Annotated in this window: 192 protein-coding genes, 4 tRNA genes, 3 pseudogenes and 1 riboswitch (1 of these 200 running past the window's edge); of the genes and pseudogenes, 116 read left to right on the forward strand and 83 right to left on the reverse strand. The window is 72.7% G+C overall.

Annotated features, from left to right (window positions below):
- The 3 genes from IF61_RS0105270 to IF61_RS0105280 all read left to right on the forward strand — a co-directional run.
- On the forward strand, positions 1–920 hold a 920-nt coding region (locus IF61_RS0105270; RefSeq protein WP_030365054.1), incomplete at its 5' end, for a nucleotide-binding protein.
- Complete coding sequence (locus tag IF61_RS0105275; RefSeq protein WP_030365055.1) at positions 917–4,960, forward strand: type VII secretion protein EccC; 4,044 nt, start codon at positions 917–919, stop codon at positions 4,958–4,960. The genes IF61_RS0105270 and IF61_RS0105275, both read left to right, overlap by 4 nt.
- A 65-nt stretch (positions 4,961–5,025) precedes the next feature.
- Positions 5,026–6,447, forward strand: a complete 1,422-nt coding sequence (locus tag IF61_RS0105280; RefSeq protein WP_030365056.1) for a DUF6177 family protein — start codon at positions 5,026–5,028, stop codon at positions 6,445–6,447.
- A gap of 52 nt (positions 6,448–6,499) precedes the next feature.
- Here IF61_RS0105280 and IF61_RS0105285 read toward each other — a convergent pair.
- From IF61_RS0105285 to IF61_RS36205, 3 genes are all read right to left on the reverse strand, one after another.
- Positions 6,500–6,572 (reverse strand) — tRNA-Arg (locus IF61_RS0105285).
- 46 nt (positions 6,573–6,618) lie between these two features.
- On the reverse strand, positions 6,619–6,993 hold the full coding sequence (locus tag IF61_RS36820) for a hypothetical protein (RefSeq protein WP_245684413.1): 375 nt from the start codon (positions 6,991–6,993) through the stop codon (positions 6,619–6,621).
- A gap of 1 nt (position 6,994) precedes the next feature.
- Positions 6,995–7,144 (reverse strand): hypothetical protein, encoded by a 150-nt coding sequence (locus IF61_RS36205; RefSeq protein WP_169748801.1) that lies wholly within the window; start codon positions 7,142–7,144, stop codon positions 6,995–6,997.
- 101 nt (positions 7,145–7,245) lie between these two features.
- Here IF61_RS36205 and IF61_RS0105300 point away from each other — a divergent pair, with 101 nt between their 5' ends.
- Positions 7,246–7,887, forward strand: coding sequence for a TetR family transcriptional regulator (locus IF61_RS0105300; protein ID WP_030365058.1), 642 nt, complete (start codon positions 7,246–7,248; stop codon positions 7,885–7,887).
- Here IF61_RS0105300 and IF61_RS0105305 read toward each other — a convergent pair.
- Positions 7,853–9,172 carry a M6 family metalloprotease domain-containing protein gene (locus IF61_RS0105305; RefSeq protein ID WP_245684414.1) on the reverse strand — a complete coding sequence of 440 codons (1,320 nt, stop codon included), beginning with the start codon at positions 9,170–9,172 and terminating at the stop codon, positions 7,853–7,855. The two genes, IF61_RS0105300 and IF61_RS0105305, sit on opposite strands and share 35 nt — an antisense overlap.
- A gap of 261 nt (positions 9,173–9,433) precedes the next feature.
- Here IF61_RS0105305 and IF61_RS0105310 point away from each other — a divergent pair, with 261 nt between their 5' ends.
- Both IF61_RS0105310 and IF61_RS0105315 read left to right on the forward strand, forming a co-directional pair.
- Entirely contained in the window at positions 9,434–10,147 is a 714-nt protein-coding gene (locus IF61_RS0105310) for a TetR/AcrR family transcriptional regulator (RefSeq protein WP_078659977.1), read from the forward strand.
- 119 nt (positions 10,148–10,266) lie between these two features.
- Entirely contained in the window at positions 10,267–11,772 is a 1,506-nt protein-coding gene (locus IF61_RS0105315; protein WP_030365061.1) for an MFS transporter, read from the forward strand.
- Between the two features lie 132 nt (positions 11,773–11,904).
- Here IF61_RS0105315 and IF61_RS0105320 read toward each other — a convergent pair whose 3' ends face one another.
- On the reverse strand, positions 11,905–12,450 hold the full coding sequence (locus IF61_RS0105320) for a MarR family winged helix-turn-helix transcriptional regulator (RefSeq protein WP_052392421.1): 546 nt from the start codon (positions 12,448–12,450) through the stop codon (positions 11,905–11,907).
- A 119-nt stretch (positions 12,451–12,569) separates the two neighbouring features.
- On the opposite strand from IF61_RS0105320, the gene IF61_RS0105325 reads away from it, so the two are divergent.
- Positions 12,570–13,382: a dioxygenase family protein gene (locus tag IF61_RS0105325; RefSeq protein WP_052392422.1), complete on the forward strand. Its 813-nt coding sequence runs from the start codon at positions 12,570–12,572 to the stop codon at positions 13,380–13,382.
- A 191-nt stretch (positions 13,383–13,573) separates the two neighbouring features.
- Here the strand turns inward: IF61_RS0105325 and IF61_RS0105330 are convergent, their stop codons facing one another.
- Positions 13,574–14,020, reverse strand: coding sequence for a hypothetical protein (locus tag IF61_RS0105330; protein WP_052392423.1), 447 nt, complete (start codon positions 14,018–14,020; stop codon positions 13,574–13,576).
- A 434-nt stretch (positions 14,021–14,454) separates the two neighbouring features.
- Here IF61_RS0105330 and IF61_RS0105335 point away from each other — a divergent pair, with 434 nt between their 5' ends.
- Positions 14,455–15,456 carry a sigma-70 family RNA polymerase sigma factor gene (locus IF61_RS0105335; protein WP_030365065.1) on the forward strand — a complete coding sequence of 334 codons (1,002 nt, stop codon included), beginning with the start codon at positions 14,455–14,457 and terminating at the stop codon, positions 15,454–15,456.
- Positions 15,457–15,652: 196 nt separating this feature from the next.
- Here IF61_RS0105335 and IF61_RS0105340 read toward each other — a convergent pair whose 3' ends face one another.
- Entirely contained in the window at positions 15,653–16,618 is a 966-nt protein-coding gene (locus tag IF61_RS0105340; RefSeq protein ID WP_030365066.1) for a helix-turn-helix transcriptional regulator, read from the reverse strand.
- 109 nt (positions 16,619–16,727) lie between these two features.
- Between IF61_RS0105340 and IF61_RS0105345 the strand changes: the two genes are divergently transcribed.
- The 4 genes from IF61_RS0105345 to IF61_RS0105360 all read left to right on the forward strand — a co-directional run bounded on the left by IF61_RS0105345 (position 16,728) and on the right by IF61_RS0105360 (position 19,740).
- Positions 16,728–18,215: a DHA2 family efflux MFS transporter permease subunit gene (locus IF61_RS0105345; RefSeq protein ID WP_030365067.1), complete on the forward strand. Its 1,488-nt coding sequence runs from the start codon at positions 16,728–16,730 to the stop codon at positions 18,213–18,215.
- 150 nt (positions 18,216–18,365) lie between these two features.
- Complete coding sequence (locus IF61_RS0105350; RefSeq protein ID WP_030365068.1) at positions 18,366–18,614, forward strand: hypothetical protein; 249 nt, start codon at positions 18,366–18,368, stop codon at positions 18,612–18,614.
- Positions 18,611–19,012, forward strand: a complete 402-nt coding sequence (locus IF61_RS0105355) for a hypothetical protein (RefSeq protein WP_030365069.1) — start codon at positions 18,611–18,613, stop codon at positions 19,010–19,012. The genes IF61_RS0105350 and IF61_RS0105355 overlap by 4 nt, the downstream gene beginning before the upstream one ends.
- Positions 19,013–19,146: 134 nt before the next feature.
- Positions 19,147–19,740 (forward strand): Uma2 family endonuclease, encoded by a 594-nt coding sequence (locus IF61_RS0105360; RefSeq protein WP_030365070.1) that lies wholly within the window; start codon positions 19,147–19,149, stop codon positions 19,738–19,740.
- 58 nt (positions 19,741–19,798) lie between these two features.
- Here the strand turns inward: IF61_RS0105360 and IF61_RS0105365 are convergent, their stop codons facing one another.
- A complete protein-coding gene (locus IF61_RS0105365) occupies positions 19,799–20,971 on the reverse strand; it encodes a methyltransferase domain-containing protein (RefSeq protein WP_245684415.1) in 1,173 nt (390 codons plus the stop codon).
- A complete protein-coding gene (locus IF61_RS32025) occupies positions 20,968–21,306 on the reverse strand; it encodes a hypothetical protein (protein WP_157848544.1) in 339 nt (112 codons plus the stop codon). Before IF61_RS32025 ends, IF61_RS0105365 begins: the two co-directional genes overlap by 4 nt.
- Before the next feature lie 304 nt (positions 21,307–21,610).
- On the opposite strand from IF61_RS32025, the gene IF61_RS0105375 reads away from it, so the two are divergent.
- Both IF61_RS0105375 and IF61_RS33900 read left to right on the forward strand, forming a co-directional pair.
- Entirely contained in the window at positions 21,611–22,876 is a 1,266-nt protein-coding gene (locus tag IF61_RS0105375; RefSeq protein WP_245684416.1) for a helix-turn-helix domain-containing protein, read from the forward strand.
- The gene (locus IF61_RS33900; RefSeq protein ID WP_043187938.1) at positions 22,873–23,406 is read left to right on the forward strand and encodes an NUDIX domain-containing protein; all 534 of its coding nucleotides are present in this window, start codon (positions 22,873–22,875) and stop codon (positions 23,404–23,406) included. The genes IF61_RS0105375 and IF61_RS33900 overlap by 4 nt, the downstream gene beginning before the upstream one ends.
- Here the strand turns inward: IF61_RS33900 and IF61_RS0105380 are convergent.
- Positions 23,327–23,902 carry a DUF6879 family protein gene (locus tag IF61_RS0105380; protein WP_052392424.1) on the reverse strand — a complete coding sequence of 192 codons (576 nt, stop codon included), beginning with the start codon at positions 23,900–23,902 and terminating at the stop codon, positions 23,327–23,329. The two genes, IF61_RS33900 and IF61_RS0105380, sit on opposite strands and share 80 nt — an antisense overlap.
- Before the next feature lie 275 nt (positions 23,903–24,177).
- Here IF61_RS0105380 and IF61_RS0105385 point away from each other — a divergent pair, with 275 nt between their 5' ends.
- The 6 genes from IF61_RS0105385 (at position 24,178) to IF61_RS0105410 (ending at position 29,104) form a co-directional block, all read left to right on the forward strand.
- On the forward strand, positions 24,178–25,089 hold the full coding sequence (locus IF61_RS0105385) for a hypothetical protein (RefSeq protein WP_030365074.1): 912 nt from the start codon (positions 24,178–24,180) through the stop codon (positions 25,087–25,089).
- 91 nt (positions 25,090–25,180) lie between these two features.
- A complete protein-coding gene (locus IF61_RS0105390; protein ID WP_030365075.1) occupies positions 25,181–25,639 on the forward strand; it encodes a GntR family transcriptional regulator in 459 nt (152 codons plus the stop codon).
- Positions 25,636–26,532, forward strand: coding sequence for an ATP-binding cassette domain-containing protein (locus IF61_RS37410; protein ID WP_030365076.1), 897 nt, complete (start codon positions 25,636–25,638; stop codon positions 26,530–26,532). The genes IF61_RS0105390 and IF61_RS37410 overlap by 4 nt, the downstream gene beginning before the upstream one ends.
- Positions 26,529–27,497 carry a hypothetical protein gene (locus IF61_RS0105400; RefSeq protein WP_030365077.1) on the forward strand — a complete coding sequence of 323 codons (969 nt, stop codon included), beginning with the start codon at positions 26,529–26,531 and terminating at the stop codon, positions 27,495–27,497. The genes IF61_RS37410 and IF61_RS0105400 overlap by 4 nt, the downstream gene beginning before the upstream one ends.
- A gap of 55 nt (positions 27,498–27,552) precedes the next feature.
- Positions 27,553–28,338, forward strand: coding sequence for a class I SAM-dependent DNA methyltransferase (locus IF61_RS0105405; protein ID WP_030365078.1), 786 nt, complete (start codon positions 27,553–27,555; stop codon positions 28,336–28,338).
- 28 nt (positions 28,339–28,366) lie between these two features.
- Positions 28,367–29,104, forward strand: a complete 738-nt coding sequence (locus IF61_RS0105410; protein WP_030365079.1) for a VIT1/CCC1 transporter family protein — start codon at positions 28,367–28,369, stop codon at positions 29,102–29,104.
- A 55-nt stretch (positions 29,105–29,159) separates the two neighbouring features.
- Here the strand turns inward: IF61_RS0105410 and IF61_RS35710 are convergent, their stop codons facing one another.
- The 4 genes from IF61_RS35710 to IF61_RS0105430 all read right to left on the reverse strand — a co-directional run bounded on the left by IF61_RS35710 (position 29,160) and on the right by IF61_RS0105430 (position 34,541).
- Positions 29,160–29,312: a hypothetical protein gene (locus tag IF61_RS35710; RefSeq protein WP_157848545.1), complete on the reverse strand. Its 153-nt coding sequence runs from the start codon at positions 29,310–29,312 to the stop codon at positions 29,160–29,162.
- Positions 29,313–29,352: 40 nt separating this feature from the next.
- Positions 29,353–32,109 carry a class IV lanthionine synthetase LanL gene (lanL, locus tag IF61_RS0105420; RefSeq protein ID WP_052392425.1) on the reverse strand — a complete coding sequence of 919 codons (2,757 nt, stop codon included), beginning with the start codon at positions 32,107–32,109 and terminating at the stop codon, positions 29,353–29,355.
- Between the two features lie 109 nt (positions 32,110–32,218).
- Entirely contained in the window at positions 32,219–33,313 is a 1,095-nt protein-coding gene (locus IF61_RS0105425; RefSeq protein ID WP_030365081.1) for a P1 family peptidase, read from the reverse strand.
- Positions 33,314–33,326: 13 nt separating this feature from the next.
- Positions 33,327–34,541 carry a low temperature requirement protein A gene (locus IF61_RS0105430; RefSeq protein WP_052392426.1) on the reverse strand — a complete coding sequence of 405 codons (1,215 nt, stop codon included), beginning with the start codon at positions 34,539–34,541 and terminating at the stop codon, positions 33,327–33,329.
- Between the two features lie 248 nt (positions 34,542–34,789).
- Between IF61_RS0105430 and IF61_RS0105435 the strand changes: the two genes are divergently transcribed.
- Positions 34,790–34,987 carry a hypothetical protein gene (locus tag IF61_RS0105435; RefSeq protein WP_030365083.1) on the forward strand — a complete coding sequence of 66 codons (198 nt, stop codon included), beginning with the start codon at positions 34,790–34,792 and terminating at the stop codon, positions 34,985–34,987.
- Positions 34,988–34,998: 11 nt separating this feature from the next.
- Here the strand turns inward: IF61_RS0105435 and mscL are convergent, their stop codons facing one another.
- The 5 genes from mscL to IF61_RS0105460 all read right to left on the reverse strand — a co-directional run bounded on the left by mscL (position 34,999) and on the right by IF61_RS0105460 (position 39,986).
- Positions 34,999–35,472 (reverse strand): large conductance mechanosensitive channel protein MscL, encoded by a 474-nt coding sequence (mscL, locus tag IF61_RS0105440; protein ID WP_030365084.1) that lies wholly within the window; start codon positions 35,470–35,472, stop codon positions 34,999–35,001.
- A gap of 91 nt (positions 35,473–35,563) precedes the next feature.
- Positions 35,564–36,415, reverse strand: a complete 852-nt coding sequence (locus tag IF61_RS0105445; RefSeq protein ID WP_030365085.1) for an S-methyl-5'-thioadenosine phosphorylase — start codon at positions 36,413–36,415, stop codon at positions 35,564–35,566.
- Between the two features lie 135 nt (positions 36,416–36,550).
- The gene (locus tag IF61_RS33905) at positions 36,551–36,865 is read right to left on the reverse strand and encodes an FmdB family zinc ribbon protein (protein WP_030365086.1); all 315 of its coding nucleotides are present in this window, start codon (positions 36,863–36,865) and stop codon (positions 36,551–36,553) included.
- 66 nt (positions 36,866–36,931) lie between these two features.
- Positions 36,932–38,203: an MFS transporter gene (locus tag IF61_RS0105455; protein ID WP_030365087.1), complete on the reverse strand. Its 1,272-nt coding sequence runs from the start codon at positions 38,201–38,203 to the stop codon at positions 36,932–36,934.
- Positions 38,204–38,417: 214 nt separating this feature from the next.
- Positions 38,418–39,986: a potassium/proton antiporter gene (locus IF61_RS0105460; protein WP_245684424.1), complete on the reverse strand. Its 1,569-nt coding sequence runs from the start codon at positions 39,984–39,986 to the stop codon at positions 38,418–38,420.
- 258 nt (positions 39,987–40,244) lie between these two features.
- Between IF61_RS0105460 and IF61_RS0105465 the strand changes: the two genes are divergently transcribed.
- Positions 40,245–43,115: a penicillin acylase family protein gene (locus tag IF61_RS0105465; protein WP_030365089.1), complete on the forward strand. Its 2,871-nt coding sequence runs from the start codon at positions 40,245–40,247 to the stop codon at positions 43,113–43,115.
- Between the two features lie 162 nt (positions 43,116–43,277).
- Here IF61_RS0105465 and IF61_RS0105470 read toward each other — a convergent pair whose 3' ends face one another.
- Positions 43,278–43,871: a 5-formyltetrahydrofolate cyclo-ligase gene (locus IF61_RS0105470; RefSeq protein WP_030365090.1), complete on the reverse strand. Its 594-nt coding sequence runs from the start codon at positions 43,869–43,871 to the stop codon at positions 43,278–43,280.
- An 81-nt stretch (positions 43,872–43,952) separates the two neighbouring features.
- Between IF61_RS0105470 and galU the strand changes: the two genes are divergently transcribed.
- The 7 genes from galU to IF61_RS0105505 all read left to right on the forward strand — a co-directional run bounded on the left by galU (position 43,953) and on the right by IF61_RS0105505 (position 49,331).
- Complete coding sequence (gene galU, locus IF61_RS0105475) at positions 43,953–44,855, forward strand: UTP--glucose-1-phosphate uridylyltransferase GalU (RefSeq protein ID WP_030365091.1); 903 nt, start codon at positions 43,953–43,955, stop codon at positions 44,853–44,855.
- A 4-nt stretch (positions 44,856–44,859) separates the two neighbouring features.
- Complete coding sequence (glp, locus tag IF61_RS0105480; RefSeq protein ID WP_078659979.1) at positions 44,860–46,209, forward strand: molybdotransferase-like divisome protein Glp; 1,350 nt, start codon at positions 44,860–44,862, stop codon at positions 46,207–46,209.
- A 30-nt stretch (positions 46,210–46,239) separates the two neighbouring features.
- Positions 46,240–46,773, forward strand: coding sequence for a cyclic pyranopterin monophosphate synthase MoaC (gene moaC / locus IF61_RS0105485; protein WP_397945739.1), 534 nt, complete (start codon positions 46,240–46,242; stop codon positions 46,771–46,773).
- Entirely contained in the window at positions 46,770–47,279 is a 510-nt protein-coding gene (locus IF61_RS0105490) for a MogA/MoaB family molybdenum cofactor biosynthesis protein (RefSeq protein ID WP_030365094.1), read from the forward strand. The genes moaC and IF61_RS0105490 overlap by 4 nt, the downstream gene beginning before the upstream one ends.
- Before the next feature lie 56 nt (positions 47,280–47,335).
- A complete protein-coding gene (locus IF61_RS0105495; protein WP_052392428.1) occupies positions 47,336–47,899 on the forward strand; it encodes a GNAT family N-acetyltransferase in 564 nt (187 codons plus the stop codon).
- A gap of 151 nt (positions 47,900–48,050) precedes the next feature.
- The gene (gene sepX / locus IF61_RS0105500; protein WP_030365096.1) at positions 48,051–49,166 is read left to right on the forward strand and encodes a divisome protein SepX/GlpR; all 1,116 of its coding nucleotides are present in this window, start codon (positions 48,051–48,053) and stop codon (positions 49,164–49,166) included.
- Positions 49,167–49,257: 91 nt separating this feature from the next.
- A tRNA-Ala gene (locus IF61_RS0105505) sits at positions 49,258–49,331 on the forward strand.
- Between the two features lie 90 nt (positions 49,332–49,421).
- On the opposite strand, the gene IF61_RS0105510 is transcribed toward IF61_RS0105505, so the two are convergent.
- Positions 49,422–51,752, reverse strand: a complete 2,331-nt coding sequence (locus IF61_RS0105510; protein WP_030365097.1) for an alpha-N-acetylglucosaminidase — start codon at positions 51,750–51,752, stop codon at positions 49,422–49,424.
- Between the two features lie 250 nt (positions 51,753–52,002).
- Here IF61_RS0105510 and IF61_RS0105515 point away from each other — a divergent pair, with 250 nt between their 5' ends.
- Genes IF61_RS0105515 through IF61_RS35715 form a run of 3 tightly spaced genes read left to right on the forward strand, consistent with a single transcriptional unit; the run spans position 52,003 to position 54,288 of the window.
- On the forward strand, positions 52,003–52,491 hold the full coding sequence (locus IF61_RS0105515; protein WP_030365098.1) for a hypothetical protein: 489 nt from the start codon (positions 52,003–52,005) through the stop codon (positions 52,489–52,491).
- Between the two features lie 20 nt (positions 52,492–52,511).
- Positions 52,512–53,756, forward strand: coding sequence for a sensor histidine kinase (locus IF61_RS0105520; protein ID WP_030365099.1), 1,245 nt, complete (start codon positions 52,512–52,514; stop codon positions 53,754–53,756).
- A gap of 37 nt (positions 53,757–53,793) precedes the next feature.
- A complete protein-coding gene (locus tag IF61_RS35715) occupies positions 53,794–54,288 on the forward strand; it encodes a hypothetical protein (RefSeq protein ID WP_052392429.1) in 495 nt (164 codons plus the stop codon).
- 158 nt (positions 54,289–54,446) lie between these two features.
- Here the strand turns inward: IF61_RS35715 and IF61_RS0105530 are convergent, their stop codons facing one another.
- Complete coding sequence (locus IF61_RS0105530; protein ID WP_030365101.1) at positions 54,447–54,932, reverse strand: GNAT family N-acetyltransferase; 486 nt, start codon at positions 54,930–54,932, stop codon at positions 54,447–54,449.
- A 35-nt stretch (positions 54,933–54,967) separates the two neighbouring features.
- Between IF61_RS0105530 and IF61_RS0105535 the strand changes: the two genes are divergently transcribed.
- Positions 54,968–55,756, forward strand: a complete 789-nt coding sequence (locus tag IF61_RS0105535; RefSeq protein ID WP_030365102.1) for an exodeoxyribonuclease III — start codon at positions 54,968–54,970, stop codon at positions 55,754–55,756.
- Positions 55,757–55,995: 239 nt separating this feature from the next.
- On the opposite strand, the gene IF61_RS0105540 is transcribed toward IF61_RS0105535, so the two are convergent.
- Positions 55,996–56,694, reverse strand: a complete 699-nt coding sequence (locus tag IF61_RS0105540; protein WP_052392446.1) for a MerR family transcriptional regulator — start codon at positions 56,692–56,694, stop codon at positions 55,996–55,998.
- Between the two features lie 528 nt (positions 56,695–57,222).
- On the opposite strand from IF61_RS0105540, the gene IF61_RS0105545 reads away from it, so the two are divergent.
- The 4 genes from IF61_RS0105545 to IF61_RS0105560 all read left to right on the forward strand — a co-directional run bounded on the left by IF61_RS0105545 (position 57,223) and on the right by IF61_RS0105560 (position 60,162).
- Positions 57,223–58,758, forward strand: a complete 1,536-nt coding sequence (locus tag IF61_RS0105545; RefSeq protein ID WP_030365104.1) for a flavin-containing monooxygenase — start codon at positions 57,223–57,225, stop codon at positions 58,756–58,758.
- Positions 58,755–59,660 carry an SDR family oxidoreductase gene (locus tag IF61_RS0105550; RefSeq protein ID WP_030365105.1) on the forward strand — a complete coding sequence of 302 codons (906 nt, stop codon included), beginning with the start codon at positions 58,755–58,757 and terminating at the stop codon, positions 59,658–59,660. The genes IF61_RS0105545 and IF61_RS0105550 overlap by 4 nt, the downstream gene beginning before the upstream one ends.
- A gap of 107 nt (positions 59,661–59,767) precedes the next feature.
- On the forward strand, positions 59,768–59,962 hold the full coding sequence (locus IF61_RS0105555; protein ID WP_030365106.1) for a hypothetical protein: 195 nt from the start codon (positions 59,768–59,770) through the stop codon (positions 59,960–59,962).
- A 14-nt stretch (positions 59,963–59,976) separates the two neighbouring features.
- The gene (locus IF61_RS0105560; protein ID WP_030365107.1) at positions 59,977–60,162 is read left to right on the forward strand and encodes a hypothetical protein; all 186 of its coding nucleotides are present in this window, start codon (positions 59,977–59,979) and stop codon (positions 60,160–60,162) included.
- A 61-nt stretch (positions 60,163–60,223) separates the two neighbouring features.
- On the opposite strand, the gene IF61_RS0105565 is transcribed toward IF61_RS0105560, so the two are convergent.
- Positions 60,224–63,592 carry a S41 family peptidase gene (locus IF61_RS0105565; protein ID WP_030365108.1) on the reverse strand — a complete coding sequence of 1,123 codons (3,369 nt, stop codon included), beginning with the start codon at positions 63,590–63,592 and terminating at the stop codon, positions 60,224–60,226.
- A 172-nt stretch (positions 63,593–63,764) separates the two neighbouring features.
- On the opposite strand from IF61_RS0105565, the gene IF61_RS0105570 reads away from it, so the two are divergent.
- The 3 genes from IF61_RS0105570 to IF61_RS0105580 all read left to right on the forward strand — a co-directional run bounded on the left by IF61_RS0105570 (position 63,765) and on the right by IF61_RS0105580 (position 68,255).
- Entirely contained in the window at positions 63,765–64,364 is a 600-nt protein-coding gene (locus tag IF61_RS0105570; protein WP_030365109.1) for a TetR/AcrR family transcriptional regulator, read from the forward strand.
- 111 nt (positions 64,365–64,475) lie between these two features.
- Positions 64,476–66,695: an MMPL family transporter gene (locus IF61_RS0105575; protein WP_030365110.1), complete on the forward strand. Its 2,220-nt coding sequence runs from the start codon at positions 64,476–64,478 to the stop codon at positions 66,693–66,695.
- Positions 66,696–67,058: 363 nt separating this feature from the next.
- Entirely contained in the window at positions 67,059–68,255 is a 1,197-nt protein-coding gene (locus IF61_RS0105580) for a MarP family serine protease (RefSeq protein WP_030365111.1), read from the forward strand.
- A gap of 52 nt (positions 68,256–68,307) precedes the next feature.
- On the opposite strand, the gene IF61_RS0105585 is transcribed toward IF61_RS0105580, so the two are convergent.
- Complete coding sequence (locus tag IF61_RS0105585; RefSeq protein WP_052392430.1) at positions 68,308–69,132, reverse strand: HNH endonuclease family protein; 825 nt, start codon at positions 69,130–69,132, stop codon at positions 68,308–68,310.
- 172 nt (positions 69,133–69,304) lie between these two features.
- Entirely contained in the window at positions 69,305–71,329 is a 2,025-nt protein-coding gene (locus tag IF61_RS0105590) for an MDR family MFS transporter (protein ID WP_030365113.1), read from the reverse strand.
- Between the two features lie 190 nt (positions 71,330–71,519).
- On the opposite strand from IF61_RS0105590, the pseudogene IF61_RS37690 reads away from it, so the two are divergent.
- The 6 genes and pseudogenes from IF61_RS37690 to IF61_RS0105615 all read left to right on the forward strand — a co-directional run.
- A pseudogene (locus IF61_RS37690) lies at positions 71,520–72,224 on the forward strand (energy-coupling factor ABC transporter permease); the annotation flags it as partial.
- A 486-nt stretch (positions 72,225–72,710) separates the two neighbouring features.
- A pseudogene (locus IF61_RS37695) lies at positions 72,711–73,049 on the forward strand (PDGLE domain-containing protein); the annotation flags it as partial.
- Between the two features lies 1 nt (position 73,050).
- Positions 73,051–73,818, forward strand: a complete 768-nt coding sequence (gene cbiQ, locus IF61_RS0105600) for a cobalt ECF transporter T component CbiQ (protein WP_030365115.1) — start codon at positions 73,051–73,053, stop codon at positions 73,816–73,818.
- Positions 73,815–74,612, forward strand: a complete 798-nt coding sequence (locus tag IF61_RS0105605) for an energy-coupling factor ABC transporter ATP-binding protein (RefSeq protein WP_052392431.1) — start codon at positions 73,815–73,817, stop codon at positions 74,610–74,612. The genes cbiQ and IF61_RS0105605 overlap by 4 nt, the downstream gene beginning before the upstream one ends.
- Positions 74,613–74,702: 90 nt before the next feature.
- Positions 74,703–75,884 (forward strand): serine hydrolase domain-containing protein, encoded by a 1,182-nt coding sequence (locus IF61_RS0105610; protein ID WP_030365117.1) that lies wholly within the window; start codon positions 74,703–74,705, stop codon positions 75,882–75,884.
- Positions 75,885–76,050: 166 nt separating this feature from the next.
- Entirely contained in the window at positions 76,051–76,845 is a 795-nt protein-coding gene (locus tag IF61_RS0105615; protein WP_043187945.1) for an SDR family NAD(P)-dependent oxidoreductase, read from the forward strand.
- 18 nt (positions 76,846–76,863) lie between these two features.
- Here IF61_RS0105615 and IF61_RS0105620 read toward each other — a convergent pair whose 3' ends face one another.
- The 5 genes from IF61_RS0105620 to IF61_RS32040 all read right to left on the reverse strand — a co-directional run bounded on the left by IF61_RS0105620 (position 76,864) and on the right by IF61_RS32040 (position 83,604).
- Complete coding sequence (locus IF61_RS0105620) at positions 76,864–77,715, reverse strand: DMT family transporter (RefSeq protein ID WP_030365119.1); 852 nt, start codon at positions 77,713–77,715, stop codon at positions 76,864–76,866.
- A 47-nt stretch (positions 77,716–77,762) separates the two neighbouring features.
- On the reverse strand, positions 77,763–79,103 hold the full coding sequence (locus tag IF61_RS0105625; RefSeq protein ID WP_107042987.1) for an acyltransferase family protein: 1,341 nt from the start codon (positions 79,101–79,103) through the stop codon (positions 77,763–77,765).
- A gap of 503 nt (positions 79,104–79,606) precedes the next feature.
- Complete coding sequence (locus IF61_RS0105630) at positions 79,607–81,256, reverse strand: penicillin-binding transpeptidase domain-containing protein (RefSeq protein ID WP_030365121.1); 1,650 nt, start codon at positions 81,254–81,256, stop codon at positions 79,607–79,609.
- Positions 81,257–81,428: 172 nt separating this feature from the next.
- The gene (locus IF61_RS0105635; protein ID WP_030365122.1) at positions 81,429–83,189 is read right to left on the reverse strand and encodes a dolichyl-phosphate-mannose--protein mannosyltransferase; all 1,761 of its coding nucleotides are present in this window, start codon (positions 83,187–83,189) and stop codon (positions 81,429–81,431) included.
- A gap of 37 nt (positions 83,190–83,226) precedes the next feature.
- Positions 83,227–83,604: a cupin domain-containing protein gene (locus IF61_RS32040; RefSeq protein WP_043187948.1), complete on the reverse strand. Its 378-nt coding sequence runs from the start codon at positions 83,602–83,604 to the stop codon at positions 83,227–83,229.
- A gap of 560 nt (positions 83,605–84,164) precedes the next feature.
- Here IF61_RS32040 and rsmI point away from each other — a divergent pair.
- The 18 genes from rsmI to IF61_RS0105725 all read left to right on the forward strand — a co-directional run bounded on the left by rsmI (position 84,165) and on the right by IF61_RS0105725 (position 104,975).
- Positions 84,165–85,010 (forward strand): 16S rRNA (cytidine(1402)-2'-O)-methyltransferase, encoded by an 846-nt coding sequence (gene rsmI / locus IF61_RS0105645; protein ID WP_030365124.1) that lies wholly within the window; start codon positions 84,165–84,167, stop codon positions 85,008–85,010.
- Positions 85,011–85,205: 195 nt separating this feature from the next.
- Positions 85,206–85,754 (forward strand): hypothetical protein, encoded by a 549-nt coding sequence (locus tag IF61_RS0105650; protein WP_030365125.1) that lies wholly within the window; start codon positions 85,206–85,208, stop codon positions 85,752–85,754.
- Between the two features lie 41 nt (positions 85,755–85,795).
- Positions 85,796–86,767: a TatD family hydrolase gene (locus IF61_RS0105655; RefSeq protein WP_030365126.1), complete on the forward strand. Its 972-nt coding sequence runs from the start codon at positions 85,796–85,798 to the stop codon at positions 86,765–86,767.
- A 405-nt stretch (positions 86,768–87,172) separates the two neighbouring features.
- The gene (locus tag IF61_RS0105660; RefSeq protein ID WP_397945744.1) at positions 87,173–88,639 is read left to right on the forward strand and encodes a resuscitation-promoting factor; all 1,467 of its coding nucleotides are present in this window, start codon (positions 87,173–87,175) and stop codon (positions 88,637–88,639) included.
- On the forward strand, positions 88,636–89,514 hold the full coding sequence (rsmA, locus tag IF61_RS0105665; protein ID WP_030365128.1) for a 16S rRNA (adenine(1518)-N(6)/adenine(1519)-N(6))-dimethyltransferase RsmA: 879 nt from the start codon (positions 88,636–88,638) through the stop codon (positions 89,512–89,514). Before IF61_RS0105660 ends, rsmA begins: the two co-directional genes overlap by 4 nt.
- A gap of 393 nt (positions 89,515–89,907) precedes the next feature.
- Positions 89,908–90,807: a 4-(cytidine 5'-diphospho)-2-C-methyl-D-erythritol kinase gene (locus IF61_RS0105670; RefSeq protein ID WP_030365129.1), complete on the forward strand. Its 900-nt coding sequence runs from the start codon at positions 89,908–89,910 to the stop codon at positions 90,805–90,807.
- A gap of 48 nt (positions 90,808–90,855) precedes the next feature.
- Positions 90,856–91,311 carry a hypothetical protein gene (locus IF61_RS33180; protein ID WP_052392432.1) on the forward strand — a complete coding sequence of 152 codons (456 nt, stop codon included), beginning with the start codon at positions 90,856–90,858 and terminating at the stop codon, positions 91,309–91,311.
- A 114-nt stretch (positions 91,312–91,425) separates the two neighbouring features.
- Entirely contained in the window at positions 91,426–92,235 is an 810-nt protein-coding gene (locus IF61_RS0105680) for a helix-turn-helix domain-containing protein (RefSeq protein ID WP_245684418.1), read from the forward strand.
- Positions 92,232–92,408: a DUF397 domain-containing protein gene (locus tag IF61_RS33920; RefSeq protein ID WP_078659983.1), complete on the forward strand. Its 177-nt coding sequence runs from the start codon at positions 92,232–92,234 to the stop codon at positions 92,406–92,408. The genes IF61_RS0105680 and IF61_RS33920 overlap by 4 nt, the downstream gene beginning before the upstream one ends.
- A gap of 13 nt (positions 92,409–92,421) precedes the next feature.
- Positions 92,422–92,700, forward strand: a complete 279-nt coding sequence (locus IF61_RS0105685) for a hypothetical protein (protein WP_030365132.1) — start codon at positions 92,422–92,424, stop codon at positions 92,698–92,700.
- 93 nt (positions 92,701–92,793) lie between these two features.
- The gene (locus tag IF61_RS0105690) at positions 92,794–95,325 is read left to right on the forward strand and encodes an ABC transporter permease (RefSeq protein WP_030365133.1); all 2,532 of its coding nucleotides are present in this window, start codon (positions 92,794–92,796) and stop codon (positions 95,323–95,325) included.
- Between the two features lie 81 nt (positions 95,326–95,406).
- Entirely contained in the window at positions 95,407–97,221 is a 1,815-nt protein-coding gene (locus tag IF61_RS0105695; protein WP_030365134.1) for an ABC-F family ATP-binding cassette domain-containing protein, read from the forward strand.
- A gap of 368 nt (positions 97,222–97,589) precedes the next feature.
- On the forward strand, positions 97,590–99,467 hold the full coding sequence (locus IF61_RS35040) for an outer membrane protein assembly factor BamB family protein (RefSeq protein WP_030365135.1): 1,878 nt from the start codon (positions 97,590–97,592) through the stop codon (positions 99,465–99,467).
- Positions 99,468–99,778: 311 nt separating this feature from the next.
- A complete protein-coding gene (locus IF61_RS0105705; protein ID WP_030365136.1) occupies positions 99,779–100,471 on the forward strand; it encodes a response regulator transcription factor in 693 nt (230 codons plus the stop codon).
- Positions 100,472–100,590: 119 nt separating this feature from the next.
- A complete protein-coding gene (gene galT / locus IF61_RS0105710) occupies positions 100,591–101,640 on the forward strand; it encodes a galactose-1-phosphate uridylyltransferase (RefSeq protein WP_030365137.1) in 1,050 nt (349 codons plus the stop codon).
- A complete protein-coding gene (gene galE, locus IF61_RS0105715) occupies positions 101,637–102,611 on the forward strand; it encodes a UDP-glucose 4-epimerase GalE (protein WP_030365138.1) in 975 nt (324 codons plus the stop codon). Before galT ends, galE begins: the two co-directional genes overlap by 4 nt.
- Positions 102,608–103,777 carry a galactokinase gene (gene galK / locus IF61_RS0105720; RefSeq protein WP_030365139.1) on the forward strand — a complete coding sequence of 390 codons (1,170 nt, stop codon included), beginning with the start codon at positions 102,608–102,610 and terminating at the stop codon, positions 103,775–103,777. Before galE ends, galK begins: the two co-directional genes overlap by 4 nt.
- 331 nt (positions 103,778–104,108) lie before the next feature.
- Positions 104,109–104,975, forward strand: coding sequence for a response regulator transcription factor (locus IF61_RS0105725; RefSeq protein ID WP_211264834.1), 867 nt, complete (start codon positions 104,109–104,111; stop codon positions 104,973–104,975).
- Here the strand turns inward: IF61_RS0105725 and IF61_RS0105730 are convergent.
- Complete coding sequence (locus IF61_RS0105730) at positions 104,934–105,431, reverse strand: MarR family winged helix-turn-helix transcriptional regulator (RefSeq protein ID WP_030365141.1); 498 nt, start codon at positions 105,429–105,431, stop codon at positions 104,934–104,936. The genes IF61_RS0105725 and IF61_RS0105730 overlap by 42 nt on opposite strands.
- 73 nt (positions 105,432–105,504) lie before the next feature.
- Here IF61_RS0105730 and IF61_RS0105735 point away from each other — a divergent pair, with 73 nt between their 5' ends.
- Positions 105,505–106,296: a trans-aconitate 2-methyltransferase gene (locus IF61_RS0105735; RefSeq protein ID WP_030365142.1), complete on the forward strand. Its 792-nt coding sequence runs from the start codon at positions 105,505–105,507 to the stop codon at positions 106,294–106,296.
- A gap of 351 nt (positions 106,297–106,647) precedes the next feature.
- On the opposite strand, the gene IF61_RS0105740 is transcribed toward IF61_RS0105735, so the two are convergent.
- Together IF61_RS0105740 and IF61_RS0105745 are read right to left on the reverse strand one after the other, a co-directional pair.
- The gene (locus IF61_RS0105740) at positions 106,648–107,340 is read right to left on the reverse strand and encodes a TetR/AcrR family transcriptional regulator (protein WP_030365143.1); all 693 of its coding nucleotides are present in this window, start codon (positions 107,338–107,340) and stop codon (positions 106,648–106,650) included.
- Positions 107,337–108,317: an acyl-CoA desaturase gene (locus IF61_RS0105745; protein WP_030365144.1), complete on the reverse strand. Its 981-nt coding sequence runs from the start codon at positions 108,315–108,317 to the stop codon at positions 107,337–107,339. The genes IF61_RS0105740 and IF61_RS0105745 overlap by 4 nt, the downstream gene beginning before the upstream one ends.
- Before the next feature lie 195 nt (positions 108,318–108,512).
- Here IF61_RS0105745 and ppc point away from each other — a divergent pair, with 195 nt between their 5' ends.
- Complete coding sequence (ppc, locus tag IF61_RS0105750) at positions 108,513–111,236, forward strand: phosphoenolpyruvate carboxylase (RefSeq protein ID WP_030365145.1); 2,724 nt, start codon at positions 108,513–108,515, stop codon at positions 111,234–111,236.
- A gap of 67 nt (positions 111,237–111,303) precedes the next feature.
- On the opposite strand, the gene pth is transcribed toward ppc, so the two are convergent.
- The 6 genes from pth to IF61_RS0105780 form a co-directional block, all read right to left on the reverse strand.
- The gene (gene pth / locus IF61_RS0105755; protein ID WP_030365146.1) at positions 111,304–111,897 is read right to left on the reverse strand and encodes an aminoacyl-tRNA hydrolase; all 594 of its coding nucleotides are present in this window, start codon (positions 111,895–111,897) and stop codon (positions 111,304–111,306) included.
- A 109-nt stretch (positions 111,898–112,006) separates the two neighbouring features.
- Positions 112,007–112,582, reverse strand: a complete 576-nt coding sequence (locus IF61_RS0105760) for a 50S ribosomal protein L25/general stress protein Ctc (RefSeq protein ID WP_030365147.1) — start codon at positions 112,580–112,582, stop codon at positions 112,007–112,009.
- A gap of 221 nt (positions 112,583–112,803) precedes the next feature.
- Positions 112,804–113,778 (reverse strand): ribose-phosphate diphosphokinase, encoded by a 975-nt coding sequence (locus IF61_RS0105765; RefSeq protein ID WP_030365148.1) that lies wholly within the window; start codon positions 113,776–113,778, stop codon positions 112,804–112,806.
- A gap of 73 nt (positions 113,779–113,851) precedes the next feature.
- Entirely contained in the window at positions 113,852–115,306 is a 1,455-nt protein-coding gene (gene glmU, locus IF61_RS0105770; RefSeq protein WP_030365149.1) for a bifunctional UDP-N-acetylglucosamine diphosphorylase/glucosamine-1-phosphate N-acetyltransferase GlmU, read from the reverse strand.
- A gap of 117 nt (positions 115,307–115,423) precedes the next feature.
- Positions 115,424–115,495 (reverse strand) — tRNA-Gln (locus IF61_RS0105775).
- Between the two features lie 27 nt (positions 115,496–115,522).
- Complete coding sequence (locus IF61_RS0105780; RefSeq protein WP_043187954.1) at positions 115,523–116,206, reverse strand: hypothetical protein; 684 nt, start codon at positions 116,204–116,206, stop codon at positions 115,523–115,525.
- A 157-nt stretch (positions 116,207–116,363) separates the two neighbouring features.
- Between IF61_RS0105780 and IF61_RS0105785 the strand changes: the two genes are divergently transcribed.
- Positions 116,364–117,761, forward strand: a complete 1,398-nt coding sequence (locus tag IF61_RS0105785) for a sensor histidine kinase (protein WP_078659985.1) — start codon at positions 116,364–116,366, stop codon at positions 117,759–117,761.
- Positions 117,762–118,019: 258 nt separating this feature from the next.
- Here IF61_RS0105785 and IF61_RS0105790 read toward each other — a convergent pair whose 3' ends face one another.
- A complete protein-coding gene (locus IF61_RS0105790) occupies positions 118,020–118,529 on the reverse strand; it encodes an SUKH-3 domain-containing protein (RefSeq protein WP_030365152.1) in 510 nt (169 codons plus the stop codon).
- A 4-nt stretch (positions 118,530–118,533) separates the two neighbouring features.
- Positions 118,534–119,088 (reverse strand): YwqJ-related putative deaminase, encoded by a 555-nt coding sequence (locus IF61_RS0105795; RefSeq protein ID WP_030365153.1) that lies wholly within the window; start codon positions 119,086–119,088, stop codon positions 118,534–118,536.
- Positions 119,089–119,476: 388 nt separating this feature from the next.
- Here IF61_RS0105795 and IF61_RS0105800 point away from each other — a divergent pair, with 388 nt between their 5' ends.
- The 3 genes from IF61_RS0105800 (at position 119,477) to IF61_RS0105810 (ending at position 124,518) form a co-directional block, all read left to right on the forward strand.
- Positions 119,477–120,454, forward strand: a complete 978-nt coding sequence (locus tag IF61_RS0105800) for an HNH endonuclease (RefSeq protein ID WP_030365154.1) — start codon at positions 119,477–119,479, stop codon at positions 120,452–120,454.
- A 7-nt stretch (positions 120,455–120,461) separates the two neighbouring features.
- Positions 120,462–123,419 (forward strand): SUKH-4 family immunity protein, encoded by a 2,958-nt coding sequence (locus IF61_RS0105805; RefSeq protein WP_030365155.1) that lies wholly within the window; start codon positions 120,462–120,464, stop codon positions 123,417–123,419.
- 208 nt (positions 123,420–123,627) lie between these two features.
- Positions 123,628–124,518 carry a coiled-coil domain-containing protein gene (locus IF61_RS0105810; protein ID WP_078659986.1) on the forward strand — a complete coding sequence of 297 codons (891 nt, stop codon included), beginning with the start codon at positions 123,628–123,630 and terminating at the stop codon, positions 124,516–124,518.
- 332 nt (positions 124,519–124,850) lie between these two features.
- Here the strand turns inward: IF61_RS0105810 and IF61_RS0105815 are convergent, their stop codons facing one another.
- The gene (locus tag IF61_RS0105815; protein ID WP_052392433.1) at positions 124,851–126,638 is read right to left on the reverse strand and encodes a lytic transglycosylase domain-containing protein; all 1,788 of its coding nucleotides are present in this window, start codon (positions 126,636–126,638) and stop codon (positions 124,851–124,853) included.
- A 632-nt stretch (positions 126,639–127,270) separates the two neighbouring features.
- Here IF61_RS0105815 and IF61_RS0105820 point away from each other — a divergent pair.
- A complete protein-coding gene (locus IF61_RS0105820) occupies positions 127,271–128,059 on the forward strand; it encodes an ABC transporter ATP-binding protein (protein WP_030365158.1) in 789 nt (262 codons plus the stop codon).
- The gene (locus tag IF61_RS0105825; protein ID WP_030365159.1) at positions 128,056–130,629 is read left to right on the forward strand and encodes an ABC transporter permease; all 2,574 of its coding nucleotides are present in this window, start codon (positions 128,056–128,058) and stop codon (positions 130,627–130,629) included. Before IF61_RS0105820 ends, IF61_RS0105825 begins: the two co-directional genes overlap by 4 nt.
- Positions 130,630–130,760: 131 nt before the next feature.
- Here IF61_RS0105825 and IF61_RS0105830 read toward each other — a convergent pair whose 3' ends face one another.
- The 5 genes from IF61_RS0105830 to IF61_RS0105850 form a co-directional block, all read right to left on the reverse strand.
- Positions 130,761–131,465, reverse strand: coding sequence for an enhanced serine sensitivity protein SseB C-terminal domain-containing protein (locus tag IF61_RS0105830; RefSeq protein ID WP_052392434.1), 705 nt, complete (start codon positions 131,463–131,465; stop codon positions 130,761–130,763).
- Positions 131,466–131,500: 35 nt separating this feature from the next.
- Positions 131,501–131,830: a hypothetical protein gene (locus IF61_RS0105835; protein WP_030365161.1), complete on the reverse strand. Its 330-nt coding sequence runs from the start codon at positions 131,828–131,830 to the stop codon at positions 131,501–131,503.
- Positions 131,827–133,290: an MSCRAMM family adhesin gene (locus IF61_RS33185; protein WP_052392435.1), complete on the reverse strand. Its 1,464-nt coding sequence runs from the start codon at positions 133,288–133,290 to the stop codon at positions 131,827–131,829. The genes IF61_RS0105835 and IF61_RS33185 overlap by 4 nt, the downstream gene beginning before the upstream one ends.
- 154 nt (positions 133,291–133,444) lie before the next feature.
- Positions 133,445–133,648: a DUF397 domain-containing protein gene (locus IF61_RS0105845; RefSeq protein ID WP_030365163.1), complete on the reverse strand. Its 204-nt coding sequence runs from the start codon at positions 133,646–133,648 to the stop codon at positions 133,445–133,447.
- A 12-nt stretch (positions 133,649–133,660) separates the two neighbouring features.
- Positions 133,661–134,515, reverse strand: coding sequence for a helix-turn-helix domain-containing protein (locus IF61_RS0105850; protein WP_030365164.1), 855 nt, complete (start codon positions 134,513–134,515; stop codon positions 133,661–133,663).
- A 170-nt stretch (positions 134,516–134,685) separates the two neighbouring features.
- On the opposite strand from IF61_RS0105850, the gene IF61_RS32050 reads away from it, so the two are divergent.
- Together IF61_RS32050 and mfd are read left to right on the forward strand one after the other, a co-directional pair.
- Entirely contained in the window at positions 134,686–135,042 is a 357-nt protein-coding gene (locus IF61_RS32050; RefSeq protein WP_052392436.1) for a hypothetical protein, read from the forward strand.
- A 411-nt stretch (positions 135,043–135,453) separates the two neighbouring features.
- Positions 135,454–138,987, forward strand: coding sequence for a transcription-repair coupling factor (mfd, locus tag IF61_RS0105870; protein ID WP_030365166.1), 3,534 nt, complete (start codon positions 135,454–135,456; stop codon positions 138,985–138,987).
- A 31-nt stretch (positions 138,988–139,018) separates the two neighbouring features.
- On the opposite strand, the gene IF61_RS0105875 is transcribed toward mfd, so the two are convergent.
- Positions 139,019–140,503, reverse strand: a complete 1,485-nt coding sequence (locus IF61_RS0105875) for a DUF2079 domain-containing protein (RefSeq protein WP_030365167.1) — start codon at positions 140,501–140,503, stop codon at positions 139,019–139,021.
- Positions 140,504–140,873: 370 nt separating this feature from the next.
- On the opposite strand from IF61_RS0105875, the gene IF61_RS0105880 reads away from it, so the two are divergent.
- Both IF61_RS0105880 and IF61_RS0105885 read left to right on the forward strand, forming a co-directional pair.
- Positions 140,874–141,500: a SurA N-terminal domain-containing protein gene (locus tag IF61_RS0105880; RefSeq protein ID WP_030365168.1), complete on the forward strand. Its 627-nt coding sequence runs from the start codon at positions 140,874–140,876 to the stop codon at positions 141,498–141,500.
- Between the two features lie 121 nt (positions 141,501–141,621).
- Positions 141,622–142,593: a nucleoside triphosphate pyrophosphohydrolase gene (locus IF61_RS0105885; protein WP_030365169.1), complete on the forward strand. Its 972-nt coding sequence runs from the start codon at positions 141,622–141,624 to the stop codon at positions 142,591–142,593.
- Positions 142,594–142,730: 137 nt separating this feature from the next.
- On the opposite strand, the gene IF61_RS0105890 is transcribed toward IF61_RS0105885, so the two are convergent.
- A complete protein-coding gene (locus IF61_RS0105890) occupies positions 142,731–143,492 on the reverse strand; it encodes a hypothetical protein (RefSeq protein ID WP_030365170.1) in 762 nt (253 codons plus the stop codon).
- A gap of 158 nt (positions 143,493–143,650) precedes the next feature.
- On the opposite strand from IF61_RS0105890, the gene IF61_RS0105895 reads away from it, so the two are divergent.
- From IF61_RS0105895 to IF61_RS0105940, 10 genes are all read left to right on the forward strand, one after another.
- Positions 143,651–144,094 carry a DUF6479 family protein gene (locus IF61_RS0105895; protein ID WP_030365171.1) on the forward strand — a complete coding sequence of 148 codons (444 nt, stop codon included), beginning with the start codon at positions 143,651–143,653 and terminating at the stop codon, positions 144,092–144,094.
- A 33-nt stretch (positions 144,095–144,127) separates the two neighbouring features.
- Positions 144,128–145,504, forward strand: coding sequence for a cytochrome P450 family protein (locus IF61_RS0105900; RefSeq protein ID WP_245684419.1), 1,377 nt, complete (start codon positions 144,128–144,130; stop codon positions 145,502–145,504).
- A gap of 128 nt (positions 145,505–145,632) precedes the next feature.
- Entirely contained in the window at positions 145,633–146,763 is a 1,131-nt protein-coding gene (locus IF61_RS0105905) for a LysM peptidoglycan-binding domain-containing protein (RefSeq protein ID WP_030365173.1), read from the forward strand.
- Positions 146,764–147,023: 260 nt separating this feature from the next.
- Positions 147,024–147,219, forward strand: a riboswitch (cyclic di-AMP (ydaO/yuaA leader).
- A 3-nt stretch (positions 147,220–147,222) separates the two neighbouring features.
- A complete protein-coding gene (locus IF61_RS0105910) occupies positions 147,223–147,966 on the forward strand; it encodes a LysM peptidoglycan-binding domain-containing protein (RefSeq protein WP_030365174.1) in 744 nt (247 codons plus the stop codon).
- Between the two features lie 220 nt (positions 147,967–148,186).
- On the forward strand, positions 148,187–149,467 hold the full coding sequence (eno, locus tag IF61_RS0105915) for a phosphopyruvate hydratase (protein ID WP_030365175.1): 1,281 nt from the start codon (positions 148,187–148,189) through the stop codon (positions 149,465–149,467).
- Between the two features lie 158 nt (positions 149,468–149,625).
- Positions 149,626–150,090: an FtsB family cell division protein gene (locus IF61_RS0105920; RefSeq protein ID WP_030365176.1), complete on the forward strand. Its 465-nt coding sequence runs from the start codon at positions 149,626–149,628 to the stop codon at positions 150,088–150,090.
- An 81-nt stretch (positions 150,091–150,171) separates the two neighbouring features.
- Complete coding sequence (locus IF61_RS0105925; RefSeq protein WP_030365177.1) at positions 150,172–150,714, forward strand: DUF501 domain-containing protein; 543 nt, start codon at positions 150,172–150,174, stop codon at positions 150,712–150,714.
- On the forward strand, positions 150,711–151,652 hold the full coding sequence (locus IF61_RS0105930) for a Ppx/GppA phosphatase family protein (RefSeq protein ID WP_030365178.1): 942 nt from the start codon (positions 150,711–150,713) through the stop codon (positions 151,650–151,652). The genes IF61_RS0105925 and IF61_RS0105930 overlap by 4 nt, the downstream gene beginning before the upstream one ends.
- Positions 151,653–152,032: 380 nt before the next feature.
- Positions 152,033–153,424: an NAD(P)/FAD-dependent oxidoreductase gene (locus IF61_RS0105935; protein ID WP_030365179.1), complete on the forward strand. Its 1,392-nt coding sequence runs from the start codon at positions 152,033–152,035 to the stop codon at positions 153,422–153,424.
- Between the two features lie 194 nt (positions 153,425–153,618).
- Positions 153,619–154,926 (forward strand): class I SAM-dependent methyltransferase, encoded by a 1,308-nt coding sequence (locus tag IF61_RS0105940; protein WP_030365180.1) that lies wholly within the window; start codon positions 153,619–153,621, stop codon positions 154,924–154,926.
- Positions 154,927–154,987: 61 nt separating this feature from the next.
- Here IF61_RS0105940 and IF61_RS0105945 read toward each other — a convergent pair whose 3' ends face one another.
- A complete protein-coding gene (locus IF61_RS0105945; RefSeq protein ID WP_030365181.1) occupies positions 154,988–157,507 on the reverse strand; it encodes an ABC transporter permease in 2,520 nt (839 codons plus the stop codon).
- 71 nt (positions 157,508–157,578) lie between these two features.
- The gene (locus tag IF61_RS0105950; protein WP_030365182.1) at positions 157,579–158,361 is read right to left on the reverse strand and encodes an ABC transporter ATP-binding protein; all 783 of its coding nucleotides are present in this window, start codon (positions 158,359–158,361) and stop codon (positions 157,579–157,581) included.
- Positions 158,362–158,819: 458 nt separating this feature from the next.
- Here IF61_RS0105950 and IF61_RS0105955 point away from each other — a divergent pair.
- Both IF61_RS0105955 and IF61_RS0105960 read left to right on the forward strand, forming a co-directional pair.
- Positions 158,820–158,902 (forward strand) — tRNA-Leu (locus IF61_RS0105955).
- Positions 158,903–159,080: 178 nt separating this feature from the next.
- On the forward strand, positions 159,081–159,953 hold the full coding sequence (locus tag IF61_RS0105960) for a Bax inhibitor-1/YccA family protein (RefSeq protein ID WP_030365183.1): 873 nt from the start codon (positions 159,081–159,083) through the stop codon (positions 159,951–159,953).
- A gap of 102 nt (positions 159,954–160,055) precedes the next feature.
- Here the strand turns inward: IF61_RS0105960 and IF61_RS0105965 are convergent, their stop codons facing one another.
- Entirely contained in the window at positions 160,056–160,286 is a 231-nt protein-coding gene (locus IF61_RS0105965) for a DUF4287 domain-containing protein (RefSeq protein ID WP_030365184.1), read from the reverse strand.
- Positions 160,287–160,384: 98 nt separating this feature from the next.
- On the opposite strand from IF61_RS0105965, the gene IF61_RS0105970 reads away from it, so the two are divergent.
- A complete protein-coding gene (locus IF61_RS0105970) occupies positions 160,385–160,705 on the forward strand; it encodes a hypothetical protein (RefSeq protein WP_030365185.1) in 321 nt (106 codons plus the stop codon).
- A 263-nt stretch (positions 160,706–160,968) separates the two neighbouring features.
- Here the strand turns inward: IF61_RS0105970 and IF61_RS0105975 are convergent, their stop codons facing one another.
- From IF61_RS0105975 to IF61_RS0105985, 3 genes are all read right to left on the reverse strand, one after another.
- Positions 160,969–161,847, reverse strand: coding sequence for a hypothetical protein (locus tag IF61_RS0105975; protein WP_078659999.1), 879 nt, complete (start codon positions 161,845–161,847; stop codon positions 160,969–160,971).
- A gap of 375 nt (positions 161,848–162,222) precedes the next feature.
- Complete coding sequence (locus tag IF61_RS0105980) at positions 162,223–163,443, reverse strand: acetyl-CoA C-acetyltransferase (RefSeq protein WP_030365187.1); 1,221 nt, start codon at positions 163,441–163,443, stop codon at positions 162,223–162,225.
- A 413-nt stretch (positions 163,444–163,856) separates the two neighbouring features.
- A complete protein-coding gene (locus tag IF61_RS0105985) occupies positions 163,857–164,894 on the reverse strand; it encodes an SGNH/GDSL hydrolase family protein (protein ID WP_030365188.1) in 1,038 nt (345 codons plus the stop codon).
- Between the two features lie 232 nt (positions 164,895–165,126).
- Between IF61_RS0105985 and IF61_RS0105990 the strand changes: the two genes are divergently transcribed.
- On the forward strand, positions 165,127–166,533 hold the full coding sequence (locus IF61_RS0105990) for a cystathionine beta-synthase (protein WP_030365189.1): 1,407 nt from the start codon (positions 165,127–165,129) through the stop codon (positions 166,531–166,533).
- Between the two features lie 304 nt (positions 166,534–166,837).
- Here the strand turns inward: IF61_RS0105990 and IF61_RS0105995 are convergent, their stop codons facing one another.
- Positions 166,838–167,269, reverse strand: coding sequence for a hypothetical protein (locus IF61_RS0105995; protein WP_030365190.1), 432 nt, complete (start codon positions 167,267–167,269; stop codon positions 166,838–166,840).
- A 109-nt stretch (positions 167,270–167,378) separates the two neighbouring features.
- Here IF61_RS0105995 and IF61_RS0106000 point away from each other — a divergent pair, with 109 nt between their 5' ends.
- Both IF61_RS0106000 and IF61_RS0106005 read left to right on the forward strand, forming a co-directional pair.
- On the forward strand, positions 167,379–168,749 hold the full coding sequence (locus IF61_RS0106000) for an acyl-CoA synthetase (protein WP_245684420.1): 1,371 nt from the start codon (positions 167,379–167,381) through the stop codon (positions 168,747–168,749).
- 107 nt (positions 168,750–168,856) lie between these two features.
- Positions 168,857–169,714 (forward strand): MurR/RpiR family transcriptional regulator, encoded by an 858-nt coding sequence (locus IF61_RS0106005; RefSeq protein ID WP_030365192.1) that lies wholly within the window; start codon positions 168,857–168,859, stop codon positions 169,712–169,714.
- Between the two features lie 81 nt (positions 169,715–169,795).
- Here IF61_RS0106005 and IF61_RS0106010 read toward each other — a convergent pair whose 3' ends face one another.
- Positions 169,796–171,175 carry an alpha/beta hydrolase family protein gene (locus tag IF61_RS0106010; protein WP_052392438.1) on the reverse strand — a complete coding sequence of 460 codons (1,380 nt, stop codon included), beginning with the start codon at positions 171,173–171,175 and terminating at the stop codon, positions 169,796–169,798.
- 219 nt (positions 171,176–171,394) lie between these two features.
- Between IF61_RS0106010 and IF61_RS0106015 the strand changes: the two genes are divergently transcribed.
- Positions 171,395–171,997, forward strand: a complete 603-nt coding sequence (locus IF61_RS0106015; protein WP_043187958.1) for a hypothetical protein — start codon at positions 171,395–171,397, stop codon at positions 171,995–171,997.
- Between the two features lie 54 nt (positions 171,998–172,051).
- Here IF61_RS0106015 and IF61_RS0106020 read toward each other — a convergent pair whose 3' ends face one another.
- Together IF61_RS0106020 and IF61_RS0106025 are read right to left on the reverse strand one after the other, a co-directional pair.
- The gene (locus IF61_RS0106020) at positions 172,052–173,398 is read right to left on the reverse strand and encodes a type III PLP-dependent enzyme domain-containing protein (RefSeq protein ID WP_030365195.1); all 1,347 of its coding nucleotides are present in this window, start codon (positions 173,396–173,398) and stop codon (positions 172,052–172,054) included.
- Positions 173,399–173,610: 212 nt separating this feature from the next.
- Entirely contained in the window at positions 173,611–173,985 is a 375-nt protein-coding gene (locus IF61_RS0106025; RefSeq protein ID WP_030365196.1) for a MerR family transcriptional regulator, read from the reverse strand.
- Between the two features lie 59 nt (positions 173,986–174,044).
- On the opposite strand from IF61_RS0106025, the gene IF61_RS0106030 reads away from it, so the two are divergent.
- On the forward strand, positions 174,045–174,959 hold the full coding sequence (locus IF61_RS0106030; RefSeq protein WP_030365197.1) for an aldo/keto reductase: 915 nt from the start codon (positions 174,045–174,047) through the stop codon (positions 174,957–174,959).
- 27 nt (positions 174,960–174,986) lie between these two features.
- Here IF61_RS0106030 and hutI read toward each other — a convergent pair whose 3' ends face one another.
- The 10 genes and pseudogenes from hutI to IF61_RS0106080 all read right to left on the reverse strand — a co-directional run bounded on the left by hutI (position 174,987) and on the right by IF61_RS0106080 (position 186,475).
- Positions 174,987–176,156: an imidazolonepropionase gene (gene hutI / locus IF61_RS0106035; protein ID WP_030365198.1), complete on the reverse strand. Its 1,170-nt coding sequence runs from the start codon at positions 176,154–176,156 to the stop codon at positions 174,987–174,989.
- Between the two features lie 61 nt (positions 176,157–176,217).
- Entirely contained in the window at positions 176,218–177,558 is a 1,341-nt protein-coding gene (locus IF61_RS0106040; protein ID WP_107042988.1) for a formimidoylglutamate deiminase, read from the reverse strand.
- Positions 177,555–178,754: an allantoate amidohydrolase gene (locus IF61_RS0106045; protein WP_030365200.1), complete on the reverse strand. Its 1,200-nt coding sequence runs from the start codon at positions 178,752–178,754 to the stop codon at positions 177,555–177,557. The genes IF61_RS0106040 and IF61_RS0106045 overlap by 4 nt, the downstream gene beginning before the upstream one ends.
- Positions 178,755–178,948: 194 nt before the next feature.
- A complete protein-coding gene (gene hutU / locus IF61_RS0106050; protein ID WP_030365201.1) occupies positions 178,949–180,613 on the reverse strand; it encodes a urocanate hydratase in 1,665 nt (554 codons plus the stop codon).
- An 88-nt stretch (positions 180,614–180,701) separates the two neighbouring features.
- Positions 180,702–182,216: an FAD-dependent oxidoreductase gene (locus IF61_RS0106055; protein WP_052392439.1), complete on the reverse strand. Its 1,515-nt coding sequence runs from the start codon at positions 182,214–182,216 to the stop codon at positions 180,702–180,704.
- Between the two features lie 95 nt (positions 182,217–182,311).
- Positions 182,312–182,560 (reverse strand): annotated as a pseudogene (locus IF61_RS0106060) ((2Fe-2S)-binding protein); the annotation flags it as partial.
- 40 nt (positions 182,561–182,600) lie between these two features.
- A complete protein-coding gene (locus IF61_RS0106065) occupies positions 182,601–183,815 on the reverse strand; it encodes an NAD(P)/FAD-dependent oxidoreductase (RefSeq protein WP_245684421.1) in 1,215 nt (404 codons plus the stop codon).
- 130 nt (positions 183,816–183,945) lie between these two features.
- Positions 183,946–184,179 (reverse strand): H/ACA ribonucleoprotein complex subunit GAR1/NAF1, encoded by a 234-nt coding sequence (locus IF61_RS0106070; protein ID WP_030365205.1) that lies wholly within the window; start codon positions 184,177–184,179, stop codon positions 183,946–183,948.
- A gap of 79 nt (positions 184,180–184,258) precedes the next feature.
- Positions 184,259–185,434 (reverse strand): helix-turn-helix domain-containing protein, encoded by a 1,176-nt coding sequence (locus tag IF61_RS0106075; protein ID WP_107042982.1) that lies wholly within the window; start codon positions 185,432–185,434, stop codon positions 184,259–184,261.
- A gap of 120 nt (positions 185,435–185,554) precedes the next feature.
- Positions 185,555–186,475: a SigB/SigF/SigG family RNA polymerase sigma factor gene (locus tag IF61_RS0106080; RefSeq protein ID WP_030365207.1), complete on the reverse strand. Its 921-nt coding sequence runs from the start codon at positions 186,473–186,475 to the stop codon at positions 185,555–185,557.
- A gap of 229 nt (positions 186,476–186,704) precedes the next feature.
- Between IF61_RS0106080 and IF61_RS0106085 the strand changes: the two genes are divergently transcribed.
- The 4 genes from IF61_RS0106085 (at position 186,705) to IF61_RS37700 (ending at position 190,768) form a co-directional block, all read left to right on the forward strand.
- Positions 186,705–187,079 (forward strand): STAS domain-containing protein, encoded by a 375-nt coding sequence (locus IF61_RS0106085; protein WP_030365208.1) that lies wholly within the window; start codon positions 186,705–186,707, stop codon positions 187,077–187,079.
- 234 nt (positions 187,080–187,313) lie between these two features.
- Positions 187,314–187,853, forward strand: coding sequence for an ATP-binding protein (locus tag IF61_RS0106090; RefSeq protein WP_030365209.1), 540 nt, complete (start codon positions 187,314–187,316; stop codon positions 187,851–187,853).
- 181 nt (positions 187,854–188,034) lie between these two features.
- Positions 188,035–188,838: an LPXTG cell wall anchor domain-containing protein gene (locus tag IF61_RS0106095; RefSeq protein WP_030365210.1), complete on the forward strand. Its 804-nt coding sequence runs from the start codon at positions 188,035–188,037 to the stop codon at positions 188,836–188,838.
- A 10-nt stretch (positions 188,839–188,848) separates the two neighbouring features.
- Positions 188,849–190,768, forward strand: a complete 1,920-nt coding sequence (locus IF61_RS37700; RefSeq protein WP_052392441.1) for a hypothetical protein — start codon at positions 188,849–188,851, stop codon at positions 190,766–190,768.
- Positions 190,769–190,827: 59 nt separating this feature from the next.
- Here the strand turns inward: IF61_RS37700 and IF61_RS0106105 are convergent, their stop codons facing one another.
- Positions 190,828–192,363: a peptide MFS transporter gene (locus IF61_RS0106105; protein ID WP_030365212.1), complete on the reverse strand. Its 1,536-nt coding sequence runs from the start codon at positions 192,361–192,363 to the stop codon at positions 190,828–190,830.
- Between the two features lie 467 nt (positions 192,364–192,830).
- On the opposite strand from IF61_RS0106105, the gene IF61_RS0106110 reads away from it, so the two are divergent.
- Both IF61_RS0106110 and IF61_RS0106115 read left to right on the forward strand, forming a co-directional pair.
- Complete coding sequence (locus tag IF61_RS0106110) at positions 192,831–193,511, forward strand: response regulator transcription factor (RefSeq protein WP_030365213.1); 681 nt, start codon at positions 192,831–192,833, stop codon at positions 193,509–193,511.
- Positions 193,512–193,587: 76 nt separating this feature from the next.
- Positions 193,588–194,841, forward strand: coding sequence for an ATP-binding protein (locus IF61_RS0106115; protein WP_030365214.1), 1,254 nt, complete (start codon positions 193,588–193,590; stop codon positions 194,839–194,841).
- 123 nt (positions 194,842–194,964) lie between these two features.
- On the opposite strand, the gene IF61_RS0106120 is transcribed toward IF61_RS0106115, so the two are convergent.
- On the reverse strand, positions 194,965–195,462 hold the full coding sequence (locus tag IF61_RS0106120; RefSeq protein WP_030365215.1) for a GtrA family protein: 498 nt from the start codon (positions 195,460–195,462) through the stop codon (positions 194,965–194,967).
- Between the two features lie 149 nt (positions 195,463–195,611).
- On the opposite strand from IF61_RS0106120, the gene IF61_RS0106125 reads away from it, so the two are divergent.
- Genes IF61_RS0106125 through IF61_RS0106135 form a run of 3 tightly spaced genes read left to right on the forward strand, consistent with a single transcriptional unit; the run spans position 195,612 to position 198,561 of the window.
- Positions 195,612–196,805: a 5-(carboxyamino)imidazole ribonucleotide synthase gene (locus IF61_RS0106125; RefSeq protein WP_245684422.1), complete on the forward strand. Its 1,194-nt coding sequence runs from the start codon at positions 195,612–195,614 to the stop codon at positions 196,803–196,805.
- Positions 196,802–197,341: a 5-(carboxyamino)imidazole ribonucleotide mutase gene (gene purE / locus IF61_RS0106130; RefSeq protein WP_030365217.1), complete on the forward strand. Its 540-nt coding sequence runs from the start codon at positions 196,802–196,804 to the stop codon at positions 197,339–197,341. The genes IF61_RS0106125 and purE overlap by 4 nt, the downstream gene beginning before the upstream one ends.
- Before the next feature lie 14 nt (positions 197,342–197,355).
- Entirely contained in the window at positions 197,356–198,561 is a 1,206-nt protein-coding gene (locus IF61_RS0106135) for a dipeptidase (RefSeq protein ID WP_030365218.1), read from the forward strand.
- 243 nt (positions 198,562–198,804) lie between these two features.
- Here IF61_RS0106135 and IF61_RS0106140 read toward each other — a convergent pair whose 3' ends face one another.
- Positions 198,805–200,145 carry a UDP-glucose dehydrogenase family protein gene (locus IF61_RS0106140; protein WP_030365219.1) on the reverse strand — a complete coding sequence of 447 codons (1,341 nt, stop codon included), beginning with the start codon at positions 200,143–200,145 and terminating at the stop codon, positions 198,805–198,807.
- 194 nt (positions 200,146–200,339) lie between these two features.
- Between IF61_RS0106140 and IF61_RS0106145 the strand changes: the two genes are divergently transcribed.
- A complete protein-coding gene (locus IF61_RS0106145) occupies positions 200,340–201,500 on the forward strand; it encodes an acyl-CoA dehydrogenase (RefSeq protein WP_030365220.1) in 1,161 nt (386 codons plus the stop codon).
- A 251-nt stretch (positions 201,501–201,751) separates the two neighbouring features.
- Positions 201,752–202,555, forward strand: coding sequence for a VOC family protein (locus tag IF61_RS0106150; protein ID WP_030365221.1), 804 nt, complete (start codon positions 201,752–201,754; stop codon positions 202,553–202,555).
- A 12-nt stretch (positions 202,556–202,567) separates the two neighbouring features.
- Here the strand turns inward: IF61_RS0106150 and IF61_RS0106155 are convergent, their stop codons facing one another.
- A complete protein-coding gene (locus IF61_RS0106155) occupies positions 202,568–203,893 on the reverse strand; it encodes an LCP family protein (RefSeq protein ID WP_078659989.1) in 1,326 nt (441 codons plus the stop codon).
- Positions 203,894–204,011: 118 nt separating this feature from the next.
- Here IF61_RS0106155 and IF61_RS0106160 point away from each other — a divergent pair, with 118 nt between their 5' ends.
- Complete coding sequence (locus IF61_RS0106160) at positions 204,012–204,560, forward strand: acyl-CoA thioesterase (RefSeq protein ID WP_030365223.1); 549 nt, start codon at positions 204,012–204,014, stop codon at positions 204,558–204,560.
- 13 nt (positions 204,561–204,573) lie between these two features.
- Here the strand turns inward: IF61_RS0106160 and IF61_RS0106165 are convergent, their stop codons facing one another.
- A complete protein-coding gene (locus IF61_RS0106165) occupies positions 204,574–206,085 on the reverse strand; it encodes an LCP family protein (protein ID WP_030365224.1) in 1,512 nt (503 codons plus the stop codon).
- A 247-nt stretch (positions 206,086–206,332) separates the two neighbouring features.
- Here IF61_RS0106165 and IF61_RS0106170 point away from each other — a divergent pair, with 247 nt between their 5' ends.
- A complete protein-coding gene (locus tag IF61_RS0106170; RefSeq protein WP_030365225.1) occupies positions 206,333–207,364 on the forward strand; it encodes a glycosyltransferase family 2 protein in 1,032 nt (343 codons plus the stop codon).
- 76 nt (positions 207,365–207,440) lie between these two features.
- On the opposite strand, the gene IF61_RS0106175 is transcribed toward IF61_RS0106170, so the two are convergent.
- The 4 genes from IF61_RS0106175 to IF61_RS0106190 all read right to left on the reverse strand — a co-directional run bounded on the left by IF61_RS0106175 (position 207,441) and on the right by IF61_RS0106190 (position 213,975).
- The gene (locus tag IF61_RS0106175; RefSeq protein ID WP_078659990.1) at positions 207,441–209,285 is read right to left on the reverse strand and encodes an LCP family protein; all 1,845 of its coding nucleotides are present in this window, start codon (positions 209,283–209,285) and stop codon (positions 207,441–207,443) included.
- Between the two features lie 152 nt (positions 209,286–209,437).
- Entirely contained in the window at positions 209,438–211,291 is a 1,854-nt protein-coding gene (locus IF61_RS0106180; RefSeq protein ID WP_030365227.1) for an LCP family protein, read from the reverse strand.
- Between the two features lie 230 nt (positions 211,292–211,521).
- Positions 211,522–213,012: an LCP family protein gene (locus IF61_RS0106185; protein WP_107042983.1), complete on the reverse strand. Its 1,491-nt coding sequence runs from the start codon at positions 213,010–213,012 to the stop codon at positions 211,522–211,524.
- Between the two features lie 210 nt (positions 213,013–213,222).
- Complete coding sequence (locus tag IF61_RS0106190) at positions 213,223–213,975, reverse strand: TIGR03089 family protein (RefSeq protein WP_030365229.1); 753 nt, start codon at positions 213,973–213,975, stop codon at positions 213,223–213,225.
- Between the two features lie 138 nt (positions 213,976–214,113).
- Between IF61_RS0106190 and IF61_RS0106195 the strand changes: the two genes are divergently transcribed.
- The 3 genes from IF61_RS0106195 to IF61_RS0106205 all read left to right on the forward strand — a co-directional run bounded on the left by IF61_RS0106195 (position 214,114) and on the right by IF61_RS0106205 (position 217,706).
- Positions 214,114–215,547 carry a peptidoglycan recognition protein family protein gene (locus IF61_RS0106195; RefSeq protein ID WP_030365230.1) on the forward strand — a complete coding sequence of 478 codons (1,434 nt, stop codon included), beginning with the start codon at positions 214,114–214,116 and terminating at the stop codon, positions 215,545–215,547.
- Between the two features lie 81 nt (positions 215,548–215,628).
- The gene (gene manB / locus IF61_RS0106200) at positions 215,629–216,729 is read left to right on the forward strand and encodes a mannose-1-phosphate guanylyltransferase (protein WP_030365231.1); all 1,101 of its coding nucleotides are present in this window, start codon (positions 215,629–215,631) and stop codon (positions 216,727–216,729) included.
- Positions 216,730–216,803: 74 nt separating this feature from the next.
- Positions 216,804–217,706 carry a DNA-3-methyladenine glycosylase family protein gene (locus IF61_RS0106205; protein ID WP_030365232.1) on the forward strand — a complete coding sequence of 301 codons (903 nt, stop codon included), beginning with the start codon at positions 216,804–216,806 and terminating at the stop codon, positions 217,704–217,706.
- 189 nt (positions 217,707–217,895) lie between these two features.
- On the opposite strand, the gene IF61_RS0106210 is transcribed toward IF61_RS0106205, so the two are convergent.
- The 3 genes from IF61_RS0106210 to IF61_RS0106220 form a co-directional block, all read right to left on the reverse strand.
- The gene (locus IF61_RS0106210) at positions 217,896–219,215 is read right to left on the reverse strand and encodes a coenzyme F420-0:L-glutamate ligase (RefSeq protein ID WP_030365233.1); all 1,320 of its coding nucleotides are present in this window, start codon (positions 219,213–219,215) and stop codon (positions 217,896–217,898) included.
- Positions 219,212–220,207 (reverse strand): 2-phospho-L-lactate transferase, encoded by a 996-nt coding sequence (gene cofD, locus IF61_RS0106215; protein ID WP_030365234.1) that lies wholly within the window; start codon positions 220,205–220,207, stop codon positions 219,212–219,214. The genes IF61_RS0106210 and cofD overlap by 4 nt, the downstream gene beginning before the upstream one ends.
- Before the next feature lie 84 nt (positions 220,208–220,291).
- Positions 220,292–220,825 (reverse strand): cysteine dioxygenase, encoded by a 534-nt coding sequence (locus tag IF61_RS0106220; protein ID WP_030365235.1) that lies wholly within the window; start codon positions 220,823–220,825, stop codon positions 220,292–220,294.
- A gap of 130 nt (positions 220,826–220,955) precedes the next feature.
- Here IF61_RS0106220 and IF61_RS35720 point away from each other — a divergent pair, with 130 nt between their 5' ends.
- The 4 genes from IF61_RS35720 to IF61_RS0106240 all read left to right on the forward strand — a co-directional run bounded on the left by IF61_RS35720 (position 220,956) and on the right by IF61_RS0106240 (position 227,627).
- Positions 220,956–221,096, forward strand: a complete 141-nt coding sequence (locus IF61_RS35720) for a hypothetical protein (protein WP_157848546.1) — start codon at positions 220,956–220,958, stop codon at positions 221,094–221,096.
- A 456-nt stretch (positions 221,097–221,552) separates the two neighbouring features.
- On the forward strand, positions 221,553–221,816 hold the full coding sequence (locus IF61_RS0106230; protein ID WP_004952403.1) for a WhiB family transcriptional regulator: 264 nt from the start codon (positions 221,553–221,555) through the stop codon (positions 221,814–221,816).
- Positions 221,817–222,279: 463 nt separating this feature from the next.
- Complete coding sequence (locus IF61_RS0106235) at positions 222,280–226,065, forward strand: glycosyltransferase family 2 protein (protein ID WP_030365237.1); 3,786 nt, start codon at positions 222,280–222,282, stop codon at positions 226,063–226,065.
- On the forward strand, positions 226,062–227,627 hold the full coding sequence (locus tag IF61_RS0106240) for a DUF5719 family protein (protein ID WP_030365238.1): 1,566 nt from the start codon (positions 226,062–226,064) through the stop codon (positions 227,625–227,627). The genes IF61_RS0106235 and IF61_RS0106240 overlap by 4 nt, the downstream gene beginning before the upstream one ends.
- 30 nt (positions 227,628–227,657) lie before the next feature.
- On the opposite strand, the gene IF61_RS0106245 is transcribed toward IF61_RS0106240, so the two are convergent.
- Positions 227,658–228,074 (reverse strand): metallopeptidase family protein, encoded by a 417-nt coding sequence (locus IF61_RS0106245; protein ID WP_030365239.1) that lies wholly within the window; start codon positions 228,072–228,074, stop codon positions 227,658–227,660.
- A 364-nt stretch (positions 228,075–228,438) separates the two neighbouring features.
- Between IF61_RS0106245 and IF61_RS0106250 the strand changes: the two genes are divergently transcribed.
- Complete coding sequence (locus IF61_RS0106250) at positions 228,439–228,879, forward strand: DUF3499 domain-containing protein (protein ID WP_078659993.1); 441 nt, start codon at positions 228,439–228,441, stop codon at positions 228,877–228,879.
- An 87-nt stretch (positions 228,880–228,966) separates the two neighbouring features.
- Positions 228,967–229,475 carry the 5' portion of a phosphomannomutase/phosphoglucomutase gene (locus IF61_RS0106255; protein WP_030365241.1) on the forward strand. Its footprint extends 850 nt past the window's final position, so the window shows 509 of its 1,359 coding nt (coding positions 1–509); the start codon lies at positions 228,967–228,969; the stop codon falls past the right edge of the window.

Genomic DNA, 229,475 nt, shown 5'->3' on the forward strand with positions numbered 1-229,475 from the left:
GCCCCCACCCCGCCCCCGCCCCCACCCTCGACCCCCGTCTCTCCCTCGCCCTCGGCCGGCCCCGTCACGGGGACTCGCTCACCCGCCGTGCCGGGCGGTCCCTCCGCAAACTCGCCTCGTCCGCCGCGCAGGACGTGGCCGAGGAGGCCCGTGTCGCGGAGCAGTTGCAGCAGCCCGTGACGACCGGCCGGGTCGTCGCGGTCACCTCCATCCGGGGCGGGGTCGGGAAGACCAGCGTGTCGGCCCTGCTCGCGCGCGCCTTCATCCACTACCGGCACGACCAGGTCCTCGCCCTGGACGCCGATGCCGCGCTCGGCACGCTGCCCGTCCGCCTCGGGGCCGGCGAAGTGCGCTGGTCGTGCACGGAGCTGGCACGGCTGCTCACTCCGTCCATGACCCTGTCCGACGTCACGGAGTACCTCGTCCCCGTGGACGGAGGCTGGTTGCTGCCCGCGAGTCAGGGGCGGGTCGGTGCGCCCCTCGACCTGCGCACCTACCGCAAGGTCACCCTGGCCCTCCGCCGCTACTTCGCCGTCACCGTCGCGGACTGCGAGTCGCTGCCGGGCGAGGTGGCCCGTACGGCCATGGACACGGCCCACGCGCGCGTCGTGGTTGCTCCCCTGACCGCCGAGGGGGTGGGCGGCACCCGCATCGTCCTCGAATGGCTCGCGCGCCTGCCGCACCCGGCGCTCACCACGACGGTGGTCGCCCTGACCGCGGCCTCGCCCGACATGCCGCTCGACGTGAAGGCCGCCGCAACGCACCTGAAGGAGGCCGGCGTCCCGGTGGTGTCCCTGCCGTACGACCGTCATCTGGCCGGAGGAGGCCCCATCCGTACCGAACTGCTCGGCCGGGCCACCCGCCGGGCCGCCACCCGGCTGGCGGCAGAGGTGCTGGAGCGGGCGGTGCGTGCCCGGTGACGCAGCAGCTGGTACACCGCCCCGCGCGGTCCACGCGCCCGCTCGCCCCGATGCCGCCGCGCACCGTCGAGCCACCGCCGAACCTGCCCGAGGGAAAGGTGGGCAACGCCGCCACGTCGCTGCTGCCCCTGGCCGGTGTCGTGAGCTCGGTCGTGATGATGACGGTGATCCGCAACAGCCAGTTCGCGGGCCTGGGCGCCATCGTCCTCGTCGTCGCGCTGATGGGCTCGGTGGCGCTGTTCCTGTCCCAGCGCGGCAAGGCGCAGCGCACCCGGCGTACCCAGCGCGAGCGCTACCTGGAGTACTTGGAGGAGCTGCGGGAGGAGGCGGGGACGGTGGAGCGGGAACAGCGCCGGGCGGCCCGGCTCCTCAGCCCGCCCCCGCAGGCCCTGTACGACCTGGTGGGGGACCCGGCGCGGCTGTGGGAGCGGCGCCGTACGGACGCCGATTTCCTCCGCATCCGTGTGGGTACCGGCGCCGTCCCCGTACGGGAGATGACGATCGGCCAGAACGCGGGTGGCGGGGTGCTGACGCCGCCCGATCCGTTCATGCTCAACGAGGCGCGCGCCCTGCTGACCCGTTTCGCCACGGCCACGGACTTCCCGGTGACGGTGCCGCTGGACCGGGCCGGGAACGTCAGCGTCGTCGGGGACCGCGAAGGCGTCCTGCGCGTCGCCCGTGCCCTGCTCGTCCAGACCGCGACCGGTCATGCACCGGACGACGTGGCCGTCGCTATCGGGGTGCCCGGCGAGCGGCTGGCCGACTGGGAGTGGGCGAAGTGGCTCCCGCACGTGCTGGACGGGCAGGAGCACGACGGGCCGGTCGCCGCGCGCCGTATCGCGCCGGGCCTGCCGCAGCTCGCCCGGATCCTCGGCACCGACCTGCGGCAGCGGGCCTCGTACGCGGCCGAGGTGCGCCGCGGCCTGTCCGGCAAGGACGCGCTGCAGCTCGCCGGGCGGCTGCTGGTGATCAGCGACGAGTACGGGGACACGGCCGCCGAGCTGCCGCGGCCGGACGCCGCCGTTCCCTTGGCGGACATGGGCGTGACCGTGCTGCACCTGCTGGAACGGCAGGTGCACGAGCCCGACCGGGTGAGCGTGCGGATCACCGTCGACGGCGAACGGATCACCGTCGAGGACCTCCGCGCACCCGGTGTCCCCGGCGCACCCGGTGTCCCCGGCGCCCACGGCATCGCGGACGAGATCGGCGTGGCCGCCGCCGAGGGACTCGCCCGCACGCTCGCCCCGCTCCGGCTGTCGGCCGAGTCCGCGGCCGAGGGCACCCCCGTCACCGGTCCGGTCGACTTCCCCGCGCTCCTCGGCATCGAGGACCCGGCCGCCCTGGACATCGCCCGGCTGTGGGCGCCGCGCGGCGAACGCGCCTTCCTGCGCGTACCGATCGGCGTGAACGACCGCCGCGAGCCGGTGCTGCTGGACCTCAAGGAGTCGTCCGAGCTCGGCATGGGCCCGCACGGCTTGTGCGTCGGGGCCACCGGCTCCGGCAAGAGCGAGCTGCTGCGCACCCTCGTGCTCGCCCTCGTCGCCACGCACGCGCCGGAGGACCTGGCGCTGGTCCTGGTCGACTACAAGGGCGGCGCCACCTTCGCCCCCTTCGCCGGGCTCCCGCACGTCGCCGGGGTGATCACGAACCTGGAGAACCAGGCCGGGCTCGTCGAGCGCGTCCACACCAGCCTCGCCGGCGAGGTCAAGCGCCGCCAGCAGGTCCTCAAGGACGCCGGGAACGTCGCCGACATCGGCCACTACGCGGCGCTGCGCGCCGAGCGCCCCGAGCTGGAGCCGCTGCCCCACCTCTTCGTCGTCATCGACGAGTTCGGCGAACTCATCACGGCCAAGCCCGACTTCATCGACCTGTTCCTGTCCATCGGCCGCATCGGCCGCTCGATCGGCGTGCACCTGCTGCTGTCCAGCCAGCGCATCGAGGGCGGCAGGCTCAAGGGCCTGGACACGTACCTGTCCTACCGGCTCGGCCTGCGCACCTTCTCCGCCGACGAGTCGCGCACCGTGCTCGACACCACCGACGCCTTCCACCTGCCGCCGCTGCCGGGCTTCGGCTACCTCAAGGTGGACACCTCCACGTACGAGCGGTTCAAGGCGGGGTTCGTCTCCGGCGCGTACCGCGGGCCCGCCCGGGCGGCCGGAACGGCGGACGACAAACCGACGGCCTGGCCGTACCCCGCCTTCAACACGCTCGCTTTCAACACGCTTGCCACCAATACGCCCGCCGCCTCCGCGACGGCGAGCGACCAGGCGCCCGCGCCCGCCGTGCGCGAGCGCGAGACCGGCCCCACCGTGATGTCGGCGATGGTCGACCAGCTGCGCTCTGCCGCGCCGGCCGTCCGGCGCATATGGCTGCCGCCGCTGCCCGGCGCCCTCACCCTCGACGCGGCCGCCGGCCCTCTGGAGGTCTCCGAGCGCGGGCTGGGACTCGCCGGCCGCCGCCCCGGCGCCGTGCGGGTGCCCTTGGGCGTGCTGGACGACCCGGCCCGGCAGTGGCAGGGGCCGTGGAACCTCGACCTCACGGTCGCCGGCGGCCACGTGGCCGTCATCGGCGGCCCCCAGTCCGGCAAGACCACCCTGCTGCGCACGATCGCCCTGTCACTGGCGCTGACGTACACGCCGGCCGAGGTCGCCGTCTACGGGCTGGACCTGGCCGGCGGCGGGCTCGCGGTGCTCGCCGGGCTGCCGCACGTCGGCGGGATCGCAGGCCGCGCCGACCACGAGCGCGCGGCCCGTACCGTCGCCGAGGTCCGCGCCATGCTCGCCGCCCGCGAGGAGGCCTTCCGCGAGCACGGCATCGACTCCGTCGACCAGCTTCGCGGGCTGCGTGCCGACGGCGGGCTGCCGGGTCTCGGCTCGACCGACGTCGTGCTGCTGATCGACGGGTTCGGGGCCCTGCGCGACGAGTTCGCGGCCCTCGACGACGACGTCGCGGACCTCCTCAAGCGGGGCGGCGGCTACGGCATCCACGTCGTCGCGGGCATGCTGCGCTGGAACGACGTCCGCATCGCCACCCAGTCGATGTTCGGCACCCAGCTCGAACTGCGCCTGAACGATCCGAGCGACTCCTGCATCGACCGCAAGCTCTCCGAGACCATCGGCGCCGACGCGCCGGGCCGCGTCCTCACCCACGACAAGCTCTTCGCCCAGGCGGCCCTGCCGCGCATCGACTCCGCCCCCTCCGCCGGGGACCTCGGACCCGCCCTGGAGGAGGCGGCCCGTACGGTACGCGCCACGTGGCACGGCGACCTCGCCGCACCCGTGCGCGTCCTGCCCACCCGGCTGCCCGCCGGCAAGCTGCCGGGCCCGGCGGCCGAACCGCGGCGCGTCCCCATCGGCGTCGGCCAGGAGGCCCTCGACCCCGTCCTCCTCGACCTCTTCGCCCACGACCAGCACCTGCTGGTCCTCGGCGACAACGAGTGCGGCAAGACCAACCTGCTGCGCCTCGTCGCCCGGCAGTTCACCGACCGCTACCCGGACGACGAGCTCGTCTTCGCCGTCTTCGACCCCCGCCGGGGCCTGCGCGGTGCCGTCCCCGAGCCCTACCGCGGCGGCTACGCCCACAACGCGAAGACCGCCGCGGGGCTGGCCGCCGGGATCGCCAAGGAGCTGGAGAAGCGCCTGCCGGACGAGAGCGCCGACCACGACGCCCTCGTCGACGACCCGGGCTTCACCGGGCCGCGCATCGTCGTCCTGGTCGACGACTACGACATCCTCACCACGGCGGGGCAGCAGCCGCTCTCGCCGTTCCTGCCGTACGTGTCCTCCGCGCAGGACATCGGCCTGCACTTCGTGGTGGCCCGGCGCGTGGCCGGCTCGTCGCGTGCCCTGTACGAACCGTTCCTGACCACGCTGCGGGAGACGGGGACGGCCGCCCTGGTCATGACCGGCGACCGCACCGAGGGGCAGTTGTTCCCGGGGCTGTACGCGTCCGCGCAGCCGCCCGGGCGGGGCACGCTGGTCCGCCGCGGGCGCCGCCACCAGCTCGTCCAGACAGCCCTCGCCTACGAGGACCGCCCGTGAAGCAGGAACAGGACCGCCCGTGAAGCCGGAACAGGACTGCCCGTGAAGCAGGAACAGGACCGCCCGTGACCAAGGACGTCATCGCCCTCACCCCCCGCATGCCCGACACCTGGGCGCTGCTGGCCGGACTGTACGCGGGCGGCCCCGACCTGGGCGCCGAAGCCTCCCACGACGGCGCCGTCATCCGGCTCAGCGCGCGCGACGGTCGCCCTCTCGTCTCGCTCGACGCGCCGCTGCTCGTCCAGGTGCCCGGCGAGGCCGAACGCCTCCTCGGCGTCCGGGCCCCCGTCCAGGGCCCGTTCTGGTGGACCGAGGTCCGTGCGTCGACGGCCGTGCCCGAAGCCGCGCCCCTCGCGGGTTCCGTCGCCGGGCGCCTCGCCGCCCTGCGCGGCGGCGTCGTCTGGCCGCCGGAAGCTGCCACCACGGATGTCGTCGGGACGCCGGAGGGGAAGGAGGGTGTCACTGCCCGCCCGGAGCCCGGCGGTGCGCAGCCCGCCGTCGACGTCCTCACCGGCACCACGGCGGTCGTCCTGGCCGACCGGCCCGTCCTCGCCCTGACCGCGTGGCTCTCGGACATCCTCCGGACGGCCACCGCGGGCGGCCTCGCCCTGCAGATCGTCACCCCGCCCCACGTGCGCCTGAGCCTGCCCCTGCGCACCGCCCTGACCGGCGCTCCCAACCGCTGGGTCGTCCAGGACCCGGCCTGCGGCTACTACGACGGGCTCTCCGGCGCCGTACTGCGCTGGCAGGACGGCACGTTCGCCCCCGTCCGCGACGAGGCGGGGGAGACCTTGACGGCCGAGGCGTTCACGGGCGCGCCGCCCACGGCGGAACGCCAGCTCGTCGTCGCCTTCCGCACCCTGCACGAGCCCGACGACGACCTGGTCCTCGGCCGGTCCCTCGCCACCGCCTGGACGGCGCTCACCGGTTCCCCGCCCGCCGGCTGGGGCACTGCCGAGCCGGTCAACCTGCCCTGGTCGGAGCGCCAGTTGACCGGCCTCGCGCGGGAGCGCTCGCCCGAACCCACGCACCTGCTCGCCGTCGGCGGCCCCGGCCGCCCCGCCATCGCCACCCACCGCGTCACCCGCACCGGGCAGGGCATCGAGGAGGACGTCACCTTCGCCCTCGGCTGCGGTGAGGACGAGCCCGTGCCCCTGGACGCGATCGGGCCGCTCGCCCGCACCCTCGTCGCCGAGCACGGCCTGACCACGATGTTCACGTCCCTGCGCCGGGCCCGCCGCGACCTCACGGTCCCGCCGCACTTCGAGGCGCCGCCGGTCCCGGTCTCCTACACCCTGGGCGCGGCGGGCGTCCGCGCGGCGGGCCCGGACTATGCCCTCCGCCCGCCCCTGGCCCTCACCCCCCAGCGCCTCGGCCCACCCGCGGACCCGGCCGTCCACTACCCCTTGGGTGACGGCACGGACGCCGGGAGCTGGGTCACGCTGCAACACCTCACGGCCCACTTGGAGTCGGCGCCGGAGAGCTGAGAAACGCAGGAGTCCCCCCGTCCGGCCGGACGGGGGGACTCCTGTTTCGCTGTGCCCCCGGGCAGATTCGAACTGCCGACACCCGCTTTAGGAGAGCGGTGCTCTATCCCCTGAGCTACGGAGGCAAGGTAGCCGCCAGTGTAGCGGGTGGCGGGGAGGCGGGGTCAGGGGCTAGAGGCTCCAGGACAGGGTGTGGTCCGTCGTGGTCAGGGCCGCGAGGACGATCAGGTCGGCGGCGCCCAGGGTCAGGCCGAGGAGCGCGCGGCCGCGGCGGGTCGTGCCGCGGGCGAGGGCCAGGGTCGCCAGCACGAGGGCGAGGGGGCCCAGGACGACATTGAAGACCAGGAGGCCCACCAGGCCGAGGACGAACGAGGCGACGGCCATGCCGTCGGCCTCGCGGCGGGCGGGCGGGGTGGGTGCCTTCTGAGTCTCCTGCTGAGACTCCTGCGCCTGGGCCTGCTCCGTTTTCTGAGGCTTCTGCTCGGCGGGGCGCTCCGCGTGCTGTTCCTTGGACCGGTCCTTGCGGCGCGTCAGTGTCGTCGTCATCTCAGTGCTCCCTCCTGCGTTCGCGGACGGCGAAGACCAGCAGCCACAGGGCGATCGCCGTGGCCGCCGGGATGACCACCGGGAGCGTGAGGTGGGCGGCGGCGCCCACGAGGACTCCCAGGAGGAGCACGGCCGCCACTAGGAAGATCATGTCCTTGCCCTTCTTGGGTGAACAGTTGGAATGACAGTTGTTCACTGAAATCCAGCGTAGCGCTCCTGGCGCCCTGTGGCAAACAGTTGTTTACTGAATTCATGAACAGCAGCACCCGCGCCACGCTCGGGGTCCGTCAGGCCCAGAAGCTGAAGACCCGTCAGGCCCTCCTCGACGCCGCCCTGAAGCTGCTGGAGGAGCAGAGTCTGAGCAGCCTCGGGCTGCGGGAGGTCACGCGGGTGGTGGGGGTCGCGCCGGCCGCGTTCTACCGGCACTTCCGGGACATGGCGGAGCTCGGCGTCGCGCTCGTCGAGGAGTCGCTCGGGAGCCTGCACGTGATGATCCGGGCCGTGCTGGCGGAGCAGCAGGAGGCGGAGGAGGTCATCGACCGCAGCGTCGAGGCCGTGGCGGACCACGTACGGCGGCACCCGGCGCACGTGCGGTTCGTCGCCCGGGAGCGGCACGGCGGGGTGCGGGCGGTGCGGGAGGCCATCGCGGCGGAGCTGGCGCGGTTCGGGGACGAGGTCGCCGCCGCGCTCGCCGCGCAGGAGGTGTCGCGGGGCTGGAGCGCCGAGGACGTGCGGATGCTCGCCGGGCTCTACGTCGACCATCTCGTGATGACCGCGTCGGCGTTCGTGGAGGCCTCCGCGGAGGAACCGGAGGAGGAGCGGGTCATCGCCGACACCGCCCGGCGGCAGCTGCGGCTGATCAGTCTCGGCCGCCGGCACTGGCGCGCGGCCTGACCGTCCGCACCCGCACCCGCCAGCCGCCCCCGTCCGCCGCGCCGAGCACGTCGACCGTCACGCCGGGCCCCGTGTACGTCTGCCCGGCCGTGTACGGGGCGTCGCTCAGCGCCGCGTTCACGTTCAGGTCGCTCGTGTAGCAGCCTCCGCTGCCGGGCGTGGCGTCGGCGACGCGCACGGGTCCGGAGCCCGTGTACATGGTCGTCGTGACGGCGGTGACCAGGACTCCCGGGCGGCACACCACGTGGTCCAGCGGCCCGGGCGCCCGCGCCTCCAGCGTGATCGCGGTGTGCCGGGAGACGGGGAGTACGGCGAGCTTGAGGCCGCCGGGAACGGACGTCGGGGTCAGGGCGAACGAGCGCACGCCGGGCCGGTCCAGGCAGCGCACCTGCGCCGGGGCCAGCCAGCCCAGCTTCCACTTGTGCCAGGCGAGGAAGTCCTCGGACGGGCCCCAGTCCTCGTCCATCGGGTCCCAGTGCCCCACCGGCGTCTTCAGCAGGGCGGCGCCGCGGCCCGTGTAGTAGAGGTCGGGCAGGCCGAAGCTGTGGGCGTTCTCGTGGTTGAGGACGCGGAAGGGGCTGTCGCCCGTCTGGCGGCTCCAGATGAACGACACGTTCATGAAGGGGGTCCCCTCGGCCGTCGTCAGGCCGGTGGGGGTGCCGGCGAAGGTCACCGACCGCACGTCCTCGGTGGCCGGCGGCCCCGCGTCCGGCGTGACCAGCACGTTGATCAGGTCGTAGCGCCGGAAGTCGACGGTGTCGTCCACCGCGTCGAGGATCTCCGCCGACAGCGCGGCGTAGCCGTCGTCGCTGCTCGCGTCGAAGGACGTGCCGCGCTCGATCCCGTACGCGGGGTACGGGCGGGACATCCGGATCCAGCGCAGGACGGGCGTGGAGCGGTAGTCGAGCCGGCCGTAGGAGCTGGCCCGGTAGTAGTCGGCGACGGCCGGGAAGAACTCGGCGTAGCGCTCCTGCGGGGTGATCGTGGCGGGGGAGTCCGGAAAGTCGATCAGGAAGGTGATCGCCCGCACGACGCCCCTGGAGGGGGCGTAGCCGGGCGGCGTGAGCGCGGTCTCGGAGACGTTGTCGGTGGCCCCGGGCAGGGCGCACGGGCCGGAGGGCGGCCGCGCCCCGGTGTCCGCGAGGGCCGCCGTGCCGCCCTGAGCGCCGGCCTCGCCGTCCGGCCCGGACCGGCCCGCGGGCACGGGTGAGGTCATGGCGAGCGTGGTCACGGCCATGACCACGATGGCCAGCGTCTTCATGACCACGATGGCCGGCGTCTTCATGCCGGGCGCCTCCCAGGGGCGGCCGCCGCGCCGCCCTCTGTGATCACCCTCCGCCGCCGGCCCCCGGCGCGCTCCCCGGACTGCGGCAGATGGGGCATCGGGCCCTTTGCCGCCCCGTCCGGGCAAAGGTGACGCGCATCACTACCGCCCCCGAAATATCCGGGGAGCTTCTCCCCGTTTACCCCTCGTACGTGCGAACCGGGGAATCCCTCCCCGGTTGCCGAGCCCCCGCACACGAACTCTTCCGAAGGAGCAAAGGCCGTGGTCACCGCCTCCCAGCCGCGCCTCCGCGCCGACGCCCTGCGCAACCGCGAGCGGATCATCGCCGCCGCGCGCGAGGCGCTCGTCGAGTACGGGGCCGAGAGCTCCCTCGATGAAATCGCTCGACGGGCCGGGGTCGGCAATGCCACGCTGTACCGGCACTTCGCGGACCGCCGCGAGCTGATCCACCACGTCACCCTTCACGTCATGGCCCGCCTCGCCGAGCAGGCCGAGGTCGCACGAGCTGAGGAGCCCGATGCTTTCCGATCGCTGAGGCGGTTCGTCCACGCCGCCGCGGACGAACGCGTCGGTGCGCTCTGCACGTTGCTCGAAGAGGGCATGGATCCCGGTCACCCCGAGCTGGTGGCCGCGCGGGACCGCCTCGACGAGCAGATCGAGCAGATCATGGCGGACGCGCGCGCATCCGGTCAGCTGCGGGACGACATCGCGGTCGGCGATCTCATGGTCGCCGTCACGCAGTTGACCCGGCCGCTGCCGGGCAAGGGCTGCGCGGTCTTCGATCAGTTCATCCACCGGCACCTGCAGTTGTTCCTCGACGGCCTGATGACTCCCGCCCGGTCCGAACTGCCCGGCTCCGCCGTCACCTTGGAGGAGCTGCGCCGCCAGAAGCACTGCGTCGCCACGGGCCCCGCTGCTACGGACCCTGCCGCCATGGGCCCCGCTGCCACGGACCCCGCCGCCGGAACCGGATGACCTCCCGCTCCACCGCGGCCCTCACCGAAGACTTCACCGAGCCGAGCGAGCAGCCCGTCTCGGAAGACACCACCACCGTCCCGCACCACCCCACCACTGCCGCCGAGGTAGGCCCACTCATGCCAGACGTCACCACCCCCCTCGACCCCAAGCGCTGGAAAGCGCTCATATTCATCGCCCTGGCGCAGCTGATGGTCGTCCTCGACGCGACCATCGTGAACATCGCGCTGCCCTCCGCCCAGGCCGACCTCGGCATCTCGGACGGCAACCGCCAGTGGGTCATCACCGCCTACGCCCTCGCCTTCGGCGGCCTGCTGCTCTTCGGCGGCCGCGTCTCCGACCTGTGGGGCCGCAAGCGGGCGTTCGTCATCGGCCTGATCGGCTTCGCCGCCGCCTCGGCCCTCGGCGGCGCCGCCGTCAACACCGGGATGCTGCTGGGCGCCCGCGCCCTGCAGGGCGTCTTCGGCGCCCTGCTCGCGCCCGCCGCGCTGTCGCTGCTCGCCGTCCTCTTCACCCAGGGCCAGGAGCGCGCCAAGGCGTTCGGCATCTTCGGTGCCATCGCCGGTGCCGGCGGTGGTGTCGGCCTGATCCTCGGCGGCCTGTTCACCGAGTACCTCAACTGGCGCTGGACGTTCTTCGTGAACATCCCCTTCGCCGCCGTCGCCGCGGTCGGTGCGATCGCCGTGATCCGCGAGCCGGCCGGGAGCCGCAACTCCTCCAAGCTCGATGTCCCCGGCGTCATCCTGGCCACCCTCGGCCTGGTCTCGCTGGTCTACGGCTTCACCCGCGCCGAGTCCGACGGCTGGACGGCCGGCAGCACCCTCGGCTTCTTCGCCGCCACCGTGGTCCTGCTGTCCGCCTTCGTGGTCGTCGAGATGAGGGTCAAGGCGCCGCTGCTGCCGCTGCGCGTGGTCACCGACCGCAACCGCGCCGGCGTCTACGTCTCGCTGGGCCTGGCCGCCATCGCGATGTTCGGCCTGTTCCTCTTCCTCACCTACTACCTGCAGGTCGTCCGCGGCTACTCGCCGGTCAAGACCGGTCTCGCGTTCCTCCCGATGATCGCCACGATGATCACCGGTTCCACGCAGATCGGCGCCCGCCTGATGAACCGCGTCCCGGCGCGCTGGCTGATGGGCCCGGGCTTCCTGCTCGCGGCCGTCGGCATGGTCCTGCTCACCCAGATCGACCTGGACACCTCCTACGCGGCGGTCGTCCTGCCCGGCCTGATGCTCATGGGCCTCGGCATGGGTACGGCGTTCATGCCGGCGATGAGCCTCTCCACGTACGGGGTGCAGGCGCGCGACGCCGGTGTCGCCTCCGCGATGGTGAACACCTCGCAGCAGGTCGGCGGCGCCATCGGCACCGCGCTGCTCAACACCATCGCCGCCAGCGCCACCACGGACTACTTCAAGTCGCACATGAAGTCCGCGGGTGACCCGAAGCTGCTCACCTTCCAGTCGATGGTGCACGGCTACTCCACCGCGGTGTGGTGGGCGGTCGGCATCCTGGGCCTGTCCGCGCTGATCGCGGTCGTCTTCGTCAACGCCGGTCGGCAGGGCGGCGCGATCGCCGGCTCGGGCGACGGCGAGAACGCGGAGAACGCCGTCCCGGTGATGGCTCACTGATCCGACGGACCCGCACGTACGAAGGCCCCCGCCCTCCCGGCGGGGGCCTTCGTACGTGTGCAGGGGACCTTCGTGCGTGTGCGGCCGCCCTCGGCCGCGTGTGCAGCCGCCTTCAGCTGTGTGCGGCCGTCCTCAGCGAAGCCAGGGCAGGTCCGCCCCCGCCGGCTGCAGTCCCGTGGCGATCGTCCGGCACATCTCGCCGAACTGGGCCACCTGCTCGGGGGAGAGCCGGTCGAAGAGCGCGGCCCGGACGGCGGCGACGTGCCCCGGCGCGGACCGGCGCAGCATCTCGTAACCCTCGTCCGTGAGGACGGCCAGCTGGCCGCGCTTGTCGGACGGGCAGTCCTCGCGGCGCACCCAGCCGCTCTTCTCCAGCCGGGCGATGGCGTGCGAGAGCCGGGACCGGGTGATCTTGGCGTGCCGGGCGAGGTCCGTCATCCGCAGCCGGCGGCGCGGCGCCTCCGACAGGTTGACGAGCAGCCCGTAGTAGACGTGCGGCATCCCGGCGTCGCGCTGCAGCTGCCGGTCGAGGTGGTCCTCCAGGAGGGTGGTGGCGTGCAGGTACGCCCGCCAGACGTCCTGTTCGGCGTCGGTCAGCCAGCGCGGCCCGGCGGCGCTGCCGGCGGCGGCCGTCTCCCCCTCCGGACGTGCGATGTCCTCTTCGGGTTGTTTGGTCATGACATCCACTGTTTCACCCACCGGTTTCCTGTCGCTCCCACACTGCGTTCTTGAAGTTTAAATAAGCGAGGCTTAAGCTCGGAACTGAAAGCTTGAGAGTTCAAGTATTTGGAGGGCAGATGCCTGCCGTCGACACCCCCGCCCCCGCCCCTGCCGGCACCGGCGCACGCATGCCTGCGCTCTACCTCTCGCACGGCGCCCCGCCGCTCGCCGACGACGAGCTCTGGACCGCCGAGCTCGCCGCCTGGTCCGCCGGCCTGCCCCGGCCCACCGCGATCCTCATCGTCTCCGCCCACTGGGAGGAGGCGCCCCTCGCCCTCGGCGCGACGGAGACCGTCCCGCTCGTGTACGACTTCTGGGGCTTCCCCGAGCGCTACTACCGGGTCCGCTACGCCGCCCCCGGCGCCCCGGACCTCGCCGAGCGCGTCCGCAAGACGCTGCGCGGCGCCGGCACGCCCGTGCAGGACGTCCCGGACCGGGGCCTGGACCACGGCGCGTACGTCCCGCTCGTCGAGATGTACCCGGACGCGGACGTCCCCGTCCTCCAGATATCCCTGCCCACCCTCGAACCGCGCCGGCTGATGGAGATCGGGCGCAGGCTCGCGCCGCTGCGCGACGAGGGCGTGCTGATCGTCGGCAGCGGCTTCTTCACCCACAACCTGGCCGCGCTGCGGCACGCGGGCTCCGGGCCGCCCGGCTGGTCGGCGGAGTTCGACGCGTGGGGGCGCGAGGCGCTCGCCGTGCAGGACGTCGACGCGCTCCTGGACTTCGAGCACAAGGCCCCGGCCAGCCGCCTCGCCCACCCGCGGACCGAGCACTTCGCCCCGCTGTTCGTCACGCTCGGCGCGGCCGAGGGCGAGCTGGACGGCCAGCGCAGCGTCATCGACGGGTTCTGGATGGGGCTGGCGAAGCGGTCGGTCCAGTTCGGGTAGGGCGGCCACGTATTCCGGTAGGGCGCGTACGTATTCGGGTGGGGCGGGTGCGTATTCCGATGGGGCGGGTGCGTAGGGATGCATCGGCCTTCACGCTAAGGCCGGTCGTCCGGCGTACGAAACCGTCTGAGGTCCTACGTCGCAGGCCCTGTCACCCTGCTGCCCCGTACGTCCCTCGTCTCCTCGCCGCGTCACATGTCGGCGCGGTGCTCGTGCCAGTAGAAGACGTAGTACGAGGCCACCCCCATGCCCAGCGCGGTCAGCACGCCGATGCCCGCGGACCGGATCACCGAACCGCCGCTGAGGGCGTGCAGGAATCCCATGCTGCCGCCGAAGAGCGCCCCGAAGGCCGCCGCGCGGACCTCGGCGATCATCGTGTTGCGCTCGTGGAGCAGGGCGTAGCCGGCCGCCATGGCGATCAGTCCGGCGACCACGCCGATGACCACCGCGGCGCCCGTGGTGTAGCCGTTGTTGCCGGCCAGGAAGATGGCGAAGAGGCCGAGGGTGATTCCGCCCGTGACGGGCACGGCCCAGGTCCAGCGGGCCGGCTCGCCGGCGCGGAGGTGGGTGCCGCGCGCCACCGGGCCGGGGCCCTCGTGGGCGGGATGGTGGCGCCCGGGCATGATCGAGTGCGTCATCGAGGGGCTCCTCTCTCGTCCCCACCAGCGCACACCCGCGCCGGGGCGGGAGCAAATCGATCAAACGGCGCGTGGCAACCACGCAGCCGCCGGCGCCGTCCTTGAGGGTGGGAGACCGGTCAAGGGCGACGCTCCCGCCGGTGTGACGACCGTCTCGGCCGGCTGCGGCACCAGGGGCCCGCGAGACTGCCGGGACATCCCGTCGTGTGGTCTGACCTGCGCTTCCGTAGGTCTCCTCGGCGCGCCTCCGGGCCTGTGGCCGCGCAGGATACTGCATGATCACCAAAAACAAGATGTTCCGTGGGAATTCTGTCCGGATTCCAGTCGTTCTTTCCATCGGACGGGGCAACCGTGACAGGGTCCGCCCAATAGGGAAGCCCATCGGGCCACGCGCCCCGCCCGTCCCGCGACCGACTCATCGCAAGGGAGTACGCATGGCAACCCGTGCCGTCGCCCGTCGTCAGACTGCCGACAAGGGCGCTGAGGGGGCGAGCAGTGTGCGCGCCTCCGGGGAGATCGCCGACCGCGATCTGGTGGGCATGTATCTCGACGAGATCGCGCGTACGCCCCTGCTCGACGCCGCCAAGGAGGTCGAGCTCTCCCAGACCATCGAGGCGGGCGTCTACGCCCAGCAGATCCTCGACGGCGTGGAGGAAGCGGGCAAGGGCGCGAAGGCCGCCTCGCGCGAGGAGCTGGAGGCCATAGCGGCCGAAGGCACGCGGGCCAAGGACGTCTTCATCAAGTCCAACCTGCGCCTGGTCGTGGCGGTCGCCCGCCGCTATCCCCGCAGCGGCCTGCCCCTCCTCGACCTGATCCAGGAGGGCAATGCGGGTCTCGTGCGCGCGGTGGAGAAGTTCGACTACGCCAAGGGATTCAAGTTCTCCACGTACGCGACGTGGTGGATCCGTCAGGCGATCACCCGTTCCATCGCCGACCAGTCCCGCACGATCCGGCTCCCCGTCCACCTCGTGGAGGAGCTGGGCCGGATCCGGCGCGTCCAGCGCGAGTTCAATCGCGAGAACGGGCGCGACCCCGAGCACGCCGAGATCGCCGAGGAGCTGGGCACCACCGCCACGCGCGTCGGCGACGTCCTGGACTGGGCCCGCGACCCGGTCAGCCTGAACATGCACGTCGATGACGAGGGCGAGACCCAGTTCGGCGATCTGCTGGAGGACACCTCCGCGGTGTCGCCCGAGCAGTCGGTGATCGCCCTGCTGCGCAGCGAGGAGCTGGAGGACCTCATCGGCCGCCTCGACCAGCGGACCGCTTCGATCATCAAGGCGCGCTACGGCATCGAGGACGGCCGCGAGCGCACCCTCACCGAGGTCGGCAAGCAGCACGGCCTGACCCGGGAGCGGATCCGGCAGATCGAGAAGCACGCCCTGCTGGAGCTCAAGAAGATGGCGCACGACACGGGCTTCGACGCGGCGGCGTAGAGCGACGTGGCGAGTGCGACGTGATGATGAGTGCGGCGTGGTGAGTGTGACGTGGTGCGGCGTAGTGACGTAGCGGCTTAATAGGGCATAACCTCATAGACCGGGCCCCGGCGCCACCCCCCCCTGCGTCGGGGCCCTCCTCTGCCCTCTGCGTTTCTGTCTACGCCGACCTCTGTCTACGCCGACGTCGCCGCGTCTACGCCGACGTCGCCGCGCGGCTGATCCGCGCCCCCAGCTCGCGCAGGTGCTCCACCAGCTCCCGGGGCTCGTGGACCGTGAAGTCGCAGTCCAGCAGGGCCAGCCGGAAGGCCACCCACTCCAGGGAGTCGGCGACTTCCAGGTCGAGCCGGCAGGTCGTCCCGTCGACCGGCTGCGGGGCCCCGAGGTGCTGCGGGAGCCGTGCCGCGACGAACTCCGCGGGGGCGTGCAGCGTCGCGACGACCCGCATCGTCGGCTGCATCCGGCCCAGCGAGCCCTTCATGAACTCGGCCGCGTTCGCCGCGGGCAGCTCGCGCGGGGCGAAGCGGGCGCCCGTGGCGAACGGCTCGCTGACCCGGTCGACCCGGAAGGTGCGCCAGTCGCCGCGGTCGATGTCGTAGGCGACGAGGTACCAGCGGCGCCCGGTGCTCACCAGCCGGTGCGGCTCGACGAGCCGCTGCATCTCGGTGCCGTCCCCCTTGCGGTACGTGAAGCGCAGCCGCTCGTTGCCGGTGGCCGCCGAGGCCATGACCGTCAGCGTCCGCGGGTCGACCGTCGCGCCGTCCCCGGACGTGATCGGGACCGTGGCCGCCTGCAGGGCCGAGACCCGGTGCCGCAGCCGGGACGGCAGCACCTGTTCCAGCTTGGCGAGGGCCCGTACGGACGCCTCCTCGATGCCGTCGACGGCGTGCCCGGCGCCCGCCCGCAGCCCCACGGCGATGGCCACGGCCTCCTCGTCGTCCAGGACGAGCGGCGGCAGCGCGGCGCCTGCCGCGAGCCGGTAGCCGCCGACCGCGCCCATGGTGGCCTGCACGGGATAGCCGAGGTCCCGCAGCCGCTCGATGTCGCGCCGGATGGTGCGCGTGGTCACACCGAGCCGCTCGGCCAGCTCGCTGCCGGGCCACTCGCGGGGGGTCTGGAGCAGGGAGAGCAGGTTCAGGAGCCGTGCCGGAGTGTCGGTCATGACATCAGGGTGGCAGCGAAGTGGGACACAAGCTGTCCTATATGGGGGCTACGGTCGATTCATACGCCGAAACGCGCTCCGTCCACCCACCGAAAGGCCAGGTCCATCCATGACCACCGATTCACCGCCCAACGACCGCCGCCGCTGGCTGGCGCTCGCGGTAGTGATGACCGCTTCCTTCATGGATCTGGTCGACGTCACCATCGTCAACATCGCGATGCCCAGCATCCGGCGCGACATCGACGCCTCCTTCAGCGTCCTGCAGTGGCTCAGCGAGGGTTACGCGCTGGCCTTCGCGATCGGCCTGATCACCGGCGGCCGGCTGGGCGACATCTACGGCCGCAAGAAGGTCTTCCTGCTGGGCATCGGCGGCTTCACCCTGGCCTCCATGCTGTGCGGCATCGTCAGCGACCCGCAGCTGCTGGTCGGCGCGCGCGTCCTGCAGGGCCTGATGGGCGCCCTGATGGTGCCGCAGGTGCTCTCGATCATCCACGTCACGTTCCCCGCGCACGAGCGCGGCAAGGTCTTCGGCATGTTCGGCGCGGTCGTCGGCCTCGGCGCCGTCTCCGGCCCGCTGCTGGGCGCCCTGCTCACCCAGTGGAACCTCTTCGGCCTCGAATGGCGCCCGATCTTCTTGATCAACCTGCCCGTCGGCATCGCCGGCCTGATCCTCGGCCGCCGCTTCATCACCGAGTCCAAGGCCCCCAAGGCCCTCAAGCTCGACCTCGTCGGCGTCGCCCTGGCCAGCGTCGGCCTGCTCATGCTGCTCTACCCGCTCACCCAGGGCCGCGAGCACGACTGGCCGCTGTGGGGCTTCATATCCATGGCCGCCTCCCTGCTCGTCTTCGGCGCCTTCGTCATGTACGAGCGCCACAAGACCCGCAAGGACGGCTCGCCGCTGGTCGAGCTGTCGCTGTTCAGGGTCCGGAGCTTCACGGGCGGCGTCGGCGTCCAGCTGGTCTTCGGCATGACCACGGGCATCTTCTTCATGGTCTGGACGATGTACATGCAGATCGGCCTCGGCTGGTCCGCGCTGCGGGCGGGCCTGACCGGCATCCCGTTCTCGCTCGCCGTCTCGGCGGCGGCCGGCATGTCCGTGCAGAAGTTCGTGCCCCGCTTCGGCCGCAAGGTGCTCTCCACGGGCGCCCTCGTGATGGCCGCCGGCGTCCTCATCTACATCTGGGAAGCGAACCGCTACGGCGCCGACATCAAGTCCTGGCAGATGGCGCTCCCGCTCATCGTGATGGGCGCGGGCATGGGCCTGATCGTCTCCCCGATCACCGACGCCATCCTCTCCGAGGTCCCGCGCGAGCACGCCGGCTCCGCGTCCGGCCTGATCAACACCACGATGCAGCTCGGCAACGCGATCGGGCTCGGCCTGGTCTCGGTCGCCTTCTTCTCCGTCGTGGACGACGCGGACCCGCGCCGCGAGTCGATGGCCGACATCTTCGGCGGCGCGTTCACCCACGCGATGTGGTGGGTCGCGGGCGGCATGGCACTGGTCTTCGCCCTGCTCTTCCTCCTCCCCAAGCGACGGAAGGTGGAGGACGCCCCGGCGCTGGAGCAGGAGCCGGAGGCGGAGCTGGCGGCGGCCTGAGCAGTCCCTCTCTGACGTGCCCTGGGCGGGCTGGATGCATCCAGCCCGCCCAGGGCTTTCTCCATGCACCTGCCGTGCGGCCCCACCGTGCGCGGACTTATGCCGGGCCAGACGACCCGCGGGGCGCGCATATCGCAGTATGTTCGCGCCGTGGCGGATACGACACGCATCACGGTGACGCTGCCGACCGAGCAGGTCGCCGAGCTGAAAAAGCTCACCGACAACGTCTCCGGTTATGTCGCCGAGGCGGTGGCGCGTCAGCTGCGGCACCAGCTGCTCGGCGCCGATCTGGTGTGCCACCAGGAGGAATACGGGGCCTTCACCGAGGAGGAGCTGGCAGAGGCTCGCTCCAGGATCCTCGGGGTGACGGAGGCGGGCGGGTCGGCGAGCGCGGCGTGAACGAGCGCGTCGAGACCGTCGTCCTGGACTCCCGAGGACTCTCCGCCTGGATCGCACAGGACCGCAAGATCCTCGCGATGTTCCAGGTGTTCCATGCCATGGGCGCTGATCTCGTCATCGGAGCCAGCACCATCGTGGAAGTCAGCCACGCGCGGGTGAACGTGCCCCGGCTGCAGTGGGCGCTCTCACGCGTCAAGGTCGAGCCGGTGACCGAGGGCGCGGCGAAAGCGTCTGCGGAACTGCTCAAGACCGCAGGTCTGCACGGCCACAAGTACGCGATCGACGCGACGGTCGCCGAGGTAGCACTGCGCCAGCCGGGTCCGGTGGCCGTACTCACCTCCGACGTCGATGACATGGCCCGGCTGTGCGGTGACCGCGTCCGGATCATCGGCATCTGAGGGGAGCGCCGAAGATCTCTCCGCCCCCGAGACGGCCGCGGATTCTGTTACCCGGGGCTTTTGCGTTTGCCGGGCTCAAGGGCGACCCGGACGATCTCGCGCCGCGGCCCTGTACCGGTCGCTACGGTTGAGCCATGACCGCCTTGCCCGACTGGATGCGCCCGCCGCGTGCGGAAGGCTGGTTCGCGGAGGACCTTGACCACCTGCCGGACGCGCCGCGCCACACCGAGCTGATCGACGGAGCCCTCGTCTTCATGATGTCGCCCCAGCGGTCCTGGCACGGCCGCCTCGTCACCGCTCTGACCACGGCTCTCATGAGCCAGGCGCCGGGCGGCCTCGAAGTCGAACGGGAGATGACCATCCGGCTCGACGCCCGCAACCGTCCGGAGCCGGACCTCCTGGCGACCAGGGCGCCGTACGACCCCGATCGCACTTGGTACGACCCCGCCGACGTTGTTCTGGTCGTCGAAGTGGTCTCCCCCGAGTCCGCGCACCGCGACCGCACGGTCAAGCTCCGCAAGTACGCGGAGGCCGGAATCCCGCACTACTGGTGTGTCGAGGACGAGGACGGCAGCCCGGTCGTCCACGTCTATGAGCTGGACGCCCCGACAGGCGCTTACGCCCCGGCGGGCATCTTCCGCCGGACGCTGGAGCGCCCCGTACCGTTCACGATCGGCCTCGACCTGGCCTCGCTCGTACCTGCCAGGATCCAGCAGCCGGGTGCGTAAACCACGCAGGCCGCTGCCGTTCGGCCGCGGCCTGCAGCGCACCTACTCCTGCCGTCTCCTACAGAAGACCGTTCGGGCCGTCCAGCCAGACGCGGGTATGTCCACCCCGCTCGACGGTCAGCCCGAAGCGCTCGTAGCCGGGTCTTCCGTGGGCCTCCCACCACTCGTGTGCGGCCTCCACCTCGTCCCACAGGCGCCGCGGTCCGGACTGGTAGACCTTGGCCTCGTTCCGGCCGTCACGGAAGACGGCGGCTGCCCATGACGTGTCGGAGAGCCCGTAGAGCCAGACGGTGCGTCGGCCTTCCCGTTCGCGGTCGGCTACGTGGGTGACGTCCGGTACGAGCAGGCCCGGCACGAAGCCGTCCAGGTCGGCCGCGGGCACCGAGGTGACCGAGGTGTCGGCCCGGTCCATCGCGCCCGGCGGCACGTACGCCGCGTGCTGGCGCCGCACCAGCCGCTGCGCGCGCATCCGCATGAAGCCCACCGGTCGTGTGAAGGGGCCGGACGCGCTCCGGCCGTCGTCGGCGACGACCAGGCGGGCCGTGGCCTCCGCGGGGCCGTAGTACGTGCCCCAAGGGACGAGGATGATCCCGCCGGGGACGGTCTGGTCAACCCACTCGAACGGGATGTTCCGCAGACCGCAGGTCGCGATGATCCGGTCGTACGGGGCGCGCTCGGGGAAGCCCAGGTATCCGTCGCGGTGCAGGACGCGGACCGGCAGCCCGGCCCGTTGCAACGCCGCCCGCGCGCCGGCGGCCACGACGCCGTCCACGTCCACCGTGACGACGTTCCCCGCCCCGACCCGGTGGGCGAGCAGCGCCGCGTTCCAGCCCGTGCCCGTCCCGATCTCCAGCACCCGCTGCCCTTCGCGGACGTCCAGGTCCGCGAGCATGGAGAAGACCAGGCTCGGCATGGACGACGAGGAGCTGAACGACCTTCCGGGCTCGGGTCCGTTGTGGGCGCCGTCGTCCCACTGCGTGACGATGGGGCAGTCGGAGTCGGCGTAGCTCTGCCACGCGTCCGGGTCGCGCGCCTTGTCCACCGTGCGGCTGCGGCCGGTGGCCATGTCGTGCGGCCACATCACGCCGGGCAGGAAGTCGGCCCGGCGTACGGCGTCGAAGGCGGGGACCCAGGCGGGTTCGAGGGCGCCCGTGTCGAGGAGGAGACGGCGGAGTCCGTCCCGGCCGGAGTCCACGGCGGGTGCGGTCGGCTGTGCGGTCGGCGACGTCACTTGCCGTGCGTCCCGCCGCCGGGAGGCGTCGACCCGTCCGGGGTCGGCTCGTCGGTCGGGGTCCACGGCTGCCCGGGGTGTCCGTCGCCTTCGTCCTGCGGCTTCCCGTGGCCGCCGGCCTGCACGTACGGGGTGCTCGAATGGACGCTCATTACGCTCTCCTCCGGTTGATCGGCGTGCTCCTGCTCGTGCCGCGTCCTCGCTTCTGAGAGCGCGATGACGTCGCCCCAACGGCCGTCGCGGACGGCGGTCGCGCGGGCGAGGGTGAGCCGGATGCACTTCCTGCACACACGGGAGGGGCGTTCGGGTACGGCCGGAGCCGGAGACGTGCTCATGCCGCCTCCCTCCGCATCGGCTGCCGCGTTGACCCGGCTCATGACGTTGGCCGCTGCTACGCGAGTGCTCAAGCCTTCGGGCGGTACGGGAAGTGCGCCCCCGGGGACAGGGTGGTCTGTAGCGTGGGTCCGGGGTGTGCGGTTCGCCATGTTTCGTGCCTCGTTCGTGAACGATCGGATAGATACGGAGAGTTGAGTGGGCTCTGGTCCGCAGCCAGTGAACGAGCTCTCCCCGCGCTTGCGTGACACCAAGAGGTGACCCCGAGGCGGAGTCGGGGCGGAATCGCAACCGGAGGTGACCCGGGTGGGAACACAGACACCGAACCCGCAGGAGATCGTGGCGGGTCTGTTGGACGACGAACGCTTCAGGTCCGCCTGCGGTCGGCGTGACATGGGCACCGTGTTCCGGCTGCTCAACCATCGTGGGGTCAGTACCCGACGCCTCGCCTCCCTCGTAGAGATCACTCAGGGGCGTCTGTACGACTACATGAGCGGGAAGAGCCGAGTCGAGAAACTCGCGCTCTTCGAGCAGATCGCCGATGCCCTCCACATTCCCGGAGACCTGCTCGGCCTCGCACGCCGGTCATGGGAGCCGCAGGTTCCGGCGTCGGCGGACGAGACGCCCCTGCCGCCGGACGCCGATGACCTGGATGCGGTGAGCGCATTCCGGGACGCGGATCGGCAGGCGGGCGGGGGACGGCTCTATCAGGCGGTCGTGCGCCACCTGAGCGAGAACGTCGCCCGGCGCCTCGTCGATTCGGCGAACGGGCCCAAGGCATTTGCCGCTGCCGCTGCGTTCACTGAAATGGCCGGTTGGATGGCTCATGACTCCGGGTTGGATGACCTCGCGGAGCGGCACTTCGTTCGCGCGCTTCCCCTGGCACGCATGTCCGGTGACGTGCCGCTGGCAGCCGGAGTCGCCGCCAGCAGGAGCCACCTGGCTCTGCAGTCCGGGGGTGCGGCGCAGGCCAGGCACTGGGCACGGGCCGGTCTCGGCATGGTGAGCCGAGGTCCGCGGATTCCCTCACTCGTAGCGCGGCTGTATGCCATGGAAGCCAGAGCCTTGGCAGCCGCCGGAGAGGCATCTGAGGCCGAGCGGTCCTTGGCACGAGCGCAGGCCGCTCTGCATTCGCCACGGGAGGCCGGGTCGGGCCATTCCTGGACGAGCCCGTTCGATGCCGCTTCGCTCGCCAGCGAATCCGCTCTCGTTCTCCGAGATCTCGGGAAGCACGAGGATGCCCTGAACGCGGCCCGGCAGGCGATTGACCTGCGCCTGGACGGCCGAGCCCGCTCCCTGGGGTTCAGTCGTGTCACCTTGGTGGACGTTCACCTTCACCGGACGGACCTCGACGCCGCAGTCCATGCCGGCGTCGAGCTGCTGACCACGACCAGTGCGCTGGGATCCGTACGTTTCGTCGGCCAACTGGCAGATCTTCGCCGAGCTTTCGGCCTGCACTGCGCTTACGCACCCGCGAGGGAATTCCTCCGGCTACTGGACGACGATATGAGGAAGCGATCAGTGCTTCTCGCCGACATCATGCGCTCACCCGGCACCGGCGGGACCGCATGAGGCCCGGCTCGGAGGACTCGGCGGCCCGGACGGCCTATCTGGCGGAAGGCAACGCGAAGCAGGCCCGGAAGCGCGTCGCGGCCGATGTCCTGTTCCGGGATGATGCCGGGAGATTCCTGCTGGTCAAGCCCACTTACAAGCCCGGCTGGGACCTCCCTGGAGGGATGGCGGAAGCCAATGAGGCTCCGGACGACGCCGCGGCGCGGGAATTGCATGAAGAGCTGGGCTTGGCCGTCGTGGTTCGCGGTCTCCTTGTCGTGGACTGGGTGGCGCCGCACGGCCCGTGGGACGACCAGGTGGCGTTCATTTTCGACGGGGGAGTTCTCGACAGCGGGGTAGCCGCCGCCCTCCGGCCCCGTGACGCCGAACTCTCCGAAGTGCGCTTCGTTTCCGCCCAGGACGCAGGAAAAATGCTGCGCCCCCGCCTCGCAGGTCGTTTTGCTGCCGCGGTCAAGGTCCTTGCCGGTGGCTATCCGGCCTATCTTCGGAACGGGCGGTGGACGGCAACTCCGCCTGGAACTCCCGCGTAGCGGCCGCGTAGTGCCAGGCTGCGTCCCGTACTTGGCAATAGTGCGCGATCTTCACCGGGTCAGTGATCAACTCGACGCCGGTCAGGCGATCCTCGCTGTCGAAGTGCAGGAGGGTGGCCACCCGGGAGTCGAAGAGCCAGAAGTCCTCGGCGGGCAGCCGAAGCCGCTCCGCGTCGCTGCGCCAGAGGTTGCGGATGTCTTCCCCGACGGCTGCGTTCCGCCGCGCTCCGTCGAGGAGGTAGAGCTGGCCGGGTGTGGGCGGGTTGTCCACGATCCGTACGCGTTCGAACCGCTTCCCGAGGGCGGACTGTTCGCGGCGCGAGGTGCACCATGGGTCGTCGAGGTCGTACCCGGCGTCCCGGCCCTGCATGAACCGTTGGTAGGTCTCGGTCTCCTCGTCGGACCGATAGGCCCGCCGCGTTTCGAGTCGCCATGCGGCGTGCTCGAAGGTCTCGAACATCCCGTCGAACTCGTCGAAGTCGATGAGCGTAGGCACGCGTTCCACCTCCTAGTTGTTCGGGGTCGGCTTGAGCTCCGGGCCGCGGGGGCCGGAGTCCGAGCGCTTTTTCTGAGGAATGGGGGGTTGGCTCAACCCGCCCTCCCTCCCTTCCTCTGGCTTCCAACCCCGCCTATACCACGGCGCGTTCACTTTTTGTGATCGGGTTGCGACATCCTGTCGCTGCGCCCTAGCGTTCGCAGCAACAAACAACCCCGGTCAGGTGCGGGAACACCTGCCGGGGTTTGACCACCAAGATCCGTAGGACGATCTCAATGGCTGACGCCGACTTTAGCGCTGCCCCGCGCGCTACGCACCCGCACCCCTCCGCCGCCCGCGGCTACGGCAAGCGCACCGCACCCGATCAAGCCCCGCGCCGCCGCGACGACTTCGCTCATCTCCGGCCCCGTGAAGCGTCCATCGCCGCCTTCGTCGACCGGCTTCCCGACGGGGCCTCGATGGATGCGAAGACCCTGGCGGCCCACCTCGCCGACTACGGGCAGGCCGCCTGCCGGACCGCCCTGCGGCGGCTTTCGGAGGCCGGGCATTTGCGGCGGGTGACGGAGCGGATCAAGGGTGACAGCGGTAGCTGGCACTGGGTCACGCGGACGTATTTTTCCCGTACCGCGCGGGACGACGCCTGGTGGGAGGCCGTCGTGACCAGCGGCGTTCCGCCGCAGCCCGTCGACGACCGGCCCGCTGCCCGCCCGCCCTGGGACGCGCGCTCCCGGGCTTACCTCCTCCTCGCCGGGGTCGGCCGCATCGACCCCCGGATGACGCTCTCCGCGGGCGAGTGCCAGGCCCTCGAAGGGCTCGTTCAGCAATGGCTGGATCTGGGCGCCGACGACGAGGAGGTCGTACGGGCGCTCACCGGCGGCCTGCCGCCGGAAGTGCAGTGCGCGGGGGCGTTCGCGCGGCGGCGGCTCACTCACCGGATGCCGCCCGAGCGGCCGCCGCTGCCGCCGCGGCAGCCGTCCGCGCCCTCGCGTCCGCCGCTCCGCATTCTTGAGTGCACCGTCTGCCGTACTCCCGGCCGCCCCGAAGCGCTTCCCGGTGGGCTCTGTCGTGACTGCCGGGGTGAGAGCCCGGCTGATCACCGGCCCGATCCGGCGGCTGTCCGGGACCGTGCCGACGGCATCCGGCGGCTCGTCCGGGCCGCCGCGCGGGGCACCGCCCTCCCGTCCTAGTCCTGCCTGGTCCTGTCTCGTCCTGGATTTGACGTCCCCGGCACCCCCTCCGCATCATTCCACTAACACGTTAGTGAAACGAGGGTGCCGCATGATCGCGTTCCGGATCGACCGGCGCAGTGGCGTGGCCACCTACCTGCAGCTCGTTCACCAGGTCAGGCAGGCGCTCCGGCTCGGGATGCTGGAGCCGGGGGACCGGCTGCCGACGGCCAGGGAAGTGGTGGAAGCCGTCGCCGTGAACCCGAACACCGTGCTCCGCGCCTACCGGGAGCTGGAGCGCGACGGGCTCGTCGAGCCGCGGCCGGGGCAGGGCACGTTCGTACGGCGGTCCCTGGCGCGGCCGGCCGCGGCGGCGGACTCGCCGCTGCGGGCCGAGGCCGCCGCCTGGGTGGGCCGGGCCCGCGCGGCCGGGCTGGAGCGGGAGGACGTCGCGGCGCTCACCGCTTCCGTCCTCGACGACGCCTTCCCGCTCCCCGATCCACCACCTCCCTTCATCCCGGCCCAGAAGCAGAAGCCCACGCACACGCACACGCAGGAGGAAGACACGTGACCGACGACCCCACCACCGCCCTGCGGGCGACCCGCCTGGGACGGAGGTTCCGCGGTGGCTGGGCCCTGCGCGACTGCGACTTCGCCCTGCCCGCCGGCCGGATCACCGCCCTCGTCGGCCCGAACGGCGCGGGCAAGAGCACGCTGTTCCACCTCGCCACCGGCCTGCTCCGGCCGACCTCCGGCGACCTGCGCGTCTTCGGCGCCGAGCCGGGCAGCCCGGCCGCCCGCGACCGCACCGCGTTCCTCGCCCAGGACAAGCCGCTCTACCCCCGCTTCACCGTGGACGACACCCTCCGCTTCGGCCGCGAGCTCAACGGCGACTGGGACCACGCCTCCGCCGAACGCATCGTGCGCGCCGGCAACATCCCCCTCGACGCCCGCGTCGGCGCCCTCTCCCAGGGCCAGACCACCCGCGTCGCGCTCGCCCTCGCCTTCGGCAAGCGCCCCGACCTGCTGCTCCTGGACGAACCCCTCGCCGACCTCGACCCGCTCGTCCGCATCGAGGCCATGGGCCTGGTCATGGCCGAGGTCGCCGACCGCGGCACCACCGTCGTCATGTCCTCCCACGTGCTGTCCGAGCTGGAGAACGCCTGCGACCACGTCCTGCTGCTGGGGCGCGGCGCCGTGCGCCTCGACGGCGACGCCCAGCGGCTCTGCGACACCCACGTCCGGATCACCGGGCTCGCCGACCCCGCCACGGACGACGGACTGCCGCCGGACGTCGACCGCGCCACCGTGGTCGAGGCCGCCGTCACCGGGCGGCAGGTGCACGCCCTCCTCCGTCACAGCGACTGGTCCCCGGGCGACCCGTGGATCGTCGAGAACCCCTCCCTGGAAGATCTCTTGCTCGCCTACCTGCGTTCAGACCACCCCGCCGAGGCCGCCGCATGAAGGGCACCCTCTGGCTCGCCTGGCGCCAGCAGCGCGCCCTGATCCTGACCGGCGCCGCCGTCCTCCTCGCCGTCACGGCCTGGGTCGTCGTCATGCGCACGGACATGACCGGCTTCATCAGCAGCCACCACATCGACACCGCCGGCTGCAAGGGCTGGGACGGCGGCTGCGAGAGCGAGGCCACCCTCAAGCTGCTGGACGACAACAACGGCCCCCTCCGCGCCCTCGGCTCCCTCAGCACTGCCCTCCCCGTCCTCATCGGCATCTTCTGGGGCGCGCCGCTCCTCGGCCGCGAACTGGAGAGCGGTACGTGGAAGCTCGCGCTCACCCAGGGCGTCGGCATCGGCCGCTGGTTCACGACCCGCTTCGCCCTCGCCACCGCCTCCACCGTGCTCGGCTCGGCCGTCCTCGCCGCGCTCGTCGCCTGGTGGTGGTCGCCGGTCTCCAACATGCTGGGCGGCCTCTACTGGCACGACGGCTACATCTTCAACGCCACCGGCCCCGCCGCCGTGGCCTGCGCCCTCTTCGGCCTCGCCGCCGGCACGGCCGCCGGCCTGCTGATCCGGCGCACCCTCCCCGCCATGGCCGCCGTGCTCGGCGCCGTGGTGGCCGTGCGGTTCGCGCTCAACAGCTTCCGCTCCGACTGGATCTCGCCCCAGCTGTGGATCAGCAAGGGCGACGCGCCCCGCCGGGAGATCGGCAGCGGCTGGTCGACCGGCGAGTTCGGCTTCGTCGACGCCGCGGGCCGCAAGCACGCGATCCCGGACGCCTGCCCCTGGGGCGAAGGCCTGCCCGACCTCAAGACGTGCATGGCCCAGAAGGGCTTCACCGGCCGCTACCGCACGGTCTACCCCAGCGGCGACTTCTGGACCTTCCAGTGGATCGAGACCGGCATATTCGTCGGCCTCGCCGCCGTCCTCGTGGCCGCCATCTGCTTCGTGCTGAAGCGCCGGCCCCTCCCGTAGCCCCGACGTCCCCTCCCGTAACCCGCTGCCTCTCCTGACCACGGAGGTCCCGCCCGTGTCCTCGCGCAAAGCAACCGCACTGCTCAAGAACCGCAGCAACCTCTCCCACAAGGTCCGTTACGCGGTGACCCACCCCGCCCGCATCGCCCCGTACCTCAAGCGCACCGCCCGCGACGGCTGGCTGCGCATCAAGCACCCCGACCACGTCGGCTACTACCGCGCCGTGATGGCCTCCGACACCGCCCGCAGCCCCGAGGCCGCCGTCGGCAGCAAGAGCCACGACCGCTGGCTCGCCCTCGGCAAGATGCAGTTCGACTACCTCAAGGAGCACGGCCTGGCCCCGCGCCACCGCATGCTCGACATCGGCTGCGGCAACCTCCGGGCCGGCCGGCTCTTCATCGACTACCTCGACGCCGGCCACTACTACGGCATCGACATCTCGCCCGACATCCTCATCTCCGCCAAGCGCACCCTCACCACCTACGGGCTCCAGGAGAAGCTCCCGCACCTCACCATCACCCAGAACCTCACCCTCGACTTCCTCCCCGACGCGCACTTCGACGTCGTCCACGCCCACAGCGTCTTCTCGCACTCGCCCATCGAGGTCATCGAGGAGTGCCTGGCGCACGTCGGCCGGATCCTCGCACCGGGCGGCTTCTTCGACTTCACGTTCGACCGTACGGAGGGCGCCGAGCACCAGGTGCTCCGCGAGGACTTCTACTACCGCACCGGCACGCTCCTCGCCCTCGCCGAGAAGCACGGGCTCCAGGCCCGCTTCATGGACGACTGGGAGAAGCGGCCGCACGGCCAGTCGAAGATCCGGGTGAGTCGGCCGGAGTGACGCCGGGGAACGGTGGGAACCTCGCCTCGTGAGCGATGAGACCCCCACCGCGCCCTCCCGCCAGGAACCCCACCAGGAACCCCACGAGGGCCCCCTCGGCAACCGCCTCAACCGGCTGCGGGCCGCCGTCCTCGGCGCCAACGACGGCGTGGTCTCCACGGCCGGCCTCGTCGTCGGCGTCGCCGGCGCCACGGACTCCCGCGGCACGCTGCTGACCGCCGGGCTCGCCGGACTGCTGGCCGGATCCATGTCCATGGCCGCCGGCGAGTACGTGTCGGTGAGCACCCAGCGCGACTCCGAACGGGCCGCCCTCGCCCTGGAACGCACCGAACTCGCCGTCGCGCCGCAAGCCGAACTCGACGAGCTCACCGCCCTCCTCGAAGGCAAGGGGCTCACCCGCGACCTCGCCCGCGAAGTCGCCGAACAGCTCACCGAACACGATGCCCTGCGCGCCCACGCCGAGGTCGAACTCGGCATCGACCCCGACGAGCTCACCAGCGCCTGGCAGGCCGCCGGGGCCAGCTTCCTCGCCTTCACGGCCGGATCGCTCCTGCCGCTGCTCGCCATCGTGCTCCCGCCGGCGCCCCTGCGGCTGGCGGTCACGGTGGTGGCGGTGCTCGCCGCGCTCGTGCTGTGCGGGTGGGGGAGCGCGCGGATGGGGGACGCCCCGGCGGGGCGGGCGATGCTGCGCAACGCGGCCGGGGGTGCGCTGGCCATGGCCGTCACCTACGCGGCCGGGTCGCTGCTGGGCGCGGCGGGGGTGTGACGTGCCGGGGGAGACGGACGGATCCCCGTCCGCCCGCCCCCGGCAGCCTGAACGGTCAGATGGTGATGGGGCCGCCATCGCTGAGCGTGATCAGGCAGACGTTGTTCACCTCCGCGTGGTCGGCCGGGTTCCGCGGTGCCACGTCCGGCAGTTCCTCCAGGGCGTAGTGGAGCTGCTCGAAGGACTCCATCGATTCCATGTCGGCCATGTCCGCCGCCTCCTCTGTCTCTCTGTTCTCGTGCGGTGCCTTACAGGTCCGTCCACAGGCGCGGCCCGCCGTGCCGCAGCCGCAGCAGGAACGCCAGCGCGCCCGCGGTGCCGGTTCCGTACGCGGCGGCGCAGCCGCGGCCGGTCTCGTCGAGGGTCACCAGCAGCCCGCCGGGGGTGACGGTGCTGCGGGCCGCCAGCAGGGCCGCGAGCGTCCGGGCGCCGTCGCGGAAGCGGGGCGCGCCGGTGGCACGGGCGAGGTCGAGCAGGAACTCGCCGTCCCCGGCCAGCCCGTGGCATGCCGCGGTCGTGCCGTGCCAGCGCGAGCGCAGGACCGTTTCCCCGGCCGCCAGGGCGAGTCCGAGGGCGCGCGCGTCCCCCGTGGCCCGCCAGAGCCGGACGAGGAAGGTGCCGACCCCGGACGAGCCGCCGCACCAGTGGGCGGACCGCGCGGACGAGGCCGGGGCGTCCGTGCGCCGCGGCCACCACGCGGCACCGCCTTCCTCACGCGCCGTCGCCGCCAGCGTGCCGCCGGCCCGTACCGCCGTCCGCAGGAACGCCTCCTCGCCAGTGGCCTCCGCCGCCGCCAGCAGGAAGGCGCCGACGCCGGCGACCCCGTGCGCGTACCCCAGGTGTGTGCCCCCGGCGAACGCGGAGTCGAAGTCCTCCGGCACCGGCCACACCGGCCCGTGCGAGGTGCGGCGCGCGGCGTCGAGCAGCCCTCGTGCGCAGGCCCCGGCCCGGCCGGTCGCCAGCCGCAGGTGCATGAACCCGGCGCCCGCGGCGCCGTGGCACACGTCCGGCTGGGGCCACCGCACGGGCAGGCCGCGCGCGAGGCCGCCGGCACGCGCGGCGAGCCCGTCGTCCGCCAGCAGGCCGGCGGCGTCGTGCAGCGCCCAGGCCGTGCCCGCACGGCCGAAGTACAGGCCCGGCAGGCCGGCGGGGTCGGCGGCCGTCCGCCGGACGATCCAGTCGGCCGCCGCACGTGCGGTCGTACGGGCGGAGGCCCGTACGTCCTTCGGCAGTGCGCGGGTGGCGGCGGCGCGGACGAGGAAGCCCAGGACACCGGCCGCCCCGTGCTGGACGTTGCACGGGTCCGTGCGCCGTCCGCTCGGCGTGGTGGGCCACATCCGCTCGGGGCTTCGGGGCCGGGCCGTGGCGGCGAGGTGGGACACGCCGTCGGCGAGGAGCCGGTCGAGCAGGACGTCGGACAGAGCGTGGTCGGGCAGAGGGTCGTCGGGGAGAGCGCGGTCGGACAGGGAGTCGTCGGGGAGAGCGCGGCCGGGCAGAGCCTCGTCGGAGCCGCGCCCCGGCCTCCGCTCGGAGGACTGCCCGGCCTCGCGCGGCGCCCCCGCCCGCAGCAGCGCCCCCGCTCGCGGCAGCGGCATCCTGTCCTCCGGGGCCCTCTTCCGCAGGCCGTTGATCAGGGGCGTCAGCCGCCGCGCCGTCTCTCCTTCGCGCGCCGCGAGCCGCAGCCACTCCTGGGGGACGCCGCCCGCCCCGTCCGGCGGCGGGGGGTTTTGGCCGGTGGCGAGCAGGAACAGCAGGCCGCCGAGGGCGAACAGGTCGTCCCGCGGGTCGGCGGCCGTCCCCGCGCCGGGCGCCCGGTAGCCGGGCGTGCCCGCGCGCCCCACCGCCTCGCCCGGCCCCGCCGCCAGCTCCAGGTCGATGAGGCGCAGGCCGCCACCGGGCCGCACGATCACATTGCCCGGCGCCAAGTCGCCGACGACCAGGCCGAGTCCGTGCACCGCGCCGACCAGCTCCAGCAGCGCTTCGGCGAGGGGCGCGGCCACCGGCCACGGCACGCCGGGCCCCGCCCCGGCCGACGCGTGCCCCGTCACCCATTGCGACAGCGTCGTGCCGGGCACCTTCTCGCGGACGAGGAAGACCTGGCCGTCCCGCTCGACGAGTTCCCGCGGCTGCGGCGACAGCCGCGGCGGGCCCAGCCGCGCCAGCATGTCCGCCTCGTGGCGCAGGGCCGTGCACGCCTCGCGCCCCGAGCCGTCCACCTCGATGTGCGCGAGGGCCTGCTTGACCACGACCTCCGCGCCGGTCGCCGTGTCCGTCCCGGTGTAGACGCCGCCCCGGGCCGAGCGCCGCAGGGCGCCGGTGAGGGCGTACCGCCCGGCGAGGAGCGCGGACGGCCCCGGCCCGGCGCCCCGCCCTGATCCGGTGGCCTGCCCTGATCCCGCGCCTCGTCCGGCCTGCCCCGCTCCGGCGGCCCGCTCCGGTCCGAGCGGGTCGACGGCCCACGGCGGCGGGCTGAAGCACGGCCCCCGGACGTCCTCGACCCGCTGCCCGCCGGGCGCGGTGAGCATGGTCCGGTACAGGCCGTCGGGGCTGAGCTCGGGGCGGCCGGTGAAGGCCCCGTAGCGGTAGTGCACGCGGCTGCCGGGCCGGTAGGGCCGGTCGGAGAGGACGGCCGGGCCGGGCAGGCCGGCCGTGGCCGCGTGCAGGGCCTCGGCCAGCGCGGGGAAGCCGTCGTCGGCGGCGGGGTACAGGGTGATGAACTTGCCCGCCGAACCGCGGTCGCAGTCCCGCGAGTTGACGCTGGTGAGCTGCTCTGGGCCCGCCGCGAACTTGAAGGCGCACCGCGCCCCGCGGGCCACCCCCGCCACCCGGCGGAGCACCTCGGCGGCCGCCGGGGACGCCGCGCTCACATGGATCTTCCAGCCCTGCGCGCGCGGTACGTGCAGGGGCGGGAGCGCCGTTGCCCAGACGTCGCCCACGGACACCCGCCACGCGGGCCCGGAGCCGCCGGCGGTGGCGGCCTCCAGGGTCGTGACCACGGTGCTCACAAAGGCGTTCCCGTACACGCCGGTGGGATGCCCGGCCTGCAAGTCGGCACGCCCGCGCAGAAAGAGCCTTCACTCGAACGAGTGAAGATTTCCCGTGTTCGTTCGTCGCTCAGCCGTACAGCTCTCTGTACGACGGGAACACCCCTCCCGGGCCGTCCACCGATTCCGCGGCCAGTGCCGCCTTCACCACCGCGCGCGTGACGACGTCCGCCCCGGCCGCCAGGATCTCGTTCAGGGCGCCCGCCGCCAGCAGCGTGGCCGCGTCCCCGAAGACGTCCTCGGACAGCAGCGGGCGGTCGCCCGTGGCCAGTGCGAATACGGTGTCGCCGTCATTGAGCAAGTGCACCGGGCGGACGGCGCGCGCGAGGCCGTCGTGGGACGTGCCGGCGAGCTTCTGTGCCTGGGCGCGGGTCAGCGCGGCGTCGGTGGCCACGACCACGAGCGTGGTGTTGAGCGGCGGCCGGACGGAGGCCGCCGAGCGCTTCGCGGACTCCTCCCGGGCCGCGGCCAGCCGCTGTTGCGCGGCCGCGTGCCGTGCCGCGTCGGGGCGCTCGGCCACGCCCTCGTACAGCTGCCCGTAGAGGACGCCCGTCGCCGGATCGGCCGCCGAGCCCGCCGCGTTGAGGACGGCCAGTGCCGCGACGGTCGCGCCCGAGGGCAGGACGGCGCTGGCCGTGCCCACCCCGCCCTTCATGCCGCCGGCCACCGCGCCCGTACCGGCGCCGACGTTGCCCTGCGGGACGGGCGCCCCCACGTCCTCGCGGGCCGCGGCCTCGGCGGCCTCGCGGCCCAGCGCGGCGTCGGGGCGGGCCCGCCAGTCGCCGCCGCGGCCGAGGTCGAAAAGGGCGGCGGCGGGGACGACCGGGACGACCTGGGAGGGGTCCGGGCCGACCCGGAAGCCGCGGCCGCAGTCCTCCAGCCAGGCCATCACGCCGGACGCGGCGTCCAGCCCGTAGGCGCTGCCGCCGGAAAGGACGACCGCCTCCACGCGCTGGACGAGGTTGCGCGGGTCGAGGGCGTCGGTCTCGCGGGTGCCGGGGCCGCCGCCGCGGACGTCGACGGCGGCGACGGCGCCGCCTTCCGCGGTGAGAACGACCGTGGTGCCGGTCAGTGCGCGGTCGCCGCGGTGCTGGGCGTGGCCCACGCGGATGCCGGCGACGTCGGTGAGCGCGTCCATGGCCCCGGGGGCGGGTGCGTTCGTCATGCAGCCATGCGTATCACGCCTCCGCGGGCGGTGGGTTGGTTGTGGACAGCCACACCCCGACGGCCACCGTCGCCGTCGCCACCAACCCCGCCAGCAGCACCGCCCTGTCCCCCGCGAACGTGCAGGCCAGCACCGCCAGCGCAGACACCGGGAGTACCAACTGCTGGGCCGGGCCCCGCTTGTAGTGGCGGGAGTGGATCAGCCACACCGAGAACATGAACAGCGCACCCGGGATGGTCACCGCGCTCGACGCCGCCGCCGTCGAGACGTGCGCCTTGCCGACGGCCTGCTCGACCGCCACCTCGATGCCCGCGCCGATCGCCGCCGCCGACCCGAAGACGAGGTAGTGCCCGTAGCCCCACAGGAACGCCTGGCGGTTGGAGGCCAGGTGCAGGTGGATGGGGACGGCGAAGTAGATCCAGAACGCGGCGAAGATCAGCAGCAGGCCGCCCGCCGCCATCGGCAGCAGCTCGTCCAGCGCCTCGCTCTCCTCCAGCGCCGACTGCACGGCGACCGTGGCCGCCGAGACCGTCTCGCCCAGCACGATGATGGTGAACAGCCCGTACCGCTCGGCGATGTGGTGCGGGTGCCAGGCCGTCTCCTGCGTCATCTCGGCGAGGGCCGGGACGGCCATCTCCAGGAGGGCCATCACCAGGAACACCCACGGCTTGGCCCGGTCGGGCAGGAACAGCAGCCCCAGCCAGCCCACCTGGCAGGCGCTCACCCCGGCCGCGTACTTCAGGGCCGTCCGCCGCTCCGCGCCCCTCGCGCTGAACCCGGCCCGCAGCCACTGCGAGACCAGCGCCAGCCGCATCACCAGATAGCCGAACCACACCACCGAGAAGTTGCTCTTCTCGAAGGCGCGCGGGATGCCGGCCGCCAGGATCAGCACGCCCGCGATCTGGACCAGCGTCACCACCCGGTAGAGGACGTCGTCCGTGTCGTACGCGGACGCGAACCAGGTGAAGTTCATCCACGCCCACCAGATGGTGAAGAACATCATCAGGTAGCCGGTCACGCCGTGCGCCGCATGCCCCTCGGCGAGCGCGTGCACGAGCTCGCGGCCCGCGACGGCCACCGCCACGACGAAGCACAGGTCGAAGAAGAGCTCCAGCGGCGTGGCCGTCCGGTGCTCCTCCTCGCGCCCGCGGCCCGCCATGCGGCGCAGCACGGGTCCGCCGTGCGGCGGGGCGGGTCCGCCTCCCGGCGGGGGTGCGTCCTCGCTCATACGGCGATTCTCGCCGGGCGCGGGGTCGCTCGCGCGGCGGAGGAGTGCGTACGGGGTTACGCCCGGTCCGGCACCGCCGGTTCACGTACGTGGTGGTTGCTCGCCGTTGCGGCGGGGGCATCTCCCGGGGAGTGCGTACGGGGTGCTGCCCGGTCCGGCACCGCCGGTCCGCGTCGTCGTGGTTCCTCGCCGTTGCGGCGGGAACGACGCGGCCGGGGCAGTCGCTGCCCGCCCCGTACCCTGGGCGTATGAGTGACACCGCCCCCGAGACCGCTCCGCAGCCCGCGCCGCGGCCGCGTAACCCCGCCGCCCTGATCTTCGACGACCCGCTGTCGCAGCAGTCCTCGGACGACACCGACCGCGGCTGGGGCGACCGTCCCGCCTCCGGCGGTTCCGCTGCGGATCTCGCACGCTTCCTGGACGAGAAGCCCCCGCACCACATCTGAGCCCGCGGGGCCTACCGGGGCGCGGGCACCGTCTCCGAGCCCGGCTCGCGCCGCTGCTCCACGAGCGCGTCGCGGATCTGGGCGAGCAGCTCCAGCTCGGTCTCCTTGGCGGGGGCGGCCGGCTGCCGCGCCGCCTGCCGGTCCTGCCAGCGCTTCATCGGCAGCAGCATCAGGAAGTAGACGACCGCGGCCGTGATGAGGAAGGTCAGCGAGGCGCTGAGCACCGAGCCCCACTGGAGCGAGACGCCCTGCGTGACCTCGCCGGTCTTGGCGTTCACGGCGCAGGGGCCCTTGATGCAGACCGCGTAGTGGTCGAGGTCCTTCGTGCCGAAGGCGCCCACGACCGGATTGATCACGCCCTTGACCACCGCGTTCACGATGTTCGTGAACGCGGCGCCGATGACGACGGCGACGGCGAGGTCTATGACGTTGCCCCGCATCAGGAACGCCTTGAAGCCGCCCAGGACCCCGGTCTTCGTCGTCACTGCTCAAGCCTTTCTGTCACTGCTTCCGCCCGGATGGCCCGGATATTCCGGAATGAAGGATTCCATATCCGGCCCGGGGGCGGGGCGGCCGTCAGGGCAGTTCGATGCCCAGGTCCCACCCCTTGTGCGCGTCCGCGCACAGGCAGTTGCGCTCCTTGGTCTCCGGCAGGGCGGTCACGGCCGCGAAGAGTACCTCGCGCAGCCGGCCCACGTTCTCCCCGAAGACCCGCATGACCTCGTCGTGCGAGACGCCCTCGCCGGACTCGGCGCCCGCGTCCAGGTCCGTGACCAGCGCCATCGAGGTGTAGCAGAGCTCCAGCTCGCGGGCGAGGACGGCCTCGGGGTGCCCGGTCATGCCGACGACCGACCAGCCCTGGGCGGCGTGCCAGCGCGACTCGGCGCGGGTCGAGAAGCGCGGCCCCTCTATGACGACCATCGTGCCGCCGTCCACCACCGGCTCCCAGCCCTTGCCGCGCGCCACCGCGACCGCCACCGCGCGGCCGGTGGGGCAGTAGGGGTCGGCGAAGCTGGTGTGGACGACGTTGGGCACCCGGCCGTCGGGCAGCATCTCGCCGTCGAAGTAGGACTGCGTCCGTGCCTTCGTGCGGTCCACGAGCTGGTCCGGCACGACGAGCGTGCCCGGCCCGTACTGCGGCTGCAGGCCGCCGACCGCGCACGGGGCGAGGACCTGGCGCACGCCGAGCGAGCGCAGGGCCCACAGGTTGGCCCGGTAGTTGATGCGGTGGGGCGGCAGGTGGTGGCCGCGGCCGTGGCGGGGGAGGAAGGCGACCCGCCGCCCGGCGAGCTCGCCGACGAAGACGGAGTCGCTGGGCGACCCGTACGGGGTCATCACCGTGACCTCGGTCACGTCCTCCAGGAAGGAGTAGAAGCCCGACCCGCCGATGACGCCTATGTCCGCACGCGCGCTGTGCATTTCGACCATGGACGTCACCCTAACGGCGGGGGACGGTACGCCACAGGGCCCTTCACCTCCGCAGGGGATCCGTGCGGGATCCGTAAGGATCCGCAGGGGATCCGCGGGAGGTGAAGGGCCCTGTGGGCGAAAGCGCGGTCAGCCTCAGGCGGCCGAGGTGCCGGTGGCCGCGGGCGCAGCCGACGACGGCTTCGACTCGCTGCTCTTCGCGGCCGGAGTCGTGCTCGTGGTGCTGGACGACGAGGAGGACGAGGACTTCGCGGGCGAGCTGCTGGACGACGAGCCGCGGCTGTCGTTCCGGTAGAAGCCGGAGCCCTTGAAGACGATGCCGACCGCAGAGAAGACCTTCTTCAGGCGTCCCTGGCAGCTGGGGCACTCGGTCAAGGCGTCATCGGTGAACTTCTGCACCGCCTCGAGGCCCTCGCCGCACTCGGTGCACTGGTACTGGTAAGTCGGCACTTGTTCCTCCTGGCACTCTCAGTCGTTGAGTGCTAACGACGCTCCATACTGCAGTATTCCGGTCCCTCAGTCCACCGGAACGGCCTCACGGTGACCGACCCCACGTGCCGCGACGACCGACTCCGAGCGCGGGGTCAGGGCCTTGCGCAGCGCCAGCAGGACCAGCAGCGCGACCGCCGTGCCGCCCAGCGGCACCAGGAAACCGGTGCTCGCGCCGTGGGAGTCGATCAGCCGGCCGCCCACGGTCGCCCCGGCCGCCTGGCCGAGGCCGACGGCGCCGGTGAGCCAGGTGAACGCCTCGGTGCGGGCGCCCGCCGGGACCAGCTTCTCCACCAGCGTGTAGCCGGTGATCAGCGACGGCGCGATGCACAGACCCACGGCCATGCCGAGGGCGCCCAGCAGCACCATGTGGTGCGCGGCCCACAGCGGGGTCGTGGCCAGCACCAGCAGCGGGTAGGCCAGCAGCAGGCGGTGCTGCGGGCTCGTCTTCCAGGCGATGACGCCGCAGGCGATGCCCGCGATCATGTTTCCGGCCGCGAAGGCGCCGTACATCAGGCCGTTCAGGCCCGGCTCGCCCATCTCCTTGGTGAAGGCGGTCATCGAGACCTGCATGCCGCCGAAGACGGTGCCGATGCCCAGCATGACGATCGCCAGCACCCGCACGCCCGGCACGGACAGCGCCGAGACGCGCTTGCCGGCCTCGGTCGCACCTGCGGCCCCGCGGCTCGCCTGCGGCTGCGTGCGCCGCTGCGTGGCGAACAGCAGACCGCCGGCCAGCGTCAGCACGGCCTCCGCGACCAGGCCGGCGGCCGGGTGGACGCCGGTGCACAGCGCCGTGGCCAGCACCGGGCCGATCACGAAGGTGAACTCGTCGGTGACGGACTCGAAGGCCGCCGCCGTGGACATCAGGGGCGAGCCGTCGAGCTTGCTCGCCCACCGGGCCCGGACCATGGGGCCGATCTGCGGGGTCGAGGCGCCGGCCGGCACGGCCGCCGCCAGCAGTGCCCACAGGGGCGCGTCCGACAGCGCGAGCACCGTCAGCAGCGAGATCGCCGCCGCGTGCACGATGACGCCGGGGATCAGGACCGCGGCCTGGCCGAAGCGGTCCGCGAGCTTGCCGCTCTGCGGCGCGAACAGGGCCATCGCCACGCCCGCGGTCGCCGAGACGGTGCCCGCGGTGCCGTACGAGCCGGTGGTGTCGTTGACCAGCAGCAGAATGCCGATGGTCAGCATTGCGAACGGCTGCCGGGCCAGGAAGCCCGGCAGCAGGAACGTCCACGCGCCGGGGGTGCGCAGCAGCTGCCCGTATCCGGGCCGTTCGTTGACCGTGGATGCCACGGCCCAGGCCTTTCCGCCGCCTGGTAGCGCGCCACCGGACGGCAAGCCGCCACGGAGCGCGCCGAGAGCTGTCCTCTCGCGCAGGACCGTGGTAGATGCCTTCCGGCCGCCTCGTGCGACCGCGGCCGCCGTGCGGTCGCGCCAGCCCTGCATCAGGCAGAGTTGGTTCGGTGTGAATCTGGGGAATCCTCCCGCGGGGAGCGGGAGTGAATGATTACTTCCTCTTTATCATACGGGGACCCTTGGATATGCCTATGGCCTTCGTCACAGAGGGCCCGGCGGAGTGCTCCGCGTGCTCCCCGGTCGTCCCCAGCCAGCCCGCGAGCTTGCCGCCCTCGCCGACCGCCCGCAGCCGCTTCTCGGTCGCGTCGCGCACCGGGTCCGTGGCCACCACCAGCAGCTCGTCGCCCAGCCGCAGCACGGTCGACGGCCCGGGCACGAAGCTCTTGCTGTCCCGTACGACCAGCGTGACCGCCGCCCCGGCGGGCAGCCGCAGCTCCGAGACCTCCACGCCGTGCATCCGCGAGCCCTCCGGGATGGACACCGACAGCAGGTGGCCGCGCAGCCGCTCCAGCGGCGCGGACTCGATGCCGAGGTCCTCCGGCGGCTCCTTCTCGCCCAGCCGCAGGTGCCGGGCCAGCCAGGGCAGCGTCGGCCCCTGGACCAGGGTGTAGACGATCACCAGCACGAAGACGATGTTGAAGATCGTGCGGCTGTCCTCCACCCCGGCCACCATCGGGATGGTGGCGAGGACGATCGGCACGGCCCCGCGCAGCCCGGCCCACGACAGCAGCGCCTTCTCCTGCCAGGGCGTCCGGAAGGGCGCCGTGCTGAGGAAGACGGACACCGGCCGCGCGACCATCGTCAGGACCAGCCCCACGACCAGCGCGGGCAGGATGTCGTCGCCCAGCTCGTGCGGGGTGACCAGCAGGCCCAGCAGGACGAACATGCCGATCTGGGCGATCCAGCCGAGCCCCTCGGCGAAGCCGCGCGTGGCCGGCCAGTGCGGCAGCTTGGCGTTGCCGAGGATCAGCGCCGCGAGGTAGACGGCGAGGAAGCCGGAGCCGTGCGCGAGGGCGCCGCCCGCGTAGGCCGCGGTGGCGATGGCCATCACGGCGATGGGATAGAGGCCGGAGGCGGGCAGGGCCACGCGCCGCAGCGTGTACGAGCCGAGGAAGCCGATGGCGATGCCGATGGCGGCGCCGATCGCCAGCTCCAGGGCGATCTTCCCGAGGAGCAGGTACCAGTGCTCGACGGGCCCGGCCGCCGAGAAGGCGACGACGAGGATGACGACGGGGGCGTCGTTGAAGCCGGACTCGGCCTCCAGGACACCGGTGAGCCGGGACGGCAGGGGAACGTTGCGCAGGACGGAGAAGACGGCCGCCGCGTCCGTCGAGGACACCACCGCACCGATGATCAGGGCCTGCCGCCACTCGACGCCGGCCAGGTAGTGCGCGGCGGCGGCCGTGAGGCCCACGCTCACCGCGACGCCGAAGGTGGACAGCACGGCCGCCGCGGGCAGCGCGGGTTTGATTTCGTGCCACTTCGTACCGAGTCCGCCCTCGGCGAGGATGACGACCAGGGCGGCGTAGCCGATCACCTGGGTCAGGCCCACGTCGTTGAAGGAGACGCCGATGCCGTCCTGGCCGATGGCGACCCCGATGCCGAGGTAGATGAGCAGGCTCGGCAGCCCGCTGCGCGAAGAGATGCGCACCGCCGCCACCGCGACGAGCAGCACGAGGGAGCAGATCAGCAGGAGTTCGTTGAGGTGGTGGACAGTCAGGGGCCGGTCCCTTCACGAGTGCACAGGAGTGCTTTGCCACGAACAGGGCCGGAACGTTCCTCCGGCCCATCGGAACTTCATTTCCTCATCTAATATTTTACGGGTTCTTAACGCCTCGCGGGCGGGCGAGGGTTCCGGGAGGGGGCGAGAGGGACCCATGTCACTGCACGGTCCGGCATCCGCGTCCGGCCGCTCAGCGCCCTGCGCCTATGGTTGCTTCCAGCACTCCAGGACCACCCTGCCCCTCTAAGGACAGCGATGCCCGCCAACAAGACCGGCCCTTCCGGCAAGTCCGGTAAGAAAAAGAAGGGGCGCCGCGCCCGCCTGCTCGTGATCACCGTGGTGCTGCTGCTCGTCGCGGGCATCGGCTTCGGTGCGTACTGGAGCGTCAGCACCGTGCGTGCCTCCTTCCCGGAGACCAGCGGCACCCTCCAGCTCAAGGGTCTCGGTGGGGAGGTCAGGGTCGCGCGCGACGACCACGGCGTTCCGCAGATCTACGCGAACAGCGCCGAGGACCTCTTCCGCGCCCAGGGCTTCGTCCAGGCGCAGGACCGGTTCTGGGAGATGGACGTCCGGCGCCACCTGACGGCCGGCCGCCTGTCCGAGATGTTCGGCGAGGACCAGGTCGAGACCGACGCGTTCATCCGCACCATGGGCTGGCGGAAGGTCGCGCAGGAGGAGTACGACACCAAGCTGTCGGCCGCCACCAAGAAGTACCTCCAGGCCTACTCCGACGGGGTCAACGCCTACCTCAAGGACCATCAGGGCAAGTCGCTGTCCGTCGAATACGCGGCCCTGGAGTTCAAGAACGACTACAAGCCCGAGAAGTGGACGCCCGTCGACTCGGTCGCCTGGCTCAAGGCCATGGCCTGGGACCTGCGCGGCAACGTGCAGGACGAGATCGACCGCTCCCTCGCCTCCACGCGGCTGAGCCCCCAGCAGATCGAGCAGCTCTACCCGGCGTACCCGTACGACCGGAACAAGCCGGTCGTCGAGGGCGGGGCCATCGACCCGGCGACGAAGGAGTTCGACCCGAAGGCCACGCCGGCGGCGCCGGGCTCCACCGGCGAGACCGGCGGGACCGGGCGCACCGGCAACGCGCGCACGGGCACGCCGGGCGGCACGGGCGCCCAGGGCAACGCCGGGACCCCCAATGCGGCGGGCGGCGCCGGCGGCAACGGCAGCGCGGCCACCAGCGGCGGCGCCGGCGCGGCCGGCGGCCTGCACACCGGCCTGACGTCGCTGTCCAGCACCCTCGACAAGATCCCGGCGCTGCTCGGCAAGTCCGGCAACGGCATCGGATCCAACGCGTGGGTCGTCTCCGGGCAGTACACGACGACCGGCAAGCCGCTGCTCGCCAACGACCCGCACCTGGCCCCGCAGATGCCCTCGCTCTGGTATCAGATGGGCCTGCACTGCACCAAGACCGGCCCGTCCTGCCCGTTCGACGTCGCCGGCTACACCTTCGCGGGCATGCCCGGCGTCGTCATCGGCCACAACCAGGACATCGCCTGGGGCATGACCAAACTGGGCGCGGACGTCTCCGACCTCTACCTGGAGAAGGTCACCTCCAGCAGCTACCTCTACGACAACCAGCAGGTCCCCTTCGCCACCCGCAAGGAGACCATCAAGGTCGCCGGCGGCGACGAGCGCACCATCACCGTCCGCTCCACCCGCAACGGCCCCGTCGTCTCCGACCGCAACAGCGAGCTGGGCAAGGTCGGCCAGGACGCCCCCGTGAAGGACCCGGCGCCGGACCGCGCCGAGGGCTACGCTGTCTCCCTGCGCTGGACCGCGCTCGAGGCCGGCCGCACGATGGACGCCCTGATGGACCTCAACCGCGCCACTGACTTCGCGTCGTTCCGCAAGGCCGCGGCCGGCTTCGAGGTCCCCTCGCAGAACCTGATCTACGCCGACACCAAGGGCAACATCGGCTACCAGGCCCCCGGCCGCATCCCCGTCCGCAAGGGCGACGGCCGCATGCCCGCGCCCGGCTGGGACCCCGCCTTCCAGTGGACCGGCTACCTCAAGCCGCAGGAGCTGCCCTGGGAGCTCAACCCCAAGCGCGGCTACATCGTCACCGCCAACCAGCCGGTCACCGACAAGAAGTACCCCTACTCCCTCACCGGGGACTGGGGCTACGGCGCCCGCAGCAAGCGCATCGACGACCTGATCCAGTCGAAGATCAAGGACGGCGGCAAGATCTCGACGGACGACATGCAGAAGATGCAGATGGACAACAGCAGCGAGATCGCCAAGCTGCTCACGCCCTACCTGCTGAAGATCGACCTCAAGGGCACCAACGAGCGCGAGACGAAGTACGTCCGCGAGGCGCAGAAGCTCCTGGAGGGCTGGGACTACAACCAGGAAGCCGACTCGGCCGCCGCCGCGTACTTCAACGCCGTGTGGCGCAACACCCTCAAGCTCGCCTTCGGCAACAAGCTCCCCAAGGAGCTGCGCGTCAAGGGCCAGTGCCTGCGGGTCCACCCCACCAACGACGCCGGGCCCCAGGAAGACCTCGAAGGCAAGACCCGCCTCGTCCGCGAGTGCGGCGAGCGCGAGCCCGACTCGGCCCAGCCCGACGGCGGCGACCGCTGGTTCGAGGTCGTCCGCTCCATCCTCGACAAGCCCGGCGACGAGTGGTGGAAGACCGGCGGCCGCGGCGGCGCCGCCAACCGCGACGAGCTGCTCGCCCAGGCCATGAAGGACGCCCGCTGGGAGCTGACCTCCAAGCTCGGCAAGGACGTCAACTCCTGGAGCTGGGGCCGCCTCCACCAGCTCAACCTGAAGAACCAGACCCTCGGCAAGGACAGCCCCGGCATCGTCCGGTGGATGCTCAACCGCGGCCCGTGGAACCTGGCCGGCGGCGAGGCCGCGGTCAACGCGGCGGGCTGGAACGCGGCGGGCGGCTACGACGTGATCCGGGTCCCGTCGATGCGGATGGTCGTCAACCTCGCCGACCTCGACAAGTCCCGCTGGATCAACCTCACCGGCGCGTCCGGTCACGCGTACAACGCGCACTACTACGACCAGACGGACAAGTGGGCCAAGGGCGAGCTCCTGCCGTGGGCGTTCTCCGCGGACGCGGTGAAGAAGGCGACGGACGCGGAGCTCACTTTGAAGCCGTGAGCCCTGCGGGCGGCGCACTTCCCCGGAGGGGTTCCGCCCGGCTCGGCACCGCCGGTCACGCCGGCGGGGGCTGAGCGCCGTTGCGGCGGATGTGCCCGGACGGGCTGGATTTTGCTGGGGTCCCAGCAAAATCCAGCCCGTCCGGCGTTGAGGACGAGCGCGCTAGCGCGAAAAGCGCCGCACGCCGCTCGGGGTGACCACCGCGTCCACGGGACGGTCATGCGCCTCCGCCGGGACCTCGGCGATCACTTCGCTGTCGTACAGCAGCACCACCAGCGACGGCGTCGCCCCCGCCCGCTCAAGCCGGGCCAGAACCCGGTCGTAGGAACCCCCGCCGCGCCCGAGCCGCATCCCCCGGCCGTCCACGGCCAGTCCCGGCAGCAGCACCGCGTCCGCGGACGTCACGGCCTCCGGCCCGAGCCGGAGGCCGTCCGGCTCCAGGAGCCCCCTCCCCGCCCGTACGAGACGGTCCGGGCCCTCGTAGACCGCCCAGTCGAGATCGTTGTCCTCCAGGAGGACGGGAAGCAGCACCCGTACCCCCCGTCGGCGGAGCGCCTCCAGGAGCGCGCGCGTGCCCGGCTCACGCCCCACAGAGACGTAGGCGGCCACCGTTCCCGCCTCCGCGAGCTCCGGGAGCTCCAGTGCGCGGCGGGCCAGCGCGTCCCCCGTCGCGACCACGTCATCCGTGGTCAACGCGGATCTCACCGCCAGGAGACCCCGCCGCAACTCGGCCTTCGTACCGTCGTACTTGATCACTGTGCGTACAAACTCCTTGGCTGGGGGCATACTCGGTGGAGCCTCATCCTCCGCACAATCTCAACGGATAGTGTTCGGCCCATGACTCACTCGCGTCCTCGGATCAGCAAGGCTGTCATCCCTGCAGCCGGTCTCGGCACCCGATTTCTGCCTGCCACCAAGGCCACGCCCAAGGAAATGCTGCCTGTCGTGGACAAGCCGGCGATCCAGTACGTGGTGGAGGAGGCCGTTCTCGCCGGCCTCTCGGACGTCCTCATGATCACAGGGCGTAACAAGCGACCGCTCGAGGACCACTTCGACCGCAACTACGAGCTGGAAGAGGCGCTGCGCCGCAAGGGCGACGAGTCCCGGCTCGCGCGCGTGCAGGAGTCGAGCGACCTGGCGACCATGCACTACGTCCGCCAGGGCGATCCCCGGGGCCTCGGCCACGCCGTCCTGTGCGCCGCCCCGCACGTGGGGAACGAGCCCTTCGCCGTCCTCCTCGGCGACGACCTGATCGACATCCGGGACCCGCTGCTCTCCCACATGGTCGCGATCCAGCGCAAGCACGGCGGCAGCGTGATCGCCCTCATGGAGGTCGAGCGCGCCCAGATCGGGATGTACGGCTGCGCGGCCGTGAAGCCGACCGACGCCGAGGGCGTGGTGCAGGTCACGGGCCTGGTCGAGAAGCCCGAGCCGTCCGAGGCGCCCAGCAACTACGCGGTGATCGGCCGGTACGTCCTCGACCCGGCCGTCTTCGACGTGCTGCGCGAGACCCCGCCCGGCCGCGGCGGAGAGATCCAGCTCACCGACGCCCTGCAGGCGCTCGCCGCCGAGCCCGGCCTCGGCGGGCCCGTGCACGGCGTGATCTTCAAGGGCCGCCGCTACGACACCGGTGACCGCGGCGACTACCTCCGCGCCATTGTCAGACTGGCCTGCGAGCGCGAAGATCTTGGTCCGGACTTCCGCGCCTGGCTCCGTCGCTATGTGAACGAGGAGATGTAACCCCTTGAGCAGCACCGCCGACACGGCCACCGGCTCCGTCCCCGCCCCGACGGACGGGCGGGACGACCCGGGCCGCCTGTGGACGGTGGACGAGCACCTCGCCGACATCCTGGCGAAGGTCCGCCCCCTGGAGCCGATCGAGCTGCAGCTGCCCGAGGCCCAGGGGTGCGTCCTGGTCGAGGACGTCACCGTCCCGGCCGCCCTCCCGCCCTTCGACAACAGCTCCATGGACGGCTACGCGGTCCGCACGGCCGACGTCGAGGGCGCCACGGAGGAGTTCCCGGCGGTCCTCACCGTCGTCGGCGACGTCGCCGCGGGCAGCGGCACGCCGCCCGCGGTCGGCCCCGGCGAGGCCGCCCGGATCATGACCGGCGCCCCGCTGCCGCCCGGCGCCGAGGCCGTCGTCCCCGTCGAGTGGACGGACGGCGGCACGGGCGCCGGCCCCGCCGACGCCATGGCGGCCCACAGCGCGGTCCCCGAGCGCTCCGGCGGGGAAGTCCGCATCCACCGCCCCGCCGCCGCCCGCGCCCACGTCCGGGCCCGCGGCAGCGACGCGTGCACGGGCGAGCTCGCCCTCGCCGCCGGGACCGTCCTCGGCCCGGCCCAGATCGGGCTGCTCGCGGCCATCGGGCGCGCCACGGTCCTGGTGCGCCCGCGCCCGCGCGTGGTCGTCATGTCCACCGGCAGCGAGCTCGTCCAGCCCGGCGAGGAGCTCGCGCCCGGCCGGATCCACGACTCCAACAGCTTCGTGCTCTCCGCCTGCGCGCGGGACGCCGGGGCCATCGCGTACCGCGTCGGCGCCGTCGACGACGACGCCGAGACCCTGCGCGCCACCCTGGAGGACCAGCTCATCCGCGCCGATGTCGTCGTCACCAGCGGCGGTGTCAGCGTCGGCGCGTACGACGTGGTCAAGGAGACGCTGTCCGGGCTCGCCGGCGAGGAGGGCAGCGTCGCCTTCCGGCGGCTGGCCATGCAGCCCGGCAAGCCGCAGGGTTTCGGCCGGATCGGCCCCGACCGGATCCCGCTCTTCGCCCTTCCCGGCAACCCCGTCAGCTGCTACGTCTCCTTCGAGCTCTTCGTCCGCCCCGCCCTGCGGGCGCTCATGGGGCTCGACCCGGTCGACCGCACCACCGTGCGCGCCGTGTGCACCGACGCCGTCACGTCGTCGCCGGAGGGCCGCCGCCAGTTCCTGCGCGCGCGGTACGAGGCGGGCGACGGCACGGTCTCGCTCGTGGGCGGCGCGGGCTCGCACCTGGTGAAGGCCCTCGCGCAGGCCAACGCGCTCGTCGTCGTCCCCGAGGCGGCCACGGCCTTGGAGGCCGGCTCCGAGGTCGACGTCATTCCGCTGGGCTGACCCCTCCCCGGGGCGCTGCCGGTACGGTGTCTGCCCACACAGGACCGGACCAGGAGAAGCATGAGCAGCGCCGCCGCCCAGGACTCGCCGGAGCCCTCCCGCCTCACCCACCTCGACGGTGCGGGAGCGGCCCGGATGGTCGACGTCTCGGCCAAGGAGGTCACCGCGCGCACGGCCCGTGCCAGCGGCCGCGTCCTCGTCTCGCCGCGCGTCGTCGCGCTCCTGCGCGGCGAGGGCGTCCCCAAGGGCGACGCCCTCGCCACCGCCCGCATCGCCGGCATCATGGCCGCCAAGCGCACCCCCGACCTGATCCCGCTCTGCCACCCGCTGGCGCTCTCGGGCGTGAAGGTCGACCTGTCGGTCGCCGACGACGCCGTGGAGATCACCGCCACGGTGCGGACGACGGACCGCACGGGCGTGGAGATGGAGGCGATGACCGCGGTGAGCGCGGCCGCCCTGACGGTCGTCGACATGGTGAAGGCCGTCGACAAGGGCGCGGTGATCACGGACATCAGGGTGGAGGAGAAGACGGGCGGGAAGTCGGGCGACTGGAGCCGGTCATGAGCGCCCCGGAGCATCCGATGAGGGCCCTGGTCGTCACCGCCTCCAACCGCGCCGCCGCGGGCGTCTACGAGGACAAGGGCGGCCCCCTCCTCGCCGCCGGCCTCACGGACATGGGCTTCGCCGTGGACGGGCCCGTCGTCGTCCCCGACGGGGAGCCCGTCGCGGCGGCCCTCCGGGACGGGGTCGCCGCCGCCTATGACGTGATCGTCACCACCGGCGGCACCGGCCTGTCCCCGACCGACCGCACGCCCGAGGCGACCCGCCCCCTCCTCGACCGCGAGGTCCCCGGCATCGCCGAGGCCGTCCGCGCCGAGGGCCTGGCGAAGGTGCCCACGGCCGCGCTCTCCCGCGGTCTGGCCGGCCTGGCCGGCCGCACGCTGATCGTGAACCTGCCCGGATCGACGGGCGGCGTCCGCGACGGCCTCGCCGTGCTGGGCCGGCTGCTGGTCCACGCCGTGGAGCAGGTCCGCGGGGGCGACCACCCGAGACCCGGGGGCCCGCACTGAACGCCGGCTGGCCGGCCGAGCCGGCGGACGGGGACGTCGTCCTGCGCCCCATCCGGATGCGCGACCAGCACCAGTGGCGCGAGGTCAACCGGCGCAACCGCGACTGGCTGCGCCCCTGGGAGGCCACGATCCCGCCGCCCCCGCCCGGCGGCCCGGTCACGCACCGCCCCACGTACCGGCAGATGGTGCGGCACCTGCGGGCCGAGGCGAACGCGGGGCGCATGCTGCCGTTCGTCATCGAGTACCAGGGCCGGCTGGCCGGCCAGCTGACCGTGGCGGGGATCACGTGGGGCTCGATGTGCTCGGCCCACGTCGGCTACTGGGTGGACGAGGCCGTCGCCGGCCGCGGCGTGATGCCGACCGCGGTCGCGCTCGCCGTGGACCACTGCTTCCGTGCCGTCGGCCTGCACCGCGTGGAGGTGTGCATCCGGCCGGAGAACCTCCCCAGCCGCCGCGTGGTGGAGAAGCTCGGCTTCCGCGAGGAGGGGCTGCGGCCCCGCTACCTCCACATCGACGGCGCCTGGCGCGACCACCTGGTCTACGCACTGACGGCCGAGGAGGTCCCGGAGGGGCTCCTGCAGCGCTGGCACCGGTCCCGCCCCGGCACCCCCCAGAAATAGAATAGATATTCGAAAGTGACCGTCAATTGACGGTTTTCGAGTCGACTCGGTCCCAACAATCACAAAAAAAGTTCGAGATATCAGCCGGATCGTGCGACACACCGGGCCAATTGGCGGAATCCCCTGCGCGTACCCCTCTACGGTGTGAAGTGTGAGCAGCAGCGGCCTCATCTACGCAGTCATCGTCGGGGCCTGGGCCGCCTACTTGGTGCCGATGTGGCTCCGTAGGCAGGACGAGCTCAATGAAGCCCGTCCGACGGAACGCTTCAGCACCGCCATCCGGCTCTTGTCCGGGCGGGCGGGAATGGAGCGCCGTTACGCCAAGGACCTGGAAGTGCGCGCCGCCGACGACGCGCCGGTCTCAAGCGAGCCCGGGGAGCCGGCGGCCCGTGCGCCCGAGCCGGAAGCGCCGACCGAAATGGTCGACGTCCGGCCCTTCGGCATGCCCGGAGGAGGTGGCGCGCCCCCGGCGCAAGCGCCGGCCTCCGCGGGCCCGCCCGCGGGCTCTCCGGGCGCCCAGGGGGCCGCGAGCGAGCGCGCCGGGTCCTCCGCGGCCCCGACGGCCGCGGCCGCACGCGCCCGGCGCACCAAGGTCCTCGCGCGCCGGCGCCGCACCACGGTCGTGCTCTTCCTCGCCTTCACCCTGGGCGCGGTCGTCGCCGGCGTCGGCGGCCTGGCCTTCCTGTGGGTGCCGGCCGTCCCGGCGGCGCTGCTCAGCGCGTACATCGTCTACCTGCGGCTCCAGGAGCGGCGGCGCTTCGCCTTCACCATGGACCAGCGCCGCGCCGAACTGGCCGCCCAGCGCCTGCGCGAGGGCCGCGTCCGCCCTCGCCAGGCGGCGGACCCCCACGCCGCCGCCGACCCCGTTGACACCGTCGCCCATCCGGCGCCCGCCGCCGACCACACGGTCGAGCCGTCGCCCGCCGCGGGCCGCCGCGCCCTCGTGGAGCAGACGGACCACGCGGAGTGGGTCGACCAGCAGCGCGACCGCGGCGCGGCCGAGGGCTGGGACCCGGTCCCCGTCCCCCTGCCCACCTACGTCACCGCACCGGTCGCCCCGCGCGCCGGCGACGACACCGACCTGGGTGCCCCCGACGCCTGGAGCTCCGCCCGCTCCAGCACCGCCGACCCGGCGGCGGACCGCGCCCGCGCCGCCGCGGAGGAGCGCCGCCCGTCCCGCGCCCGCCGCCGCCCCCGCGAGGGCGGCCGCACGCCCCTCTTCGACCAGTACGCCGACGACGACCGCCCCCGCGCCGCCAACGAGTGACCCGCGCCACTTCACCGGCCCGGCCGCCTGACCAGCGGGGAGCGGATTACCGGGCACCCGGATGGAGCTGCTAGAGTTTCACTCGTTGCAAGGGCCTGTGGCGCAGTCCGGTAGCGCACCTCGTTCGCATCGAGGGGGTCAGGGGTTCGAATCCCCTCAGGTCCACAGCAATAGATCCCGTCCGATCATCTCGATCGGACGGGATCTTTTTCATGTGCCCCTGCGGGCGCCGCAGTTGCGCGGCCGCAGCCGCGGTCAGAGCTTGCGGGCCACGCGCCGGGCCACCTTCACCACGTCACCCGCCGGCTTCGTCCGCAGGGCCGGGCGGTGGTGGAGCCAGTCCTCTTCCATGGCGTACCAGTCGATGGGCTTCGGCTTGCGGCGGGTCGTGAGGGAGGCGTCCAGTTCCTTGAAGTACGCCGTCCAGCGCTTGCGGTAGAGGCCGCCGACCAGGCCCGACCACTCGCGGTTGGCGTAGTCGTGGAGCTTGCCGGCGTCGGCGGAGGGGCGGGGGCCCCAGGTGGTGAGGAGCGTGAGGGCGTCCTGTTCGAGGCGGTCGCGTTCGGCCTCGGAGGAGCCCCAGGCGCGGGCGGCCGCCGTCCAGTGGCTGAGGAGGTGGCGTTCGTCGGTGGCGACCGTCTCTTCGAGGAGGGTCATCCAGTCGAGCCACTGGCGGGTCAGGTCGCCCAGGCGGGCCCGGTCGCCCGCCTCGTAGGCCGTCTTGATGCGGGGGAGCAGGGTGCGGCTGCGGTTGGCGATCGACTGGCGCGTCACGTCCAGGAGGTCGTAGCGGTAGGCGGAGCTGCCGCGCAGGGCGGGGGCGACCGCGAGGAGCTCGGGCAGGGCTTTGTCGAAGGCGTCCGCGTCGTAGCGGAGTTGCCGCGGTGACCAGGTGGCGGCGTGGGTGACGGCCAGGTCGGGGCGGGCGCCGAAGAGGCCGTCGGCGGCCTCGCTCCAGCCGTCCTCGCGGCTCGTGCCGTAGGCGGTGCGGCGCAGGACGTCCCAGGCGCGCACGGCGTGCGGGTCGGCGGCGCCGTAGCGGTAGCGGGGCCACCGCGCGAACCAGTCCTCCAGGTCGATCCGGCCGTCGGTCCAGGCCAGGTCGCTGAAGAGGGCGAGCGCGGCGGGGTTGTTGTCGGCGGCCTCGGGCATCAGGGCGATGCCCTTGAGCGCGCTGCCGGGCTTGGTGCGCCAGTCCTCGTAGAGCCTCGCCCAGTCGCGGGTGTTGGCGCCCATGGCCGTGTGCCCGCCGAAGTTCCAGATGGAGCCGAAGGCGTACGGGGTGCCGCCCCAGTCGTCCTCGCGGTCGGTGACCTTGGGGTAGTGGTCGGGGACGCCGTCCAGGACGAGCATCCGGTCGCGGTCGACGGCGTCGAGGATCGCCCGGCGCGGGTTCTCCTGCCAGCCGAGGATCGCCCAGGTGGCGCGGGGGCGGGCGGCGCGCAGGGCCTTCTCGACGGCGCGGGCGGCGTCGGCGACGGGCACGTCGCCGGGTTTGCCGCCCTCGTGCAGCAGGTCCATCTTGTACATGGATGTGGCGCCGTAGAGCTCCTTCTGGACCCGGTAGAAGGTCGCCGCGACGCGCCGGAAGTGCGCGGTGCGCGGGTCGAGCCAGTCGGGCCGGCGGAAGCCGCCCCACGTGCCCTGCGGGACGGTGCGGGCGCCGGCGTTGCGCTGGGCGAAGCCGGGCGGCACGGTGCCGTAGTAGCCGGGGAGGACGGGCGTCATGCCCAGCTCCCGCAGCCGGCCGACGATCTTCTTCGCCAGGGCCGTGCGGCGCTCCAGCAGCCCGGCGGAGAGCGGCCCGCCGTAGCCCTCCATGTTCTGCAGCAGCCACCACGGCTGGTGCGCCGGGCCCGGCAGCCACGCGCGCAGCTCGGCGTCGCCGTAGCCGTGCTCGCGGAACGTGCGGTGGTAGACCGCGTCCGCGCCCGCGTAGACGAGCACCTCGTTGAAGCCGTGCAGCGCCAGTACATCGATTTCGCGCTGCCAGTAGTCCCACCCGTTGTAGGGGCCGGTGTAGCCGTCGCTGGTGTCGTTGAGCACGAAGCGGTGGGGGACGTTCGCGGTCCTGACGACGGGGGTACGGACGCCGGGAAGGCGGGCGGGCAGGGCCGCGGTCTGCGCCCCGTTCCAGGAGAAGTGGGCGTGGGCGACGTGTCTGAGGTACCAGTGGAAGCCCGTGAGCTGCACGGCGGGCGTCGTGCCCGACACCTCCAGCGCGCCCTCCCGCCCGGACACCCGGAAGGCGTCCGCCCCGCCCTTGCGCGGCACCGTGCGGAAGGTGACCTGCCGGTGGTGGGCGGGCAGCAGCCGGGCGAGGGCCGCCGCGGCCGCTCCGGCGGCTCCCACGGCGGCCGCTGCGCCGTCTGCGTTCTCTGCGTTCTCCGCGTCGGGGAGCCCGGCCGAGGAGCTCTCGTCCCCCGCGGAGGCCACGGCCTCGGTGTCCGAGGAGCCGGAGTCCCCGTCGGGGCCGCCCGGCCCCCCGGGGCTCCCCGGCCCGGCCGCGGCGGCCACGCCGGGCACCGTCCCCAGGGCCGCCGCCCCCGCAAGGGCACCCAGGAGCCTGCGACGGGCAATATGCATGAGTGACCTCCACCGTGACGAGCGCGATGCTCCTGCGACAGGAGTGAACGGACCGGACCACTGGGGCGCATTACGCGCATTAGGCGCGGCGATCCTACGAGCTGATGAGCGCCACGCCGCAAGGGCGCGGGCGTCGAACCAGCCACGCCGGTTACATTTGGCACGAATGGCCCCATCGGAACGGCCCGGCCTGCTAAGCGCCACCGCTCCGGTCAGCCGCCGGCCCCGCCGGCCCGACCCGAGGAACCGCGTGCGACCGCTCACCGCAGCGCCCGGCGCCGTGGCCCTCGCCGCGGGCCTGCTGGGCATGGGCGCCCTGCTGAGCGGCTGCGCCGACCCCGGCGGCCTGGAGGTCTCCGGCCCCGCCCTCAGCCCCTCGCCCGGCACGGGGGCCGTCTACGTGACCGAGGCCGCGGACAAGCCGCCGCTGCGCCGCCCCGCCGCCCTCACCCTCTCGCCGGAGGCCGCCTTCACCGAGCTGCGCTGGCAGTCCTGGGGCGGCCAGACGGCCGAGGCGTACGGCAGCGTGCGCGGCACCTGGTGCCGGCCCGCCTGCGCCCCGGACCGGCCGTACGCCGCCAAGGTCACCCTCAGCGGCCTCGTCCGCCGCGACGGCAACGGCGGTGGCGACGACGAGGGCACCGCCTTCTACACCCGCGCCACCGTCGCCCCCGAGGGCCTGCCCGCCTCGCTCGCCCACGAGCTGCGCGACCTGCGGCTCCCCGTCCCCCCGCGTTAGCCGCCGAGGAGCTGGAAGCCATGGGACTGCGCACGAAGATCGGCGTGGCGATCACCGCCACCGCCGCCCTGGTCGCCGTCATCATGGGCCTCGTCGTCCACCACCGCACCGCCACCAGCCAGCTGGAGACCGCGCGGGAGTCCCTGGAGAGCCGGCTCGCCTCGGCCGTCGAGGACCACGCCGCGGGCGCCGACCGGCCGCGCACGCTCATCAACCCCGAGCGCATACCCGGGCCGCTGCGGAAGGCCGTCGAGGAGGGCAAGCGCGCCACCTACCTCGACCGCAGCGGCCCCGTACCGATGCTGTGGGCCGGCAGCCGCCTCGGCCGCGACACGATCGTCGTCAAGCACCCCTACTCCCGGCAGGCCGACAACCTCCGCAAGCTCGACGAGGCCCTGTGGTGGGCGGGCGGCTTCGGCACCGCCTTCGCCGGCGTCGTCGGCGTGGGCCTCGCGACCGTCGCCGGGCGCCGCCTCAACGCCTCCGCCCGGACGGCCGAGCGCATCGCCCACGGCGACCTCAGCGCCCGCCTCCGGCCGCGCGGCGGGCAGGACGAGATCGCCCGCCTGACCGTCGCCGTCAACACCATGGCCGACGCGCTGGCCGCCCGCCTCCAGGCCGAGCGCGAGGTCACCTCCAACATCGCCCACGAGCTGCGCACGCCCGTGGCCGGCCTGGTCGCCGCGGCCGAGGTGCTGCCGCCCGGGCGGCCCGCCGAAATGGTCCGGGATCGGGCCGAGCGCGTCCGGGCGCTCATGGAGGACGTCCTGGAGGTCGCCCGGCTGGACGGCACCGCCGAGCGGGCCGACACCGAGCTGCGGACGCTGGGCGAACTGACGCGGCGCGCGGTCCGCGCGGCCGAGGTGGACGGCAAGGACACCGCCGAGGTGCGGGTCGCGCGGGACTGCCTGGTCGAGACCGACGGCCGCCGCGTCGAGCGGATCCTCGCCAACCTCGTCACCAACGCCTTCCGGCACGGCGGCGCGCCCGTGACCGTGGAGGTCGACGGCGGCGCCGTCCGGGTCCGCGACGGCGGCCCCGGCTTCCCGCCCGAGCTGCTCACCCGCGGTCCCCAGCGCTTCCGCACGGGCTCCCGCTCCGGGCTCGGCCTGGGCCTGACCATCGCCGCGGGCCAGGCGCGGGTCCTCGGGGCGGCCCTGACCTTCGCCAACCCGGACGGCGGGGGCGCGCAGGCGACGCTGGACCTCACCGCGTCGGTACGGGACGGAGACCCGGCACCGGGCGGGGACCCCGGCCCTTCCTGAGGTGCGGGGCGGGCCGACTGCCCCAACAGTGGAAGCCATGAAAGACGACAACGTCCTCTTCCTGAACGTCCCCTCGCCCGAGAAGGGCCACCGGGCCCTGGACGCCCTGCGCGAGGCGCACTCCGCGGGCCGCCTGGGGCTCCGCGAAGGAGCGGTGATCTCCCGTGCCGACGACGGCACCCTCGACTTCCCCGACGCCGTCGACAACTCCGGCACGGCCCGCGCCTTCGCCGTCGGCGGCCTGATCGGCGGCCTGCTGGGCATTCTCGGCGGCCCGCTCGGCGTCATGATCGGCTTCGGGGCGGGCGGCCTCATGGGCGGCGTGCGCGACGCGCGCGAGGCCACGGCCGCGAACGCCGCCCTGGAGATGCTCGCGGCGGAGGTCCCGCCGGGCAGCACGGTCCTGGCCGTGGAGATCGTCGAGGACGGACCGGAGGAGGCCGACGCGATCCTGGAGCCGTACGGGGAGGCCACGCGCTACCGGACGGACGACATCCGCCACGAGGTGGAGGCGGCGATCGCTTCTACGTGACGCACGTGCCGGTGACGGCGGCACCGCATTCCGCCGGACCCTCGCCGTGGGGGCGTTTCGCCGCGGCGGCGGGAGGGGGGATCGGCGGGGCCTGCTCCCCCTGGATCCCGCCGTGGCAGCGGGGAAAGCACTCAGGGCCGCCGGGCCGCCCGGCAGGTTTACAGCCGCTTCGTGAAGCAGCGACTCCCCTCGTACGCGCGGTACATGCCGAACTTCTCCCGCTGCGGCACCGGCGCGTACCCGCTCGACACGTACAGCTCGATCGCCTCCGGCTGCTTCGTGCCCGTCTCCAGGACCATCCGCGTACGGCCCGCCGCCCGGGCGTCCTCCTCCAGCTCCGCGAGGATCCGGCGCGCGAGCCCGCGCCCGCGCGCCTCCGGTATCACGTACATCCGCTTCAGCTCGGCGTCGCCGTCCGCGTAGCCCTCGCCGCCCGCCGCCTCCCGGGCGCGCCAGCCGCCGGTGGCGACGGGCGCGCCGCCGGGCTCGTAGACGATGAGATACAGCCCACACGGCGGGGCGAACTGGGCCGGCTCCAGCGGGGTGAGATCGCCGTCTCCGTACCGCTGCGCGTACTCCAGTTGGACCCGGTCCTGGAGTTTCACCGCGTCGGGATGGTCGTATGCGACCGGCAAGATCTGCATTCAAGGCATCGTACGGAAGTCGGTATCGTGCCGGAATGCTGACCGTTACGAGCGTGAATGTGAATGGACTCCGTGCGGCCTCCAAGAAGGGCTTCGTGGAGTGGCTGGCGGGGACCGGGGCGGACGTCGTGTGCCTCCAGGAGGTCCGGGCCGAGCCGCACCAGCTGCCCGACGAGGTGCGCGAGCCGGAGGGCTGGTTCACGGTCCACGCCCCGGCGGCGGCCAAGGGGCGCGCGGGCGTCTCGCTCTACTCGCGGCGCGAGCCCGAGGCGGTGCGCATCGGCTTCGGGTCGGCCGAGTTCGACGGCAGCGGCCGGTACGTGGAGGCCGACTTCCCGGGCGTCACCGTCGCCAGCCTCTACCTGCCCTCCGGCGAGGTCGGCACGGAGCGGCAGGACGAGAAGGAACGCTTCATGGCGGAGTTCCTGCCGTACCTGGTGGGGCTGAAGACGCGCGCGGCGGCCGAGGGGCGCGAGGTCCTGGTCTGCGGCGACTGGAACATCGCGCACACCGAGGCCGACCTCAAGAACTGGAAGGCCAACCGCAAGAGCGCGGGCTTCCTGCCCGAGGAGCGCGAGTGGCTCGGCAAGGTCTTCGGCGAGTACGTGGACGTGGTCCGGGCCCTGCACCCGGGCATCGACGGTCCGTACTCGTGGTGGTCGTACCGCGGGCGGGCCTTCGACAACGACTCGGGCTGGCGCATCGACTACCTGGTCGCGACGCCGGGGCTGGCGGAGCGGGCGCTGAAGGCGACGGTGGAGCGGGCGGCCTCGCACGACCTGCGGTGGTCGGACCACGCGCCGGTGACGGGCGTCTTCGGCTGAGGCCGGGTGCGGGGTGCCGGGTGCGGGGTGCCGGCTTCCGGCTTCGGCCCCGGATCCGGCTTCGGTCCCGGATCCGGCTTTCGGCGCAATCACGCCCGTTTGCGCGCGCGGACTCCGGCTTCCCGCCCGCCGGCGGGTAGCGGGCTGCTTCAATTCCCTTCCGTGGAAGCACAGTTGGCCTGACCGGTCGGCGTGCGGGCGTGGTCGCGGCATGGCGCGCCCGTACGTCCCCGCCGCCGTCAGCCGGGCCTGGCGGATCCCGGTTCGTCGGCGGCGCCGTGCGCACCGAGCCAGACAGCCGGCTCGGTGCGCACGCGCCGGTCCAGGGCCATGGTGATCTCCGCGTCCATGACCGTCTTGGCGATGCTCCGCAGCTCGGCGAGGGCCGCGGCGGTGGCGGGCTCGCCCGGCCGCAGCCCGGCGAGCACGTGGGTGCGGATGAGCTCGGTGAACGTCCCGGCGAGGGCGTCCGCGTGGGCCCGCACCTCGTGGCCCGCGGCGAGGACCGCGGCCAGCGGGATGCCGTGCCGCACGAGTGCGGTCGAGGCGTCGAGGAGGCGGCGGCTGACGTGCACGATCTCGTCGCCGTCGACGCCGAGGTAGCCCATGTCGAGCGAGGCGGTGAGGTTCTCCGGGGTGACCTCGCCCGCGAAGCGGTCGGCCAGCTCGGCCGGGGTGAGGCGGACGGCGTCCTCCTCCTGCCACGGGACGGTGACCGTCGCCCCCGCCAGCCCCAGCAGTTCGCCCACGTCCCGCCCGCACTCGAAGGCGCTGATCAGCTCGGCGATGCCGCCGAGGGTGTGCCCGCGCTCCAGGAGCGCGGCGATCGTCCGCAGCCGGGCCAGGTGCTGCGGCCCGTACCAGGCGATGCGGCCCTCGCGGCGCGGCGGCGGCAGCAGCTTGCGCTCGCGGTAGAAGCGCAGCGTACGGGGGGTGATCCCGGCGGCGCCGGCGAGCTCGGCGGCACGGTATTGCCGTGCGGCGGGCTCGGCGGAATCCGTGGTGCGGCTCTGCCCCGCGGTCGTTTCGGGGCGCTCCCCGGCGCCTGCCGGCTCCTCGGTGCGGATCTTGCGCGCTGCGGGCGCCGCCGGCCCGGCCGCGCGGGGGCCTTGCCCGTGCGTGGCCGGCGCGCCGCCCGCCGAGCCTGCGGGATCCGACAGGCTGCCGGGCTCCGGCGCCGCCGGCCCCGCGGCGGGGGCCCCGGCCGCGCCTGCCGGCTCCGCCTCGCCGGCCGTCCCCGGCGCCCGGCGTTCCCCGGCCGGACCGGCGCCCCGCGCCGCCCCGCGGCGCCCCTCCTCGCCCATCGCGTCCCCCTCGTCCGTGGCCACGCGCGAAGCGTAAGCGTACGTGCGACCGGCGGTAACTTCCTTTCCCTGTACCCCTATCGCTCCGCCCGGGTCTGCCCTACGCTCCCCATCGTGCCAGTGATTGCTGGCGCAGTTGTGTCGAATCCGGGAGGCTGCGGCATGGCCGAGCAGACGCGTCAGCACGTACGGGTGGCGGTGATCGGGTCCGGCTTCGGCGGGCTGGGGGCGGCGATCCGGCTGCGCCGCGAGGGGATCACCGACTTCGTGGTCCTGGAGCGCGCCGGCTCCGTCGGCGGCACCTGGCGCGACAACACCTACCCCGGCTGCGCCTGCGACGTGCCCTCCCACCTCTACTCCTTCTCCTTCGCCCCCAACCCCGCCTGGCCGCGCAGCTTTTCCGGCCAGCCGCACATCCGGGCGTACCTGGAGCACGTCACCGACACCTTCGGGCTCCGGCCCCACCTGCGCCTCGACTCCGAGGTGCGGCACCTGCGCTGGGACGAGGAGCGGCTGCACTGGGAGGTCGGCACGGCGTCCGGCGACTACACGGCCGACGTCGTCGTCTCCGCCGCCGGCCCCCTCGCGGACCCACGCATTCCGCAGATCCCCGGCCTGGACTCCTTCCCCGGCAAGGTCTTCCACTCCTCCCGCTGGGACCACGACTTCGAGCTGCGCGGCAAGCGCGTCGCCGTGATCGGCACGGGCGCCTCCGCGATCCAGATCGTGCCGGGCATCCAGCCCGAGGCGGGCCGCGTCACCCTCTTCCAGCGCACCCCGCCGTGGGTGCTGCCCCGCTTCGACCGCCCCGTCTCGGCCGCCGAGCGCTGGCTGCACACCCGGCTGCCCGTGACGGCGGCGCTGCGCCGCGGCGTCCTGTGGGGCATCAGGGAGCTGCAGGTCAGCAACTTCACCAAGCACCCGGAGCGGATGCGCGTGGTGGAGAAGCTGGCGCTGTCCCACATGCGCAAGGCCATTGCGGACCCGGCCCTGCGCGCCCGGCTGACGCCGGACTACCGCATCGGCTGCAAGCGCATCCTGCTCTCCAGCGACTACTATCCGGCGCTCGCCCGCCCGAACGTGGACCTGGTGGCCTCGGAGCTGGCCGAGGTGCGGGGCTCTACGCTCGTCGCCGCCGACGGCACGGAGGCCGAGGCCGACGCCATCGTCTTCGGGACGGGCTTCCGGGTCACGGACATGCCGATCGCCGAGCGGGTCACCGGCGCCGGCGGCGTGACGCTCGCCGAGGCGTGGAAGGGCGGCATGGCGGCCCTGCGTGGCACCAGCGCCGCCGGCTTCCCCAACTTCCTCACCGTCATCGGGCCCAACACCGCGCTGGGCAACAGCTCGATGATCCTCATCATCGAGTCCCAGCTGAACTACCTGGCCGACTTCATGCGGCAGCTGGACACCCTCGGCGGCAGGGCGGCCCTGGACGCCCGCCCCTCCGCGGTCAACGCCTGGAACCGGCACATCCAGCACCGCATGGAACGCACGGTCTGGAGCACCGGCTGCCAGAGCTGGTACCTGGACGCGAACGGCCGCAACACCACGGTCTGGCCCGGCACCACCGCCGAGTTCCGCAAGGTCACCCGCCACGTGAACCTCTCCGAGTACCAGGTGCTGCGGCCACCGCGCACGCCCCGCACGGCCGCGCCCGTGGCGGCGGGGGCCGCGGGGACGGAGGCCGCGCGATGAGCCGGGTGAGCCTCGAAGGCCAGGTCGCCGTCGTCACCGGAGCCGCCCGCGGCGTGGGCGAGCAGCTGGCCCGCAAGCTGTCGGCGCGCGGCGCGCGCGTCGCGCTGGTGGGCCTGGAGCCGGACGAGCTGGCCCGGGTCGCGGCCTCGCTGCACGAGGACGCCGCGCACTGGCACGCCGACGTCACCGACCACGCGGTCATGGCGCAGGTCGCCCGCGAGGTCAAGGCCCGCTTCGGCAAGGCCGACATCGTCGTGGCCAATGCCGGTGTCGCCGCGGGCGGCCCCTTCGCCGGCTCCGACCCCGAGAGCTGGCGCCGCGTCGTGGACGTCAACCTCGTCGGCAGCGCCGTCACGGGCCGCGCGTTCCTGCCCGTTCTTGCCGAGAGCCGCGGCTACCTGCTGCAGGTGGCCTCGCTCGCGGCGATGGCCCCGGCGCCGCTGATGAGCGCCTACTGCGCGTCGAAGGCGGGCGTCGAGGCGTACGCGCACTGCCTGCGCGGCGAGGTCGCCCACAAGGGCGTCCGGGTCGGCGTCGCCTATCTGAGCTGGACCGACACGGACATGGTGCGCGGCGCCGACGAGTACGAAGTGATGCGCGAGATGCGGCAGCGCCTGCCGTGGCCCGCGAACCGCACCTACCCGCTCGGCCCGGCGGCCGACCGCCTGGTCGACGGCATAGAGCGGCGCGCGGCGCACGTGTACGGGCAGGGCTGGCTGCGGCTGGTGCAGGGCGCCCGGGGCTGGCTGCCCGGCCTGCTCGCCCTCGGCGCGCGGCGCGAGATGCGGCGGTACGAGCCGAGGCTCGCGGGCATGCGCCCGGGGCTGGTGGGCGCGGGCGGGGCGGCGGACGAGAAGGAGCGCACCGGGGCGCCCAGGGCTTCCGGGATGTCCGGGGCGTAGCGCAGCGTAGCCATACGATATGCGGGCTAAGATGGGGCATGTCAGGCTGTTCCGGGGCGAAAACCCTTATTCGCCCCAATTCCCCTCGCCGAGGAGTGAGAGCAGCCATGGGCATCAAGGACGAGATGCAGGACAAGGCGCAGAAGGCCAAGCAGAAGCTGGAGCAGTCCAAGCAGCAGGCCCAGCAGAAGGGCCAGCAGGCACAGGACAAGCTCAAGGGGCGCCAGCAGCAGGGTCAGCAGCAGGGTCAGCAGCAGCAGTCCTTCGACGACATCCAAGACGAGCTCGACGACCGCACCTGAGGGGGCTGAGCCTCATGGCCAAGGGAGACAAGGCCAAGAGCAAGGCCGAGCAGCTCAAGCAGCAACAGGCCGAAAAGGCCGCGCAATCCGGCAAGAAGGCCAAACAGAACGCCAACGACAAGGCCCGCCAGGAACTGATCCGCAAGGAGCAGGAGGAGTGGGACCGTCGCGACACCTTCGACGAGAACTTCGAGATCTGACCATCGCGAACAGAGGCGAACAGAGGCGCACCCCGCAAGGGGTGCGCCTCTGTTGCTGCGCTCAGCTCCGCGGCGGCAGCTTCGGCCGCCGCAGGTCCGGCGCCCCCGAGTAGTCCGGCGGCTGTGCCGCGCCGTGCCGATCCAGCAGGTCGAGCGCGATCTGCACCGCGTCGTCGAGCTGCTTGTGCCGGCCTTCGGCCCAGTCGAGGGGCGTGCGGTCGATCTCGACGTCGGGCTCGACGCCGCGGTTCTCGATCGTCCAGCCGTACGCGTCGAACCACGCCGCGTTCATCGGCACCGTGATCGACGTGCCGTCCCCGAGCCGGTGCCGGCCGGTCATCCCGACCACGCCGCCCCAGGTGCGCAGGCCCACCACCGGGCCGATGCCCTGCAGCTTGAACGCGGCGGTGATCATGTCGCCGTCGGAGGAGGTCATCTCGTCGGCGATGGCGACGACCGGCCCGCGCGGGGCGTTGCTCGCGTACGACACCGGCTGGGCGTCGCGCGTGAGGTCCCAGCCGATGATGGTGCGGGTGAGCTTCTCCACGACCAGCTCGCTGATGTTGCCGCCCGCGTTGCCGCGCACGTCGACGATCAGGGCGGGGCGGGACATCTCCATGCGCAGGTCGCGGTTGAACTGGGCCCAGCCCGAGCCGCCCATGTCGGGGATGTGCAGGTAGCCGCACTTGCCGCCGCTGAGCTCCCGGACGACGGCGCGGCGCTTGGCCACCCAGTCCTGGTAGCGCAGCGGGCGCTCGTCCACGAGCGGGACGACGGCGACGCGGCGGGCGTGGCCCTCGGCCCCGGGCGCCCGGAACGTCAGCTCCACGGTGGTGCCGCCGGCCGCGCCCAGCAGCGGGTACGGGCCGGCCACCGGGTCGACGGGCCGGCCGTCGACGTGCGTGAGGGCCGCGCCCTCGCGGATGCCCGAACCGGCCAGCGGGGAGCGGGCCTTGGAGTCGGAGGAGTCGCCGGGCAGGATGCGCCGGACCGTCCAGGAGCCGTCCTTCTGGTGCGTCAGGTTGGCGCCGAGCAGGCCGATGGCGCGCTGGTAGTGCGGCGGGCCCTCGTTGCGGCGGGCGGGGGCGACGTAGGCGTGCGAGGTGCCCAGCTCGCCGAGGACCTCGCGCAGCAGGTCGGCGAAGTCGTCGGGGGTGGCGACCCGGTCGACCAGGGGCCGGTACTGGGCGAGCACCGCGTCCCAGTCGATGCCGCACATGCCCGGCTCCCAGAAGTACGCGCGGACGATCCGCCCGGCCTCCTCGTAGGCCTGCCGCCACTCGGCGGCGGGGTCGACGTCGTGCTTGATGCGCCGCATGTCGATGAAGACCGTCGACTCGGGGTCGGGGGTGTCCGTGGCCGGGACGGCCCGCAGGTCGCCCTCGTCGTTGACGACGAGGCGGGTGCCGTCGCCGCTGACCGCGAACCAGTCGAGGGAGCTGGAGAGTTCGGTGCGCTTGGCCTTGGTGAGGTCGAAGTGCTCCAGGGTGGGGCGGCCCGAGGTGTCGGCGGGGTTGGCGAAGGTCTCGCCGAGCGCGCCGGAGATCGGCCAGCGCAGCCACACCAGGCCGCCGCCGCTGACCGGGCGCAGCGACGAGTACTTCGAGGCGGCCACGGGGAAGGGCGTCACCCGGCTCTCCAGCCCCTCCACCTCGATCAGCGTCGGCCCGGCCCCGGTGTCCTCCAGGTCCAGGCCGCCGGCCGCGGGCCGGCCCTCGGCGGACAGCGCGAACGGCGAGGGCGTCGCCGAGGACAGCGGGACGAGGTAGGGGCGGCAGCCGAGCGGGAAGGACAGGTCGCCGGTGTGCACGTCGTAGACGGGGTCGAAGCCGCGCCAGGAGAGGAAGGCCAGGTAGCGGCCGTCGCGGGTGAAGACCGGCTGCTCGTCCTCGAAGCGCCCGTTGGTCACGTCGACGACCAGGCGGTCCTTGAGCCGCGCGATCTTGATCTGGCGCAGGGAGCGGCCGATGCCGGGGTGGGACCAGGCCAGCCACTCCGAGTCGGGCGAGAAGGCGAGGTCGCGCACCGGCCCGTTGACCGACCGGATCAGCTCGCTCACCTCCCCGGTGCCTTCGCCGGAGGGGGCGCCCTCGTCCGGTCCGGCACTTTCGGCGGATCCCGCGCCCTCGTCCGGCCGCGTCCCGGAGCCGGAGCCCGTGCCTTCGCCCGGTCCCACGCCCTCGGCCGAGGTGTCCACGAGCAGCAGCCGGCCGTCGTGCGTGGCCAGGGCCAGCCGCTCGCCGTCAGGAGAGGCGAGGGTCTCGTGCACCCTCCCGATCCGTCCCGCGCCGAGCCGCCGCGGCTCGGCGGGCCCCGCGGCGCGCGGCAGCTGGGCGATCTCGATCGCGTCCTCGCCCTCCGCGTCCGTCACGTAGGCCACCTGCCCGGACGCGCCGAGCATCTCCGGCAGCCGTACGCGGACGCCCGGGGTGTCGGCGATGGTGCGGGCGGGGCCGTCGCGGTGGGTGAGCCAGTAGAGGCTGCCGCGCACCTGGACGGCGCTCGCCCGGCCCGTCGTGTCCACGCTCACGCCGTCGACGTTGGAGGCGGCCTGCACCTGGTACGGGCGGCGCCCGGCGCGCGGCCCGCCCAGCGTCACCGTAAGGCGGCGCGGCTTCCCGTCCGGGCCGAGGTCGTCCACCAGCCACAGCTCGCCCGCGCACTGGTAGACGACGCGCTCGCCGTCGGTCGAGGCGTGCCGGGCGTAGAAGTCGTCGTGGTCGGTGTGGCGGCGCAGCTGCGAGCCGTCGGGCAGGCAGGAGTAGAGGTTGCCGACGCCCTCGTGGTCGGAGAGGAAGACGATCCGGCCGCCCGCGAACATCACCGAGTCGAGGTGGCCGCCGATCTCCGGCACCAGCCGCTTCTCCTGCGCGCCCAGCAGCCACAGCCGGCCCGTGGCCCCGCCGCGGTAGCGCTTCCAGGCGGCGGGCTCGTGCGGCGGCTTGCCGGCCAGCAGCAGCGTGCGGTGCTCGCCGCCGGCCTCGCCGATCGCGATGTCGGACACCGGGCCCCAGGGCAGCCGCAGCCCCGGGCCGCCCTCGGTCGGCACCCGGTAGGCCCACGAGAAGTACGAGAACGGCTGGCCGTGCGAGGAGACGGCGAGGACGTCGTGGCCGCCGTTGCGGTCCGAGGGGGCCCAGCCGCAGACGCGGGTGTCGGTGCTGCCCCAGTAGGTGAGCCGGCGGGCGGGACCGCCGTCGACCGGGGCCAGGTGGATCTCGGGGTCGAGGCTGCGCCAGTTCGTGTAGGCGATGTGGCGGCCGTCGGGGGAGAAGCGGGGGTGGCCGACGCGGGTGCGGTCGACGGTCAGCCGCCAGGCCCGGCCGCCTGCCGCCCCCGGCTCCAGGGGGGCAAGCCACAGGTCGTCCTCCGCGGTGAAGCAGAAGAGATCACCGTGGAGATGAGGAAATCTCAGGTAAGAATCACTCACTCCACCATCGTTTCGGCCCCCGGGAGGCGCGGCAACTCGGTCACCGGGGCCGGGCCAGTAACCGGCCGTGACGGAGAACACTGGCGAAACGGCGCCGTTTCGATCCCGCGCCGTCGTAGTCTTCCAGGTGTACGAAACCGTTTCGTACGGGAGTGGACCCAGGGAGGTGGCCGTGTCCACGGATCCGACCGAGCCCGCGGCGCGCCGCACCCGGCTCACCCCCGAGCGCGAGGCCGAGCTCTACGAGGCGGTCCTCACGATCCTGCGCGAGGTCGGCTACGACGGCCTGACCATGGACGGCGTCGCCGCCCGCACGCACGCCAGCAAGGCCACCCTCTACCGCCAGTGGAAGGGCAAGCCCGAGCTGGTCGCGAGCGCGCTGCGGCACCAGAAGCCGGTCAAGCTGGCGGACATCGACACCGGCTCCCTGCGCGGTGACCTCCGCAAGATGGCGTGCGAGGTGGACGATGACCGGATGGCGAAGGATGCCGCTCTTATGCGTGGTCTGGGGCACGCGATCCACACCAACCCCGACCTGCATCAAGCACTGCGCGACCTGCTGATCCTGCCGGAGCACGAAGGGCTCCGCGCCATGCTGCGGCGCGCGGTCGAGCGGGGCGAGGTGGCCGCGGACAACCCCGCGATCGACTTCGTCCCCCACATGATGCTGGGCGCGTTCATCGCCCGCTCCCTGATCGAGGACAAGACCGCGGACACCGCGTACCTGTCCCGCTACATCGACGCCGTGGTCCTCCCCGCCCTCGGCGCCTGACCCCCCACAGATCACCCTCCCCCACACTGCCCACCTGACGTGCCGCTCTCGTCGCCGGGCTGCTTCCCCATGCCCTGTTAGCCCACTGATCCGACGGGAGCACCACTCCTCGTGGCCACGTTCCTCTACAGACTCGGCCGGCTCGCCTACCGGCGGCGCTGGTACTTCGCCCTGATATGGGTGCTGCTGCTGGTCCTCGCCGGGGCCGGCGCCGCCACCGCGTCCAAGTCCTCCAACAACGACTTCTCCATACCGGGCACGGAGGCGCAGCGCGCCTTCGACCTGCTGGAGAAGCGCTTCCCGGGCAACAACGAGCAGAACGCGTCCGCCCGCATCGTCTTCAAGGCCCCTGAGGGTCAGAAGCTCACGGACGCCAAGAACAAGGCGGCTGTCGAGAAGGTCATCGCCGAGCTCAAGCACAGCCCGCAGGTGGCCGGCGCGGCCGACCCGTTCGCGGGGAAGACCGTCAACCCGGCCGGCACCACCGGCTACGCCTCCGCCGCGTACAAGGTCAAGTCCATGGACCTGACCGAGGACTCGCGCAGCGAGCTCAAGGAGGCCGCCCAGCACGGCCGCGACGCCGGGCTGACCGTCGAGGTCGGCGGCAGCGTGCTGCAGGAGATGCCCGAGGGCGGCTCCGAAGCCATCGGCATCGCCGTCTCCGCGGTCGTCCTGCTCATCACCTTCGGCTCGCTGGTCGCCGCGGGCCTGCCGCTCCTGACGGCCATCATCGGCGTCGGCATCGGCGTCTCGTCCATCGCGGCGCTCGCGCCCCTGCTGGACCTCTCCACCAGCACCTCCACGCTCGCCATGATGATCGGCCTCGCGGTCGGCATCGACTACGCGCTGTTCATCGTCTCCCGCTACCGCGCGGAGCTGGCCGAGGGCCGCGAGCGCGAGGAAGCGGCCGGACGGGCCGTCGGAACCGCCGGTTCGGCGGTGGTCTTCGCGGGCCTCACCGTCGTCATCGCGCTGGCCGGCCTCATGGTCGTCAACATCCCCATGCTGACGAAGATGGGCATGGCCGCGGCGGGCACGGTCACCATCGCGGTGCTGATCGCGCTCTCGCTCATCCCGGCCCTGCTCGGCTTCGCCGGCAAGCAGGTGCTGGCCCGCAAGGTCCGCAAGGCCGAGCCCGGCACCAAGGGCGACGAGAAGCCGAACATGGGCACGCGCTGGGCCCGCTTCGTCCTGCGCAAGCCCGTGCTCGTACTCGTGGCCGGTGTGCTGGGGCTGGGCGCCGTCGCCGTGCCCGCGGCCTCCCTGGAGCTGGGCCTTCCGGACGACGGCGCGGCCTCCAAGACCAGCACGCAGCGCAAGGCGTACGACCTGCTGTCCGAGGGCTTCGGGCCGGGCTTCAACGGCCCGCTCATGGTCATCACCGACGTGGCGGACGCCAAGGACCCCAAGGGCGCGGTCCAGAAGGTCGGCGACACCCTGAAGGGCCTGGACAACGTCGCCACCGTGACCCCGGCGCACTTCAACCCGGCCGGTGACACGGCCATGCTCACCGTCGTCCCCAAGTCCAAGCCGACCAGCACGGACACCGAGGACCTCGTCCACGCGATCCGCGGCAAGGGCGGCTCGCTCAAGGCCGACACGGGCGCCGACGTGCTCGTCACCGGCGCCACGGCGATGAACATCGACGTCTCGCAGAAGCTCAACGACGCCCTGCTGCCCTACCTGGCGCTGGTCGTCGGCCTCGCCTTCCTGCTGCTGATGGTCGTCTTCCGCTCGGTGCTCGTACCGCTGAAGGCCGCGCTCGGCTTCCTGCTGTCGGTCGTCGCCGCGCTCGGCGCCGTCGTGGCGGTCTTCCAGTGGGGCTGGCTGGGTTCGGTCTTCGGCGTCGAGGAGACCGGGCCGATCATGTCGATGATGCCGATCTTCATGGTGGGCGTCGTCTTCGGTCTCGCCATGGACTACGAGGTCTTCCTCGTCACCCGGATGCGGGAGGCGTTCGTCCACGGCGAGCGGCCCGGGCAGGCCGTCGTGACCGGCTTCAAGCACGGTGCGCGGGTGGTGACGGCCGCGGCCGTCATCATGATGAGCGTCTTCGCCGGCTTCATCGGCTCGTCCGAGCAGATGATCAAGATGATCGGCTTCGGCCTGGCCATCGCCGTCTTCTTCGACGCGTTCGTCGTCCGCATGGCCATCGTGCCGGCGGTGCTCGCCCTCCTCGGGAAGTCGGCCTGGTGGCTGCCGGGGTGGCTGGCGAAGGTTCTGCCGAACGTGGATGTCGAGGGCGAGGGGCTCCAGAAGCGGCTCGCGAAGCCGGGGGCGCCTTCGGTCGCGCCCGAGGCGGACGAGGACCGGGAGCTGGTCAAGGCCTGAGGCTGACCTTGCGGCGCGGCCCGGCGGTGAGCCCACCAACCCAGGTGGGTTCGGCACCGCCGGGCCGCGCCGTTTGCGGCTGATCTCCCCAGCTACCGCTGGGAGGTGCCCCCAGGCGGCGGAGGGAGGGGCCCCGGGTCAGGGGCAAGATCCCCCGCCGCAACGGCGCTCAGCCGCAGTCGGCGCATCCGGCGGTGCCGAACCGCGCGTAGTCGTACGTGCGCGCCCCAGCCCCAACGTGTCGTACGCCATGAATTCGACCGGATTGGGAACCGCCCCCCGTCGTGCCGGCGTTTCTTCAAGTCCACGGGTCACCGGCCCGCGGGCGTGGCCGGGGGCACGCGCGAAGGAAAGGGCTCCACGTTGAACCTGCTCGATCTGCTGCTGTTGCTCGTCGTGCTCGGCTACGCCGTCTCCGGCTTCCGCCGGGGCCTCGTGGCGAGCGTCGTGCTGCTCGCCGGGTTCCTCGGCGGAGCCGTCCTGGGCGTGTGGGCGCTCCCGTTCGCCCTGGAGCCGTTCGAGGCGGGGACGGCCACCGCGGCCGTGGTCGCCGTCCTCGTGGTCCTCGTCCCGGCCGGGATCGGGCACGCCCTGGCTGGCCGTCTCGCCTACGGCCTGCGCCGCAGGCTCACGTGGGCCCCGGTCCGGGGCGTGGACGGCATCGGTGGCGCCGTCGTGAACTCCCTGGCCGTGCTCCTCGTGGGCTGGGTCGCCGCGAGCGTGCTCGTCTCGGCGAACTCTCCGCTCCTGTCCCGTCAGATCAGGGACTCCACCCTCCTCGGGGCCGTGCAGAAGGCGATGCCGGAGCAGGCCCCCACCTGGTTCAGCCGCACCACGGACGCCCTGACGGGCGCGGGCTTCCCGCAGGTGTTCAACCCGTTCGAGAACGAGCCGGCGACGAGCGTCCCGGAGCCGTCCGGCGACACCGTCACGCCGGCCGCGAAGCGCGTCGCCCGCGAGAGCGTGGTCAAGGTCGAGGGCGTCGCCGACACGGGCGAGGGCCGCCGCGGCCAGGAGGGCAGCGGCTTCGTCTACGCCGCGCAGCACGTGATGACGAACGCCCACGTCGTGGCGGGGGTGCGGACCCCCACCGTGCGCGTCGGCGGCGTCGGCAAGGCGTATCAGGCGAAGGTCGTGCTCTTCGATCCGCGCACGGACGTCGCCGTCCTGGACGTCCCGGGCCTGCGGGCCCCCGTGCTGCCGTTCGACAAGGGCGCCAAGCGCGGTGACGGGGCGATCGTCGCGGGCTTCCCGGAGAACGGCGGCCTCGACGTCCGCGCGGCCACGGTCGCCAACGAGCTCCGTGCGAAGGGCCAGGACATCTACGGCGACGGCGTGACCACGCGCCAGGTGTACTCCGTACGGTCCACGATCCGGCCGGGCAATTCGGGCGGCCCGCTCCTGACCCCGTCCGGGCAGGTCTACGGCGTCGTCTTCGCCCGCTCCACGTCCGACGCGGAGACGGGCTACGTCCTGACGGCGACGCAGGTCGAGGACGCGGCCCGGCGCGCGGCGACGGCGACGTCGCCGGTGAGCACGGGGAGCCGGGCGGCGCTGTAGCGGGCGCGCACGGCCTCCGGCCGGGGTCCCTTGCCGGAGGCCGTGCGCGGGGTCAGGACTTGCAGCCGGACAGGACCTGCCGCAGCTTGTCCTTCTCCGCGGAGGTGACGGACAGCCCGTAGTAGTCCTTCACCCCGATCCACGCCTCGCTGTAGTTGCACTCGGCGCCGGCCACCGGCAGCCACCGGTCCGGGCCGTTGTCCATCTTGCGCCGGTTGGCCCAGGTGGACACGGCGATCAGCTGCGGCGCGGCGGTCAGGTCGTTGGCGAACTCCCGCCGCTTCCGGTCCGTCCAGTGGCGCGCCCCGGATCCCCACGCGTGCCGCAGCGGCACGATGTGGTCGATGTCGACGTGCGCCGGGTCGGCCATGTCCCGGTTGTCGTACTCGCTGTGCCAGCGGCCGCCGACGACCTTGCAGTGGCCTTCGAGCTTCGCGGGGACGACGGACTGGAGTCTGAGGGCGGTCTCCCGGGTGGTGCACTGGTCGATGCCGTGCCGCACCCAGCAGGTGGATCCGAAGTACGTGCGCTTGTAGCCCTTGCTGCTGAACGGCCTGACCTTCAGCTCGTCCAGCATGCGCACGGCTTCCTTGACGTCCGGGATGTGCCGGGGCCATTTCACGGGGAGGCTGCGGTGGTGCGGGGCCGGGCCCGTCGTGGTGTCGGTCTTGGGGGGTGCGTAGACGTCCCCCTCCTCCGCCGTGGCCCCTTCGCATTCGTTCTCGTCGTAGTCCACCGGGGCCCGGTGGAGCCCGGCCTGCGGTGTGGTGGGTTCGGGCGGCGGGGGAGTGGCCCGGGCCGCGGTACCGGGGAGGGCCGCCGGAAGGACGGCGGCGGCGGTGGCGAAGGCGATTCCCAGGCGTCTGAACCGGCGCATGAACGCATCTCCTCGTGGCTGCTGCGGATGCCGATGTGGCCGATGTAGCCGATGTAGTCGTCAGGAGAATTGACCAAGAACCTGCCAAAACTGCATATATTATGACTAATTCACCCATCTGTGTAAGAGGGTGGTCGAGCCTCAGGGCGAGAGCGCGGGTCCCCGGCCGCCGTCACACCGCGATCCGCTCCTCTTCCTCCTCCGCTTCCTCCAGGAGCCGGGCCGCCAGCGCGTCCAGGGCGCGGTCGAGCCGGGCCCGGTCCTCCGGGTCGCCCGCGTCCCAGTCGCCCAGGCGGGCGGCCAGCCACGAGCGCCAAGTCGCGGCCAGCCGCTCGATCTCCGCCTCGCCCGCGGGCGTGAGCGTCAGCAGATCGCCGTCCACCCGCGCGTACCCCGCCCCCGCCGTCCGTACGAACACCGGCTCCAGCGCTTCCGGCGGCATCCGGTGCGCGGCCGCCACCGAGGACAGCGCCGCCTCGCCGCGCACGCGCAGCCGCCAGTGGATCTGGCCCAGCGTCCACGCCTCCGCCGGATCGAGCGGACTGCCCGACTCCGCCAGCATCTGCCGGCCCACCGGCCCCCCGGCCTTGCGCATGAGGCCCGCCACCGCCCGCTCCAGCTGCCGCTCCGCCTCCGCCGAGTCCGGCGCCGCGAAGCCCTCGCCCATGTCGGCCGCCCCGGCCCGCGCACTGTCGCGCAGCGGCACCTCCTTGAGGAACCACGCCGCGACGAAGCCCGCCAGCGCCACCGGCACGACCCACAGGAAGACGTAGTTCACGGTCTCCGCGTACGCGTCGACGACCGGCCGGGCCTGCGCGGGCGGCAGCGCGGCCAGCCTCTGCGGGCTGATCACGGCGGACGGCGGCACGCCGGGCGAGCGGAGCAGCGCCTCCGTCAGGTTCGGCTTCAGCCGGCCCGCGTAGAGCGTGCCGAAGATGGCCGTGCCGAAGGAGCTGCCGAGCGTGCGGAAGAAGGTGACGCCGGAGGTGGCCGTGCCCAGCTCGTGGTACGGGACGGTGTTCTGCACGGCGATCGTCAGCACCTGCATCGCCAGCCCGATGCCGGCGCCCAGCACGAACATGTACAGGGACTCCAGCCACGCCCCCGTCGACGCCCCCATCGTCGACATCAGGTACAGCCCCAGCGCCATGACGGCCATGCCGGCGACGGGGAACCACCGGTACCGGCCGGTGCGGCTGACGACGATGCCCGAGACCATGGACGCGCCCAGCAGCCCGGCGACCATCGGCAGCGCCCGCACGCCCGACATCGTCGCCGACACCCCGTCCACGTACTGCAGGTACGTCGGCAGGTACGTCAGCGCGCCCAGCATCGCGAAGCCGACGATGAAGCTGAGGAGGGAGCAGACGGTGAAGACGGGGTTGCGGAAGAGGTGCATGGGGAGCATGGGTTCCTTGGCCCGCAGCTCCACCAGGACGAAGGCGGTCAGCAGGACGACCGCGCCCGCGAAGAGGCCGACGATGACCGCCGAGCTCCACGCGTACGTGTTGCCGCCCCACTCCAGGCCGAGGACGAGCGCGGAGGAGCCGGCCGCGACCAGGGCGATGCCCAGGTAGTCGATCACGGGCCGCACCGCCGAGCGGACGACGGGGATCGTGCGGGCCGCCATGACGACCATGACGATGGCGACGGGCACGTTCACGTAGAAGCACCACCGCCACGTCGCGTGGTCGGTGAAGATGCCGCCCAGGGTCGGGCCGACGACCGTCGTCACGCCGAAGACCGCGCCCAGCGCGCCCTGGTACTTGCCGCGCTCGCGCAGCGGGATCACGTCCGCGATCAGCGCCATGGCGGTGACCATCAGTCCGCCGCCGCCCGCGCCCTGCACGGCGCGCGCCGCGATCAGCATCGCCATGGAGCCGGCGGCGCCCGCGAAGACCGAGCCGGCCGTGAACACCACCGCGCTGAGCTGGAAGACGACCTTCCGGCCGAAGAGGTCGCCGAACTTGCCGACGAGGACGGTCGCGACGGTCTCCGCCAGCAGGTACGCCGTGACGACCCAGGCCATGTGCCCGCCGCCGCCGAGGTCCGCGACGATCGTCGGCAGCGCGGTCGAGACGATCGTCTGGTCGAGGGCCGCGAGCAGCATGCCGAGCACGATCGTGACGAAGACCAGGTTCGTGCGGCGGCGGCTGAGCACGGGCGGGGCCGTGGGCACCGGCGGGGCCGTGGTCATAAGCCCAGCATTCGGGGGACGGGCGGAGGCCGCCACCGGGGGAGGCGCGCGGAGGGGCGAGGGGCGCGCAGAAGCGCGCCGCAAGCTCTTGCGAATGATTCGCAGAGAGCCCCTATCATCGAGCGGCCCGTTGCGGGCAGGAAATGCCGCCGGCAGGAAGTGTCGCGGGCAGGAAGTGAGGGGCGACGTCATGCACGTACCCGACGGATTCATCGATGCGCCGGTCTCCGCCGCCTCGGCAGTGGTCGCCGCGGCGGCCGTCGCCGTGAGCCTGCGCGGCGCCCGGCGCGAACTGGACGACAAGGCCGCGCCGCTCGCCGGCCTCGTCGCGGCGTTCGTCTTCGCCGTCCAGATGCTGAACTTCCCCGTCGCGGCGGGCACCAGCGGACACCTGCTGGGCGGCGCGCTCGCGGCGATACTCGTCGGCCCGTACACGGGAGTGCTCTGCATATCCGTCGTCCTGCTCATGCAGGGCGTCCTCTTCGCGGACGGCGGGCTCACCGCGCTCGGCGTCAACATCACCGACATGGGCATCGTCACGACGGTGGTCGCGTACGCGGTCTTCCGCGTGCTGGTCAGGCTGCTGCCGCGGGGGCGTACGGGCCTGAGCGCGGCGTCCTTCGCCGCGGCCCTGATCTCGGTGCCGGCAGCCGCGGCGGCCTTCACCCTGATCTACGCGATCGGGGGGACGACGGACGTCCCGGTGGGCCAGGTGTTCACGGCCATGGCCGGCGTCCACGTCCTGATCGGCCTCGGCGAGGCGGCGATCACCGCACTGACGGTCAGCGCGGTGGCAGCGGTCCGCCCGGACCTGGTGCACGGGGCGCGGGACCTCCTGCGGCCTCTGGAACTCCGCACGACCGCGGTCACGCTTCCGGGAAGCCCGGCGCCCTCTTCCCGCCGCGACGGTGACCAGCCCGAGCGGCGCGGCCCGGCGGTGCCGGACGGCCTGGCGGCCGAGGCCGCAGCTTCCGTGCCGGGAAGCCCGGCGCCCTCCTCCCGCCGCGACGGTGACCAGCCGGAGCGGTGTGGTCCGGCGGTGCCGGACGGCCTGGCGGCCGAGGCCGCAGCTTCCGTGCCGGGAAGCCCGGCAACCTCCTCCCGCCGCGACGGTGACCAGCCCGAGCGGCGTGATCCGGCGGTGCCGGACGGCCTGAGCGGGGATCGGCACCGCCGGTCAGGTACGCGGGGGCTGGACACCGTCGCGGCGGAAGGTCTTGCGGAGGGCGAGTCCACCCTGCCCGGGAGCCCGGAGACTTTCCCCCGCCGCGACGGCGACCAGCCCGAGCGGCGTGGCCCGGCGGTGCCGGACGGCCTGAGCGGGGATCGGCTCCGCCGGTCAGGTACGCGGGGGCCGGACACCGTCGCGGCGGAAGGAGGCGCCCCGGGGGCGCCCCGCAGCGCGAAGCGGCTGTGGCTCGTCGGCGTCGCCGCCGCCCTCGTGTGCGCCGGCGGGCTCAGCTACTACGCCTCCGCCAGCCCCGACGGCCTCGAAAAGGTCGCCCACGACAAGGGCATCGACAGCAAGGAAGAAGCGCACGCCGCCAAGGACTCCCCCCTGGCCGACTACCAGGTCAAGGACGTCTCCGACGAGCGCCTCTCCGGCGGCCTGGCCGGAGTGATCGGCGTCGGCGCCACCCTCGCCACCGGTACGGCCGTCTTCGTCGTCCTCCGCCGGAGGCGCTCGGCCCGCACCGAATCCGAGACGGCAGCCCTCTGACATGTCCGCCGGCCACGCCCACAAGCTCTACCGCCACGCCCGCACCCCCGTGCACGCCCTCCCCCCGCACTGCAAGATCGCGGCCGTCCTCGCCTTCGTCCTCACCGTCGTGGCGACCCCGCGCGAGGCGGTCTGGGCGTTCGCCCTCTACGCCCTGCTGATCGCCGCCGCGGCGGCCGCGGCCCGCATCCCCGCCGCGTTCCTCCTCCGGCGCCTGCTGATCGAGATCCCGTTCGTGGCGTTCGCGCTGCTCATGCCGTTCGTCGTGCCGGGCGAGCCCGTCCACCTCCCCGGCGGGCTGACGGTCAGCGAACCCGGCCTCTGGGGCGCCTGGAACGTCCTGGCCAAGGGCACCCTCGGCGTCGCCGCCTCCGTCGTGCTCGCCTCGACGACGGAGCTCCGCTCGCTGCTCCTCGGCCTGCAGCGCCTCCGCATGCCCCCGCTGCTCGTCCAGATCGCCTCGTTCATGATCCGCTACGGGGACGTGGTGACCGACGAGATGCGCCGCATGCGCATCGCCCGCGAATCCCGCGGCTTCACCGCCCGCGGCGTGCGCCACTGGGGCGTGCTGGCCAGGTCCGCGGGCGCGCTGTTCATCCGCTCCTACGAGCGCGGCGAGCGCGTCCACCTGGCGATGGTCAGCCGGGGCTACACCGGCACGATGCCGGTGACCGACGACGAGCCCGCGACCCGTACGCAGTGGACGTACGCCGCAGCACTGCCGCTGGCCGCCCTCGCGGTCTGCCTGACCGGATGGACCCTGACATGACCGCAGCCCGCACGCGGACCCTCTCCCTCGACGTGTCCGGCCTCGCCTACGCCTACCCCGACGGCCACCAGGCCCTCTTCGGCGTCGACCTGGAGGTCGCCCGCGGCGAGCGCGTCGCGCTCCTCGGCCCGAACGGCGCCGGCAAGACGACCCTCGTCCTGCACCTCAACGGCATCCTCGGCGGCGGCCTCGGCACGGTCCGCGTCGCGGGCCTGCCCGTCGAGAAGCGGAACCTCGCCGAGATCCGCCGCCGGGTCGGCATCGTCTTCCAGGACCCCGACGACCAGCTGTTCATGCCGACCGTCCGCGAGGACGTCGCGTTCGGCCCGGCCGCGGCCGGCCTGCGCGGCGCGGAACTGGCGGCGTGCGTGGACAAGGCCCTCGCGCAGGTCGGCATGGCCGGCTACGCGGACCGCCCGCCGCACCACCTCTCCTTCGGGCAGCGCCGCCGCGTCGCCGTGGCGACCGTCCTCGCCATGGAGCCGGAGATCCTCGTCCTGGACGAGCCGTCCTCCAACCTCGACCCGGCCTCCCGCCGCGAGCTCGCGGACATCCTGCGCTCTCTGGACGTGACGGTGCTCATGGTCACGCACGACCTCCCGTACGCGCTGGAGCTCTGCGAGCGCTCCGTCGTCCTCAGCGAGGGTGTCATCACGGCCGACGGCCCGACCCGCGACCTGCTGTGTGACGAGAACCTCATGCGGGCGCACCGCCTGGAGCTGCCGTTCGGCTTCGACCCGCGCACCGTAAGGCCGGACGCGGTGGATGCGGCCGCGCGCGGCGCCGGAAGGTGACGGGTCCCTCCACCCCGGTCTACGCGCATTGACGAACACGTTGCACCATGGTGGAGGAATTCGCAGCAATCGGCACAGGAGCAGGCAACAGTGGTGGACGTCCAGGGCACGGTGACGGACGGTTTTGAACCGGTCCGGGACGCCTTCGCGGAGAACTTCGCCCGGCGCGGCGAGCGGGGCGCGGCGGTCGCCGTCTACCGCGACGGGCGCAAGGTCGTAGACCTGTGGGGCGGGGCGCGCGACGCCGACGGCGGCGAGGAGCCGTGGCAGCACGGCACCGCGCAGATCGTCCGCTCCGCCACGAAGGGCGTCGCCGCGGCCGTCCTGCTGCTCCTGCACCAGCGCGGACAGGTCGACCTGGACGCGCCCGTCGGCACGTACTGGCCCGAGTTCAAGGCCGCCGGCAAGGAACGCGTCCTCGTCCGGCACCTCCTCTCGCACCGCGCCGGCCTGCCCGCGCTCGACGTGCCCCTCACCCCGGCGCAGGCCGTCGACGGCGTCAGCGGCCCCGCGGCCGTCGCCGCCCAGGCGCCCGCGTGGGAGCCCGGCACGGCGCACGGCTACCACGCGCAGACGTACAGCTGGCTGCTCGGCGAGCTGGTCGAGCGCATCACCGGGCGGTCGATAGGCCGCTGGGTCGCCCAGGAGATAGCCGGGCCGCTCGGCCTGGACCTGTGGATCGGCCTGCCGGAGGCCGGGCAGGCGGGCCGCGCCGGCCGCATCGCCGACATCGAGCCGCCGGCCGCCGCCGCGCCCTCGGCGGGACTGCGGGTCCGCCCCAAGCAGGCCGTCACGGACGCCTACAGCGACCCGGAGTCCCTGACCCGGCGCGCCTTCGCCGCGATCTCCCCGGCGGCGGACGAGAACGCCCCGGCGTACCGCGCCGCCGAACTGCCCGCCTCGGCGGGCATCGCGACGGCGGACGCGCTCGCCCGCTTCTACGCGTCCCTGATCGGGGACGTGGACGGCGCGCGGCGTCTCTTCGCCCCCGCGACGCTGACGCTGGCCCGCACGGAGGAGTCCGCCGGCCCGGACAAGGTCCTCGTCGTCAACACCCGCTTCGGCCTCGGCTACATGCTCCACGGCCCGGCCTCCCCGCTCCTCGCCCCCGGCTCCTTCGGCCACCCGGGCCGTGGCGGCTCCCTGGCGTTCGCGGACCCGGAATCGGGCGTGTCCTTCGGCTACGTCACGAACGGCATGCAGAAAAACGTCACGGCGGACCCGCGCGCCCAGGCCTTGGTCCGCTCGCTCGCCCGATCACTGGCGCAGTAGCCCACGGGGCCGGAGCCGCGCCCCGGCCGCGCCGCGGTGGTTGCTCGCGGCCGCGACGGCAAGCTGTGGTCCACGTCGGTGAGCCGTGGTCCATGTCGGTAAGCCGTGCTCCACGTCGGTCCGGGCCTCTTCCGCTGCCGGCGGCGGATGCCTACGGTATCCGTCCATGCAGGCATTGCACCGCTTCGACGGTTACGCCGCCCTCGTCACCGGCGCCGGCCGCGGCATCGGCGCCGCCACCGCGCACCGCCTCGCCGCGGAGGGCGCCCGCGTCCTCGTCACCGATATCGACGGCGACCGGGCCGACCGCACCGCGGCCCGCCTCCGCGCGGACGGCCTGACCGCCGAGGCGTACGCGTGCGACGTCGGCGACCGGGCGGCCGTCGAGGCGGCGGTGGCGCGCGCCGTCGAGCGGTTCGGCGGGCTGGACGTCCTGGTCAACAACGCGTACTCGTTCCACGCCGACCCCCCGCTCGTCGAGGACGTCACCGACGACGCCTGGTCCCGGGACCTCGACATCACCCTGACCGGGGCGTTCCGCTGCGTACGGGCCGCCATGCCGCACCTGGCCGCGGCCCCGGACGGCCGCGGCGCCGTCGTCAGCGTCGGCTCCGTCAACGGCGAGCAGGACTACGGCAATCACGCCTACAGCGCCGCCAAGGCCGGCCTCGCGGGCCTGACCCGCACCCTGGCCGGGCAGTGCGCGCCCCGCGGCGTACGGGTCAACCTCGTCGCCCCCGGCACGGTCCGCACGCCCGGCTGGACCGGCCGGGAGGACGCGCTGGAGCGGGCGGCCGGCCAGTACCCGCTGGGAAGGGTCGGCGAGCCGGAGGACATCGCGGCGGCCGTCGCCTTCCTCGCCTCGCGCGACGCCGCGTGGATCACGGGGATCACCCTTCCCGTGGACGGCGGCATCCTCATCGGCAACACCGGCCTGCAGCAGGCGTTCAAGGGGCGGTGAGCGGGGCGACCGGAGCCATCAACCCGCGTGCAGCATCATCCCGATCCCCGCCACCATCAGCCCCGCCGCCGCCACCCGCGGCGCCCCGAACCGCTCCTTGAAGAACACCGCACCGATTGCCGCCCCCACGAGGATCGACGACTCCCGCAGCGCCGAGATGGGCGCGAGGTCCGCGCGCGTCTGCGCCCACAGCACCAGCCCGTACGCGGCCACGGACAGCACCCCGCCCAGCAGCCCCCGCACCGCGTACGGCCTGATCTCCGCCACGAACCGGCCCCGCCGCGTCACCATCGCGTACACCGGGATCGCGGCCCCCTCCAGGATCATCAGCCACGCGATGTAGCCGAGCGACGTCCCGGAGGCGCGGACGCCGAGGCCGTCCACGACCGTGTACGCGGCGATCGCGAGGCCCGTGGCCGCGGCCGCGGCGATGGCCGCCCAGTGCGGCCGCGCCCCCGAGCCGCGGATCCCCCAGAGCGCGAGCCCGACCAGCCCGGCCGAGGCCACGAGGACGCCCGCGGCCTGCCAGCCGCCGGGCGTCTCGCCGGCGAAGACGGCGGCCAGGACGGTGACCGCGAGCGGGGCCGTGCCGCGGGCGATCGGGTACATCTGCCCGAAGTCGCCGAGCGTGAACGACCGCATGAGCAGCAGCTGGTAGACGATGTGCAGGACCGCGGAGCCCAGCAGGTACGGCCAGGCCGCGCCCGCCGGCAGGGGGACGAAGCCCGCCGCCGCCACCCCGCACAGCGTCCCGCCGCCGCCGACGAGGGTGAAGGCGAGGAGCTGATCCTTGATGCCGTGCGCGACGGCGTTCCAACTGGCGTGCGTGATGGCGGCTATGAGGACGGCCGTGGCGACCAAAGGGGTCATGGACCAGGACGCTAACCCCGTACGTACGGCATACGCGATGTCGCATGTCACACGGGCCGGGCGGGCCTCCCCGCCGTCTCCACGAGCAGCCAGCCGGCCGCGCACATGAGGACGGTCACGGGGGCGGTGACGCGCACCGCCACGAGCACGGCGGAGTGCCCCTCCAGGAGCCCGCCGAAGCCCACCATGGACAGCCCCAGCACGCCGAAGAGGGCGAGCGTGACGCCGAGCGCGGCGGCGGCCGCGGCGCCGCGGCGGGCGGCGGGCGTCCCCGCCGGAGCAGACGCCGGCGGCTGCTCGGCCCTGCGGAAGACCGCGACGAGGAGCGCCGTGACGGCCGCCGCGGCCACGATGCGGACCGGGACCTGCAGCCACCAGGCCGCGCTCGCCGGCGCGGGCAGGGACACGTGCGCCGCGAGCATCGCCCCGTACACGCCCAGCATCGCCGTGAGATGCCACAGGAACGCCGTCATCGCGACGCCGTTCGCGGCGACGACCGTGCGCCAGACGCGGGGACGCGCCACCGCACGGGTCATGGGGCCGCGCAGCAGCTCGACCGCGCCGATCAGCCACATGCCGTGGCAGAGCAGGGCGGCGGTGGGCGGCGCCATGTTGCTGATCTTCTCGCCCGGCATGCCCACCATGGACAGCGGGTACGGGCCGAAGGCCACGAGGGCGACGGCTCCGGCGAGACCGGCCGCGGCGAGGACCGCGGGCCGGTGCAGGCGCCCGTCCGCGCGGAGGAAGCCCAGCTGGTGGACGGCCAGCCAGACGAAGGCGAAGTTGAGGAACTCCACGTACGGGACGCCGGCCGCGAAGCGCAGGACGTCGACGGCTGCCGCCGCGGCCGCCAGCGCGGCGAACGCGCCCCAGCCGTAGCGCTCGTGGAGGCGCAGGAGCGGCGGGGTGAAGGCCACCATGGCCAGGTAGATGCCGATGAACCAGAGCGGCTGGGCGACGAGCCGGGCGGCGACGTCCGTCAGGGCGCCGTTCCCACCGGCCAGTTGTACGGCGAGCGCGCCCGCGCCCCACACGGCGACGAACAGCATCGTGGGGCGGAGGAGACGCTGGAGGCGGGCGCGGAGGAACAGCGCGTAGGCGGGGGCGCCGGTGCGGCGGGTGAGCGAGCGGTACGACAGGGCGTGCGAGAAGCCGCCGACGAAGAAGAACACCGGCATGACTTGCAGGAACCAGGTCAGCAGCTGCAGCTTCGGCTCGACCGCGAGCAGATTGCCGACGGCGGGGCGGTGGCCGTCGTCCACGGTGACGGCGGCCATGAGCCAGTGCCCGAACACGACGGTCCCGAGGGACGCCACGCGCAACAGGTCGATGACGCGGTCCCGCGTCCCCGGCGCCGCCGCGGCCATCTCCCGCGCGCTCATCTTGATTCCCATACGCGCCACGATCGCCGCCGGGCCCGGCGGACCACCACTGCCGGGGTACTCAGATCGCACCTGAGTACGGGGGCGCGTGCGGGGCGGGGCCCGTTCCCGTTGCCGGGGGCCGGCAACACCCCCGCCGCGGCAGGAGGGCCCGACCGAGGCCGCATCCCCTTGCCGGGAGCCCGGCAACAACCCTCCGCCGCCTGGGGGCACCTCCCAGCGGTAGCTGGGGGAGATCAACCCCCGCGGCGCGCCCCGGCGGTGCCGAACCGGCCTGCAGGCGAGCTGGGCACCGCCGATCAGGTCCGTACGGGCAGGGCGCCGTCGCGGCGGAGGTGGACGGCCGGGGCCGTCAGGGCCTGTGCGGGCTCGGCCCTGCCCCCTTGCCGGGGGCCCGGCAACAACCCTCCGCCGCCACGGCGATTAGCCACCGCGGCGCGCCCCGGCGGTGCCGAACGACCTATCCGGGGACGGAGCCCCGCCGGCCCGGCCCGTGCGGGCCGGTGCCGTCAGGACGACCGCAGTACCGACGCCACGATCGGCCCCGCCGAGTCGCCGCCGTGGCCGCCCTGGGGGACGACCGCCGCCGCGGCGACGTCGCCGCGGTACGCGGTGAACCAGCCGTTCGGCTTGGGCTGGCCGTCGACCTCCGCGGAGCCGGTCTTCGCACCGGTGTCGGGGCCGAGCCCGGACATGGCGCGGGCGCCCGTGCCGGACGCGGCGGTGAGCCGCATCATGCCCCGCAGCTGCTCCGCGACGCCGCCCGGCAGGGCCCGCGGCGCCCGGGCGAGCGTCCGGTCGTCGAGGGACGGGTCGACGACGTAGGGCTGGTGGAAGGAGCCGGCCCGTACGGTCGCGGACATGGAGGCGACGTTGAGCGCGGACATCTGCACCTTGCCCTGCCCGATCATCGCCGCCGCCTTGCCCGCCCCGGACTCGGCGGGCACGCTGCCGTCGAACGTGGCGACGCCCGTCTTCCACTCCAGGCCGAGCCCGAAGACGTCCCGCGCCTCCGCGGCGAGCGCGCCGTCACCGACCTGCCCGGCGAGCGAGATGAAGGCGGTGTTGCAGGAGGCGGCGAAGTCCTGGGCGAAGGTCGCGCCGGGGTTCTCGCTCTCCTCCACGTTGTGGAAGCGCATGCCGTACGTGGCGTACTTCGGGCACGGCAGGGGCTTGCCGGGGGAGGCCTTGCCGGCTTCCAGGAGCATCGCCGACGTGATGATCTTCATGGTGGAGCCGGGCGCGGTCTGCCCCATGAGCGCGGTGTTGAACTCGGTCTTCTTGGAGTTGGCGACGGCGAGGATCTCGCCGGTACTGGCCTTGAGGGCGACGACGGACGCGTCGTCGCGGAGGTTCACGGCCGCCTCGGCCGCCCGCTGGACCCCGGCGTCGAGCGTGGTCTTCAGCTGGGCGGGCTTGCCCTTGGAGACGACGTGCAGGGTCTTGGGGGCGGCGGCGCCGGCCCCGTCGGCGGTGGCACCCCCGGCCGCACCTTCCGGCACGGCCTGCACTTCGACGCCCGGCGCGCCGCCCGCCTTCTCCCCGAACCGCTTGCGCAGCTGCGGCAGGACGGAGGCGAGCGAGGGGTAGTCCTTGGCGTCGAGCTTCGTGCCGTTGCGGTCGAGCGCGTCGATCTGCGGCGGGGCCCCGGCGGTGGTCCGCAGGGTCTCGCCGCGGCCGAGCTGCGGGTGGACGACGGCGGGCTGCCAGTCGACGAGCGCCTGCCCGGTGCTGCGGCCGCGGACGACGTCGAGCGAGGAGTCGTACGTCCAGGTCGAGCGCTGTGCACCGTAGGAGACCTCGGCGCTCACGGAGAACGGCACCTTGGCGCCCTGGGGCGTGCCCGGCTTGAGGGACACCTTCTCCACGTGGGCGGCCTCGCGGTAGCCGCCGAGCGCGGTGGTCGCCGCGCCGGAGTTGTCGGTGAGGCCGGCGGCCTTGGCCGTGTCGCCGGACTCCCAGGCGGCGAGGAAGTCGTGCGCGGTCTTCTTGATCTCGTCCGCTGTCGGCGGCCCGGTTCTCAGCGGGGCGGGTTCCCCGTGCGCGCCTGTCGAGCCGTCACCCGCGACGGCGTCCACCAGGTTGTACGCGCCGAGGCCGGCCGCCCCCACGACCGCCGCCGCCACGACACCGATCGCGATCTTCGCGCCCTTGTGCATGTGTGTTCCCCCTCCAGGTCCCAACCGGGCCTCCCCGCCCGACCGGTTTAATCATCCGATTAAAACCTCTGTGTGGGCACTGTACGGGAAGGCCGGAGCGCGCAAGGGGGCTATGGCCGGAACCGATCCTTCAGGGGTATGGAACCGCTCCTCCAGGGTTATTGAACTGCCGTCAGATCCACGAGTCGAACCACATGCGGTTCCGCCACGCCTCTATCGGGATCGCGTGGCCGGTGTAGATCGGCCAGAAGTAGATGAAGTTCCACGCGATCAGCAGCACCAGCGTGCCCGCCCCGACCGCGCCCGCCACCCGCCGCCGCTCCGAGGACCCCGGCGGCCCCAGGACCGCGCCGATCATCATGGCCAGCGTCAGGCACAGAAACGGCAGGAACACCACCGCGTAGAAGACGAAGATGGTGCGCTCCTGCCACAGGAACCACGGCAGATAGCCGGCCGCGACCCCGCACAGCACCGCGCCCGCCCGCCAGTCGCGCCGCAGCGCCCACCGGTAGAGCAGGTACGCGAGCGCGAAGCACGCCGCCCACCACAGCAGCGGGGTGCCCAGCGCGAGCACCTCGCGCGCGCACTTGTCCGTCGCGTCCACCGGGCAGCCGTCCTCGCCCGGCTTCGGCGACTCGTAGAAGTACGAGACCGGGCGCGCCTGGACGAGCCAGCTCCACGGGTTGGACTGGTACGTGTGCGGCGAGGAGAGCGTGGTGTTGAAGTTCCACACCTCCTGCTCGTACTTCCACAGGCTGCGCAGCGGGTTGAGGACCCCGGAGAGGAAGCCGTCCGTGCCGTAGCCGCCGTCGTTCTCGGCCCAGTGCCGGTAGTAGCCGCTGTGCTGCCAGCCGTTCTTCTCGCTGTACGTGCCGCTGTTCGCGAACCAGCCGGTCCACGACGCCAGATAGACCGCGACCGCCACCGGCACCGTCGACAAGAACGCCCACGGCACGTCGCGCCGCAGCGCCGACACGAACGGGCGGCGCGCGCCCGCCGTCCGCCGGGCCGCCGCGTCCCACAGGACGATCATCAGGCCGAACGCGGCCAGAAACACCACGCCGTTCCACTTCGTGGCACAGGCCAGGCCCAGGAACACGCCCGCCGCGATCCGCCACGGGCGCAGGCCCAGGCGCAGGCCGTCACCGACCGCCTCGTCGGGGCACGCCACGCCGTCCGCGCCGACCGGCAGCGCGGCGGCCAGCCGGGCCCGCGAGCGGTCCCGGTCCACGAGGACGCAGCCGAACGCGGCCAGCACGAAGAACATCAGCACCGAGTCGAGCAGCGACGTGCGGCTCATGACGAAGTGCAGGCCGTCCACGGCCATCAGGGCGCCCGCGAGGCAGCCGAGGAACGTGGAGCGGAAGAGGCGGCGGCCGATGCGGCACAGCATCAGGACGGACAGCGTGCCGAGCAGCGCCACCATGAAGCGCCAGCCGACGGGGTTCAGCCCGAAGAGCCACTCGCCGAGGCCGATGACCCACTTGCCGACCGGCGGGTGCACCACGTACCCCGGGGCGTCCGGGACATCGGACCAGCCCCCGATGACCTTGTCGTTGATGTCGTCCGGCCACTTCGCCTCGTAGCCGTACTTCCACAGCGCCCACGCGTCCTTGGCGTAATAGGTCTCGTCGAATATGACGGCCTTGGGGCTGCCGAGGTGCCAGAAGCGGAGGAGACCGGCGAAGAGGGTGACGAGCAGCGGGCCCGTCCAGCCCGACCAGCGGGCGAGCCGGCCGGCGGCCTCCGCCCGCACGCCCAGCAGTGACCACACGCGCGTCCCCGGCTCCGGGAACGGGGGTACGAGCCGCTCCCGCACGTCCGGCTGCGGCCTTGCCACGTAGCCGAACCGGCGGAGTCTGAGCTGCCACGGTGGCGGTTGCCCGGCTGCCGTCCGGCCTTGCGAGACGTGCGTCGCGGTGTCACTGGTCACCGCGCCATCGTAGGGAACCAGTCTGTGGACCGGCGGATCACCGCTCGGGCATGTTCGCCCGCATCGCCTCCTCGACGACGCGGAGCTCCGCCGTGGGGCTGAACTGGACGACCTCGCTCCCGGCGGCGGCGAAGGGCACGTGCCCGCGGGGCAGGTAGAACGCGTCCCCCTCCTCGAAGACCTCCTCACGGCCCCCGTCGTCCGGGAACCGGTAGGTCAGCCGGCCCTTGAGGACGTAACCCCAGTGCGGGCAGCTGCAGGCGTCGCCGGGGAGGCCCCGGAAGAGGGCGGTGCCGTCGACGTCCTCGGTGAAGGTCACGAAGTCGACGGTGTACCCGTCGATGTCCTCGTGCCGGTCGACGACGGGCCCGTGCGTGCTGACCTGCGCGGCGTTGTCCCTGGAAACCTTGGCCATCGCAAACCTCGCCTTCCTCCGGTGCGGTGGGGTGTGGTGCCTTGTGGTGTCGGTGCCGCTCCCGGTGCCGGTCCCGGTCCCGGCCCTTCCAGGGTCCGCTCTCCGTGCGCCTGGGGCACCCGGTGGGCCCGACCGCGTCGCCGGGCCCCGCCGTGGTGCCCCGTGCCGCCGGGCCGGCCGCTCGCGCGTGGTGGTTCCGGCACCGCCGGAAGCCGCCGTGGTGGTTGCTCGCTGTTGCGGCGGATTTTTCTTGCTTGCGGCAAGGAGGCGGTCCGCTGCCCGGTGCCGGGCAGACACCTCCCGCCGCGATGGTGATCAGCCCCCGCCGGGGTCTTCGGCGGTGCCGGACCGGCTCTGCTTGCCTGCGGCAAGGAAGCAAGGCCGGCTTTACCTGTCGGCCGGGTGGCCGGACACGCAGTCTTGCCGCGGGCAAGGAACCCCCGCCCCGCCGGGCACGGCCCCCGCCGGAAGGCGGGGAGGAGCCGCCGCAGCGGGGGGCGCAACCCCCGTCGTCACGCGACCCGCGCCGGAGGCGCCCCCGCGCCTGGGAGGATGGGGGCGTGACTGGAACGCTCGTACTTGCTGGTACTCCCATCGGGGACGTCGCCGACGCCCCTCCCCGCCTCGCCGCCGAGCTCGCCGCCGCCGAGGTGATCGCCGCGGAGGACACGCGCCGGCTGCGCAGGCTGACCCAGGCGCTGGGCGTGCACACGACCGGCCGGGTCGTGTCGTACTTCGAGGGGAACGAGTCGGCCCGCACGCCCGAGCTGGTGGAGGCCCTGGCCGGCGGCGCCCGCGTGCTGCTGGTCACCGACGCCGGTATGCCGTCCGTCTCCGACCCGGGCTACCGCCTGGTCGCCGCCGCCGTGGAGCGGGACATCAAGGTCACGGCCGTGCCGGGCCCGTCCGCCGTGCTGACGGCGCTGGCCGTGAGCGGCCTGCCCGTGGACCGCTTCTGCTTCGAGGGCTTCCTGCCCCGCAAGGCCGGCGAGCGCCTCGCCCGCCTCCGCGACGTGGCCGCCGAGCGCCGCACGCTCGTCTACTTCGAGGCCCCGCACCGCCTGGACGACACCCTGGCCGCGATGGCGGAGGCCTTCGGCGCGGACCGCCGCGCCGCGGTCTGCCGCGAGCTGACGAAGACCTACGAGGAGGTCAAGCGGGGCCCGCTGCAGGACCTCGCGGCCTGGGCGGCCGAGGGCGTGCGCGGCGAGATCACGATCGTCGTGGAGGGCGCCCCCGAGCCCGGCCCCCAGGAGCTGGGCGCCGAGGAGCTCGTGCGCCGTGTGAGGGCGCGCGAGGAGGCCGGCGAGCGCCGCAAGGAGGCCATCGCGGCCGTGGCTGCGGATGCAGGCCTACCCAAGCGCGAGGTCTTCGATGCCGTCGTGGCAGCAAAGAATGCGCCATAACAGGGCCCATCGGAGAGTAAAGGGATAATCTGAAAAGCAAAGCTTAGGCCTGGCAGCCTGGGACTTTGGGCAGGTCCGCGCCAAGTTTGCCCCAATTCGGGGGATAGGCTGCTGCGCCGTCGCCGGGATGGGCGTTCCCTGGATGTGGGACGTCCGGTCCCGGAGAGACTTGTCCTCAGGACAAGAGGAGCTGCCATGAGCGAGATCGCAGGAACCTCGAACGGTGTCCACTCGATAGCCGGCGCGCAGCCGGTCCCCGAGCGCAGCACATTCGCCGCCGCACCCCCGGCCGTCGTGGAGACGGAGACGGTGCACGAGTCGTACTCGTTCGCCTGCATGCGGTGCGGTCACGGCTGGGAGCAGTCGTACGAGATCAAGCACCACACGGACGCCGAGGGTCGGCCCTTCGTCATCTACTACGCGGACGGCGAGCGCGTGCCGTCCCCGCTGACCCGCCCCACCTGCGTGAACTGCGGTGAGCACGTCGTGCGCATCATGCGGTCCGGCCGCGTCTCACTGATCGCGGACGTCCTGCACCGCCCCGCCCACGAGGTCCCGGCCACCCAGCAGGCCCCCGCGGGCCCGCTCCACGCCGGCGGCCCCGAGCCCTGGCACCGGCAGCGGTTCCCGCGCACCGAGCGGCCCGGGACGTCCGAGCAGCCCGGCGAGCCCGGGCAGGAACACCACTGGCACCTCTCGGACCTCCTCCACCCGGTCCGGGCGTACCGCGAGCACCACCGCTGATGGTCAGCTGACGGTCACGGGCGCTGCCTAGAATCGCTCGCATGGCGGCAACAACATCGAACGCATCGAACAGCAGTGGCGGGACCGGCAGCGGCAAGAACGACAAGGACGCCCCACCGCCACTCCCGGCCCCGCTCGGCGTTCCCGTTGCCGACTCGCACACCCACCTGGACATGCTCCCCCAGCTACCGCTGGGAGGTGCCCCCACCAGCCACTCCGAGAGTGATGGCGAGGGCGTCGCCGACGCCCTCGCCAAAGCCGCGTCCGTCGGCGTGACGACGGTCATCCAGGTGGGGTGCGACGTGGCCGGTTCCCGCTGGGCTGCCGAGACGGCCGCCGCGCACGAGGCCGTCTGGGCCACGGTCGCCCTGCACCCCAACGAGGCGCCCCGCATCGTCCACGGCGACCCCGACGGCTGGTCGCGCCAGGGCACCCGCCCCGCGGGCGGCCGGGAGGCCCTCGACGCCGCGCTCGCCGAGATCGACCACCTGGCCGCGCTCCCGCAGGTCAAGGGCATCGGCGAGACCGGCCTGGACTTCTTCCGCACCGGCCCGGAGGGCATGGAGGCCCAGGAGTACTCCTTCCGCCGCCACATCGACATCGCCAAGCGCCACGGCAAGGCCCTGGTCATCCACGACCGCGAGGCCCACGCCGACGTCCTGCGCGTCCTGGACGAGGAGGGCGCGCCGGACGCGGTCGTCTTCCACTGCTACTCCGGCGACGCCGAAATGGCGAAGGTCTGCGCCGACAACGGCTACTACATGTCGTTCGCCGGAAACGTCACCTTCAAGAACGCCCAGCCGCTGCGCGACGCCCTCGCCGTCGCCCCCCTCGACCTGATCCTCGTCGAGACCGACGCGCCCTTCCTGACCCCCGCTCCCTATCGCGGACGGCCCAACGCGCCGTACCTCATTCCGGTCACGTTGCGCGCCATGGCGGGCTACAAGGAAATCAGCGAGGACGCGCTCGCCGCGGCCGTCGCGGCGAACACGGCGCGGGCTTTCGGCTACTGAAATCCGGCCGCCGCGGCGGTCACCGGGGCGGTCGACGGGGCGGTCGCCGGGGCCGCCGCGCGCCCCCTCCGCGCCCCCGCGCCCCGCGACACCGTGTGATGATCCGACTTTGGAGAGTGACTTCCCCTCCGCTACAGTCCCGGGCCGAAGCACGACCCAGGGGAGCGTCACGTGACTCGTCATGCACAGGGCAGCCCCCGCGCCGCACGCAGCGGTGCGGCGGAAGCACCGCCGTACGACCCGTTTGACCCCTACAACCCGTACGCCGCGCACGACGCGTATGCCGCGCACGACCCGTACGACCCGCACGACCCGTACTTCGCCGGCCGCTACGAGGGCCGCCATGAGGGTCGCTACGAGGACAGCCCCTACGACAGCAGTGGCCACGACGGCAGCCACTACGACCTGTACGCCGCCTACGTCGCCCCGGTCGGGCCCTACCCGATATACGAACCGGTCCCGGCCCCGGCGGGCCCGGGCTCCGCCCCGTACGACCCCTTCCTGCCCGAGCCCCGCGAAGCGGCGGCCGGCCCCGGGGCACCCGCCCCGTACGAGGCGCCGCACCTGCCGCGCCAGCCGTTCACCAGAGAGGCGTACGCGGCGGGAGAGACCGTCGTCGCGGGAGAGGTCGTCACCGAGGACGCGCCGGCCCGAGAGGCCCTCGCGGGCGGTGCCGCCGGTGCCGTCGGCGCTGCTGACACGCCCCCTGCCGCGCCCCGCCCCGCCCCCGGCCGCCGCCTCGGCGGCCGCGGCCGCAAGCGCCCGGGCGACCGCCCCGACGCCCTGCGGAAGCTGCTCCCGCAGGCCCTCGTCGTCGCCTTCCTGGCCGGCGGCACGTCCGCGTTCGTCGCCGACGACAAGACCGTCCACCTCACCGTCGACGGCCACGAGCGCGTCCTGCACACCTTCGCCGACGACGTCGACGAGCTCCTCGCCGACCAGGGCATGGACCTCGGCGAGCACGACGACGTCTCGCCCGGCCACGGCCACGACCTCGCCCGCGGCGACGAGATCACCGTCCGCTACGGCCGCCCCCTCGCCCTCACCCTCGACGGCGAGCACCACCGCATGTGGACCACCGCCCGCACCGTCGACGGCGCCCTGCGCCAGCTCGGCGTACGCGCCGAAGGCGCCTACCTGTCCGCCGAACGGTCCGCCCCCATCAGCCGCGACGGCCTCGACCTCGCCGTCCGCACCGAGCGCACCGTCACCTTCATGGCCGACGGCCGCGAGCGCACCATCCGGACGAACGCCGCCACCGTCCACGAGGCCGTCGAACAAGCCGGCATCTCCCTCCACGGCGAGGACACCACCTCCGTCGACCCCGACAGCTTCCCCCGCGAAGGCCAGACGATCTCCGTCATGCGGATCACCGGCAGCGAGGAGGTCCGCGAGGAGCCCATCGACTTCACCACCGAGCGCCACGACGACCCCGACCTCTTCAAGGGCACCGAGGTCGTCTCCCAGCGCGGCGAGAAGGGCGTGGAACGCATCACGTACGCGCTGCGCACGGTCAACGGCGTCAAGCAGAAGCCGCGCCGCGTCGCGTCCGAGACCGTGCGGGAGCCCCGCACCCAGATCGTCCGCGTCGGCACCAAGGCCCGTCCCGTCTCCGTCCAGAGCGTCGGCGGCGACGGCCTGAACTGGGACGGGCTCGCCCAGTGCGAGGCCGGCGGCCGCCCCGACGCCGTCGACCCGTCCGGCACGTACGGCGGCCTCTACCAGTTCGACGTGCACACCTGGCGGTCCCTGGGAGGCAGCGGCCGGCCGCAGGACGCGCCCGCCTCCGAGCAGACGCTGCGGGCCAAGAAGCTGTACGTCAGCCGGGGGGCGAGCCCGTGGCCCGTGTGCGGCCGTAAACTTCACGGGTGAGCTCCAGCCCCAGTACAGACGAGTCCGGCGCGCTGCTCGGCCCTGCCGACATCCGCGAGCTGGCCGCAGCCCTCGGCGTACGGCCGACGAAGCAGCGCGGCCAGAACTTCGTGATCGACGCGAATACGGTCCGGCGCATCGTCCGCACCGCCGGCGTCCGGCCCGACGACGTCGTCGTCGAGGTCGGCCCCGGCCTGGGGTCGCTGACCCTCGCCCTGCTGGAGGCCGCCGACCGGGTCGTCGCCGTCGAGATCGACGACGTGCTCGCGGCGGCCCTGCCGTCCACCATCGCGGCGCGCATGCCGGAGCGGGCGGATCGTTTCGCTCTCGTCCACAGCGACGCCATGCACGTCCAGGAGCTGCCGGGGCCGGGCCCCACCGCTCTTGTGGCCAACCTGCCGTACAACGTCGCCGTGCCGGTGCTGCTGCACATGCTCGATCGCTTCCCGAGCATCGAGCGCACGCTGGTCATGGTCCAGGCCGAGGTCGCCGACCGGCTCGCCGCCCGTCCCGGCAACAAGGTCTACGGCGTGCCGTCGGTCAAGGCCAACTGGTACGCGGAGGTCAAGCGGGCCGGGGCGATCGGGCGGAACGTCTTCTGGCCCGCGCCGAATGTCGACTCGGGTCTCGTGTCGCTCGTGCGACGGGACAAGCCGATCGAGACGACGGCGACGAAGGACGAGGTGTTCGCGGTCGTGGACGCGGCGTTCGCCCAGCGGCGGAAGACGCTGCGGGCGGCGCTGGCCGGCTGGGCCGGGTCCGCTGCGGCGGCGGAGGCGGCGCTGGTGGCTGCGGGTGTCTCGCCGCAGGCGCGGGGCGAGGCGCTGACGGTGTACGAGTTCGCGGCGATCGCGGAGAACAAGCCGGCGGTGTAGCGGCGCTGGCGGGGCGGGTGCGTTTGCGGGTGCGGGGCCTGTTCGGGTGCGGGTCCGCCTGGGTGCCGGTGGTGGGGGCTCCGGGGTGGGGGTCCGGGGCCGTATATTTACGGGCCCGTTGCCGCAGATGTCGAGGGTGCCCCGGTATTGGGCCCACAAATACACGTCAGTGCCCCGGACCCCCACCCCTGCGCCCCCACCACCTCCCGCCGTCTTCCGGCTGACGCGCGCACGTGCCCCGTACGATCTTGCGGCGGCGGGCAGTGTGGCCTACAGGCGCGTCAGGGGAAGCCGAAACCCGCGCCTCGGGGACATGGCCGACTCCGATCTCGCTGAGGCTCGGCCGTACGATCGGGGTGGCCGCTATCACCCGCACCCCGAGGAGCCCGCTCCGTGTCCGTGACCGTTCGTGTCCCCGCCAAGGTCAACGTCCAGCTCGCGGTCGGCCCGCTGCGGCCCGACGGTTTCCATGACCTGGCCAACGTCTTCCTGGCGGTCGGTCTGTACGACGTGGTCACGGTGACCCCGGCGGATGAGCTGCGGGTCACTTGTTCGGGTCCGGACGCGGACAAGGTTCCGCTGGATGCCTCGAACCTGGCTGCCCGGGCGGCGCTGGCGCTGGCCGCGCGGCACGGGCGCGAAGCGAACGTCCACATCCACATCGAGAAGGACATCCCCGTCGCGGGCGGCATGGCGGGCGGCAGCGCGGACGGCGCGGCGGCGCTGGTCGCGTGCGACGAGCTGTGGGGCACGGGCGCCTCGCGCGAAGACCTGCTGGAGATCTGCGCCGAGCTGGGCAGCGACGTGCCGTTCAGCCTGGTGGGCGGGACGGCGCTGGGCCGGGGGAGGGGCGAGCTTCTGACCCCGGTCGAGACAGGGGGCTCCTTCCACTGGGTGTTCGCGGTGGCGGACGGCGGGCTGTCGACCCCGGCGGTGTACGGGGAGTGCGACCGCCTGCGGGGCGATTCCTTTGTGCCGGCTCCGGACCCTTCGCCTGAGCTGCTCGACGCCCTCCGGGCGGGCGACGCGGTCGCGCTGGCGGGCGCCGTGAGCAACGACCTGCAGGCGGCGGCGGTCTCGCTGCGGCCGTCACTGGCGGAGACGCTGACGGCGGGTACGGAGGCGGGCGCACTGGCCGCGATGGTCTCGGGCTCCGGCCCGACGACGGCGTTCCTTGTCGGCGACGAGGCGGAGGCCGAGAAGGTCGCGGAGGCGCTGCGCGCGTCCGGTACGTGCCGGGCGGTACGGGTGGCTGCGGGGCCGGTGCCCGGGGCGACGATCACTGTCGGTTAGGCTCTGCGATTCCGCGCCCGAGGGGGCGCCCGAATCGGGGGTTTCACCATGGCGACTCCACCGCCGCCCTATCAGCAGCAGAACCCGTACCAGGGGCAGAACCCGTACGGCCAGGGGCAGAGCCCGTATCAGGGACAGAACCCGTACGGCTACGTCGCGCCGGGCCATGCGCCTGCGCCCGGCCCGATGCCTGCGGGGCTCACGTGCCGCATGTGCGGTGGGTTCCCGGCCGTTGAGGCGACGATTCGGCAGCACCGGGGCGTCCTCGTTTGGATGACCTTCATGCACTTGAAGGGGCCGTTCTGCCGGAACTGCGGCCTCGCGGTCGAGCGTGAGATGACGGGCAAGACGCTGTGGCAGGGCTGGTGGAGCCCGGTGTCGCTGGTTCTCTTCACGCCGCTCACGCTGATCTGGAACATGACGGTGCGGTCGAAGCTGAACAAGCTGCCCCCGCCGACGCCGGGACAGGTGCCCAACCAGGGCTCTGGCCAGCAGTGGCTGTAAGTTCCCCCGTTCACCCGTTCGGGGAGTAGTTCTTCGAGTCCGGCGTGTTCGCGCCTTGCCCGCCTTAGCGTCCGTTGCTACCGACGGAGGTAGGCAGAAGGGCGGGGATGCCGGATGGAAGCACGACCCGATGCGCCGATGGCCTGGCGGCTGTGCGGAAACCAGATCAAGCTGTGGCGCCAGGCCGCGGGCGTCAGCCGTGAGGAGCTGGCGGCGGAGGCGGGGTACGGGGTGGAGGCCGTCCGGTCCATGGAAATGGGCCGACGGAGGCCGAGTCAGCACCTCCTGCAGGTGGCGGACAGCATGTTCGGCGCGGGCGGGAAGCTGGAGTCGGCGCACCAGTACTTGGAGCCGGACAAGTACATCACCCGAGCGCGTGAGTACATGGCCATCGAGGCCGAAGCGGTAGCCCACCACTGGTACGACGTGTTGCTCATCCCCGGACTGCTGCAGACCGAGGACTATGCGCGTGTGCTCATGGCCAGCCACTGCCCGCCGGTGGATGACGAGACCGTCGAGGCGCGGGTAACGGGGCGGATGGAACGCCAGGAGCTGCTGAAGAAGACGACGACACTGTTCAGCTTTGTCATCCACGAGGCTGCCCTGAGAGGCATGGTCGGCGGCCCCGATGTGATGAAGGGGCAGCTCAACCACCTCTTGGAAGTGGGCCAGTTGCGCAACGTTTCCATCCAAGTGCTGCCCATGGGGCAGGGCGCCGGTCCCGCGATCAGCGGCCCGTTCTCGCTGTTGGAGACGGCTGATCACAGGACCTACGGCTATCAAGAGGCACAGGGGGCCAGCATGCTGTACACGGATCTGGAAAGGGTTGGCGATCTCATCAAGCGCCACTCCATGATCCGCATGCACGCGCTCGACGCCGAGGAGTCGGCCCGACTGATCAGAAGGGTGGCAGGAGAGCTGTGAGCGGGGAGTGGCGTAAGTCGAGCTACAGCCAGGGTGAGGGCGACCAGTGCGTTGAAGTCGCGCGCCTCCCCCAAGCCATACGAATACGCGACTCCAAACGCAAAGACGGCCCCCACCTCGCCATAGCTCCCAGCACCTGGTCGGCCTTCGTCGCCCACATGCTGGGTGGCTGAACAGGAGCATGAGATGCTGGCAGACATGCGCTACGCCATCCGCTACAGCGAAGAAGCCGCGGCCAAGCGCGACAGCCTCGATGCTGTGCGGCGCAAGAGCTTCGACCGCGCCATCGACGTTCTCGCCGAGCACCCTGAGCACGAGAAGTCGCTGGCCATGGGTGAGAACGTTCGGCACATCCGGCTGACCAACGACATCCTCGCTGAGTACGCGATCTTCAATCAGTTCGTGATGATCCTCGTCCTGAACATCTTCGACCGGCAGGATGTCCTCGTAGCCGACGAGGACTGATCACCTGGTGAGGGGTGGGGCTACCCCCACCCCCAAAGGACCCGCTGTTCCCATGGGGCGGGACACCCCGCGTCCCTAGCGTGAATGCCCGTGATGGGCAAACTCGCAGCGCGGTCGCTGCGCTACAGAATCGGCGGCTTCGCCGCCACCTTCCTCGCGCTGTTCATCGGCGCCACGCTCGTCATGGCCTGCGGCGGCCTGATGGAGACCGGCATTCGCAACAACGTGCCGCCGCAGCGCCTCGCGGGCGCGGATCTGCTCGTCACCGGTGACCGTACGCACACCGTGGCGACGAGCAAGAAGCACAAGAAGGCGACCACGCTGCCCGAGCGGGTGGAGATCCCGGCTGGCCTTGTCGAAAAGGTCCGCGCCGTGCCGGGCGTCCGGGGCGCCACCGGTGAGCGGACCTTCGACGCCGCCGTGCTGAGCGGCACCACAACGGTCACTGCCCAAGCCCACGGCTGGGAGTCCGCGGCGCTCACCCCGTACGCCCTCACGTCAGGGAACGCGCCCGCCCGCGGCGAGGTCGTCCTCGATGCCGCCACCGCCCGCCGCGCGGGCGCCACGACCGGTGACCGGGTCCGTATCGCCGCGCACGGCGGCTCTGCCGCCTACCGGGTGAGCGGTGTCGCCGCCGCGCAGGGCGTCCCGCAGGCCACCCTCTTCTTCGCGGCGGCGGACGCCGCGGCCCTGTCCGGTCGTCCGGAGACCGTCGCCGACATTGCCGTCACTCTTGCCCCCGGCGCGCACCCGGACGACGTCCGCGAGGGCATACGCCAGGCCCTCGCCGACAACTCCGTCACTCTGCTCTCCGGTGACGACCGAGGGGCTGTGGAACACCCCGAGGCACCGCAGGGCGGCGAAGACCTGGTCGCGCTCTCCGGCGTCGTCGGCGGGCTCGTCATCCTCGTCGCGGCGTTCGTCGTCGCCGGGACCGTCGCCCTGTCCGCGCAACAGCGCAGCCGCGAACTGGCGCTGCTGCGTGCCATCGGCACGACCACCCGCCAGCTCCGCCGGATGCTGCTGGGGGAGACCCTCATGGTCATGGCGCTGGCGGGCGCCGCGGCCTGGCCCGCCGGGCCCCTCGTGGGGCGGCGGCTCTACGACACCCTCGTCGACAGCGGCATGATCGCGGACACCGTCCAGTTCCGGCAGGGCTGGATCCCGGCCATGCCCGCCTACGGGGCGCTGCTCCTGACCGCCGTCCTCGGCGGGCTGCTCGGCAGTGTCCGGGCCGTGCGGGCCAAGCCGGTGGAGGCGCTCGGGGAGGCGGCCGTGCAGAAGCCCGGCCTGCACCCCGTACGGATCGCCGCCGGGCTGCTGTTCCTCGCCGGAACGGTCGCCCTGGCGCTCGTCACCGCGCTGGTTCTGCGCGGCCCGGTGGCCGCCAGTACGGCAGGCCCCACGGTGATGTGCTGCGCGATCGCCCTCGCCCTCCTCGGCCCCTGGTTCACCAAACTCGTCACTCTCCTCCTGCACTGGCCCGTACGGCTCCTCACCGGCCCCGCCGGCCGTCTCGCCGCCCTCAACTGCCGTGCCCGTACGGCCAAGATGGCCGCCATCGCCACTCCGGTCATGCTCGCCAGCGCCATCGCCACCGGGAACCTCTACCTGCAGACCACGACGGCCGCCGTGGCCGACAAGGCCTTCGCGGACAACCTGCGGGCCGATGCCGTCCTCACCTCGGCGGCGGGCGGGGTGGACCCGGCACTGCTCGCGCAGGTACGGGCGCTGCCGTCCGTCGCGGGGGCGAGCGCGTACGTGACCAGCGCCGCGCACACCGAGAAGCCGCACGACGGCGACGAGAACAAGAAGGGCCTGCCCCTGCAGGGCGTGAGCGCCGAGGGCGTCGCACAGACCCTCGCCGTCAAGGCGAGCGCGGGCAGCCTGGACGGACTGCGCGGGAACGCGATCGCCCTGCCGGAGACCGTGGCGCACCGCATGCACCGCACCGTGGGGGACACGATCACCTTGCGGATGGGAGACGGCGAGCGGGCGGACGTACGGGTCGTGGCGCTGTTCAAGGGGCGCGAGGGGTTCGACACGGCGCTGACGAGCGCCGAGCTGCTCGCCCCGCACACCACCGCCGGGCTGCCCGCGCAGCTCCTCGTACGGGCTGCGGCCGGCGACCGGGACCGGCTGACGGCCGAGCTGGCCACGCTGGCCGCGCGGCACCCGGGGCTCAAGGTCATGGACCGGGACGCGCTCACGGCCGCGCACGCGCAGAACAGCCGCACGCAGGCGTCCGTCAACTACCTGATCATCGGGATGCTCGTCGCGTACACGGCACTGTCCGTCGTGAACACGACCGCCGTCGCCGTCGGCAACCGCCGCAAGGAGTTCGCGCTCCAGCGGCTCACGGGGGCCACGCGGGGACAGGTGATGCGGATGATGACGGTGGAGGGCGTCCTGGTGGCCGTGGTGGGCCTCCTCCTCGGCGCCGCGGCCGCGGCGAGCACGCTGGTGCCGTTCGGCTACGCACTGGGCGGCGCGGGCACGGTCTCCGGCCCGCCGGAGATCGCCCTGACCGTGATCGGCGCCGCCGCCGCGCTGACGCTCGCCGCGACCCTCGTGCCCACGTGGTGGGCGCTGCGCTCCCGCCCGGTGGAGGCGGCCCGCGCCTGACCCGGCGCCGGAGGCCGCCCCCGCCGGGCCCCGGCGCGGGCATGGGATCCTGGAACCCAGGACCCCCACGCAAGGAGCGGCATGGCAGCCAACCTCGTCAATCTGGAAGCCGTCGAAAAGGTGTACGGCACCCGTGCACTGCTCGACGGCATCTCCCTCGGCGTGAACGAGGGCGACCGGATCGGTGTGGTCGGCCGCAACGGTGACGGCAAGACCACCCTCATCCGCATCCTCGCCAAGCTGGAAGAGGCGGACAAGGGCCGCGTCACGCACGCCGGCGGCCTGCACCTCGGCGTGCTCACGCAGCACGACTCGCTCGACCCGGCCGCCACCATCCGCCACGAGGTGATCGGCGACCTGGCCGACCACGAGTGGGCGGGCAGCGCGAAGATCCGCGACGTGCTCACGGGCCTCTTCGGCGGGCTCGACCTGCCCGGGTTCGCCGACGGCCTGGACACCGTGATCGGCCCGCTGTCGGGTGGCGAGCGCCGCCGCATCGCGCTCGCCAAGCTGCTCATCGCCGACCAGGACATGATCGTCCTGGACGAGCCCACCAACCACCTCGACGTCGAGGGCATCTCCTGGCTCGCGAGCCACCTGCAGCAGCGCCGCTCCGCGCTGGTCTGCGTCACGCACGACCGCTGGTTCCTGGACCAGGTGTGCACGCGCATGTGGGACGTGCAGCGCGGCGTCGTCCACGAGTACGAGGGCGGCTACAGCGACTACGTCTTCGCGCGCGCCGAGCGCGAGCGCATCGCCGCGACCGAGGAGGTGAAGCGGCAGAACCTGATGCGCAAGGAGCTGGCCTGGCTGCGCCGCGGCGCCCCCGCCCGCACCAGCAAGCCGCGCTTCCGCATCGAAGCCGCGAACGAGCTGATCGCGGACGTGCCGCCGCCGCGCGACAGCGCCGAGCTGATGAAGTTCGCGAGCTCGCGCCTCGGCAAGACGGTCTTCGACCTGGAGAACGTCTCCATCCAGGCCGGCCCCAAGGAACTCATCAAGCACCTGACGTGGCAGCTCGGCCCGGGCGACCGCATCGGCCTCGTCGGCGTCAACGGCGCGGGCAAGACCTCGCTGCTGCGCGCGCTCGCGGAGGCGGCGGCCACCGACGGCGAGAAGCAGCCGGCGGGCGGCAAGGTCGTCGTCGGCAAGACCGTCAAGCTGGCCTACCTCTCGCAGGAGGTCGGCGAACTCGACCCGGCCAAGCGGGTGCTGGAAGCCGTGCAGCAGATCCGCGACCGCGTCGACCTCGGCAAGGGCCGCGAGATGACCGCGGGACAGCTGTGCGAGAAGTTCGGCTTCACGAAGGAGAAGCAGTGGACGCCGGTCGGCGACCTCTCCGGCGGTGAGCGCCGCCGGCTGCAGATCCTGCGCCTGCTGATGGACGAGCCCAACGTCCTCTTCCTCGACGAGCCGACGAACGACCTCGACATCGAGACCCTCACCCAGCTGGAGGACCTCCTCGACGGCTGGCCCGGCTCGATGATCGTCATCAGCCACGACCGGTACTTCGTCGAGCGCACCACCGACAAGGTGTACGCGCTGCTCGGCGACCGGGCGCTGCGGATGCTGCCGCGCGGCCTGGACGAGTACCTGGAGCGGCGGCAGCGCGTGATCGAGGCTGCCGCGCCCGCCGCCGCTCCGGCCGCGGCCCCGGCGGCGGGTGCGCCGGCGCAGAAGTCCGCCGCGGACGCGCGCGCCGCGAAGAAGGAACTGCAGAAGATCGAGCGCCGCCTGGACCGCATCAGCGAGCAGGAGGCGAAGCTCCACGCGCAGATCGCGGAAAAGGCGACCGACTTCGAGGCCGTCGCCAAACTCGACGCCGGACTGCGGGAGCTGGCGGGCGAGCGCGACGAACTGGAACTGCGCTGGCTCGAACTGGCGGAAGACGCGTAGCGCTTGCCGGCGGCCCGCGGGTCGGCCTCGCAGGTCAAGGGAGCCCCGGCTCCCTTGAATCCGCCGCGACGGCGAGCAACCACGATGGTGGAGCCCGGCGGTGCCGTACGGGCTCAGCTGCGTTCGGCACCGCCGGGACCCGACCTGCGATCCGGTGAAGGGGCTCGCCCCTTCATTTCCGCCGCCACGGCGAGCAACCACGACGGTGGTGACCGGCGGTGCCCAGCGCACCCGAACCCGTACGGCCGGCCCCGCACAACCGTCCGGCACGGGCAACAGTCTCGTCACGGCCCGGTATCGACCCGTGTCCCGTCAGTACCGGGTGATAAAAAGAACATCCGCCAGCCCCGCCGCAACGAGGAAAGCTGATGTCAACACCGCCCCCGCCCCAGCCGCCCAACCAGCCGCCGCAGGGCTTCGGGGCACCCAGCCCCTCGTACGGCTACCCGCCGCAGCAGCCCGCGCCCACGCAGCCCGCTCAGCCCGCGGTGAGCGCTCCGGCGCCCCAGTCCCCGCAGCCGCCGCAGGCGGCCCCGCAGGGCCCGCCCGCCCCGCCGCTCGGCCCGCCCGGGCCGCCGCCGTCGGGCCAGCCCGGCTACGGCTACCCGCAGACGCCCCCGCCCCCGCCGCCGCCCTCCGCGCCGCAGACCGCGCCCCAGGGCGGCTACGGCTACCCGGGCCCGGGTCAGCAGCAGCCCGCGCAGGGATACCCGCAGTACAACACCTACCCGCAGCAGCCCGGCCCGTACGGCGCCCCGGGCCAGTACCCCGGCGCGCCCGGCGGCAACGGGGGCAACGGCGGTGACGCCGCCAAGAAGAAGCGCATGGCGATCATCGCCGGCTCCGTGGCGGCCGTCCTCGTCCTCGTCGGCGGCGGCGTCTGGTTCGCCACCAGCGGCGGCGACAAGGACGAGCCCAACGTCTCCAGCAACGGCCAGACCGGCGGCAACGGCGGCAACGGCGGCACCAAGGGCGGCGGAGGAGGCGGTGGCGGCAAGCCCAAGACCGTCGACGGCAAGCTCCTGTTCAACGTCGAACAGGAGAAGGTCGACGACCTCGTCAACATGAACGGCATGTGGGCCACCGACCAGGCCGTCGCCAAGGGCGACGTCTACAAGATCGTCGGCTACGGCCTGTCCGGCGGCAAGAAGTGGGAGCTCCCGCTCGACGGCGCCATCTGCTGGGCGAACCCCAAGGCCACGGACGACGGCAAGGCCGTCGTCCTGGTCAGCGACGGCAAGCCCAGCGCGGAGAAGAAGTACGGCGGCCCCTGCACCCAGGTCATCGCCTTCGACGTCAACAAGGGCACCAAGCTCTGGCAGAAGTCGGCCAAGGCCGGCGACCGCGACGTGACCTTCTCCGAGGTCACCATCGGCGGCGGCACGGTCGCCGCGGGCGGTCTCAGCGGCGGAGCCGCCTGGTCGCTGGCGGAGGGCAAGGAGCTGTGGGCGCCCAAGGCCGACGGCGACGACTGCCGCGACGGCGGCTACGGCGGCGGCAGCAAGCTCGTCGCCGTGCGCCGCTGCGGTGACATCGAGCGCGGCATCGTCAAGATCCAGACGCTCGACCCCAAGTCGGGCGCCGTGAAGTCCTCGTACCAGATGCCGCCCGGCCTGAGCTGGCCGCACATCGCCTCCACCGAGCCCCTGGTCGTCGCCGTCAACGCCGGCGGCAGCACGGGCAACGGCGCGTCCGACTTCTTCGTCGTCGACGACAGCGCCAAGGACGGCAAGCTGCGCAGCAAGATCTCCACGGACAACGGCAAGTACGAGCCGCGCTGCCCGTCGACCGAGGTCGAGGGCTGCACCAAGCTGTCCATCACCAAGGACACGCTCTACATGCCGACCGAGGAGCACTCCTCCGGCGACCCGAACCAGGCCGGCCGCGTCAACGAGATCGTCGCCTTCGACCTGGCCACCGGCCAGACCAAGGGCAAGACGGACGGCACCCCCGGCTCCACCCTGGTGCCCCTCGGCGTGGACCAGGACGGCTACCCGATCGGGTATCAGATCCCGACCTACAACGCCGGCGGCAAGGTGCTGCGCATCGACCCCAAGACGTACAAGGCCGACGTGCTGCTGAAGAACGCCGACGAAACGTCCCGCCCGGAGCGGGAGCTGTCGCCCGACTTCCAGCTGGGTCTGTGGGCCCAGGGCCGGCTCTTCCTCGGCACGAAGTACGCGCACCGCGCCTCCTCGGTCGATCTGGGGAAGCAGTACACGCTGATGGCCTTCGGCGGGAGCTGACCCCGCCCGGAGGCTGACAGCCCGCGTTGACGCGACTTGATCACGGCGTCGCCCGTACAGCGGTTTCCGACCGCTTGGCGCCGTGATCAAGCACAATTGAAGTCGTAACCGTCGCATCCCTGCTCGTCGCGCTGCCGCGCCTGAACGATCCGTTTCAGTCGCGAAGTACACGTGATTGGCAGGGATTTCGGCATTCCGGGGGACTTCTCACCGGTAAGGGGCGCGCAACGTCGAACAAGCGTGTAGCTTCCGGGGTCGAGGGGTCGACAAGGAGACGTAGAGACGTACGCGGGGCGACAGGGGGCAAGCGCATGGGCGTGCGGCTCATGGTGGTCGATGATCACCGACTGCTGGCCGAGGCGCTCGCCTCGGCCCTGAAGCTGCGCGGGCACCGGGTCCTGGCCGCGGCCGCGCCGAGCGCGGGCGCCGCCGATCTGGTGGTGAGCCGCGCACCCGAAGTGTGCCTGCTGGGCACCGCCACACCCGCCGAGCCGGGGGCCTTCGACCCCGTCGTCCGCATCAAGCGGGACCGGCCGCAGGTGGCCGTCGTCGTGCTCGGCCCCGTGCCGAGCCCGCTCGGTATCGCCGCGGCCTTCGCCGCCGGCGCGTCCGGCTACGTGCGGCACAACGAACGGATCGAGGGCGTCGAGCGCGCCATGATGAAGGCGCGGGCGGGCGAGGCGGCGGTCGATCCGCAGCTCCTCCAGGGCGCGTTCGCGGAGCTGCTCAACCCCGCGGCCCAGCCGGACGACGAAGGGGCGAGGCTGCTGCAGCTCCTGACCCCGCGGGAGGTCGAGGTCCTCGTCCGCGTCGCCGAGGGGGAGGACACGCGCCTGATCGCGGCGGGCATGGGGATAGCGCCGAGCACGGCGCGGACGCATGTGCAGCGGGTGCTGATGAAGCTGGGGGTGGGGTCGCGCTTGGAGGCGGCGGCCCTCGCTGCCCGCACCGGTCTGCTGGACCGCGCGGCGGGGGCAGGCCCGGTACCGCCGCCGCGAAACTAGAAAAGCCTGTCCGGCGTTTGAGGACGAGCGCGTCCAGCGCGATACGGGGTCCGGGGGCTTGCCCCAGTTACGGGAAGGGGCGGGGTGGGGAGAAGAAAGCCGTGAGCCCAGTGCGCCCCGTGAGGAAGACGGCAACCAAGCTCGCCGACGGCCGCGAGCTGATCTACTACGACCTCCACGACGACGTCATACGCGACCCCGTCGACGATCCCCGCCCCCTCCACCCCGTCGTCGCCACCACCGAAATCCGCCACGACCCCCTCCTCGGCGACGACGTCGCCATCGCCTCCCACCGCCAGACCCGCACCTTCCTCCCACCCGCGGAAGCGTGCCCCCTCTGCCCCAGCCGCCCCGGTCACCCCACCGAAATCCCCGCCCCCGACTACGAAGTGGCCGTCTTCGAGAACCGCTTCCCGTCGCTGACGGGCCACGCGGGACGGTGCGAAGTGGTCTGCTTCACGTCCGACCACCACACTTCCTTCGCCGCCCTCGGCACCGACCGCGCCGCCCTCGTCCTCGCCGCCTGGACCGACCGCACCGCCGAACTGGCCGCGCTCCCCTCCGTGCGGCAGGTGTTCTGCTTCGAGAACCGGGGCGAGGAGATCGGCGTGACCCTCGGCCACCCGCACGGCCAGATCTACGCGTACCCGTTCGTCACCCCGCGCACCGAGCGCATGCTCGCCTCGGCCGCCGCCCACGCGGCCCGCACGGGCGGGCGCAACCTCTTCGAGGACACCGTGGCCGCCGAGCGCGAGGACGGCCGCCGCGTCGTCCTCGCCGCCGAGCACTGGACGGCCTTCGTGCCGTACGCCGCGCACTGGCCCTACGAGGTGCACCTCTACCCCCGCCGCCGCGTGCCCGACCTGCTCGCCCTGGACGACGCGGCCCGCACAGAGTTCCCACAGGTGTACCTGGAACTCTTGCGCCGGTTCGACCGGATCTTCGGCAACGATCAGCCACCCACCCCGTACGTCTCCGCCTGGCACCAGGCGCCGTTCCAGGACCCCCGCAGGAACGAATTCGCGCTCCACCTTGAGCTCTTCACCGTCCGCCGGGCTCCCGGAAAGCTGAAGTTCCTCGCGGGTTCCGAATCCGGCATGAACGTGTTCATCAACGATGTGCCGCCCGAGGCCGCGGCGGAGCGACTGCGAGAGGTAGCGGGTCAATGAGCGAAAGCAGCAGGAAGTGCCTGGTCACGGGCGGCGCGGGCTACGTCGGAAGCGTCGTGGCGGCGCATCTGCTGGCCGCCGGGCACACCGTGACCGTCCTCGACGACCTGTCGACCGGGCACCGGGCCGCCGTCCCCGAGGGCGCCGCGTTCATCCGGGGCCGCGTGCAGGACGCGGGGCAGTGGCTCGACAGCTCCTACGACGCCGTGCTGCACTTCGCGGCCTTCTCGCAGGTCGGCCAGTCCGTCGCCGACCCCGAGCCGTACTGGCGCAACAACGTCGGCGGCACCGCCGACCTGCTCGCCGCCATGCGCGACGCCGGCGTGCGCACCCTCGTCTTCTCCTCCACGGCCGCCGCCTACGGCGAACCGGCCGCCGTCCCCATCACCGAAGACGCCCCCACGGCCCCCACCAACCCCTACGGCGCCACCAAGCTCGCCGTCGACCACATGATCGGCGGCGAGTGCGCCGCCCACGGCCTGGCCGCCGTCTCCCTGCGCTACTTCAACGTCGCGGGCGCCCACGGCCGCTACGGCGAGCGGCACGACCCCGAGACCCACCTGATCCCGCTCGTCCTGCAGGTGGCCCGCGGCGAGCGCGAGGCGATCGCCGTCTACGGCGACGACTACCCGACCCCGGACGGCACCTGCGTCCGCGACTACATCCACGTCGCCGACCTCGCCGAGGCCCACCTCCTCGCCCTCTCCGCCGCTCGCGACGGCGAACACCTCATCTGCAACCTGGGCAACGGCAACGGCTTCTCCGTCCACGAGGTCATCGAGACCGTCCGCAAGGTCACCGGCCACCCCGTCCCGCAGACCGCCGCGCCGCGCCGTCCCGGCGACCCGGCCGTCCTCGTGGCCTCCGCCGAGCGCGCCCGCGAGACCCTCGGCTGGACCCCGCGCCGCCCGGACCTCGCCGGGATCGTCGCCGACGCCTGGGAATTCGCGCGCCGCGGGCCCGAGCAGTGACCGGAGCGGCGAACAGCGCGGCCGAGGGCTTCGAGCGCGCCTACGGGTACGCGCCCGAGGGCGTCTGGGCCGCGCCCGGCCGCGTCAACCTCATCGGCGAGTACACGGACGTCAACGAAGGCCACGTCCTGCCGATCGCCCTCCCGCACCGCACCCGCGTGGCCGCCGCGGCCCGTACGGACGGCGTGCTGCGGCTGCGCTCGCGCGAGGCGCCGGGCGGCACGGCCGGACTGTCCCTGGCCGCGCTCGCACCCGGCGGCGTCACGGGCTGGGCCGCCTACCCGGCGGGCGTCGCCTGGGCGCTGCGCGAGGCGGGCCTGCCGGCCGGCGGGGCGGATCTGTACGTGGAGAGCGACGTGCCGGCGGGCGCCGGGCTGTCGTCCTCCGCCGCCCTGGAGGTCGCCACGGCCCTCGCGCTCACCGAGCTGCACGGGATGGCGTGCGAGCGCCCCGCCCTCGCCCGGCTGGCCCAGCGCGCCGAGAACGTCTTCGTGGGCGTCCCCTGCGGCGTCATGGACCAGACGGCCTCCGCCTGCTGCACCGCCGGCCACGCCCTGCACCTCGACACCCGCGACCTCGCGCTGCGGCAGGTGCCCTTCGACCTGGCCGCCCACGGGCTGCGGCTGCTCGTCGTGGACACCCGCGTCCGGCACGCCCTGGCGGACAGCGCCTACGCGGCGCGGCGGGCGGGCTGCGAGGCCGCGGCGCGGGCCCTGGGCGTACGGGCCCTGCGGGACGTGCCGCACGGGGAGCTGGGAGACGCGCTGGGCGGGCTCGCCGACGCGTCCCTGCGGCCCCTGGTGCGGCACGTCGTGACCGAGGGCGAGCGCGTACGGGAGGTCGTGGCCCTCCTGGCCGCGGGTGAGCCGCGCAAGGCCGGACCGCTGCTGACCGCCGGGCACGCCTCCCTCCGCGACGACTTCGCCGTCTCCTGCCCGGAGCTCGACCTGGCCGTCGCGGTCGCGAACGAAGCGGGCGCGCTCGGGGCGCGGATGACCGGCGCGGGATTCGGCGGCTCCGCGCTCGCGCTCGTGGAGGAGGACGCGGCGGAGGCGGTCGGCGAGGCCGTCACGGCGGCCTTCGCGGCGGCCGGGCACCGTCCGCCGCGGGTCTTCGCAGCGGTGGCGGGCGGCGGTGCGCGGCGGGTGCTCCGAGGTGAGGGGTGAACCCGCGCCGGAGGTCCTCCCCGATCGTGCAGTCGGGCATGGTCAACTTCGCGTCGTTCCACGTCGTTCACTGCCTCAATACTGAACAGAAAGCTCACCATAAACAGGCGGGTCGAGCAGTTTTGCCAATCGGCTTCCGTTGCGGGACCCCCGCCGTACGCTGATGCACAGCGTCGGTGGGGGCCGGCGCTGATCAGGGGGCGAGACAGGCAGGTACGACGCCCGGGGCGGGGTGGAAGTCAACAAGTGCGGCGGCGGCCGTGCGGTGTGCGGCGGCCCCGGACCGGGCGCCGTACCCGCACTGACCGCCGCCCGGGATATGGGGGTGGCAGTGGCACGTATTCGGGTACTGGTGGTCGACGACCACCGCATCTTCGCCGAGTCGCTCGCCGCCGCCCTCGCGGCCGAGCAGGACGTGGAGGTCTCGGCGGCCGGCAGCGGGCCGGCGGCGCTGCGCGCGCTGGAGCGGGCGGCGGCCGAGGGGCGCCGCTTCGATGTGCTGCTGATCGATGCCGATCTCGGCACGGTCGGGCAGGACGGCAGCGGAGTGCCGGGCCAGCTCAGGGGGCCGGCGCCGCACGGCGCGGGCCTCGGGCCCGGTCACGGCCCTGCGGGCCACGGGACCGCGCACGGGCCGGTGCACGGGACCGTGCACGACGGCAACGGTCCCGGTGAGGGCGTGGTCGACGGGATCTCGCTCGTGGCCGGCGTCCGCACCGCGCACCCCGCGGTGCGCACGGTGGTCCTCGCCGAGCGCGACGACCCGCGGCGGGCCGCGGCGGCCTTGCAGGCGGGCGCCGGCGGCTGGGTGGCCAAGGACTGCTCGCTGTCCCGGCTGCTGGCCGTCATCAGGGGCGTCCTGCGGGACGAGACGCACCTGCCGCCCGCCCTGCTCACGGGCGTGCTGCGGGAGCTCACCGCGGCCCGCAAGCACCGTACGGAGAGCGAGCGGCTCGTGGAGTCGCTGACGCCGCGCGAGCGCGAGGTGCTGCGCTGCATGGTGGCCGGGCTGGGCCGCAAGGCCGTCGCCGAGCGGCTCTACCTCTCCCCGCACACCGTCCGCACCCACATGCAGAACGTGCTGGGGAAGCTGGGCGTCCACTCCACCCTCGCCGCCGTCGCGCTCGCGCGCCGGGCCGGCGTCGGGCCCGTGGACCTAACCGGAAGTGTTGTCGAACGGGGCGGTCAGCTGGCGTAGCAGATCGGCCAGCTCGCGGCGCTGGGTGCGGGACAGCTCGGAGAGGATGGCGCGCTCCTGCTCCAGGAGCCCGGCCAGGGCCTCGTCCGCGCGGTCCCGGCCCTCGTCCGTGAGGCGCACGAGCACGCCCCGGCGGTCGCTCGGGTCGGGCTCGCGCCGGACCAGGCCCTTCTTGGCCAGGCGGTCGATGCGGTTGGTCATCGTGCCGGACGTGACCAGGGTCTGGGTCAGCAGCTGCCCGGGCGAGAGCTGGTACGGGGCCCCGGCGCGGCGCAGCGCCGTCAGGACGTCGAACTCCCACGGTTCGAGCTCGTGCTCGGCGAAGGCGAGCCGGCGGGCGCGGTCGAGGTGGCGGGCGAGCCTGCTCACGCGGCTGAGCACCTCGAGCGGCTCCACGTCGAGGTCAGGGCGCTCGCGGCGCCACGCTGAAACCAGCCGATCGACCTCGTCCTCCATGACGATCAGTGTAGAGGGTCTGTCGACATGAAGTCTCTTGACGTCAAGATATTCATGTGGCGATGCTGGAGACATGACGACTCACGCTGCCACGCCTGTCTGGGACCCGGAGCAGTACCTGCGTCACTCGGGCCCCCGCTCCCGCCCCTTCTCCGACCTGCTGGCCCGCGTGCCGGTGCGCGATCCCGCGCGGATCGCCGACCTCGGGTGCGGGCCGGGGAACGTCACGGCACTGCTCGCCGAGCGGTGGCCGCGGGCGCGGATCACGGGCCTGGACACCTCGGAAGAGATGCTGCGGCAGGCGCGCGAGCGGCTCCCCGGCGCGGAATTCGTCCACGCGGACCTGCGCGGGTGGACGCCGGACGGCTCGTACGACCTGATCATCTCCAGTGCGACGTTCCAGTGGGTGCGGGGGCACGAGGAGTCGTTCCCGGCGTGGACCGGGGCGCTCGCCCCGGGCGGAGCCTTCGCCTTCACCGTGCCGGGCAACTTCGACGAGCCCAGCCACGTGCTGCTGCACGAGCTCTGCGAGAGCGGGGCGTGGCGGGGCCGGCTGGGCGGCCTCCAGCGGCCCGGGTACGTGCTGACGCCCGCGGAATACCTGGAGCGGCTCGCCGGCCTGGGGCTCACGGTGGACGCCTGGGAGACGACGTACGTCCACGTACTGGAGGGCGAGGACGCCGTCCTCGACTGGACGAAGGGCACGACGCTGCGGCCGGTCCTGACGGCGCTGCGGGACGATGCGGAGGCCCGGTCGCGGTTCTTGTCGGAGTACGGGGCGCTCCTGCGCGAGGCGTACCCCCGCGGGCCGCACGGCACGCTCTTCCCGTTCCGGCGCGTTTTCGTAATGGCTCGCCGGGGCTGACCTCCGGTCGGGGTGCCGTGAAAGGGCCTCGCCCCTTCACGGCACTGCGCGCCGGGGCTGATGAAGGGGCCCGGCCCCTTCAATCCCGCCGCGGCGGAGACCAGCCCCAGCGGCGCTGTCCGGCGGTGCCGGGCCCACCTGAGCCCGTACGGCACCGCCGGGCTCCACCGTCGTGGTTGCGCGCCGCGGCGGCGGTCTCAAGGATGCGTGCGCATCCTTGGGCCTGCATGTACCTGTGCGGTGAGCGACCGGTGAAGGGGCCCCGCCCCTTCAATCCGCCGCCGCGGTGACCAGTCACCGCGGACGTATCCGGCGGTGCCGAGCCCACCGCACCACGTACGCCGGGGCCCCTCAGGCGCGCCTGTGCCCCACAAGCCGCGGCTTCGGCTCGAGGCCGTCCAGGCCGTGCCACGCCAGATTCACCAGATGCGCCGCCACCTCCGCCTTCTTCGGCTTGCGGACGTCCAGCCACCACTGGCCCGTGAGGGCCACCATGCCGACGAGGGCCTGGGCGTACAGCGGGGCGAGCTTCGCGTCGAAGCCGCGGGCCTTGAACTCCAGGCCGAGGATGTCCTCGACCTGCGTGGCGATGTCGCTGATCAAGGAGGCGAACGTGCCCGTGGACTGCGCCACCGGCGAATCGCGGACGAGGATGCGGAAGCCGTCCGTGTACCGCTCGATGTAGTCGAGGAGGGCGAAGGCGGCCTGCTCCAGCAGCTCCCGCGGGTGGCCCGCGGTCAGCGCCCCGGTGACCATGTCGAGCAGCTGCCGCATCTCGCGGTCGACCACCACCGCGTACAGCCCTTCCTTGCCGCCGAAGTGCTCGTAGACGACAGGCTTGGAGACCCCGGCCTTCGCCGCGATCTCCTCGACCGACGTGCCCTCGAACCCCCGCTCGGCGAAGAGCGTGCGACCGATGTCCAGCAGCTGCTCCCGGCGCTCCGCGCCGGTCATCCGCACCCGCCGGGTGCGACGGGCCCCCGCAGCCGGGGCCCGGTCCTTGTTACTGGTGGTATTGCTGTCGATCGCCACGCTGTCAATCATGCCGCCTCGGCGGCACTCTCCTTCCGTCGGGAGTCCAGGCGGTCGGCCTTCGGCCACCGCACGTCTGAGGCCCAGCCCGCCTGCTCGAACCAGCGGATCAGGCGGGCGCTGGAGTCCAGCTGCCCCTTCAGCACACCATGCCGGGCCGACGTCGGGTCCGCGTGGTGCAGGTTGTGCCAGGACTCGCCGCAGGACAGGATCGCCAGCCACCACACGTTGCCCGAGCGGTCACGCGACTTGAACGGCCGCTTGCCCACGGCGTGGCAGATCGAGTTGATCGACCACGTCACATGGTGCAGCAGGGCGACGCGGACCAGCGAACCCCAGAAGAACGCCGTGGCCGCCCCCTGCCAGGACCAGGTGGCCAGACCGCCGACCAGCGGCGGGATCAGCAGGGACACCGCCGTCCACAGCACGAACTGGCGGGAGATCGCCCGGATCGTGGGGTCCTTGATCAGATCGGGGGCGTATTTGTGCTGCGGGGTCCGCTCCTCGTCGAACATCCAGCCGACGTGGGCCCACCACAGCCCCTTCATCAGCGCGGGCACCGTCTCGCCGAAGCGCCACGGCGAGTGCGGATCCCCCTCCGCGTCCGAGAACCGGTGGTGCCGGCGGTGGTCGGCGACCCAGCGCACCAGCGGGCCCTCCACGGCCAGCGACCCCATGATCGCCAGTGCGATCCGCAGCGGCCGCTTCGCCTTGAACGAGCCGTGCGTGAAATAGCGGTGGAAGCCGATGGTGATGCCGTGGCAGCCGATGAAGTACATCGCGACCATCAGCCCGAGATCCAGCCAGCTCACCCCCCGGCCCCAGGCCAGCGGGACCGCCGCGACCAGGGCGAGGAACGGCACGGTGATGAAGAGCAGCAGTGTGATCTGCTCTACGGAACGCTTGCTGTCGCCACCCAGAGTGGCGGAGGGGAGCGTGGCTTCCTGGGCCTTCGGCGCGTCTTCGAGCACGTCGGGGCTTGCAGTCATGGGTTCCCTCATGGGGGTCGGGGGCGTGGCTACGGTTCCGTAACCTACGGCTTCGTAAGTATGGCAGGGCGGTGGCGGGGAGCAAGAGGGCTGTGGATAACCGCGCGTCGTACGGCGACCTATGCTGGTGGGCGTCGGACAGCGCGGTCCGCAACCCCTCCAGACGTGCCAGAAACTCTGCAAGGAGCCGCACCTGTGAGCAGTGCCGACAACACCAACGCCGCCCTGCGCGCCGATATCCGCCGCCTCGGCGATCTCCTCGGCGAAACCCTGGTCCGCCAGGAGGGGGAAGAGCTCCTCGACCTCGTGGAGCGGGTCCGCGCCCTGACCCGCAGCGACGGCGAGGCCGCCGCCGAGCTGCTCGGCGGCACCGATCTGGAGACCGCCGCCAAGCTCGTCCGCGCCTTCTCCACCTACTTCCACCTGGCGAACGTCACCGAGCAGGTCCACCGCGGCCGCGAGCTCGCGGCCAAGCGCGCCGCCGAGGGCTCGATCCTCGCCCGCACCGCGGACCAGCTGAAGGAAGCCGACCCCGACCACGTGCAGCAGACCGTCGAGAACCTCGGCGTCCGCCCCGTCTTCACCGCACACCCCACCGAGGCCGCCCGCCGCAGCGTCCTCAACAAGCTCCGCCGCATCGCGGCCCTCCTCGACACCCTCGCCTCGGGCACCGGCGACAAGCGCCGCACCGACCTGCGCCTCGCCGAGAACATCGACCTGCTCTGGCAGACCGACGAACTGCGCGTCGCCCGCCCCGAGCCCACCGACGAGGCCCGCAACGCCATCTACTACCTCGACGAGCTCCACGCGGGCGCCGTCGGCGACGTCCTGGAGGACCTCGCCGCCGAACTGGAGCGCGTCGGCGTCACGCTGCCGCCCACCACCCGCCCGCTCACCTTCGGCACCTGGATCGGCGGCGACCGCGACGGCAACCCCAACGTGACCCCCCAGGTCACCTGGGACGTCCTCCTCCTGCAGTACGAGCACGGCATCACCGACGCCCTCGACCTCGTCGACGAACTGCGCGGCGCCCTCTCCAACTCCATCCGCAACAGCGGCGCCACCGAGGAGCTCCTCTCCTCCCTCCAGCGCGACCTCGAACTCCTGCCGGAGATCAGCCCCCGCTACAAGCGCCTCAACGCCGAGGAGCCCTACCGCCTCAAGGCGACCTGCATCCGGCAGAAGCTCGTCAACACCCGCGAGCGTCTCGCCCGCAACACCCCCCACGAGGACGGCCGCGACTACCTCGGCACCACCGAGCTCCTCGCCGACCTCCAGATCATCCAGGACTCCCTGCGCGCCCACCGCGGCCGCCTGATCGCCGACGGCCGCCTGGAGCGCGCCCTGCGCACCCTCGCCTCCTTCGGCCTCCACCTGGCCACCATGGACGTCCGCGAGCACGCCGACGCCCACCACCACGCCCTCGGCCAGCTCTTCGACCGCCTCGGCGAGGAGTCCTGGCGCTACGCGGACATGCCCCGCGACTACCGCCGCAAGCTCCTCGCCAAGGAACTGCGCTCGCGCCGCCCGCTGGCCCCCAGCCCCGCGCCCCTCGACGCCGCCGGCGCCAAGACCCTCGGCGTCTTCGGCACCATCCGCGAAGCCCTGGAGAAGTTCGGCCCCGAGGTCGTCGAGTCGTACATCATCTCGATGTGCCAGGGCGCCGACGACGTCTTCGCCGCCGCGGTCCTCGCCCGCGAAGCCGGCCTCGTCGACCTCCACGCCGGCTGGGCCAAGATCGGCATCGTGCCGCTCCTGGAGACCACCGACGAGCTCAAGGAAGCCGACCGCATCCTCGACGACATGCTGGCCGACCCCTCGTACCGGCGCCTGGTGGCGCTGCGCGGCGACGTCCAGGAAGTCATGCTCGGCTACTCCGACTCCTCCAAGTTCGGCGGCATCACCACCTCCCAGTGGGAGATCCACCGCGCCCAGCGCCGCCTGCGCGACGTCGCCCACCGCTACGGCGTCCGCCTGCGCCTCTTCCACGGCCGCGGCGGCACCGTCGGCCGCGGCGGCGGCCCCACCCACGACGCGATCCTCGCCCAGCCCTGGGGCACCCTGGAGGGCGAGATCAAGGTCACCGAGCAGGGCGAGGTCATCTCCGACAAGTACCTCATCCCCGCCCTCGCCCGCGAGAACCTGGAACTGACGGTCGCCGCCACCCTCCAGGCCTCCGCCCTGCACACCGCCCCCCGCCAGTCCGACGAGGCCCTCGCCCGCTGGGACGCGGCCATGGACACCGTCTCCGACGCCGCCCACGGCGCCTACCGCCGCCTGGTCGAGGACCCCGACCTCCCCGCGTACTTCTTCGCCTCCACCCCCGTCGACCAGCTCGCCGAACTCCACCTCGGCTCGCGCCCCTCGCGCCGCCCCGACTCCGGCGCCGGCCTCGACGGCCTCCGCGCCATCCCCTGGGTCTTCGGCTGGACCCAGTCCCGCCAGATCGTCCCCGGCTGGTTCGGCGTGGGCTCGGGGCTGAAGGCCGCCCGCGAGGCGGGGCTCGACACCGTCCTGGACGAGATGCACGAGCACTGGCACTTCTTCCAGAACTTCCTGTCCAACGTCGAGATGACCCTCGCCAAGACCGACCTGCGCATCGCCCAGCACTACGTCGGCACCCTCGTCCCCGACGAGCTCAAGCACGTCTTCGACGTCATCAAGGCGGAGCACGAGCTCACCGTGCAGGAAGTGCTGCGCATCACCGGCGAGGCCGAGCTCCTCGACGCCAGCCCGGTGCTCCGCCAGACCTTCCGCGTGCGCGACGCGTACCTGGACCCGATCTCGTACCTGCAGGTGACGCTGCTGCACCGCCAGCGGCAGGCCGCGGAGCGCGGCGAATCTCCCGACCCGCTGCTGGGCCGGGCCCTGCTCCTCACGGTCAACGGCGTTGCGGCGGGCCTGCGCAACACGGGCTGACGCACGAACGCGCAACGGCCCCCTCGCCACAGGGCGAGGGGGCCGTTGCGCGCTTTAAGGAGGTACGTCAGGAGTTGTACGTGCTCTGAGCGCGCTCCAGACCGTCCACGATCAGCGACTCGACGGCGTCGGCGGCCCGGTCCACCTGGTAGTCCAGCTCCTTGCGCTCCACCGACGAGAAGTCCTTGAGGACGAAGTCCGCAACGGGCATCCGGCCCGGCGGCCGCCCGATCCCGAACCGCACCCGAAGGTAGTCCGGCCCCAGCGCCTTCGTGATGGACTTCAGGCCGTTGTGGCCGTTGTCGCCGCCGCCGAGCTTCAGCCGCAGCGTGCCGTAGTCGATGTCCAGCTCGTCGTGGACGGCGATCACCCGCTCGGCGGACACCTTGTAGAAGTCCCGCAGCGCGGCCGTCGGCCCGCCCGACAGATTCATGAACGACATCGGCTTGGCGACCACCACCCGGCGGCTCGAGAGGCCTGGCGCGCCGAGGCGGCCCTCGAGGACCTGGGCCCGCGAGGCCTTGTGCGCCTTGAACTTGGCGCCCATCCGCTCCGCGAGCAGGTCCGCGACCATGAAGCCCACGTTGTGGCGGTTGCCCGCGTACTCCGGCCCGGGGTTGCCCAGGCCCACGATCAGCCAGGGGCTGGAGTCGTCCGTCATCCGCATATCTCCTTCACCGTCAACCGTAGCCAACCGCCCATAGCCCGACCGCCGCCCCACTCCGGGGAGCGGGACGGCGGTCGGAAAGAAAAGCCGGGTGCGGCGAGGATCAGGCCTCGACGCCCTCAGCGGCCTCGGCCGGGGCGGCCTGGCCGGCGACGACGTGCAGGACCACGGCGTCGGCGTCGACGGCGAGGGAGACACCGGCCGGCAGGACGACGTCCTTGGCCAGGACGGAGGCACCGGCCTCGAGGCCCGCGACGGAGACGGTGACGGCCTCGGGGATGTGGGTGGCCTCGGCCTCGACCGGCAGGGCGGTCAGGGTGTGCTCGATGAGGTTGCCGCCCGGGGCGATCTCGCCCTCGGTGTGGACCGGGACCTCGACGGTGACCGTCTCGCCGCGCTTGACGACCAGCAGGTCGACGTGCTCGAGGAAGCCCTTGAGGGCGTCACGCTGGACGGCCTTGGGGATGACGAGCTCGTCGCGGCCCTCGATGTCCAGGGAGAGCAGGACGTTCGCGGTCTTCAGAGCCATCATCAGCTCGTGACCCGGCAGGGTGACGTGGACCGGCTCGGAACCGTGGCCGTAGACGACGGCGGGAACCTGGTTGGCGCGGCGGATGCGACGGGCAGCGCCCTTGCCGAACTCGGCACGGACCTGGGCGGGGATCTTGATCTCAGCCATGGTGCACTCCTCGGAGGTATCGATATGGGCCGTTACCCGGCCACATACGGACCTGCTACGAAGAGCGCGTCGATAACGGACCGCCGCACATGAGTGCGGCCTCCCTCGCCGAGCAACTCAAGGAGTGTACCCGGCGGGGGAGGCCGCTCAGAAATCGATCAGGACCGTGCCGGTCCCAGGCCGATCGTTTTTTCAGCCGGCAGGCTAGGGCTGAAGGAGACTCACTGCTCCTCGAAGAGGCTCGTCACCGAGCCGTCCTCGAAGACCTCGCGCACGGCGCGCGCGATCGTCGGGGCGATCGACAGCACCGTGATCTTGTCGAGCTCCAGCTCGCCCGGCGTCGGCAGGGTGTTGGTGAACACGAACTCGCTCACCTTGGAGTTCTTCAGACGGTCCGCGGCCGGACCGGACAGCACACCGTGCGTGGCCGTCACGATGACGTCCTCCGCACCGTTGGCGAACAGGGCGTCCGCGGCGGCGCAGATCGTGCCACCCGTGTCGATCATGTCGTCGACCAGGACGCAGACGCGGCCCTTCACGTCACCGACGACCTCGTGCACCGTCACCTGGTTGGCGACATCCTTGTCACGGCGCTTGTGGACGATCGCCAGCGGCGCGCCCAGACGGTCGCACCAGCGGTCGGCGACGCGCACGCGACCGGCGTCCGGGGAGACGACCGTCAGCTTCTCGCGGTCGACCTTGGCGCCCACGTAGTCCGCCAGGATCGGCAGCGCGAACAGGTGGTCCACCGGGCCGTCGAAGAAGCCCTGGATCTGGTCCGTGTGCAGGTCGACCGTGAGGATCCGGTCCGCACCCGCCGTCTTGAACAGATCGGCGATCAGACGGGCCGAGATCGGCTCACGGCCGCGGTGCTTCTTGTCCTGACGGGCGTAGCCGTAGAACGGCACGACCACCGTGATGGAGCGGGCCGACGCGCGCTTCAGCGCGTCGAGCATGATCAGCTGCTCCATGACCCACTTGTTGATGGGAGCCGTGTGGCTCTGCATCAGGAAGCAGTCCGCGCCGCGCGCCGACTCCTGGAAGCGGACGTAGATCTCGCCGTTGGCGAAGTCGAATGCCTTGGTCGGGACCAGGCCGACGCCCAGCTGGTGCGCGACCTCCTCGGCAAGCTCGGGGTGGGCGCGGCCGGAGAAGAGCATCAGCTTCTTCTCGCCGGTCGTCTTGATCCCGGTCACAGCACAGTCTCCTTGGATGTCGCTTTGTGTGCGCTTATCACGGTACGCCCCGCACGGCGTACCCGTGTCACGGTCACTGCTCGCCGTCGGTCTCCCGGTGAGCGGCGGAAGCGGCCTGTGCGGCTGCGCTTCCCGGGCGCTTACGTGCCACCCAGCCCTCGATATTCCGCTGCTGTCCGCGTGCGACGGCCAGCGAACCCGGGGGCACATCCTTGGTGATGACCGAGCCGGCGGCGGTGTACGCGCCGTCCCCGATCGTGACCGGAGCCACAAACATGTTGTCCGATCCGGTACGGCAGTGCGAGCCGATCGTGGTGTGGTGCTTGCTCACACCGTCGTAGTTCACGAAGACGCTCGCCGCGCCGATGTTGCTGTACTCGCCGATCGTCGCGTCACCGACGTAGGACAGGTGCGGCACCTTCGTGCCCTCACCGATCTCGGCGTTCTTCATCTCGACGTACGCGCCGGCCTTGGACTTCGCACCGAGCTTCGTCCCCGGGCGCAGGTAGGCGAAGGGGCCCACGGTGGCGCCCTCGCCGATCAGGGCCGAGTCCGCGACGGTGTTGTCCACGCGGGCACCGGCGCGGACCGTGGTGTCCGTCAGGCGCGTGTTCGGGCCGACCTCGCTGCCCGTGGCCAGGCTGGTGGCGCCGATCAGCTGGGTGCCGGGGTGGACGAGCACGTCGGGCTCGACCGTGACGGTGACGTCGATCCAGGTCGACGCCGGGTCCACGACCGTGACGCCGCTCATCATCGCCGCGTGCAGCAGCCGCTCGTTGAGCAGCTTGCGGGCCTCGGCGAGCTGGACGCGGTTGTTGATGCCGAGGATCTCGCGGTGATCGTCCGCGACGGCCGCGCCCACCCGGTGCCCGGCCTCGCGCAGGATGCCCAGGACGTCGGTCAGGTACTCCTCGCCCTGGCTGTTGTCCGTGCGGACCTTGCCGAGCGCGTCCGTCAGCAGCTGCGCGTCGAATGCGAAGACCCCGGAGTTGATCTCGCTGATCGCACGCTGGGCGTCCGTGGCGTCCTTGTGCTCGACGATCGCCGTGACGGCGCCGCTGCCGTCGCGCACGATGCGCCCGTAGCCGGTGGAGTCGGGGACCTCGGCGGTCAGCACGGTGACGGCGTTGCCGTCGGCGGCGTGGGTGTCGCTGAGGGTCTTGAGCGTGGCGCCGGTCAGCAGCGGGGTGTCGCCGCAGACGACGACCACCGTGCCGTCGAGGACGACCCCGCTGTTCGACAGCTCTTCCAGGCCCATGCGTACGGCGTGGCCGGTGCCGTTCTGCTCGTACTGGACGGCGGTGCGGACCTCGGGGTCGATCTGCGCCAGGTGCGCGGAGACCTGCTCGCGGGCGTGCCCGACGATCACGACGAGGTGCTCGGGGTCCAGTTCGCGGGAGGCGGCGACGACGTGGCCGACGAGGGAACGTCCGCAGATGGCGTGCAGGACCTTGGGGGTCGCCGACTTCATGCGGGTGCCCTCACCCGCTGCGAGAACGACGACGGCTGCCGGGCGGTTGGCGCTCACGGGTGTGCCCTTCGGCTTCGGGTGGTGGACATCCGAAGGATACCGGTGCGTTTTACTGCTGAAACGCGGGCGGGTCCTGACCTGGGCGGTCAGGACCCGAAGTATTCGAACTTCAAGCTCCCCCGCCAGGACTCGAACCCGGACAGATGGCACCAAAAGCCACAGTGCTGCCAATTACACCACGGGGGATTATATCGGATCAAACCGGACATTGCGTCAGGCTGTTGATCTGGCACCCAACACTATGCCGTACCACCAGCCTTCAATGCGACGGTACAGGTCGGCTCCGGCCAGAACGCGGATGGTCAGGCAGCCTCGATAGCTCTCCCCGGTGTTCTTCCGCACGGTCATCGGGTTGTGCTTCTTGAGGGTCGTCTTCCCGAAACTCCCGACGTCGGGGCCGACGTGATCGGCCCAGAAGCGCTCCGCTCCGGAGATGTCCGCAGACTCGTGGATCATGACATGAAACCGGAGGCGGCTCTGATCGACGCCGAGAAGGCGCAGCCAGGCCAGGTAGAGGCTGATCATGTCAGGGTCGCTGTTTACAAAGGTGACTTTGTCGCTGGGCCTGTGCGGCTTGCTCTTCGTGCCCTCGGCCCAGTACAGGGCAATCCCCACGAGGAACAGCTCGCGATTGGAGAGGTTGCCTATCTCCTGGGCGGCGATGTGCTTCGTCTGTCGACGTTCCAGCTCGCGGGCTTCACGGATCGGCGCCCACCGGGCCTCGGTCATGGCGCGGCAATGCTCCCTTGCTCGTCGCTCGGGTCTGGGAAGATCCCTCACCCACAGCGACACCGAGCTCTTCGAAACCCCCAGCTCCGCCACGATCTCGTCGTACGTCCTGCCTGCCCGCCGCAGCTCGCGGGCGCGGCTCTGCAGCTCCGTTTTCGCTTGCGTCATGCGTACAGCTTTGCGACGCATGTCGGCAGATAGGGGGGAAGGCTCGGATGATTCAACAGTTCGAGGGAGGTGTGCATCATTCCGCCCTGCCAGTGCCTGCTCCGTGCTGTGGCTGTGGACAGGAAAAGCTGTGGCGGCCTTCCGTAGTCTGGGTGGTATGACCACAACGGGGGCAATCGCGGAGGCGGGCGCGCGCGGCGCGCCGGACGGGCCTTGGTGGTGGGCGCGGCGGCGGAGCATGGTGCTCGACGTCACGCTGGCGCTGGTGTCCGCACTGGAGTGCGCGGCGGAGGGCGCGGCGTTCGCCGGCGAGCACCGGATACCGATGGTGCTCCCGACGGTGGTGGGGCTGCTCGTCGGTGCCACGTTGATCTTCCGGCGCCGGTGGCCGGTGGCCGTGGTGCTGCTGGGGATCGCGATCACCCCGGCCGAGCTGGGGTTCCTGCTCGGGATAGTCGGCCTGTACACGCTGGCCGCGTCGGACGTGCCGCGCCGGCTGACGGTGATCCTGGCCGCGGTGTCCGTGGCGGGGACGTTCGTGGTCACGTTCGCGAAGTTCCACCAGAACGTGGGCGACGAGGGGGGCCCGCCCGATCTGTGGGCGACGTTCTTCTTCTCGACCCTGGTGGCGCTGGGGCTCACGGCGCCCCCGGTGCTGACGGGGTTGTACGTGGGGGCGCGGCGCCGGCTGGTCGAGAGCCTGCGGGAGCGGGCGGACGGCCTGGAGCGGGAGCTGTCGCTGCTGGCGGAGCGGGCCGAGGAGCGCGCGGTGTGGGCGCGCAACGAGGAGCGGACGCGCATCGCGCGCGAGATGCACGACGTGGTGGCGCACCGGGTGTCGCTGATGGTGGTGCACGCGGCGGCGCTGCAGGCGGTGGCCCTGAAGGATCCCGAGAAGGCCTCGCGGAACGCGGGTCTGGTGGGGGACATGGGCCGGCAGGCCCTGACGGAGCTGCGGGAGATGCTCGGCGTGCTGCGGACGTCGTCGGAGGAGTCCGTGCCGGAGGCGGCCTCGGCGGTGGACTCGCGGCGTCTGGCGGAGGTCGCCGCGGCGGCGTCGGCGCGGGTGTCCGCGGGTGTCGGTGCCGCGGGGCGGGCGGGGGCCGGCCCGGTGGGCGGTGGGTCCGCGTCCGGTGACGGTCCGTGTCTGGACGGTCTGGAGGATCTCGTCGGGCAGTCGCGTGCGGCCGGGATGGCCGTGGAGCTGTCGGTCGAGGGCGAGGAGCGTTCGTACGGCGCGCGGGTGGAGAGCACGGCGTACCGCGTGGTGCAGGAAGCGCTGACCAACGTCCACAAGCACGCGCCGGGGGCGAAGGCCGTCGTGCGGGTGGCGCACCGCGGGGGCGAGGTGGCGCTGCAGGTGGAGAACGGCCCTTCGGACGGTGGTGCGGCCTTGCCCGGTCTGCCGAGCGGCGGGAACGGCCTGGTCGGGATGAGGGAGCGGGTGTCGGCGCTGGGCGGCGTGTTCGTGTCGGGCGTGACGGACGCGGGTGGTTTCCGGGTGTCGGCGGTCATCCCGGCGGGGGTGGCGGACGGCGGCGGCGCGGGGGCGTAGGGCGGCGCGGGGGCGCCTGGCCGGGTGGGGACGCTCGGCCTTTTCCGGTTCGGCTCGGTGTGTGCCGTTCTGCGGCGGGTCGGTGCTCGGCCGGGATTCGGCTGGTTTTCGCCTGGCTTTTGGCCGGTTCACGCTGCTCCGGTCAGCGGTGGCCGTACGGGTGCCCATGCGGGCGTCCGTGCGGGCGTCCGGCCGGTGGTGCCCCCGTGGGTCCCGTACGGGCCGGTGGCGCGCCCGCGGAAACCCGTACAGCCGGGGTCAGCGGCGTCCCGTGCCCGCCGACAGCCGTGACGGCCGGGTTCCGCTGACGAGCGTGCCGATGGCGTGGTCGATGTCCGAGCCGAGGTACCAGTCGCCGGTGTGGTCGAGGCTGTAGACGCGGCCGTGGGCGTCGATGGCGAGGAGCGCCTGCCCGTCCGCCTCCTGCCCGAGCGGGCAGACCTCGGCGCCCAGCGCGCGCCCCAGGTCGGCGACGGTGCGGGCGAGGTGGAGGCCGTGCAGCGGGTCGATGTGGAAGGGCGTGGGGGCGATGTGCCGGCCCGGCCCCGTGCCGGCGATGTGCAGGCCGCCGAACTCCGCCCAGGCCTCGACGGCGGCGGGGAAGACGGTGTGCCGGTGACCGGCGGGGGAGGAGTGGGCGCGCAGGGCGTCGGCCCAGTTCTCGGCGGCCTTGATGTCCCAGCGTCCGGGCTGCCACCCGGCTTCGCGCAGGGCGGCGTCCACGGCGGCGGGGAACCGGGTGGCCGCGGTGCGGTCGAAGGCGCGCATGTGGTCAGCCCTTGCTCTTGAGTGTGGCGGCCTTGGCGGGTGCTGCGGGGTCGACGCTGCGTACACCGAAGTGCGTCAGCAGGGCCGTGCAGGAGCGGCAGGGCGGGGCGTACGCGCCGTGCCGGGGGTCGCCTTCCTCGCGGATGTGCCGGGCGGTGAGCTTGGCGTGCTTGAGGGCGCGCCGGGCCTCGCCGTGGGTGAGGGGTTTGCGGGCGGCACGTTTGCTGCGGCCGTTCTCGTGGGCGGTGAGGAAGCGGGTCAGCAGCAGCGCCTCGGAGCAGCGGCCGGTGAAGCGTTCGCGCCGGTCGCTGGTGAGGGTGTCGAGGAAGTCCTGGACGAGCGGGTGCAGCGCGGGCGGCACGTCGGCCTTGCCGCCGGTGCAGGTCAGCGTCTCGCCGCGGACGGACAGGGCGGCGGCCACGGCGGGCAGGATGCCGTCGCGGCGGTGCAGGAGGGCGGGGGGCCGGTCGGTGTCCTCGGTGCTCCAGGTGAGCCGGGGGTCGCCGGAGGCCGTCGTGCCGTGGTCGTCGGCCGGCGGTCGGTCCTGAGTCGTGTGCATGGTGGTTCTTCCCTCCCTGCAATCCCCCTGTTGCGGGGATCAGCCTGCCAAACGGGACGGCAGGTGTGGAAGTCAGGTCGGGGTTGGCGGGGTGTCGCGTGATGTTCGGGTGTCGGATGGTCGGACCGGTGGGGGTGTGGAGGCTTCGGCGGGAGGGTGCTCACGGGGCGTGACGGGCGTTCGCCGGCCGGGCCGGGGGAGGCGGGGGCGGACCTGGGCGCGGCCCCCGTCTTGCGGTACCGCATAGGCTGTGCCGCACGGGGTGTTCTCGGCCATGGGGACACCGGCCGGCCGGGCCCCCGTGGCCCGGGCGGGGGTCCGGTGACGCGCGGCGACCGCGGCGTTCGCCGGGACCTTTCGGATCCACAGTCAGCAGGGGGCTTCCGCCATGACGACAGGTCGGCTCGGGCAGCAGGCCGCGCCACCGAATGCGGCCTACGCCGGGCAGGTCGTGCACTTTCCGGACCCGGTCCGCGCCGGCCGCTATCCCAAGGGGGTGCGGATGGACGACTCGGGTCACCCGGACTTCTCGCCGTACGCGCGGGCGGCCGCGGAGATCGCGGAGCCGCCGGAGGGCTTCGGCGTGGACGAGCTGCGCCTGACCGACTACGTGTCGGCGAACGCCGCCCTGCACGCCGCCGGACACGAGCTGTGGGCGAGCCTGCCGTCGGTCGCGACTCCGCACGGCTGGACCTGGCACCACGTGGCGGGCACGCGCCGGCTGGAGCTGGTGCCCGCCGAGGTGAAGGCGCTGCTGCGGCACCACGGCGGGCTGGCGACGGCCGCCGTGGACCAGGAGAAGCGCGGCACGCGCCCGCTGCAGGAGACCCGGCCGGTGCACTTCGTGCTGCCGCAGCGGGACCTCGCGGTGACGGAGGAGCAGATCCAGGGCGTCGAGGAGGACCTCGGCTACCGCCTGCCGGGCGCGTACCGGGCGTTCTTGAAGGCCGCGGGCGGCTGCGCGCCGGTCGGCGCGGCGCTGGACGCGGAGCTCGGCCTGCTGATCGACCAGCCGTTCTTCACCGTGCGTGACGAGGCTGCCGTGAACGACCTCGTCTACGTCAACAAGTGTCTGCGCGACCACTTCACCAAGGACTATCTGGGCGTGGGATTCGTCCAGGGGGGCGTGCTCGCGGTGAAGGTGAAGGGCGAGGCGGTCGGCTCGGTCTGGTTCTGCCCGTACGACGACGCGCGCGACGGGGACGGCTGGACGGTGCAGGAGCGGGTGGAGCGGTTGCTGCTGCCCTGTGGTGAGGACTTCGACGTGTTTTTGTCGCGGCTGGCGGGTGGTCCGCCGGAGCTGGAGACGGTGGCCGGCCTGATGGTGGACGGCGGCTTCGCCTTTGCCGTCCCGGTGGAGGGGTGAGCGCGCGGTGGTGACGTTCGCGCAGGCGCAGGAGCGCGGTGAGCGCTGGGCCAACGGTGACGTGCCGGCGTACCAGCACCGGGAGGTGCGGGTCCGCGAGTTCGACCTGGGGTTCGTGGTGTGGGCCGAGGACCGCGAGGACGGTCCGACGTCCGACGGCGGGCACGCCAGGCTGGTGATCGCCCGGGACAGCGGGGAGACGACGCTGTGGCCGGCGCTGCCGGTGGGCGAGGTCATCCGGCGCTACGAGGAGGAGTACGCAGCGGTGGCCGTGGAAGAACCGGAACCGTCGGACGCCCCGCCGAAACGGCTGGACCTGAACGCGACGTCGTTCCTGCTGAGCCCGCCGCAGTGGCTGCAGGACGCGGCGGACGCGATGGGCATTCCGGACCGGAGGAGCGACGGGTCCACGCCGGGCGGGGGTTCGCCGGCCGGCGGGGGCGCGGGTGCGCCTGCCGGTGCGGGGGCGTTTGCGGGCGCGGCTGCTGGTTCGCCCGCGGGTTCTGCTGCGGGCGGGCCTGGAGCCGGGTCTGCCGGTGGGGCTTCCGGTGCGCTTGCAGGTGCTGCTGAGGGCGCGTCTGCGGGAGGGACTTCGGGTCTGCCCGGCGCCGGCTCTGCGGTCGGCTCTGCGGGTGGCGCTCCCGGTCCGGTTACGGGTGCTCCTGACGGTACGTCTACGGGCGGTGCTTCGGGCCTGTCTGCCGATGGGGCTGCGGCTGGGTCTGCCAGCGGTACCTCCGGTGCTCTTACGGGCGCTCCGAGCGGCGCTTCTGCGGGCGAGCCCGCGAGGGGTGCTGCCGGCGGGGCTTGGGACGCGCCTGCGGGCTCGCCTTCCGGTTCCGGCGCGTTCCCGGGCGCGCCCGATGAGACGCCTGCGGGCACGTCCGCACGTTCCGCGGCCTCCTCGGACGCGTCGCTGGGCCGGCCGGTGCCGCTGTCCGCTCCCGAGGGGGCTGCCGCCTCCTCGGAGGGGCCGGAGCCGGTGGCGCCTGCCGCACCGCCCGCGCCCGTGCCGCCGGTCACGCCTCCCGCGCCGGAGGCGACCCCCTGGGCCGCGGCGGCCACGCACACCGCCGATGACGACGACGACCGCTCGGTCGGCCTGCCGGCCACCGTGCTGGCGCCGGCCCTGTCGGGTACGGACGAGGACGACACGCCGCCTCCGGGCGTCGGCCCGGAGGCGAAGACGGCCCTGATGTCGGCCGGCAGCGCGCTGCCGAAGACGGCCATCGCCCCGTCCCTCGACGCTCTTGAGGGCCAGCTGGCAGCTCAGGGCGCCCCCGGCGCCCCGGTCCCGCCGCCCGCGGCTCCCGCCGGAGCACCCGTGCCGCCGCCCGCGGCTCCGGCCCGGCCGGGTGCGCCCGTTCCGCCGCCGGCTCCCGGCGCAGGCGGTCCGCAGGCGCCCACGCCGCCCGGCGCCCCCGGTGTTCCGGGGCAGCCTCCGGGCGCCGGTGCCCCCACGCCGCCCGGCCCGCCCGCGGCCCCCGGGGCCGGCGCCCCGGGTGCTCCCGGCGCTCCTGGTGCCCCCGGGGCGCCCGGTGGTGGTGCGGCCTACGCCGCGACGATGCTCGCCCACCCCGGGACGCCGGGCCTGCCCGGAGCCGCGCCCGGCGCGCCGGCGCCGGGAGCGCCCGTACCGCCCGGCCCGCCCGGTGTCCCCGGGCAGCCGGCCGGCCCCGCCGCGCCGCCCGCGGCTCCGGCCGGCCCCGGCGGGGTGCACCACGCGGCGACCATGCTCGCGAGCGCTCCCGGCGGCCCGGCGGCTCCGGGCGCTCCCGGCGCCCCGGGGCAGCCCCCCGCGGCCCCCGCCCGCCCGGGGGCCGGCACCCCGCCGCCCGCCGGCCCCGGTGGCGTGCACCACGCCGCCACCATGCTCGCGAGCCCGGGCGCGCCCGGCATGCCCCCGGTCCCGCAGGGCCCGGTCGCGCCGCAGGCCCCCGCGGCCCCCGCGTACGGCTACCCCCAGCCCCCCGGCGGTCTGCCGACCGTCGGCCCGGGCTACATGGCCGTCCTGCGCTACCGCGCGCACGACGGTTCCGAGCAGCAGCTCATCCGCCGCAGCGCGCCGGGCACGCCGCACCCGGAGTGGCAGATCCTGCACGAGCTGATGGCGCTGAACGTGCCGCGCGAGCAGGTGCTGGAGCTCCACACGGAGTTGGAGTCCTGCGACGGCCCGGGCGGCTACTGCGCCCGCATGGTGCGTGACAACTGGCCGCAGGCGACGGTCAGTCACACGGCCGCGTACGGCCGCGACCACGCCACGCGCCAGCAGGGCGTCCGGCACCTGATTGAGCATCAGGGCGAGCTGCACCAGGTCGCGGACGGCCCGGCGCGCCCCGCCCCGAACCGGGTGCCGCTGCCGCACCCCGGCCAGGTGCAGCAGGCGCCGCCGGTCGGCCCGGACGTGATAGCCCGGGAGCTGGCCGAGTCGTTCGGCCCGCAGGGCGTGTTCCGGTTCGAGCAGCGCGCGGTGTCGCGCCAGGGCGTGCCGGACGTCGTGGCGCAGACGCTGGTGTGGGCCGGTGTGCCCGTGGACTGCGGGCCGTTCTTCTGGGGCCAGGCGCAGCCGGGCCGGCCGGTGCCGACGCTGGCGGAGCTGGCGGCGGAGCGGCGGGTGCAGGCGGCGCCGGACGCGGGTTCGTACCTCGTGATGGGCACGGACTTCGGCAAGCAGCTGTGCGTGCAGTACGGGACGGCGCACATCGTGGCGGTGCCGCTGGAGGCGGGGCCGGGCGGTTCGTCCGTTCCTCCGCAGTTCGTCAACACGAGCCTGCCTCAGTTCGTTCGCTCTTTGGCGCTGCTCGGGAAGATGTGGCGGTGGCGCTACGGGTTGACGCCGGAGCAGGCGGGCCGCTGGACGGTGGACTTCCAGGAACAGCTGATGGCGCTGGACACGGCCGCCTTGTCCTCGCCGGAGAACTGGTGGTCGGTGCTGGTGGAGCAGATGTGGGACGGCCTGTTCTAGCCGGACGGGCTGGATAGTGACGGCGCGGGGGCGCCCGATCCGGGATGAGGGTCGGGCGCCCCGTGTCGTAGGTTGGCGCATCCTTGACAGAAGAAGCGGGCGGAGTGTCGCGTCATCGGCACTTCCCGTGGTCCAGGGATGATGTGCGCCAGACTGCGTCACATACCGGACATCCGGGATATAAGGGGCTTCAAGGATGAGTGCATCGGTGTCTCCCGACGGTTTCGCTGTCGTACGGGGCCGGGGTTACCGGCCCGAGCAGGTCGATCGCGTGCTCGCCGAGTTCGCGCGCCAGCGGGACGCGGCCTGGGAGCGGGTGGCGCGGCTGACCGTACTCGCGCGCGAGATGGAGGAGGAGACCCAGCGGCTCGGGCAGGTGGTGACGCAGCTCCCCCCGCAGACGTACGAATCGCTCGGCCAGCGCGCGCAGGGCCTGCTCTTCACGGCCCAGGCCGAGGCCGCCGGGCTGCGGGAGCGGGCCGAGGCGGCCGCCGCCGAGATGATGGAGTCGGCCGAGGCGCACGGCCGGGCGGTCCGGGACGCGGCCCACCAGGCGGCCACGGCGGTGCGCGCCGAGGCCGAGGAATGGGCGCGGCAGGCGCTCGTCGCGGCCGAGTCCGTCGCCGACGACGTCATCGCCGTGGCGCGGCGCGACGCCAAGCAGCGGCGCGAGGACGCCGCCGCGGCGCTCGCGGAGATGCGCGAGCGGACGGCCGCGGCACTCGCCGAGCAGGAGAAGGACCACGCGGAGCGGTGGGAGACGGCGGGGCGCGAGATCGCCGAGCGCGAGGCCGCGCTCGACACGCGCATCGCCGCGATGGAGGAGTACGCCCGCAACGCCCTGGCGGAGGCGCAGCGCCGCTACGCGGAGGCGGAGGAGGCCGCCCGGCACGGGCAGGAGGACGCGGAGGCGCAGGGCGCCGCTCTCATCGCGCAGGCGCGGGTCCGCGAGGAGCGGGTCGTGCGGGACATGGAGCGCAACCTCCGCGAGCACGAGGAGCGCCGCGAGGAGCTCCGCGCCCACATGGCCCACGTCCGCCACAGCCTGGCCGCCCTCACGGGCAAGCCGGTGGCGGAGGACCTGGGGGCGGGGGACTGAGTCCCCGCCCCGGACAGCCGGTCATGGGGCCTCGCCCCTTGAGACCTCGCCGCCGGTGGAGGGGGCGGGCGCGCCGGGCCTGCCCGCCTTGGACGGGGCTGGTCAAGGGGCCTCGCCCCTTGAATCCGCCGCCGCGGCGAGCAGCCACGATGGTGGATTTCGGCGGTGCCGTACGGGCTCAGGCGGGTCCGGCACCGCCGATTGCCGCCGCTGTGGCCGATCGCCGTCGCGGCGGTCTCAAGGAAGCGGCTTCCTTGAGACCCTCCCGCCGCCGGGGCTGATCTCCCCCAGCTACCGCTGGGAGGTGCCCCCAGTCGCGGCGGGAGGGTCTGCTACGCGGCAGGCGTTGGCTTCGTCGACGGTGTCGTCGGCGGGGGCGCCGTGGGGGCCTTCACCAGCAGGCGGAGGGACAGGACCTTGCCGTCCCCCGTCGTCACGGTCAGCAGGTACTCGCCGGAGTGCCCGTCCGTCAGCAGCTGCGGGAGCGTCAGGACGCCGTCCTTGTCCGTCGTCCCGGCTTCCAGCCGCCACGTCCGCTTGCCGTCGGGTCCCTTGAAGCAGGGGCCCTCCTTGGCGGCGGGGGTCGTGCCGTCGAGCTTCGTGATCTTCGCGGTGACGGCCGAGCCGATGACGTCCTTGCCGTCCTTCGCCAGCACCTTGACCGTGATCCGGTCGGCGAACGCGCCGTTGGGGTCGGCCTTCAGGTCCGGCTCGCCGACGACGATGACCTTCTCCGCCGCCCGCACGGACACCGTGCCCGTGAACTCCACGGCCGGCACGTCACGTTCGCGTCCGGCGACCGTCGCCGCCACCTTGACCTTGCCGATCTTGAGCCCGGCCACGACAGGCGGCGCCGTGGCCGTACCGTCCTTGCCCGTCGTGACGGTCAGCTCCGTGGAGGCGTCCGCGAACGCGGCCCCGTCGCCGCTCACCACGAACCGTACGGGCGCTCCCGCCATCGGCTTCCCGGACTTGTCCTTGACCAGGACCCGCGCCCGCTCCTTGAACGTCTCGCCGGCGGTCGTCTCCCAGGTCTTGCCGTCGCCGACCCGCTCCAGACGGCTCGCCTGTGTGGGCGGAGTGGGCGGAGTGGGCTTGTGCGGCTCTTCCGGCTTGGTCGGGGGCTTGGCCGGCGGCGTCGAAGGCTTGTTGCCGGGATCCGCCGGAGTGGGCTTGCCGGACGACGGCGGCACGGGCTTCGAAGGCTGAGGCTTCGTCGAGGGGGCGTTCCCCGAAGGGGCGTTGCCCGACGGCATGTTGCCCGACGGTACGTTGCGCGAAGGCGCGTTCCCGGACGGCGTGTTGCCCGACGGCACCCCCGTACGGTCCGGCAGCGAGGGAACGTTGCCCTGCTGGTACGCGCGCATCCACTCCGTGACGGCGTTCACGTACGACCGCGAATTGTTGTAGCTGAGGATCGCCCGGTCGAGGTCCTCGGCCCGGTTCATGTCCTTGCCGCCCGCGCACAAGTACTTGGCGGTGCCGAGCGCGGCGTCGTAGATGTTGTTGGGGTTCTTCACCCCGTCGCCGTTGCCGTCGGCGCCGTACTGCGCCCATGTGGAGGGCAGGAACTGCGTGGGGCCGACGGCCTTGTCGTAGACGGTGTCGCCGTCCCACAGCCCCTGGTCGGTGTCCTTGACGGTGGCGAAGCCGTTGCCGTCCAGCTGCGGGCCGAGGATCGGCTTGTCGGTCGTGCCGTCGGCGGTCATGCGCGCGCCGTTGTACGTGGCGTGCTGCGTCTCCACCTGGCCGATGCCGGCTATGAGCTCCCACGGCATGTGGCAGCCCGGCATGTCGGCGGCGGCGCGCTGCGCGGCCTTGCGGTAGGCGTCCAGGGCCGTCGCGGGGATGCCCGTAGCGGCGTCCTTGGTGTCCTCCTTGCCGGGGCCGGAGGCGCCGGGCAGGCCGGGGCGGCCGTTCGGTCTGAGGTCGGGCAGCGTGAGGTTGGGGGTGCCGTGCGGCATCCCCTGGGGGTTCTTCGGGTCCTTCGCGGGGTCGTCCGCATCCGCCGTGTTGTGCGGGGGACCGGCGCCGACCGCGGCCGTCAGGCTGGCCACGAGCAGGGCCGTGCACAGACCCTGCCGGGAGACACTGGCAGCGCGCGTAGGGAGTATCTTCACGATGCTGCTTCCTTCGGAGACCTGCGGCCTGTGCGAAGGGGTGCACGACGTCCCCCCTCGACCATGACACCGAACACTAATTCCCTGTGGCCTCAATTGTCTTGCCCGGTGGCCGCCTTCACGTATTATTCGCCCTTCGTTCCCCGGCAACTCCTTCCTCTTTGACCGTTTCCTGTTATTTGTCTGTGGCGGATTCGGTGCGCCTGGAAGGGAGTCCCGGGGCGTTCGGTTCCAGCAGCGGGACCCGGCAGTGCCGGACGGCCCCACCCGTCCCGTCCGTCCCGCCCCGAGATCGTTTCCCCTGGCACGCATCCGCCCGCCAGGGGCGTGTTTGCGCCTGACGTAACGGCAGGGTGCAGACTCGGGCCCCGGCGAACCCCGAGACCGGCGGGTCCGCCGGCCACGCAACCCCTAAGGGTCGTTCCTGGCTTTCTCCTGCTCGTACCGGCCGCCCGGTTCGTACCGCAGGGGGAGGAGCGGGCGCGACCCGCTGCCTAGCCTTTTTGATGTCGGCCGGAGAGGCGCTGGTGGGGCTAGCCCCACCTCGGATACACGGACGAGCACCATCGCCCCGGCCCCCGCACCCGGGCAGGCTGTGGACCGCACCGCAATGAGCACCTAGGAGATTTACCGTGACAACGGCTGTATCGATTCCCAAGACCGGGGGCAGTGGAGGGCGTACGGCCGTCGCCGCGAGGGCCCGCCAGGTCGTCAAGGCCTACGGGGCCGGCGAGACCCGCGTGACCGCCCTCGACCACGTGGACGTGGACATCGCCCGCGGGCAGTTCACCGCCATCATGGGCCCCTCCGGCTCCGGCAAGTCGACCCTGATGCACTGCCTGGCCGGCCTGGACACCGTCACGTCCGGGGAGATCTTCATCGACGAGACCGAGATAACCGGCCTCAAGGACAAGAAGCTCACCCGGCTCCGCCGCGACCGCATCGGCTTCATCTTCCAGGCGTTCAACCTGCTCCCGACGCTCAACGCGATCGAGAACATCACGCTCCCCATGGACATTGCCGGCCGCAAGCCGGACAAGGCCTGGCTGGACCGCGTCGTGGAGACCGTCGGCCTCGCCGGCCGCCTCAAGCACCGGCCGAACCAGCTCTCCGGCGGCCAGCAGCAGCGCGTCGCCGTGGCCCGCGCCCTCGCCGCCCGCCCCGAGATCATCTTCGGTGACGAGCCGACCGGAAACCTCGACTCGCGCGCCGGCGCCGAGGTCCTCGGCTTCCTGCGCCAGTCCGTGGACGAGCTGGGCCAGACCATCGTCATGGTCACCCACGACCCCGTGGCCGCCTCCTACGCCGACCGCGTGCTCTACCTGGCCGACGGCCGGATCGTCGACGAGATGCACAGCCCGACCGCCGACGCGGTCCTCGAGCGCATGAAGAACTTCGACGCCCGTGGACGGGTGTCGTGACCGTCCTCAAGACCTCGATGCGCAACTTCCTCGCGCACAAGGGCCGCATGGCGCTCTCCGCCGTCGCGGTCCTGCTGTCGGTGGCGTTCGTGTGCGGCACGCTCGTCTTCACCGACACCATGAACGCCACGTTCGACAAGCTCTTCGCGAACACCGCCTCCGACGTCTCCGTCGCCCCCAAGAAGGACGACGACGCCCAGGAGACCGGCAAGCCGCAGGCCCTGCCCGCCGCCCTGCAGGGGAAGCTGGCGAAGGTCGACGGGGTCGCCAAGGTCGAGCCGCACGTCACCAGCATGCAGCTGACCGTCGTGAACGGGAAGAACAAGAGCCTCAGCCCCACCTCCGGCGCCCCCACCGTGGGCACCAACTGGGACGAGAGCCAGAAGAAGTCCGTCGAGATCACCAGCGGCCATGCCCCGCACGGCCCGGCCGAGGCCGTCCTCGACTCCGACACCGCCGACAAGCACGGCGTGAAGACGGGCGACAAGCTCCGCGTCATCGCCGTCCCCGGCGACTTCACGGTGAGCGTCGTCGGCATCGCCACGTACAAGACCACCAACCCCGGCGCGGCCCTCCTCTACTTCGACACCGCGACCGCGCAGGCGAAGCTGCTCGGCAGCGCGGACGCCTTCAGCAGCTACGGGCTGACCGCCGCCTCCGGCGTCAGCAACGAGCAGCTCAAGGAGCGCGTCACCACCGTCCTCGGCTCCTCCGCGGGCGACTACGCGGTGCGGACCGCCGCCGAGTCCAAGGAGGAGAACAAGAAGGACGTCGGCTCCTTCCTCGACGTCATGAAGTACGCGCTGCTGGGCTTCGCCGGCATCGCCGTCCTCGTGGGCATCTTCCTCATCGTCAACACCTTCTCCATGCTGGTCGCCCAGCGCACCCGCGAGATCGGCCTGATGCGCGCCATCGGCTCCAGCCGGCGGCAGGTCCTCCGGTCGGTGCTGACCGAGGCGCTGCTGCTCGGCGTCGTCGGCTCGGTGCTCGGCATCGGCGGCGGCATCGCCCTCGCCGTGGGGCTGATGGAGCTCATGGGCTCCATGGGCATGAAGCTCGACCTGGGCGAGCTCACGATCAAGGCCTCGACACCGGTCGTGGGCCTGGCCATCGGCGTGATCGTCACCGTCCTGGCCGCCCTCCTGCCCGCCTTCAAGGCCACCCGCATCTCCCCGATGTCCGCCCTGCGCGACGCCGGCACCCCGGCGGACGGCAAGGCCGGCAAGGTGCGCGCCACGATCGGCGTGCTGCTCACCGCCCTGGGCGGGCTCGCGCTGGCCGCCGCCGCCAAGGCGGACGACGCCAAGGCCGGCTCGGGCATGCTCGGCCTCGGCGTCTTCCTGACCCTCGTCGGCTTCATCGTCGTCGGACCGCTGCTCGCCGGCTTCGTCGTCCGCGTGCTCAGCGCGATCGTGCTGCGGGTCTTCGGCCCCGTCGGCCGCCTCGCCGAGCGCAACGCGCTGCGCAACCCGCGGCGCACCGGCGCCACCGCCTCCGCGCTGATGATCGGCCTCGCGCTGGTCGCCGCGCTGTCGGTGGTCGGCTCCTCGATGGTCGCCTCGGCCACGGACCAGCTCGACAAGTCGGTGGGCGCGGACTTCATCATCCAGTCCGAGAACCAGCAGCCGCTGAGCCCGGCCGCGGTCAAGGCGGTCAAGGGCGCCGGCCACGTCGAGCACGTCACGGAATACACGATCGTCAACGCGAAGATCACCACCCCGGACGGCAAGACCGCCACCAAGCGGCTCTCCGCCGTCACCCCCACCTACGCCGACGACGTGCGCGCCGAGACCGTCAAGGGCAAGCTCAAGGACGCCTACGCCAAGGACGCCATGTCCGTGCCGGAGGGCTTCGCCAAGGACAACGGCGTCAAGCTCGGCGACCGGCTCAAGGTCGCCATGACCGGCGGCCGCACGGCCGAGCTGACGGTCAACGCCATCACCTCGGACGACACCAGCATCGACCAGGGCGCGATGTACACCAACATCGCCACCGCGCGGAACTACCTCCCGGCCGACAAGATGCCGCTGGACTTCATGCTCCTCGCCAAGGCCGCCGACGGGCAGACGAAGGAGGCCGCGGCCGCCCTCAAGGCGTCCGTCGAGCAGTACCCGCAGATCAAGGTCCGCGACCAGTCCGACTACAAGAAGCTCATCCAGGACCAGGTCGGCCAGCTCCTGAACATGATCTACGGCCTGCTCGCCCTCGCGATCATCGTCGCCGTCCTGGGCGTCGTGAACACCCTCGCCCTGTCGGTCGTCGAGCGCACCCGGGAGATCGGCCTCCTGCGGGCCATCGGCCTCTCGCGCCGCCAGATGCGCCGCATGATCCGCCTGGAGTCGGTCGTCATCGCCCTCTTCGGCGCCCTTCTCGGCCTCGGCCTCGGCATGGCCTGGGGCACCACGTCCCAGAAGCTCCTGGCCCTCCAGGGCCTCGGCGTCCTGGACATCCCCTGGCCGACGATCACCGCGGTCTTCCTCGGCTCGGCGGTGGTGGGCCTGCTCGCCGCGCTCGTCCCGGCGTTCCGGGCGGGCCGGATGAACGTCCTGAACGCCATCGCCACGGACTAGCAGGCTGCTGCCCCTGCGAGGGGGCCGGTGCACGGGTTCTCGACCCGCCCCGGCCCCCGAACCAGGCCCGGCCCGGACGCGCCACGGGGGTGCGAGTCCGGGCCGGGCCTTTTACCTGTCTTCTGTTGCTGTCAGGCGACGTAGAAAGGCTCGACGTTGTCCGTCATCCACACCGACGTCCGGTCCTTCGCATTTCCGAGGAAGACCGTGTCCACGGTGAAGGGCACCGGCTCCTCCGAGACGGCCTGCGAAACGGCTGCGAGTACGGCGTCACGCGATTCCCCGGCCGCGCCGTGGACCGTCACGCCGATCAGCAGCCCGGGGTGCTGGTTCCCCACCTGAACCAGAGCCCGCCTGGCGGACGAAACCGCGGGAACCGCGCCGAAGGCACGACGCAGCGCCGCGAGCAGCGCCTCGGGCTCTTCCGCAGGCTCCCCGAGCCGGATGCTCTCGCCGGGCTGCACGGTCCTCCGGTTTCCTCGTACGGTCTGGACACCGGCGGCGTGAATGGGCAGCCCGACGTCGCCGCCGGGGTTGAGCGCAAGTCCGAGCTCCTGCGGCAGTGAGTTGATCAGCTCCCGAGCACCCATCACCGCGTGCGCCACGTCGCCCGCGTTCTGCTTGAGCTGCTCCACGGAGGTGTAAACGGCGACATGCGGCTGACCGTCGATCGAAACGATCGGCAGGCGTGTTCCCTGTCCTTGGTCGCCGCCGGGGGTTTCCGGGAGAGGCATCCACAGTTCAGCCGTGGCGAGTGCCTTCAGAATGTCCTCAGCGGGAATCGAGCCGGCTTTTGCCGCGGCCAGTGTCTCTTCCAGCCTGTTGGCGGGGAACATTTACGGGAACTCCGGTTCGTTCTTGGTTTGGTTGATCATGAATCATGAATCATTGAACTGAGCTCGCTCACCAATTCGCTGAATCGCTGATTTTCGGCCGCCATCTGCTTCGGGTCGTCATGGTGGATATAGAATTCGGAGAAGCCGCCACGCGGCGCCCCGTAAAGAAGCTTGAAACCATAGGCGGCATCCGCCAGTGCCGTCTCGGCATCACTCTCCGGGTCGGCAAGGACGTCGCGGATATCCAAAAGTATCAAGTAGTAGGGGGCGGAGCTTCGGCGGCCTTGCTTGTGTATGATCTCCGCGACTTGGGTGACGAGGGTGGTGGCCCGCCGGCGGCGCGACTCGGGTGTGCGTAGCGTCATCGCAAAGGCTCCGATCCCAGGAGTTTTCTCCCTGGTATATTCCATGGTTCTGGAATGAATATCTGTTCAGCGCCGCCCACGTAGATGCCGCCCTGATTGGCGACGGGCCCCACGTAGACCTTGGTGCCGGCTGGGAACTCCATCCGGTACACCGTGTCGATCGGCGACGATCCCTTTGATCCTCCAGTGGTCGGGTTAATCCAGTGGGGGAGCACTGCGGTGTCGATGCGAACATGGGCGACCGATGAGGGTGCCTCGCGGGTGAACCATTTACCGAGCTCGTTGCCCTCGCCGTGCACGCCGCCGCGGTAGAAGACCGTCGGCTCGGTCAAAGTCACTTCATTGTATCGACCGCCTGCGAAATTAAGGGCCGGCGGGTCGTCTCCTTCGGCCAGAGGCCCTGGGTTCCGGACCATGTCGAATTCGTACAGTTCGTCCGCCGGTTCCTGCGGTTGCGTGGCGTCCGCGCTGTCGGAGGGCGGAGCCTCCCAGGGGTCGGGAGCCTCGTCACCCGAACCGTCGTTCGCAGGCCCGTCGCCGGACTCCGGGGCATCGGCCGGGTCTTCCGCCTCCGTGTCCCCGGCGCCCTCCGCAGCCGTCGGCTCCGGAGCGTCGTCCGACTGCTCGGCGCCCGCGTCGTGCGCGTCTACGGGGCCTGTTTCGGAGTCGGCGTCTTCCGCGTCCGTGGGTTCGGGGGCCTCGGCTTCGGCCTCCGGCTCCGGGGTGCCGGTTTCCTCTTCGGCTTCCGGTTCCGGGGCGTCGTCTGCCTGCTCTGCACCCGTTTCGTGTGCGTCTTCCGGGCCTGTTTCGGAATCTGCGTCCTCGGCACTCGCCGGTTCCGCGGCATCAGCGTCCGGCTGCTCGGTTTCCGGCTCCGGGGCGTCGTCCGCTTGCTCGGCACCCGTTTCCTGCGAGTCCTCCGCATCCGCCGGTTCCAGGGCGTCGGCGTCGGTCTGCTCGGACTCCGGTTCCGGGGCGTCGGTCTCTTCCGGTGCGCTGTCGGCTTCCTCTACGTCGGTCGGTTCCGGAGCGTCGTCCGTCTGCTCGGTGTCCGCGTCGCGTGCGTCCGTCGGTTCCGGGGCGTCCGCCGGGCTTGTGCCGGAGTCCGAACCTTCCGCGGTCTCCGGCTCCGGGGCGTCGGCTTCGGGCTGCTGCTCGGCCTTCGGTTCCGGGGCGTCGCTGTTCTCCGGTGCGTTGCCGGCTTCCCCTGCAGCCGTCGGCTCCGGAGCGTCGGTGTCCTCCGGCCTGTTGCCGGCCTCCTCCGCAGCCATCGGCTCCGGGGCATCGTCCGCGTCCGCCTGCTCGGCGGACGCGTCGCGCGAGCCCGTGGGTTCCGGCGCATCCGCCGGGTCTGTGCTGGAGTCCGCATCCGCTGCCTGCGTCGGCTCCGGGGCGTCGACGGGCTCGGGAGGCGGGGCTTCCTGGGGCGGCGGGGGTTGCTCGGGCCGGCGATCGTCCATGATCGGAATTCTGACATTGCCACGTCAAAGCGCTTGAGTCGCAGTCACATGGGAGGCCGCTCAAGGGGCGGGGGTGCCTTCGAACCGTTCGGGGCTGTGCATGTGAGAACCGGGCCCGGCCGCGGCGTGCGTCTCGGGGCCGGGCCTTTTGCGCTCACCGTTCGGCGTGGGGAGCCAGGCGGCCGTCCTTGGCGGCGCGGATGAGGGCGCGGAGCGCGGCGGGGGGCGCGGTGAGTATGAGATCGGGGGCGTCGCTCTCCCGGAGTCGTATGGTTCCGGCGGCGGTCCCCGGGGCGACGTAGAGGCAGTTGGCGGCGTTGCCGCTGTACGAGGACTTCTGCCAGCTGTGAATGGACACGGCGTTCCTTCGTCAGATGTCGCGTGCGATGCGGTGGATCGCGTCGCGTGACGCTTCCGGCTTCAGGGTGAGGGATTCCAGCCGGTCCAGGGTGCTGCGGTATCTGGCCAGTTGCGGCTGAGTGTCCAGGAACTCGGAGCCGTGATCCGTGTCGAGCTGGACGGTGTCCATGTGCGGTACTTCCCCACCGAGGTAGACGACCGATTGCCCCGAGCTGGGCAAGGTGCCCGCCTCGAAGGGGATCACCAGCACGGTGATGTGGTCCCGCTCGCTCATGGTGAGCATGTGCTGGAGCTGCGCGCGGGCCACGTTCCGGCCGCCGAAGTGCATGCGCAGCGCGGCCTCGTGGATGATCGCGGTCAGTGGGGTCGGCCGCTCGCCGTAGATCACTGCCTGCCGCTTGATCCGGTACGAGACCCGGTGCTCCACCTCGTGCGGTGGCAGCGGGGGCTCGATGCTGCCGATGATCGCGTGGGCATGCTCCCGGGTCTGCAACAGCCCGGGCATGTGGATGATGCAGGCGATCCGCATGGACTGCGCGTGGTGCTCCAGCTCGGCCATGTCGAGCATGCTCGGTGGGAGGATCTCGCGGTACTCCTCCCACCAGCCGCGGGTCCGGCCGCCGGTCATTCCCGTGAGGGCGTCGATCAGCGGCTGATCCGAGCAGCCGTACGCGCGAGCCATGGCACGGACCTTGTCCGCACTGACCGCGTAGCCGCCGGACTCGACACTGCTGACGCGTGACTGGGACGAGCCGAGCAGCGCTCCGGCTTGGGTGGCGTTGAGATCCGCCTGCTCGCGCAGCCGGCGCAGCTCCGTGCCCAGTCGTCGTTGCCGGATAGTCGGCGGAAGCTTGATCCGGGCCATTGCGCGATCCCCTCCTGTCACCCACACGAGGTGTGTTATGACGTATCTCATCGAGAAAGCTCGATGAATCCTAACTGCTGGCTATGGTGTAACTCAGGTGCCGGGCTGGGGTGTTGCCCCGCTGATCGCGGCATGCCCCCTGCTCGACTCCTCGGTGACAGGAGACTTCCATGGCTGCTGAAACCCCGCAGGGCTCCGGCCCCGGCTCACTCGATCGTGACTTCGAATTCGACCTGGACGAAGAGATCTGCGCCCTCGTCCTCGACTCCGCGCCGCGGATGTTCGCGATCGTCCAGGAGACCGACCTGGCGGAAGGCGTCACGGACGCGGAGGTCGTCGCCTGGGGCATCGCCCACGAGGACGGCCCCGTGGACGTCATCGGCGCCAACGGCCACAACACCCTGCGGCTCCGCTCACCCGAGCGGGCCCTGTGGTGGTACGGCGAGAAATGCGGCGAGCGAGCCCGCCTCGTATGGCTCGGTCCCGCCGGGGCGGCCGCGCTCGACAACCCGGTTGCCGTGCGGTGATCGGGGCATCGCGCAGGTCGCGCCGTCCCGGCTGGCGGAGATGGCGACGGAGCGGGAGGTCATGGACACGGCCAGGGCGCAGGTCGCCGATGGGTGAATAGGGCTGGGAGTACGACCCCGACGCCCGGCACGTCATCGGCGGGGCCGGTCGCCCGGGTGCAGGAGGAAGTTCTCCCCGGAGGGATGCTCCAGTATCTGACCGTCGTGCGGCAGCAGTGCCTATACATCGTCCAGGTCATCGCCTGGCCACTCTGACCGGCGCCGGCGCGGGCGGGGGCGTCCCGGGCCCCGGAACCGTCGGGCCGCGGTTGTCGGCGCTCCGTCGTAGGCTGGGCTCACCCGGCCCGTGGACACGTGTCGGGCCGTTCGCGTTGTCCACCCCTCGCTCCACCCGGGACGGAAAAAGCCCTCATGAGCCTGCACGGTCTGCTCGACGCCGTCGTCTACGATCCGGCGCTCGCCGAAGCGGTGAAGGCCGCGGCCGACGGCAACCGCCCGCACGTCGACCTCGTTGGCCCGTCCGCCGCCCGGCCCTTCGCCGTCGCCGCGCTCGCCCGGGACGCCAAACGGCCCGTCCTGGCGGTGACCGCCACCGGCCGTGAGGCCGAGGATCTGGCGGCGGCGCTGCGTTCGCTGCTGCCGCCGGACGGCGTCGTGGAGTTCCCGGCCTGGGAGACGCTGCCCCACGAGCGCCTCTCGCCCCGCTCGGACACCGTCGGCCGCCGCCTGGCCGTGCTGCGCCGGCTCGCGCACCCGCGCAAGGACGATCCGGCGGCGGGGCCGGTCAGCGTGGTCGTCGCGCCGATCCGGTCCGTGCTGCAGCCGCAGGTGAAGGGGCTCGGCGACCTGGAGCCGGTCAGCCTGCGCTCGGGGCGGAGCGCCGACCTGGAGGAGATCGTGGAGGCGCTGGCGGCCGCCGCGTACTCCCGGGTCGAACTGGTGGAGAAGCGCGGCGAGTTCGCCGTCCGCGGCGGCATCCTGGACGTCTTCCCGCCGACCGAGGAGCACCCGCTCCGGGTCGAGTTCTGGGGCGACGAGGTCGAGGAGATCCGTTACTTCAAGGTCGCCGACCAGCGTTCGCTGGAGGTCGCCGAGCACGGCCTGTGGGCGCCGCCCTGCCGTGAGCTGCTGCTGACGGAGGACGTACGGCAGAGGGCGGCGGCCCTCGCCGAGGAGCACCCGGAGCTCGGCGAGCTGCTCTCCAAGATCGCCGAGGGCATCGCGGTGGAGGGCATGGAGTCCCTCGCCCCCGTCCTGGTGGACGAGATGGAGCTGCTGCTGGACGTGCTGCCGGCGGGCGCGATGACGGTCGTGTGCGACCCGGAGCGGGTGCGGACCCGCGCCGCGGACCTCGTGGCCACCAGCCAGGAGTTCCTGCAGGCGTCCTGGGCGGCGACGGCCGGCGGCGGCGAGGCCCCCATCGACGTGAACGCGGCCTCCCTGTGGGGCATCGCGGACGTCCGCGACCGCGCCCGCGAGCTCGGCCAGATGTGGTGGTCGGTGAGCCCCTTCGCGGCCGACGAGGAGCCCGACGGCGACACGCTCAAGCTCGGCATGCACGCTCCGGAGACGTACCGCGGCGACACCGCCCGCGCGCTCGCCGACACCAAGGGCTGGCTGGCCGACGGCTGGCGCACCGTCTTCGTCACGGAGGGCCACGGCCCCGCGGCCCGTACGGTCGAGGTCCTCGGCGGCGAGGGCATCGCCGCCCGCCTGGACGCGGATGTCGACGGCCTGTCGCCGTCCGTCGTCCACGTCTCCTGCGGCAGCCTCGACAACGGCTTCGTGCACCCGGGCCTGAAGGTCGCCGTCCTGACCGAGACGGACCTGTCCGGGCAGAAGTCCGTCAGCAAGGACATGGGCCGGATGCCGGCCCGCCGCCGCAAGACCATCGACCCGCTGACGCTGCAGGCGGGCGACTACATCGTCCACGAGCAGCACGGCGTCGGCCGCTACATCGAGATGGTGCAGCGCACCGTCCAGGGCGCCACCCGCGAGTACCTGCTCGTGGAGTACGCGCCCGCCAAGCGCGGCCAGCCCGGCGACCGCCTCTACATCCCGACCGACCAGCTGGAGCAGGTCACCAAGTACGTCGGCGGCGAGGCCCCCACCCTGCACCGCCTCGGCGGCGCGGACTGGACGAAGACGAAGGCGCGCGCCAAGAAGGCCGTCAAGGAGATCGCCGCCGACCTGATCAAGCTGTACTCGGCGCGCATGGCCGCCCCCGGCCACACCTTCGGCCCCGACACCCCCTGGCAGCGGGAGCTGGAGGACGCCTTCCCGTACGCGGAGACGCCCGACCAGCTCACGACCATCGCCGAGGTCAAGGAGGACATGGAGAAGTCCGTCCCCATGGACCGCCTGATCTGCGGCGACGTCGGCTATGGCAAGACGGAGATCGCGGTCCGCGCCGCGTTCAAGGCCGTGCAGGACGGCAAGCAGGTGGCGGTGCTCGTGCCGACCACGCTGCTGGTGCAGCAGCACTTCGGCACGTTCTCCGAGCGGTACGCGCAGTTCCCGGTGGTCACCAAGGCCCTGTCCCGCTTCCAGACGGACGCCGAGGCCAAGGCCGTGCTGGAGGGCCTGCGCGACGGCTCGGTCGACATCGTCATCGGCACGCACCGCCTGTTCTCGTCCGAGACGAAGTTCAAGGACCTGGGTCTCGTCATCGTCGACGAGGAGCAGCGCTTCGGCGTCGAGCACAAGGAACAGCTGAAGAAGCTGCGGGCCAACGTCGACGTCCTGACGATGTCCGCCACCCCGATCCCGCGCACCCTGGAGATGGCGGTCACCGGCATCCGCGAGATGTCGACCATCACCACCCCGCCGGAGGAACGCCACCCGGTGCTGACCTTCGTGGGCCCGTACGACCAGAAGCAGATCGGCGCCGCGATCCGCCGCGAGCTGCTGCGCGAGGGCCAGGTCTTCTACATCCACAACCGGGTGGAGTCCATCGACCGGGCGGCCGCGCGGCTGCGCGAGATCGTGCCGGAGGCGCGGATCCAGACCGCGCACGGGCAGATGGGCGAGAGCCGGCTGGAGCAGGTCGTCGTCGACTTCTGGGAGAAGAAGTTCGACGTGCTGGTCTCGACCACGATCGTCGAGTCCGGCATCGACATCTCCAACGCCAACACGCTGATCGTGGAGCGGGGCGACAACTTCGGGCTGTCGCAGCTGCACCAGCTGCGCGGCCGCGTCGGCCGCAGCCGCGAGCGCGGCTACGCCTACTTCCTCTACCCGCCGGAGAAGCCGCTGACCGAGACCGCCCACGAGCGGCTCGCCACCATCGCCCAGCACACGGAGATGGGCGCCGGCATGTACGTGGCCATGAAGGACCTGGAGATCCGCGGCGCGGGCAACCTCCTCGGCGGCGAGCAGTCCGGCCACATCGCGGGCGTCGGCTTCGACCTCTACATCCGGATGGTCGGCGAGGCCGTGGCGGACTACCGGGCGTCGGTCGAGGGCGGCGAGGAGCAGCCCGAGGCCCCCCTCGAAGTCAAGATCGAACTGCCGGTGGACGCGCACGTCCCGCACGACTACGCCCCCGGCGAGCGCCTGCGCCTGCAGGCCTACCGCGCGATCGCTTCCGCGAACAGCGAGGAGGACATCCGCGCCGTCCGCGAGGAGCTCACCGACCGCTACGGCAAGCTGCCGGAGCCCGTGGAGAACCTGCTGCTCGTCGCGGGCCTGCGCATGCTGGCCCGGGCGTGCGGCGTCTCCGACATCACCCTCCAGGGCTCCAATGTCCGCTTCGGCCCGGTGGAGCTGCGCGAGTCCCAGGAGCTGCGCCTCAAGCGGCTCTACCCGCGCACGGTCATGAAGCCGGCCACGAAGCAGATCCTGGTGCCCCGCCCGGCCACCCGCCCGATCGGCGGCAAGCCCCTGGTCGGGCGGGAGCTGCTGGCGTGGACGGGCGAGTTCCTGACCACGATCCTGGGGTCGTAGAGGCAGCCGGGGACGGAGGGGGCGGCGGGGGTCAGGAGGCCCCTGCTTCCGCCTTCTTCAGCACCGCGTAACCCCCCTCGCCCCCGAGGAAGGCGTACCGCACCCCCGGATGCATCCGCTCCCCGTCCGCGATGACGTCCTCCCGGCTCTTGCCGTCGCCGAGGCGCATGGCTATGTAGTCGGGGGTGATGCCGCGGGTGTCGCCGATCCAGAAGACCCGGCACCGGCCGGCGAGGCGGCTTATCGGGGCTATGTCGGACTCGACGGTCGCCCCGTCGGGGATGCGGTCCAGGAGCCGTTCGGTCGCGCGGACGCTCTCCGGGACGCTGTACGTGGCGGACTCGGTCAGGGAGTACAGGGGCAGGGACGCGGTCAGGGCGAGGGACGCGGCGAGGACCGCGCCGGGCAGGTGGTGCGCGTAGGAGCGCAGGAGCGGGCGCCGGCTGTCGCGGCTCCGGGCCAGGGCGTCGGTGAGCGCGATGAGGACGACGGGCATCAGGACGGCGTTGTAGTGCCAGTCCGTGCTCCAGTAGTGGTCGTCGTGGGAGGCGAACCGCCAGGCCAGGGTCGGCACGGCGGCGATCAGGACGGGGGACCGCAGGGCCAGCAGGCCGGTGGTGGGCAGCAGGATCCACAGCAGGGTGCGTATCGCGGTGTCGGCGGGGATCGTGGCCGGGGATCCGTCGGCCCCGCCGCCGTCGAGCTTGTTCCAGTAGTCGTAGGCGCCGCTGGTGTTGAAGCCGGGGATGATCAGCCCGAAGGTGATCGCGGCCGCCGCCAGGCCGAAGGCCACCAGGCCGGTGGCCAGCGGGGCCGCTCCCCGGGGGACGCCCTCGCCGCGGGACTTCGCGCCGCGCAGCCGGATCAGGATGATCACGCCGATCGCGGCCGCCGTGATGCCCAGGTCCTCCTTGACCAGGACGAGGGGCACGGCCCACCAGACCGCGGCCCGCCAGCGCCCGCGCACCACCGCTTCGAGGGAGAAGGCGAGCATCGGCATCGCGAAGGCGATCTCGTGGAAGTCGAAGTCGACCGCGCGCTGGACGCCCCACGACAGGCCGTAGGCGATGCCGATGGCCAGCCCGCGCTTGCGGCCGAGCAGCCCGGCGGCGAGCCGGGCGACCGGTATCGCGGACAGGGCGAAGAGCGCGGCCTGGGCGACGAGCAGGGTGACCGGGGTGGGGAAGAGCCGGTAGAGGGGGGCGAGGAGCGCGGTGACCGGGCTGAAGTGGTCGCCGAGGATGTTGGTGCCCGGGCCCTTGAGGTCGGCTATGGGCGCCTGGAGGTGGGCGTAGCCGCGGACGGCCTGCTCGAAGATGCCCAGGTCCCAGGACATGGTGAGCATGCGGCGGTGCCGGCACAGGGACAGCGCGGTGTAGAGGACGAAGAGGACGCCCGCGAGCCAGTACGGATCCCAGCGCGGGGTGCGCAGGGCCGTGGCGCGGGGCCGGGCGCCCGGGGCCGCCTCGGCCGCGGGCCCGCCCGGTGCCGGAACGGTGGCGGCGGCCGAGTCCATGGGGGAGTCCTTTGTTCCGGGAACGGTGGGATGACTACGGAATGACTGTCGGAAAAGATACGCGGAGCCTCGCCGGCGCCCGGCCCCCTTTCCGAGAGACGAGCGGTCCCCTGGGGCGGTTCGGCTGGAATCTGTCGTTCTTCTCTCAGAGCCCCGGCGTTCAGCCCGTCTTCTTCCGGTCCGCGCGGCCGTTGGTCTTGAAGCAGGCGTCGCCGGGGGCCCGCGGCCCGCGCCCCGGGCTTCCGCGGCGTCCCGCACATCCCGGCGCCCCGCGAATCGTTGGTCGAATCGGTGGCCCGGGCCACCCGGACTCCCTACCATCGATCAACGCAGGTCGATCACCGTCGCACGACCGCCGCCGGGAGGCTTCATGATCCGCCGAAGGACCGCGCTCTCCGTCACCGCCGCCGCGCTGCTCGCGGCCCCGCTCCTCACCGCCTGCGGGCAGACCGCCCATCCGGGGGCCGCGGCCGTCGTGGGCGACGACCGGATCACCGTCTCCCAGCTGCAGCAGCAGGTCGCGGACGTCCGCGACGCGCAGCGCTCCTCCCCGCAGGGGGAGCAGCTCACGGCGAACAGTGCCCGCCTCGGCCAGGACACCCTGGTCCGCCTCATCCAGTACCGGATCGTGGAACAGGCCGGCAAGGACAACGGCGTCGAGGTCACGCGGCGCGAGCTGCAGCGCCAGCGGGCCGACGTCGAGGCGGCCAACGGAGGGGCCGCCGCGGTGCGCGCCCGGTTCCTCGCCCTCGGCATCGCGCCCGACCAGATCGACCGGGCCCTCTCCGTGGACCTCGTCCGCGCCAAGCTGGACGGCAAGTTCGGCACCGCCCGCACGAACGAGATCCTGATGCACACCTCCGACTCCCTTCACGTCGACGTGAACCCGCGCTACGGCGTGTGGGACGGCAAGCGCGGCACCGCCCAGACCGCGCTGGAGCCGTGGCTGCGGTCCGCGGCGGCCGCGGCGGCCGCGGCGGCCGATCGCCCGGCTTGAGCAGCCCGCCCGGCTTGAGCGGTGCGCTCGGCTTAAGCAGCGCGCCCGGCATAAGAGGTGCCCGCCGTGGGCTCTGCGCCCGGCACAGCCCTCCGTGGCCCGGTCGCCTAGGCTCGGCGGTGTGAACGACTCCGCCGACTCCGCACCTGGCCGCATCGTCCTGCTCACCACCAGCCACCGGGTCGCCCCGGGGCTGCTGTCCTGGCCCGCGTGGCAGGCGCTCCGCGCCGCCGACCGCGTGCTGTGCGCCGACGCCGGCCACCCGCAGCTGCCGTATCTGCGGGAGGCCGGCATCGAGGTCGAGCACGGCTCGGCCACGGCCCGCGAGCTCGTCGACTTCTGCGCGAGCGGACGGCGCAGCGCCGTCGTCATCACCTCCGCCGAGGGCGAGTCCACCCTCACGGACGGGCTCGCCCGCCTCGCCGGCTCCGGCCGCGAGACGATGCCGGCGCTGGAGCTGCTGCCCGGTTCGTACGACCTGCCCGGCGCGCGGCTGCTGGACCTGGTGCAGGTCATGGACAGGATCCGGGTCGCCTGCCCGTGGAGCGGGATCCGTACGCACGAGGACCTCGCGAAGTACGCGCTGGAGGAGACGTACGAGCTTCTCGAGGCGATCGAGACGGGGGACCGGGAGGCGCTGCGGGAGGAGCTGGGCGACGTCCTGCTGCAGGTCGTCTTCCACGCGCGGATCGCGCAGGACGACCCCGGCGAGGCGTTCACCGTCGACGACGTCGCCGGCGTGATCGTCGACAAGCTCATCCACCGGCACCCGCACGTCTTCGGCGAGGAGTCCGCGGAGACCCCGGAGGACGTGCGGGCCCACTGGATGCGGACGAAGGCGGAGGAGAAGGGGCGCGAGTCGGTGACCGAGGGCGTCCCGCTCGGCCAGCCGGCGCTCGCCCTCACGGCGAAGCTGGCCTCCCGGGTGCGGTCGCAGGGCCTCGACGTCGCCGTCCCCGCGGGCGACGGCATCGGCTACGAACTGCTCGCCCTGGCCGTACGGGCGGAGGCGTCGGGCGTGGAACCGGAGACGGCGCTGCGGGCGGCGGCGCGCACGTACCGCGACGCGATTCGCTCCGCGGAAGGCTTTTAGGGGGTACGTACGGCTACGGCGGGTTCGGCACCGCCGGGTTCCGCCGCGGTGGCTGGTCGCCGTCGCGGCGGGATTTCCTGCCTGGCGGCAAGAAGCGCGGGGCGCCCGGCGATCCCCTGAGCGCCCCCGCGCCGCCCTCAGGCCGTCTTCGCCGCCGCCGCGGTCAGCTTTTCCGCCGCCTTGGTCAGGGCCTTGGCGAACGCGGCCTTGCCGCGGTCGCCGTGGTCGGAGTAGTTGTTCAGGACCGTCGTGATCGCGCCGTGGCTGCGGACCGTGCCGAGGTCGAAGTCCATCTGCATGTCGCCGACGACGATGTTGACGGCGTACGAGACCGACTCGTCGCCGTACTTCTGCTGCTCCCCGGCGGGCTTCTTCACCTTCACCGTGGCCTTCTTGCCGTTCTGCTTGGCATCGAAGGCCGCGCACTTCTCGACCGCCGTCCGCAGCCCGGCCATGGCCTTCTCGGCCACCGCGCGCTCGTAGCCGCTGACGTCCTGGGCGACGGTCGTCTGGTCGCCCTTCTTGGTGAAGACCACCTGGGCGTTCGCCTTGTGGTCCTCCTCCAGCCGGCCCGTGTTGAGGACGGCCGTGATCGGCGCGCACTCGGGTCTGGAGCCGTTGACCAGCTCGTCCTCCCCGCCCTGCGACTTGTCCAGGCCCGTGTTCGGCTCCAGCTTCCAGCCGGCCGGCAGGTCCGTCAGGGCGACGAGCGCCTGCTGGGCCTGGTCGGCGGTGATGGCGGCGGGGACGGAGGGCGCGCCCTTGTCCTTCTTGCTGCCGGAGTCCGACGCCTTGCCCGGACCGGAGGCGGAATCAGAGCCGCCGTCGCAGGCGGCGAGCAGCAGCGACGAGGCGGCGACCAGGGCCGCGAGGGCGACCCGGCGGGGGCGAACGTCCACAGGGGGTTCCTTTGCACAGAGGTACAGAGATAAGAGAACGATCAAAAAGACCAAAATTCGAACGCAAGTATGCACATGCCGGAGTCGCCCTCCCGCTCGGGCACCCGTTCGGCCTACGGACCGTCTTGTCCGGGCGGCGGGCGGGTACCCGGAATGTCATGCGCACCCAGTACGTACACCTCGCCGACCTCGCCGCCCCGCACTGGGCCGGCGGGATCATCCAGTTCGTCGTCGGCCTCTTCGTCGTCGCCCTGCTGATCATGGCCGTGGTCAAGGGCTTCCGGAAGCGCGACGAGGAACCGCCCCCGCCCTCCCAGCCCCAGCGCCGGCAGGGCGCCTGGCAGACCAGGCAGGAGCACGACACCGGGCCCACCTCGCCCGACCACGGGCCGGGGCACAACGACGACGAGGAGAACAAGGTCGGGTACGTCACCGAGCACCGCGAGGCGGACGAGCTGCACCCCGAGGCGAACGGCGAGCGCGTCCTGCCGCACGAGATCCACAACCCCGGCAGCCACCCCGAGGAGCTCTCCGAGGAGAGGAAGAAGTGGAACCCGGGCGGCAGCGGCGGCTTCGGCAGCGGCGGCCCCGGCCACCACTGAGCCGGACCGCCTCCCCCCTAGTAGCGTCAAGGGGTGCACGACGCGAACGACTCGAATACCCCGCCCGCCCCCTCCCTCTTCACCTGGGAGTTCGCCTCCGACCCCTACCCCGCGTACGCCTGGCTGCGCGAGCACGCCCCCGTGCACCGCACCGCCCTGCCCAGCGGCGTGGAGGCCTGGCTGGTCACCCGGTACGCCGACGCCCGTCAGGCGCTCGCCGACCAGCGCCTGTCGAAGAACCCCGTGCACCACTCCGAGTCGGCCCACGGCAAGGGCAAGGTCGGCATCCCGGGCGAGCGCAGCGCCAACCTGATGACGCACCTGCTCAACATCGACCCCCCGGACCACACCCGGCTGCGCCGCCTCGTCTCCAAGGCGTTCACCCCGCGCCGCGTCGCCGAGTTCGCGCCCCGGGTGCAGGAGCTGACCGACCGGCTCATCGACGGGTTCGCAAGTAAAGGGGAGGCGGACCTCATTCACGAGTTCGCGTTCCCGCTCCCCATCTACGCCATCTGCGACATGCTCGGCGTCCCGCCCGAGGACCAGGACGACTTCCGGGACTGGGCCGGGATGATGATCCGCCACGGCGGCGGCCCCCGCGGCGGAGTGGCCCGTTCCGTGAAGAAGATGCGGACGTATCTCGCGGAACTGATCCACCGGAAGCGGGGGGCCCTGCAAGACATAGGGGATGAAGACCTGATCTCGGGACTCATCAGGGCAAGCGACCACGGCGAGCACCTCACCGAGAACGAGGCCGCGGCGATGGCCTTCATCCTGCTCTTCGCCGGTTTTGAAACAACTGTGAACCTGATCGGTAACGGAACCCACGCGCTCCTGCGCCATCCCGAGCAGCGCGAGCGCCTCCAGCGGGCGCTCGCCGAGGGTGACGAGACCCTGCTCGCCACCGGCGTCGAGGAACTGCTGCGATACGACGGCCCGGTGGAGCTCGCGACCTGGCGGTTCGCCACACAGGACCTGACGATCGGCGGGCAGCGCATCGCCGAGGGCGACCCCGTCCTCGTCGTCCTCGCGGCCGCGGACCGCGACCCCGAGCGGTTCGCCGACCCCGACACCCTCGACCTCTCCCGGCGCGACAACCAGCACCTCGGATACGGGCACGGCATCCACTACTGCCTCGGCGCGCCGCTCGCGCGGCTGGAGGGCCGGACGGCCCTCGCGACGCTCCTGCGGCGCCTTCCCGACCTGCGGCTGAACGCCGAGCCGGAGGACCTGCGATGGCGCGGCGGGCTCATCATGCGCGGCCTGCGCACCCTCCCCGTGGCCTTCACGCCCGAGGGTCGTCCCGAGGGTCGTCCCGAGGGCGGGGACCAGGGCGGAGCCCCGGGCATTCCGGGCACAAGCCCCGACCCGCACCACGCCGCAAACCACCCGAAATCCGGGCCCGCCTGACCTCTCGTCACCCGGCGTGACCTCGGCGTGACCTCCGCTACACCGGCTTGTGACTGCGGTGGGGCGTCGCTATGTTCAACCACCATTCCGAAAAGACCGTTGCGACGCCACACGAGAGGCAACCGCCCATGAGACCCGGAACCGGCCGACATCGCCGCCCCCGTCAGATACCCGCCATCGTGGTCGCCGCAGGGGTGACCGCCTCCGGAATCGCCATGCCGCTGCTCGCGGCCACCGGCGCGTCCGCCGCCGACGCCGGCACCTGGGACCGCGTGGCCCAGTGCGAGAGCGGAGGCCTGTGGAGTGCGAACTCCGGCAACGGGACCTACGGGGGACTGCAGCTGACCCAGGACCTCTGGGAGCGTTACGGCGGCCGGGAGTACGCCCCCCGGCCGGACCTCGCCAGCCGTGCGCAGCAGATCGCCGTCGCCGATCAGATCCTCGAAAGCCGTGGCCACAGCACCTGGTCGAGCTGCGCCGCGAGCGCGGGCCTCACCTCGGGCGGAGCCAAGGCCGACGTCAACCCGGGCGGCACGCACGCCCCCGCGAGCGACTCGACGCCATCACGCGCCCCGGAGCGCACCACTTCGCACTCCACGCCGTCGGAGCCGGACAAGTCCGCCGAGCCGGAGAAGCCGTCCACGTCCCCCTCGCAGTCCGGGAAGCCGTCGACGGAGCCTTCCGCTCAGCCGTCGTCCGGCAAGCCCTCGCCGGACCGGCCGTCCGGCACTCCCTCCGGCACCCCCTCGGGCAAGCCCTCCGGCAGCCCGTCCCCCGACGCCTCGACGCCCAAGCCGGGAGACACGCAGCCGGGCGACGGCAAGCCCGGTGACGGCAAGGACGGTGACGGCAAGTCCGGCGAGCCCGGTGAAGGCCGGCACCGCAAGCCCTCGTCGTCCCCCACGGACGACCCGACCTCGATCCCCACGTCCCCCGCGACGCCGTCCCAGGGCACCCAGGACGGTTCCGGTTCCGCGGCGGGGCAGGCGTCCGACGGCGTCGAAGGCAGTACGGGCAAGCACCGTGCCGACCCGTCACGTTCGGACGACACTCGTTCATCGCGCGGCGGCAGCGAAGGCCGTACCGGCAGTCCCACGGCCACCGACTACACCGTGCGCCCCGGTGACAACCTGTCAGTCATTGCCGAACAGCATGCGGTCAACGGTGGTTGGCAGTCTCTCTACCACCGCAATGAGAAAGCGGTCGGAACCGATCCCGACCTGATCCGTCCTGGTCAGAAGCTCGAGGTCGGTAAATAGACCGGCAGTTCGCGGCGAATGTCCGTTCCAGTCGAAAGTGAGACATGGGTCTCTTTGCCAGTTGGCGGAATGTCACCTTCCCCAACTTGGCAAACCCCCTCCTACCTGCGGAAATGCAGTGTTCCCCTGGGTAACCACGGGCGACTGTGGCTGGAAAGAGGGGTTTGAACCCTTGCCTCGACTGTGTTTACCGTCGTGACCGCTCGCCACCGCGAGCACCACGGTCGTCACGCCGAATCCTGCCGACGGCCGCTGGAGTCGTCGCGCAAGCGCCGTAGGCAGGAGCGGGGGAACCAAGGTAGGCGCCGGGAACGGCTCCTCGGCCCGAAGCAGGGCCGCTGGACCGGGACCGGCTAGGGGTGAAGCCGAGTGTGCAGGCACTGCTCGCACAGGAGGCCGGGCGAACTCACAGCCCGAACCCGACAGCTCACCTCGTAGGCGTCGGTGAGGAAACGACTCATGTCCAAGGGCAAGCACCGTCGTCCGTCCAAGGCCGTCCGTATCGTCACGCTCGCCGGTGTCGCCGGCGCCGCCGTGGCCGCCCCGCTGATGGTCGCCACCTCCGCCAACGCCGCCTCCGTTCAGACGTGGGACAAGGTTGCCGAGTGCGAGTCCAGTGGCAACTGGTCCATCAACTCCGGCAACGGCTACTACGGCGGTCTGCAGTTCTCGCAGTCCTCCTGGAACGCCGCCGGCGGCCAGAAGTACGCCGACCGCGCCGACCACGCCTCCAAGAGCGCCCAGATCGCCGTGGCCGAGAAGCTGCTCGCCATGCAGGGCCCGGGCGCCTGGGGCTGCGCCGGTGCCGGCAACCTGACGGCCGGCGGCCCGAAGGCGAACGTCGACGCCGACTCGGGCACCTCCAAGACCTCCCGCAGCGGCGGCTCCGTCTCGGGCAAGTCCCACGCGGACCGCAGCGAGCGCCAGGCCGCGCCGAAGAAGGCCGCGCCCAAGCGCACCGCTCCGCAGACCGCCGAGCGGGAAGAGGCCCCGGCCCCGAAGCAGACCGCGCCGAGCCACTCCGCTCCGCAGTCCTACAAGGTCGGTGACGGCGAGTACGAGGTCAAGGAGGGCGACACCCTCTCCAAGATCGCCGACGCCAAGAACGTCAAGGGCGGCTGGCAGAAGCTGTACGACCGCAACAAGGACATCGTCCAGGACGCGGACGTGATCTACGTCGGCCAGAAGCTGCACCTCAGCTGACCGAGCTGACAGGGGCGGCCCACGCGAGTGGGCCGCCCCTCTTTGTCTTTTACCGGAGAATTCCTCATGTGCGCGGCGCTCCCGGCATTTGAGCTGTTTTGTTGATTTTGCGGATTTTTCGGGTTTCCCGGCCCGGAAACACGGTCCAACGGCGAGGTGAGCCTCCGGCGCCCGTTAGGCTCGTGCTGCAGAACCTCAGACACACACGAAGGAGACCCTCGTGCCGTCCATCGACGTCGTCGTAGCTCGCGAGATCCTCGACTCGCGAGGCAACCCCACGGTCGAGGTCGAGGTCGGCCTCGACGACGGCTCCACGGGCCGTGCCGCCGTGCCGTCCGGCGCCTCCACCGGCGCCTTCGAGGCCATCGAGCTCCGCGACGGTGACAAGAACCGTTACATGGGCAAGGGCGTCGAGAAGGCCGTCCTGGCCGTCATCGAGCAGATCGGCCCGGAGCTCGTCGGCTACGACGCCACCGAGCAGCGCCTGATCGACCAGGCCATGTTCGACCTGGACGCCACCGACAACAAGGGCTCGCTCGGCGCCAACGCCATCCTGGGCGTCTCCCTCGCCGTCGCGCACGCCGCTTCCGAGGCCTCCGACCTTCCGCTCTTCCGCTACCTGGGCGGCCCGAACGCGCACCTGCTGCCCGTTCCGATGATGAACATCCTGAACGGCGGCTCGCACGCCGACTCCAACGTGGACATCCAGGAGTTCATGATCGCGCCGATCGGCGCGGAGTCCTTCTCCGAGGCCCTGCGCTGGGGCACCGAGGTCTACCACACCCTCAAGTCGGTCCTGAAGGCCAAGGGCCTGTCCACCGGCCTGGGCGACGAGGGCGGCTTCGCCCCGAACCTCGGCTCCAACCGCGAGGCCCTCGACCTCATCCTCGAGGCCGTCAAGCAGGCCGGCTACACCCCCGGCCAGGACATCGCGCTCGCGCTCGACGTCGCCGCCTCCGAGTTCTACAAGGACGGCGTCTACACGTTCGAGGGCAAGGACCGCACCGCCGCCGAGATGACCGAGTACTACGCGGAGCTCGTCGCCGCGTACCCGCTGGTCTCCATCGAGGACCCGCTGTTCGAGGACGACTGGGACGGCTGGAAGACCCTCACCGAGAAGCTCGGCGACAAGGTGCAGATCGTCGGTGACGACCTGTTCGTCACCAACCCCGAGCGCCTCGGCCGCGGCATCGAGGAGGGCGCCGCCAACGCCCTGCTGGTCAAGGTCAACCAGATCGGCTCGCTGACCGAGACCCTCGACGCCGTCGAGCTGGCCCAGCGCAACGGCTTCAAGTGCATGATGTCGCACCGCTCCGGCGAGACCGAGGACGTCACCATCGCCGACCTGGCCGTCGCCACCAACTGCGGCCAGATCAAGACCGGTGCCCCGGCCCGCTCCGAGCGCGTCGCCAAGTACAACCAGCTCCTGCGCATCGAGGAGATCCTGGACGACGCCGCGGTCTACGCCGGCCGCAGCGCCTTCCCGCGCTTCAAGGGCTGAGAACCCCGGGGGCCGAGAACTCCGGGGGCCGCGGCTCCCGGGGCTGACACGGCCTCAGAACCGCAGCCTCACCACGTCCCCGGCCACGGTCCCGTACCGTGGCCGGGGACGTACGTTCGTAGCGGGGCTGCGGGCGACCAGGACCTCGGGGAGGCGAAGTGGCGGCGGACCGTTCCACCGCGACCAGGCTCAGGGCACTCGGCTCGGTGCTCGTCCAGGGCCCCACGGCCCGCGTCTACCGCGCCCGGGGCCCGCGCCGCAGCCGGCTGACGGGCCGCGCGGCGCTGCTGGCGCTCGTCGTGTGCTCGCTGGTCGTCGCCCTCGCCTACCCCATGCGCCAGTGGGTCACCCAGCGCTCCGACATCGCCGACCAGCGCCGCCAGTCCGAGCGCGCCCGCGAGCAGGTGCAGCGGCTGGAGGACGAGAAGGCGCGGCTGGAGGACCCGGCGTACGTCGAGCAGCAGGCGCGCGAGCACCTGCACTACCTGCGCCCCGGGGAGACGGGCTACAGCGTGGTCGACGGCAGCGGCACCGCCCGGCGGCCCCGGGACCAGGGCGCCGCCGACCGCCCCTGGTACAGCAATCTGTGGGACGGTGTGGACGCCGCGGACACCCCGCGCTGACGCCCCCGTACCGCCCCTTCACGAACGCCGACAACGGCGAACCGGCCGACAACACCGAGCGAAGACGACACGAGCGAGCACATGGACACCCCTCCGCCCCAGACCGAGCCCACCGAGCCCACCGCCGCCGACATCGAGGCGTTCAAGGAGCAGCTGGGCCGCCCGCCGCGCGGGCTGCGCGCCATCGCCCACCGCTGCCCCTGCGGTCAGCCCGACGTGGTCGAGACCGCCCCCCGGCTGCCGGACGGCACGCCGTTCCCGACGACGTACTACCTGACGTGCCCGCGCGCCGCCTCCGCGATCGGCACGCTGGAGGGCTCGGGCCTGATGAAGGAGATGCAGGACCGGCTGGCGACCGATCCGGAGCTCGCCGCCGCCTACCGCGCCGCGCACGAGGACTACCTCCGCCGCCGCGACGCGATCGAGGTCCTGGAGGGCTTCCCGAGCGCGGGCGGCATGCCCGACCGCGTCAAGTGCCTGCACGTGCTGGTGGGTCACTCGCTGGTCGCGGGCCCGGGTGTGAACCCGTTCGGCGACGAGGCGCTGGCGTTGCTGCCGGAGTGGTGGGCCAAGGGCCCGTGCGTGACGGCGTGCGCCGCCCCGGACGGGGGCGACGAGAAGTGACCCGCGTCGCCGCCGTGGACTGCGGCACCAATTCCATCCGCCTGCTCGTCGCCGATCTCGACCCGGCGACCGGCGCGTTCACCGAGCTCGACCGCCGGATGACGATCGTCCGCCTGGGCCAGGGCGTGGACCGCACGGGCCGGCTGGCGGACGAGGCCCTGGAGCGGACGTTCGCGGCCTGCCGGGAGTTCGCGGAGGTCATCCGCGAGCTGAAGGCCGAGCGGGTGCGCTTCGTCGCCACCTCCGCCTCGCGCGACGCCGAGAACCGCGAGGACTTCGTGCGCGGCGTGGTGGACATCCTGGGCGTGGAGCCCGAGGTCATCAGCGGTGACCAGGAGGCCGAGTTCTCCTTCACCGGCGCCACCAAGGAGCTCTCCGGCCGGTCCGACCTGGCCAGGCCGTTCCTCGTCGTGGACATCGGCGGCGGCTCCACGGAGTTCGTCGTCGGCGAGGAGCACGTGCGGGCGGCGCGCAGCGTCGACGTCGGCTGCGTGCGCATGACGGAGCGCCACCTCGTCGCGGACGGCGCCGTCGTGGACCCGCCGACGCCGGAGCGCATCGCCGCGATACGCGAGGACGTCGAGGCCGCGCTGGACCTGGCCGAGGAGACCGTCCCGCTGGAGGAGGCCCGTACGCTCGTCGGCCTGGCCGGCTCGGTGACCACGGTCGCGGCCGTCGCGCTGGGCCTGACCGAGTACGACTGGACGCGTATCCACCACGCGCGGATCTCCCTGGAGCAGGTCCGGGAGATCACCGGCAAGCTGCTCGCCTCGACGCACGAGCAGCGTGCGGCGATCCCCGTGATCCACCCGGGCCGGGTCGACGTGATCTGCGCCGGTGCGCTCGTCCTGCAGGCGGTCATGGAGCGCGTGGGCGCCCATGAGGTCGTCGTGAGCGAACACGACATTCTGGATGGAATCGCCTGGTCCATCGCCTGAGAAGGCGTCCCGCGACGGCCCCTCCGGGGGCCTCCGGGAGAAAGTTCGTGAAATCCTTCACATGAAAAAAGGGAGCGTTGGCGGCGCGAAGGGGCCTGTTGGCCCCTTCCGGGGGCTCCGGAGGTCCCTGCGACGCGATGCCGTCCGGTTTCGGGCGGGTTAAAGGAGCGTTTATGTGATCGCCGTTGCAGCAGTGGTCTAGTCAACCTGACGCCCACAAGGCCAGTTCAACGGGGGTTCCCAACGCATCCGGAGCCGAAGTGGTTCCCTTACGGCCGTATGGCATGGGTCACGGCGGCGGCGGAGTGTAGCAGATACCCTCAGGCCCCTTGTGAAGGGGCTCACGAGCATGCCTGCGGAGAGTGCTGGATACTCGAATCATGAGCACCACGGAGCGTCCACGGATCCTCGTAGTAGGCGGTGGGTACGTCGGCCTGTACGCGGCGCGCCGCATCCTCAAGAAGATGCGGTACGGCGAGGCGACCGTCACGGTCGTCGACCCGCGTTCGTACATGACCTACCAGCCCTTCCTGCCCGAAGCAGCTGCCGGCAGCATCTCCCCCCGCCACGTCGTGGTGCCGCTGCGACGCGTGCTCCCCAAGGCGGAGGTCCTCACCGGCCGCGTCACCACCATCGACCAGGACCGTAAGGTCGCCACCGTCGCGCCGCTCGTCGGCGAGGCGTACGAGCTGCCCTTCGACTACCTGATCGTCACGCTCGGCGCCGTCTCCCGCACCTTCCCGATCCCCGGCCTCGCCGAGAACGGCATCGGCATGAAGGGCGTCGAGGAGGCCATCGGCCTGCGCAACCACGTCCTGGAGCAGCTCGACAAGGCCGACTCCACGACCGACGAGGAGATCCGCCGCAAGGCGCTGACCTTCGTCTTCATCGGCGGTGGCTTCGCGGGTGCGGAGACCATCGGCGAGGTCGAGGACATGGCGCGCGACGCCGCCAAGTACTACCCGAACGTCAAGCGCGAGGACATGCGGTTCGTCCTCGTCGACGCCGCCGACAAGATCCTCCCCGAGGTCGGCCCCAAGCTCGGCGCGTACGGCAAGGCGCACCTGGAGAGCCGCGGCATCGAGATCCACCTCTCGACGTCGATGGACTCCTGCATCGACGGCCACGTCGTGCTGAAGAACGGCCTCGAGGTCGACTCCAACACGATCGTGTGGACCGCGGGCGTCAAGCCCAACCCGGCGCTGGCCCGCTTCGGCCTGCCGCTCGGCCCGCGCGGCCACGTCGACACCCTGCCGACCCTCCAGGTCAACGGCACCGACTACATCTGGGCCGCGGGCGACAACGCCCAGGTTCCGGACCTCGTCGGCCGCGCCGCGGGCAACGAGAACGCCTGGTGCCCGCCGAACGCCCAGCACGCGCTGCGCCAGGCCAAGGTCCTCGGCGACAACGTCATCTCGGCGATGCGCGGCTTCGGTGCCGCCCAGACCGAGTACAAGCACGCCAACAAGGGTGCGGTGGCGGGCCTCGGCCTCCACAAGGGCGTGGCGATGATCGTCATGGGCAAGATGAAGATCAAGCTCAAGGGCCGTCTCGCCTGGTACATGCACCGTGGCTACCACGGTCTGGCCATGCCGACCTGGAACCGGAAGATCCGCGTCTTCGCGGACTGGACCCTCGGCATGTTCCTCAAGCGCGAGGTCGTCTCCCTGCGCGCCATGGAGAACCCCCGCGAGGAGTTCTACGAGGCCGCGAAGCCGGCCCCGCAGCCCAAGGCCGACTCCGTTCCCTCGGAGAAGGCGAAGGCCTCCTAACGGCGGTCGCGGCTCGGCCGCGGTCAACCAGTCGGCAACGGCGTCCACCAATCCGTGGGGTGGGCGCCGTTGTCGTATGTCCGGCCACCGTCAGTTGATCTAATCTGACTGAACGGGACTACCGTGCCGACTCTTGGTGTTTAGGTGTCAGTTGAACGTTTCTCCTGACTCAGCATCATGGAGGTGTGTGCGACATGGCCGACGCCGCTCGACGGCTCACCGCGCTCGCGGAAGAGGTTCTGGGAGCTCCGCTCCCGCTCCGGATCCGCGCCTGGGACCGCAGCGAGTACGGCCCTCCGGGTACGCCCGTCCTGGTGATCCGCCGCCGCCGCGCCCTGCGCCGGCTGCTGTGGAAGCCGGGCGAGCTGGGCCTCGCCCGGGCCTGGGTCGCGGGCGACATCGACGTCGAGGGCGATCTCTACGAGGCGCTCGACCTCCTGGCCGGCTCCCTCTGGGAGCGCGGCGAGGGCACGCCCCGCTCCGGCCTCGCCGCCCTCCTGGCGGCCGTGCGCGACCCGCGCCTGCGCGCCGCGGGCGGTGAGCTGATCAAGCTCGCCGGCCCCGGCCTGCCGCCCCGGCCGCCCCGCGAGGAGGCCCGCAGGACGAGCGGCCCGCTGCACACCCTGCGCCGCGACAAACAGTCCATCAGCCACCACTACGACGTCGGCAACGCCTTCTACGAGCGGGTCCTGGGCCCCTCGATGGTGTACTCCTGCGCGTACTGGGAGAGCCCGCAGTCCACTCTTGAGGACGCCCAGCGCGCGAAGCTGGACCTCGTCTGCCGCAAGCTCGCCCTCGAACCCGGGCAGCGCCTCCTCGACGTCGGCTGCGGCTGGGGCTCGATGGTGCTGCACGCGGCCCGCGAGTACGGGGTGAGCGCCGTCGGCATCACCCTCTCCGAGGAACAGGCCGCCTACGCCCGCAAGCGCATCGCCGAGGCCGGCCTCGCGGACCGCATCGAGATCCGGGTCCAGGACTACCGCGAGATCTCCGACGGCCCCTTCGACGCCGTCTCCTCCATCGGCATGGCCGAGCACGTCGGCTCCGCCCGCTACGCCGAGTACGCCGCCGACGTCCACGCCCTCCTGAAGCCGGGCGGCCGGCTGCTCAACCACCAGATCGCCCGCCGCCCCCTGAAGAACGAGGAGGCGTACGAGGTCGACGAATTCATCGACCGCTACGTCTTCCCGGACGGCGAGCTCGCCCCCGTCGGCCGCACCGTCGCCCAGCTGGAGGAGGCCGGGTTCGAGGTGCGCGACGTGGAATCGCTGCGCGAGCACTACGCCCTGACGCTCCGCCAGTGGGTCGCCAACCTGCAGAAGCACTGGGCGGAGGCCGTGGACCTCACCTCGGCGGGCCGCGCCCGGGTCTGGCGCCTCTACATGGCCGCCTCGGCGCTGTCCTTCGAGCGCAACCGCATCGGCGTGAATCAGGTCCTCGCCGTCCGGACGCCCGGGTCGGGCGCTTCGAAGATGCCACTGCGCACGCGCGACTGGCGCTGAAAGCGGCGCGGGGCCCGGTCCGTACGGACCGGGCCCCGCGCGTCGGTGGACGGGTGCCGGGCTACTCCGCCTTGATGGCGGACAGCATGTTCAGCTTCGCCGCCCGGCGGGCCGGCCACAGCGCGGCCAGCACGCCGACCACGGCGGCGAGCAGCAGGAACAGGCCCATCCGGCCCCAGGGGAGCACGAGCTCGTACGTGTTCAGGGCCTTGCTGATGAGGTCGCCCGCGGCCCAGCCGAAGAAGACGCCGAGGCCCACGCCCATCACGCCGCCGAAGAGCGAGATGACCAGCGACTCCAGGCGGACCATCCGCTTGATGCCCTTGCGGTCCAGGCCGATGGCGCGCAGCATGCCGATCTCCTGCTGGCGCTCGAAGACGGACATCGCCAGGGTGTTGACGACACCGAGGACGGCGACGACCACGGCCATGGCCAGCAGGCCGTAGAGGATGTTCAGCAGCAGGTTGATGCCCTTGGCGATGCCGTTGGAGATGTCCTTCTTGGTCTGGATCTGGATGGCGGGGTTGTCACCCAGAGCCTTGCGGAGGGACTCCTTGACGGACTCGCCGGCACCGTTCTTGGTCTTGACCATGACCTGGCGGTCGCTGATCTCGCTCTGGTGCGGGGCGACGGTCTTGACGTCGACCATGATGCCGCGCATCAGGTCGTTGCCCTTGTAGACGCCGGAGACGGTCAGCTTGCCCTTCTTGCCGTCCTCGAAGGTGACGGGGAAGGAGGAGCCGAGCCCCCAGTGGTGGGTGCGGGCGGTGGCATCGTCGATGACGACCTTGTCACCCGACAGCCCGGCGAACGAACCGGCCGTGAAGTCGAGCTTGGTCAGTTTCCCGATGGTGGCGCCGTTGACGCCCGTGAGGTTCTGGAAGTCGCCGTCGATGCGGGACGCGGACATGCGCAGCGGGCTGGTGGCCGTGACGTCGGGGTGCGCGGCCAGCTTCTTCTCCACGTCGGGGGAGAGCGAGGTCATGCTGGCCATGGAGACGACGTAGTCGGCCTTCATGGAGGACGTGGCCATCTTGTCGATGGCCTGCTGGACGCTGCCGGCGATCACGGTCATGCCGGTGATCAGGGTGAGCCCGATCATCAGCGCGGAGGCGGTCGCGGCGGTGCGGCGCGGGTTGCGGACCGCGTTCTGCCGGGCGAGCTTGCCGGGCATCCCGAACAGGCGCAGCACGGGCGCGGCGGCCGCGATCAGCGGGCGGGACAGCAGCGGGGTCAGCACGAAGACGCCGATGAGGACCACCCCGGCGCCCAGGCCCATGGTGTTGCTGGCCGAGGCGGTCAGCACGACGGCCGCACCGATCGCGGTGAGGGCACCGCCGATGGCGTTGCGCACGACCAGGGAGCGCGTGGTGGGCACGGCGTGGAGGCTGTTCATGGCGGCGACCGGCGGGATCTTCGCGGCGCGGCGGCCGGGCAGCCAGGCGGACAGCATGGTCACGAGGATGCCGACGGCGAGGGAGACCACGATCGTCGACGGTTCGACGACCAGCGGGCCGTCGGGGAGCGGCGCGCCGTTGCCCTTGAGCAGCGAGCGCAGGCCGACGCCGATGCCGATGCCCGTGACGAGGCCGGCGACGCCGGCGACGGTGCCGATGAGGAACGCCTCGATGAGCACGGAGCGGGTGACCTGGCGGCGGCTCGCGCCGACCGCGCGCATCAGCGCCAGCTCCTTGGTGCGCTGGGCGACCAGCATGGTGAAGGTGTTGGCGATGATGAAGATGCCGACGAAGAGCGCGATGCCGGCGAAGGTCAGCAGGATGGTCCGCTGAGCGTCCTGGTCCTGCGCGATCATGCGGGCCTGCTCGTCGGCGAGCTGCTTGCCGGTGGTGGCCTCGGCGTCGGCGGGCAGGATCTTCTCGACGGCGGACTTGAGGGCGGCCTGGGAGGTGCCGGCCGCGGCCTTCACGTAGATCTCGCCGAACTCGCCGGGCTTGCCGTACAGCTTCTGCGCGGTGGCGGTGTCGAAGAGGGCGAGGCTGCCGCCCGCGGAGACGTTGCCGTCGTCGGTGGTGAAGATGCCGGCGAGCTTCTGCTGGAGCACCGGGCCGTCGACGGAGACGCGGACGGTGTCGCCGGTCTTGTAGCCGCCGCGGTCGGCGGTCTTGGCGTCGAGGGCGATCTCGCCGGAGCCCTGGGGCGCGCGGCCGCTCTTGAGCGGGTAACGGGCGTCCTTGCCGCCGGTGCCGGGGTAGTAGTTGGAGCCGGTGGAGTTGAAGCCCTCGCCTATGAGCTCGCCGTGCTTGTCGGCGATGGCGGCGAAGCCGTTGACGGTGCCGGTGACACCGGCCGCGCCGGGCACCGCGGCGGCCTGGTCGAGCAGGCGCTGGGTGAGCTTGGGCGCGTCGCCGGGGTTGCCCTTGTCGCCGTCCTGCCGGTGCGGCTGGATGGCGACGTCGACGCCGGTGAAGCCCTTCTCGGAGCTCTTCTTCTGGGCGGCGGAGATGGTCGAGGTGAAGACCAGGGTGCCGGAGACGAAGGCCACGCCGAGCATCACGGCGAGGACGGTCATCAGCAGCCGGGCCTTATGCGCGAGGACGTTGCGCAAGGCGGTACGGAACATGGTCTGTGTGTCCTGGGGGAGTGGGCCCGTGCCGGGCCGTCGTCGGAAGCGGGGGACGGCGGAGCCGTGCCTCAGCTGGTGCGGCCCTTGGCGTCGAAGCGCTTCATGCGGTCGAGGACCGCGTCCGCGGTGGGCTCGCGCATCTCGTCGACGATGCGGCCGTCGGCGAGGAAGACCACGCGGTCCGCGTAGGACGCGGCCACGGGGTCGTGGGTGACCATGACGACGGTCTGGCCGAGCTCGCGCACCGAGTTCCGCAGGAAGCCCAGGACCTCCGCGCCGGAGCGCGAGTCGAGGTTTCCGGTGGGCTCGTCCGCGAACATGATCTCGGGCTTGCCGGCCAGGGCGCGGGCGACCGCCACGCGCTGCTGCTGGCCGCCGGAGAGCTGGTTGGGGCGGTGCTTGAGGCGCCCGGAGAGGCCGACGGTGTCGACGACCATGTCCAGCCACTGCCGGTCGGGCTTCCGGCCGGCGATGTCCATCGGCAGGGTGATGTTCTCCAGGGCGGTCAGCGTCGGGAGGAGGTTGAACGCCTGGAAGATGAAGCCGATCTTGTCGCGCCGCAGCCGCGTGAGCTTCTTGTCGTTCAGCGTGGTCAGCTCGGTGTCGCCGATCGCGGCCGAGCCGCCGGAGACGCTGTCCAGGCCGGCCATGCAGTGCATCAGCGTGGACTTGCCGGAGCCCGAGGGGCCCATGATCGCGGTGAACTCGGCCTGCCGGAACTCGACGGAAACCGCGTCCAGGGCGACCACCTGGGTCTCGCCCTGCCCGTAGACCTTGGTGAGGCCCGTGGCGCGGGCCGCCACTGCCGTGGGGCGGGCGGCGGTCTGGACGCCGTAGGGGGAGGTGGTCACGGTGGGGGGCTCCTGTCGGGACGACGGCTCGGGCTGACCACTCCATCGTCGGCGCCGATCGGCCGCGCGGGATCAGACCCAGCTCCCGTTCCCGGGGCAGACCTCGGTCGGACCCGGGCCGCCGCTCCTCCTCCTTGGGTATGACACCGCCGGCGCCGCCGGGGGCGGTGCGCGCGGGGCGCCGGGGGCGGCCGGGCGCCGGTCGGAAGGCGGCGAGATTGCGACAATTCCCTACCCCGTCCGAGCCTCCCCGGTGAACGGGGGGTATCGGCCCGTGGCATGTGCCTTTGGCGTCGTTCCTGCACTGATGCACCCTCAGTTGCCAATAAAATAAGACAACCTCGGGTCATCGTTCCGCTGTTTGGGGGGCGCTCCCCGGCTAGGCTCGTCCTGCTCTCCTCTTACCAGGGAGGCTCGCGCGCCTTTCCTGCCTGTACGCCTGTACACCCGAGAGCGCTGCCCGGATGGTGGAATGCAGACACGGCGAGCTTAAACCTCGCTGGCCCTTCGGGCCGTGCCGGTTCAAGTCCGGCTCCGGGCACTCACCTGCTCCGTGTCCCGCACTCTCCGTAGGGAACCGAGTGCCACCCGTTTGCGTTCTCCCCGTAGCGGCGGGGGAGTGTGCCGGAAAAGATCCTTCCCAAGCACGAGCGCATTCCTTTGCCTACCTATTACCCTGGGGCGCAAGGCCGCGCTCGGCGGCCATGGATGGAGTGAGGATGAGGAGCAGCAACCCGGTCTTCTCGCGGCGGTTCCGCGGCAACAACGGCTACGCGGGCTTCAACGCGGCGCCGCAGGCCGGGACCGCGGCCCAGGGTGGCAACCCCTACGCGAGCAATCCGTACGCGCAGCCCACCAACCCGTACGCCACCAACCCTTATGCCCAGGGCGGCCCGGATCTCCAGCAGGGGTATCCGCAGGCCCCCGCCACCACGGGCCGCATGACCATGGACGACGTGGTCATGCGCACGGGCATGACGCTGGGCACGGTCATCCTGGCCGCCGCCGCCGGCTGGGGGCTGAACGTCCCGGTCGGGATCGGCTACGGCGCGGCCTTCGTGGCCATGCTGCTGGGCCTGGCCCAGTCCATGTTCCTGCGCAAGCCGGTCCCCGCCGTGATCCTGGCGTACGCCGCGTTCGAGGGCCTCTTCCTCGGCGTGGTCAGCAAGGCCTTCAACCACTACGCGCAGGGCGCCCCGGTCCAGGCCGTGCTCGGCACGATGCTCGTCTCGGTCGGCGTGCTCATCGCGTACAAGACCCGCCTGATCCGCGTCGACCGCCGCTTCGTCCGCTTCGTGACGGCCGCCCTGATCGGCTTCGTCCTGCTGACGATGGTGAACCTGCTGTTCGCCGTGTTCGGCGGCGGTGACGGCCTCGGCCTGCGCACGGGCTGGCTCGGCATCCTCGTGGGCGTCGCCGGCGTGCTCATCGGCGCGGCGGTCCTCGCGATCGACTTCAAGCAGGTCGAGGACGGCATCCAGTACGGTGCGCCGCGCGAGGAGTCGTGGTTCGCGGCCTTCGGCCTCACGGTCTCGCTGGTGTGGATCTACATCCAGATGCTGCAGCTGGTCGGCGTCCTCAACGAGGACTGACCCGTCCTCGCGACCGCGTGACGAAGGGCCCGGGAAGATCTTCCCGGGCCCTTCGCCGTACGTGTACGCGTGCGCCATGGGGAGTGCGGGGGGCACTGCCCGTTACAGCAGCTTCCGAGCCGCCCGTCGGAGGTCGTACTCGTGGACGATCGCCTTGGCGTGGCCATATGCGAGGTCGTGCTCTCCGCGCAGCCAGCTGACCTTCTCCTCGAAGCGGAAGAGGGAAGGGCCTTCTTCGACCGTGCGCAGCCAGTCCGCGACTTCACGGCCGGTGCAGTGGGGGATTCGGGAGAGCAGGTTCCGGTGGGTCTCGTCGGAGAAGACGTGGGACATCGGCGCCTCCGGACGCGTCGAATGATGGTCCTTCATGTCACCGTGCCCGAGTGTGCAGACGTTGGCAACACTCCCGCAACGGCGCATAGGCTCGCGCTGTGGATGATGTGACGTCTCTTCTGGCCGCCGTGGACGCTTTCGCCGACCGGCTGCGTGCTCTGCCGCAGTCCCGTCTGAGCAGGGGGGCGGCCGCGGAGGCGCTGTCCCTGGCCCGGGAACTGGCGGCGCGGGCGCAGCGGATCGAGGAACCCGGGGCCGGGGTGCCCAGGGAAATGCCCGAGGCCGGAATGTTCGCGGTCGCCGACCAAGTGGCGGTGGCCGGTCACGATTTGGCCGAAGCGCTGACCGCCTCCGGCGGGGAGGGCGCGGGGGAGGCGGTGGCGCTGGTGGAGGCGGCGGCGCGGCGGTGCGGTTTGTAGGGGCCGTACGGGCCGGGGCGGCTTCGGCACCTCCCCCAGCTACCGCTGGGGGTACCCCCAGGTCCGCCGTTGCGGCTGATCGCCGCGGCGGCGGATTCAAGGAGGCGAGCGCGCATCCTTAAGCTGCGCGGCAGGCATGGCGGTGAAGGGGGCACGCCCCTTCATTCCGCCGCCGCGGCGCGCAACCACAACCAACGCATCCGGCGGTGCCGGACCGGCGCCAGGCCGTACGCCGTCAGGCCGCGCCGCCAGGCGTCATCGCGTCACAAGGACGCGATGACCCGGTCAGCCAGCACATAGATCTTCTCCGTCCCGCAACCGAAGGTCAGCGCGTACGCGCCGGAGACCCCGGAGCCGCCCAGCAGGACCGGCTCCTCCCCGGCCCGCAGGGCGTCGGCGAGGTGTTCGGCGGTCTCGCGGTGACCGGGGGTCATGCAGACGGTGGTGCCGTCGGCGAAGACGTAGACGTCGAGCGTGCCGAGCGGGCCGGGGCGCACGTCGGTCAGCGCGACGCGGGCCTGCGCGAGCTCGGTGAGCCGCTCCACGGTGGACTCGTGGTCGCCGGTGCGGGGCGCCGCGGGCGAGAAGTCGGGGTGGGAGGGGTGGCGGCGGCGCGCGGCGGCCAGCTCGGGGGAGTCCGCGGCCTCGGCCTCGGCCGCGGCGGCCTCGGAGTACTCGGCGAACTCCGCGAGCCCGGCGAGCTCCGTCAGCTCGGTCAGTTCGGCCGTCGGCTCCAGGCCCACCAGGTCGGCCTGGCGGGGCAGGTAGAGGCCGCCGTACGGGCCCTCGGCGAGGTCGTCGAGGCCGGCCAGGCCGCCCAGCAGGGAGGGGGAGTCCCCGGCTCCGCCGAGGTCGCGGGCCTCCTGCGCGGCCCAGAACGCGCGGGCCTCGGCGAGCTCCCGCTCGCGCTCCTCGGCGAGGGCGTCGGCGACGGCCGCCCGTATTTCCGCGAGCTCCGCACCGGGGGCGGTGCGCGCGGCGGGCACGGTGGCCTGCGCGGTGCGCTCGGCGGTGGCGGCCGTGGCGGCCGCGAGCTCGGCGCTCAGGGCGGAGATCTGGCGGCGCAGGCCGCGAGTGGCGTGCAGGGCGGCGGCGCCCGCGGCCGTCGCGGTGGCCGCGGCCAGCAGCAGGGCAAGGGACATGGCGCTCACTGACGTACTCCCGGTTGCTATGGATCCCCCAGATTCCTACCTCAGCTTGACGCCCTCTTTCTGGTGACCCCAGTGCAAAACGTCATGAAGCGGGCGGGACCTACGTCCCGGACGTTGTCCCTTCAACATCTCTGACCTGCGGAAACGAATCGCCCCCGGGACGTTGGTCACATCCTGGGGGCGATTCGGTCACGGTTGCGCAAGGTGCTCGGGAAGCCGTTCGCCGGCGGCGCGGTTGCTCGACCGGCCCGGCTCAGGCGCTCGGCTCAGCTCAGCCGCTCGTGTTCGTGGTCGCGCTGAGCTTCGCCTTCGCTGCGGGCAGGTGCCGCCCTCGTGCCTCGGGCGACCCCTACCCTCCGCTGCGGCTCAGCTCAGCCGCTCGATGACCATCGCCATGCCCTGGCCGCCACCCACGCACATCGTCTCCAGGCCGAACTGCTTGTCGTGCCACTGCAGCGAGTTGATGAGCGTGCCGGTGATGCGGGCGCCGGTCATGCCGAAGGGGTGGCCGACGGCGATGGCGCCGCCGTTGACGTTCAGGCGGTCGATGCCGATGCCGAGCGCCTGGTAGGCCGGGATGACCTGGGCCGCGAACGCCTCGTTGATCTCGACCAGGTCGATGTCGCCGATGCTCATGCCGGCCCGCGCCAGCGCCTGCTTGCTCGCCTCGACCGGGCCGAAGCCCATGATCTCGGGGGAGAGGGCGGAGACGCCGGTGGAGACGATCCGGGCCAGCGGGGTCAGGCCCAGCTCGCGCGCCTTCGTGTCCGACATGATCACCAGCGCGGCGGCGCCGTCGTTGAGCGGGCAGCAGTTGCCCGGGGTGACCAGGCCGTCCGCGCGGAACGACGGCTTCAGGCCCGCCACGCCCTCCAGGGTCACGCCCGCGCGCGGGCCGTCGTCCTTGCTGACGACCGTGCCGTCCGGAGTGGTGACCGGCGTGATCTCGCGCTCCCAGAAGCCGGCCTTGATGGCCTCCTCGGCGAGGTTCTGCGAGCGGACGCCGAACTCGTCCATCTCCTCGCGCGAGATGCCCTTCAGACGGGCCAGGTTCTCGGCGGTCTGGCCCATCGCGATGTACGCGTCCGGGACCAGGCCGTCCTCGCGCGGGTCGTGCCACTCGTCGCTGCCCTGCTCGGCGCGGGCGGCGGTACGGGCCTCGGCCTCGGCGAAGAACGGGTTGTGGCTGCCTGGCATGCCGTCCGAGGAGCCGTTGACGGTGCGGGAGACCGTCTCCACTCCGGCGGAGATGAAGACGTCGCCCTCGCCGGCCTTGATGGCGTGCATCGCCATCCGGGACGTCTGCAGGGACGAGGAGCAGTAGCGGGTGATCGTGCAGCCCGGCAGGTGGTCCATGCCCATCTGCACGGCCACGATCCGGCCGAGGTTGTGGCCCTGCTCGCCACCGGGCAGGCCGCAGCCGAGCATCAGGTCGTCGATGTCGCGCGGGTCGAGCCCGGGGACCTTGTCGAGCGCGGCCTTGATGATCGTCGCGGTCAGGTCGTCGGCGCGCATCTCCTTCAGCGAGCCCTTGAAGGCGCGACCGATGGGAGAACGGGCGGTTGAGACGATCACGGCTTCGGGCATCACGGCTCCAGGGCGTGAGAAAAGCAGGACTGGGTGGAAGTTACCCGTCCGTAGGGTGTTGGGTCACCGCTTGGTCACTGTGAGAGCGCTCACGGGCGTACGGCCCCGCTCGGTCAAGGATGCGCCCGCATCCTTGAATCCGCCGCGACGGCGATCAGCCACGACGGCGGAGTTCGGCGGTGCCGGGCCGGGTCGAGCCCGTAGGGCACCGCCGGATGCCACCGCTGTGGCTAGTCGCCGTCGCGGCGGATTGAAGGGGCCCGAGCCCCTTCACACCCGTGAGCCCGCCGGGCAGGACGTCGGCGCCCGGCGCCGAAGAGGCCCCCCGCACCGCCGGTGGCCGCCGCTGCGGCTGATCGCCGTCGCGGCGGGATGAAGGGGCCGGAGCCCCTTCACGCCCGTGCGCCGACGCCTCAAGACCCCCGCGCCGCCCGTGACCACACGTGGTGCGGCGTCGGGTCCGTGTGGGCCGGGAGGCGCCGCCGCTTGCGGTGCTTGAGGAGCGCCCAGCGGCCCCGCGCCGCCGTGACCTCCGTGCCCGCCTCCGCCGCGGCCTCCGCCGCCGCCCGGGCCACCGGCAGGATGCCCTCGCGCCGGGCCGCGTCCGGCCGCTCCTCGTCCTCCGGCCAGAGGCCCAGCGCCGCGCACAGCGTCGGCAGGACGGCCATCGCGGCCGTCGCGTACCCCTCCGCGGAGGGGTGGAAGTTGTCCGGCCCGAACAGCTCCCGCGGGTTCGCCGCGAACTCCGGGCCGAGCAGGTCGCCCAGCGACACCGTGCGCCCGCCCGCCTCGATCACCGCTATCGTCTGCGCCGCGGCGAGCTGCCGGCTCAGCCGCCGGGCCACCCACCGCAGCGGCTGGTAGACGGGCTCGATCGTGCCGAGGTCGGGGCACGTGCCCACCACGACCTCGCTGCCCGCCTCCCGCAGCCGCCGCACCGCGTCCGACAGCAGCCGTACGGAGCGCGCCGCCGGCATCCCGTGGGTGACGTCGTTCGCACCGATCATGATCACGCAGACGTCGGGCACCCGGTCCGTCTCGTCGATCAGGAGCGTGACCTGCCGGTCCAGATCGTGCGAGCGCGCCCCGGACAGGGCGACGTTCCGCAGCTCCACGGGCCGCTCGGCGACCGCCGCGAGTCCGGAGGCGAGCAGCGCCCCCGGCGTCTGGCGGGGCCGGTGCACGCCCTGGCCCGCGGCCGTGGAGTCGCCGAGCAGGCCGAGCAGCAGCGGCTCGCGGCCGAGCCGGTGCACGAACGCCGAGCCGTAGCGGCCGTCCGCGTGGGGCGGGGCGCCGTTGGAGCCGCCGACCACGCGGCGGGCCAGCCGCACCTCGGTGAGCAGGACGCCCGCCGCCGTGGCCCCGATCAGGCCGATCCCGCCGCCCCCGTAGGCAGCGGCCGCGGCGATCCGCCGGGCGACCCTCGCCCTCGACGTGGTGATGGGTGACATGGGCCGGACCTCCTCCGCAGCGCCGGTCACCGGGCTTCGCAGCACGGCCTCCGGGCCGCGTACGCGGTTTTACAAACACTTCATAAAAACACCGCACCCTTGCGAGGGCACGCTATGAGCAGGTTGCCCCGAGCGCCCGCTTCTGCAACGCGCCGTTGGAGCGGCCGGATGCGTTCTAGGCTGGCCGTATGGGTACGCGAGACCGCTAGTGCCCCCGACCGCGGAGATCACCGTGCAGTATCACGATTCGATGATTGAGCTCGTTGGCAACACCCCGCTCGTCAAGCTCAACAGCGTGACCGAAGGCATCAGGGCCACCGTTCTTGCCAAGGTCGAGTACTTCAACCCGGGCGGCTCCGTGAAGGACCGGATCGCCGTGCGCATGATCGAGGCTGCGGAGAAGTCCGGCGAGCTCAAGCCGGGCGGCACCATCGTGGAGCCGACCTCCGGCAACACGGGTGTCGGCCTCGCGATCGTGGCCCAGCAGAAGGGTTACAAGTGCATCTTCGTCTGCCCGGACAAGGTCTCCACTGACAAGATCAACGTACTGCGGGCGTACGGCGCCGAGGTCGTGGTCTGCCCGACCGCGGTCGACCCGGAGCACCCGGACTCGTACTACAACGTCTCGGACCGCCTCGTGCGCGAGACGCCCAATGCCTGGAAGCCCGACCAGTACAGCAACCCCAACAACCCCCTGTCGCACTACTACTCCACCGGCCCGGAGATCTGGGAGCAGACGGAGGGGAAGATCACCCACTTCGTGGCGGGCGTCGGCACCGGCGGCACCATCAGCGGCACCGGGCGCTACCTGAAGGAGATCAGCGACGGCCGCGTCAAGGTCATCGGCTCCGACCCGGAGGGCTCGGTCTACAGCGGCGGTTCGGGCCGTCCGTACCTGATCGAGGGCGTCGGCGAGGACTTCTGGCCCAGCGCTTACGACGGCACCGTCACGGACGAGATCATCGCGGTCTCCGACAAGGACGCCTTCCAGATGACGCGCCGCCTCGCCAAGGAAGAGGGCCTGCTGGTCGGCGGCTCCTGCGGCATGGCGGTCGTCAGCGCCCTGCGCGCCGCCGAGAGCCTCGGCCCGGACGACGTCGTGGTCGTCCTGCTGCCGGACAGCGGCCGCGGCTACCTGAGCAAGATCTTCAACGACGAGTGGATGGCGGACTACGGCTTCCTGGAGGAGGCCGGCGACGCCGCCCGCGTGGGCGACGTGCTGCGCCGCAAGGACGGCGGCCTGCCCTCCCTGGTGCACATGCACCCGGAGGAGACGGTCGGCGAGGCCATCGAGGTGCTCCGCGAGTACGGCGTCTCGCAGATGCCCATCGTCAAGCCGGGCGCGGGGCACCCCGATGTGATGGCCGCCGAGGTCATCGGCTCGGTCGTGGAGCGCGAGCTGCTGGACGCCCTGTTCACCCAGCGCGCCTCCCTCTCCGACCCGCTGGAGAAGCACATGTCCGCGCCGCTGCCGCAGGTCGGCTCCGGCGAGCCCGTCGCCGACCTGATGGCCGTCCTGGGCGAGGCGGACGCGGCGATCGTGATCGTCGAGGGCAAGCCCAGCGGTGTGGTGAGCCGTCAGGACCTGCTGGCCTTCCTCGCGGAGGGCTCCGGCAAGGCCGGCAACGGCGCCAAGTAGCACCGTCCGTGCCGGGGTTTCCCGGCCGCCGCGTGAACGGGGCGCGCACGGACGGGCCGTCAAAGGTACGTATGCGTCACACGCCCGCAGTACCGGCTTAACAACGGTCCTGCATAGTGAGAGGTGCCGGCAGGGGCTCGCCCCGGGCCGGCACCGAAGCGGCGGCAGGACTTCCGGAGCGGCTCCCGGACTCCGCGGCCGCCCGGACGCGGCTCACCGGCCCTGACCCGGCCCGTGTCCTCGTGGGGGACCGCCGTCGTCCCGACCCCGGCCTCGGCCGGGGTGCGGCGGTCCCCTGCGCGTTTCACTCCCAGCCGGAGGCGCCGTCGTCCCGCTTCTGCCTGCCGCGCTGCCACGGGAACACCCCCGCCGCGTTCAGGGCGTTGACGCCCACGATCCCCGCCCAGCTCACCAGCAGCCCGGGCAGGTGCGCGTTCACCACGGCGATCGCGGACAGCGGGACGGCCAGCACCAGGGACGCCACGGCGAAGCCGAAACGCTCGCCGAAGCTCCCCGCGCCGGGACCGCCGGTGCGCGGCCGTCCCCCGCGGGCGACGGCCATCTGCGTCTCCGCCGCCTGCCGGCGCACCCGCCGGTCGATCGCGGCCTCCAGTTTCCGGTCGACCTTCTCCAGGAAGGCGTCGACCAGTTCGGCCTCGTACTCCGGGCCCAGTTCCTTCCGGGTCTCCAGGGTCGCGGCGAGATCCTTCTTCAGCTCATGGTCACGGGCCATCATGCTCAGGACGATACGGTCGGCAGGGCCCCGCGTCGCTGGGGCCAGCACCCGTATCCGCCGTAGGGGCAGCCCCGTCGCCGTGCCGGGGCGCCGCTGGAAGGAGCAGTCCGTGCCCGGACCGACCGAAGCTCTGCTCACCCACCTCGCTCCCGGAGCGGGAGAGGACCGGCCGGACGCCCTGAGCGTCGCCGGGCGGGCCTGCTCCCGCGAGCAACTGCTGGGCGCCGCCGCCGCGGTGGCGCACCGCATCGCGGGCGCCCCGGCCGTCGCCGTCCACGCCGACGCCTCCCTGGAGACCGTGGCGGCCGTCGTGGGCGGGCTGCTCGCGGGGGTGCCGGTGGTGCCGCTGCCGCCGGACGCGGGGCCCGCCGAGCGCGGCCACATCCTGCGTGACTCCGGCGCCGCCCTGGTGCTCGGCGGCGCCGACGGGCTGCCCTTGGACATCGGGGAGCGGGGCGACTGGTCCGGCGCCGAACCCGAGGCGGACAGCACCGCCCTGATCCTCTACACGTCCGGCACGACCGGTGCCCCCAAGGGCGCGCTGATTCCGCGCCGCGCGGTCGCCGCCGGCCTCGACGGGCTCGCCGAGGCGTGGCAGTGGACCGCCGAGGACACCCTCGTGCACGGCCTGCCGCTGTTCCACGTCCACGGCCTCGTCCTGGGCGTCCTGGGGGCGCTGCGCACGGGCTGCCGGCTCGTGCACACCGGGCGGCCGGCGCCGGAGGCGTACGCGGCGGCCGGCGGCAGCCTGTACTTCGGGGTGCCGACGGTCTGGTCCCGGGTGGTGCGCGAGCCGTCCGCGGCCCGGGAGCTGGCCAAGGCCCGGCTGCTGGTGTCGGGCAGCGCGGCCCTGCCCGCTCCCGTCTTCCGCGACCTGGAGGCCCTCACCGGGCAGCGCCCCGTCGAGCGCTACGGCATGACCGAGACGCTGATCACCGTCTCCGCGCGGGCCGGCGGCGAGCGCCTGCCGGGCGCCGTGGGCACCCCGCTGCCGGGCGTCCGCACGCGCCTCGCGGCGGCCGAGGGCGGCATCGGCGAGCTGGAGGTCTTTGGGCCGACGCTCTTCAGCGGCTACCTGGGCCGCCCGGAGGCCACGGAGGCCGCGCACACGGCCGACGGCTGGTTCCGCACGGGCGACATCGCCGCGATCGAGGAGGACGGCACGCACCGCATCGTGGGCCGCGCCTCCACCGACCTGATCAAGTCCGGCGGCTACCGCGTCGGGGCGGGCGAGGTGGAGAACGCCCTCCTCGACCACCCGGCCGTCCGGGAGGCCGCCGTCGTCGGCGTCCCGCACGACGACCTCGGCCAGGAGATCGTGGCCTACGTGGTGGCCGACGGAGCGACGGAGAAGCAGCTGATCGACTTCGTGGCGGGGCACCTGTCCGTGCACAAACGGCCGCGCCGGGTCCGCTTCCTCGACGCCCTGCCGCGCAACGCCATGGGCAAGCCGCAGAAGAAACTCCTGCCCCCGCTGTAACGGAGAAATGGCTTCGGGGGGCTGCGCCGCCCTGCATAATTCCATGCAGGGCGGCGCTGAGTGAATGACCACTGCCGCAGCGACCGCCGACGACCATGGAGGGCCCGATGAGCGACACCGGCGGCGAACCGGAAGCCACCGCACGGCTGCAGAAGCTCTTCGAAGGGCACCGGCTGACGCCCACCCAGCGCCGCATCGCCCACTGCATGGTGCGCCGCGCCGCCGACGCGCCCTTCCTCTCCAGCGTCGAGCTCGCCGAGCTCGCCGGCGTCAGCCAGCCCTCCGTCACCCGCTTCGCGGTCGCCCTCGGCTTCGACGGCTACCCGGCGCTCCGCCGCCACCTGCGCGACGTCGTCCCCGCGGCGGACGCCCCGGCCGAGGGCGAGAGCGCGTACAACGAGTACCAGCAGGCCGTCCAGGTCGAGATCGACAACCTCCGCCACCTCTCCTCGGTCCTCGCCGACCCCGCCCCCGTCGCCCGCGCGGGCCGGCTCCTCGCCGCGTCCCGGCCGCTGCTCGTGCTCGGCCTGCGCGCCGCCACCGCCCAGGCCGCCGGCTTCGCCTACTTCGCCCGCAAGGTCCACCCCGACGTCCGTCTCCTGGACGAGGGCGGCACGCTCCTCGCCGACCGCATAGACGCGGCCGTACGGGCCGGGACGAGCACCCTCCTGTGCTTCGCCCTGCCCCGCCACCCGCGCGAGGTCGTCGAGGCGCTGGAGTACGCGCAGGGGCAGGGCCTGACCGTCGTCACGGTCGCCGACTCCACGTTCGCCCCGGTGGCCCGCCACAGCGACCTCCTGCTCCCCGCCGCCGTCGGCACGGGCCTGGCCTTCGACACGGCCTGCGCGCCGATGCTGCTGGGGCGCATGCTGCTGGAGGCCATGTGCGACGCCCTGCCGGACGCGCAGGCGCGCCTGGAGGAGTTCGACGCGAAGGCGGCCGCGCGGGGGCTGTTCGTGGAGTGAGGCGCCGTGAAGGGGCCGTTCTGGGACGGGAACGGGGCCGTTTGTGCGGTGGGACCGGCGCGATCGGTGGGGTCGGCGCGGTCAGGAGGCGGGCTTGCCCTGGAAGGCCATCTCCGGGAAGCGCGGCGACGGGCCGTCCAGCAGCCGCCCGTCCTGCTGCTTGAGGAAGCGGTCGAAGAACGCCACCACGTACGCGTGCGTGGCCGCCACCGCCCGCTCCGGGCGGACCGTCCCGACGTCCTGACGGAGGTCCTCCTCCGACAGCGCTCCCCGGCGCGCGAACGCGGGCAGCAACGACACGGCGTCGGTGTACGTGCCGTGCTCCGCGCCCGCCATCGTCAGCTCGGCCTGCCAGCCGCGCGCGTGCTGCCGGAAGGACGCCCACGACGCCCGGTTGTCGGCCGCGCCCGGCCCGTCGGAGCCCATCAGGAGGAACGGCCGGTCCACGCCCTCGCGCGCCACGCTGCTCAGCCTGCTGCCCGTGCTGTCGGGCAGGGGGAAGTCCATCTGCCCGTCCATGTTGATTCCCGCCTTGAGGCGGCGGTCGTCGTGCAGGGCCTGCGCCGCCGTGAAGCCGCCCGCGGACTGCCCGGCCATGCCCACGCGCCGCAGGTCCACGGCGTCCCCCAGGCCGCGCGGCAGGCCCCGCCGCCACTGCGCCGAGCCGAGGGTGTCGAGGACGAACCGGGTGTCGTCCACCCGCGCCTTCATCGCCTTGCGGAGCGCGGCGTCGACCTCGGGCCCGCTCGCGCCGGCGAGCGCCGGCAGTGCCGACTCCGCCAGTTCGCCGTCGGCCAGGCGCACCTCGGAGGAGTCGTGGGTGTGGTCGACGGTGACGACGACGTAGCCGCGGGAGGCCAGCTCCTCCACCAGGCCGGTGTTCCAGGTGCGCGGGTCGCCCAGACCGGCGGAGTAGAGCACGACCGGCAGCGCGCGGCTGCCCTGCGCCACGGGGGCGGCCACGCGCGCGTGCGTACGCGTGGCCGCCCAGCCGGCGGCGTCCGGGCGCACGTGGTAGTTGAAGGTGCCCGCGCCCCGGGCGGAGCCGAAGTGGGCGGCGGAGGCGGCGTCCATGTGGGGCGCGGTGCGGGGGCCGGTCTCCCGGCCGGCGGGGCGCTCCGGCTCGTGGCCGGCCGGGTAGAAGAGGCTGATCACGACCTGCCGGTCGCCCCGCTCCGGCTTCCAGGGGTCTTTGCGGGCGTGGTCCACCAGGTGGCGGGTGACCGTTCCGACGGCGTACGGGCCGGTGGGCGCGGGCAGCGCGGGCCGGGTGTCCCCGGCGGCCGTGGCCGCGTCGGCTCCCGTGGCCGTGGCCGTGGCCGCGGGCGTAGCCGGGGCGCCCGCCGCACGGGCCTCCGGCGCCGGTACGAGCGCGCTCAGCACCCCGGTCAGGGCCAGCGCCCCCGCGGCGGCGACGGCCCGCCGCCTGAGCCTGCCGTCCCCTCGTTCCTGAACCCGCATCTCCGGCCTCCCCCGCTCGTCTCTCCCCGACGGGACGACCATAGGGACCACACAAGTGCGCACACGTCATACGGCGGAGCCAAGTCCGGGCTGATACCGGGGTATGACCCCTGTGGGGTACACCCCGCGGGATTCTCAGCTCGCACTCAGATTCGTTGGCTAGCCTGCCGCGTGAGAGTCGGGATCGAGGGGATTTCAGAGGGAAAGGCGGGATTCGACGTGGGGCGCGGTTCGTATGCGCTGGCGCGGGTGGCGGTGATCGTCAGAGCGCCGGCGGGCTGGCTGGCGTGGGCGGGGCTGCTGAGCGCGGGCACCGGCGTCCTGGTGCCGGGGCTCACCGGGCGGCGGATCGGCGTGCTCGCCGGGGCGGCGCTGTTCCTGATCGTCGCCGGTGCGGTCTTCGCGGGCCGCCGCGGGCGCTACGCGGCGCTGGCGCGCGGTGCGTCGCGGGCGGGCCGGTCGGTCTTCCTCCAGGACCGCGCCGTGACCCTGCGGAACTGGCGGCGCGCCCGCCGCTGGTGGCTGCTCCTCGCCTTCCTCGCCGCCCTGGGCTCGTCCTTCGCGGTACCGGCCGCGGCCGGCATGGCCCTCGCCGGTGCGGCCGCCGGCCTGTGGGCGAAAGCCTTGTGGCTGGGCGGTCTGGAGCGCCGCGCCGGGTCGCTGCTGTGGGTCCGTACGGAGTGGGCGCAGGCGTCCCCCGCCGCCAAGCCCGTGCGCGGCTATCTGTCCACCGGGCTCGCCGCGGGCGACGCCGCGCCGGGCGGCGGCCGGCGCCGCTCCGGCCGGGTGGCGGCCGGGACGGCGGTCAGCGAAGCGCGCTGAGGCCCGGTCAGCGCAGGGTGCTGAGCCCTGGTCAGTGAAGCGCGTGAGTCGCGGTCAGCGAAGGGCGGTGAGCTCCGCCGCGTAGGCGCCGCCGCTCTCGGCGACGAGCTCGCTGAGGCTCTGCGGGGCCCGCACGGTCGCGAACCGCACACCGTCACTCTCCCCTTCTGCGCGCGCGTACCCGTAAACCCCGGGGCGGGGCAGAGTGTTGTACGCGAAGTGGTTCGAGAAGTAGTACGCGCCGGTGTCGAGGAGCGCCACGTGGTCGCCCGCCTCCAGCAGCGGCAGGGACCTGCCCGCCGCGACGACGTCACCGGCGAAGCAGCACGGGCCCGCGATGTCCTGGTCCACCGGCGGCCCGGTCTTCGGCCGCCCCTGCGCGTCGAAGACCGCGACCCGCAGCGGCCAGGACACGGGCGCGAACACCGTGCGGGTGGCCACCTGCGCGCCCGCGTGCGTCACGGCGATCCGCCGCCCGCCCGCGGTCTTCGTGTACTCCACGCGCGCCAGCACCAGGCCGCTCTTCGCCAGCAGGGAGCGGCCGAACTCCGTCACCAGCCCGTAGCGCCCGTCGAACAGGCCGGGGGCGGCGTCCGCGAGCAGGCGGGCGTAGGCGCGGAAGGTCGGGGTCACGTCGTCCGACGCGAAGTTCACGGGCAGCCCGCCGCCGATGTCCAGCGTGGTCACCTGCCGGCGCCCCACCGTCCGGTTGATCTCCTCCGCCAGTTCGTACGCGGCCCGTACGCCCGCCGCCATCAGCTCCAGGGGGCAGCCCTGGGAGCCCACGTGGGCGTGCAGCCGGGTGAGCCACGGGCGCTCGGCGAAGGCGCGGACGAGCCAGGCGCGCGCCCCGTCGTCCCGGAGCGCCACTCCGAACTTCGACGTGTCCGTGGCGGTGCTCAGCGCGTCGATGCTGCCGCCGCCCACCTGGGGGTTGACGCGGACGCCGAGCGGGGAGCGGGGCGGCCGGACGGCGTCCCGCAGCAGCCCGTCCAGGCGGGCGAGCTCCTCGCGGCTGTCGGCGTTGACCGCGACGCCCAGGGCGAGGGCCTCACGCAGCTCCGGGACGGTCTTCACGGGGGAGTCCAGGACGATCCGCCCGGGCGCCACTCCCGCCGCCCGCGCCAGGGCGAGCTCCCCGGGGCTGGCCACCTCGGCGCCCAGCCCCTCCGCGGCGAGCAGGCGCAGCACGGGCACCAGGGACGCGGCCTTCACGGCGAACGCGTGCAGGGTCGTGCCGCGCGGCGCCCCGGCCTCCTCGAAGGCCTTCCGCAGCGCCGCCGCGGCCGTACGGATCCCCTGCACGTCGAGCAGCCCGGCCACGGGCGCCCATGCGGGCAGCAGCCCTTGCCGGACCGCGGCCCGCACCACGGTGCCGAGGGGCACGGCACTGGACGACATGGAGCTACTCCACCACACGGGACCGCGAAAATCGCATGCGCTGCGGGCGGTTTCCGCACACGATGGGCCTGAGGGGCGGGCCGGGGTGCGAACCGGACCGGCCCGGATGCGGGACGAGCCGGCGCCTTGGGTGCCGCCCGGGGCGGCCGGCGCGCCCGCGCCGCACGACGCCTTCGACCGGCTCATCGGTGCCGGTCGATGGGCGTGCGGGCTCACGCCGCAGCCGTGGACACGGCCGCGGCCCCTTCCGTCGCGGTGAGCAGGCCGGCCAGTGCCGCCCGCGTCTCCTGCAGCTCCCCGATGCGCGCGTCGAGCCCCTGCAGCTGCTCGCGCAGGTGCAGGGCGACGCATGGGTCGAACTCCGCCTCGCCCGCGCCCCGTACGCACGGCAGTACGTCCCGGATGACGCGCGTGGGCAGGCCCGCCGCCAGCAGGACGCGGATGCGGCGGACCGTCTCCGGCGCGTCCTGCCCGTAGCGCCGGTGGCCGCTGGGCAGGCGGCGGGAGTCCAGCAGGCCCTGCTCCTCGTAGTAGCGCAGCAGCCGCACGCTCACTCCGGTCTCGCGCGCCAGATCACCGATCTTCATATGAGCTGCCTCACACGGGGTTGAATCTCACACGGATGTGAGAATTTAGCGTTGCGGTCATGACGAACACCGCGGCAGCCCCCGCTTCTTCCCCCGCCTTCCCGCCCGTCCACAGCATCGGCGGCGACCTGCCCGTCACCCGCATCGGCTACGGCGCGATGCGGCTGGCCGAGACCCCCGCCGGGCTCACCGACCCGATGCAGGCGCCCATCTGGCGCGCGCCCGAGGACCGCGGCAGTGCCGTCGCCCTGCTGCGGCGCGCGGTCGAGCTCGGCGTCGGCCTCATCGACACCGCGGACGCCTACTCGCTCGGCGAGAGCGAGGAGCTCATCGCGGAGGCCCTGCACCCGTACGACGGCGTCACGGTCGCCACCAAGGCCGGCGTCGTACGGCCCAGCCCTGCCGAGTGGGTGACGCACGGTCACCCCGCCTACCTCCGCCAGCAGGCCGAACTGGCGCTGCGACGGCTGCGCGTGGAGCGCCTGGACCTCCTCCAGCTGCACCGCATTGACCCCGCCTACCCGCTCGCCGACCAGCTCGGCGCGCTCCGGCAGCTGCAGGACGAGGGCAAGGTGCGGCACATCGGCCTGTCCGAGGTGACCGTCGATGAGCTGCGGGCGGCGCAGGAGATCGCCCCCGTCGCCTCCGTGCAGAACGTGTACAACCTCTCCGAGCGCGGCCACGACGACGTCGTCGACTACGCCGCCGCGCACGACATCACCTTCTTCGCCTACTTCCCGGTCGCCGTGGGCGCGCACGCCGCCCCGGGCGGACCGGTCGCGGAAGTGGCGCGCGAGGTCGGTGCGACGCCCGCGCAGACGGCGCTCGCCTGGCTGCTGCACCGCTCGCCCACGCTCGTCCCCCTCCCCGGCACGCGGTCGCTCGCGCACCTGGAGGAGAACACCGGCGCGCTGGGTGTCCGGCTGACGGACGCCCAGTACGAGCGGCTGGACGCGATCGGCCGGCAGGCCTGAGCGCGCCGGCGGCGGCGGGAGCCCGCCTCAGGCTTCCCGCACGCCCGCGCGCCAGACCGCCGAGACCAGCGGCACGCCCGGGCGGTACGCCAGGTGGACGTGCGACGGGGCGTCGAGGAGGGCGAGGTCGGCCCGCGTGCCCGGGGCGATGCGGCCCACGTCCGTACGGCGCAGGGCCGCCGCGCCGCCCGCCGTCGCGGACCGGACGGCCTCGTCCGGCGTCATCCCCATGTCCCGCACGGCCAGGGCGATGCAGAACGGCATGGAGCTGGTGAACGACGAGCCCGGGTTGCAGTCGGTGGACAGGGCGACCGTCGCCCCCGCGTCCAGGAGGCGGCGCGCGTCCGGCCACTGGGCGCGCGTCGAGAACTCCGCGCCGGGCAGGAGCGTCGCGACGGTCGTGCCGCTCGCCAGGGCGTCCACGTCCGCGTCGGTCAGGTGGGTGCAGTGGTCGGCCGAGGCCGCGCCGAGCTCGACGGCCAGCTGGACGCCGGGCCCGTAGGACAGCTGGTTGGCGTGCACGCGCGGGGTCAGGCCCCGGGCGGCACCGGCCTTGAGGATCGTGCGGGCCTGGTCGCCGTCGAACGCGCCCTGCTCGCAGAACACGTCGACCCAGCGGGCGTGCGGCGCGCAGGCGTCGAGCATCGGCCCGGTGACCAGGTCCACGTACGCGGCCGGGTCGTCCGCGTAGTCGGGGGAGACGATGTGGGCGCCGAGGTAGGTGACCTCGTCGGTGTGGGCCGCGGCGATGCGCAGCGCGCGGGCCTCGTCCTCGACGGTGAGGCCGTAGCCGGACTTGGTCTCCAGGACCGTGGTGCCCTGGCGCAGGGCCTCGCGCACGTAGCGGCGCACGTTGGCGTCCAGCGCCTCGTCGCTCGCGGCGCGCGTGGCCGCGACGGTGGTGCGGATGCCGCCGGCGCTGTAGCTCCGGCCGGACATGCGGGCGTTGAACTCGGCGGTCCGGTCGCCCGCGAAGACCAGGTGGGAGTGGGAGTCGACGAAGCCGGGCAGGGCCGCCCGGCCCTCGGCGTCGACGCGGTTGTCAGTGGCGGGTGCTTTGCTGGACGTGCCGACCCAGACGACGCGGTCGCCGTCGATGACGACCGCCGCGTCCTGGACCGTGCCGAGGGGGCCTTCGCCGAGGGAGGGGTCGTTCGTGACGAGACTGCTGATGTTGGTGATGACCGTCGTCGCCATGGGTGTGCGGCACTCCTCTGTGGTTGCTGTGGTGTCGGGCCTCGGCCGCCGGCGCCGGGCCCTAGTCGCGCAGGGCGGCGATCGTCCGTGCCAGTTCCACCGGCACGTCGGCGACGAGCTGGTGGTTCCCGTCGCGGACGATGTGCCGGCCGCCGACGACGGTGTCCCGGACGTCCGCGTTGGTCGCCGCGAACACGGCCGTCTCGGCGCCGAGCGCGGGCGGCGGGCCCGCGGTGCGCACGGAGTCCAGGGCGACGGTCGTGAAGTCGGCGAGCGCGCCGGCGGAGATGCGGCCGGCGTCGTCCCAGCCGAGGGCGGAGTGGCCGTCGGCGCTCGCGGCGCGCAGCAGGGCGGTCGCGCTCCAGTGGCCGCGGGTGCGGCTGTGCAGCCGCTCGTTCAGCTCCATGGCCCGCGCCTCCTCGAACAGGTCGATGACGGCGTGGCTGTCGCTGCCGAGGGAGAGCGGGGAGCCCGCCTCCTGAAGGGCCGGCGCGGGGCCGGTGCCGTCGGCCAGGTCGCGCTCGGTGGTGGGGCACATGCACACGCCGGTGCCCGAGTGGCCGAGGAGACGGATGTCGCCCGGGGTGAGGTGCGTGGCGTGCACGGCGGTCGTGCGCGGACCGAGCACGCCGTGGTGGGCGAGGAGAGCGGTGGGCGTGAAGCCGTGCGCCTCCACGCAGGCGTCGTTCTCGGCGGTCTGCTCGGACAGGTGCACGTGCAGCGGCGCGTCGCGCTCCTGCGCCCACGCTGCCACCGTGCCCAGCTGCTCCGCGGGCACCGCCCGCACGGAGTGGATCGCCGCGCCGATCCGCGTGTTGCCGTCGCCCTTGAGGGCGGAGACGCGCTCGGCCCAGCGCTCGGCGGTGCCGTCGCTGAAGCGGCGCTGGTGCTTGTCGGGCTCGGCGCCGAAGCCGGAGGAGAGGTAGCAGGTGTCGAGGAGGGTGATGCGGATGCCGGCCTCGGCGGCGGCCGCGGTCAGGGCCTCGCCCATGGCGTTGGGGTTGTCGTAGCGGGCGCCGCCGGCGAGGTGGTGCACGTAGTGGAACTCACCGACGGAAGTGATGCCGGCGAGCGCCATCTCGGCGTAGGCCGCACGGGCGAGCGCGAAGTAGTTGTCGGGGGTCAGGCGGTCGGCGGTGCGGTACATGACCTGGCGCCAGGTCCAGAACGTGCCCTCGCCCGCCTGGGTGGCCCCGCGCAGGGCCCGGTGGAAGGCGTGGCTGTGGGCGTTGGCGAGGCCGGGCATGGTGAGCCCGCGCAGGGACACCGCCCCGGGCGGCGGGGCCGGGGTCCCGCCGCGGACGGCCGTGATCCGGCCGTCCCCAGCGGTCTCGATGACCACGCCCGGCTCGACGCCGGTGTCGAGAAGGGCGTGCTCCGCCCAGTAGGTCTGTGCCGTCAGCGACACGCCAGGCCCTCCAGTACGTCGGCGAGTGCGGTCACCCCGGCCAGGCAGTCGTCCTCGGAGGCCGTTTCGGCGGGTGAGTGGGAGACGCCTGTGGGGTTGCGTACGAACAGCATGGCGGTGGGGACGGCTCCGGAGAGGATTCCGGCGTCGTGTCCCGCCCCCGTACCGAGGACGGGGACGCTGCCGCCGCCCTCGCCCAGGATGCGGGCGAGCTCGTCGCGCAGGGCGTGCTCGAACTCGATGACGGGCGTGAACGACTCCCGCGTGATCCGCACGTCGATGCCGTCGCGCTCGCCGCGCTCCACGGCCGCCTTCTCGATCTCGGCGACCACGAGGTCGAGGGTCTGCTGGTCAGCGGCGCGCGAGTCCAGCCAGCCGCGCACGAGGGAGGGGATCGCGTTCACGCCGTTCGGCTCGACGCTGACCTTCCCGAAGGTGGCCAGGGCACCGGCCAGCCGTGCCTTCTTGCGGGCGGCGAGGACGGTGTTGGCGTAGGTCAGCATCGGGTCCCGGCGGTCCTCGATGCGGGTCGTGCCGGCGTGGTTGGCCTCGCCGTGGAAGTCGAACCGCCAGCGGCCGTGCGGCCAGATGGCGGAGGCGATGCCGACGGCGTGGTCCGACAGGTCCAGGGCGCGGCCCTGCTCGACGTGCAGCTCGACGAAGGCGCCGATGCGGGCGAGGCGATCGGGATCCGGGCCGATGGCCTCCGGGTCGTAGCCCGCGCGCTCCATGGCCTGCGCGAGGGAGAGCCCCTCGGCGTCCCGGAGGGCGTGAGCCGCCTCGATGGAGAGCCGGCCGGCGGTCAGGCGCGAGCCCACGCAGGCCAGGCCGAAGCGGGCCCCCTCCTCGTCGCCGAAGTTGACGATCGCGAGGGGGCGGGACGGCTGCGCGCCGCGGCCGCGGAGCTCGTCGAGGGCGGCGAACGACGAGACGACGCCGAGCGGGCCGTCGAAGGCGCCGCCGTCCGGGACGGAGTCCAGGTGCGATCCGGTGACGACGGCGTCCCCGGCGTCGGGGTCGCCGAGCCAGGCCCACTGGTTGCCGTTCCGGTCGACCTCGTAGGCGAGCCCCCTGGCTTCCGCCTGGGTGCGGAACCAGGCGCGGCAGTCGGTGTCGGCGCCGGTCCAGGCGAGGCGGCGGTAGCCGCCGGTGTCTTTGTCACGGCCGATAGGGCGCAGATCGGCCCACATCTCGTGGAAGCTCGCCCCACTGGTCGTGGGCAGTCGTTCCGCAGGGCGGAACGGGTGGGCACGACCCGTCCACCGGCCCGCACCCGACTCGGATGCCTCCGGTGGGGCGGACGCGCCGTCGCCGGCTGCGGGTGCGGTTGTGCCCACCCGTTCCGCCCCGGCGGAACGACTGCCCACAACCGGATCGGGCTCGCTCACGCCGAATCACCCTCCCGCATCGGGACGCGGACGCCCCGCTCGGACGCGACCGACTCCGCGATGTCGTACCCCGCGTCGACGTGCCGGATGACGCCCATCCCCGGGTCGTTCGTCAGGACGCGGCGGATCTTCTCGCCGGCCAGCGCCGTGCCGTCGGCCACCGTCACCTGGCCCGCGTGGATGGAGCGGCCCATGCCGACGCCGCCGCCGTGGTGGATGGAGACCCAGGACGCGCCGGAGGCCACGTTGACCATGGCGTTGAGCAGGGGCCAGTCCGCGATCGCGTCGGAGCCGTCCAGCATGGCCTCCGTCTCGCGGTACGGCGAGGCCACGGACCCGCAGTCGAGGTGGTCGCGGCCGATGACGACCGGCGCGGACAGCTCGCCGCTCGCCACCATGTCGTTGAAGCGCTCGCCCGCGCGGTCCCGCTCCCCGTAGCCGAGCCAGCAGATGCGCGCCGGGAGGCCCTGGAAGTGGACGCGCTCGCCGGCCATCTTGATCCAGCGGGCCAGGGACTCGTTCTCGGGGAAGAGGTCGAGGATCGCGCGGTCGGTGGCCGCGATGTCCTTGGGGTCGCCGGAGAGGGCCGCCCAGCGGAAGGGGCCCTTGCCCTCGCAGAAGAGGGGCCGGATGTAGGCGGGCACGAAGCCGGGGAAGTCGAAGGCGCGGGTGTAGCCCGCGAGCCGGGCCTCGCCGCGGATGGAGTTGCCGTAGTCGAAGACCTCGGCGCCGGCGTCCTGGAAGCCGACCATGGCCTCGACGTGCCGGGCCATGGACTCGCGCGCCCGGGTCGTGAAGTCCGCGGGCTTCTCGGCCGCGTACGTGGCCATCTCGTCGAAGGAGACGCCGACGGGCAGGTAGGCGAGCGGGTCGTGGGCGGAGGTCTGGTCCGTCACGATGTCGATGGGCGCGTTCATCGCGAGCAGCTGCGGGACGAGCTCGGCGGCGTTGCCGAGGACGCCGATGGACAGCGGGCGGCGGGCGTCGCGCGCCTCGACGGCGAGCTGCAGCGCGTGGTCGAGTGAGTCGGCCTTCACGTCGAGGTAGCGGTGCTCGATGCGGCGCTCGATCGCGCGCGGGTCGCAGTCGATGCAGATGGCGACGCCGTCGTTCATGGTGACGGCGAGCGGCTGGGCGCCGCCCATGCCGCCGAGGCCGGCCGTCAGGGTGATCGTCCCGGCGAGCGTGCCGCCGAACTTCTTCGCGGCGACGGCGGAGAAGGTCTCGTACGTGCCCTGCAGGATGCCCTGCGTGCCGATGTAGATCCACGAGCCGGCGGTCATCTGGCCGTACATGGTGAGGCCGAGGTGCTCCAGGCGGCGGAACTCCTCCCAGTTGGCCCAGTCGCCGACGAGGTTGGAGTTGGCGAGCAGGACGCGCGGCGCCCACTCGTGGGTCTGCATGACGCCGACCGGCCGGCCGGACTGGACGAGCATCGTCTCGTCCTGCTTGAGCGTCTGCAGCGTGCGGACCATGGCGTCGAACGAGCGCCAGTCGCGGGCGGCCTTGCCCGTGCCGCCGTAGACGACGAGCTTGTCCGGGTGCTCGGCCACCTCGGGGTCGAGGTTGTTCTGCAGCATGCGCAGGGCGGCTTCCTGCTGCCACCCCGGCGTGCTCAGCTGATTGCCTCGCGGCGCTCGTACGGGTCGCGGTCCGGACATGGGGCCCTGCCTCCCTGGCGGCTGCTCTCGCTGCTCTGCCCTGCTCTGAATAGAACACTGCACATCTTGGGTGGCTGAATAGCTCTAGTCAACGGGTGTCGGGCGAAACCGGTGGATCGGACGTCACATCCCCGGCCCCGTCCGGCGGCCCCGCGAGGTCCCCGAGCCGCACCGGATGGGCCAGCGGCCTCCGGTCCATCGCATGCGGATCGGCGACGGGGGCGCCCAGGAACGCCGCGGCGAGCTCGGCCGTGTTCCGCCCGCACACCCGCCCCTGGCAGGCGCCCAGCCCGGCGCGGCACGCCAGCTTCAGCGCCCGCATCCCGTCCGCGCCGCGCGCTACGACAGCGTCCCGCAGCTCCCCGTACGACACCTCCTCGCACCGGCACACCAGCGTGTCCTCGCGCAGCCAGCCGCGCCAGCCGCCCGGCACGGGGTGCGCCCGCGCGAGCGCCTGCCCGAACCGCTGCCCGGAGCGGACCCGCGCGGCGACGGCCGCGAGGCGGGCCGGAGGCGGGGGCGTGAGGCCCGCGCCGGGGGCCGTTCCTCCGGCTGCGGCCACCCATTGGCGCTCGGCCAGGTCCGCCACCGCCGACAGACCCGCCAGCTCGCCCTCCGCCGCGGCGGCCGGCGCGCCCGCGATCCCGGTGAGCTCACCGGCCGCGTACACGCCCGGTACGGTCGTCGCCTGCCGCCCGTCGATGACCACGTGCCCGTCGCGCACGGCGCACCCCGCCGCCAGCGGCAGCTCCAGCTGCGGCGTGAACCCGTAGCCGACGCACACCGCGTCCACCGGCGCCAGGCGCTGCTCGCTGCCCGGGACCGGATGCCAGCCGGCGTCCAGGCGGGCGACGGTGACGGCCTCGACGCGGTCCCGGCCGTGCGCGGCGACGACCGCGTGCCGCGTCCGGTACGGGACGCGCCCGCGGGCCAGCCCGGCGGCGTACGAACCGAGCTCCGCGAGCCTGCCGGGGCCGCCGTCGCGCAGGGCGGCGGCGGGGCTGCGCAGCCAGCGCGCCGGGTTCCCCGCCTCGTACACGCCCAGGACGTGCGCCCCGACGTCCAGCAGGGACAGCGCCACCGGCAGCAGGAACGGGCCGGTCCCCGACACCACCGCCCGGGCGCCGACGGCCGTCCGCTGCCCCTCGGCGAGCGCCTGCGCCGCGCCCGCTGTGACCACGCCCGGCAGCTCCCAGCCGGGGAACGGCAGCGTGCGGTCGAAGGCGCCGGTGCACAGGACGAGCGCGTCGGCCGTGAGCGTGCGCACGGGGCGGCCGCGGTCGTCCGCGGGGCCCTGCTGCAGGTGGACGAGGTGCCGGCCGGGCGCCGGGCCGGGCTCCAGCGCCCAGACGGTGGCGCCGGCCAGGTGCTCGATACGGTGCTGGACGGCGACGGCCACCTCCAGCGGGTGGGTGACGGAGGTGACCTCTCCGTCGGTGACGGCGGCGGGCCGCCGCCCGTACCGGCCGCCGACGCGCTCCGAGCTGTCGACGAGCACGACGCGCGCCCCGCACCGGGCGGCGCTCAGTGCGGCCCGCGAGCCGGCGGGGCCGGCGCCGACCACGACCACGAGGGGAGAAGGTATGAGGGAGGGGCCGCTCATGCGACCTCGTCCGCCTCGTCCGCCTCATCCACTCCGTCCTTCTCACCCGTGTCGCGCACGGGCCGTACGGTCTCCGTGCCCGCGGGCAGGCGGGCACCGCGCAGGGTCTCCACCCGGTCGCCGTCGCGCAGTTCACGCAGGCAGGCCCGGACGTCCGGGAGGCCGTTGACGACGAGCAAGCAGTCGTAGCAGACGCCGACGCCGCAGAAGACGCCGCGCGGGCGGCCGCCGAGGCGGGTGGTGCGCCAGGACCGGCGGCCCGTCGCCAGCAGCAGGGCCGCCACGGTCTGGCCGGGCAGGGCGCGGTGCCGCTCGCCGTCGACGTACACCGTCATCAGTGCCATCCGTTCTCCTTCCGGATGCCGGGGGATGTGCAGGGGAGTGTCAGAAGGCCGCGGATGCGAAGCGGCCGGCCCGGAACGGCTCCGGGTCCACATGCGGCGGCTCACCCGCCCACAGCTCGGCGAGCAGCTCCCCGGTGGCGGCGGCCAGGCCGATGCCGGCGCCCTCGTGACCGGTCGCGTGCCACAGGCCGGGGCGGCGCGGGTCCTCGCCGACGACCGGCAGGTGATCGGGGGTGTACGGGCGGAAGCCGCCGTACGCCCGCATGACGGGCACGCCGCCGAGCACGGGGAAGAGGCGCGCCGCCCCGCGGGCCAGCGCGCGCAGCACGTCGGCGCGCAGCGTCGCGTCGAAGCCGGCGCGGCGGCTGGAGCCGATCAGGACCGTCCCGGCCTGCGTCGCCTCGACGACGGCCGCCACCTGCAGCGCCGCGTCCGCGTTGCCGACGGCGCGCACGTAGCCGGCGTCGTACACCTTGTGCCGCACCGTGCCGTGCGGGAGCGGCGCCGTGACAAGAACGGTGCCCTGACGGGGCAGGACGGGCAGGGGCGCGCCGGCGGCCGCGGCGAACTGCCCGGCCCACGGGCCGCAGGCGTTGACGACCGCGCCGCACGGAACGCGGCCCTCCGACGTCCGTACGCCCACGATCCGCTGCCCGTCCCGGCCGGTCTCCACACCGGTCACCTCCACGTCGGTACGGATCCGGCCGCCCCGCGCCCGCACGGCGGCCAGCAGCGACGTGGCCGCCAGGACCGGCTGCAGCTGCGCGTCCTCCGGATAGTGCACGGCGGCGCGCACGCCGGGCGTCAGATGCGGCTCGTACGCGGCCGCCTCGCCCTGCGCGAGCTCCCGCGCGTCCACGCCCGCGGCGCGCTGGGCCGCGGCGAACGCGCGCAGCGCGATGCCGGACGGGTCGTCGGTGGCGACCACGAGGCCGCCCTTCGCCTCGTACTCGCACTCCGCCCGCCCCGGACCGAGCTCCTCGCGGAGCGCGGCGAGGAGCCGGGGCCAGCGGCGCAGGGAGGCCTGGGCGAGGGCCAGTCCGGGGCCCGGGGCCCGGCCGGAGACGAGGAGGTTGCCCTCGCCGCACGCGGTCGTCCCGGCGGCCAGCGGGCCCCGGTCGAGCACAAGTACTTGTGCCCCGCGCCGCGTCAGCGACTCGGCGCACGCCGCGCCGACGATGCCGCTGCCGACCACGACGACGTCGGCGTCGGCCGCGCCGTTTATGTATTCCCGCTCTTTCCGCAGAACGCGCACGCCAGTCGCACCGCCGTTCCCCCAGAGGCCGCCGCGACGCTATTCGCCCCGCGGCGGGCGGGTCAACACCCCTGGCGCGGTAAGGCCGCCCCATGTTCGTGCAGTGCCCCTCTTGTTTCGAGGGCTCTCGTCAGGGCTGCCGCCGCCGCTCGGCATTCACCTCGGCCACGCGGGCCCGCAGCCGCTCCGCGACGCCGACGGGCTCCACGTCCTCAAGGGCCGTGACCCACTCCCGCCCTCCGCCGAACGCACGCAGGTACACCCACGACGGCGTCGCGTCCATCACCTCCCCGACACGGTCACGTCGCCTGTCCAGCACCATCGAGCCCACTGCGGGCACCGCTGCTTCTTCGTTCGTCTGCATGGCACATGACGTTAAGGACCAGGCGTTTTGCCCGGCAATGGCACTCTGCGGCGACGGCCGGGAGAAGTGCCACTGTGCGTCACATGGGGACGCCGATCGCGTCGGCCAGGGACCGCATGCCGGGCGTGAGGGTCCGCCTCCGGCTGATCACACGGCCGAGGATGTCGTGTGCGTAGCGCTGGTTGGGCAGCCACTGGGGTGCCGCCGTCCGGATGCCCTGGAGGACATCGACCGCCTCCGCGTACTGACGTGAGCGCACATGGGCTTCGGCCACATCCAAGAGGTGGCGGTTGCGGTTGTTGGACGTGGGACGCATGCCGTGTACGGGCACGCGTTCGGCGAGCTGCAGGACAACGTCCGGCCGGTCGGCGATCATTGCGTTCTCGGCGCGCTTGAGGGCGACGGTCACGGGCCCGAAAGCGCGCAGGAAGTCCTTGTCAGGGGCGAACTCCCGGCCCATGGCCACGGCTGCGGCGTGCGCCAGCCTCAGGGAGTCCTCGGCCTCGCCGGGCCGGTTGTCCCTGATGGACGCGGCGGAGAGGCGCAGGAGCAGCCACCCCCATGCACTCAGCTCCGCGGCGGTGGCACGGGACATCCGCGGCTCCACCTCGTCGGCCCACTTGCTCGCGAGCTCGCGCGCGGCGGCCAGCCGGCCCTGCCGGAGGAGCAGCCAGCACTGGGTGCTCACAGTGGCCGCCCCGTGGAGCCCGTCCGGCGAGCCGGCCAGGGACCGGTCGAGAGCGGAGTGCGCTGCGGCGAACTGCCGCGTCTGGGTCAGCAGCCACCCGGTGAGCTGCAGGACGCGGGCGTGCACCGCCCTCCCCTCGGGGCCCGCCGCGGCCAGCGCCTCGGCGTCGCGGATCAGTGGCGGCAGCAGCGTGCTCAGTTCGGCGTACCGGTCACCGGAGAAGAGGGGAACGGCTGCGTCGAGGGTGCTGAGGACTCCGGCGGCCGTGGGCGGCTCTTCGGGCCCGCCCGGCGGCCCGTCGGAGTCGAGGGCCAGCCGCACGGCCTCCCACTGGTCCACGGCCGGGAGCTCGTCCCTTCCCTCTGGTTCCGCGAGGAGGGAGCTGGTCGGCACGCCCAGCGCGACGGCGAGCTGCCGGGCCGTCTCCAAGCGGGTGTCGTTCCGCTCGCCTTGTTCGAGTTTGCGGATCAGCGAGAGCGATACACCGGACTCAGCAGCGAGTTCCCGCTGGCTCAGACCCCGCCGCTTGCGTACGTCCTGGAGCCGTTGGCCGATCGTGGCACCCATGGGCATGGACCGAGCGTACGCCCTCCGCCCGTGGCGGATCCGGGCAACGAAACGCCGCGTGCCGCACGGCAGTTCCCGTGCGGCACGCGGCAATGGTGAGTGAGGCCGAAGGCCTCACCCTCACTCCTCGGTGAGCAGGCCTCTCCGGAGGCGACGCAGCGTGCGCGACAGGAGGCGTGAGACGTGCATCTGGGAGATGCCCAGTTCCTCGCCGATCTCCGACTGGGTCATGTTCGCCACGAACCGCAGGGACAGGATCTTCCGGTCCCGGTGCGGGAGTTCGGCGATCATCGGCTTGAGGGAGGCGACGTACTCGATGCCCTCCAGGTCGTGGTCCTCGTAGCCGATGCGCGCGGCGAGCGTGCTCTCGGCCTCCTCGTCCTGGGACTGGGCGGCGGCGTCCAGGGAGCTCGCCGAGTAGGCGTTGCTCGCGGCCATGCCCTCGACGACCTCGTCCTCGGACAGGCCCAGGCGTTCGGCGAGTTCGCCGACGGTGGGGGCGCGGTCCAGGGTCTGGGCGAGTTCGTCGCCGGCCTTGGCCAGGTCGATGCGGAGCTCCTGGAGCCGGCGCGGCACGCGCACGGACCAGCTGGTGTCGCGGAAGAACCGCTTGATCTCACCGATGATCGTCGGCATCGCGAACGTCGGGAACTCGACGCCCCGGCTGAGCTCGAAGCGGTCGATGGCCTTGATGAGGCCGATCGTGCCGACCTGGACGATGTCCTCCATCGGCTCGCTGCGGGTGCGGAACCTGGCGGCGGCGAACCGCACGAGCGCGAGGTTCAGCTCGACCAGGGTGTTCCGTACGTAGGCGTATTCGTGGGTGCCCTCTTCGAGCGCTTCGAGGCGGGCGAAGAGCGTCTTGGACAGGGCCCGGGCGTCGTGCGGGGCCAGTTCGCCGGGGGGCGTGGGGCCGAGGTCGCCGATGGCGTCGTAGCCGGCCGGGGACTCGGGGGGCGGGGGTGCCGACGACGCCGTACGGGTAGCCGTACGCGTATCCGTATGCGTTTCGTCGAGCCGGGGTGACATGGTCTCCTCCATCATTCTCGGCATATGGCTGCCGATGCCGTCGCGTCGTGCTGCGGTGAGCGGCGCCTCCAAAGCCGTTCGTGGTGGATGTCGTCCTACTAGCCCTACCTGCCCTCGCCCTCGCACCGCAAGTGCGTGATGTCCGTATATGTGCATAATGCCGGACCTTCCGCTTCCGGAGGGCGTAGGGAAGGCGTAGTGTTCTCGGAGCGCCACGCAGGCACACCGAGAAGGGATGCGCATGGATCGCGGGATGGTCGGCAGCGCGAGGGGCCGGCTGAATGTAGCCGTCCGGCGGGACAGGGCGAGCGCGATCGTGACGCCGGTGGGCGAGCTCGATCACCACACGGCGGATGTGCTCCGCGAGCCGCTCGAAGCGGCCATCGCCGACGGCGGCGTCCGGGTCGTTCTGGACTGCTCCCGGCTGGACTTCTGCGACTCCACCGGTCTCAACGTGCTCCTCGGCGCCCGGCTCCAGGCCGAGGCCGGCGGCGGCGGGATCCACCTCGCCGCGATGCAGCCCGTGGTCGCCCGCGTCTTCGAGATCACCGGCGCGGAAGCCGTCTTCACCGTGCACGAGACGCTCGACGCAGCGCTCGCCGGACTCGCCGGCTGACCCCTGGCGCCCGCGCCCTTCGCGCGCTTTCCTGTGTGTTATTCAACCGTTACGCGGATCCGGCCTGGAACCGTATCCCGCAGTTGTATGCATCACAGGATCCATGCCGAAGAAGTGGGTGTTCTCACGAATCGGTCGGGCAGGAGTCTGCTGAATCCGCTCCGTCGGGTCCGTTCCGTCCATACGTTCGTTACGTTCCGTTCTGAATCGGTGAATCGGTGAGGTGAAGCGCTGATGAGCACCACCCGGCCGTGCCCTCCGCCGGGCGACCCCGGTCCGGGGGCGGACGGCGCCGCCTCGTCCGGCTCGCCCGGTACGCCGTCCGGTATGCCGTCGCCGGAGGCGCCCTCGTCGTACGCGCCCCCCGGCGGAGTGCGCCGGCTGCACCTCGTCGGCGTCAGCGGCGCCGTACCGATGTCCCGTGACTTCGCCCGGCAGGCGCTCTACGACTGGGGCTGGCTGCCCGCCACCGGCGCCGACCACCGCGCCGCCGCGGAAGACGTCCTCCTCGTCGTCTCCGAGCTCGTCACCAACGCCTGCCTGCACGCCGATGGGCCGGAGGAGCTGCGCGTCAGCTGCGCCGGCAAGGTGCTGCGCCTGGAGGTCGTCGACCTCGGCACCGGCACCCCCGCCCCGCGCACCCCGCACCGGGCCGGGCGGCCCGGCGGCCACGGGATGTTCATCGTGCAGCGGCTCTGCCTGGACTGGGGGGTCGTGCGGAACGAGAGCGGGGCCGGGAAGACGGTGTGGGCGGAGCTGGCCGCGCCGGGCTAGGTCGTTTCCGCCGCCTTCCGCCGCCCTCTGCTGTCCCGCCCGTCCCTTTCGTCGCTTTCTTGTACGGCTTCTTTCTTCGTTCTCTTCCTTCCTCAAGGTCCCCGGCGTACTGTCTGCGCCCGATCTGATGTGCCGTCAGTAGTTTTCCCGGCGGCGGCACCGGACGAGAGGGGAACCAGAGGTGTCCCACCACCCACGCCGCGCACTCGCAGTCGCCGTGACCCTCGCCGGCGGGGCCGTCCTGCTCGGCGCCCCGGCCGCGCACGCCGTCACGGTCGACGTCGCCTACGCCTGCAAGACTCCCATCGGAGACAAGAGCGCCGTCTCGCCCATCGACATCAAGGGCGTCGCGGACGGCAGTTCGTACAAGCTGACCATGTCCTTCGAAAAGGGCGTCTCCTCCAGCCCCATCGAGCTCGGCAAGGGCGCGATGAAGCCGAGCGCCGTCATCAAGCTGGGCGGTGCGGACAGCGGCACGGTGGCCGTTTCCGGGCCGGCCAACGCGGAGCCGATCCCCGCCAACACGCCGATCAAGATCAGCGACCTGTCCGGGACGTACACCCCTAAGAAGAGCGGCAGCGTCACGTTCACCGCCTCCACGCTGACCATCTCGGCGCTGGGGACGACCACGACCTGCACGCCCACGAACAACCCGAAGCCGTCGCTGACGCTTGAGATCAAGGGGGACGGCGGGACGGGGTCCGGAGGGGCCTCCTCCTCGGGGGGATCGTCCAGTGGTTCTTCCGGTTCCTCTGGTTCTTCCAGTGGCGGGTCCTCTAGTGGTGGGTCCGCTACGGGGGGCTCGTCTTCCACCGGTGGTTCCGCCGCCACGGGCGGGTCCTCCTCCACCGGCGGCGGTCAGCTCCCGCAGACCGGGCCCGCCGACTCCGCCGTCGCCCTCGGCACCCTCGGTGGCACCGTCCTCCTCACCGGCATCGCCGGCACGCTCTGGCTGACCCGCCGTCGCCGCGCCGGCGCCCGCTGATGGAGCCGCTTTGCGCCCTCGTCTGCTGACGGCCCTGGCCTCAGTGATCCTGTGCGCGTCCGTCGCCCCGGCGGCCACCGTCGCCCGCGCCGCGGCCGACGACAGGCCCGCGGCCTGGTCCGCCGCGCCGGCCCCCGCCGGTACGGCCGCGCCCGGGCCGGACGACCGGACGTCGTTCTACCTGGAGGGCGCGCCCGGCGCGGTGCTCACCGACAAGCTGTCCCTCGTCAACCCCACGGACCACGCGCGCTCCCTCGGCCTCCGGGCATCCGCGCCCTGGATCTCCCTCGCCGAACGGCAGGTACGGGTGCCCGCCCGCACGCGCGCCGACGTCCCGTTGACGGTGACCGTCCCCGGCGACGGCTCCGGCTCCGGCGACCGTTCCGGCTCCGGCGACCGTTCCGGGGCCGTGGTCGTCACGGGAGAGGGGCGGGAGGTGCGGGTGCCCCTCGCGCTACGGGTGAGCGGTGCGCCCGCGCTGCCCGCGCTCGCCGTCGAGAACGTACGGGTCAGCGGAGCGGCGGACGGGCGCGGCGCGGTCATCCGGTACGCGGTCGTCAACCGCGGCAACACCGTCCTTGCCCCGCGCCTCGCCATCCGTGCCGACGGGATCTTCCGTACGGTCCTCCGCCGCACGGTCAGTGACGCCCCGGCAGCCCTGCCGCCGGGGCGCGCCGTGCAGCGGGTGGAGCGGTGGGCGGACGCGCCGCGGCTGGACTCCGTGACGGTGCGGGTCACTGCCGCGGCGGAGGGCGGGGTGCGGGCCAGTGGTGCGGCGTCCTATACGCCGTGGCGGTGGGTGGTGCCGGTGGGGGGCGGGGGCGTGCTCGGCGTTCTCGGCGCGGTGGTGCTGGTGAGGCGCGCCGTCGGTCGGCGCGTCGTGGGCCGGCGCGTGGTGGGCCGGCGCCGGGGCCTCCGGGCCAGGGTCCTGGACCGTATATTTACGGCGCCCCACGCCCCTGCGCAGACCCACCCGGCACTCGGCGCCACAAATACACGGAAGCGTCCAGGACCCTGCCCCTGCGGCCCCGGCTCCTCCCTGGTCGTTCTCCTGCTGGCCCTGCTCGTCCTCCTGCCGTCCGCAGGCACTGCTTCCGCTGACGGTGGTCCCACGCTCTCCCTGGATCGGTCCGAGGCGGGGAAGGGCGGCACGGTCGTGGTGCAGGGTGCGGGGTGGAGGCCGGGTGCCTTGCTCACCCTGCTCGTGTGCGGGCAGAACATGGTGGGGGGTACCAACGATTGCGCCAATGCGGACGGGCGGACGGTCACTACGGGGAGTGACGGACGCTTCCGGAGGGAGCTTGTCGTCGCCGAGCCGCCCCGGCCTTGTCCCTGTGTGGTGCACGTCGCCACTGTCATGGGTGATGCCCAAGCTGCTGACGTTTCGCTTGCCGTCGCCGGGCATCCCGTCGCCCCCGTGCCCTCCGGCGCCCGGCTGGGCGTGCTCGCCGCCCGGCTGGAAGGCTCCAGTGGGCTGCTCACGTGGTTCGGGGCGCCGCCCACGCGGCGGCTCGTCGTGACCGTCGGCAATCTCGGCTCCGGGGACGTCAAGGACCCCGCTTTCCGCGTCGGCACCGCGCGGGGCGTTCTCGCTCCCGCCTGGGAGGAGCGGAAGTGGCACGGGACCGTCGCTGCCGGGCAGCGGGCTCGTGTCGTCTTCGATGTCGAGCTCGCTGCCGGTGCTCACGGGCCCTACGAGGTCTCGCTCGCGTACGGGGAGAAGGTGCTCGTCGCCGAGCCCTGGGACGTTGCCCGGCCCTGGGGAGTCGTTCTTTTCTGGGTGCTGCTGGGGGGTGTGGTGGCCGGGGGGCTCTTTCGGGCGGGGATGCTTCTTGTCGATCGGTTGCGGCCCCGGCCCGCCGCGCCTGAGACGGCCGGCAGTCCCGCTCTTCCTTGGTTCACTCCCGGCACCGTCCCGCCGCCTGACTGAGTCAACGCAAAGGGCCCCCGGCGCGTCATTGCGCCGGGGGCCCTGCTTGCGTGGTGCTCTTAGCGGACGTCGCCCATCAGGCCCTCGATCCGCTTGCGGGACATCCACACCGCGAAGCCGGCCAGGGTGGCGGCCGCCGCCTGTCCGAGGATCACGCCGGTGCCGTTGAGGTCGACACCCGCCTCGGTCAGCAGGGTCATCGTGCAGTCACCCGCGGTCACCGCGAGGAACCAGACACCCATCATCTGGCTCGCGTACTTCTGCGGCGCCATCTTCGTGGTCAGCGACAGGCCGACCGGGGAGAGGCACAGCTCGCCCATCGTCTGGATGCCGTAGATCATCAGCAGCCAGGCGGGGGTGACCTTCGTGCCGTCCGAAGCCATCGCCATCGGGATGGCGAAGACGAAGAACGAGGCACCGATGATGACCATGGCCATCGAGAACTTCACCGTGGTGGTGGGCTCGCGGTCACGGCGGGCCAGCATCAGCCACATCGAGGCGAAGACCGGCGCGATGGCCATGACCCACAGCGGGTTCACCGACTGGAACCAGGTCGACGGGAAGTCGATGCCGAAGACATTGTCCGCGGTCTTCTTCTCGGCGAAGGTCGACATCGTCGAACCGGCCTGGTCGAAGATCATCCAGAACACGGCGGCGGCGACGAAGAACCAGATGTAGCCGCTGACCTTGGTCTGCTCGCCGGCCGTCAGCTCCTTGTCGCGCTTGATGCGCGTCAGGACCGTGATCGGGATGGCGACGCCGAGCAGCGCGAGCGGGATCGTGGCCCACTTCTGCGTGAAGTGACCCGTGCCACCGACGATGCCGTAGAACGCGACGGCGACGGCCAGCCAGAGGGCGGCCTTCATGAGCGTCGACTTGCGCTCGGCGGCCGTCAGCGGCTTCGGGACGACGCTGCTCTGCGGGCTGAGGTGGCGGGTGCCCCACAGGAAGAAGAGCAGGCCGAGACCCATGCCGACCGCGGCGATCGCGAAGCCCAGGTGCCAGTTGACCTTCTGGCCGACGGTGCCGATGACGAGCGGCGCGGCGAAGGCGCCGGTGTTCACGCCGATGTAGAAGATCGTGAAGCCGCCGTCGCGGCGCGGGTCCTGCGGGCCGTCGTAGAGATGGCCGACCATCGTGGAGATGTTGGCCTTCAGCAGGCCCGAACCGATCGCCACCAGCGCGAGGCCGGCGAAGAAGGTCGGCTTGCCCGGGACGGCCAGCGTCAGGTGACCGGCCATGATGACGCCCGCCGCGATGGCGACCGTCTTGCGCGGGCCCCAGACGCGGTCGCCGAACCAGCCGCCGGGCATGGCGAGCAGGTAGACCATCGCCACGTAGACGGAGTAGATGGCCACCGAGCTCGCCTCGGGCATGGCCAGACCGCCGCCCTGGCTGTCGGGCTTCGCGTCCGGGCCGCCGGCGATCAGGTAGACGACGAGGAGGGCGCGCATGCCGTAGTAGCTGAAGCGCTCCCACATCTCCGTCATGAAGAGGGGGGCCAGGCCGCGGGGGTGGCCGAGGAAGGTCTTGCCGCCGGAAACGGGAGAGGTCTTCTCCTGCTCGGCCGCACCCTTCGTCAGGCTGGACGCCATGTCGATCCTTGAGTGCTCGGGACGCGCGGGTGCAGCTCCTACGCGCCCGGGTGGGGGTTGGCCGGCACCGGTCACCGCGCTGCCCGCCCCCACGTCCAGGGGGTTCGCTCCCTCCTCCAAGAGAGCGGCAGGACAGCGGTCACCGGGATCCACGTCCCCGCGCACCTTCGCGCGACGGACCCGGCCGCCAGGTCATTCACTGTGAAACAAGGCTGGGGTATCCAGCCCTGAGCACAACAGAGACCTTCGGCGCGCCGAATACGATCCGAAGGTCCCCCTTGTAGCTACAGACGTCTGGTCACCATACGTCACACCCCGCCCGCAAATGGAAGCAGTTGAGACGCGGATCACATCGCATCGGGGAACCGTTTGCGCACCTTCAAAGGTCCGTACCGGGCTGTCAAGGGTTGCCGCGGGTAGCCGCCGGTACGCCTCTGACGTGGGCCCGCGCGGACTACCATCACTGCATGACCCGAGTACTGCTCGCCGAGGATGACGCGTCCATCTCGGAGCCGCTCGCACGCGCCCTGCGCCGCGAGGGGTATGAGGTGGAGGTGCGAGAAGACGGTCCCACGGCGCTGGACGCCGGGCTCAAGGGAGGGGTGGACCTGCTCGTCCTCGACCTCGGGCTGCCCGGCATGGACGGACTGGAGGTCTGCCGCCGGCTGCGCACCGAGGGCCACGGCTTCCCGGTCCTGGTGCTCACCGCCCGCGCCGACGAGGTGGACACCGTCGTCGGCCTGGACGCCGGCGCCGACGACTACGTCACCAAGCCCTTCCGTCTCGCCGAACTGCTGGCCCGCGTCCGGGCCCTGCTGCGGCGCGGCACCGTCGAGGCCCATCAGCAGCCGCCCGCCACGCACGGCGTGCGCATCGACGTCGAGTCGCACCGCGCCTGGATGGGCGACGAGGAACTGCAGCTCACGGCGAAGGAGTTCGACCTGCTGCGGGTGCTCGTCCGCGACGCGGGGCGCGTGGTCACCCGCGATCAGCTGATGCGCGAGGTCTGGGACACCACGTGGTGGTCCTCCACCAAGACCCTCGACATGCACATCTCCTGGCTGCGCAAGAAGCTCGGTGACGACGCGGCCAACCCCCGCTACATCGCCACCGTGCGGGGCGTCGGGTTCCGCTTCGAGAAGAGCTGAGTCCGGCCGCCGGGCGGGCCGAGCCGGTCCGCCCGGCGGGGGCCAGTGTTCGTACCACCCGCCCGGAGGGCAACCCGTGCGCCGCCGACTGATCAATTCCACGCTCGCCGTCGTTCTCGTCGTGATCGCCGTCTTCGGCATCTCGCTCGTCATCGTCGAGACCCGCACGATCGAGAGCAGCGCCCAGGAGAGCGTGCAGTCCGAGGCCGTACGGCTCGTCAGCATCGTCGACAGCCGGCTGGTCGGGGGCGAGCGGGTCGAGTCCGGGATCCTCAGCGAGCAGATCACCGCCGACCGGTACGCCCGGATCGAGATCCCCGGGCGCGCGCCGATCGAGATCGGCGACCGCCCCGAGGGCGGTGTCATCGCCAACATGCAGAAGGGCGAGCAGGGCGAGCTCGTCCGCGTCGAGGAGTCCCGCTCCACGGTCAGCCGCGAGGTCGGCCGCACGCTGCTGGTGATCCTCGCGGTGGCCCTGCTCGCCGTGGTCGCCGCCGTCTTCCTGGCCGTGCGGCAGGCCAACCGGCTCACCGCGCCGCTCACCGACCTCGCCGAGACCGCCGAGCGGCTCGGCTCCGGCGACCCCAGGCCCCGCCACCGCCGCTACGGGGTGCCCGAGCTGGACCGCGTCGCCGACGTCCTGGACAGCAGCGCCGAGCGGATCGCGCGGATGCTCACCGCCGAGCGGCGGCTGGCCGCGGACGCCTCGCACCAGCTGCGGACGCCCCTGACGGCGCTGTCCATGCGGCTTGAGGAGATCACGCTCACCGACGAGCCGGAGACGGTCAAGGAGGAGGCGACGATCGCCCTCGCCCAGGTCGAGCGGCTGACCGACGTCGTCCAGCGGCTGCTGACCAACTCCCGCGACCCCAAGTCCAGCTCGGCCGTCACCTTCGACCTGGACGAGGTCATCAAGCAGCAGATCGAGGAGTGGCGGCCCGCCTCGCGCAGCGAGGGCCGGGCCATCGTGCGCTCGGGCAAGCAGGGGCTGCGGGCGGTCGGCACGCCGGGGGCGGTCTCCCAGGTCCTCGCCACCCTCATCGAGAACTCGCTGATGCACGGCGACGGCACGGTCGCCCTGCGGACGCGCGTCACCGGCAACCAGGCGGTCGTGGAGGTCACGGACGAGGGGCCGGGGGTGCCGCCGGACCTCGGGGCGCGGGTCTTCGAGCGCACCGTCAGCGGGCGGAACTCCACGGGGCTGGGGCTCGCGGTCGCGCGGGACCTCGCGGAGGCGGACGGCGGCCGCCTGGAACTCCTCCAGGCGAACCCGCCGGTCTTCGCCCTCTTCCTCAGCCGGGAGACGGAAGAGCCGGACGTGAGCGTCTAGGGCGTCCCCGGGCCGGCCCGGCAAGGCTGTCTTGCCGCCGGGCGAGGAAACTCCGCCGCGACGGCGCGCAACCCCCACCGGACGGGTCCGGCGGTGCCGAGCCGCCCTCCGTCGTACGTGCTGTTACTTGCGCGCATCCACGCGCGCCACCGCATCCGTGGTCAGGAACGATTCCGCAGTCTCCACCGCCTGCGCCTGGAAGACCCACGTGCGGTAGGACCAGAAGCGGAAGACCGTTCCTATCCCCAGTCCGATCACGTTCTTCGCGATGTTGTCCGCGAGCGGGGACGTCAGGCCGAAGCCGTAGTGCGAGAGCGCCAGGATGCCGTTCTCGATGATCAGCCCGGCGCCGCTGAAGAGCAGGAACAGGCTCATCTCGCGGCTGCGCCGGCTCCGGTCGGCGTCGCGGTAGGTCCAGTACCGGTTGCCGACGTAGTTCGTGGCGATGGCCACGGCCGTGGCGATCACGCCCGAGCGCACCACCGCGAGGTGGAACCCGTGGACGCAGATGTTGAAGACGATGAAGTTGACCACGAACCCGATGGCTCCGACCGCGCCGAACTTGGCGATTTCGCGGGCCATCCGCTCCAGCCGGGAACGCACTGTGCGCCGTTGACTCATGAGATCGTCAGGCTCCGTTGAATGGGCGTCTTGGGGGCGTGGGGCAGCTTTCATGCTAGCGAGCGCGTTCTGCCGCCGATGGACGGAGTCGGTGAACGCGAGACGAACGCGAGTCATATCGGCCAACGGGGCAGACGCCGTCTTTTCGGATGATCCTCCGAACGCGGTCCGGGGCGGTTCCCTCGTACGGATACCCTGGGGGCGTGACGTTCCCGGTAGTCGGCATGGTCGGCGGCGGCCAGCTCGCCCGTATGACCCACGAGGCGGGCATCCCCCTCGGCATCAAGTTCAAGCTGCTCAGCGATACTCCGCAGGACTCGGCGGCCCAGGTGGTCAGCGATGTCGTCATCGGCGACTACCGCGACCTGGAAACCCTTCGTGCTTTCGCACAAGGGTGTGACGTGATCACCTTCGATCACGAGCACGTTCCCACCGAGCACCTCCGGGCCCTGGAAGCGGACGGCATCCCCGTCCGCCCCGGGCCCGACGCATTGGTGCACGCCCAGGACAAGGGCGTGATGCGGGCCAAGCTCGACGCGATCGGAGTGCCGTGCCCCCGGCACCGCCTCGTCGAGGACCCCGCCGATGTGGAGCGCTTCGCCGCCGAGGGCGACGGTTTCCCCGTCGTCCTGAAGACGGTGCGCGGCGGATACGACGGAAAGGGGGTTTGGATCGTCCGCAGCGCAGAAGAGGCGAGTGAACCCTTCCGCGCCGGCGTCCCCGTCCTCGCCGAGGAGAAGGTCGCCTTCGTCCGCGAGCTCGCGGCGAACGTCGTCCGCTCCCCGCACGGCCAGGCCGTCTCGTACCCCGTCGTCGAGTCCGTCCAGGTCGACGGCGTCTGCGACACGGTGATCGCCCCGGCGCCCGGCCTCTCCGCCGAGCTGTCCGCGCAGGCGCAGCAGCTCGCGCTCAAGGTCGCCAAGGAGCTCGGCGTCGTCGGGCACCTCGCCGTGGAGCTGTTCGAGACCGAAGACGGCCGCATCCTCGTCAACGAGCTCGCGATGCGCCCGCACAACTCCGGCCACTGGACCCAGGACGGCGCGGTCACCTCGCAGTTCGCCAACCACGTGCGTGCCGTCCTCGACCTGCCGCTCGGCGACCCCCGCCCGCGCGCCAGGTGGACCGTCATGGCCAATGTCCTCGGCGGCGACTATCCCGACATGTATTCCGCGTACCTCCATTGCATGGCACGCGATCCCGGCCTGAAGATCCATATGTACGGCAAGGACGTCAAGCCCGGCCGCAAGGTCGGACACGTCAACACCTACGGCGACGATCTGGCGGATGTGCGCGAGCGCGCGAGCCACGCCGCCGGATACCTGCGAGGAACGATCACGGAATGACTGGTTCCACCGCTGTCGGCCCCGTCGTCGGCATCGTCATGGGCTCCGACTCCGACTGGCCCGTCATGGAAGCCGCCGCCAAGGCCCTGGAGGAGTTCGAGGTCCCCTACGAGGTCGACGTCGTCTCCGCGCACCGGATGCCGCGCGAGATGGTCGCCTACGGGGAGCGGGCCGCCGGCCGCGGCCTCAAGGCGATCATCGCGGGCGCGGGCGGCGCCGCCCACCTGCCCGGCATGCTCGCCTCCGTCACGCCCCTGCCGGTGATCGGCGTGCCCGTCCCGCTGAAGTACATGGACGGCATGGACTCCCTCCTGTCCATCGTCCAGATGCCCGCCGGCGTCCCGGTCGCCACCGTCTCCGTCGCCGGCGCCCGCAACGCCGGCCTCCTGGCCGTCCGCATGCTCGCCGCCCACGACGGCGACCTGCTCGCCCGCATGCAGCACTTCCAGGAAGAGCTCAACGAACAGGCCACGGACAAGGGCCGGCGGCTGCGCGCGAAGGTGCAGGGCGCCACGGGCTTCGGATTCGGCAAGTGAGCGGGGGAGCGGCCGTGACGGAACACCTGCTGGAACGCGCCCGCGAGCTCCTCGCCGCCCACCCCGTCGTCGACGGCCACAACGACCTGCCCTGGGCCCTGCGCCAGCAGGTCCGCTACGACCTCGACCGGCGCGACATCGCCGCGGACCAGAGCGCCACCGGTCTCCACACCGACCTCCCGCGGCTGCGGGCCGGCGGGGTCGGAGCCCAGTTCTGGTCCGTGTACGTCCGCACGGACATGGCCGGCGACGAGGCCGTCAGCGCCACGCTCGAACAGATCGACGTCGTACGGCAGCTGGCCGACCGCTACCCCGGCGACCTGCGGCTCGCCTTCACCGCCGACGACATGGAGGCGGCCCGCGCCGAAGGGCGCATCGCCTCCCTCATGGGCGCCGAGGGCGGGCACAGCATCAACTGCTCCCTGGCCACGCTGCGGGGGCTGCACCAGCTCGGTGTGCGCTACATGACCCTCACCCACAACGACAACATCCCGTGGGCCGACTCCGCGACCGACGTCCCCGCGGCCGGCGGGCTCACCCGCTTCGGCGAGGAGGTCGTGCGCGAGATGAACCGCGTCGGCATGCTCGTCGACCTCTCGCACGTCTCCGCCGACACGATGCGGGACGCGCTGCGCGTGAGCGAAGCGCCGGTGATCTTCTCGCACTCGTCGGCGCGGGCGGTCTGCGACCACCCGCGCAACGTGCCGGACGACGTGCTCGGCGCGCTCGCCGCGAACGGGGGCGTGGCCATGGCCACCTTCGTCCCCAAGTTCATCCTGCCGGAGGCCGTCGCCTGGACGCAGGCCGCCGACGAGAACCTGCGCGCGCACGGCCTGCACCACCTCGACACGTCGCCCCGGGCCATGGAACTGCACCGCGCCTTCGAGGCGGAGCGCCCGCGGCCGCTCGCCACGGCGTCGACGGTCGCCGACCACCTCGACCACATGCGCGAGGTCGCCGGCGTCGACCACATCGGCATCGGCGGCGACTTCGACGGCACGGCCTTCACCCCGGCCGACCTCGCCGACGTATCCGGCTACCCCAACCTCATCGCCGAACTCCTCCGGCGCGGCTGGTCGGACGCGGACCTGGCGAAGCTGACCTGGCAGAACGCGGTACGGGTGCTGCGGGACGCGGAGGCCGTCGCGCGGGACGTCTCCGCGAAGCGGGGCCCTTCGGTCGCGACGATCGACGCGGTGGACGGCCCGAAGGCGGCCTGAGACCGCCGGCCGCAGTGGGTGAGACTGCGCCTCGCATGCCCGCTCCCCGGCGCGGGTGTCGTGAGGCGCCATGCCTCACATATCCGCCGCCGCGGCGCGCAACCACGATGGTGCGTTCCGGCGGTGCCGTCCCGGGCTCGGCCCGGCTCGGCACCGCCGGTCACGCGGCGTCGTGGCTGATCGCCGTCGCGGCGGGATGAAAGGTGACCGGCACCTTTCCGGCCCGCGGAACCGGCGGCGCCGTCAGGCGCGAGGGCGGCCCATCGCGCGGAACGTCCAGCCCGCGTCACGCCAAGCGGCGGCGTCCAGCGCGTTGCGGCCGTCGATGAGGTGACGGTCGGCGACGACGGCCCCGACCGCCGCCGGGTCGAGCTCCCGGAACTCGCCCCACTCCGTCAGATGCAGCACCACCCGCGCCCCCCGGCACGCCTCCAGCGCGCTCGGCGCGTAGGCGAGGGTGGGGAAGAGGCGGCGCGCGTTCTCCATGCCCTTCGGGTCGTAGACCGTGACCTGGCCGCCCTGCAGGTGGATCTGCCCGGCGACGTTGAGCGCGGGGGAGTCGCGGACGTCGTCCGAGTCCGGCTTGAACGTCGCGCCGAGCACGGCGACCCGCTGCCCCAGGAAGCTGCCGCCGACCGCCTCGCGCGCCAGCTCCACCATGTGCGAGCGGCGGCGCATGTTGATGGAGTCGACCTCGCGGAGGAAGGTCAGCGCCTGGTCGGCGCCCAGCTCGCCCGCCCGCGCCATGAAGGCGCGGATGTCCTTGGGCAGGCAGCCGCCGCCGAAGCCGACGCCGGCGCGCAGGAACTTCTTGCCGATGCGGTCGTCGTGCCCTATGGCCTCGGCGAGCTTCACGACGTCGCCGTCGGCGGCCTCGCACACCTCGGCCATGGCGTTGATGAAGGAGATCTTCGTGGCGAGGAAGGAGTTCGCGGCGGTCTTGACCAGCTCGGCGGTCGGGTAGTCGGCGACGACGAACGGCGTGCCCTCCCCGATCGGCCCGGCGTACACCTCGCGCAGCAGCTTCTCGCCCCGCTCGCCGTCGACGCCGACGACGATGCGGTCGGGGTGCAGCGTGTCCTGGACGGCGAAGCCCTCGCGGAGGAACTCGGGGTTCCAGGCCAGCTCGACCTCGTCGCCGGCCGGGGCCAGCTCGGCGAGGAGCCGGGCGAGCCGGGCGGCGCTGCCGACCGGGACGGTGGACTTGCCGACGACGAGCGCGGGCCGGTGCAGCACGGCGGCGAGGGAGGCGACGGCGGCGTCGACGTAGGACATGTCGCACGCGTACTCGCCGTGCTTCTGCGGGGTGTTCACGCAGACGAAGTGGACGTCGCCGAACTCGCCGACCTCCTCCCAGGAGGTCGTGAAGCGCAGCCGCCCGGTCGAGCCCTCCAGCCCGGCGACGTGCTTCTGCAGCAGCTCCTCCAGCCCCGGCTCGTACATCGGGACCTTGCCGCGCCCGAGCATCTCGATCTTCCCGGGGTCCACGTCGAGGCCCAGCACCTCGAAGCCGAGCTCGGCCATGGCCGCGGCGTGGGTCGCGCCGAGGTAGCCGGTGCCGATCACGGTGATCCTGGGGGCCATGCGTGCTCCATGTGCTGACGGGCGGGGACTGCGGTGCCCGAGCATAGTCGGGCTCCGAGCAGGGAAGGAGCGGGGTGAGCGCCGCAGCGGCGGGTGCGGCGCGGTGCTGTCGGCAAGCTCACGTAGTCCGTGTCCGGGAGCCGCCCCTAGAATCTGGGTTACTAAACGGTAGTTAACTTTTAGGGGAGTACGCCTTGGCGGGAAACACGGACTTCGACCTCTACCGGCCGTCCGAGGAGCACGACGAGCTGCGCAAGGTCGTGCGCCAGCTCGCCGAGGAGAAGATCGCCCCGCACGCCGCCGCGGTGGACGAGGAGGCCCGCTTCCCCCAGGAGGCCCTGGACGCCCTCGTCGCCACGGACCTGCACGCGGTGCACGTCCCCGAGGAGTACGGCGGCGCCGGTGCGGACGCCCTCGCCACGGTGATCGTCATCGAGGAGGTCGCCCGCGTCTGCGTGTCGTCCTCGCTGATCCCCGCGGTCAACAAGCTCGGTTCGCTGCCGGTGATCATCTCCGGCTCCGAGGAGCTGAAGAAGAAGTACATGGGCCCGCTCGCCAAGGGCGACGCGATGTTCTCGTACTGCCTCAGCGAGCCCGACGCCGGCTCGGACGCGGCCGGCATGAAGACCCGCGCCGTGCGCGACGGCGACTTCTGGGTCCTCAACGGCGTCAAGCGCTGGATCACCAACGCCGGCGTCTCCGAGTACTACACGGTCATGGCCGTGACCGACCCCGAGAAGCGCTCCAAGGGCATCTCGGCCTTCGTCGTCGAGAAGGGCGACGAGGGCGTCTCCTTCGGCGCCCCGGAGAAGAAGCTCGGCATCAAGGGCTCCCCGACCCGCGAGGTCTACCTCGACAACGTCCGCATTCCCGCCGACCGCATGATCGGCGCGGAGGGCACGGGCTTCGCCACCGCGATGAAGACCCTGGACCACACCCGCATCACCATCGCCGCCCAGGCCCTCGGCGTCGCCCAGGGCGCGCTGGACTACGCCAAGGGCTACGTCCAGGAGCGCAAGCAGTTCGGCAAGCCGATCGGCGACTTCCAGGGCGTCCAGTTCATGCTGGCCGACATGGCGATGAAGATCGAGGCCGCCCGCCAGCTGACCTACGCGGCCGCCGCCAAGTCCGAGCGCGGCGACGCCGACCTCACCTTCCAGGGCGCCGCCGCCAAGTGCTTCGCCTCGGACGTGGCCATGGAGGTCACCACGGACGCCGTCCAGCTCCTCGGCGGCTACGGCTACACGCGGGACTACCCGGTGGAGCGGATGATGCGCGACGCGAAGATCACGCAGATTTATGAAGGCACGAATCAGGTTCAGCGGATCGTCATGGCCCGCAACCTGCCGAAGTAGCCCGCAGGCGGGCCTTCATCCGGCGGTACGTACGGGCTCGGGCCGGTTCGGCACCGCCGGATGCCTCCGTGGTGGCCGATCGCCGCTGCGGCGGAGGGAAGGGTGCCTGCACCCTTCCCTCCGCCGCAACGGCGCGTGCAGCGGCCCGCAGGCGTGCTCCGTACGGCCGTACGGGGCTGGCGAGCCGGCCGGGCGAGGACGACCCTGTACGGGAGGACGTCCGTAACCGCCCGCTGCCTGGAGGCTCCGCCATGCCCGACGTCACCGGCCCGTACGCGCCCGGCACTCCCTGCTGGGTGGACCTCATGGTTCCCGACCAGCAGGCGGCGCTCGACTTCTACCGCGATCTGTTCGGCTGGCAGGGGCAGGCCGGGCCGCAGGAGACCGGCGGGTACGCGGTCTGCGAGCTGAACGGCAAGCCCGTCGCCGGGATCATGGCGGCGATGAACCCGGACGGCAGCAAGCCCGACCCGATGCCGCCGCCGGTGTGGACCACCTATCTGGCGACCGCCGACGCGGACGCCACCCAGTCCCGGATCGTCAGCAACGGCGGCACGGTGATGATGCCCGCCATGGACGTCATGACCATCGGCCGGATGGCCGTGGCCGCCGACCCGACGGGCGCCGTCTTCGGGCTGTGGCAGGCGCGCGACTTCGCGGGCGCGAAGGTCGTCAACGAGCCCGGGGCCGTGATCTGGAACGAGCTCAACACCAGCGACACCGCCACCGCCTCCGGCTTCTACGCCAGCGCGCTCGGCGTCAAGGCGGTCCCCATGGAAGGGGCCACCGGCTACTTCTCGCTGGAGGTCGACGGCCGCATGGTCGGCGGCCTGCAGGGGCTGGCCAGCATCGAGGGCATCCCCGAGGACACGCCCTCGCACTGGCTGACGTATTTCTCCGTGGACGACACCGACAGCACGGTCGACGCGCTGGTGCGCGCCGGCGGCAACGTCCTCATGCCGCCGTTCGACATGATGGCGGGCCGCATGGCCGTCGTGCAGGACCCGCAGGGCGGCACGTTCGCCGTCATCAACGCCACGGGGCCCGACAAGTGACCCCGTAGGGCGTCACTTGTCGGAGACCGTGACCTGCTGGTCCTTCTTCAGCTGCCCGAAGAGCTGGTTGGCCTTGGTCATGTCCCACTTCACGGCCACGCCGTCGCTCGGCGTGGGCAGGTTCGGGTTGGCGATCGGCACGGTCATCTGCTTGCCGTCGCCGCCCGTGACGCCCTTCATCGCCCAGAACATGTCCATCAGGTCGAACAGCCCCATGTCCTTGTCGACGATGAGCGTGTCGAGCCCCGAGCCGATCACCGGGTAGAGGCGGAAGGGGTTGAGGACGGTCGAGGGCGAGGCGGCCTGCTTCGCGAGCGTGTTCAGGAACTTCTGCTGGTTGCGCATCCGGCCCAGGTCCTGGTCGGCCTCCTGGTGGCGCTGGCGGACGAAGGCCAGCGACTGGGCGCCGTTCAGCTCCTGGCAGCCCGCCTTGAAGTCCGCGCCCGAGTCCCGGTCCTTCAGCGGCTTGTCCAGGCACATCTCCACGCCGCCCAGCGCGTCGACCAGGTTGCGGAAGCCGCCGAAGCCGATCTCCGCGTAGTGGTCGATGTGCAGGCCCGTGTTGAACTCGATCGTCTGCGCGAGCAGCTCCGGGCCGCCGTCCGAGTACGCCTGGTTGAGCTTGTGGGTGGACTTCGGGAAGTGCTTGCCGGACTTCTGTCCCGTGAAGGCGGGGATCGTGACGTACGAGTCGCGCGGCAGGCTCAGCATCGTGGTGCCGTTGTCGCCCGTGTGCAGGATCATCATCGAGTCGGTGCGCTTGCCGTCCGCCGACCCTGTGTGCAGTTCCTTCTTGTCCTCGTCCGACAGGCCCTCGCGGCTGTCGGAACCGACGATCAGGTAGTTCGTGCCCTCGCCGCTCGCCGGCCGGTCCTTGACCTTGCTCAGGTCCACCTCGGTGCGGAGCTTCGAGTCGGCCCAGAAGTACGTGCCGACCGAGACCGCCAGCAGCACGGCGAGGAAGGTCACCAGACCGACCGTGATGCGCTTGCGCCAGTCCGGGCGGGTGGCGCGCGGGGGACGGCCGCCGGTGCCGGGACCGGCGGGGGCGCCCGGACCGCCCGGTCCGTTCGGGGCGCCGCGGCCGTAGACCTGTCCGGTGTTGTATCCGTCACCGTCGTGACGGCCGTAGTCGTCACCCGGGCCGCCCTGGCCGACGACGCGGTGGCCGCCGGCGACCGGGGCCCCGTCGTAGCCCTGGGGCGGGCTGTACTGCTGCGGCGGCGCGGGACGCCGTATGTGCGGCATGGCGCGTGCACCCTCGGGCTCCGCGCCCGTGCTGCCGCGCCCGTACGCCTGCCGACGGTCCTCGCTCCGCCCTCCGGGCCAATCGCTCATGCAGGAAGTGTGCCCCCTGGGCGAACGGACCGGCCGGTCGGCTACGTGTTCGGGGCGCCCCTGTTGCAGAGCTGATGCAATCCTCCGCACCGCACGCACCCGGCATACAGTGGTGGACATGACCATTCAGGACCGGAGCCCGGAGCAGCAGATAGCCGGCAAGCCGACCTCCGCCGCACGCACGACCCTCTCGCACATCATGACGGGCAGCGACACCAATCTGCTGGGCACCGTCCACGGCGGCGTGATCATGAAGCTGGTGGACGACGTCGCCGGCGCCGTCGCAGGCCGGCACTCCGGGGGGCCCGCGGTCACCGCCTCCATGGACGAGATGGCCTTCCTGGAGCCGGTCCGGGTGGGCGACCTCGTACATGTGAAGGCCCAGGTCAACTGGACCGGGCGGTCCTCCATGGAGGTCGGCGTCCGGGTCCTCGCCGAGCGCTGGAACGAGTCGACGCCGGCGGTCCAGGTCGGCAGCGCGTACCTCGTCTTCGCGGCCGTCGACGAGAACGGGAAGCCGCGGTCCGTGCCGCCGGTGCTCCCCGAGACGGAGAAGGACCGGCGCCGCTACCAGGAGGCCCAGATCCGCCGGACGCACCGCCTCGCGCGGCGCCGGGCGATCAAGGAACTGCGGGACGCACGGGCTGCCGAGGGCATCGAGGACTGACCCTCCCGGCCCCCTACACGAGGCTCTTCTCCGGGCACAGGACCTTGTCCCCGGACACCGCCCCCGGGCGCTGCGCCCGTGGAGCCTGCGGCTTCACCGGGGTCCCGGGGCTCACCGGGGCCACCGCCCTGAAGTCCGTGCCCACCGTCACCTTCATCAGCGGGCCCTGGCCCGCCACGGGCCGGAGCTCCGCGTCCGGCAGGGCCGAGGCCAGCGTCCGGACCGCATGGTCCCAGTGCGGGTCGTACTCGATCACCGTGCGCCGCTCCGCCGGCCCCGCCGCGTCCGCGGGCAGCCCGGTCGTGGCGAAGCCCATGGCCCGCAGTGCGCGGTCCGTCTCGCGGGCGAGGCCCCGCCGGCCGGAGCCGTTGTAGACCTGGATGCGGATCTGCCCCGGCGCCGCCTCCGACGGCGAAGGGGAAGGGGACGGCCCCGCCGCCGGCGGCTTCGCGTCGTGGGCCTGCCGCTGCGGCCGGGCCGTCGCCAGCGGCCGGTCCTCCCGTACGGAATCGAAAAGCCGCCCGGCCGCGGCGTCGTCCCACTTCACCGTCGAGCCGACCCGCGGCACGGGATAGTTCGCGGACACCACCGGCACCGACACGAACTCCGCCGACGCCGGCGAGAGGTTCTTCATCGCCCGGCCGAGCCCGATCAGCGTCTCGCCGTCGAAGCCCCGGTCCGCCCGCACCGAGCCCAGCAGCGTCGCGGCGAGCTGCTGGAACTTCACGGGGTTCAGCAGCGCGCCGCCGTCCGTCGCCGTGTGCAGGAGCGCGGCGAGGAAACGCTGCTGCCGCTGCATCCGGCCCAGGTCGGAGGCCCCGTCGAGGTGGCGGGAGCGGACGTACTGCAGGGCCTGCCCGCCGTTGAGGGTGCTCGTGCCGGGCGGCAGGTCGAGCCCGCTGTAGGGGTCCTTCAGCGGCCGCGCGGAGCACACCTGCACGCCGCCCACCACGTCCACGGTCCGCATGAAGCTGATGAAGTCGACCTCCAGGTAGTGATCGACGTGCACGCCGGTGAGCTGTTCCACGGTCCGCACGGTGAGCCCGGGCCCGCCCTCGGCGTAGGCGGCGTTCAGCTTCTGCGGGTGGGCGGGGCGCGGCCGGCCCGCCCGGTCGGCGTGCGCGGGGATCTCGGCGTAGCTGTCGCGCGGCAGGCTGATCACGGAGACCCGGTCGCGGGCGGCGGACAGGTGCAGCAGCATCACCGTGTCCGTGCAGTGGCAGGCCGCACCGCCCAGGTGGTAGCGCTCCCGCTCCGCGGGGTCGAGCCGGTCCCGGGCGTCGGTGCCCACGAGCAGGATGTTCATGCCCTTGCTGGCCACGACGGGCGGCCGGTTCGACAGGCCGCGGAAGGGGTCCACCCGGCCGATGCGGTGGTCGATGCCCGTCACGACCGCGTGCCCGAGGCCGCTCGCCGCCAGGACGACCGCCGCGCCGCACACGGCGAGGCGCAGTCCCCAGCGCGGCCGGCGGGGCGCGCTGTGGCGGGCCCGGGGCGGGGAGGGGCTCGGGTCCGGTGCGGTCATGGCGGGCCTCCACGGCGGACGGGCTCGGACAGGGGGCCGGGACCGGCGGAACGGCCGGACGGGCCGGCGGGCCGGAACAGGGAGGGCAAACGTAGGTCAATACGATCAGCAGCCCGCGTGTCCACGCCGCCCGGACGCCCGCTGCCACCCGGGCGGGAGCGTCCCTTCCGCCATTAGCGGTAACGTGACGGGCGACTCCGTCGGCTTCCCCCATCCGTCCGGGGGGACCCCGTATCCCCGAGGAACCATGTCCGAACAGCAGCCGCCCGCCGTTTCCGTGATCATGCCGGTGCTCAATGAGGAGCGGCATCTGCGCACGTCAGTGCGGCACATCCTGGAGCAGGACTACGCCGGCGAGCTGGAGGTGGTGATCGCCCTCGGCCCGTCCACGGACCGTACGGACGAGATCGCCGCCGAGCTCGTCCGCGAAACGGCATCCAATGAGCGCGCGCGCGTCCACACGGTGCCGAACCCCACCGGCCGGACGCCCGCCGCCCTCAACGCCGCGATCAAGGCGTCCCGGCACCCGGTCGTGGTGCGCGTGGACGGTCACGGCATGCTGTCGCCGAACTACATCGCGACGGCCGTGCGCCTGCTCGAAGAGACGGGTGCGCAGAACGTCGGCGGCATCATGCACGCCGAGGGCGAGAACGCCTGGGAGCAGGCCGTCGCCGCGGCGATGACCTCCAAGATCGGCGTCGGCAACGCCGCGTTCCACACCGGTGGCGCCGCCGCTCCCGCCGAGACCGTGTACCTGGGCGTCTTCCGGCGCGAGGTGCTGGAGCAGCAGGGCGGGTACAACGAGGAGTTCATCCGCGCCCAGGACTGGGAGCTGAACTTCCGGATCCGTGAGGCCGGCGGGCTGATCTGGTTCTCGCCGGAGCTCAAGGTCTCCTACCGGCCGCGCCCGAGCGTGAAGGAGCTGGCCAAGCAGTACAAGAACTACGGCCGCTGGCGCCACGTCGTGGCCCGCTACCACCAGGGCTCGATCAACCTGCGCTACCTCGCCCCGCCGACCGCCGTCGTGGCCATCGCCGCGGGTCTCGTGGTGGGCGCCGCGGTCACCCCGTGGGGCCTGGTCGTGCCGGCCGGGTACCTGGCGGCGATCACCGCCGGTTCGCTGCCCGCGGGCAAGGGCCTGCCGCTGAAGGCGCGGGCGCAGATCCCGGTGGCGCTGGCCACGATGCACATGTCGTGGGGGTTCGGGTTCCTGACCAGCCCGCGGTCGCTGGCGAAGAAGGTCATCGCCAGCCGGCGGGAGCCGGTGCGGGCAGGCTGACCGCGTTGCTGTGTAAGGGGCGGACGCCATTGGCGTCCGCCCCTTACACGTGCTCAGAAACGATGCGGACGCCCGCTCAGAAACGATTCAGCGAGTTCACCTTCATGCAGGCGGAGGTGTCGTTGCCGTTGAGCGGGTCCGAGCTCTCGGGGGCCTTGTTGTCGGCCTCCTTCTTGGGCTTGCCGTCCTTGGGCTTGTCGTCGCCCTGCGCCTTGTCGTCGTCGCCAGGCTTCCCGGACTCCTCACCCTGCCCGGCCTTGTCGGCCTGGCCGGGCTTCCCGGCCTTCCCGGGCTTCGCGCCCTTGTCGTCCGCGGCGGCGTCGTCGGCCTTCGGGTACGTCATCCCCGTACGCCAGTCCCCGCCGATCACCAGCGTCAGCCCGTCGACCGCGGTGGACATCCGCACCGCCCGCTCCGGCAGCCCGAGGGCCTTGGCCAGCGCCTCGGCGTCGGCGCGCTGGGACGCCTTCGCGTAGCTGAGCGTCGTGTCGGCCTGGGCGCGCGGCGTCGAGTCCGAGGTGGCCTTGGTGAAGCCCTGCTTGACGAGCGCCGCGGCGATCTCGGCGCCGCGGCCGGTGACCACGGGCTGGGTGGCGGTGCCGGTGCCGTTGAAGACCGTCACCGCGATGGAGCCCTTGGGCGATGCCGGGCCGGACGGCGCGGGGCCCTTGTCGTCCTTCTTCGGGTCCTTGCCGTCGAGCGCGGTGTCGCTGCGGACGAGCGAGAACAGCTTCTCCGCGTCGCCCGGCTTGGGGATGACGTGCGCGTCCGGGTCCCACGGGTCGGACACCCACGGCATGGTGGTCATGGTGATCCGGCCGGACGGCACGCGCTTGATGTCGTCGGCGAGGTCGTAGAGCTTCTTGACCGAGCCGAGGTCCTTGTCGACGGTGAGCGCCTTGGTGGCGGCCTCGGCGAGGTCGGTGAGCTTGTCCGGGTCGCTGAGCTTGGTGCCGGACTTGAGCTGGCGGACCATCGCGTTCATGTACATGTGCTGGGCGTGGGTGCGGCCGATGTCGCTGCCGTCCTCGAAGCCGTGGCGCGTGCGCAGCCACTGCAGGGCCTGCTCGCCCTTGACGTTGTGGGTGCCCTTCTCCATGCGCAGCCCGGACAGCTTGTCGTAGACGTTGTTATCCACGCAGACCGGGACGCCGCCGACGGCGTCGGCCATGTTCACCACACCGGCGAAGTCGATCATCATGAAGTGGTCGATGGGGATGCCGGTGAGCTCTTCCCAGGCGGCGACGGTGCAGCCGGGCCCGCCGTTCATCAGGCTGGTGTTGATGATCTGCCGGTTCGTCTCCTTGTAGACCTTCCCGTCCTCGGGGTCGGTGCACTTGGGGATCGTGACCCGGGTGTCGCGCGGGACGCTGATGACCGACATGTTGCTGCGGTCGGCCGAGACGTGGACGAGCATCTGCACGTCGGCGAGCGGCTTGCGGTCGGCGTCCTCGCGGGCGCCGCCGAGGGCGACGTTCGCCGCCGAGTTACGGCTGTCGGAGCCGAGGAGCAGGATGTTCAGCGGGCGCTGGCCCGCGGCGTTGGCGGCGCTGCGGTCGAGCCGCTTGTCGCCCAGGTTGAGGGCGTCCTTCTTCAGGTTGCCGTTGAGGTGCTGGTAGTAGAACCAGCCCGCGGCGGAGGTGCCGAGGACGAGGACCGCGAGGCAGAGCGCGGCCCAGCGGGCTATTCGGGCCGCACGGGCGCGCCGGCTGCGCGGGGGCGCGGCCCCGGCGCGGCCCTTGCCCGGCTTCTCGCCTTTGCCGGCCTGCGCGCCCTTCCCGGTGCTCCCGGCCTCTTCTTCTCTCCCGGTCTCCTCGGACGGCTCGGCCGCCCCGTCGGCCGGTGCGCCCGCGCCGTCCTTCTCGCGTGCGCCCGGCACGCTCTTGCGCGTCCGTGGCCCCCGCACGCTGTTCTGCCGCATCAGGCCTCCCCTAAGTGGTGCGTCCGGCCCGATGGGCAGGCGTGTCGTATCTCTTCGATCGGTGCGCGCCGATCGGGGCGCGCGGCAGGGCCGGCCTGCGGTTCAACAGACCGGCCGTCCGATAGTGAGATGCATCTGGGCGGTGCCTGGGTTCACTTGGCGCAGATGTTCTTGTCGTCCGCTTCGACCCTTTGGATGTCTTCCGGAGCCTTTGCCGGCGCCTCGACGTGGATCGGGGTGCCCGCGGCCTTGAAGTCCGAGCCCAGCGTGAGGGTCATCTCGGCCGGGGCGGTGGTGGCGGAGCTCTGCTTGAGGGCGTCGGCTTCGAGGCCCATGACGTCGGCGAGGCGGCGCGCCTGGTCGGCCTGGGCCGGGGCGAACTCCAGAACCGTCTTGTCGACCTTCTTGCCGCCGGCGGCGTTGCCGCCGTTGCTGGAGCGGACCATGCCCTTGCTGTTCTGCATCCAGCTCACGGCCTCCTGGGCCGCGCCCATCCGGCCGCTGCCGTTGAGGACCTTGACCCGGACGGCCGCGGGCGCCGAGCGCGGGCCCTGCAGCAGGGCGGCCTGCTTGGCGTCGGCCTGCTCCTGCTGCTTCTTCTCCTTCTCCTTCACCTCGGTGAGGGAGACGTCCTGACGGACCATCGCGAACAGCGGCTCGGCCTTCGCCTTGTCGAGGACGACCGTCTTGTGGTTCTTGCCCTCGGCGGGGTTGTCGACGACGGGGACGGTGGCGAAGGTGATGTTCTTGAGGTTCACCCGGCTGAGGTCCTTCGCCAGCCTGGTCAGGTCGCTGACGGAGCCGATGCCGGAGTCGACGGTCAGTGACTTCGTCGCCGCGTCGCCCAGGTTGTAGAGCTTCTTGGGGTTGGTGAAGGTGTCGTCCGACTTCATCTCGCGGATCATCGAGCTCAGGAACTGCTGCTGGAGCTTGATGCGGTCCAGGTCGCTCTCGAAGCCGACGCTGTGCCGGGTGCGGACGAACGCGAGCGCGTCCTCCCCCTCGATCTTGTGCCGGCCCTTGCTCAGCTTGAGGTGCGACTTGGGGTCGTCGATGTCCTTGCCCAGGCACACCTCGACGCCGCCGACCGCGGACGACATCTTCTTGACGGCGTTGAAGTCCGCCATCATGAAGTGAGTGACCTTCAGGCCCGTGAGCTGCTCGACGGTCCGCCAGGTGCAGCCGGGGTCACGGTCCTCCTGGCCCAGGCTCTCGTTGAAGCGGACGCCCTTCGAGCCGGGGATGGACTTGGTCTTCCCGTCCTTCTTGGTGGCGCACTCCGGGATGTCGGTGATCATGTCGCGCGGGATGGAGAGCGCGGTGGCGTTCGACCGGTCCTCGGAGACGTGGAAGAGGAGGGTGGTGTCGGCGTGGCCGACGCTGCCCTCGTCGCCGTAGCCCTTGTTGCCGTCGCCATCACGCTTGTCGGTGCCGATGACCAGGATGTTGACGGGGCCTTTGGTGACGGCGCCGTTGTTGATGCCGACGTCAACCTTGTTGAGGTTGTTGTTGAAGTGCTCGTAGAGCAGGTACGCGCCCAGCGAGCCGCCGACGAGGACGAAGGCCAGCGTGCCGCCCGTCCACAGCAGGACCTTCTTCTTCGTGGACTTCTTCGGCTTGGGCTTGCGCCTGCCCGTCGCGGCGGCCTTGGCGGCCGCCGCCCTGCTCCCGGCCTTGGTCCCCGGCTTGGCACCCGCCTTGGCGCCTGTCGCGGCCCCCGGCTTGGCTCCGGGCGCGCCCCGGCGACCGGTGGCGCGCGGGCCCGGCACTTCCCCGCCCGGCTTGGGGCGGGGCGCTGAGCCCGGCGAGGCCTTCGAGGAAGGCGCGAAGGAATTGGCAGAGCTGCCGGGGTTGGTGATGGCCGAGGGGGTTGAGCTCGCCCCAGGGGCCGGCTCCGCCCCGTCGGCATGGTCGAGACGCAGCTCGTAGCTGCCGGTCTTCGGGTCGAAGACCCACTGGTCGGCGGGGTCGATACCGCCCGCCCGCCCACGGCCTTGCGCGTCCACGGTCGCTTGAATCCTCCGTCGGTGCCACGCGGCGCCTACCCCCCCGAGGCGCTCGGTCACGTCGTCTGTGCAGTGCGCGGTCAGCCCGGCCGTGCGCACCGGATCGCTCACACTATCCGCCCAGTTCAGCGTCAAGCGACGCCGGTGACAAATTCCACTCCCCTACAACTGGGCAATCTGCTCAATCCCTTCGACCGGGCCGGGAAACCCGTTCGTGCGTTTTGAGCGATTCATCCACAGATGCCGCGTGCGGCCGTGGTCCCTTCGTACGTGGGAGGGCCGTTCGGCGGAGGCGAACCGGCGGAGGAGGCCGGTGCACTCGCATTTGCCGAGAAATTACCACCGGGGGGCACGGCCGTGCCGTTCTGCCCGCCGGTCCCGCGCGGTGCGCGGGAAGCACCCGGCGCGGCCGGGCCTCCCGTCCCCCCGCTGCCCGGCGTTCGCGCCGGCCCCCCTGTTCCCCCTGTGCTTCCACCTCCCGTGGGTCCCTGCGGGCTGCCGGGCCCCTCCTGACTCCCCGGTCCCGTCGGACCCTCCGTACCGTCAGGTCCCTCCTCGGCCCCGGGTTTGCCGGCCCCCGGCCCGGCTCCGGGCTTCGTGCCCCCCGGCTTGTTCTCCGCCGCCCGGACGTTGCCGCTCACCGACACCGGCCGGTCCTCGCGTAGTTGCCTGAAGAGCAGGTCGGCGTCCGGCTGCACCAGTTCGTCCCGGTTGGGGTTGTACGGGTACGGGCGGCGCGGCACCGTCAGGAACAGCGCCCGGTCGCTCGGGACGGTCCGCACGGTGCGCACCAGGTCGTACATCTTCCGCAGCGAGTCGAGCCCGGCGTCGGTCGTGAGCGAGGACGTGGCCGCATCCAGCACGGGGTAGAGCCGGGTGGGGTTGAGCAGCACCCCGTCGCTCTTCATCTCCTTGAACAGGGCGCCCAGGAACTGCTGCTGCCGCCCCATCCGCTCGGTGTCGCTGCCGCCGCCGAGGCTGTAGCGCGCCCGTACGTAGCCGAGGGCCTGCTCGCCGTGCAGGGTCTGCCGGCCGGCGGGCAGCCTCAGCTTCGCCTCCTGGTCGTCGACCGGCTGCTTGAGGCACACCTCGACCCCGTCGACCGCGTCCACCAGCCGCTTGAACCCGTTGAAGTCCAGGATCAGGTGGTGGTCGATGCGGATGCCGCTGATCTTCTCGACGGTGCGGATCGTGCACGCCGCGCCCGCCTGCTCGTACGCCCAGTTGAACTGCGCGAAGCGCTCGTTCGTCTCCGTGCCGTCCGGCCGCCGGCAGCGCGGGATCATCGACATCAGGTCGCGCGGCAGGCTGACGGCCGTCGAGCTCTTCCGGTCGGCGGCGAGGTGCAGCAGGATCGTGGTGTCCGAGCGCTGGGTGCCGCTGTCCTCGCCGTACTGGCCGTTGCCCGCGCCGCTGCGTGTGTCCGAGCCGATGATCAGGATGTTCTGGGCGCCCTTCACCAGGGCGACGGGGCGCTCCTTCTCCCAGCGCCGCAGCTCGTCCGCCGTCGCCGTGTCCGTGGTGATGTTGCTGTTCAGCCGCTCGTAGAGGAACCAGCCCACCGCCACCACGCCCAGCACCGCCAGCGCCGTGGCCAGGGCCAGCCAGCGCAGCCAGCGGCGGCGGCGCCGGGGCGCGGGCGGCTGCTCGTCCGGCTCCTCGAAGAAGGCGGAGCAGGACGGGGAAGCCGGGGGGCCGGGCCTTCCTGGGCTGTGGGTCACGGCTGCGCTGCGTCCTCCTCGGGGTCGGGGCGGTCGTACGGGCCTCGGGGGCCCGCGGACCGGCGGCCGTACGGACCTCGGGATCCTTGCGGACCTCAGAGACCCTTACGGACCTCGGGATCCGTAAGGACCTCGCGATCCTCATGGACCTTGCGATCCGTACGGCCGATCATCGCCCGGGAGCGGCGGAGCGGCATCGCGAGAGGGCCGTCAGAGGGCCGTCACGGTGACGCGCTCACTCTCCCGGCGCTTGTCCAGGCCGCCGCCGGAGAGCCGGTCGAGGTGGCGGCACAGCACCACCGACCCGCCCGCGGCCAGCGGTGCGAACAGCCCGGCGGACAGCCCGTCCCAGGTGCCGTAGGGCAGGCCGGACAGTATGCGGGAGCCCGGGCCGAGCCCGTGCTGGAGGGCGTCCGTGCGCGCCCGCTCCACCAGCTCGGCGCCCGTCAGCTCCAGCCCGCCGACGGCGAGCGCGGGGGCGTCCGGGTCGACGGGGGCGTACGGCGCGAAGCGGTCTCCCTGGCTCGGCACCTCGACGGCGTAGTCGGCGAAGCCCGCGGGCGGCTGGGGGAACCGGCCGCCCAGGGGGCGCAGGGCCAGCGCCACGCGCTCGCCCGAGCACGCCCGCGCCTCCTCCAGCGTGTCCGGCCCGCTGACGACGAGGTCCGCGGCGGCCGGGTCGCCGCCGACGTCGGCCAGCACCCCGGTGGAGGAGCAGGCCAGCAGCCAGACGGCCGTCTGCCAGTGGGCGGGCAGCAGCAGGGCGAGCCGGTCGCCGGGCTCGGCCGCGAGCTCGCCCTGGAGCAGGTTGGCGGTCTTCGCCACCCAATTGGCGAAGGTGGCCACGGACAATTCCACGCGCTCGCCGGTGGCGTCGTCGTAGAAGGTCACGAGCGGGCGGGCCGGATCCGCGGAGAGCGCGGATCGCAGCAGGTCGGCGGGGGTGCGATCGGTGGCGTTCATCGGCGTCAGCGTACGCGGCGGGGCGGCGGCCGGTCAGCCGGACGGACGACGCCGAAGGAGTGGGCGGGGCGGTGCGGCGCCGCCCGGCCACCACTTGACGAATGGACAGATTTAAGGCTTATGTCCAAGATTTTCGTCATGCGTGGAATCCTTGTCTCCTCGACCGTGGCCGCCTGCGCCGCCGCCCTCGCCCTGCCCTTCCTCGCCACCCCCTCGTCCGCCTCGTCGTCCACCCACGACCCGGGCGTCACCGCGCGCTCCGTGCCCGGCAGCACCCAGTCGCTGCCGCTCGTCCCGCTCCGCGGCCCGGGCCACGGCGGCAGCCATGCCAAGGGCCACGGCAAGAACCGCACGGCGGGCCCCGAGCCCACCTCCACGGAACAGGGCCTGCCCCAGATGGAGGTCAAGCCCTTCTCGCTGGTCGGCATCGTCTGGGACGACGCCGCCGCCGAGCTGCGCGGCCACGCCCAGGTGCGCACCCGCCCGGTCGGCAGCCGGGACTGGGCGGACTGGCAGGAGGTCTCCACCCACGACGACGACCGCCCCGACACCGACTCCACCGAGGCGCGCGCCGGGCGGCTGCGCGGCTCCACCGCCCCCCTGTGGGTCGGCGCCTCCGACGCCATCCAGGTGCGCGTACGCCCCGACGCCGCGAGCGGGCGCACCCCCGGCGGCTCCCTGCCCGCCGGAATGCGCCTGGAGCTGGTCGACCCCGGCGTGGACCGCGCCCGCTCCGCGGCGCCGCCCGTCCCCAGCGAGAACGAGCTCGCCGCCTCGGCCGCGAACGTCCCGCTCGCCCCCCTGGGCGCCACCGAGATCCCCGCCCTCGGCAAGCCGGAGTCCGAGGGCGACGTCGAGCACACCGGCGTGGGCGAGCTGCCGGCCGACGACGAGGAGGACGGTTATCCGGCCGACAGCGATGACCCGGACGACTCCGACCGCCCCGGCTCCGCCGACGGCGGTCGCTACGTCGGCCCCCGCCCCCGCATCGTCACCCGCGCCGGCTGGGGCGCCGACGAATCGCTGCGGGAGTCCGGCTTCTCTTACACCGGGGCCGTCCGCGCGGCCTTCGTCCACCACACGGCGTCCGGCAACCGCTATTCCTGCTCGCAGTCCGCCTCCGTCATCCGCGGTATCTACCGCTACCACGTTGTGAGCAGCGGATGGCGGGACCTGGGCTACAACTTCCTCATCGACAAGTGCGGCACCGTCTACGAGGGCCGCTCGGGCGGCGTGGCCAGGCCCGTCAAGGGCGCGCACACCCTCGGTTTCAACAGCAACAGCATGGGCATCGCCGTTCTCGGAACGTACGGAACCACCAATCCGTCCAACGCGGCGGTCGACGCGGTGGCGGACCTCACCGCATGGAAGCTCGGACTGTTCGGCGCCAACCCGGCCGGCACGACGAGCCTGGTCTCCGGAGGCGGAAATCTGTTCAAAAAGGGCACCAAGGTCCGGCTCAAGGTCATTTCCGGGCACCGCGACGGCTTCTCCACGGAGTGCCCCGGCGACCGCCTCTACCGCAAGCTCGGCACCGCCCGTTCCGTCGCGGCGCGCCTCCAGGGACGCTGACCCGGCGCGGCGGCACCCTCCGGTCTGCATACACTGGCCGCCGATCACGGCCCGGCCCCAGCAGGAAGCAGAGACGAACCCTTGACTAAGACGTCTTCTTCGCCAGAAGCGATCCTCCTGGTCGGCGGCAAGGGAACCCGGCTGCGTCCGCTCACGATGAACACGCCCAAACCCATGGTCCCGGCGGCGGGCGTCCCCTTCCTGACGCACCAGCTGGCGCGGGCCCGCGCGGCGGGCGTGGAGCACATCGTGCTCGCCACGTCGTACCTGGCGGAGGTCTTCGAGCCGTACTTCGGCGACGGCTCCGCTCTCGGCCTCCACCTCGAGTACGTCACCGAGGAGGAGCCGCTCGGCACCGGCGGCGCCATCCGCAACGTCGCCTCCCGGCTGCACTCCGGACCGGACGACCCCGTCCTGATCTTCAACGGCGACATCCTCACGGGCCTGGACATCGAAGCCCTCGTGCACACCCACCGCAGCACGAACGCGGACGTTTCCCTCCACCTCACCCGGGTCGAGGACCCCCGCGCGTTCGGCCTGGTGCCGACCGACGCGACCGGCAGGGTGACGGCGTTCCTGGAGAAGCCGCAGACGCCGGAGGAGATCGTCACCGACCAGATCAACGCGGGCGCGTACGTCTTCAACCGCTCGGTGATCGACAGCATCCCGGCGGACCGCCCGGTCTCGGTCGAGCGCGAGACGTTCCCGGGCCTGCTGGCGGCCGGCGCGCACCTGCAGGGCATGGTCGACTCGACGTACTGGCTGGACCTCGGCACGCCGCAGGCCTTCGTCCGCGGCTCGGCCGACCTGGTCCTGGGCCGGGCCCCGTCACCCGCGGTCCCCGGCCGCTGCGGCGACCGGCTCGTCCTGGACACCGCCGACGTGGCGCCGGACGCCAAGCTGACGGGCGGCACGGTCGTCGGTGCGGGCGCGCGTGTGGAGCCGGGCGCCCTGGTGGACGGCTCGACGATCCTCGACGGCGCGGTCGTCGAGGCGGGCGCGCAGATCCGCGACTCGCTGGTGGGCGCCGGGGCGCGCATCGGGGCGCGCACGGTGCTGGACGGCGCGGTGATCGGGGACGGGGCGCACGTAGGGGCGGACAACGAGCTGCGGGCGGGAGCCCGGATCTGGTGCGAGGCGCGGATCCCGGCGGGAACGATCAGGTTCTCGTCGGACCAGTAGTCAGACCAGTAGGGGGCGAATGAATCCGGCATACAACGCCATTGGCGATAAATGCCGGAACGTACCCTGGCAGGATGAAGACCCGCACATGGACCCCACCGGCCCCGTACGACATGGGGCGCACCTTGGGCGTCCTCGCGCGGGGCCCGGGTGACCCGGCCTACCAGGTGGACCCGGACGGCTCCGTGTGGCGGGCCAGCCGCACTCCGCAGGGCCCGGGCACGCTCCACCTGACCGACCAGGGCGGCGGCATCCACGCGGAGGCGTGGGGCCCGGGCGCGGAATGGCTCCTGGAGACCCTCCCGGCCCTCCTCGGCGCCGGTGACGACCCGGGCGCCTTCATGCCCCGCCACCGCCTGGTCCACGAGGCGCACCGCCGCCACCAGGGACTCAGGCTGGCCCGTACGGGCCTGGTCCTGGAGTCCCTGATCCCGTCGGTCCTGGAACAGAAGGTCACGGCGGACGAGGCGTACAGGGCCTGGCGCCTCCTCCTCCAGCAGCACGGCGAACCGGCCCCGGGCCCGGCGCCCCGCATGCGCGTGATGCCCAGCGCGCGGGGCTGGGCGACGATCCCGTCCTGGGACTGGCACGGGGCGGGCGTGGACGGAAAACGCTCGGCGGCGATCATCCGGGCCGCGCGGGTGGCGGCACGCCTGGAGGAGGCGGCCGCGATGGACGACGCCCAGGCGTCCCGGCGCCTCCAGGCAGTCCCCGGCATAGGCCCCTGGACGGCGGCGGAGACGCTCCAGCGCAGCAATGGCGCCCCCGATGCCGTCACGGTAGGGGACCTGCACCTACCGAAGATCATCGGCTACGCCCTGACGGGCGCCGGAGGCATGGATGACGAGGCGATGCTGGAGCTGTTGGCCCCCTACGAGGGCCAGCGCCACAGGGCATGCCGCCTGATCCTGCTCACAGGCACCAGACCACCGCGCAGAGGGCCGCGCTTCTCGGTGAACGACATCAGGGCCCTCTGACGAGGGAGGGACGGGGCAGCCGTCTGACGACGGCGGGAGGGCGACGGGGCCGCAGGGGCAGGGTCCCTGGACGCTGACGTGTATTTGTGGCGCCAAGTGCCGGGCGAGAACGCGCAGGGGCGCAGGGCGCCGTAAATATACGGTCCAGGGACCCTGCCCCGGAGGCCCCGGCGCCCGGCCCCGTACGGACTACCGCACCGAGATGAACGCGTCAGCGACCCGCTCAGGCCGCTCACGCGGCGGCGCCGCCGCGTGCCCCACCGCCACGGCCCCCATGGGATCCCACCCCTCCGGCAGCTCCAGCACCTCCCGCACCACATCGCGGCAGAACATCGTCGACGAGATCCACGCCGACCCCAGCCGTTCCCCGGCCAGCGCCACGAGGAAGTTCTGCACGGCCGCGCCGGCCGCGACGACGAACATCTCGCGCTCGGACGCGTTCCGCCGGGCATCGGGGTAGGTGTGAGACCCGTCCATCACCAGACAGGGCACGACCAGATAGGGCGCGTTCCGCAGCACGTCACCGCGCCGCACCCGCTTGGCGATGCTCTCCTCGCTGAACCCGTCCCCGCGCAGGTCCGCGATCCACGCCTCCCGCATGGCGTCGAGCAGCCGCACCCGCGCCTCCCCGGACTCCAGCAGGACGAACCGCCAGGGCGTCGTGTGGTGCGGGGCAGGAGCGGTGATGGCGGCGGCAACGGCCCGCCGCACGGCAGCACCGTCAACGGGCTCACCGGTGAACTCCCGCACGGTCCGCCGCAGTGTCACGGCTTCCCGTACGGCCTCGGACGTCCCGAGCCGGAACATGTCGTCGCCGGCGGCCCGCACAAGCTCCCGCGCCCCGGGGGCACCGTCCTCGCCCACCACGTGGGGCAACCCGCGCACCACCGCGACCGGCAGCCCCGAGGTCTTCCCCTTGACGAGGTCCCCGGCAGCGGCCAGCTCGTCCGCCGTGGCGACGACGGTCGCGCTCAGCGGATTGCCGTGCGTGTCGGTGCCGCCCCGCAGGTCGTCCAGCACGCGCACCCCGGCCGCGCCGATGGCGACGTCGGTCAGCCCGTTGCGCCAGGGCCGGCCGAAGGTGTCCGTGACGACGACGCCCACGTCGACGCCGAGGGCTTCCCGGAGCCCGTCGCGCAGGGCGCGGGCGGAGGCGTCGGGGTCCTCGGGCAGCAGCAGTATCGTCCCGGCGGCGGTGTTGGACGCGTCGACGCCGGCGGCGGCCATCACCAGGCCCTGCCGGTTCTCGACGATGCGCAGGGGCCCGCGGCGGGCGACGACCCGTACGGTCTCGGCGTCTATGGCCGCCTCGCGGTCGCCGGCCCGGACGATCCGGCCCTCGGCCTTGCTGACGATCTTCGAGGTGACGAGCAGGACGTCGCCGTCGGCGAGCCCGGGCAGGCCCTCGCCCGTGACGGCCCCGGCGAGGAGCTTGACGAGGTCGTCGCCGGCCTGCACCTCGGGGATGCCGGGCACGGCCCAGACCCGGTATTCGGGGACCCCGCTCACGCCCGCACCTCCTCGGCCAGTGCCAGCGCCTCCCGGGCCATGGCGGCCGTGGCTTCGGTGTCGGTCATCATGAGCGGCACGGCCCGGCACCGGATGCCCGCGGCCTCGACCGTCTCGACGGCGCCGGCGTCGACGGTGTCGACCAGCCAGCCGTCGAGCAGCCCGGAGCCGTAGTGCCCGGCGACGGCCGCGGCGGTGGACTCCACGCCGACGGCGGCGAGCACCTTGTCGGCCATGCCGCGCACAGGCGCGTCTCCGACGATGGGGGAGAGGCCGACGACGGGCGCGGAGGCGGCGGCGACGGCTTCGCGGATGCCGGGCACGGCGAGCACGGTGCCGATGCTGACGACGGGGTTGGACGGCGGGAAGAGGATGACGTCGGCGGCGGCGATCGCTTCCAGGACGCCGGGCGCGGGCTTGGCCTGCTCGGCGCCGACGGGGATGATCGCGTGCGCGGGCACGCCGGCCCGCAGCCGCACCCAGTACTCCTGGAAGTGCACGGCCTTACGCGAGGGGGCCTCGGAACCTGCGCCGGCGCCGCCATCAGGGTCATCGATCAGAACATGCGTCTCGACCCGGTCGTCGCTCATGGGAAGCAGCCGCACCCCGGGCTGCCACCGCTCGCACAGCGCCTCGGTCACGGCGCTCAGCGGGTATCCGGCGCCGAGCATCTGCGTACGGACGATGTGCGTGGCGAAGTCGCGGTCGCCGAGCCCGAACCACTCGGGCCCGACGCCGTACGCCGCCAGCTCCTCCTTGACGGCGAAGGTCTCGCCGGCCCGGCCCCAGCCCTGCTCCTCGTGGATGCCGCCGCCGAGGGTGTACATCACGGTGTCGAGGTCGGGGCAGACCTTGAGGCCGAAGAGGTGGATGTCGTCGCCGGTGTTGCCGATGACGGTGATGCCGGCGTCGGGGACTGCTGACTTGAGGCCGCGGAGGAAGCGGGCGCCCCCGATTCCACCGGCCAGAACGACGATGCGCTGCGTAGGCATGGGAGACAGTCTGTCAGCCCGCGGATCGACGACCGAGGGGCGGTGTCCGGCTGATGACCGAGTGCGTCAGCCGGACATGAAGCCTCAGTTGGCCAGGACATCCCCGACGCTGACGGCGGGCGCGGCCGCCCCGGCCGCCGAGACCGACGCCCGCATGGGCATCTCGGTGAGACCCGGCGAGTACACGTGCAGGCTGACGGCCGGCGCGAGCGAGTCGTTGACGATCTCATGAGCGTATCCGGGCGCGAAGACGCGCTGGGCTCCGGCGCGCAGCACCTGCCGCGCGCCGCCGGGCGCCCCGGTGCTTCCGGTGATCTCGGTCAACTCACCCTCGAGGACGGTCAGCACCCCGGAGGAGGGGCCGTGGTCGTGGGCCCCGCTGCCCTGCCCGGGTACCCAGCTCAGCAGCCACACCTCGTAGCCGGGGCCGACGCGGAGGCGGTGGTACCAGCGGCTGGTGGCGTCGTACTGGACGAGGTGGGCCCAGGAGGCGTGGTCGGCGGCGACGGAGCGCGCCAGCCCGGCGAACTCGGCGACGGTACGGGGGTGGGCGGGCGCGGGCGGCATGAGGTGGGGGATGGCGAGCGGGTCGCCGGCGATCTGGACGTCGCTGTTCATGTGCGGGGGTTCCTCGGCGGAAGCGGCGGAAGCGGCGGAAGGTGCGGGGGAGCGCGTGACGTGCGGCGGAGCGTGGGGGTGCCCGGAGCTACGGGTGACGCGGGGGCGCGGTGCACCGTGGACGGCCGTGATGACGGCCGCGCGGGCGCGGGGCGCGGCGATGCTGCGGAGGGGTCAGCCGGAGCTCTGGGGCGTCGACGGCATCAACAGCTGGAACAGCGACAGCGAGCCTGCACAGCGCAGCGGGACCCGTAGCTACGGGTCAGGCTGAGGGCGGCGTTCACTGGCATGCCCACCACGGTGACGGGCCTGGCCACGTTGTGTCAACCGCATGTCCCATTTGGGGGCAATGTTTCACCTCATCCGGTAACTGTGGGTGCTCCAAGGTTTGCGGGGGTGTGACCATGGAGAGGTGGCGCCCGACCGGGGCCGCAAACATCGTTCGGCCGGACGGTGCAACGGGATTGCCGTGCGTGACGTCCTCTCCTTGCAGAGGGGGACGGGGCGGCCGTGGCCCGGTGGAAGCGGCGCAGAGGGGTCTGTCCGGACTTGTAATCTTTTGGACACTTTCTGCTTGGCTTTGGTTCCGCAGAGTGAATAAGGGGCCCAATAGCAGATCTCGGCTTGACTGGCCCGGATCGGCACACTTGTAATTTCACCCGTGTCGTTCTGCCGCACTTGATGAAGGCGGCGACGCGGGGACGTAAATGACAGACGAGGGGCGCACATGACCGAGCTGTTTCAGCAACTGCTGGTCGAGGAGGCGGACGAGGAGCTCGGCTGGCAAGAGCGCGCGCTGTGCGCTCAGACCGATCCCGAGTCCTTCTTCCCCGAGAAGGGCGGATCCACGCGGGAGGCGAAGAAGGTCTGCCTCGCCTGCGAGGTCCGCTCGGAATGCCTTGAATATGCCCTTGCCAATGACGAGCGCTTCGGCATCTGGGGCGGCCTGTCCGAGCGTGAGCGCCGCCGCCTCAAGAAGGCGGCGGTCTGAGCTTCCGATAGGCCTATCGGTCCTATGGGTCCCCCAAGGATCCCTAATGGATCCCCGGATCCCCTGGGTCGGACAATCGGGCTTATTGGTTTCGGTGATTCCAGGGCCAGCGATTCGCCGGTGAATGCGGGAATTAATGGGCTGGTAGTTACCGTAAGTTAAAAGTGAAGGCCATGTATTGGCTCCCTGTCGCCGGGAGGGCCTTCCGCACCTACGACGTAACCGATGACGTACGCCATGACGCACCCCATGACGTACGCACGGCGTACGCACCGCGTACGGGACATCCGGTCCGCCCGTCGCGCCACCGGCGCGAGGCGGACCGCTGTGTGCGCAGCCACTAGTGTGGTGGCCCGTCCGAGACGCACCGCCGCCCCGACGGGCGCACCCGCGGCCGGCGCAGTCCAGCACAGCAGTCATCCGGGGCCCCGCCCCGGACCCCGGCCGGAGGGCCCGTACCCCGATGTCCGTGCACAGCAATGCGGCGCACTCGAATACGGCGGACGCGTCCGCCGCCCCCAACCGTCTGCCCACGTTCGACCCCGCCGTCCCGCCGGCCTTCCCGCGCCACGTGGTCACCGCCGTGATCGTCAGCCACGACGGCGCCCGCTGGCTCCCCGACGCCCTGTCCGGCCTGCTCGGCCAGGAGCGGCCCGTGCAGAGCGCCGTCGGCGCCGACACCGGCAGCAATGATGACTCCGCCCAGCTCCTCGCCGACGCCCTCGGCCCGGACCGCGTCCTGCACCTCGCCCGCCGCGCCGGCTTCGGCACCGCCGTCGACGAGGCCCTGCGCGCCGTCCCCGCGCCCGACCCCGAGGACCTGCCCTACCTCAAGCGCTCCAGCGGCTGGGACCCCGTCAGCCGCACCTGGCGCGAGGACGGCCACGACCAGCCCGGCGACGGCCGGCGCCACGGCGACGCCGACCTCGAACCCGTCCAGTGGCTGTGGCTCCTGCACGACGACTGCGCGCCCGAGCCCGGCGCCCTCCACGAACTCCTGCGCGTCGCGGACTCCGAGCCCGGCGCCGCCGTCCTCGGCCCCAAGCTGCGCGGCTGGTACGACCGCCGCCAGCTCCTGGAGACCGGCGTCTCCATCGCCCGCAGCGGCCGCCGCTGGACCGGCATCGACCGCCGCGAGCAGGACCAGGGCCAGCACGACCAGATCCGCACCGTGCTGTCCGTGTCCACCGCCGGCATGCTCGTCCGCCGCGACGTCTTCGAACAGCTCGGCGGCTTCGACCCGCGGCTGCCCCTCATGCGCGACGACGTCGACCTGTGCTGGCGCGCCCACGCCGCGGGCCACCGCGTCCTCGTCGCCCCCGACGCCGTCCTGCGGCACGCCGAGGCCGCCGCCCGCGAACGCCGCCCCGTCGACTGCGCCGGCCGCCGCCCGGTCAACCCGCACCGCGTCGACAAGGCCGGCGCCGTGCACACCCTCCTCGCCAACACCCGCGGCCCGGCCCTCGCCTACGTGATGCTGCGGCTCATCCTCAGCACCCTCCTGCGGACCGCCGGCTACCTCCTGGGCAAGGCCCCCGCGCAGGCCCTCGACGAGCTCACCGGCCTCTTCCGCGTCCTCCTGAGGCCCGGCCGCATCCGCGCCGCCCGGGCGAAGCGCGGCGCCCCCGCCGTGGCGCCGAGCGAACTGAGACCCCTGTTCCCGCCCCCCGGAGCCACCCTCCGGGCCACCGCCGAGCAGCTGGCGACCAGCATCGGCGGCCGCTGGGACGACGGCCCCGCAGGCGGCCGCCACGGCGCCGTCGAATCCGGGCCGACCGGCGAGGACGCCGACTTCCTGGAGATCGAGCAGTTCGCCCGCCTCAAGCGCATCTTCCGCAAGCCCGCCCCCGTGCTCTTCGCCCTCCTGCTGCTCGTCTCCGTCGTCGCCTGCCGCGAGCTCTTCGGAACCGGCAGCCTCTCGGGCGGCGCCCTCCTGCCCGCCCCCGACGGTGCGTCGGCCCTGTGGGCGCGCTACACGGACGCCTGGCACCCCGTCGGCGTGGGCAGCACCGGAAGCGCACCGCCCTACCTGGCGGTCCTCGCCGCCTTCTCGACGCTCTTTCTCGGCTCCACGGGCTTCACCCTCACCCTGCTGCTCGTCTGCTCGGTGCCCCTGGCCGGGCTCAGCGCCTACTTCGCCTCCCGCCCGCTGGTCTCCTCCCGCCCCCTGCGCGCCTGGGCCGCCGTCGCCTACGCCTTCCTGCCCGCCGCGACCGGCGCCCTCGCCGGAGGCCGCCTCGGCAGCGCCGTCCTGGCCGTCCTGCTGCCGCTCATGGCGCGTACCGCCGTCGCCGCCACCGGCCTGCGCGTCCCGGGCGCCCGCCCCACCTGGCGCGCGTCCTGGGCGTACGCTCTCCTGCTCACCGTCACCACCGCCTTCACTCCGGTGGTGTGGCCGCTCGCCGTCGTCCTGGGCCTGGCCGCCCTGGCCTTCCACGGCGCCCAGGGCGGGCGCCCGCGGCTGATGCTGCACGGCCCGCGCTTCCTCGCCGTCACTCTCACCCCCCTCGCCGTTCTGGCCCCCTGGTCACTCGGCCTGTTCGCGCACCCGGGCCGCTTCCTCACAGAGGCCGGCATCGGCCAGGCGGCCACCGGCGCGTCCTCCCCGCTGTACCTGCTCACCGCCGACCCCGGCGGCGCGAGGACCGTCGCCGGCGCGCTGCTCGCGGGGGTCGTCCTTGCCGCGCTCGCGGCCCTGCTGCGCGCCGACCGGACGCTCGCCGTCCGCGGCGCCTGGGTGACCGCCCTGGCGGCCCTCGCGGCCGCCGTCCTCTCCGCCCGCTCGGCCTGGGCGGGACCGGCCACCCTCCTCTACGGGCTCGCCCTCATCGCCGCCGCGGTCGTCGGTGCGGAAGGCGCGCGGGCGCGCGTGGCCGCCCTCAGCTTCGGCTGGCGGCAGCCCGTGGCCGTGCTCATCGCCCTCGCCGCGGCCGGCGCCCCCCTGGTCGCGGCCGTGGGCTGGGCGGCCGGCGGGGCGGACGGCCCGCTGCAGCGGCGCGACGCGGCACAGGTCCCCGCCTTCGTGGCGGAGGAGGCGGCCACCCGCGACCAGGCCCGCACCCTGGTGCTCGACGGCCGCGACAGCCGCGTCACCTACGCACTCGTCCGGGGCTCCGGCGCCCGGCTCGGCGACGCAGAGGCGGCCGCGGCCGCCGGGGCCGACCCGAAGCTCGACTCCGTCGTCGCCGGCCTCGTCGCGGGCTCCGGCGCCGACCAGGCCGGCCTCCTCGCCGACTACGCCGTCGGCTACGTCCTCGTCCGCGACAGCGCCCCCGCGGCCATGGGCCGCGCCCTGGACACCACTCCCGGCCTGACGCGGCTCAGCCGCCAGGACCACGCCTCCCTGTGGCGGGTGGACCGCGAGGTCGCCCGCATCACCGTCGTCGCCGGCGGGGCGCAGGGGAGCGCCCAGGGCGGCGGCGAGCAGCCCGCCCCCGCGCCGGTCGCCGCCGGGCCCGTCGAGTCCCGCGCGAAGCTCCCCGCGGGCCCCGCGGGGCGGGTCCTGCGGATCGCCGACAAGGCCGACCCCGGCTGGCAGGCCACGCTCGACGGACGCCCCCTCAAGCGCACCACCGTCGACGGCTGGGCGCAGGGCTTCGAGCTGCCCGCCGCCGGCGGCAGGCTGGCACTGACCTACAAGGCGCCCGCCACGCACAGCACGTGGCTGTGGGCGCAGGGCCTCCTCGCGGCCGTCCTCGTGGTGCTCGCCCTTCCCGGGCGCAAGCGCCAGGTCGACGACGACCTCCCGGAGGAGGAGAGCGCACCTGCGGCCGTCGCCGCGCCCGCCTCCGTACCGGCCCAGGCCGCGGCCGGCGAGGGCCGCCGCGCGCGCAGGCTGCGGGCCGCGGCGGAGGCCGCCCGGCCGGACACCGTCCCGGCGCCGGAAGCCCCTCCCGCCGGGCCCGTCGCCGACTCCTACGCCGACCCGTACGCGGCCCCCTATGCCGACGCGTACGCCGATCCGTACGGGCAGCAGCACGTGCAGCAACAAGGGCAGGAATACGGGCAGCAGTACGGGCATGAGATGCCCTACGGCACGTACGGCGAACAGCACTATCAGGGAAGCCAGGAGGGCACGTACGACGCCACCTACGGTGGCGCCCACCAGCAAGCCCCGTACCCGTACCCGGCGGAGCCCTACGCGAACGGGCAGACCGGGGCGTACGACCCGTACACCTACGGCGGAGCACACGACACGACGTACGGCGGCGGTGACCGGCACCACCGCGACGGGAGCGAGCAGCAGTGAAGCGCACCACCCTGTCCCTGTTCGCCGCGACCGCCGCACTCGCGGCCCTGGGCGGCGTGGCCGTCCTCACCGCGCCGTCCGGCGCCGACAGCGGCGGCAGCGCGGCCCGTACGGCCGCGAAGGCGCCCGCCCGGCTGCCCGTCCAGCGCTCCATGGCCCTCTGCCCGGCCCCGACTTCGTCGGACGTGGGGGAGACGGCGTACACCGCCTTCACCCCGGCCGGCGGGGCGAAGAGCGCGAAGAAGGGCACGGCCGAACTGCTGTCGGCAGCAGGCGGCGACAAGAAGGACGACAGCAACAAGAAGGACAGCAAGGACAGTAAGGGCAACAAGGGCAAGAAGGATGACAAGGGCCCCGCGCCCGCGGGCACTTCGGTCCTGTCCCTGAAGGAGCCCGGCAAGCCCGCCACGGCCACCACCGGCCGTTCCGACGCTCCCGCCCTCATCGGCAGCGCCGACGGCGCGCTCGCCCCCGGCTGGACCGTCCAGCAGACCACCGTGATCGCGGCCGGCAGCGGCCGCGGGCTGCACGGGCTGACCTGCACGGCGCCCGACACCTCGTTCTGGTTCCCGGGCGCGAGCACCGCCAAGGGCCGCCAGGACTACGCCCACCTGACCAACCCCGACAGCACGGCCGCCGTCGTCGACCTGGAGCTCTACGGCAAGGACGGCCGGATCAAGTCCGGGGCCGGGGAGGGCGTCACCGTCCCGCCGCGCTCCACCGTCCCGGTGCTGCTGTCCTCCCTGGCCGACCAGCCCGCGGAGGACGTCACGCTGCACGTGGCCGCCCGCTCGGGCCGGGTGGGGGCGGGCCTGCAGACGGCCGACGACAAGAAGGGCGGCGACTGGCTGCCGGCCTCCGCCGAACCGGCCGCCGACGCCGTCCTCCCGGGCATCCCGGGCGACGCGACGTCCGTACGGCTCGTCGTCTTCGCCCCCGGCTCGGACGACGCCGACCTCAAGGTGCGCTTCGCCGGCCCGAACGGCACGATCACCCCGGCCGGCCACGAGGCCCTGCACGTCCGCAGCGGCATGACCGCGGCCGTCGACCTGGGGGACGTCACCAAGGGCGAGGCGGGCTCGCTGCTGCTCACCGCTGACGGCAGGAGCGCACCGGTCGTCGCCGCGCTGCGCGTCACCCGCGGCAAGGACGACAAGCAGGAGACGGCGTTCATCCCCGCCGTGCAGCAGCTCGGCGGGCGGGCCACGGTGGCGGACAACCGCCCCAAGGGCAGCACGCTCGCCCTGGTCGCGCCCGGCAAGGAGGCGGCGCAGGTCAAGGTGACCTCCTCGGCGGGCAGCGAGGGCGGCGAGCCGGCGGAGAAGACGTACACGGTGAAGCCGGGCACCACCCTGACCGTGGAGCCGCCCCAGCCGGCGGGAGCCAAGGGGTCGTTCGCGGTGACCGTGGAGAAGGTCTCCGGCGGGCCGGTGCACGCCTCGAGGATGCTGGCGCTGCCCAAGGACGGAGTCCCCATGTTCACGATCCAGCCGCTGGCGGACGACCGTTCGTCGGTGAAGGTGCCGGAGGCGGGGCAGGACCTGTCGATGCTCAACCGCTGAGGGGCGGCCCGCCCCCGGTGGCCGGGCGGCTCAGTCCTGGCCGTAGCGGGGGTCGACCGACTCCGGGGCGAGCCCGAGGAGTTCGGCGACCTGCTCGACCACGACCTCGTGCACCAGCAGGGCGCGCTCCTCGCGGCCCTTGGTGCGGATCTCCACCGGGCGGCGGTAGACCACGATGCGGTCGGGGGCGTCGCCGCGGGCGGCCACGTAGCGGCCGAGGGGCACGGACTCGCCGTCGAAGTCGAAGGCGTCCAGGCCGTCGGGGTCGCTCAGCGCGCCCCCGGCGTCACTCCTGGCGACCGGCACCTCGCGGACCACGAAGTCGACGGACGCGAGCTGCGGCCAGCGCCGCTCCAGCCGCTCCGCGGAGTCGTGCACCAGGTCGACGAACGCCTCGCCGCGGCTGACCGACAGCGGCACTTGGGGCGGAGCGATCGGCCCGCGCATGCCGCGTCCATGGCGGTCGCGGTGGCGGGGGCGCGGCCCGGATCGGCTGGGGACGCCTCCGGTGGTGGCCGGAGGAGGTACGCGGTTGTCCATCACTCTTGAGGGTATCTGTCGGCCGCCCCGTCGCACGTGGCTGTCGCGCATCCCGGGAATGTCGCCTGATGAACATTCCGGCCAGCCCTGTGATCAATTATGGTCAGATACCGGACCGTCCGGTCTGCTTGCGCGGGTCCGGGGAGGGGTGCCGGTGTGCGCACCCGCCTCTGGTGAGACCCTGTTCACCAGTCCTCGCGCAGGTCAGCGGGGTGGGGAGAAGCAGGCGTCCACAGGACGAACCAGGACGACACGGAGGGGTGAGCCGGGGGTGAGTCGTCGCGGCCCGCTCAAGAGTGCGGTACCGTCCAACCTCGTGAGCCCTGTACGTCGCTGTTCGCGCACCGCGTGCGGCCGCCCGGCCGTCGCGACGCTGACGTACGTCTATGCCGACTCGACCGCCGTCCTCGGACCGCTCGCCACCTACGCCGAACCCCACTGCTACGACCTGTGCGCCGAGCACTCCGAGCGCCTGACCGCCCCCCGCGGCTGGGACGTCGTCCGGCTCGCCCTCGACAGCGGCCCCGCCCGCCCCAGCGGCGACGACCTCGAAGCACTCGCCAACGCCGTGCGCGAGGCGGCCCGTCCGCAGGAGCGCGCCGTCCAACCCGGCCCCCCGCCGGGCGCGTCCGGCCCCGGCGGCCGCGAGGCCGATCCCATGGAGGTCGCCCGCCGAGGCCACCTCAGGGTTCTTCGCTCACCCGACAACTGAGGCTGCGCCCGGCCGCCCCGGGCCCGGACCGTCACTTCCTCCCGGTAGGTTTGTCTCCCCCGTACCGGACCCAGGAAGGCGTTGGCTGTGGCTGATCTGTCGCAGATCGTGAAGGCATACGACGTACGCGGTGTGGTCCCGGACCAGTGGGACGAGACCCTCGCGGAACTCTTCGGCGCCGCCTTCGCCGAAGTCACCGGAGCGAGCGCCGTCGTGGTCGGCCACGACATGCGGCCCTCGTCGCCCGGCCTCTCGGGCGCCTTCGCCCGCGGCGCCGCCGCCCGCGGCGTGGACGTCACCGAGATCGGCCTCTGCTCCACCGACCAGCTCTACTTCGCGAGCGGCCACCTCGGGCTGCCCGGCGCGATGTTCACGGCCAGCCACAACCCCGCGCAGTACAACGGCATCAAGCTGTGCCGGGCCGGCGCCGCCCCCGTCGGCCAGGACACCGGCCTCGCCGAGATCCGAGCCCTCGTCGAGGGCTGGCTCGAAAACGGCGCCCCCGAGCCCGCGGCCGCCCCCGGCACCGTCACCCGCCGCGACGTCCTGGAGGACTATGCGGCCCACCTGCGCTCCCTCGTCGACCTCAGCGGCAT

It is taken from the genome of Streptomyces roseoverticillatus (genome assembly GCF_000719265.1).
Classification (GTDB): domain Bacteria; phylum Actinomycetota; class Actinomycetes; order Streptomycetales; family Streptomycetaceae; genus Streptomyces; species Streptomyces roseoverticillatus.

What these genes read in the sequence shown, in the direction of transcription:
- IF61_RS36820 (WP_245684413.1), bottom strand. Translation starts at nt 6,993, where the DNA reads ATGACGACGACACTGACGCGCCGCAAGGACCGGTCCAAGGAACAGCAC.
- IF61_RS36205 (WP_169748801.1), bottom strand. Translation starts at nt 7,144, where the DNA reads ATGATCTTCCTAGTGGCGGCCGTGCTCCTCCTGGGAGTCCTCGTGGGC.
- IF61_RS0105300 (WP_030365058.1), top strand. Translation starts at nt 7,246, where the DNA reads ATGAACAGCAGCACCCGCGCCACGCTCGGGGTCCGTCAGGCCCAGAAG.
- IF61_RS0105305 (WP_245684414.1), bottom strand. Translation starts at nt 9,172, where the DNA reads ATGAAGACGCCGGCCATCGTGGTCATGAAGACGCTGGCCATCGTGGTC.
- IF61_RS0105315 (WP_030365061.1), top strand. Translation starts at nt 10,267, where the DNA reads ATGCCAGACGTCACCACCCCCCTCGACCCCAAGCGCTGGAAAGCGCTC.
- IF61_RS0105320 (WP_052392421.1), bottom strand. Translation starts at nt 12,450, where the DNA reads ATGACCAAACAACCCGAAGAGGACATCGCACGTCCGGAGGGGGAGACG.
- IF61_RS0105325 (WP_052392422.1), top strand. Translation starts at nt 12,570, where the DNA reads ATGCCTGCCGTCGACACCCCCGCCCCCGCCCCTGCCGGCACCGGCGCA.
- IF61_RS0105330 (WP_052392423.1), bottom strand. Translation starts at nt 14,020, where the DNA reads ATGACGCACTCGATCATGCCCGGGCGCCACCATCCCGCCCACGAGGGC.
- IF61_RS0105335 (WP_030365065.1), top strand. Translation starts at nt 14,455, where the DNA reads ATGGCAACCCGTGCCGTCGCCCGTCGTCAGACTGCCGACAAGGGCGCT.
- IF61_RS0105340 (WP_030365066.1), bottom strand. Translation starts at nt 16,618, where the DNA reads ATGACCGACACTCCGGCACGGCTCCTGAACCTGCTCTCCCTGCTCCAG.
- IF61_RS0105345 (WP_030365067.1), top strand. Translation starts at nt 16,728, where the DNA reads ATGACCACCGATTCACCGCCCAACGACCGCCGCCGCTGGCTGGCGCTC.
- IF61_RS0105360 (WP_030365070.1), top strand. Translation starts at nt 19,147, where the DNA reads ATGACCGCCTTGCCCGACTGGATGCGCCCGCCGCGTGCGGAAGGCTGG.
- IF61_RS32025 (WP_157848544.1), bottom strand. Translation starts at nt 21,306, where the DNA reads ATGAGCACGTCTCCGGCTCCGGCCGTACCCGAACGCCCCTCCCGTGTG.
- IF61_RS33900 (WP_043187938.1), top strand. Translation starts at nt 22,873, where the DNA reads ATGAGGCCCGGCTCGGAGGACTCGGCGGCCCGGACGGCCTATCTGGCG.
- IF61_RS0105385 (WP_030365074.1), top strand. Translation starts at nt 24,178, where the DNA reads ATGGCTGACGCCGACTTTAGCGCTGCCCCGCGCGCTACGCACCCGCAC.
- IF61_RS0105390 (WP_030365075.1), top strand. Translation starts at nt 25,181, where the DNA reads ATGATCGCGTTCCGGATCGACCGGCGCAGTGGCGTGGCCACCTACCTG.
- IF61_RS0105400 (WP_030365077.1), top strand. Translation starts at nt 26,529, where the DNA reads ATGAAGGGCACCCTCTGGCTCGCCTGGCGCCAGCAGCGCGCCCTGATC.
- IF61_RS35710 (WP_157848545.1), bottom strand. Translation starts at nt 29,312, where the DNA reads ATGGCCGACATGGAATCGATGGAGTCCTTCGAGCAGCTCCACTACGCC.
- IF61_RS0105425 (WP_030365081.1), bottom strand. Translation starts at nt 33,313, where the DNA reads ATGACGAACGCACCCGCCCCCGGGGCCATGGACGCGCTCACCGACGTC.
- IF61_RS0105430 (WP_052392426.1), bottom strand. Translation starts at nt 34,541, where the DNA reads ATGAGCGAGGACGCACCCCCGCCGGGAGGCGGACCCGCCCCGCCGCAC.
- IF61_RS0105435 (WP_030365083.1), top strand. Translation starts at nt 34,790, where the DNA reads ATGAGTGACACCGCCCCCGAGACCGCTCCGCAGCCCGCGCCGCGGCCG.
- IF61_RS0105445 (WP_030365085.1), bottom strand. Translation starts at nt 36,415, where the DNA reads ATGGTCGAAATGCACAGCGCGCGTGCGGACATAGGCGTCATCGGCGGG.
- IF61_RS0105465 (WP_030365089.1), top strand. Translation starts at nt 40,245, where the DNA reads ATGCCCGCCAACAAGACCGGCCCTTCCGGCAAGTCCGGTAAGAAAAAG.
- galU (WP_030365091.1), top strand. Translation starts at nt 43,953, where the DNA reads ATGACTCACTCGCGTCCTCGGATCAGCAAGGCTGTCATCCCTGCAGCC.
- IF61_RS0105490 (WP_030365094.1), top strand. Translation starts at nt 46,770, where the DNA reads ATGAGCGCCCCGGAGCATCCGATGAGGGCCCTGGTCGTCACCGCCTCC.
- IF61_RS0105495 (WP_052392428.1), top strand. Translation starts at nt 47,336, where the DNA reads ATGCGCGACCAGCACCAGTGGCGCGAGGTCAACCGGCGCAACCGCGAC.
- IF61_RS0105510 (WP_030365097.1), bottom strand. Translation starts at nt 51,752, where the DNA reads ATGCATATTGCCCGTCGCAGGCTCCTGGGTGCCCTTGCGGGGGCGGCG.
- IF61_RS0105520 (WP_030365099.1), top strand. Translation starts at nt 52,512, where the DNA reads ATGGGACTGCGCACGAAGATCGGCGTGGCGATCACCGCCACCGCCGCC.
- IF61_RS35715 (WP_052392429.1), top strand. Translation starts at nt 53,794, where the DNA reads ATGAAAGACGACAACGTCCTCTTCCTGAACGTCCCCTCGCCCGAGAAG.
- IF61_RS0105530 (WP_030365101.1), bottom strand. Translation starts at nt 54,932, where the DNA reads ATGCAGATCTTGCCGGTCGCATACGACCATCCCGACGCGGTGAAACTC.
- IF61_RS0105535 (WP_030365102.1), top strand. Translation starts at nt 54,968, where the DNA reads ATGCTGACCGTTACGAGCGTGAATGTGAATGGACTCCGTGCGGCCTCC.
- IF61_RS0105545 (WP_030365104.1), top strand. Translation starts at nt 57,223, where the DNA reads ATGGCCGAGCAGACGCGTCAGCACGTACGGGTGGCGGTGATCGGGTCC.
- IF61_RS0105550 (WP_030365105.1), top strand. Translation starts at nt 58,755, where the DNA reads ATGAGCCGGGTGAGCCTCGAAGGCCAGGTCGCCGTCGTCACCGGAGCC.
- IF61_RS0105555 (WP_030365106.1), top strand. Translation starts at nt 59,768, where the DNA reads ATGGGCATCAAGGACGAGATGCAGGACAAGGCGCAGAAGGCCAAGCAG.
- IF61_RS0105560 (WP_030365107.1), top strand. Translation starts at nt 59,977, where the DNA reads ATGGCCAAGGGAGACAAGGCCAAGAGCAAGGCCGAGCAGCTCAAGCAG.
- IF61_RS0105585 (WP_052392430.1), bottom strand. Translation starts at nt 69,132, where the DNA reads ATGCGCCGGTTCAGACGCCTGGGAATCGCCTTCGCCACCGCCGCCGCC.
- IF61_RS0105590 (WP_030365113.1), bottom strand. Translation starts at nt 71,329, where the DNA reads ATGACCACGGCCCCGCCGGTGCCCACGGCCCCGCCCGTGCTCAGCCGC.
- cbiQ (WP_030365115.1), top strand. Translation starts at nt 73,051, where the DNA reads ATGTCCGCCGGCCACGCCCACAAGCTCTACCGCCACGCCCGCACCCCC.
- IF61_RS0105605 (WP_052392431.1), top strand. Translation starts at nt 73,815, where the DNA reads ATGACCGCAGCCCGCACGCGGACCCTCTCCCTCGACGTGTCCGGCCTC.
- IF61_RS0105615 (WP_043187945.1), top strand. Translation starts at nt 76,051, where the DNA reads ATGCAGGCATTGCACCGCTTCGACGGTTACGCCGCCCTCGTCACCGGC.
- IF61_RS0105620 (WP_030365119.1), bottom strand. Translation starts at nt 77,715, where the DNA reads ATGACCCCTTTGGTCGCCACGGCCGTCCTCATAGCCGCCATCACGCAC.
- IF61_RS0105630 (WP_030365121.1), bottom strand. Translation starts at nt 81,256, where the DNA reads ATGCACAAGGGCGCGAAGATCGCGATCGGTGTCGTGGCGGCGGCGGTC.
- IF61_RS32040 (WP_043187948.1), bottom strand. Translation starts at nt 83,604, where the DNA reads ATGGCCAAGGTTTCCAGGGACAACGCCGCGCAGGTCAGCACGCACGGG.
- IF61_RS0105650 (WP_030365125.1), top strand. Translation starts at nt 85,206, where the DNA reads ATGAGCGAGATCGCAGGAACCTCGAACGGTGTCCACTCGATAGCCGGC.
- IF61_RS0105655 (WP_030365126.1), top strand. Translation starts at nt 85,796, where the DNA reads ATGGCGGCAACAACATCGAACGCATCGAACAGCAGTGGCGGGACCGGC.
- IF61_RS33180 (WP_052392432.1), top strand. Translation starts at nt 90,856, where the DNA reads ATGGCGACTCCACCGCCGCCCTATCAGCAGCAGAACCCGTACCAGGGG.
- IF61_RS0105680 (WP_245684418.1), top strand. Translation starts at nt 91,426, where the DNA reads ATGGAAGCACGACCCGATGCGCCGATGGCCTGGCGGCTGTGCGGAAAC.
- IF61_RS0105685 (WP_030365132.1), top strand. Translation starts at nt 92,422, where the DNA reads ATGCTGGCAGACATGCGCTACGCCATCCGCTACAGCGAAGAAGCCGCG.
- IF61_RS0105690 (WP_030365133.1), top strand. Translation starts at nt 92,794, where the DNA reads ATGGGCAAACTCGCAGCGCGGTCGCTGCGCTACAGAATCGGCGGCTTC.
- IF61_RS0105695 (WP_030365134.1), top strand. Translation starts at nt 95,407, where the DNA reads ATGGCAGCCAACCTCGTCAATCTGGAAGCCGTCGAAAAGGTGTACGGC.
- IF61_RS35040 (WP_030365135.1), top strand. Translation starts at nt 97,590, where the DNA reads ATGTCAACACCGCCCCCGCCCCAGCCGCCCAACCAGCCGCCGCAGGGC.
- IF61_RS0105705 (WP_030365136.1), top strand. Translation starts at nt 99,779, where the DNA reads ATGGGCGTGCGGCTCATGGTGGTCGATGATCACCGACTGCTGGCCGAG.
- galE (WP_030365138.1), top strand. Translation starts at nt 101,637, where the DNA reads ATGAGCGAAAGCAGCAGGAAGTGCCTGGTCACGGGCGGCGCGGGCTAC.
- IF61_RS0105730 (WP_030365141.1), bottom strand. Translation starts at nt 105,431, where the DNA reads ATGGAGGACGAGGTCGATCGGCTGGTTTCAGCGTGGCGCCGCGAGCGC.
- IF61_RS0105735 (WP_030365142.1), top strand. Translation starts at nt 105,505, where the DNA reads ATGACGACTCACGCTGCCACGCCTGTCTGGGACCCGGAGCAGTACCTG.
- IF61_RS0105740 (WP_030365143.1), bottom strand. Translation starts at nt 107,340, where the DNA reads ATGATTGACAGCGTGGCGATCGACAGCAATACCACCAGTAACAAGGAC.
- IF61_RS0105745 (WP_030365144.1), bottom strand. Translation starts at nt 108,317, where the DNA reads ATGACTGCAAGCCCCGACGTGCTCGAAGACGCGCCGAAGGCCCAGGAA.
- pth (WP_030365146.1), bottom strand. Translation starts at nt 111,897, where the DNA reads ATGACGGACGACTCCAGCCCCTGGCTGATCGTGGGCCTGGGCAACCCC.
- IF61_RS0105760 (WP_030365147.1), bottom strand. Translation starts at nt 112,582, where the DNA reads ATGGCTGAGATCAAGATCCCCGCCCAGGTCCGTGCCGAGTTCGGCAAG.
- IF61_RS0105780 (WP_043187954.1), bottom strand. Translation starts at nt 116,206, where the DNA reads ATGACGCAAGCGAAAACGGAGCTGCAGAGCCGCGCCCGCGAGCTGCGG.
- IF61_RS0105785 (WP_078659985.1), top strand. Translation starts at nt 116,364, where the DNA reads ATGACCACAACGGGGGCAATCGCGGAGGCGGGCGCGCGCGGCGCGCCG.
- IF61_RS0105790 (WP_030365152.1), bottom strand. Translation starts at nt 118,529, where the DNA reads ATGCGCGCCTTCGACCGCACCGCGGCCACCCGGTTCCCCGCCGCCGTG.
- IF61_RS0105795 (WP_030365153.1), bottom strand. Translation starts at nt 119,088, where the DNA reads ATGCACACGACTCAGGACCGACCGCCGGCCGACGACCACGGCACGACG.
- IF61_RS0105800 (WP_030365154.1), top strand. Translation starts at nt 119,477, where the DNA reads ATGACGACAGGTCGGCTCGGGCAGCAGGCCGCGCCACCGAATGCGGCC.
- IF61_RS0105830 (WP_052392434.1), bottom strand. Translation starts at nt 131,465, where the DNA reads ATGTTCCCCGCCAACAGGCTGGAAGAGACACTGGCCGCGGCAAAAGCC.
- IF61_RS0105835 (WP_030365161.1), bottom strand. Translation starts at nt 131,830, where the DNA reads ATGACGCTACGCACACCCGAGTCGCGCCGCCGGCGGGCCACCACCCTC.
- IF61_RS33185 (WP_052392435.1), bottom strand. Translation starts at nt 133,290, where the DNA reads ATGGACGATCGCCGGCCCGAGCAACCCCCGCCGCCCCAGGAAGCCCCG.
- IF61_RS0105850 (WP_030365164.1), bottom strand. Translation starts at nt 134,515, where the DNA reads ATGGCCCGGATCAAGCTTCCGCCGACTATCCGGCAACGACGACTGGGC.
- IF61_RS32050 (WP_052392436.1), top strand. Translation starts at nt 134,686, where the DNA reads ATGGCTGCTGAAACCCCGCAGGGCTCCGGCCCCGGCTCACTCGATCGT.
- mfd (WP_030365166.1), top strand. Translation starts at nt 135,454, where the DNA reads ATGAGCCTGCACGGTCTGCTCGACGCCGTCGTCTACGATCCGGCGCTC.
- IF61_RS0105875 (WP_030365167.1), bottom strand. Translation starts at nt 140,503, where the DNA reads ATGGACTCGGCCGCCGCCACCGTTCCGGCACCGGGCGGGCCCGCGGCC.
- IF61_RS0105880 (WP_030365168.1), top strand. Translation starts at nt 140,874, where the DNA reads ATGATCCGCCGAAGGACCGCGCTCTCCGTCACCGCCGCCGCGCTGCTC.
- IF61_RS0105895 (WP_030365171.1), top strand. Translation starts at nt 143,651, where the DNA reads ATGCGCACCCAGTACGTACACCTCGCCGACCTCGCCGCCCCGCACTGG.
- IF61_RS0105905 (WP_030365173.1), top strand. Translation starts at nt 145,633, where the DNA reads ATGAGACCCGGAACCGGCCGACATCGCCGCCCCCGTCAGATACCCGCC.
- IF61_RS0105910 (WP_030365174.1), top strand. Translation starts at nt 147,223, where the DNA reads ATGTCCAAGGGCAAGCACCGTCGTCCGTCCAAGGCCGTCCGTATCGTC.
- IF61_RS0105925 (WP_030365177.1), top strand. Translation starts at nt 150,172, where the DNA reads ATGGACACCCCTCCGCCCCAGACCGAGCCCACCGAGCCCACCGCCGCC.
- IF61_RS0105935 (WP_030365179.1), top strand. Translation starts at nt 152,033, where the DNA reads ATGAGCACCACGGAGCGTCCACGGATCCTCGTAGTAGGCGGTGGGTAC.
- IF61_RS0105940 (WP_030365180.1), top strand. Translation starts at nt 153,619, where the DNA reads ATGGCCGACGCCGCTCGACGGCTCACCGCGCTCGCGGAAGAGGTTCTG.
- IF61_RS0105945 (WP_030365181.1), bottom strand. Translation starts at nt 157,507, where the DNA reads ATGTTCCGTACCGCCTTGCGCAACGTCCTCGCGCATAAGGCCCGGCTG.
- IF61_RS0105960 (WP_030365183.1), top strand. Translation starts at nt 159,081, where the DNA reads ATGAGGAGCAGCAACCCGGTCTTCTCGCGGCGGTTCCGCGGCAACAAC.
- IF61_RS0105965 (WP_030365184.1), bottom strand. Translation starts at nt 160,286, where the DNA reads ATGTCCCACGTCTTCTCCGACGAGACCCACCGGAACCTGCTCTCCCGA.
- IF61_RS0105975 (WP_078659999.1), bottom strand. Translation starts at nt 161,847, where the DNA reads ATGTCCCTTGCCCTGCTGCTGGCCGCGGCCACCGCGACGGCCGCGGGC.
- IF61_RS0105980 (WP_030365187.1), bottom strand. Translation starts at nt 163,443, where the DNA reads ATGCCCGAAGCCGTGATCGTCTCAACCGCCCGTTCTCCCATCGGTCGC.
- IF61_RS0105985 (WP_030365188.1), bottom strand. Translation starts at nt 164,894, where the DNA reads ATGTCACCCATCACCACGTCGAGGGCGAGGGTCGCCCGGCGGATCGCC.
- IF61_RS0105995 (WP_030365190.1), bottom strand. Translation starts at nt 167,269, where the DNA reads ATGATGGCCCGTGACCATGAGCTGAAGAAGGATCTCGCCGCGACCCTG.
- IF61_RS0106005 (WP_030365192.1), top strand. Translation starts at nt 168,857, where the DNA reads ATGAGCGACACCGGCGGCGAACCGGAAGCCACCGCACGGCTGCAGAAG.
- IF61_RS0106010 (WP_052392438.1), bottom strand. Translation starts at nt 171,175, where the DNA reads ATGCGGGTTCAGGAACGAGGGGACGGCAGGCTCAGGCGGCGGGCCGTC.
- IF61_RS0106020 (WP_030365195.1), bottom strand. Translation starts at nt 173,398, where the DNA reads ATGTCGTCCAGTGCCGTGCCCCTCGGCACCGTGGTGCGGGCCGCGGTC.
- IF61_RS0106025 (WP_030365196.1), bottom strand. Translation starts at nt 173,985, where the DNA reads ATGAAGATCGGTGATCTGGCGCGCGAGACCGGAGTGAGCGTGCGGCTG.
- IF61_RS0106030 (WP_030365197.1), top strand. Translation starts at nt 174,045, where the DNA reads ATGACGAACACCGCGGCAGCCCCCGCTTCTTCCCCCGCCTTCCCGCCC.
- hutI (WP_030365198.1), bottom strand. Translation starts at nt 176,156, where the DNA reads ATGGCGACGACGGTCATCACCAACATCAGCAGTCTCGTCACGAACGAC.
- IF61_RS0106045 (WP_030365200.1), bottom strand. Translation starts at nt 178,754, where the DNA reads ATGTGGGCCGATCTGCGCCCTATCGGCCGTGACAAAGACACCGGCGGC.
- hutU (WP_030365201.1), bottom strand. Translation starts at nt 180,613, where the DNA reads ATGTCCGGACCGCGACCCGTACGAGCGCCGCGAGGCAATCAGCTGAGC.
- IF61_RS0106055 (WP_052392439.1), bottom strand. Translation starts at nt 182,216, where the DNA reads ATGAGCGGCCCCTCCCTCATACCTTCTCCCCTCGTGGTCGTGGTCGGC.
- IF61_RS0106070 (WP_030365205.1), bottom strand. Translation starts at nt 184,179, where the DNA reads ATGCAGACGAACGAAGAAGCAGCGGTGCCCGCAGTGGGCTCGATGGTG.
- IF61_RS0106075 (WP_107042982.1), bottom strand. Translation starts at nt 185,434, where the DNA reads ATGGGTGCCACGATCGGCCAACGGCTCCAGGACGTACGCAAGCGGCGG.
- IF61_RS0106080 (WP_030365207.1), bottom strand. Translation starts at nt 186,475, where the DNA reads ATGGAGGAGACCATGTCACCCCGGCTCGACGAAACGCATACGGATACG.
- IF61_RS0106085 (WP_030365208.1), top strand. Translation starts at nt 186,705, where the DNA reads ATGGATCGCGGGATGGTCGGCAGCGCGAGGGGCCGGCTGAATGTAGCC.
- IF61_RS0106090 (WP_030365209.1), top strand. Translation starts at nt 187,314, where the DNA reads ATGAGCACCACCCGGCCGTGCCCTCCGCCGGGCGACCCCGGTCCGGGG.
- IF61_RS0106105 (WP_030365212.1), bottom strand. Translation starts at nt 192,363, where the DNA reads ATGGCGTCCAGCCTGACGAAGGGTGCGGCCGAGCAGGAGAAGACCTCT.
- IF61_RS0106110 (WP_030365213.1), top strand. Translation starts at nt 192,831, where the DNA reads ATGACCCGAGTACTGCTCGCCGAGGATGACGCGTCCATCTCGGAGCCG.
- IF61_RS0106120 (WP_030365215.1), bottom strand. Translation starts at nt 195,462, where the DNA reads ATGAGTCAACGGCGCACAGTGCGTTCCCGGCTGGAGCGGATGGCCCGC.
- IF61_RS0106125 (WP_245684422.1), top strand. Translation starts at nt 195,612, where the DNA reads ATGATCCTCCGAACGCGGTCCGGGGCGGTTCCCTCGTACGGATACCCT.
- purE (WP_030365217.1), top strand. Translation starts at nt 196,802, where the DNA reads ATGACTGGTTCCACCGCTGTCGGCCCCGTCGTCGGCATCGTCATGGGC.
- IF61_RS0106140 (WP_030365219.1), bottom strand. Translation starts at nt 200,145, where the DNA reads ATGGCCCCCAGGATCACCGTGATCGGCACCGGCTACCTCGGCGCGACC.
- IF61_RS0106150 (WP_030365221.1), top strand. Translation starts at nt 201,752, where the DNA reads ATGCCCGACGTCACCGGCCCGTACGCGCCCGGCACTCCCTGCTGGGTG.
- IF61_RS0106155 (WP_078659989.1), bottom strand. Translation starts at nt 203,893, where the DNA reads ATGAGCGATTGGCCCGGAGGGCGGAGCGAGGACCGTCGGCAGGCGTAC.
- IF61_RS0106160 (WP_030365223.1), top strand. Translation starts at nt 204,012, where the DNA reads ATGACCATTCAGGACCGGAGCCCGGAGCAGCAGATAGCCGGCAAGCCG.
- IF61_RS0106165 (WP_030365224.1), bottom strand. Translation starts at nt 206,085, where the DNA reads ATGACCGCACCGGACCCGAGCCCCTCCCCGCCCCGGGCCCGCCACAGC.
- IF61_RS0106170 (WP_030365225.1), top strand. Translation starts at nt 206,333, where the DNA reads ATGTCCGAACAGCAGCCGCCCGCCGTTTCCGTGATCATGCCGGTGCTC.
- IF61_RS0106175 (WP_078659990.1), bottom strand. Translation starts at nt 209,285, where the DNA reads ATGCGGCAGAACAGCGTGCGGGGGCCACGGACGCGCAAGAGCGTGCCG.
- IF61_RS0106190 (WP_030365229.1), bottom strand. Translation starts at nt 213,975, where the DNA reads ATGAACGCCACCGATCGCACCCCCGCCGACCTGCTGCGATCCGCGCTC.
- IF61_RS0106195 (WP_030365230.1), top strand. Translation starts at nt 214,114, where the DNA reads ATGCGTGGAATCCTTGTCTCCTCGACCGTGGCCGCCTGCGCCGCCGCC.
- IF61_RS0106205 (WP_030365232.1), top strand. Translation starts at nt 216,804, where the DNA reads ATGAAGACCCGCACATGGACCCCACCGGCCCCGTACGACATGGGGCGC.
- cofD (WP_030365234.1), bottom strand. Translation starts at nt 220,207, where the DNA reads ATGCCTACGCAGCGCATCGTCGTTCTGGCCGGTGGAATCGGGGGCGCC.
- IF61_RS0106220 (WP_030365235.1), bottom strand. Translation starts at nt 220,825, where the DNA reads ATGAACAGCGACGTCCAGATCGCCGGCGACCCGCTCGCCATCCCCCAC.
- IF61_RS35720 (WP_157848546.1), top strand. Translation starts at nt 220,956, where the DNA reads ATGACGGCCGCGCGGGCGCGGGGCGCGGCGATGCTGCGGAGGGGTCAG.
- IF61_RS0106230 (WP_004952403.1), top strand. Translation starts at nt 221,553, where the DNA reads ATGACCGAGCTGTTTCAGCAACTGCTGGTCGAGGAGGCGGACGAGGAG.
- IF61_RS0106235 (WP_030365237.1), top strand. Translation starts at nt 222,280, where the DNA reads ATGTCCGTGCACAGCAATGCGGCGCACTCGAATACGGCGGACGCGTCC.
- IF61_RS0106245 (WP_030365239.1), bottom strand. Translation starts at nt 228,074, where the DNA reads ATGCGCGGGCCGATCGCTCCGCCCCAAGTGCCGCTGTCGGTCAGCCGC.